The sequence below is a fragment of the Pseudomonas sp. GZJR-8 genome, from assembly GCF_002916705.1.
Lineage (GTDB): Bacteria > Pseudomonadota > Gammaproteobacteria > Pseudomonadales > Pseudomonadaceae > Aquipseudomonas > Aquipseudomonas synxantha_A.
This window is the reverse complement of the sequence record NZ_JXSI01000004.1, coordinates 55,940-286,625: the sequence shown is the minus strand read 5'-3', so window position 1 is coordinate 286,625 and position 230,686 is coordinate 55,940. Positions and strand designations below refer to the sequence as shown.

Sequence of the window (230,686 nt, the reverse complement as noted above, 5' to 3'; positions counted from 1 at the left end):
AACTTCGCCGGCCCCAGCCCCATATGCTGGCTGAACAGCGTCTGGCTGGCCTCCAACAGCGGGCGCAGGCCGCCAAACTGCACCAGCAGATCACGCGCCAGATCCACCGCACTTCGACCGGAAACGCCAGTACGCAGGAAGATCGCCAACAATTCGGCATCGGACAGGCTCGCCGCGCCGCCTTCCAACAGCTTCTCCCGTGGACGCTCCGCCACGGGCCAATCACGAATACTCATCCCACCTCCGTCTGTATCTGCTGCGCTGTTGCGCGGCAGACGCTGTGTTATCGTAGGCCCTCTTTTTTGCATGCGATTTCACCTGGGGAGGGGTCATCGCAGGCGTCACTGAACTGGCATCACTGAACTGGAAAGGCAAACCAATGCAGCGTCTGTATCGGAAACGCATCGTTCTCGGCGTCGGCGGCGGCATTGCCGCTTACAAGAGCGCAGAGTTGGTTCGCAGGCTCCTGGACCAGGGCGCGGAAGTGCGCGTGGTCATGACCCGTGGTGGCAGTGAGTTCATCACTCCGTTGACCATGCAGGCCCTGTCCGGCCACCCGGTTCACCTCGACCTGCTGGACCCGGCGGCCGAAGCCGCCATGGGCCATATCGAACTGGCCAAATGGGCCGACCTGGTGCTGATCGCCCCGGCCACCGCCGACCTGATCGCCCGCCTGGCCCAGGGCATCGCCGATGACCTGCTGACCACCCTGGTATTGGCCACCGACGCCACCGTGGCGATCGCCCCGGCCATGAACCAGGCCATGTGGCGCGACCCGGCCACCCAAGCCAATACCCAACTCCTGCAAAGCCGCGGCCTCAAGGTGTTTGGCCCCGCCTCCGGCAGCCAGGCCTGTGGCGACGTCGGCATGGGCCGGATGCTCGAAGCCACCGACCTTGCGCTATGCGCCGCCGAGTGCTTCCAGCACCTGGCCCTGACCGGCAAGCACGTGCTGATCACCGCAGGCCCGACCCAGGAAAACATCGACCCGGTGCGCTACATCACCAACCATAGCTCAGGAAAAATGGGCTTTGCGTTGGCAGAAGCTGCGGTCGAGGCAGGCGCACGGGTGACCCTGATCACAGGCCCCGTGCATTTGCCGACCCCTGATCGCGTCACGCGAATCGACGTAGTCAGCGCCCGGGACATGCTGGCGGCCTGTGAAGCCGCCATTCCCTGTGACCTGTTCATCGCCTCGGCAGCGGTGGCGGATTACCGCCCTGAAGTCGTAGCCCCGCAAAAGCTCAAGAAAGACCCTACAAGCGGCGACGGACTGCTCCTGCAAATGGTGCGCAACCCGGACATCCTGGCCACCATCGCCACCCGTCCGGACCGTCCGTTCAGTGTCGGTTTCGCTGCCGAGACCGAGCACCTTCTGGACTACGCCGCGCGCAAACTGAAAGACAAAAACCTCGACTTGATCGTTGCCAATGATGTCGCCAACCCGAGCATCGGCTTCAACAGCGAGGAAAATGCCTGCAGCGTGATCGACCGCGAGCTGCACGCCACCCTTTTCGCCCAGACCAGCAAGGGCAAGATTGCCCGCCAACTGATCTCTTTTATCGCCCAACGGCTGAACCAGGTTTAATTTTCATGCACGCTTTGCAAGCCAAGATCCTCGACCCCCGCATCGGCAACGAATTCCCCCTGCCGGCCTACGCCACACCGGGCTCCGCCGGCCTGGACCTGCGCGCCATGCTCAAGGAAGACACCGTTCTTGAGCCAGGCCAGACCATCCTGATCCCGACCGGCCTGTCGATCTATGTCGGCGACCCGGGCCTGGCGGCGCTGATCCTGCCGCGCTCCGGCCTGGGCCACAAACACGGCATCGTGCTCGGTAACCTGGTCGGCCTGATCGACTCTGACTACCAGGGCGAGTTGATGGTCTCGTGCTGGAACCGTGGCCAGACTGCTTTCAACATCGCCGTCGGCGAGCGCATCGCCCAACTGGTCCTGGTGCCGGTGGTGCAGGCGCATTTTGAATTGGTGCAGGAATTCGACGAAACCCAGCGCGGCGCAGGCGGTTTTGGGCATTCCGGCAGTCACTGACTAAGCTGAACGTGGCCGGATGCAATCGTCCGGCCACGCGCCACCGCCCGGCTTTTCAGGATGAAGAATGCGCGGAAATAATCATCGAGATTTCTCCAATGAAATCAAAGGACTACGTAAAAATAATGCTAGCGCCAATGCGCCGATGGCATTTTTACACCACGAACTCTCTGCCGAAAACGCCGTCATACCCTTCAGTTTGAGCCTGCCGGCCAGCCACATCAGGCCCGCCTTGCCCCCTTTCAGATGGAGTTTCCCCCGCGATGAGTACCGCAGCCCGCGTAGCCCCGACCTTTCCCGACAGCATTTTTCGCGCCTATGACATTCGTGGCGTGGTACCCAAGACCCTGACCGCCGAAACCGCCTACTGGATCGGCCGCGCCATCGGTTCGCAGAGCCTTGCCCAGGGCGAACCCAACGTCTCGGTGGGTCGTGACGGCCGTTTGTCCGGCCCCGAGCTGGTCGAGCAACTGATCCAGGGGCTGGCCGACAGCGGTTGCCACGTCAGCGACGTCGGCCTGGTGCCGACACCCGCGTTGTACTACGCGGCCAACGTACTGGCCGGTAAATCCGGGGTGATGCTCACCGGCAGCCATAACCCTTCGGACTACAACGGCTTCAAGATCGTCATCGCTGGCGATACGCTGGCCAATGAACAGATCCAGGCCCTGCACACCCGCCTGAAAACCAACGACCTGACCAGCGGCACCGGCACCATCACCAAGGTCGACATCCTGCAGCGCTACTCCGATGAAATCACCCGCGACGTCAAACTCGCGCGCCGCCTCAAAGTGGTGGTGGATTGCGGAAACGGCGCGGCTGGCGTGATAGCCCCGCAATTGCTCGAAGCGCTGAACTGCGAAGTAATCCCGCTGTTCTGCGACGTCGACGGCAACTTCCCCAACCACCACCCGGACCCGGGCAAGCCGGAAAACCTGGTGGACCTGATCGCCAAGGTCAAGGAAGTGGGCGCCGACGTCGGCCTGGCCTTCGATGGCGACGGTGACCGCGTAGGCGTGGTGACCGAAACCGGCGAGATCGTATTCCCCGACCGCCTGCTGATGCTGTTTGCCCGTGACGTCGTGGCGCGCAACCCCAACGCCGAGATCATCTTCGACGTGAAATGCACCCGTCGCCTGACGCCACTGATCAAGGAGTACGGCGGTCGCCCGCTAATGTGGAAGACCGGTCATTCGTTGATCAAAAAGAAAATGAAGGAAACCGGCGCACTATTGGCCGGCGAAATGAGCGGCCACGTGTTCTTCAAGGAGCGCTGGTTCGGGTTTGACGACGGCATTTACAGCGCCGCTCGTCTGCTGGAGATCCTCAGCAAGGAAAAATCCACCGCCGAAGAACTGTTTCAGACCTTCCCGAATGATATTTCTACGCCAGAGATCAATATCCATGTGACCGAGGAGAGCAAATTCAGCATCATTGACGCATTGCACGATGCGCAATGGGGTGAAGGCGCCAACCTGACCTCCATTGATGGTGTGCGAGTCGATTACGCCAAAGGCTGGGGCCTGGTTCGCGCGTCCAACACCACACCGGTGCTGGTCCTGCGTTTCGAGGCGGATACCGAGGCCGAGTTGCAGCGTATCAAGGACGTGTTCCACGCCCAGTTGAAACGTGTTGCCCCTGATCTCCAATTACCGTTCTGATTTTTTGCCCGGAGCCCTGAATGACCCTCGAACGCGAAGCCGCTGCCAACACCGCCAAGGTCCTGTCCGAAGCGTTGCCTTATATTCGACGCTACGTCGGCAAGACGCTGGTGATCAAGTACGGCGGCAATGCCATGGAAAGCGACGAGCTGAAAACCGGCTTTGCCCGCGACATCGTGCTGATGAAAGCCGTGGGGATCAACCCGGTGGTCGTCCACGGTGGCGGCCCGCAAATCGGCGACCTGCTCAAGCGTCTGTCGATCGAGAGTCACTTCATCGATGGTATGCGTGTCACTGACGCGCAGACCATGGACGTGGTGGAGATGGTCCTCGGCGGCCAGGTCAACAAAGACATCGTCAACCTGATCAACCGCCACGGCGGCAGCGCCATCGGCCTGACCGGCAAGGATGCAGAGCTGATCCGCGCCAAGAAACTTACCGTGACCCGCAAGACGCCGGAGATGACCCAACCGGAAATCATCGACATCGGCCAGGTGGGCGAAGTGATCGGCATCAACACCGATTTGCTCAACCTGCTGGTCAAGGGCGACTTCATCCCGGTGATTGCGCCGATCGGCGTGGGTGCCAATGGCGAGTCCTATAACATCAACGCCGATCTGGTAGCCGGTAAGGTGGCGGAAGCACTGAAGGCTGAAAAGCTGATGCTACTGACCAATATCGCCGGTTTGATGGACAAGGAAGGCAAGGTACTCACCGGCCTGACCACCCAGCAGGTAGACGACCTGATCGCCGACGGCACCATCTACGGCGGCATGTTGCCGAAGATCCGTTGCGCGCTGGAAGCAGTGCAAGGTGGTGTAGGCAGCTCGCTGATCCTGGATGGCCGTGTGCCGAATGCAATCCTGTTGGAAATCTTCACTGATACCGGTGTGGGCACGCTGATCAGTAACCGCAAGCGTCCTTAACCGCTGCAAATAAAAAGGCCCCGCTCAATTGAATTGAGCGGGGCCTTTTGTTTGTACACCGTTCAAATGTGGGAGCTGGCTTGCCTGCGATGACGGCAGTACATTCAAAAATGCACCGACTGACACACCGCTATCGCGGGCAAGCCCGCTCCCACAGGGGTCAGTGTCAGACGCCGAACTGCTCGCGGTATGCACGCACAGCCGGCAAATGCTGCTTGAGCTGCGGATCATCCTCCAGGAACTGCAACACCTGGTTCAACGACACGATACTTACCACGGGAATGCCGAAATCACGCTCCACCTCCTGGATCGCCGACAACTCACCGTTGCCACGCTCCTGGCGGTTCAAGGCGATCAGCACGCCGGCGGCCTTGGCGCCGTCCTGGGAAGCGATGATTTGCATCACCTCACGAATGGCGGTGCCGGCGGTGATCACGTCATCGATGATCAGCACATCGCCGGTCAACGGAGCCCCTACCAGGCTGCCGCCTTCACCGTGGGCCTTGGCTTCCTTACGGTTGAAGCACCACGGCAGATCCTGCCCATGATATTCCGCCAGGGCCACCGCTGTAGCCGCAGCCAGGGGAATACCCTTGTAGGCCGGACCAAAAAGCACATCAAAGGAAATACCGCTTTCAACGATGGCTGCCGCGTAGAAACGACCCAGCTGAGCCAGGGCCGAACCCGAGTTGAACAAGCCTGCATTGAAGAAGTACGGGCTGGTGCGCCCGGACTTGAGAGTGAACTCACCGAAGCGTAAAACGCCGCGATCGATGGCAAAACGAATGAAATCGCGTTGATACGCCTGCATGAAAAAAGCCTCAGATACCACGGATTTAGCTAATTAGGTGGACGGCGTGTATCATACACGCACGCGATTTTTGGGGCCATTTATGCGGATCATCAGTGTGAACGTTAATGGTATTCAGGCTGCAGTCGAGCGTGGTTTGCTCAGTTGGCTGCAAGCCCAGAATGCCGACGTCATCTGCCTGCAGGACACCCGCGCCTCCGCCTTTGAACTGGACGACCCAGCCTTCCAACTGGATGGCTACTTCCTTTATGCCTGCGATGCCGAAGTGCCCACCCAAGGTGGCGTGGCTTTGTACTCGCGGTTGCAACCCAAGGCGGTCATCAGCGGCCTCGGCTTCGAGACAGCCGACCGCTACGGGCGCTACCTGCAAGCCGATTTCGACAAGGTCAGCATCGCGACCTTGCTGCTTCCTTCGGGGCAGAACGGCGATGAAGACTTGAACCAGAAGTTCAAGCTAATGGACGACTTCGCCCGTTACCTAGATAAACAGCGACGCAAACGTCGCGAGTACATTTATTGTGGCTCGCTGTACGTGGCGCAACAGAAGCTGGATATCAAGAACTGGCGCGACAGCCAGCAATCACCGGGCTTCCTGGCGCCGGAACGGGCCTGGATGGACGAGATTGTCGGCAACATGGGCTATGTTGATGCCCTGCGCGAAGTCAGCCGCGAAGGCGACCAGTACAGCTGGTGGCCGGATAACGAACAGGCCGAGATGCTCAACCTGGGCTGGCGTTTCGACTATCAGCTGCTGACCCCGGGCCTGCGCCGGTTCGTACGCAGCGCTCGCCTGCCACGCCAGCCGCGCTTCTCGCAGCACGCGCCGCTGATCGTGGACTACGACTGGACCTTGACCATCTGAGGTCTTTTTCCAGGCACAAAAAAACCGACGGCAATGTCGGTTTTTTTGTGGCCGCTCGGTTACTTGACCAGACGCCAAGTCCACGGATAGCGATAGGCAATGCCCTTGTTGGCCTTGATCCCGGCAATGATCGTCAGTATCAACGCCCCTATCACCAGTACGGTCATCAGCAAAAAGCCGACCACCACGAAGCCCAGCACCAGACACACCAACCAGGCGATGGCCACGGTGATCTGAAAATTCAGGGCTTCCTTGCCCTGATCATCGATAAGCGGGTCCACATCCTTCTTGAACTGCCACAGGATCAGCGGCCCCAACACGCTGCCGAAGGGGAACACCAACCCTGCAAACGCCGCGAAATGACACAGCATTGCCAACTGGCGTACTTCCTTGGACGGTGCCGGAACCGGCAATTGGCTGTCATTCATGGCGCTTCTCCTTGGGGCGGGCTTAGTCAGCAAGTGCCGCGGTTTGCAGTGCAAAGATTTCGGTCATGCCCTTCTGGGCCAGGGCCAGCATCGCGTTCAGCTCAGCCGGCTGGAATGGCGCGCCTTCGGCGGTGCCCTGCACTTCGATGAAACCACCGGTGCTGGTCATGACCACGTTCAGATCGGTCTCGGCGGCCGAGTCTTCCAGGTAATCCAGGTCCAGCACAGGCTCGCCCTGGTACATGCCGACCGACACAGCGGCGATCATCTGCTTGAGCGGGTCACCCGCCTTGAGGCCACCACGCTTCTTGATCACTTTCAATGCGTCGACCAGGGCTACCATGGCGCCAGTAATGGATGCAGTACGGGTACCGCCATCAGCCTGGATCACGTCGCAGTCGACGTACAGGGTCACGTCGCCCAACTTGGACATGTCCAGCGCGGCACGCAGGGAACGGCCGATCAGGCGCTGGATTTCCAGGGTACGCCCGCCTTGCTTGCCACGGCTGGCTTCACGCTGGTTACGCTCACCGGTGGCGCGCGGCAACATGCCGTACTCTGCGGTCAACCAGCCCTGGCCCTGGCCCTTGAGGAAGCGCGGCACGCCGTTTTCGACGCTGACGGTGCAAATCACCTTGGTATCGCCAAACTCGACCAGTACGGATCCCTCGGCGTGTTTGGTGTAGTTGCGGGTGATGCGGATCGAGCGGAGCTGATCGGCAGCGCGACCACTTGGACGTTTCATAGGGGATACCTGTACTGAGGACGAAAAACTGCCGAGCATTATAGAGCCGCGAGCCGATTCGGGGCACTTCTAAAAATTCGGTTACGAATGCGCATGTTTGGGCGCCTCCTGCGCACTGCGCTACAATCCTGCGCCTCTCGACTGTAGGAGCGAGCTTGCTCGCTCCTACAGGTCGGCCTAGCCAATCTCTATCTATCCAACACGAGGTACCTCCATGGTGCACAGCATGACCGCCTTCGCCCGTGTCGAAAAAGCCGGGGTTCAAGGCACCCTCAGCTGGGAATTGCGCTCGGTCAACAGCCGTTACCTGGAGCCACACCTGCGCCTGCCTGAGTCGTTCCGCGACCTCGAAGGCGCCGTTCGTGAAGCGCTGCGCCAGGGCATTTCCCGTGGCAAGCTGGAATGCACCCTGCGTTTTACCGAAGAAACCACCGGCAAACCGCTGCAGCTGGACCGCGACCGCGCCGCACAACTGGTTGCCGCCGCCGAAACCATCGCCGGCCTGATCAAGCAACCGGCCGCGCTGAACCCTCTGGAAGTCCTGGCCTGGCCCGGCGTACTGGTGGGCGACGCAACCGACCCGCAGGCCCTGAACGCCGAAGCCCTCGCGCTGTTCAACCAGGGCCTGAAGGAGCTCAAGGCCGGCCGTGAGCGCGAAGGCGCTGAACTGGCGCGCCTGATCAACGAGCGTCTGACATCGATCGAAGCCGATGTGGTCACCCTGCGCGAACTGGTGCCGCAGATGCTTGCTACCCAACGCCAGAAGATCCTCGACCGCTTCACCGACATGAAAGCCGACCTTGACCCGACGCGTCTGGAACAGGAAATGGTCCTGCTTGCCCAGAAAAGCGACGTGGCTGAAGAACTCGACCGCCTGAGCACCCACATTCTTGAAGTACGCCGCGTGCTCAAGTCCGGTGGCGCCGCCGGTCGGCGCCTGGACTTCCTGATGCAGGAACTCAACCGCGAAGCCAATACACTGGGCTCCAAGGCGTTCGACCCGCGCAGCACCACGGCGGCGGTCAACCTCAAAGTGTTGATCGAGCAAATGCGCGAACAAGTACAGAATATTGAGTAAGGCAACCTCCATGACCCACAGCACCGGCACCCTTTACATCATTTCCGCCCCTTCGGGCGCGGGCAAGAGCAGCTTGGTCAAGGCCTTGACCGACGCCGACGAGCAGATCCGCATTTCGGTCTCGCACACCACCCGCGCCATGCGCCCGGGCGAAGTGGACGGCGTGCACTATCACTTCGTCGAGCGTACCGAGTTCGTCAAGATGATCGAACACGGGGACTTCCTGGAGCGCGCCGAAGTGTTCGGCAACCTCTACGGCACCTCGCAGAGCCACCTGCAGCAGACCCTGGACGAAGGCCACGACCTGATCCTGGAAATCGACTGGCAGGGCGCCGAGCAAGTGCGCCAGCTGATGCCCAAGGCGCGCTCCATCTTCATCCTGCCGCCATCGCTTGAAGCCTTGCACCAGCGCCTGACCAACCGTGGCCAGGACAGCGACGAGATCATCGAAGGGCGTATGCGTGAAGCCGTCAGCGAAATGAGCCACTATGTCGACTACGACTACCTGATCATCAATGACGATTTTGCCCACGCCTTGGATGATTTGAAGGCGATTTTCCGTGCCAATCAGCTCCAGCAAAAGCGTCAACAGCAGCGTTTCGGCAAATTACTCGCCGAACTGCTCGGCTGATTGGCTCTTCCCAAAACCGCTGCAAGGGCCTTACATTGGCACTTGTAGCGGTTTTGCGAGAGCCTGCGAAAAATCAGCGCTTCCCTAAACGCTGGTGATTTTTTAAACTGCTCAGTCCGCTCGCCCAACCGGGCAGCGCGCATCTTGCATTCGCTCCGAGGAATACCATGGCCCGCGTAACCGTTGAAGACTGCCTAGAACACGTGGATAACCGCTTTGAGCTGGTCATGCTCTCTACCAAGCGTGCCCGTCAACTGGCCACTGGCGGCAAAGAGCCCCTGGTCCAGTGGGAAAACGACAAGCCTACCGTTGTAGCCCTGCGTGAAATCGCTGAAGGCCTGATGAGCTACGAGTTCATTGCCAACGCCGAAATCGTTGAAGACGAACCGCTGTTTGCAGCGTTCGAGGACGAGTCCAACGAGGCCGTCTAAGCCTATGCCAGGTCGACGTAGCACGGCGCAGGGTCACAGTCATCGGCAGGAGTTCACACTTTGCCGAGCATAGACGCCCTCGCCGATCGCTTATCGGCCTACCTCGGCCCCGACCAGGTCAACCTGGTCCGCCGAGCGTATTTCTACGCCGAACAAGCCCACGACGGCCAACGCCGACGTAGCGGTGAGGCGTACGTCACCCATCCCCTTGCGGTGGCAAATATCCTGGCCGACATGCACATGGACCATCAGAGCCTGATGGCCGCGATGCTGCATGACGTGATCGAAGACACCGGCATTGCCAAGGAAGCGCTCAGCGCGCAATTTGGCGAAACCGTGGCCGAACTGGTCGACGGGGTCAGCAAACTGACCCAGATGAACTTCGAGACCAAGGCCGAAGCCCAGGCGGAAAACTTCCAGAAGATGGCCATGGCCATGGCCCGAGACATTCGGGTGATCCTGGTCAAGCTGGCCGACCGGCTGCACAACATGCGCACGCTGGAAGTGCTGTCCGGCGAAAAGCGTCGGCGCATCGCCAAGGAAACCCTGGAAATCTACGCGCCCATCGCCAACCGGCTGGGCATGCACGCTATTCGTATCGAATTCGAAGACCTTGGTTTCAAAGCCATGCACCCGATGCGTTCGGCGCGCATCTACCAGGCGGTCAAACGCGCCCGGGGCAATCGCAAGGAAATCGTCAACAAGATCGAAGAATCCCTGAGCCATTGCCTGGCAATCGACGAAATCGAAGGCGAGGTCAGTGGCCGCCAGAAGCACATCTACGGCATCTACAAGAAGATGCGCGGCAAGCGCCGGGCCTTCAACGAGATCATGGACGTGTACGCGTTCCGGATCATCGTCGACAAGGTCGATACCTGCTACCGCGTGCTGGGCGCTGTACATAATTTGTACAAGCCCTTGCCGGGCCGCTTCAAGGACTACATCGCGATCCCCAAGGCCAACGGCTATCAGTCGCTGCATACCACGCTGTTCGGTATGCATGGCGTGCCGATCGAGATTCAGATCCGTACCCGCGAAATGGAAGAGATGGCCAACAACGGCATCGCCGCCCATTGGCTGTACAAGTCCAGTGGCGACGAGCAGCCCAAAGGCACCCATGCCCGCGCCCGCCAGTGGGTCAAGGGCGTGCTGGAAATGCAGCAACGTGCCGGCAACTCACTGGAATTCATCGAAAGCGTGAAGATCGACCTGTTCCCGGACGAGGTCTACGTGTTCACGCCCAAGGGCCGGATCATGGAGCTGCCCAAGGGCTCCACAGCGGTCGACTTCGCCTACGCGGTACACACCGACGTCGGCAACAGCTGCATTGCCTGTCGGATCAATCGTCGTCTCGCGCCGCTGTCCGAGCCCCTGCAAAGCGGCTCCACGGTCGAGATCGTCAGTGCTCCGGGCGCTCGCCCCAACCCGGCATGGCTGAACTTCGTGGTCACCGGCAAGGCCCGTACGCATATTCGCCACGCCCTGAAACTGCAGCGTCGCTCCGAGTCCATCAGCCTGGGCGAGCGCTTGCTGAACAAGGTGCTCAACGGCTTCGACAGTGCCCTGGACAAGATTGCGCAAGAGCGCGTGCAGGCGATGCTTCATGAGTATCGCCAGGAAACCATCGAAGACCTGCTCGAAGATATCGGCCTGGGCAACCGCATGGCCTACGTGGTCGCCCGTCGCTTGCTGGGCGAAGGCGAACAACTGCCGAGCCCGGAAGGCCCGCTGGCGATTCGCGGCACCGAGGGTCTGGTGCTCAGTTACGCAAAATGTTGCACACCGATTCCGGGCGACCCGATTGTCGGCCACCTGTCCGCGGGCAAGGGCATGGTGGTGCACCTGGACAACTGCCGCAATATCACCGAAATCCGCCACAACCCGGAAAAATGCATCCAGCTCTCGTGGGCCAAGGATGTCACCGGCGAGTTCAACGTCGAGCTGCGGGTGGAGCTGGAACACCAGCGCGGCCTGATCGCCCTGCTGGCCAGCAGCGTCAACGCGGCCGACGGCAATATCGAGAAAATCAGCATGGACGAACGTGATGGTCGCATCAGCGTGGTCCAACTGGTGGTCAGTGTGCACGACCGCGTGCACCTGGCCCGCGTGATCAAGAAACTGCGCGCCTTGACCGGTGTGATCCGCATCACCCGTATGCGTGCATAACCGATCCATTACAAGGAGTCATTCATGACCAAGACAGTTATCACCAGCGATAAAGCCCCAGCCGCCATCGGCACCTACTCCCAGGCGATCAAGGCGGGCAACACCGTCTACATGTCCGGCCAGATTCCGCTGGACCCAAAGACCATGGAACTGGTTGAAGGCTTCGAAGCCCAGACCGTACAAGTCTTCGAAAACCTCAAGTCCGTGGCCGAAGCTGCCGGTGGTTCGTTCAAGGACATCGTCAAGCTGAACATCTTCCTCACCGACCTGAGCCATTTTGCCAAGGTCAACGAGATCATGGGCAAGTACTTCGAACAACCCTACCCAGCCCGCGCCGCCATCGGCGTTGCCGCCCTGCCAAAGGGCGCACAGGTTGAGATGGACGCCATTCTGGTCATCGAGTAAAACACCCGGCGCAGCCCCAAAAGGCTGCGCCGGCTTCGCTTCATAAGGATTTCGTAATGCGCAAAGCGCTTGTAGCCTCTTCGTTGCTCGCACTGTTGCTCGGCGGTTGTGCCAGCAACCCGGCCGATCTGGACGTAAGTGGTACCTGGATCAACCAGGCCGCCATCGACGCGGCAGCCAAGGGCGGCCCTTTGCGTGAAGCCCTGCAATCCTATGGCCCCAACCTTGAGTGGGAGGTCAACACCAAGGCGTTGCAGGCGCGCTACTACAACGGTTTTGAAGTAGCGGAAGGCAAGTTGTCGGGTGAAAAACCCGGCGCGTGGAGCGTGGACTTCTACGGCAGCTCCGCTACCGAACTCAAGCGCAAAGGCAAACAATTGCTGCAAGTGGCCAACGACAATGAGCCAGAGCAGCTGTTCGCCCGCGCCAAAGACCCGGCCCCCGAAGGCGCACCACTGGGTGCCAACTTCGAACGGGCGCTGTATGCGGCCTACATGGGCGGCGACTGGAAGATAACCGACGGCACCGGCAACGGCGCCACAGTGCAGTTCCAGGCTGACGGCAAGATCGCCGGTCTGCCTGGCGTTGACCGTTACTCACTGTGCCTGGCGGGTGATTGCGCCTCCATGAGCGGCGGCTACGACAGCATCTGGCTGCAACTGAACGGCCAGGGCAACCCATGGATCTTCGTACGCAAGGGTGAGCAACTGGAAATCTTCCAGGCGATCAACACCGCCCAGGCCGATGAAGTGCCTTCGTTTACCCCAGGCCCGCGCCAATGGCTGCTTGAAAAGTAATAACAGCCTCGCCCAAATCCAAATGTGGGAGCTGGCTTGCCTGCGATGACGGTATTACACCCAACAAAGATGTGATTGATATACCGCTATCGCAGGCAAGCCAGCTCCCACATTTTTTGCCGCGCTTCAGCCTTTCAGAATCGCCGCATAGCCTTCCCGGTAAGTCGGGTAAGTCGGCACCCAGCCCAACGCCTTGATACGCGCATTACTGCACTGCTTGCTCCCCGCCCGCCGCACACTGGCATCTTCAGCCCATTCGGTCACACCCAGGTATTCGCGCAACCAAGCCACCACCTCGGCCAGCGGTGCCGGCGCATCGTCAACGCCGATATAGACCTTGTCCAGCGAACCGCCTTTTTCCACATGCCGCAGCAAAAAGGCGAGCAGGCCCGCGGCGTCATCGGCGTGGATACGATTGCCATACAGCGGCGGATCAACCGCTACGCGGTAGCCTTGACGCACCTGGGTCAGCAGCCATTCACGACCCGGGCCGTAAATCCCGGTCAGCCGCACGATGGTGGCCGGAATACCACTATTGAGCGCCACTTGCTCAGCTTCCAGCATCACCTGCCCGGAATAACCCTTCGCTTGCGTCTCTGACGTTTCGTCGACCCACTCGCCGTTCTGCTGCCCATACACACTGCTGCTGGAGACAAACAGCAAATGCTTGGGCGCTTGACCATAGTCGTCCAGCCACTCCAGTACATGCTGCAACCCTTGCACGTAGGCGGCGCGATAGCCGGCCTCGTCGTGGTCGGTGGCAGCGGCGCAGTACACCAGATAATCCCCCCCGCCGATCGGCCAGGTGTCCGGGCAATCCTTTCTGAACAGATCGCCAGCGATGCCGATCACGCCGTCGGGCAGGCGTGAAATATCGCGGCGAAGGCCGTGGACCTCCCATTCCGAGGCCAGCAATTGGCTAGCCAGCCGACTACCCACATCACCGCAACCGGCAATCACAACAGAAGGCGCAGACATCATAAAACTCCATTCTCAAAGGCGCAGATTAGCCGCGCGAGTGGATCAACGGCCAGTGAAAAGCGAAATAAAGTAACAGTGCCACTTTAGTTAACAAGAATTACTTGCAATAATAACCACCCATTTGTCCTCGACCCCCCTCGGTCTGGAAGGACGATCACCCATTTTTTCTCTCAGGTCCGGCCAGCATGACACGTAATACAACCCCCGCTTCGCCAACCAAGCCTCACAGCCCATCCCGCGCCTGGCGTGCGATTGCTGCGATGCTGTTCAGCGTCCTGCTGGCACCGACCGCCGCATTCGCTGATGCCACCGCCCCCGCCACTCCGGCGGCTACCGAGCAGAATGCTGCGACCCCGACGACACCTGCCGTTGCTCCAGTGGCTACCGACCCGGCCCAGGCCACGGGCGACGCCGCACCTGCCAACGAAACCGGCGTTGTGCTGGAAGAAGACAACACCCTGGGTATGGCCCATGACCTGTCGCCATGGGGCATGTACCAGAATGCCGACGTAGTGGTGAAGGCTGTGATGATCGGCCTGGCCATCGCCTCGATCATCACCTGGACCATCTGGATTGCCAAAGGCTTCGAGCTGCTGGGCGCCAAGCGTCGTCTGCGCGCTGAAATCGTCCACCTGAAAAAAGCCACTACCCTCAAGGAAGCGAGCGAAACCGCAACCAAAAAGGGCACCCTGGCCAACACCCTGGTGCACGACGCGCTGGAAGAAATGCGCCTGTCGGCCAACACCCGCGAAAAAGAAGGCATCAAGGAACGCGTGGCTTTCCGCCTGGAGCGCCTGGTTGCCGCCTGCGGCCGTAACATGAGCAGCGGCACCGGCGTACTCGCCACCATCGGTTCCACCGCGCCGTTTGTCGGCCTGTTCGGCACCGTATGGGGCATCATGAACAGCTTCATCGGCATCGCCAAAACCCAGACCACCAACCTCGCCGTCGTTGCCCCCGGCATCGCCGAAGCCCTGCTGGCTACTGCCCTGGGCCTGGTTGCCGCGATCCCTGCGGTGGTGATCTACAACGTCTTCGCCCGTTCGATCGCCGGCTACAAGGCTCAGGTATCGGATGCGTCGGCAGAAGTCCTGCTGCTGGTCAGCCGTGACCTCGATCACCTGCCTACCGAGCGCAGCTCGCAACCGCACATGGTGAAAGTGGGGTAATCGGCCATGGGCCTGCATTTGAATCAAGGCGACGACGAACTCGTCGAGAACCACGAAATCAACGTTACGCCGTTTATCGACGTGATGCTGGTGCTGCTGATCATCTTCATGGTGGCTGCACCGTTGGCCACCGTGGACATCAAGGTCGACCTGCCCGCCTCCAGCGCCAAGCCGGCGCCGCGGCCGGAGAAGCCGATTTTCCTCAGCGTCAAGGCGGACCAACGCCTGTTCCTGGGCGAAGAAGAAGTCAAGGCTGAAACCCTGGGGTCGGTGCTCGACGCCAAGACCCAGGGCAAGAAAGACACGACAATCTTCTTCCAGGCCGACAAGGGCGTGGACTACGGCGACCTGATGAGTGTGATGGATGCCCTGCGGGCAGCCGGCTACCTCAAGGTAGGCCTGGTCGGACTTGAGACGGCAGCCAAGAAATGATCACGACGCGCCACAAACTGACGCGTTACGGCACCAGCCTCGCCGTCGTGCTGGGCGTGCATGCCGTCGCGATCATCATCGCGCTCCAATGGTCCGCGCCGCAGGTGATCCAGTTACCGCCTGCCGCGATGGTCATCGACCTGGCGCCGCTGCCAGCGCCACCGCCGCCTCCGGCACCGCCCAAGGTCGTGGCACCACCGCCGCCGCCAGTTGAGGAGCTGCCGCTGCCGAAATTGGCCGAGGCGCCCAAACCGACGATCCAGGTGCCCAAGCCGGTCAAGCCCAAACCCAAGCCGCAACCGCCCAAGCCCGTGGAGAAGAAGCCCGATCCGCCCAAGGAGAAACCTTCCGAGGAGCCTCCAAGCGAAACGCCGCCGAGCAACGCGCCTGCGCAAAAATCCGCCCAGCCTGCGCCCGGGCCATCGGCACAGCAGCTTGCTGCCCAGGCATCCTGGCAAAGTACCCTGCTGGCGCACCTGCAGAAGTACAAGAAGTACCCGCCGGGCGCCCAGCAACGTGGCAAGGAAGGCATGAACCGCTTGCGTTTCGTGGTCGATGGCGAAGGCAATGTACTGTCCTACGAACTGGAAGGCCGCTCCGGCAACGCCGACCTGGATCGCGCGACTCTGGAGATGATCCGCAAGGCTCAACCCTTGCCCAAACCGCCAGCCGACTTGTTGAAAAACGGCAGTGTCGAACTGGTCGCACCCTTCGTTTACAACATCGATAAACGTCGCCGCTAGCAGAGCAATGTGGGAGGGGCTCGCACCCTCCCGCATCGTCTTTCACCGCGACAACAATTTCCGACATTCCCCACTCAATCCCCAGCAAAGTTCTGATAACGTGCGTCTATCGATTGCAGCCGGTATGCTTGGCCCGCAACTTCATGGACGCCTGCTATGACTCTTACAGAATTACGCTACATCGTGACCCTCGCCCAAGAACAGCACTTCGGCCATGCCGCCGAGCGTTGCCACGTCAGCCAGCCGACGCTGTCGGTGGGCGTGAAAAAGCTTGAAGACGAACTCGGTGTGCTGATTTTCGAGCGCAGCAAGAGCGCCGTGCGCCTCACCCCAGTGGGCGAAGGCATCGTTGCCCAGGCCCAGAAGGTCCTGGAGCAGGCGCAAAGCATTCGCGAGCTGGCCCAGGCCGGCAAGAACCAGCTGACCGCACCGCTCAAAGTCGGCGCGATCTACACTGTCGGCCCTTACCTGTTCCCGCACCTGATCCCGCAACTGCACCGCGTCGCGCCGCAGATGCCGCTGTATATCGAAGAAAACTTCACTCACGTGCTGCGCGACAAACTGCGCAACGGCGAGTTGGACGCGATCATCATCGCCCTGCCGTTCAACGAGGCGGACGTGCTGACCCTGCCGCTCTACGACGAGCCGTTCTACGTGCTGATGCCGGCCTCGCACCCGTGGACCAAAAAGGACACCATCGATGCCGGCCTGCTCAACGACAAGAGCCTGCTGCTGCTCGGCGAAGGCCACTGCTTCCGCGACCAGGTACTGGAAGCCTGCCCGACCCTGACCAAGGGCAACGACGGCGCCAAGCACACCACGGTGGAATCCAGCTCCCTGGAAACCATTCGCCATATGGTCGCTTCCGGCCTGGGTATTTCGATCCTGCCGCTGTCAGCGGTGGACAGCCATCACTACGCTCAAGGCGTGATCGAAGTTCGCCCACTCACGCCTCCGGTGCCGTTCCGTACCGTGGCGATCGCGTGGCGCGCCAGCTTCCCACGCCCCAAGGCAATTGAGATCCTCGCCGACTCGATTCGCCTGTGTTCGGTGGCCAAGCCGCCCGCTGCGAGCTAAGCAACCGTATGACTGAGCTGTCGCAGGTGTCGGTGACGGTACTCAAGGGTGTCGGTGACGCCATGGCCGAGAAGTTGGCCAAGGTCGGCCTGGAAAACCTCCAGGACGTGCTGTTCCACTTGCCCCTGCGTTATCAGGACCGCACCCGCGTCGTGCCCATCGGCCATTTGCGCCCAGGCCAGGATGCGGTGATCGAAGGCACTGTCAGCGGCGCTGACGTGGTGATGGGCAAGCGCCGCAGCCTGGTGGTGCGCCTGCAGGATGGTACTGGCGGCTTGAGCCTGCGCTTCTACCATTTCAGCAACGCGCAGAAAGAAGGCCTCAAGCGTGGCACCCGTGTGCGCTGCTACGGTGAGGCACGTCCCGGTGCATCGGGCCTGGAGATCTACCACCCGGAATACCGCGCCATCACCGGCGACGAACCGCCACCGGTGGACACCACCCTCACGCCGATCTACCCGCTGACCGAGGGCCTGACCCAGCAACGCCTGCGCCAACTGTGCATGCAAACCCTGACCATGCTCGGCCCGCAAAGCCTGCCCGACTGGCTGCCCCTGGAGCTGGCCCGCGACTATCAACTGGCGCCCCTGGCCGATGCGATCCGCTACCTGCATCACCCGCCCGCCGATGCCGATGTGGACGAACTCGCCCTCGGCCATCACTGGGCCCAGCATCGCCTGGCCTTCGAAGAGCTGTTGACCCACCAACTGTCCCAGCAGCGCCTGCGTGAAAGCATGCGTTCCCTGCGTGCGCCGGCGATGCCCAAGGCTACGCGGCTGCCCGCGCAATACCTGGCCAACCTCGGCTTTGCGCCGACCGGAGCACAGCAGCGCGTGGGCAATGAGATCGCCTACGACCTCAGCCAGCAAGAACCCATGCTGCGCCTGATCCAGGGCGACGTGGGCGCAGGCAAAACCGTGGTCGCCGCCCTCGCCGCCTTGCAAGCACTGGAGGCGGGTTACCAAGTCGCGCTGATGGCGCCGACAGAAATTCTCGCCGAACAACACTTCATCACCTTCAAGCGCTGGCTCGAGCCGCTGGGCCTGGAAGTGGCGTGGCTGGCCGGCAAGCTCAAAGGCAAGAACCGTGCGAGCGCCCTGGAGCAAATCGCTGCCGGCGCGCCGATGGTGGTGGGCACCCATGCGCTGTTCCAGGACGAAGTGCAGTTCAAGAACCTCGCGCTGGTGATCATCGACGAGCAGCATCGCTTCGGCGTGCAACAGCGCCTGGCCCTGCGCCAGAAAGGCGTGGGCGGGCGCATGAACCCGCACCAGTTGATCATGACCGCCACCCCGATCCCGCGCACCCTGGCCATGAGCGCCTACGCCGATCTCGACACCTCGATCCTCGATGAATTGCCGCCCGGGCGTACGCCGGTCAACACCGTGCTGGTCACCGACACCCGGCGCGTGGAGGTGATCGAGCGCGTGCGCGGCGCCTGCGCCGAAGGCCGGCAGGCGTACTGGGTCTGTACCTTGATTGAAGAGTCCGAAGAGCTGACCTGCCAAGCCGCCGAAACCACTTACGAAGACCTCACCAGCGCCCTGGGCGAACTCAAGGTCGGGCTGATCCATGGCCGCATGAAACCGGCAGAGAAAGCCGCAGTGATGGCCGAGTTCAAGGCCGGCAACCTGCAATTGCTGGTGGCTACCACGGTGATCGAAGTGGGCGTGGACGTGCCCAACGCCAGCCTGATGATCATCGAAAACCCCGAACGCCTGGGCCTGGCGCAACTGCACCAATTGCGCGGCCGGGTCGGCCGGGGCAGCGCTGCCAGCCATTGCGTGCTGTTGTATCACCCGCCGCTGTCGCAGATCGGCCGCCAGCGCCTGGGCATCATGCGCGAAACCAACGACGGGTTTGTCATCGCCGAAAAAGACCTCGAACTGCGCGGCCCGGGTGAAATGCTCGGCACGCGCCAGACCGGTCTGCTGCAATTCAAGGTCGCTGACCTGATGCGTGACGCCGACTTGTTGCCCGCTGTGCGCGACGCCGCGCAAGCCTTGTTGGAACGCTGGCCCGAACATGTCAGCCCGCTGCTGGATCGCTGGCTGCGGCACGGGCAGCAATACGGCCAAGTGTGACGCCCGACGCACTTATCCGACCATCACCCGTATCAAGCTGGTTATACTCCAATGACTGTAAGAAATTGGATCAGGCCATGTCAGAAGTTGCCCTCGCCACAGCCCCACTGACCGCCCCGCCGGTCATTCGGGCGCTGCTCGCAAAGCTCGCCGTCCCCTACACGGAAGTCGCCGAACACGCGGGCCTGAACCCTGCGCGAAAGGTCCAGGCGGTGTTGCTTGAGGATGCGGTCGGTGCACTCATGGTGCTGTTCCCTCAAAGCCAGTTGCTTGACCTCAACCGCCTCACCGAACTCACTGGTCGCCGTCTCACGGCCGTAGCCCCGGAGCGGGTCGAGCGTATGCTTGGCAAGCATGACCTGAGCCTGCTGCCCGGGCTGCCGCCGCTCACCAGTTCACCTTGCCTGTATGAAGGCAGCCTGCTCAACGAGCCGAGCCTGCTGGTGCATTCGGGCGAAGCCGGGTTGTTGCTGGAAATCCCCAGTGACGCCTTCAAGAGCCTGCTCACCAAGGCCAGTGCCGCCCAGTTCGGCGAGCCATTGAGCAACATTCGCCCGAACCTGGACCGCCCCAATGATGACCGCGAGGAAATCACCCAGGCGATGCAGGCGTTCACAGCCCGCCGCATTCAGCAACGCCTGGAAGCGACCATCGAGATTCCACCGCTGGCCGACACGGCGCAAAAGATCATCAAGCTGCGCGTAGATCCCAACGCCACCATCGATGACATCACCGGCGTGGTGGAAACCGACCCGGCGCTGGCCGCCCAGGTGGTGAGTTGGGCCGCGTCGCCCTACTACGCCTCGCCGGGCAAGATCCGTTCAGTCGAAGACGCCATCGTGCGCGTACTGGGCTTCGATCTGGTGATCAACCTGGCGCTCGGCCTGGCACTGGGCAAAACCCTGAGCCTGCCCAAAGACCGTCCGCATCAGTCCACCCCGTACTGGCATCAGTCGATCTACACCGCTGCCGTGATCGAGGGGCTGACCCGCGCCATGCCCCGTGCCCAGCGCCCGGAAGCCGGCCTGACCTACCTGGCCGGGCTGTTGCACAACTTCGGCTACCTGCTGCTGGCCCATGTGTTCCCACCGCATTTCTCGCTGATCTGCCGACACCTGGAGGTCAACCCGCACCTGTGCCACAGCTATGTCGAGCAACATTTGCTGGGGATCAGCCGCGAGCAGATTGGTGCGTGGCTGATGCGCTACTGGGACATGCCGGACGAACTGTCCACAGCCCTGCGCTTTCAGCACGATCCGACCTATGACGGGCAATATGCCGAGTATCCGAACTTGGTGTGTCTGGCGGTGCGATTGTTGCGTAGCCGGGGGATTGGATCGGGGCCAGATGAGGCGATTCCGGATGCGTTGCTGGAGCGTTTGGGCTTGAGCCGGGAAAAAGCTGAGGAAGTGGTCGCCAAGGTGTTGGATGCCGAGGTGCTGTTGCGCGAGTTGGCATCGCAGTTCAGCCAGGGCTAAATCTTTCACCTGATAAACCGCTATCGCAGGCAAGCCAGCCCCCACAGTTGACCGAGTTCCAGCGTTGGAACGCAGCCCGACTGTGGGAGCGGGCTTGCCTGCGATGAATCCAACTCGGTATACCTGAAAACCCTACTTCTTTTTCTTCGGCTTCAAATACTTGGTCAGCCCTTGAAACCAGATCACCAGCGCCGGGTTGCCCTTGATCTGAATCGACTTGTCCTGAATCCCCGTCATGAACGCCAGTTGCTTGTTCTTCGCCTGCATCGTGGCAAAACCGTAGGCGGCATCCTTGAAAGCAATCGCAAAGGCAGGCTCAGGGTGAACACCTGAACGGCTGGTGATGCGCTGGTCTTTGACAATGAAGTGACGGGCAACCTTGCCGTCGAGGGTCTGCAGCTGGAAGGCCAGGTCTTTGTCACCCAGTTGCTGCTGGAAGGCGGGATTGGTGCGGCTGGCTTTGCCCATCATCAGGCCAAGCACCCACAGAAGAAGACGAAATTTCATGCACACGGCCTCGGTGTATTTATTGGAGTGGCCGCAGCAGTGTAACGATTTGCAAATAGAACGCCACCGATCTTGCGCTTTAGGCGCAGATCGGCTGGCGTTTAACGCTTATAGCAACAAGTGCTTAGACGTTAGGGCAAGGTACCGGCGCCCAGTCAACCAGGTTCGGGTTGGTGCAGTTGAGCTTGAGCTGGGAATCACCCGCGTTGGCTACCTGCTTGCTTTCAGCTTGCTTGGCCTGGGCCGTTTGCAAGGTCTTCTCGGTGGTGACCGCTTCTTTCGGCACGGTTGGCAGCACCGGCTTTTTCGGTGGCTTGGTGCCCGCGCCTTTCTTCTTGGCCGGCGTCACGACAGGCGCCGCATCGGCCTGGGCCACGGTGACCACGTCGGCACGCTGCACGCCGACTTGCTGCAGGTCTTTTTCGTAAGCCTGAGTGTAGTTGTTCAGGTCTTCGCTGGCTTTGCCGTTGACTGCGACGATCAGGTCATTGGATTCCTTCAAGCCCGAGACGATTTCCGCCAGGCGCTTGCGGCCTTCGGTATCGTTGACGGTCTTGGCCTTGCGGTCGGCCACAAGCTTGGTGAACGCACTCTGGTAGCACTGCTGCGACGCCTTGGCGTAGGCGGTGCTGCGGTCGATGTCGGAGACGCTTTTATTCACGTCAGCGGCATAGGAGGCGATGCGCTGGTTGTCATCGGCGATCTGCTTCTGACGTTCGGTGTAGTAACCCGCCGCGCCGCCGGCCAGGGCGCCACCGGCAGCACCGATGGCGGCATTACGGCCACGTTTTTCCTTGTCGCCGGTCAGCGCGCCCAGCAACGCACCGCCGGCCGCGCCGATGGCGGCACCGGTCACCACCGACTTGGTCATGTTCGAGTCGGTGGCACGCAGATGCTGCACCGGCTCGTAGCAGTTGGGGTAGTACTCGACCTTGGTGCTCGACGCGACCTTGGACGCAGGCGACGTAGCGCAACCGGTCAACACGGTGCTGAAACCGGCCGCGATCAGCAGCAGGTGACGCTTGGAAACCGACTTACGGGAAAAAAGCATAGATGTGATCTCTGTTAAGTTTGACTTGCCCAGCACGGCCCACCGCCGCCTGAGTCCCTTCCAAGCTCGCTAGACAGCCAACGATCAAGACCGCTGACCGCTCGCTGCGAGCAATTCCTTCAAGATCGTTGCCGGGTCGGCCCGCTGTTGCTTGCGGTAGTTGCCGACATGGCGAACGAACAGTGTCGCGCGCGTCACCAGGCTCTTGCCGAGCACTGGCTTGCGATCCAACTCTTCCTTGACCCGTTGAAACTGCGCCTGGATCACCGCATCGGTGTAGCGCGTGCCGGTGGCCAGGTTGTCGATATAAATCGCCACCGCGCCGTCGAGGGCGCTGCGTCCATTGGCAATGGCGGTGGCGAACAGCTGCGCGCTGGCTTCGTCCTTGCTGTCGACGGCCTGCTGGCGACTCTTCTGCAGGTTGGCCAGGCGAATGTTGTAGTTGCTGATGGTCTCGGCCACCAACGCCGCCGACTGGATCAGGTTGCCCGCGGCCTCTTCGCGCTGCTGGGCGATCAGCGAAACGTTGCGCTTGAGCTCTTCGTTGACCAGACCCAGCTCGGCCTGCAGCTTGGGGTCGACGCTGGCGGCGATGATGCTGTCCAGGCGCTTGGTCGGGTCCTGGGCGTCGTCGATGGCGTCGGTCAGCGCAGCGAGGCGGCCTTCCTTCTGCCATTGGGCAAACAACTCCTTGTAGCGCGAACGCGGCGCCGACAACGCGCCGATCGCCACGCGAAAGCCGGTGGTCTCGTTGCTTTGCTCGGTGCCATCGGCTGCAAACAATGGGTATTCGCGGCGCATACCGGTAAACAAGGTGCCCTCGCCTTCCAGATAATTGCCGCCCTTGACCACAAAGCCGCCATAGGTGCCCTGGCGTCGGCCGGCATGTACCAGCTGGAACGATTCCTGGACCATTTCCGCAGCGTTGCCGATCACGTCGAACAGGCCGATGGGGTTGGGCAATTTGGTGCCGATGGGCATCAGCCGTGCCGCCTGACCGGTGCCGCCGGCGACCTGGTTGAACACCGCGTAATCAGCCAGCGGGCCATCGCTTTCGCCGCCCTCGGCGCGCCGTGGATACAAGCGGCTTTCCAGGTCCTGACGGCTCACCGCCTGGCCGCCGCGTGCGGCGTATTCCCACTCAACCTCGGTAGGCAGGCGCACAAAGCCCAGGCCGCCGTCTTCGGCTGACGAACCGCGCCCGCTCACCGGCAACAACTCGCGGTGGTACTTCATCAGCCAGGCGCTGTACACCGCCGAAAAACGCTCGGCTTCAAAACGCGACAGCTTCACCTTGGGCAACCGCCCGGCCATGCCGGTGGGCGCGTCACACGCCGGTGCCGGTTCACCGCTGGCCAGGGACTGCGCCTGGCCCATCACCTGGGCATATTGGCGTGCAGTCACTTCGTACTTGCCGATGAAGTACAGCATGGGCTTGAGTGGGGTCTTGGCGTCGGTCTTGGGCATCAGCGGCGCGATGACCTTGTTCCAGGCCTTGGGCAAGTCCTTGAGGGTGAACTGGCCGTTGATGAAGTCGCGGCGATAACCGGAAATAAACGACTGCTGGTAACCGGCCTCGCCTTCGGCAAAGGGGTAGCCGAGGCTGACTTCGCGGTCATCCAGGGTGCCCTGGGCCAGCACGTAGGCATAGCGGAACACCATGTTGCCTTCGCACGGCAGCGGCAAGCTCACGTCATCCGGCAACGGTTTCGGGTTGTCGAGCTTGTCGCTTGCCTCATCCGCCCAGGCCAGCGAGGCCAGGCTCAGCGCCACGCAGGCGCCCAGTAACTTATACATCTCTGATTCCTTCAGAAGCCTGGATACGCGCCACCCGCCACCCCCCACAGGCCGCCGCCACGGCGCTGACGCCGAGCACGGCAGCCAGGGCCAGGCCGTAGTGACGCGCCAACAGATGGCTGGCGTACTCGCCCGGCACCTGCACGAAGAGTTGATTCAAACCCGCTTCAGCCAGGCCATAAAGCCCGACACTGAGCAAGCCCGCAAAACCGGCGCTGTACAGCGCCTGCAACAGCACAAACAGCAACAGCGCGCCGGTGGAAAACCCCAGCAGGCGCAACACTGACAATTCCCGCCGCTTGCGCGCGACCGCCGCCAACGCGCCGGCAAATATCGCCGCAAAGGCTCCGGCCAGGGCCAACCCGGCGATGATCCAGAATACAATCGACAGGTTGCGGCTCAACGACTGCACTTGGGCGATAGTGTGCGCCTGGGTCGACACCAGCAGGTTCTGCCCGGCGAAATACACCCGCAGCGGTTCCACATCACTGAGGCTGCGCGCATACAGGCGAAACGCCGGATAGATACGCTGTTCGCTCACGCCCGCCACCTCGCCGTCCCAATGCAACGCCGGCACCGCACGGCCATCGCGATAATCTTCCGCCGCTTCCAGCAACGCTAAATCAGTCAACAGTCCATCACGGGCAAAGGCTTCCAACGGCAACACCGCCAGCACTTGCAACCGCGTGCGCTGGGCCTCGACGCGCCCCGCCACTTGCCGCGCAAAGCTGGTTTCCAGCCAGTCACCGGGCCTTGCCGCAAGCTTTTCGGCAGCGGTATGGCTGAGCACAATCTGATCCAAACCGTGAGGCATCGGTAAGCCTGCCAACAACGGATCACCCGCTGCGGTTGGCAACATTTCCAGGGTCAGCGCGCCCACCTGGGCCGTTGCCGCAATCTGCCGTGTACGCGGCAAAGCAAACGCCACATCGCTGCGCTGCCCCAACTGCTGGATAAACGCTGCGCTGAATCGGCCACCGCCCAACGGGATAATTTCACGGGTAGCCGGATCGGTCTCCAAGCGTTCGGTCAAACTGCTAACCAGTCCAAATTTCAGGCCGAATAACACCAGCAATGGCGCGATAACCGCTACCAGCGCCAGCACCGAACAGGCCGACAGCCAACCGTCGTTGCGATAGTCCTGCCAGGCGAGTGAGGCAAGCAGACCGATGCGCATCAGCACGCCTCCCCGAGGGTTGCGGTGACGCCGCCGTCAGCATCGCGACGGCACCCGATACGCCGCACCTGCAAGCCACTGGCGCGGGCCAGGGGTTCGTCATGGGTGGCGATCACACAGGCCGCCCGCTGTTCACGGGCCCGGGCCAGCAGCGCCTGCATCACCCGCTCGGCGTTGAGCGGGTCGAGGGAAGCGGTCGGCTCATCCGCCAGCACCAGTTGCGGCGCATGGGCCAGGGCGCGGGCACAACTCACGCGCTGGCGCTGGCCCACCGACAACGCCGCCGGGCGCTTGGCCAACTGATCGCTGACCTGCAACTGCTCGGCCAGACGCGCCACGCTGCCGTCGTCCTTCAAGCCCAGCAATTGCCGGGACAAAGTGATATTTCCACGCACATCCAGAAACCCCAGCAGCCCACCGGTTTGCGGCACATAGCCCAAGTGCTGGCTGCGCAACGCGGCCAGGGCGGATTGCCGGTCGGCACGCCACAGCGCGCCGATGTCCTGCTGGTTGAACGCAAACTGCCCGACCTGATCCGGCGCCAATACCAGCGCCAGCAGATCCAGCAACGTGCTTTTGCCGCAACCACTGGGGCCGACAATCGCCAGTTGTTCGCCCGCTTGCAGGTGCAACACCGGAATCACCAGGCTGTAGCGCTGGCTACCAACGCCCCGGCTCTTGTGCACTGCGCTCAGGTTCAACATTACGGCAGCGTCGACAGCGGCACGCGGTACAACGCATCACCCGGTTCGGCATCGCCGAAACGGACCCAGTTGGCCACGTCGTTATGGAAGGTTTCATACAGGCGGATTTTCGAATCCAGCTCGTCGATAAAGTCTTCCTGCTCCGCCACGCTCAACGACAACCACAAATCCTGGGTCATGTTCAGCGACTTGCTGCGGTACGGCAGGCCCTCCAGGTATTCACCGAGCAGACCGCCGTCGGCCAGGTTGCCGCCCTTGCGCAGGGCCTGCGGGTCTCGGCTCATGTAAGCCGAGGCGCTGGCAATTTCCTGGAAGAAATCCTTGGGTGAGCTTTGGGTCTTGCGCGCCGCATCCACGATCAACTTCAGCGACTGTTGCAGGTCGTTGAGTTGCAGCTTGGTCAGCATCACGCACACCTGGAACGCTGGCAGCGCCGGGTTGGTCAGGTCGCGGTCGGCGGTCCAGGCGCTGACCAGTTGCGGCGCCTGACTGGCGGTTTTGCGCCCGAGGAAGTCCATGTGCATGGCATAGCCGACCGCGGCGGATTTGTCCGCCAGGCTTGGCGCCGAACCGAGCAGCGGCACCGGTTGCGGCGTGTTGTTGCGCACCTGATGCACCAGGTCGGCGAACACTGTACCGATCTCATCGACGCGCTCACCCAGCTTGCGCACATCGCCTCCCGGCACTGGCGTGTACAGGTCACCGATCTGCGGGTTGGCGTCGGCGGTAAGGATGCGGTACTGGCTCTCGGCACCGGCGTGGGTTTTCTTGCCGACATCGGTGCGCAGATGCAGCGCGTAGATCTTGATCTGCTTGCCGAGTGCGGCCTGTCGCACTTCGGCTTCGTTCATCTGGGTAGCGGCGAACGGGTCGTTCTTGCGCAGCGCACCCGCGTCGGTGACCAGCAGGATGATGCGCCCGCCATAGCCCGACCAGTCCATGCCATCCACCGCCTGCATCACCCCGGCAAACGCATCTTCGTTGAAGGAATGGCTGGAGACGGTTGAGGCTTTGACCTGGCGCGCCATATCGAGGAAGCGCTGCGGATCGCGCCCCTGGTCAAGGCTGATCAGGGTCTTGGCGACGTACTCAAGGCCAGGGGTTTTCTTGATGCTGCTGCGGAAGCCGACCAGGCCGAAGCTGACGCTGTCCAGTTCGCCGCGCTCGGCGATACGGGTTTGCAACTCGTGTACCACGTCGCGGATCTGGTCGATGTAGGGCTGCATCGACACCGTGGTATCCACCACCAGCACCACGGCGGTGCGGAATGCATCGGCATTGGCGCTGAGTGTCGGGGTCGCCGGTGTGGCAGCCGCGCTGCGGCCTGGGTCGATAGAGGCCACGTTGAGCAACTGCACCGGCTGGCCGTTTTCATCGAAGCTCTCTTTTGAGTCGAAAATCGGCAACAGGTAGAACTGGTTTTGCGGCACCGCGCTGGCGGCCGGCTCAAGGGCCAGGACTTGCTGGTTGTCCTCAGGGTTACTCTGCGCCTTGGTCAGCACGCTTTTCGCGGCGGCAGGATCGGCCAACAGTTTCTCCACCTCGCCGGATTGGCGCAGGAACATCACGGGCGCGCGCCCCGAGCGCTCGGTGAACTTGAGCACCAGGCTTTGTTTCCAGTCGCTGACCTGGGCGGCCGGCAACCAACCGTCGCTGCGCCCATCGGTGGCGGCGCCCACGCGTACCCACGGGCTGCCATCCACTTCCTTGCGCTGGTACACGTAGAGCACGGAAAACGCCGGCAACGCTTTACCCGGCGCGCTGCCCGCGTCTGCTGAAAGCTGGGCGCCGGGCTTGCTGAGTACGCGCTGGAACAGGGTCTTCTTGCCCGCCATCAGCAACGGGCGTTGACCGCCATCCACTGCAGCGACAGCCACCGGTGGCGCCACCGTGGGCACCACGGCGGCTGGCGGCTGAGCCGGTTCATCGCTGCCACTCAACCACCAGTAGCTGGCGCCACCAATGGCCAACGCGACGGCGACCGCCACGGCGGCCAAGGCCAATACCGGACCACGGCGCTGCTCGGAGGGGGCACTGTGCTGGGTCGGCGTGACCACCGGTTGGCGCACTATTGGCTGCGGCTGCGGTTTATCAGTCGGAATGTCGATGGTGACAGGGGTCATGCCCGCCAGATCAAAGCTCAGAGGAATCGGCAGCGGCCGTACCAGCGTGGCGTCCGATTCATCCGCCGGCAGTTGATCCAGCGCCAACAACAACGCTGCCGCATCCGGATAACGCTGCGCCGGGTCTTTGGCCAACAACTTGCGCAGCACACCCTGGTAACGCCCGTGATGCACAGGCAATTCCGGCAACGGCTCAGTCAGGTGCGCCAGCGCAGTGGAAAGCGCATCGGTGCCGCTGTAGGGCAGCTTGCCGACGAGGATTTCGTACAGCACCACACCGAGTGCGTAGAGATCGGCGCGCCCGTCGATCTCCTGACCCCGCGCCTGCTCGGGGCTCATGTAGCTGGGTGTACCCACGGCAAACCCGGCCTGGGTGAATTGGGTGCGGTCGTCCAGCGACTTGGCGATACCAAAGTCGGAAAGTACTGCAGTGCCATCGGCGCGGAACAGAATATTCGCCGGCTTGACGTCGCGATGCACCAACCCCTGGGCATGGGCATAACCCAGCGCCGAGGCGATCTGGCGGATCAGCGTCACCCCCTGCTCCGGCGTCAGGCCGGCAGCGATGCGCTCCTTGAGCGTGCCGTTGGGCAGGTATTCCATGGCCATGTAATACAGCTCACCGACGTTGCCGATGTCATGGATGGTCACCGTGTGCGGGTGCGAAAGGCGCGCCAGGGTCTTGCCCTCACGCAGGAAGCGCTCGCAGAAACTCGGATCTGCCGCCAGCGCCGCGGCCATCACCTTCAACGCTACCTTGCGCTCCAGCGAACGCTGAGTCGCCAGGTACACGCTGGCCATGGCGCCTTCGCCGATCTCGCCTTCGATGTCATAACCTGGAATGACAATGTTCATGACGAAACCTTCACGACGAGGGTGGTGATGTTGTCCGGTGCGCCGCGATTGAGCCCCAGGTGCACCAGGCTGCGCACGATTTCATCCGGTGCGTCATGGCTGAGCACGTCGCGGATTTCGCGGTCTTCGACGGTCTTGTTCAGGCCGTCGCTGCACAACAGGTAGCTGTCGCCGGGAGCAATCAACAGTTCGACCGACGCCACGTCCAGTTGCGCTTCCACGCCGACAGCGCGGGTGACGATATTGGAGCGCGGATGGGTGCGGGCGTCAGCTTCGCTGAGCAAGCCGCTGTCTTGCAGGTCTTGCACGTAGCTGTGGTCGCGAGAGATGCTTTCCAGCACGCCGTCACGCAGGCGATACAAGCGACTGTCGCCGGCCCACAGGCACACACCGCGCAAGCCGCGGGCGGCAAATACCACTACCGTACTGCCCATCATGGTCACGCCACGGTTGGCGGTTTCTTCGCGTACAGCGGTGTTGATGCGCAGCAGGTCATTGCGCAGCGCCGCGGTGTATTCGTCGAGGGAGCGGCCCAGCGGTACATGGCGCAGGCTGTCGACGATCAAGCTGCTGACATAGTCTCCCGCGGCGTGCCCGCCCATGCCATCGGCCACCACCCACAGGCGGTTTTCCGGCAGGTCCAGAAAGGCATCTTCGTTGACTTGGCGAACCATGCCCACATGGCTTTTGCTCGCGGATTTGTACGTCGCGCCCATCTACACCACACCTTCTTGTCCGAGCAAAAACTGCGCAAAATCATTGGCGGCAGGCAAGCCCTGGCACCGTAATAAACCAGGTGAAATACGTTGCGAACCACGGCCCCACCACAGGCTCGCGCCCTCGCACGCCTGTTCGGCCAGTGCGGTCATGCGCTGATGGGGCACGATGGCGGCCACGCGCTGCAGGCCGGCGAAACGGCTGTCGACCGCACGCGGCTCACTCGCCGGAAAGCCCAGGGCGTCGAGACCCGCGTTGAAACTTTCGAAGGTAGCGCCACTGTCCAGGGTGCTGAGCAACAGCTCTTCGGCCTGCTCGAACCAGGTGTCCGGCCCGCCCACCAGGGAGGCGGGGTTGGTGTCGTGATCCAGCAAGGTGACCACGGCCAGCGGAAAATACCGCCCGACCCGATCAATGCTCGGCATCACCACGCCCGCCGCGGCATCGGGCCCGCATACGCCTGGCGCCAGTACGAAGCGCCACAACGGGCTGACCAGATACACGTTGAGCCAGTCACCGCCCAGGCTGTTCTGGCTGGCGAGCAAACCCGCCGCCAGCCAGCTGTCCCACGGGCCGATAAAACTCTGGGGCAAGGCGCGGCTGACAAAGTCCCCGCGACTGGCCAGCTTGCCGTAGAAACCCACAGTCGTCATAGCCGCTCCGGCAGGCTGAAACCGCTGAGCACGCGGCTTCTGAACGGGTTGAAGGCACTGTTGGCGCGCAGCTCGTAGGCGATGCTCGCACCATCAACCCGCAGGCGCAGGTTGAAGCGGTCCGGCGAGTTGCCCGCGGTGAGATCCGATTGCTCCAGCAGACGGAACCAGGCCCACGGACCGTCCAGCGTGATACCGGAGCGACCACTGGCCGACGGCGGCATGATGGAAATACGCACCACGCCGATGCTGCCAGGGTTCGGCCATTGCATCGCTACCGGGCGGCTCGGGCCGTGGTCGTAGCTCAACTGCTGGCCATCCAGATCAAGCAGAAACTGGGTGATGGTCGGGTCCATCGACACCGGCTTGAGCTCGAAACGCACGATAGGCTGGGTGCCCCCGGACCTGAAGAACGCATCGCGAATTGTCGCCGCCCGCTGGAAGGTTTGCAGCACGCCCGGGGCAATCCCCAGCTTCTGCGCCGCGCCCGGTTGCCAGCGCCAGGTCTGTGCCGATGTATCCACATAGGGCTGCAAGTATTTGCGGAAGTAGTTATCCATTACCCCGCCCACGCCGAAGAACTGGCCGAAGTCATCCAGGGTGGCGTCCCGCGCACTGCCCGGCGACATCGGGTAGCGACCGGCCAACGACTGACGATACACGTTGACCACTTCACTGACCCAGGCCGCGTTCAGCTGGTTACGCACCCCGCCCATCATGCTGTTGGTGGTGGAATTGACCACCGACTTGACCATGCCCTGCACCAGCGGCGGCTGGCGCTCGGCATTCAGGCTGACCCGCGTGGCCGCAGCCGCCGCCTGGTTCTTGGCCTCACCGAGCAAGGCATCGCCGCTGGCACCGACCATGGCGCTGACCTGCACATACAGCGCATTCATGTCCGACAGCAGGCCGTCGATGGCCGCCGGTTCGCCTTCGTTTTTGCTGACGATGCTGTTGAGTTCGGCAAAGTGCGCGGTCACCGGATCCTCCGACGCCGCCGGGGCATTCGCCGTCGGTTGCTCCTGGCCAAGCAAGCTGCCAAGGCGCTCCTTGAGCTTGTCGACGCCACCTTCCACCGGTACACCCTTGGCAGCCAACTGGCGCTCTTCGGCTTGCAGGTCAGTTTCCCTGGCGACCGCCACCAGCAGCTTTTTCAGCGGCGAGGTCGGGCCGGAAATCACCCGCAGCACGTCGGCGGCCTGGGCCACGCTGGTGATCGGCACAAAGTCGATGTCGGCAAGCAGCGCATCCCACTGACGCTGGTAGTCCTGGAAGTACAAGCGACGCACATCCGCGGCCAGGCTCACCACGTTCTGCTGATCGGCCTGCTCGTGGCCCAGCACCCATTGTTCCTCGGCCAGGGTGCCGGTCTGGTTCAGGCTGCTCAGCAAGAACGCCTGACGATAGCCCTTGGCAGTGAAGAAACCACTCAACGGCTCACCCAACGGCTTGCCGCTTTTGCGGCTGAACACCAGCGCGGCGTCACGCCCAGCGGCTTCGTTGAGACGAAAGTCCGGGATGCCTTCGGGCAGTTTCTGGCGCTTGACCCGGTCATACACGCGCTGGGCCACCGGCAGTTGCTGCAACTGGCGTCGCAGGTCATCGATCAGGCGCGGGTCCAGGCGAGCACTCGGCGGGTGCCGCTCGAACAGCGCTTGCAAGTGCCCGGCCAGCGCCTGACGCTGATCGGCCGGAAGGTCGCGGGGCAGGTTGCGATCCCAGTCCAGGGCGATCCAGGCCTTGATAAAGTCCGGATCGTAATGCTCGGTGTCGGCGAGCATCAGGTAGGCCTTGAGGCCCTCGTAGAGAAAGTCGGAGTTACCGCCGCCGTGCAGTTGCTCTTCGATGCGCGTCACCAAGCGTGGCGCGAACACGGCGATCAACAGCTTGCGGTAGACACTGGCGGATTCGGCTTCAAGCATATCGCCCTGATACAGCCCCAGCCCTTCGGACCAGCTCGGCGAATCCCCCGCGAGGTTCTTCACCGCGTTCAGCAGTGGTAGCACCGCGAGCACTTCTCGTTGTGCCGGGCTCAGGTTCTGCACGGTCTGGCCCAGGGGCGCAACTTTCTGATCGACCTGGGCGATATACGCCTGATTGGCGCGATAACTCACCCACCACAGGCTGCTGACCACCACGACCAGCGCAACGGTGGCCGCCAGCACACCACGTGCAATCCACTTGCGGCGCCGTTCGATTTTCGGGTTCACCCCCACCAAGCCACGCTCGGCAAAGGCCACAGCGGTGAAGAGTTTTTCGATGAAGTAACTGCGCCCAGTGCCGCTCTGACGCGCCAGGTGCTGGCGGTCCAGGTTCATGCTCTGGGCCATGGCGCCGATCAGACGGTCAATAGGGCTGCCTTCCTGGGTGCCGCTGGTGAAGTACACGCCGCGCAGCAACACGCGCTCTTCAAAAGCGTTGGGCTTGAACACACCTTCAAGGAAGCTTTGCAGACAGTCCTTCAACGCGCCGAACTGCTGCGGGAAACCGTAAATCAGGTCGCGGCGCGCCGGGTCGCGTTCCTGTTGCAGACGCTCGACCAGGCGTTCGTTGAGGCGCTGCTCCAGCCCGGCGAATTCGCTTTGCAGGTGCGCCAACGGGCTGTCGCTGTGCTTGCCGTCGTCCAGGGCAAAGGTCATGCCCCACACCTGGGCGCGCTCTTCCTTGCTCAGGTTGTCGAAGAACTCCATGAAGCCCGGTACCAGGTCGAGCTTGGTCAGCATCAGGTAGATGGGGAAACGCACGCCCAACTGGGTGTACAGCTCCTGGATACGCAGGCGAATCGCGGCGGCATGGGCGGCGCGCTCGGCGTCTGTACCCAGCAGCAAATCCGACAGGCTGATGGCGATAAACGCACCATCGATGGGTCGGCGCGAACGTTGCTTTTTCAGCAGGTCAAGAAAGCCCAGCCACGCGGCTTTATCCACCGTCGAGTTGCTGTCCTGGGTGGTGTAGCGGCCCGCGGTGTCAAGCAAAACGGCCTGATCGGTAAACCACCAGTCGCAGTTACGCGTACCACCGACGCCGCGCACGGCACCGGCGCCCAACTGCGCCGCCAGCGGAAAGTGCAATCCGGAATTGACCAGTGCGGTGGTCTTGCCCGAACCCGGCGGGCCAATGATCACGTACCACGGCAGCTCGTAAAGGTTGCGGCGTTCGTCACCGCCGAGCTTGGCTTTTTTCAGCAGCGTCAGGGCTTCATCCATGCGCTGGCGCAGGGTCGACAACTCTTCGGCAGTGGCAACACTGTTGGGATCAGCCGGGGTTTCGGCGGCCAGGCTGCGCATCACTTCGGCAGCCTGGCGGCGGGCCTGGATGATGCGGAACACGCGGTAGGCAAGCCACAGCGCAAATACCAGGATGATCAACGCCCAGCGTCGCCCCTCGGGCATCAACACGTCGAGCAACGGCCCGACAAACCAGATGATCAGGCTCAGGGCAATCAGGCCCAGAACGGGGATTACCCAGCGAATCATGAAACTGAAAAACGCCTTCACTCGACGCCCTCCGCCAGTACGGTGATTTCAACCCGACGATTGCGGGCACGGCCTTCGGCAGTACCGTTGCTCGCCAGCGGCTCGGTGTCGCTACGGCCTTCGGCGCTGAAGCGATCAGCCTGGCCGGTCTTGGCCGCGAGGATCTCCAGCACCGACTTGGCCCGGGCTTCGGACAGCGCCCAGTTCGACGGGAAGCGCAGCGTGGCGATCGGGCGGTTGTCGCTATGGCCGGTGACACGCACCTGGCCCTTGACCTTGCGAATGGCATCAGCGATGCGCAGCATCAGCGGCTGGTAAGCATCGACAATGCTGGAGCTGGCGGAGGCGAACAGTTCATCGCCACGAATGGTCACCACCGAACGGTCAACCTTGTCTTCCACGGCCACGCGACCGGCCTTGATGTCTTCGGCCAGGAAGCCGGCCAGGCGCGGCCGCTCGATCACTTTTGGCTGCGCCACCGGACGGTCGATGGCCTGCACCGGGATCTCGCCCAGTGCATGAATGTTTTTAAACACTGGCTCGGCGTCCGAGGCCAGTTTCATGCGCAGGCCAAACAGCAACGCCAGCAGCAGCGCCACGCCGATCGCCACGGCGATCCACGGTGGCATGAACTGCGCCAGGCGATCACGGGCCACGGTCACGCCGCGCCAGTGCGGCGACAGCTCACGCTCGTGTTCACCACGGGCACTGCGAATCGCTGCGGCGGTGCGCTCGCGCAAGGCTTCCAATTGGCTGCGACCGTCGGTCATCACGCGGTAGCGGCCTTCGAAACCCAGGCACATGCACAGGTACAACAGCTCCAACAGGTACAGGCGTTCCCGTGGGCTTTGCAGGCAGTGGTCGAGCAACTGGAAGACCTTTTCACCGCCCCAGGCTTCGTTGTGCACGGTGATCAGCAGGCTTTGCTTGCCCCAATCACTGGTGCTGCCCCACGGCGTGCTCAACACCGCTTCATCCAGGGCGGTGCACAGCGCGTAACGGGCCAGCAGCACTTCGTTGCGCGCCACACCAGCCGCTTCGGCGCGTTCTTCGAACTGGCGCAGATAGGCCAGCAACTGCGCCCGCAGGCTGGCTGGCGCCGGGTGGGCGATGGTGTTGCGCAGCCGCGTCAGCAACGCCAGTAAAGGGCCGGCGGCGCTTTCCAGCGGGTTGAGGCCCTGGCTTTTGCCGGTGAGGATCGGCGCAGCCGGCATCGACAGCGGCGTCGGTTCTGCGCGTGCAGGCTCCGGCGCTCGGCCACCCGGGCGCGGCATGAACTGGGTGCGGTCATCATCATTGGGGTGCATCGCGGATTATCCTCGGATCGCCCAGAAGGCCAGGTTCAAACCCGGGAACTGCCCGGCGATATGGAAGGCAAAGCCGCCGGAATTGCTCAACTGCTGCCAGTGCTCGCTGCCTCGGTCCAGCTCGTAGTAGGTACTACCGGCGTGGTACGGCAATTGGCGCGGCGCCACCGGTAACGGCAGCAAGCCAATGCCTGGCAGTTGCAGGTTGACCATGTCGCGAATGTGCTCCACCGAACCGACTTTGCTCTGCTGGCCAAAGCGTGCGCGCAGGGTTTCGCCGGGCACATCGGCACGCACCACGAGGATGAAACTGGCGTTGTCGAGCAGGGTCTTGTCGGCCAGCATCGCCACGTGGATACCGTAGGCCTTCTCCACAATCGGGATCGGCGTGGCCTTGCTGTCGATCAGCATCGACAGCGCTTCACGCAGGGCCGCCATCACCGGAGTGAAGCTCAGCGCCAAGTCATCGTGCTGGTATTGCGGGTATTCCTGCGGGCGGCGACCTGAAGTGGAGAAGGTCGAAAACTCACCGGCCAGGCTCACCAGTTCGCTGAAGAAGCGCTCCGGGTGCAGCGGGCTCAACTGGCTCAAATGCTGGATCAGCGGCTGGGCGCGATTGACCAGCTGCAGCAGCATGAAGTCGGCAATCTCCGAAGCGCCGCCAGCGCCGGAGGCCACCACGCGCCCCGCCAGGGCTTCGCCACGCTGGTGCAGCAGGCCGAGCAGTTCACTGCGAAACGCAGTCAGCGGTTTGCTTGCGGTCACATTCAGCACCGGCGGGATGTAGGTGTCGTCGAGCACCAGCGCGCGGTCGGCGCGTTTTTCCTTGATGCGTACCAGGCCAATGGCGGCATAGTCGCTGATGCCGTCCTGCGCCGTCAGCAGGCGCAATGCCCGCGACCCCACGGCTACCGGGGCGCGGTTTTCGAACGGCGCGTTGTCATCGCGCACTTCACGCACCTGGCTGACATAACGCGCAGCTTCCAGGGCTTCGCCTTCCTCAACCGTGTCACGCGCACCGGCACGCTTGAGCGGCAGGGCCAGGTACACCAAGCCGTCGCGCAGGTTGTCGTCGATACTCAACGGGCTCGGCGCCAAGTCATCCTGGGGGATATTGAAGGGCGTGCCATCGGGCAACAGGCCGCGGGCCGATACGATCGCCAGTTTGCCCTGGGCCAGCAGGCCCTGGTCGATCAGCAATTCGGAAAAACCCCAGGCCCCTGCCGACAACGGACGGCTGCGCGCGTCGATCAGGTTTTCCAGGTAACGGTCATGCTGCTGGAAGTGCTGCGTTGCGATGAACATGCCTTCCGACCAGACCACGCGATTGTTCCAGGACATGGGGGCTCCGATTGCTTGTTATTGGGCTGGGCTGGAGGGGGAAACCACGACGTCGGCGCGCACGGCACGCACATCGAGGCTGATCTGGTATTCGCTGGATTGGCGCGGCGCTACGTTGATCACGGCGCGCCATTGCGCGCGGTCCAACTCGCGATAGCCCACCAGCACGCCGATCTGGCGCGTGGCCGGGTTGAGGTCACGCTGAATGCTCAGTTGCTGGCCGGGTTGCACCACCACTTCATCCTGGTCCAGCAGGTCGAGGCCGAGGGTGGATTGCGCACGGTCAGCCAGGGCGAAGTAATCGGAGCGCGAAAAGGTCGCGGCGTTTTTCAGTTCGAAAATACGCACCCGCACCGGCGCAGCCTGGCCATTGGCGCCGGGGTTGAGCCCGGCGATCGCGTGGAAATGCAACTCGACGGCGGCGCTGTTGGCTTGCGTGTCGGCAGCCGCTTCGGGTTTGGCCGGGTCGTTTGCACACGCGGTCAGCAGCAGCGCGGTAGCGGCTGCGAGTAAAAACCTGGGAATCATCCTGCGTCCTCAATGACGTGTTTAGCTATCCGTTTTATCCATAAGTGCGACGCGCTTTAGCGTCGCTGTCGTGCGCTGTGCTCTTCGTAGGCCCGGCTGAATTCGCGACCGAACAGGTCCTGGAAATCCTCCTGGGCCTCGCGCGAAATGTTGCTGTAGAGCTCGGTAAACTGCTGCCAGTACTGGGCCTGGCGCGAGCCGTTGAAAATGCTCGAAAGGCCACCGGGCTTGCCCATGCGTTCCTCCAACTGCGCCGGTTCAAAGCGCGCGAGCAGGTGTTTGATCGCCGCTTCCACGCCAGCCATCACGGCCAACTGGTGGGCGCGCAGGTCATCGAAACTGTCCCGTACCGCGATGTCCGGCGCCATAAACGCCTGGTTGCCATGACGAAGCAGCAGCAGTAACGCTTCGTCGGCATTCGGGGCGAATTTCAACGGGTTGTTTTCAGCGGGGCGGATCATCGTCTGCTGCATACGGAACTCGCCCTTGAGGCTGGCCCGGGCGCGCAATACGTCGATCAGGCCCTCGACCATCAGCCGGTAGCTGCGGCCGATGCTTTCCATCTGGGCGCTGGCGTCGGCCTGGTCCAGGCGCAACTGGTCGAGACCGGCGCCACGCAGGAAGGCTTGCAAGAGGTCGGTAGGTTGCGCAGCGTCTGCCACGGCCAGCGCAACCGGCTCGACCACGGGCGGCGGAGCAATCGGCGCCGGGGCAGGCGCGGCATTGGCGACGGGCGCGGGCGCAGGCACGTCGCCAAACAGGTCCCAGTCTTCAGGAATGACAGCGCCTTGCACCACCGGTTTCTCGACTATCGGTACAGCAACCGGAGCCGGCGGGCGGAAATCGTGTTGTTCGGATGGCACATGGTCCGCCACAGTGGGCGGCGGCACGGCGGTGGGGCTGAGGAAGTCGAACAGGTCTGGCAGGGTTTCCATCGACGAGGCGCCGTGGAATTGCGGTGCGATCATCGGCGTAGGCGCAGGCGGACTCGCCACAGCGCCCATCAGCGCTTCGAAGCTGTTTGGCGACTCACCGGCAAACGGTTGGCTGTCGACGGCTTGCACGTTGAAGTCGATGCGCGCCTGGATTTCGTAATCGCCGATGCGGATCAACTCTCCATCTTGCAGAGGCTCGCTGTTACCCCGGCGCATACGAATACCGGCCTTGACCAACTCCACACCATTGGTGCTGTTATCGGTTAAGTAATAACGGCCATCTTTGTATTGAATAACGCAATGCTGGGAGGAGACGAGACGCTCAGGATCAGGCAATACCCAGTCATTATCCGAACTGCGACCAATAGCTATCCTGCCCTGATCCATGGACTTTTCAGCGCATTGCCCTGGGGTAATCTTGTGATAACTAGTGATAGTCAAACACAGCGACATCTTGCCTCCTTGCTGATGCATCGCGCGCGGTCTACCCAACGGGCCACGCTTCCCTGAAGATTTGCCCGCGGTCGCGAAAACGACCGCCAAAATCTGCTTTTACCAGCATGATCGCTGATCTTAACTGGCTTGCATGACAAAAATCCTCCATGGGCGCGCCTTTCGACCCGCCAGTCGCACAGGTTGTTAAACACCGCACATCTGTCACAGAGGGCGAATAGCTTACCTTGACAAGGCATAACTACTACACCAAAAATGCACAACTTCTTGAACATCAGTGATGGCGCAGTAGTGGCACTCTGATTGTATGACCAAGAAAACATGCACAGTTCATTGCGCAACTAATGCATGCGTTGCCCGCCTTCCAGCGGGCTGATAAGGAGATCGAACTCAGTGGATGTGCCGTTGCTGCTCACCGCCGTTTCTGCAACTTCGCCCTGTGGCGAAGACATGGAATATGACGCGCAATTTCTGCAATTGGAACGTGATGCCAAGGGCCAGCCCGAACGCAGCATGGGCGACTCGATCCTGCCCGCCGAGCCGCCGGAGTGGCGCAGCATCCAGCAGCAGAGCCTCGACCTGTTGCAGCGCAGCAAAGACCTGCGCATCACTCATTTCCTGCTGCAAAGTTCCCTCGCCTTGCAGGGCGTGGCCGGGCTGGCTGAAGTCCTTGTCCTGATCAACGCCTTGCTGCGCGAATACTGGGCCGACGTGCATCCGCTCCTGGATGCCGACGACGACAACGACCCCACCGTGCGCATCAACGCCCTGACCGGCCTGACCTGCGACACCAATATTCGCCTGTTGCGCGAAAGCATCCTGACACGCTCACGCACCTTCGGGCCCGTGAGCCTGCGCGCCGCGCTCAACGCCAGCGGCCTGCAGAGTTTTGCCGATGAGCAACTGGGCAACCAGCAGCTCAACGCTGCATTCCTCGACAGCGACCCCGAGCTGCTGCAAGCCACCCGCGACGCGTTGATCGCAGCGCGTACGGCCTGCGAAGCCATCGAGCAACAGGTCAATGACCAGGTCGGTTCCGCCCAGGGCGTGGACCTCAGCGCCTTGAAGCAGCCGCTCAAGCAGGCCCTGCAAATACTCAATCAAGCGGTGCCCGGCACCGACAGCAGCAGCGAACCCGAGGCCGTCAGTGAAGACAATGCCCCCTCGGTCGATTTCGCCGCCGCACCCGCAGCCCCGCGCCCGACGGGCGACATCGCTACTCGCGATGACGTGTTGCGCAGCCTCGACAAGATCCTTGCGTACTACACCCGACACGAGCCTTCGAGCCCGCTGCCGGTGTTGTTGAACCGAGCGAAAAATCTGGTGCACGCCGACTTCGCGGCCATCGTGCGCAATCTGATTCCCGACGGCATGTCCCAATTTGAAAACCTGCGCGGCCCGGACAGCGAGTAAGCCGCCGGACCGTGCAGTAACAACACCGTCGCTCAAGCGACCAGGAGCAGCAACGTGGCGAAGCAAAGTTCTCAGAAATTCATCGCGCGCAACCGTGCGCCTCGAGTGCAGATCGAGTACGACGTCGAGCTCTACGGCGCCGAGAAAAAGGTCCAGCTGCCCTTCGTAATGGGTGTGATGGCCGACCTCGCCGGCAAGCCCGCCGAGCCGCTGGCACCCGTGGCCGACCGCAAGTTCCTTGAAGTGGACGTCGACAACTTCGACTCACGCCTCAAGGCCATGCAGCCACGCGTGGCGTTCCACGTACCCAACGAGCTGACCGGCGAAGGCAACCTGAGCCTGGATATCACCTTCGAAAGCATGGACGACTTCAGCCCGGCCGCCGTGGCGCGCAAGGTTGACTCGCTGAACCAGTTGCTCGAAGCCCGCACTCAGTTGGCCAACCTGCTGACCTACATGGACGGCAAGACCGGCGCTGAAGAAATCATCATGAAGGCGATCAAGGACCCGGCACTGCTTCAGGCACTTGCCAGCGCGCCCAAGCCTGCAGGGGAGCAGTAATCATGACTGACAATACCGCCCGCGAAGGCAGCCAGATCCTGGGTGCCACCGAAGAAGCCAGCGAGTTCGCCAACCTGCTGCTGCAAGAATTCAAACCCAAGACCGAGCGTGCCCGCGAAGCCGTGGAAACCGCGGTGCGCACCCTGGCTGAACAAGCCCTGGCGCAAACCGACTTGGTGTCCAACGATGCGATCAAGTCGATCGAATCGATCATCGCCGCCATCGACGCCAAGCTCACTGCCCAAGTCAACCAGATCATCCACCACCAGGATTTCCAACAGTTGGAAAGCGCCTGGCGTGGCCTGCACTATCTGGTCAACAACACCGAGAGCGATGAGCAACTGAAGATTCGCGTGCTCAACATTTCCAAGCCGGAGCTGCACAAGACCTTGAAGAAATTCAAGGGCACCGCGTGGGACCAGAGCCCGATCTTCAAGAAGATGTACGAAGAAGAATACGGCCAGTTCGGCGGCGAACCCTACGGCTGCCTGGTGGGCGATTACTACTTCGACCAGTCGCCACCCGACGTGGAACTGCTGGGCGAGCTGTCGAAAGTCTGCGCCGCCATGCACTCGCCGTTCATCGCGGCCGCATCGCCAACCGTGATGGGCATGGGCTCCTGGCAGGAACTGTCGAACCCACGCGACCTGACCAAGATTTTCACCACCCCGGAATACGCCGGCTGGCGCTCGCTGCGTGAATCGGAAGACTCGCGCTACATCGGCCTGACCATGCCGCGCTTCCTGGCGCGCCTGCCGTATGGCGCCAAGACCGACCCAGTGGAAGCCTTCGCCTTCGAAGAAAACACCGACGGCGCCGACAGCTCCAAGTACACCTGGGCCAACGCCGCCTACGCGATGGCGGTGAACATCAACCGTTCGTTCAAGCACTACGGCTGGTGCTCGCGCATCCGTGGTATCGAGTCTGGCGGTGAAGTGGAAAACCTGCCGGCCCACACCTTCCCTACCGATGACGGTGGTGTGGACATGAAGTGCCCGACCGAAATCGCTATCAGCGACCGCCGTGAAGCGGAACTGGCGAAGAACGGTTTCATGCCGCTGCTGCACAAGAAAAACACCGACTTTGCCGCGTTCATCGGCGCACAGTCGTTGCAGAAACCGGCCGAATACGACGACCCGGACGCCACCGCCAACGCCAACCTGGCCGCGCGCCTGCCGTACCTGTTTGCCACCTGCCGTTTCGCCCACTACTTGAAGTGCATCGTGCGCGACAAGGTCGGCTCCTTCAAAGAGAAGGACGAGATGCAGCGCTGGTTGCAGGACTGGATCCTCAACTACGTCGACGGCGACCCTGCGCACTCCACCGAAACCACCAAGGCCCAGCACCCATTGGCGGCTGCCGAAGTGATCGTGGAAGAAGTCGAAGGCAACCCGGGGTATTACAACTCCAAGTTCTACCTGCGCCCGCACTACCAGCTTGAAGGGCTGACGGTGTCGTTGCGACTGGTATCGAAGCTGCCTTCTGCCAAGAGCGCATAAGTAACTGTTGAACCGGTTCTTCTGTGGGAGCCGGGCTTGCCCGCGATGCAGGCGACGCGGTCTGCCAGCCAGACCGCGGTGATGCTATCGCAGGCAAGCCAGCTCCCCCAGAAAAGCACTGCCCCATTGGCGGTAACCCAATATCGTGGCTGAGACCACACAGGGAGAAAACATGGCTGTTGATATTTTCATCAAGATCGGCGACATCAAGGGCGAGTCCATGGACAAGGCCCACAAGGACGAAATCGACGTATTGAACTGGAGCTGGGGCATGGCCCAGTCCGGCAACATGCACGTTGGCGGTGGCGGCGGTGCGGGCAAGGTGAATATCCAGGACCTGTCGCTGACCAAGTACGTCGACAAGGCTTCGCCCAACCTGATGATGCACTGCGCCAGCGGCAAGCACATCGACAAGGTCAAGCTGACCGTGCGCAAGGCCGGTGGCGAAAGCCAGGTCGAGTACATGGTGATCAACCTGGAAGAAGTGCTGGTCACCTCCCTGAGCACCGGCGGCTCGGGCACCGATGATCGCCTGACCGAGAACGTGACCCTGAACTTCGCCCAAGTGATGGTCGACTACCAGCCGCAGAAAGCCGACGGCACCAAAGACGGCGGCGCGATCAAGTTTGGCTGGAACATCCGTTCCAACACCAAGCGCTGATAGCCCCTGTGGCCGTGACCCCGCGCCACGGCCACAGGCATCTTGTCCCTCTCGCAACCCGTCCGTGGAGCTGCTTTGGTGGTAACTGAAATCGCTTCCCGCGACCGTCTGCAACCGTCCCTGCTGGACCGGCTGACCGACGACGACCCGACCAATCCCAAGGAAAGCGCCGACAAACGCGTGCTATCCCTGACCCAATTGAAAGCCTCGGTACTGCGTGACCTGGCGTGGCTGCTCAACACCACGTCGTTACTCGATGCCGATGCGACGCTGCACACCCCGGCCGGTACTTCGGTGGTCAATTACGGCCTGCCGGCACTGGCGGGCAACAGCGTTTCCAGCGTCGACATCAAGGCCCTGGAAGCCCTGATCTACCAGGCCATCGCCACCTTCGAGCCACGCATCCTGCGCCACACCCTGCGGGTCAAAGCCCGTGTCGGCCATGGCGAGATGAACCACAACGCCCTGAGTTTCGAGATCGAAGGTGACCTGTGGGCGCAGCCAGTGCCGTTGCGCCTGCTGCTGCAAACCGACCTGGACCTGGAGTCCGGCCACGTACGCGTGGTCAATGCCGACCAGCGGAGACGCCCATGAATCCGCGCCTGCTGGAGCTGTACAACCAGGAACTGCACCACGTGCGCGAAAGCGCCGCCGAGTTCGCCAAGGAATACCCGAAGATCGCCAGTCGGCTGACCCTGTCCGGTATGGACTGCGCCGACCCCTACGTCGAACGCTTGCTTGAAGGCTTTGCCTACCTCACGGCCCGGGTGCAGCTCAAGCTCGACGCCGAGTACCCGACCTTCACCCACAACCTGCTGGAAATCGCCTACCCGCACTACCTGGCGCCCACCCCGTCGATGACCGTAGTGCAATTGCAGACCGACCCGGATGAAGGCTCCCTGGCCAGCGGTTTCCCCCTGCCCCGCGACACGGTACTGCGCGCCGCCCTGGGCCGCGAAACCCAGACCTGCTGCGAGTACCGCACCGCACATCCGGTGACGCTGTGGCCCTTGCAGGTCAGTCACGCCGAATACTTCGGCAACCCCGCCGCCGTGCTCGGTCGCCTGGCCGCCAGTGAGCCGAAGGCCAAGGCGGGGTTGCGCCTGACCTTGCGCACCGGCGCCGAATTGCCGTTCAGCAGCCTTGAGCTGGATAACCTGCCGCTGTACCTCAGTGGTGCCGACGAGCAGCCATTCCGCCTCTACGAACAACTGCTGGGCAATGCCTGCGCGGTGTTTGCACGCCAACCCGGCGGCGATTGGGTTGAGCGTTTGCCCCAAGACGCGTTGCGCTCCCGTGGGTTTGACGATGCCGACGCGGCGATGCCGGTAGTGGCGCGGGCGTTCCAGGGCTACCGGTTGTTGCAGGAATACTTCGCCCTGCCCCACCGCTTCCTGTTCGTCGAGTTCGCCGAGCTGGGCCGGGCGGTCAAGCGTTGCGACGGCCAGGAGCTGGAACTGATCGTGCTGTTCGACCGCCACGAACCGAGCCTGGAAGGCAGCGTTGGCGCAGCGCAGTTTTTGCCCTTCTGCACCCCCGCGATCAACCTGTTCCCAAAACGTGTAGACCGCATCCACTTGTCTGACCGGGTCAACGAACACCACGTGATCGCCGACCGCACGCGGCCGATGGATTTCGAGATTCACTCGTTGAGCGGCATCACGGGCCACGGCACCGGGCCGGAGCAGCCGTTTTTACCCTTCTATGCAGTGCGTGATCCGTCGCGTTATGGCCGTGACCAGGCTTACTACACGGTGCGCCGCGAGCCACGCGTGCTGTCCAGCGACCAGCGCCGCAACGGTCCGCGCTCCACCTACGTGGGCAGCGAAACCTTCGTCAGCCTGGTGGACAGCCGCCAGGCGCCCTACGGCCATGACTTGCGCCAGTTGGGCGTCACGGCGCTGTGCACCAACCGCGACTTGCCGCTGTTCATGAGCGTGGGCAATGGCAAGACCGATTTCACCCTGGCCGACAGCGCCCCGGTGCTTTCTGTGCGTTGCGTCGCAGGCCCCAGCCGCCCACGCGCCAGCCATGCCCACGATGCCAAGGCCTGGCGCCTGATCAGCCAGCTGTCGCTCAATTACCTGTCTTTGAGCGAACAGGGCCAGGGTGCCGGCGCCCTGCGTGAGTTATTGCGCCTGTACGGCGACAGCAACGACGCCGCCCTGCAATTGCAGATCGAAGGCTTGCGCGAAGTCAGCAGCAAGGCGGTGACCCGGCGCCTGCCGATGCCTGGCCCGATCGTGTTTGGCCGGGGCCTGGAAATCACCCTGCAATTCGATGAGAACGCGTTTCGCGGCACCGGTGTGTTTCTACTCGGTGCGGTGTTGGAGCGCTTCCTGGCACGTTATGTGTCGATCAACAGTTTTACCGAAACGGTGATCCGTACCACCGAACGCGGCGAGATCATGCGATGGAAAGCCAAGCCCGGACGGCGTCCGACCCTGTGAGTACCCTGGATGCGATGCATCAGGAGCCCTGGGAATATGACTTCTTCCAGGCGCTGCGACGTATCGAGTGCGAATCGCCGGACCTGCCGCGCCTGGGCCATTCCCTGCGCCTGGCGGATGACCCGTTGCGCCTCGGGCAACAGGCCGATTGCACCTTCGCGCCGGCCACGCTGGCGTCGGTCGACCCCGGCGGCGACGGCAAGCCGGCGCGGCTGGAGCAGTTCTTCTTCGGCCTCGGCGGCCCCAATGGCCCGCTGCCGCTGCATATCACCGAGTACGTGCGCGAGCGTCAGCGCAATAACGCCGACAGCACCAGCAAGCAGTTCCTGGATGTGTTCCACCATCGCTTGCTGACGCTGTTCTACCGAGCCTGGGCCGAGGCACGTCCGACGGTCAGCCACGACCGGCCGGACGATGACTACTGGTCCGCACGCCTCGCCGCCCTGAGTGGGCGGGGTATGCCGAGCCTGCTCAATCAGGGGTTGATTGCCGATACCGCCAAGCTGCACTACAGCGGCCACCTGTCGGCGCAAACCCGCTACCCGGACGGTTTGAAGGCGATCCTCGGCGAGTATTTCGGCCTGCCGGTAGCGATCGAGGAATACGTCGGCCAATGGCTGGAATTGCCCGAGCGCAGCCGCGTCGGTGTGAGCGCCAACCAGTTGGGCGTGGACTTTTGCCTGGGCCGCTTTGTGTGGGACCGCCAGCATAAATTCCGCATTCGCCTGGGCCCACTCAAGCTGGACGACTACATGGGGATGCTGCCTGGTCATCAACCGTTCAACGAACTGGTGGCCTGGGTGGCCGAGTACCTGGGCCATGAACTGGACTGGGACCTGAACCTGGTTTTGCAACAACCCGAAGTTCCGGCACTGCAACTCAACGGCCAGTTCCGCCTGGGTTTCAATACCTGGCTCGGCCAACCTGCGCATGACGCCAACGACCTAATCCTGGCCCGGCATTACGCCGACCACGCCACCACCTCAAGGAATCCAGAGCATGGGTGAAATCAGTCGCGCCGCACTGTTCGGCAAACTCAACAGCGTGGCCTACAAGGCCATCGAAGCCGCCACCGTGTTCTGCAAGTTGCGGGGCAATCCGTATGTGGAGCTGGCCCACTGGTTTCACCAGTTGCTGCAATTGCAGGACTCGGACCTGCACCGCATCATCCGCCAGTTCAACCTGGAACCGGCGCGCCTGGCCCGTGACCTTACCGAGGCCCTGGACCGCCTGCCACGCGGCTCGACCTCCATCACCGACCTGTCCTCCCACGTGGAGGAAGCGGTGGAACGTGGCTGGGTGTACGGCAGCCTGATGTTTGGCGAAAGCCAGGTGCGCACCGGTTACCTGGTGCTGGGCATTCTGAAAACGCCGAGCCTGCGCCACGCGCTGCTGGGCTTGTCCGCCGAATTCGACAAAATCAAGGCCGAAGCCTTGAGCGAGCGCTTTGACGAGTATGTCGGCGACTCGCCGGAAAATGCCTTGAGCGCCAGCGATGGTTTCAATGCTGGAGCAGTGCCGGGTGAAGCCAGCGGTGCGATGGCGCCGAGTGCGATGGGCAAGCAGGAAGCGCTCAAGCGCTTCACCGTTGACCTGACCGAACAGGCCCGCAGCGGCAAGCTCGACCCTATCGTCGGCCGTGACGAAGAGATTCGCCAACTGGTAGACATCCTCATGCGTCGGCGCCAGAACAACCCGATCCTCACCGGTGAGGCCGGGGTGGGCAAGACCGCCGTGGTCGAAGGTTTCGCCCTGCGCATCGTCGCCGGTGATGTGCCGCCCGCCTTGAAAGACGTGGAACTGCGTAGCCTCGACGTGGGCCTGCTGCAAGCCGGCGCCAGCATGAAGGGCGAGTTCGAACAGCGCCTGCGCCAGGTCATTGAAGACGTGCAGGCTTCGCCCAAGCCGATCATCCTGTTTATCGACGAAGCCCATACCCTGGTGGGTGCCGGTGGTGCGGCAGGCACTGGCGACGCGGCCAACCTGCTCAAGCCCGCCCTCGCCCGTGGCACCTTGCGTACCGTGGCCGCCACCACCTGGGCCGAGTACAAGAAGCACATCGAAAAAGACCCGGCGCTGACCCGCCGCTTCCAGGTGGTACAGGTTGCCGAGCCGTCGGAAGACAAGGCGCTGCTGATGATGCGCGGCGTGGCCTCGACCATGGAAAAACACCACCAGGTGCAGATCCTCGATGAAGCCCTGGAAGCCTCGGTGAAGCTGTCGCACCGCTACATCCCGGCGCGCCAGTTGCCGGACAAGTCCGTGAGCCTGCTGGACACCGCCTGCGCCCGTGTCGCCATCAGCCTGCACGCAGTGCCCGCCGAAGTGGACGACAGCCGTCGCCGCATCGAAGCGCTGGAAACCGAACTGCAAATCATCGCCCGCGAACAGGCCATCGGCATTGCCATTGGTACGCGCCAGAGCAACAGCGAAGCCCTGTTGAGCACCGAGCGCGAGCGCCTGGCGACCCTGGAAAACCGTTGGGCCGAAGAGAAAGCCCTGGTGGATGAACTGCTCGCCACCCGTGCCACCTTGCGCGAAAAGGCCGGCGTCGTAGATAGCGGCAGCGATGAACTCCGCACGCAACTGATCGACCTGCAACAGCGCCTCACCGCCCTGCAAGGCGAAACCCCGCTGATCCTGCCGACCGTGGATTACCAGGCCGTGGCCTCGGTGGTCGCCGACTGGACCGGCATCCCGGTGGGCCGCATGGCGCGCAACGAACTGGAGACCGTGCTCAACCTCGACCAGCACCTGAAAAAACGCATCATCGGCCAGGACCACGCCCTGCAGATGATCGCCAAGCGCATCCAGACTTCCCGCGCCGGCCTCGACAACCCGAGCAAGCCGATTGGCGTGTTCATGCTGGCCGGCACCTCGGGTGTGGGCAAGACCGAAACCGCCCTGGCACTGGCCGAAGCCATGTACGGCGGCGAGCAGAACGTCATCACCATCAACATGAGCGAGTTCCAGGAAGCCCACACCGTGTCCACCCTCAAGGGCGCGCCACCGGGCTATATCGGCTACGGCGAAGGCGGCGTGCTGACCGAAGCGGTGCGGCGCAAGCCCTACAGCGTGGTGCTGTTGGACGAGGTGGAAAAAGCTCACCCGGACGTGCATGAGATCTTCTTCCAGGTGTTCGACAAGGGCGTGATGGAAGACGGCGAAGGCCGAGTGATCGACTTCAAGAATACCCTGATCCTGCTGACTACCAACGCCGGTACCGAGCTGATCTCCCACGTCTGCAAGGACCCGGCGAACATTCCCGAGCCGGAAGAAATCGCCAAGGCCCTGCGCCAGCCGTTGCTGGAGATTTTCCCACCGGCGCTGCTGGGGCGTTTGGTGACCATTCCCTACTACCCGCTGAGCGACGAGATGCTCAAGGCGATCACGCGCCTGCAACTGAACCGCATCAAGAAGCGCGTGGAGAACACCCACAAAGTCGCCTTTGACTACGACGATGCGGTGGTCGATTTGATCGTCTCGCGCTGCACTGAAACCGAAAGCGGTGGGCGCATGATCGACACTATCCTCACCAACAGCCTGCTGCCGGACATGAGCCGTGAGTTCCTCACGCGCATGTTGGAAGGCAAGGCGCTGGCGGGGGTGCGGATCAGCAGCCGGGATAATGAATTGCACTACGACTTCAGCGACGCAGATTGACCTGACGGGACACGGTCAAAATGTGGGAGCTGGCTTGCCTGCGATAGCGGTGTATCAGTCAACATCAATGTTGAATGTTCAATTGCTATCGCAGGCAAGCCAGCTCCCACATTGGATTCGGTTTCTTCAGTTATTACGACACTTACGGGTTAACCGATGCTATTCAACCAAGCCTCACGCCTGGCCAAGATCACCAGCCCTCTCGGGCCGGATGTGCTGTTGCTCAACGAAATGGGCGGCGGTGAAGAGTTAGGAAGGCTGTTCAACTATGAGCTGCAACTGACGTCCCTGGACGCCAACATCGACCTCAACCAGTTGCTCGGCAAGCCCATGAGCGTGGGCCTGCAACTGGCGGACGGTGGCGAGCGGCACTTTCACGGCATCGTCGCGCGTTGCAGCCAGAACATCGACCAGGGTCAGTTCGCCAGTTACCAGGTCACCCTGCGCCCATGGATGTGGTTGCTCAGCCGCACCTCCGATTGCCGGATTTTCCAGAACCTGAGCATCCCGCAGATCATCAAGCAGGTGTTCCGCGACCTGGGTTTTTCCGATTTCGAAGACGCCCTGAGCCGACCGTATCGCGAGTGGGAATACTGCGTGCAGTACCGCGAGACCAGCTTCGATTTCGTCAGCCGCCTGATGGAACAAGAAGGCATCTACTACTTCTTTCGCCATGAACAGGATCGCCACGTGCTGGTGCTGGCCGACGCCTATGGCGCCCACACCACGGTGCCGGGCTACGGGTCGATCCCCTACTACCCCAAGGACGAGCAGCAACGCGAACGCGACCATATGCACAACTGGCACTTGGCGCAGGAGGTGCAGCCGGGTTCGCTGGAGCTCAACGACTACGACTTCCAACGCCCCAGCGCGAGCATCGACGTGCGCTCGGCCATGCCGCGCCCACACACCGGCGGCGACTATCCGCTGTACGACTACCCCGGCACCTACGTGCAAAGCTCCGACGGCGAACACTACGCACGTACCCGCATCGAAGCCCTGCAAACCCTGCACGAGCAGATCGAGTTCGCCGGCAATGCGCGTGGCCTGGGGTCGGGCCACCTGTTCAGCCTCACCGGCTTCAGTCGTCAGGATCAGAACCGCGAATACCTGATCGTCGGCTGTCGCTACTACATCGTCCAGGAAAGCCTGGAGAGCGGCGGCGGCTCCGGTTCGGCGCAATTCGAAAGCAGCCTGACCTGCATCGACGCCCAACAGAGTTTCCGCCCACTGGCCAACACCCATCGCCCTATCGTCAAAGGCCCGCAGACTGCATTGGTGGTGGGCCCCAAAGGCGAGGAAATCTGGACCGACCAGTACGGCCGCGTGAAGGTGCATTTCTACTGGGACCGCCACGACCAATCCAACGAGAACAGCTCGTGCTGGATCCGTGTGTCGCAATCCTGGGCCGGCAAGAACTGGGGCTCGATGCAGATTCCACGAATCGGCCAGGAAGTGATCGTCAGCTTCCTTGAAGGCGATCCGGACCGCCCGATCATCACCGGGCGGGTGTACAACGCCGAGCAGACTGTGCCTTACGACCTACCGGAAAACGCCACCCAGAGCGGCATGAAAAGCCGCTCCAGCAAAGGCGGCACGCCGGCCAACTTCAATGAAATCCGCATGGAGGACAAGAAGGGTCTGGAGCAGTTGTATATCCATGCCGAGCGCAATCAGGACATCGTGGTGGAGGTGGATGAAAGCCACTCGGTGGGGCATGACCGCAACAAGAGTATTGGCCATAACGAGACGGTGACCATCGGCAGCAATCGTCTGCGGGTTGTGCGCAACAACGACACGGTGATCGTGGGTGGCGCCAAGTCCGACAGCGCCGCCACGCACTACACCATCGAGGCCGGCGAGAGTATTCGCCTGGTGTGCGGCGACAGTGTGATCGAGCTCAAGGCAGGCGGGGATATCAACCTGACCTGCGGCTCGTTCAACCTGTTTTCCACCGGCAGCAGCAAGATCCAGACAAAGGGCAAACTGGACATCAACCTGGGCAGTGACAAGGGCACATCGCCCGGCGCCCAGGGCGTGCAAGACACGATCAAGTCCGCCGTCGAATCAAAATTCCCCGGCAAGCCCGGCGCTGGTCAATAACGAGACTTCTTCACCATGAATTACCTGATCAACGAAGCCCAATTCACCCTGCCCGATGCCGAGGTACAGGACACCTCGATCAATATCCTCAAGTTCGCCAAGCTGGGCACCACCCTAGTGGTGAGCCGCAGCCCGTTGGCGGACGGCGAGAGCCTGCAAAGCAATTTCGAAGGCCAGCTGAAAAAACTCGAGCAGCAGGTCAAGGATCTGCGCTATTCCCCTGCACAAGCGGTCAAGGTCGGTCCGACGCAGGACATCGACGCCTTTGAAGTACAGAACCGTTTCAACAAAGGCAGCGACAACATTTACCAATATCAGCTGGCAATGCAGATACCCGGCACCCGCCAACTGATTGCACTGAGCTACGTCAAGACCCAGCCCCTGGGCCCTGCCGAGGCGGCTCATTGGGCAACGCTGAAAAACACGCTCAATTTTACTGCTACGCCCTGAGTCGAGCCTGAGCGATGAGTGACGATCTTTGGGCTGCCCGCGAAGGCGACGCACTGCTGCACACCTCGGTGATGGCCGATATTCTCGGCGGTGTGCTGGAAGTGGCCGCCTATGCGGCGATCACTACTGTGGGCTGCCTGGCCGTTGCCGGAGCGGTGTTCCTCGCGACCGGTGCAACCATTGCCACAGGCGGTGTTGCATTGGTTTTGGTGGTGGGCGCGGTCGTCGGCATCACCGCTGGGCTCACTGGCGCCGACTTGAAGATATCCAGTTGGTGCGAGTCCGCCGCCAACTGGGTGTTCCCGCCGGTGATCGATGCGTTCATCACCAGCGGCTCGCACAACGTGTTCATCAATGGCAAAAAGGCTGCCCGCGCCGCCGGCAAGATGACGGCTGTGCCCGTCGCGCCCAGCGAGCCGCCAGCGCCAAGCTTCCTGGATATGGCCGGAGAGTTTTTCTCGCAGATGTGGCGCCCGACTGTCGCCTCGCCTGCGCCCGGCACAGAGCCTTGCCCGCTGGACACCGTGGCGTGCAACAAGCACCCGCCCATGCCCCTGCAGTTCATTGCCGAGGGTTCCAGTTCGGTATTCATCAATGGTCAGCCGGCGGCACGCAGCGGGGATCGCAGTACCTGTGACGCCAAGATTGGAACGGCTGAGGGTCTGATTTCGCCGGATGTGCGCATTGGTGGCGAGACCATTGTGGTGCAGGAGATTCGTAGCGGGAAAACGCCGGGGGTGGGGCTGGCGATTGCCGTGGTGATGGCGTTGCGGGGCAATGTGAAGTGTTTCTGGACCAAACTGCCGTGCATGATCGGAAGTGCGCTGGTGGGCGGCGCGATTTCTTATGGAACCGCCAAGGTCACCTCTGCGCTCAAGGGCGCCATGAATGGCTCGCCCAATCCGGTGCACAGCGCGACGGGGGCCAAGGTCTTGGGCGAAGAGGAGGAGTTGGACTTTGTTCTGCCCGGCCTGCTCCCTATCGATTGGCAACGTTTCTACAACAGTCTCGATACACGTCGCAACGGCCTCTTCGGCGCAGGCTGGAGCGTCGACTATGAGGTGTCGGTCGAAATAGATGCCGACGAAAACCTGTTCTATATCGATGAGCAGGGGCGACGCCTGGAGATCGGTTACATCCCGTTGTCCGGTGGAGCGTTCGACCCGGGCGAAGGCCTTGCGGTGAGACGCAGCGGTGAAGGCGCGGTATTGATCGAGAGCATCGACGGCCTGTATCGGCTGTTCGAGCCCGACCCGCTGAACAGTTCGCGGATGCGCTTGCACTTGTTGGGTGATCGCAATGAAGGTCGGATCTTCCTTGATTACGATGCCCAAGGACGGCTGTGCCGCCTACGCGACACGCATGACTTGATGCACATCGACCTGAGCTACACCGCAGAGCATCCTGGGCGTGTGAGCCATATCGAACGCCGTTACCTGCGCCAGGATCATTTCGATGGGCGCAGCGACGTGCTCGTCAGTTATCGCTATGACAGCAACGGCGATCTTGCCGAAGTAGTGGATGCACAAGGCACGACCCTACGACGCTTTGCCTACGACAGCGGCAGACGCATGATCGAGCACCAATTGGCGAGTGGTCTGCGTTGCTTCTACCAATGGGCTCAAGTACCTGGACCAGACGGCCAGGAATGGCGCGTCAGTCGGCACTGGACAGATGCGGGCGATGAATACACCTTCGACTACGACTTGGATGCGGGCATTACACGCGTAACCGATGGGTTGATGCGCGTCAGCACTCGGCATTGGAACCCGCAATATCAGATCACCCGATACGTTGATAACGCGGGCAGTATCTGGGAATTCGAATGGAACGAAGATCGCCAGTTTGCAGGCGCGATTGACCCAAAGAACGGCAGATGGCGCTTCTGTTACGACGACTCCGGCAACCTGAGTACAGTGACCGATCCGCTGGGCAGGACCCGTGGCACACAATGGCTTGCGCATTGGGCATTGCCTCAGATTGAAACCGACCCTGCGGGCAATAGTTGGCATTACCGCTACGACCAACGTGGTAACTGCATTGAGGAAGTCGATCCACTGGGCAACCGCACGCGCTATGTCTATGACGGTTTCGGCCAGCCGGTGCGCATCATCGATGCGACGGAAAAATCCAGAACATTGCATTGGAACGAGTGGAGCCAACTGGTCGAAGAAGTCGATTGTTCCGGTTATCCGACGCGTTATCAATATGACGCGTTTGGCAATCTGGTGGTGCAGACCAATGCCGAAGGTGAATCGGTGCGTTACCGATACGGCCCTCAGGCGCTGCTTCTGGAATGTCAGCTTCCGGACGGCCGCGTCGAACAATTCCAACGCAGCGCAAGTGGTTATCTGACTGCCCACGTAGACCCTGCCGGCAGCACCACACGCTATGCCTATGACATTCGCGGTCTGGTCAAACAGCGCTGGGACGCGCATAACCGTTCGGTCATGTTCGATCATGATGCCTACGGACGTCTGAGCAAGCTGACCAACGAGAACGGTGAGAGTTATCGCTTTGAGTGGGACGCAGCCGACCGCATGGTGCAGCAGCAGGACCTGGATAAAAGCCGGCGCTGCTACACCTATGATCCGCTGGATGATGTCGTCGCCGTTGACTACCTGCCGGGAACGGAAGGTGAGCCGGTAGCGCCGCTGTCACATCAGTTTCAGCGAGATCCCGTGGGACGCCTGGTCAGCAAAATAACTGCGGACGGTACCACCAGCTACGCGCACGACCTCAACGACCAACTGGTCGGTGTTACTTTCACGGCGCCTGATGGTAGTGAGCAATTACTTGGCTTCAGCTATGACGCCATGGGGCAGCTCCTTGAGGAGAAAAGCTCGGCAGGGTCTGTGCAGCATCGTTACGACGAACTGGGAAATCTGATTCAAACCGGCTTGCCTGATGGTCGATGGCTGAACCGCCTGTATTACGGCAGTGGCCACCTGCATCAGTTGAATCTCGATGGAAAGGTTATCAGCGACTTCGAGCGTGATCGCTTGCATCGCGAAGTGCAGCGTACTCAGGGTCAACTCAAGACAAGCACTGCGTACGACCGTAGCGGAAGGGTTCGGTCCCGACAGCGTCGCAGCATCGACCAACCATGGCAGCTGCCACCACTGGTAGAGACCGACTATAGCTACGATCCCAGCGACAACGTGATTGGACGTCATCGTGTTGATCGCGTGCACGATCATCAAGAGCATCTGGGTTACGACAGTACCGAACGGATTCTTGTCAGCCACCAGGCAGGACGGAGCGAAACCTGCGCCTATGATGCCGCAGCCAACCTGCTCGATAGTTCACATCAAGGTGGCTTGGTAAAACATAACCGGCTGCTGACCTATCAAGATAAGCGTTACCGGTACGACACCTTGGGTCGCATGGTCGAAAAGCGCAGTGCCTCTCGCGGTTTACAGCGCTTTGTCTACGATGCGGAAAGTCGTCTGATTGAAGTACGAAATGATAGCGGCAACAGGATAAGGATGACCTATGACCCCCTGGGGCGTCGCATTGAAAAAGCCGAGTATGGCAGCGATGGCTATCAGTTGGGGATGACGCGCTTCCTCTGGGACGAGCTGCGTCTCTTGCAGGAATCCAGGCATACTCAGTCCAGCCTTTATATCTATGAAGATGAAGGCTACAAGCCCGTAGCCCGGGTCGACGGCACGGGGCCTGTGCAAAAAATCCGTCACTACCATAACGACCTCAATAGCCAGCCGGAGCAGCTAACCGAAGAAGACGGCGAAGTCATCTGGCGGACCAGTTATCGAATGTGGGGCGGTACGGTGGAGGAAGTGCGCGAGCCTACCTACATCGAAGAGCAGAACTTACGGTTTCAGGGGCAATATCTAGATCGAGAAACGGGACTGCATTTTAATACATTCCGGTTTTACGACCCGGATATCGGGCGGTTTACCACACCGGATCCTCTTGGGTTGGCGGGAGGGATCAATCTCTATCAATATGGGCCGAATCCGATCGCCTGGATCGACCCGTGGGGCTGGAAATGTTGGAGCACAGCAAGGAAAGGTGTTTGGAAAGCCGCGGGTGCCAATGCCCGGCCAGGCCAGTACTCAACTAGAAACCTGGCTCGAATGGCCCTAGGCAAGGCACCGCAGATGAGAATAGAGGTTCGTTATCGTAATACTCTGAGAAGCCGACTAAAGGGACGTGTTGGCACGACCAAGGAAATCACGGTGTCGATGGAGCTGAATCATCAATACATTCCACAACGCGCCGGATCAAAAGTGGCTCATGAAGATTGGAACTTGACCAAGGCGACGCCTTGGGGGCATGAGTCAATGGACAAGTATCGCCATACCGGCTGGGATTTGGTGAGAATTGTAAAAACCACAGGGCAATTTTAGAGAACCCTTTCAGGAGCAGCAGATATGAGTGAGTTGACTGATTTTCACGTTTTCTGGGGCACGGCAATGACTGTCGCGGAAAAAAAATCTGCCTCGATGGAAGATGAAAGCGCGGAGGATTTTGCTCGCAAGCTTTACGAGGAATATGTAGCGCAAGGCGCACCAAAAAATAAAAAAAAATGGCTAACGGAGCGACTCGATAACGAATACCTTTGCATGAAGGATAAACCCGTATGGGTAGGCGAACCTGCCTGGCTATATCATCAGGGTCTCCCTATGGTCTTTTTGCATCAATTCCTGGTACCCCCTACAGCGCAGCACATCAAAGAAAGGATATCGCTAGGTGAAACTGTTTATGTATTTGGTGCAAAACACCTTGTTAAAAGGCCATCAGGGGATATATGGACCGATATCTATCGGATGGCTGTGCAAACTTACGAGGGGGAAACAACGTGGGAAATCCTCAAGTAACCTCAAGGTTTTATTCCACATAAAAAATCTAAAAAGAGGACGGGACGGATTTATTCAGCTAAATCCGCCCTCATTGCATTTACAAATCTAGTCAGCGTCAGCTTCGTTCTGCTTAAGTGTGACCAATGTTTTAATCATCTTATTCATAAACGCGTAGCGCTTTTCAACATTTTCCATACGCGCCTTGTCAGTCGGCGCCTCCGATGACTCAGACGCCTCATACGGGGTATAGATAAGCCCGTAACGCTTAGCGATGTCGGGCATTTGGCTTTCTATCGCGTCCATCCGCTTCTCAAGGTTGGTCAAACGCCCCTGTGTATCCGTTGGCGCGTCGGGGCTAGCTACCACAGCCTTCGCGTCTGGGCCTTCGTTGATTAAAATGATGCTGTTGGTCAGAGACTCAGTGTTTATTTCTGCGCCTGTAAGACGCGCCTGCATTTTTTGCTCCTCCGTCGCGGCAGGGTCTACGGTACCCGTCGTGCCGTCTGGTTTCTTTACTTCTGCTCCAGGCATCTTTGCCTGTGCTGCAACCCTTTCTTCTAGGCCTTTGGAAACGAAATGCTGCCCCACGGTAAAACCGCTATTGACCAAATTACTGGTCCCTGACGTTAGAAGCGCATTACGTATAGTAATCGCGACTGACGGCGAAACCGGTGGGAAAGCGTTGTTCTGTTGCAAGCCGGCAATGTCATTTCCAGTGTTACGTGCCGCCCCGGGACCGTTCGATCCTCCCGCTGGCTTTTTAATAGGCGTATTGCCAGACTTGCCAGGCTTGCCAGGCTTGCCAGGTGGACGCCTGGAAGGGTTGCGAGACTTGGGAGGCTTGCCCTTGTGATTGACGCTGGCCCTTGGCGCGCCGAATCTTTCTGCAGTCCTTTTGCTTCGACTAACGAGTTCCTCAGGGGTCGCTTGAGGGTATTGAGCGCTCCCTTTGTTCTGACTGTAATCCGGTTTATCGTTTGAACTATTTGCCTCGGCCCCCGTACTACCCGACGTCGACGGCGATTTGATCTCCGTCTTTTTTTGCTGGGTTAATGGCGTGAGCAATGGAACACGGGACTGATCGAATATTTTCATATATACACCTCTAAAAATTAGTTTAGAGCGCGCTCCCTGCTGTCTCATGCCATATGTGTCAATCTGTACCGATGTAGTTCCATATCAACTATATAATTCGATTATTACTCAATAAAAACTCGCTACAACTCAGCTTCCACTTCAACCATTAATAATTCTGCAAGAGACAACTACTTATATTCCCCACTACCCTTTTTTCACCCCCAACAAAAATGGGCACCCGACCCAGTCGGCGTGCCCATTTTCTTTACCGCCCCGCCTCCCTTCGAGACGGTACCGCTTAACTTACGGGTTGACGCTATCTTTGAGCGACTTGCCCGGTTTGAACGCGACGGTGTTGCTTGCCTTGATCTTCACAGGCTCACCGGTTTGCGGGTTTTTGCCGGTGCGGGCGCCGCGGTGGCGTTGCAGGAAGGTGCCGAAACCCACCAGGGTGACGCTGTCCTTGCGGTGCAGGGCGCCGGTGATTTCTTCGAGTACGGCGTTAAGGACGCGGTTGGCCTGCTCTTTGGTGAGGTCTGCTTTTTCAGCGATGGCGGCTGCGAGATCTGGTTTACGCATAAATGAAGCCTCTTTGACGGTTTTTTGTTGTTATGTCCGTGCTGCTCTCTGGTGGAGCAGCGCCCAAGGCGCCGCAGGCTCTACTCTGCGGCAGACGGGAGTGAGGATGGCACGCCCTCGCACGCTCCGCCAGTCTCCCGGCGACCTTTCTACAGGCGAAACGGTGCTGATTCCGACAGAACGGCTGGCATTTACGCCAGCAATGGCGGAAGTTCTTTGTTCAGGGCCAGTTTTTCCATGACGGCGCTGCCGGTCAGCGCGTATCCCAGCAGGCGGCCGCTGGCGTCGCGACACAGGGCCTTGATGTCGGCGCCCTGCCCTTCGACGCTCCACACACCTTCGGTGCCCCGTGGCGCAGGTGACACCACCAGCGGGCAGACCGGGGTTTTCACGGTGACCGGCATAGGCCCATAGCTCACCGCCGTGGCGTTGCCGGCCAAGGTTTGCGCCAGGGCACGGGCGCAGCTCATCAGTGGCATCACGTACAGCAGGTTCAAGCCGTCGACCTCGGCGCAGTCGCCCAGGGCGTAGATGTTGGCGTGGGACGTCTTGAGGTGACGGTCCACCATGATCCCGCGATTGATTTGCAGGCCGGCGGCGGCGGCCAGGTCTACACGAGGACGCAGGCCGATGGCGGACACCACCAGGTCACAGTGGATCACATCACCGTCCGACAGGTGCGCCTCAAGGCCATCAGCCGTGCGTTGCAGGCGATTGAGCACCGGGCCCAGGTGGAAACGCGCGCCGATGCCTTCCAGCCCGGCTTGCACCGCTGCGGCAGCCGCCGGGTGCAGCAGGGTCGGCATGACCTGCTCACAGGGTGCGACCAGGTCGATTTCATAGCCGCCGAGGATCAGGTCGTTGGCAAATTCGCAGCCGATCAGGCCAGCGCCAAGCAACAACACGCGACGTTTGCCGGCAGCCGCGGCGCGAAAGCGCGCGTAGTCTTCCAGGTCGTTGATCGGAAAAATCAGTTCAGCACCATCGCCTTCAACCGGTACGCGCACGGTTTCTGCGCCCCAGGCCAGGACCAGGTCGCGGTAGGCCACCGCTTCCTCGCCGATCCACAGGCGCTTGTGGCCTGCGTCGATGCCGCTGACACGTGTATGGGTGCGCACTTCGGCCTTGAGCTGCTCGGCCATGGCGCCGGGTTCGGCCATGCTCAGGCCATCGGCTTCCTTGTTCTTGCCAAAGCCGGTGGAGAGCATGGGCTTGGAGTAGGAGCGCCCGTCATCCGCGGTGATCAGCAGCAATGGGGTCTCGCTGTCGAGCTTGCGAAACTCCCGGGCTACGTTGTAACCGGCCAACCCTGTGCCGATGATCACGACGGGTGCGTTCATTCCTTTCTCCTTGTAGTACGTGTCTTAAACTAAGAATTAGCCGATTTCGATCATTTCGAAATCCATTTTGCCCACGCCGCAGTCCGGGCACAGCCAGTCTTCCGGGACGTCTTGCCACAGCGTGCCCGGAGCAATTCCGTCATCCGGCCAGCCGTCCGCTTCGTTGTAGATCAAGCCACAGACGATACATTGCCACTTCTTCATTACGTGCTTCCTCAAGTCCAGGCATTTTGGCCGGCGGTCGATGGATCCAGCGTTGCCGCACGGCTCAGGGCGTTTTGTACTGATCGAGGCCGGCAGATGCAAGCACGATCGACGCAAACGGCCGGTTTGGCGCGGCAAAAGTTCAGGGTGCCATGGTAAGCTCGCCGCCTCTTTTGCTGCCAATACTGACTCACCGTGCCGCACTCAATCGCCCCTTCCGATGCTTGCCAATGGCTGACCCAGAGCCTTCTGAGTCCCTTGCCCACGCCCTTGACCCTCAACTGGCTGTTTGACGAAGGCTCGCTGACGCGACGGCTGACAGGGCTGTCCAACGACGGTTTCAGCGTGACGCCGCTGTTCGAAGGCTGGCAGCCATTGCGCGACGATGAATGTGCCGCCCTGGGCCTGGCCCCGGCCAGCATCGGCTGGGTGCGCGAGGTGTACCTGCGTGGGCATGACCAGCCGTGGGTGTTTGCCCGCAGCGTGGCGGCGCGCAGTGCCTTGCAGGGCGACGGGCTGCACATGGACGAGCTGGGCAGTCGCTCGCTGGGGGAGCTGTTGTTCTGCGACCGCGCCTTTACCCGCCAGGCCATCGAAGTGTGCCATTACCCTCGCCCATGCCTGCCGGCAGCGGACCAGACCGACGGTTTGTGGGCGCGCCGCTCTCGCTTCGATCGCGGCGCGCTGAGCGTGCTGGTGGCAGAAGTCTTCCTGCCGAGTTTCTGGCACGCGCTGCATGACCATCCGGAGAACTGCTGATGTATCAACGTTTGCTCAAGTCCTTGAACCGCCTGAACCCCAGGGCCTGGGATTTCATTCAGTTGACGCGCATGGACAAGCCCATCGGCATCTACCTGTTGCTGTGGCCGACATTGTGGGCACTGTGGATCGCCGGCAAGGGTTCGCCGTCGCTGCTTAATATCGTGATTTTCGTGTTGGGCGTGGTGCTGACCCGCGCCGGTGGCTGCGTGATCAATGATTGGGCTGACCGCAAGGTCGATGGCCATGTGAAGCGCACCGAGCAACGCCCACTGGTGAGCGGCAAGATCAGCTCGAAAGAGGCATTGGTGTTTTTTGCCGTGCTGATGGGTATCAGCTTCCTGCTGGTGCTGCTGACTAACGCCAGCACTATCCTGCTATCCCTGGGCGGCCTGGCGCTGGCAGCCAGCTACCCGTTCATGAAGCGCTACACCTATTACCCGCAGGTAGTGCTGGGCGCGGCGTTTTCCTGGGGCATGCCGATGGCGTTTACCGCCGAGACCGGCCATCTGCCCGCTACCGCGTGGTTGCTGTATATCGCCAACCTGTTGTGGACCGTGGGCTACGACACCTATTACGCCATGACCGACCGTGATGACGACTTGAAGATCGGGGTGAAATCCACCGCCATTCTGTTTGGTGATGCTGATCGCGTGATCATCCTGACCCTGCAAGGGCTGTCGCTGGTGTGCCTGTTGCTGGCCGGCACGCGGTTTGAACTGGGGGGTTGGTTCCAACTGGGGTTGCTGGCGGCGGCGGGCTGTTTTGCCTGGGAGTTCTGGTACACCCGGGGCAGGGACCGTATGAAGTGCTTCAGGGCGTTCTTGCATAACCATTGGGCGGGGTTGGCGATTTTTGTCGGGATTGTGGTGGATTACGCGGTTCGGTAGTGCAGGACTGACGCCATCGGGGGCAAGCCCCCTCCCACATTTTGATGTGTGAATACATTCAAGTGTGGGAGGGGGCTTGCCCCCGATGGATTCAGCAGCGCCGCAGACTTAAGGCTTGATGATGTGCCAGGCGCCACCCTTGCCATCCCCGGTCTTGTCACCGGCTTTCTTGTCGTCCTTGTAGGTGTAGACCGGCTTGCCTTTGTAGGCCCACTGGCTGGTCTGGTCGTCGCGGGTGATCACCGTCCACTCACCGTCACCGGTCGTGGTGTCGGTGGACTCGGCCTTCAACGGCGGCCAGTTGGTCGCGCACTGGTCCTTGCACACTGACTTGCCATCGGCGTCCTTGTCGAAGGTGTAGAGCGTCATGCCCTTGTGATCCACCCACATCCCGTCTTTAGTCATCGCAGGCTCTGCCGCAAACGCCAGGCCTGGCAGCGCCAAGGCTGCGGATAGCAGCAGGGCTTTCCAGGAAATCGTGCTGTAAGTCATCGGAACCTTCCTTTTGTGGTTGTCAGGATTCGGACCCAAAGGGTAGTCCAGAGTGCCCTGAATTGCCCAAGCGACTAAATTACTGTCACACGACTGCAATAATTCCGTTATCTAATGCGGCGCAAGACAGTTAAATGACAAGAGGATTTTGAGCATGGTTGGCAGGAGCATTCTGATTGTTGACGACGAAGCGCCCATTCGCGAGATGATCGCCGTTGCGTTGGAAATGGCCGGCTATGACTGCCTGGAGGCGGAAAACTCCCAGCAGGCCCACGCCATTATCGTCGACCGCAAGCCGGACCTGATCCTGCTCGACTGGATGCTGCCCGGCACGTCCGGCATCGAGTTGGCCCGGCGCCTCAAGCGTGACGAACTGACCGGGGATATCCCAATCATCATGCTCACCGCCAAGGGTGAAGAGGACAACAAGATCCAGGGCCTGGAAGTGGGCGCCGATGACTACATCACCAAACCTTTTTCCCCTCGGGAGCTGGTGGCGCGCCTCAAAGCCGTATTGCGCCGTGCCGGCCCGACCGATGGCGAAGCGCCGATCGAAGTCGACGGCCTGATTCTGGACCCGATCAGCCACCGCGTGACCATCGACGGCAAGCCCGCCGAGATGGGCCCGACCGAATACCGATTGCTGCAATTCTTCATGACCCACCAGGAGCGCGCCTACACCCGCGGCCAATTGCTGGACCAGGTGTGGGGCGGCAATGTGTATGTGGAGGAGCGCACCGTGGACGTGCATATCCGCCGCTTGCGCAAAGCCTTGGGCGACGCGTACGAGAATCTGGTACAAACCGTGCGCGGCACCGGCTATCGGTTTTCCACCAAAAGCTGAGCCAGCCCCTTCCTCCCTTAACAGCTGACAAGGACGCATGTTTAAGTGAACCAGAACTGGCATGGCACCCTGATCCGCCACATGCTTCTGTTGATCACTGCTTGCCTGCTGGTCGGGCTGATCAGTGGCTATTACGGCTGGAGCCTGGCCGCCGGCATCGCGTTGTACCTGGGCTGGACCCTCAAACAATTGCTGCGCCTGCATGAATGGCTGCGCCAGCACAAACCCGACGAGGCGCCGCCCGATGGCTATGGCCTGTGGGGCGAGGTGTTCGACAGCATCTACCACCTGCAACGCCGCGACCAACGGGTACGCGGGCGCCTGCAAGCGGTGATCGACCGGGTGCAGGAATCCACCGCGGCGCTCAAGGACGCCGTGATCATGCTCGACAGCGACGGCAACCTGGAATGGTGGAACCGCGCCGCCGAAACCCTGCTGGGTCTCAAGACGCCACAGGACAGCGGCCAGCCGGTGACCAACCTGGTGCGCCACCCGCGCTTCAAGGAATACTTCGAGCAGGACAACTACGAAGAAGCCCTGGAAATCCCGTCGCCCACCAACGACCGCGTACGCATCCAGCTGTACCTGACGCGCTATGGCAACAATGAGCACTTGATGCTGGTGCGTGATGTGACCCGCATCCATCAGCTTGAACAGATGCGCAAGGACTTCGTCGCCAACGTCTCCCACGAGCTTCGCACACCGCTGACGGTGATCTGCGGCTACTTGGAGACGCTGCTGGACAACGTCGACGAGATCAACCCGCGCTGGAGCCGCGCCCTGCAGCAGATGCAGCAGCAAGGCTCGCGGATGCAGACCCTGCTCAACGACTTGCTGCTTTTGGCCAAGCTTGAAGCCACCGATTACCCTTCGGATAACCACCCGGTGGCAGTGCAAAGCCTGCTGCACACCATCAAGAATGACGCCCAGGCGCTCTCCGGCGAACGCGGCCAGCAGATCACCCTGGAAGCCGACCCGACGGTGCTGCTCAAGGGCAGTGAGGGCGAGTTACGCAGCGCGTTCTCCAATTTGGTGTTCAACGCGGTGAAGTACACCCAGGACAAGGGCAATATCCGTATTCGCTGGTGGGCCGACGAACAGGGCGCGCACCTGAGCGTGCAGGACTCGGGTATCGGCATCGACGCCAAGCATCTGCCGCGCCTCACCGAACGTTTCTACCGCGTTGACTCCAGCCGCAACTCCAACACCGGCGGCACGGGGCTCGGCCTGGCGATCGTCAAGCATGTGTTGTTGCGCCATCGGGCGCGCCTGGAAATCAGCAGCGTGCTGGGGCATGGCAGTACGTTTACCTGCCATTTTCCGACAACGCAGGTAACGCGTTCGCCAGTGATCGACAATGATGAATAACTCAAATACAGCACAAATCTAAATGTGGGAGGGGGCAAGCCCCCTCCCACATTGGATTTGTATGCTTTTGGAGAACAGGTTCCTTGCCCCGCCCGGCAGCGGGCACTAGGCAAGCGCCCCGTCAGCCGCTACATTGGCCGACTTGCGCCTGCCTTTCAGGCTCACCTGTCATCCCTTATTGAACACACGGAACCTGCAAAACCCCATCATGGACCCTTCCCCTGGCATTACCCTCGCTACACTCTTCGCCGATTTCGGCATGATTCTTTTTGCACTGATCCTGGTACTGCTCAACGGTTTCTTCGTTGCGGCGGAATTTGCCATGGTCAAACTGCGCGCCACGCGGGTCGAGGCCATCGCCCACAAGAACGGTTGGCGCGGGCAGATCCTGCGCACCGTACACAGCCAGCTCGACGCCTACCTGTCGGCCTGTCAGCTGGGTATCACCCTGGCGTCCCTGGGCCTGGGCTGGGTCGGTGAACCGGCCTTTGCGCACATCCTCGAGCCAATGCTGGGCGCAATCGGCGTGCAGTCGCCGGAAGTGATCAAGGGCGTGTCGTTCTTTGCCGCCTTCTTCGTGATTTCCTACCTGCACATCGTGGTCGGTGAGCTGGCGCCCAAGTCCTGGGCGATTCGCAAGCCCGAGCTGCTGTCGCTATGGACGGCAGTGCCGCTGTACCTGTTCTACTGGGCGATGTACCCGGCCATCTACCTGCTCAACGCCAGCGCCAACGCCATCCTGCGCATCGCCGGCCAAGGCGAGCCTGGCCCCCACCATGAGCACCATTACAGCCGCGAAGAGCTCAAACTGATCCTGCACTCCAGCCGTGGCCAGGACCCGAGCGACCAAGGTATGCGCGTACTGGCCTCTGCGGTGGAAATGGGCGAACTGGAAGTGGTGGACTGGGCCAACTCCCGGGAAGACCTGGTGACCCTGGACTTCAACGCCCCGCTCAAAGAGATTCTTGCGCTGTTCCGTCGCCACAAATTCAGCCGGTACCCGGTGTATGACGCGGTGCGCAATGAGTTCGTGGGCCTGTTGCACATCAAGGATCTGCTGCTGGAATTGGCCGCCCTGGACCATATTCCCGAATCCTTCAACCTGGCCGAACTGACCCGCCCGCTGGAACGCGTCTCGCGGCACATGCCGTTATCGCAACTGCTGGAGCAGTTCCGCAAAGGCGGCGCGCACTTCGCCCTGGTGGAGGAAGCCGATGGCAAGATCATCGGCTACCTGACCATGGAAGACGTGCTGGAAGTACTGGTGGGCGATATCCAGGATGAACACCGCAAGGCCGAACGCGGCATCCTCGCCTACCAGCCCGGCAAACTGCTGGTACGTGGCGACACGCCGCTGTTCAAAGTCGAACGCCTGCTGGGCGTCGACCTGGACCACATCGAAGCCGAAACCCTGGCCGGCCTGATCTACGACACCCTCAAGCGCGTGCCGGAAGAAGAGGAAGTGCTGGAAGTGGAAGGCTTGCGGATCATCATCAAGAAGATGAAAGGGCCCAAGATAGTACTGGCCAAGGTCTTGCTGCTGGACTGACCTTCGATTGCCCAATGCAAAATTGGGCAATATCCCAAGCGTCGTGACGACCTAAACGATCGTCACGCAGGCAGCGCGTTGAAACAGATATCCACATTCATCTGCGCCGCGGCCGACAGATTGACTAACGCATCAAGAGAACACTTGTCGATCTTGCCGTTGAGTACGTCGTTCAGGCGAGGCTGGCTGATACCCAGCCTTAGCGCCGCATCCTTCTGGGACAGCTCCCAGCTACGAATGGTGTTGCACAACTCCAACAGCAGCTTTGAGCGTAGGCGCATATTGGCGGCTTGCGCTGGCGTGTCCTCCAGAGCATCCCACACAGAGTTGAAACGTTCGGTATGTAACTTTTGATTTGTCATGGGCTTAACCTAATTCCTGCAATCTGGCACGCGCCAATTCGATATCCCGCCCTTCGGTTTTCCGTGTGGTCTTGCGCAACGCGTGCAGCACATAGACAGCTTCAGGCCGATTGACCACGTAGAACACTCGAAACGCTCCCGACTCTTCAGTGATCCGAATCTCATTGACGCCCCTTCCGATCGTTTTCATCGGCTTGCAATCGAAGGGCTGCTCACCCTGTTGCAACAGATCCAACTGAAAACCGGCTGCCCTTCGGGCGTCGAGAGGAAAATCCTTGAGATCCTTGAGCGAGCTTCCTAGAAACACCACATCCTTGTGCCTTGGCATTGACTTCTCCTTTCCTGGAAAGAAAAAGCGTAATCGACGACTCAACCAAAGGCGTGGCAGCTTTGTTTCAAGGCATAGCAAAGGCTCGACAACACTGAAGCGTTATCGAGAGCCTATATCGGTACAGATATAAATCAAGCCATCTAGCAGGAATCAGACAACCGGTCGATTGCTTGATTCAGGCCATCAGGCACCCGGCACAAAATGCTTCTGCGCCGTACCGCGCGCAATCAGGCGCGAGATGTAGTCCAGCTTCTGCGCATCCTGGTCGATAAAGCGAAAGGTCAGTTGCAACCAGTCGCTGTCGGGCTTGGGCTCGTAGGCGACGATGGCATGCAGGTAGCCGTTGAGGCGTGCGACTTCGGCGTTGTCGCCCTGCTCAAGGTCGAGCACGGCGCTTTCCAGTACCTGAGGCAGGACGTCGCCGCGCTTTACCACCAGCAACGCTTCCTTGATGCTCAGGGCCTTGATCACGCATTGCTGAGTGCCGCTTGCGAGGCGCAACTGGCCCTGACCGCGACTGCCAGCCGGCGCCGCTGCTGCTGGGGCCTTCACGGGTGGGGTGTTGAGCAGACCTTTACTGGGTGCCGCCACCGGAGCCGGCTTGACCGCTTCGGGTCTGCCGCCGGTCAGGGCGCTCAGGGAGTCGTTGCCGAAGGCCGAGTTCATCTTGGTCGGCGCACTGGCGATCAGTGCGTCGAGGCGGCCGATCTTGTGCAGGGCCTGCTTGACCTTGTTGAGCAGTTGCTCGTTGGTGAACGGTTTGCTGACATAGCCGGAAACACCGGCCTGGATCGCCTGAACCACGTTTTCCTTATCGCCACGGCTGGTCACCATCACGAACGGCATGGCCTTCAGATGCGCTTGCTCGCGGCACCAGGTCAAGAGCTCAAGACCGGACATCTCAGGCATTTCCCAGTCACACAGCACCAGGTCGAAGGTTTCGCGCATCAGGATGGATTGCGCCTTTTTGCCGTTCACCGCATCTTCGATCTTGATTCCGGGGAAGTAATTGCGCAGGCACTTCTTCACCAGATCGCGAATAAACGAGGCGTCATCCACCACCAATACACTGACTTTGCTCATCGACCCTTCATCCTATAAAAACCTCGGCTGGCAGTACGCCTGACTGATGGCATTTTGCCAAAACCTTGCAGTCACGTTCGGACTTTATTCGCCGCCCGCGCAAAAAATTCAGCTGCCACAAACGAAAACGCCCGGCCAATGGCCGGGCGTTAATTTCACGGGCAACCTTACTTATCGTCAGGTTCGCCTGGAACATTAGGCGTTTGATCGCCGGAGCCTTCAACTTCGGCCTTCATGCGCTTGAGGCCCATGTGCCGAACGTCGGTACCGCGCACCAGGTAGATCACCAGTTCCGAGATATTACGCGCGTGATCGCCGATCCGCTCCAGCGAGCGCAGCACCCAGATAATGCTCAAGACCCGCGAGATAGAACGTGGATCTTCCATCATGTAGGTGGCCAGTTCACGCAAGGCGGTCTTGTACTCGCGGTCGATGACCTTGTCGTACTGAGCCACCGACAACGCCAGGTCTGCATCGAAACGCGCAAACGCGTCGAGGGCATCGCGCACCATGTTGCGCACCTGGTCGCCGATATGGCGCACTTCCACATAACCGCGTGGCGCTTCACCTTCTTCGCACAGTTGGATGGCACGCCGGGCGATCTTGGTGGCTTCGTCGCCAATGCGCTCCAGGTCAATCACCGACTTGGAGATGCTGATGATCAAACGCAGGTCCGAGGCCGCCGGCTGGCGACGGGCAAGAATGCGCAGGCACTCTTCATCGATATTGCGTTCCATCTGGTTGATCTGGTCATCGATCTCGCGCACCTGCTGGGCCAGGCCCGAGTCGGCCTCGATCAGCGCGGTGACAGCATCGTTGACTTGCTTCTCCACCAGCCCGCCCATCGCCAGGAGGTGGCTGCGCACTTCCTCAAGCTCGGCGTTGAACTGCGCGGAGATGTGATGGGTAAGGCCTTCTTTGCTAATCATGTTGGCGTCCTTGGAGCGTCCGGTAAGGTGCGGAGAACCGCAGCGTCAGTGCAATCAGAACCACAGCTTCCTAGCCGTAGCGACCGGTGATGTAGTCTTCGGTCTGCTTCTTCGCCGGATTGGTGAACAGGGTATCGGTATCGCCGAACTCCACCAGCTTGCCCATGTACATGAACGCGGTGTAGTCCGAAACCCGCGCCGCCTGTTGCATGTTGTGGGTCACGATAACGATGGTGAACTTGGACTTGAGCTCGTAGATCAGCTCTTCGACTTTCAAGGTCGAGATCGGGTCGAGCGCCGAGCACGGTTCGTCGAGCAGCAGCACTTCCGGCTCTACGGCGATGGTACGGGCGATCACCAGACGCTGCTGCTGGCCGCCGGACAAGCCAAGTGCCGACTCGTGCAGACGGTCCTTGACCTCGTCCCACAACGCGGCGCCCTTGAGAGCCCATTCAACCGCTTCGTCGAGGACGCGCTTCTTGTTGATGCCCTGGATGCGCAGGCCATAGACCACGTTTTCATAAATGGTCTTGGGGAACGGGTTGGGCTTCTGGAACACCATCCCCACCCGGCGTCGCAACTCGGCCACGTCTTCACCCTTGCGGTAAATATTGGTGCCGTAGAGATTGATCGCACCTTCCACACGGCAACCGTCCACCAGGTCATTCATACGGTTGAACGTGCGCAGTAATGTCGACTTGCCGCAGCCGGACGGGCCGATAAAGGCGGTCACGCGCTGCTTGGGGATGTTCATGCTGACGTCGAACAGCGCTTGTTTTTCGCCGTAGTACAGGCTCAGGCCCGGGACTTCGATGGCCACGGTTTCCTGGGCCAGGCTCAGGCTCTGTTTGTCGCGACCCAGGGCAGACATGTTGATGCCGTGAGGTTGGTTTTCGTGTTGCATGGGATGCTCCCTGTGCTACCAATTCGTTTCGTTGAACCGCCGGGGCGGCTTACTCAAATTCTGTGTCTGTGGGAGCCGTGTTAGCTGTCCAGCGCCTTGTATTTTTCGCGCAGGTGGTTACGGATCCACACCGCCGACAGGTTGAGCGTGGCGATCACCAGCACCAGCAGCAACGCGGTGGCGTACACCAGCGGCCGTGCGGCTTCGACGTTAGGGCTCTGGAAGCCGACGTCATAGATATGGAAGCCCAGGTGCATGATTTTCTGGTCCAGGTGCAGGTACGGATAGTTGCCGTCCAGCGGCAGCGACGGAGCCAGCTTCACTACGCCCACCAGCATCAGCGGCGCCACTTCGCCGGCGGCGCGGGCCACGGCGAGGATCATGCCGGTCATCATGGCCGGGCTGGCCATCGGCAGCACGATCTTCCACAGCGTTTCCGCCTTGGTCGCGCCCAGTGCCAGGGAGCCTTCACGCACCGTGCGAGGAATGCGCGCCAGGCCTTCTTCGGTGGCCACGATCACCACCGGCACCGCCAATAGCGCCAGGGTCAGCGAGGCCCAGAGCAGGCCCGGAGTACCGAAGGTCGGCGCCGGCAGGGCTTCGGCGAAGAACAGGCGGTCAACCGAACCACCCAGTACATAGACGAAGAAGCCCAGGCCGAATACGCCGTAGACAATGGCCGGTACGCCCGCCAGGTTGTTCACGGCGATACGGATGATCCGCGTCAGAGTGTTCTGCTTGGCGTACTCACGCAGGTACACGGCCGCCAGCACGCCAAACGGGGTCACGATCATCGCCATGATCAGGGTCATCATCACGGTGCCGAAGATGGCCGGGAAAATCCCGCCTTCGGTGTTGGCTTCCCGTGGGTCATCACTGAGGAATTCCCAGACCTTGCTGAAGTAGAAGCCGATCTTGGTCAGGGTGCCCATGGCGTTAGGCTGGTAGGCGTGCACCACCTTGCCGATGCCGATCTCCACTTCCTTGCCGTTGCCGTCGCGGGCAGTCAGGGCGTCGCGGTTGAACTGAGCGTGCAGGTCAGCCAGGCGCGCCTCGATGTCCTGGTAGCGGGCATTCAGTTCGGCGCGGTCGGCATCCATATCGGCCTGGGCGGCGGCGTCGAGCTTGCCTTCCAGTTCCAGTTTGCGACCGTGCAGGCGGATGCGTTCCAGGCCGGCGTTGATCGCACCGATATCGGTTTTTTCCAGGGTCTTGAGCTGGGCGGCGAGCTTGTTGACACGGTCCACGCGAGCTTGCAGCTCTGGCCATGCGGCCTCGCCTTCAGCGATGACCTTGCCGTCCTGCTTGACGTTGACCAGGGTGCCGTAAAAGTTGCCCCACTCACGACGCTCAATGGCCATCAGGTTGGCCGGCTTGGTCTGGTCCTTCAACCATTCGCCGACGATCCAGGTGAAGTCGTTGCCGTTCAAGTCGCGGTTGCCGACCTTGATCAGCTCGCGGGTCATGAATTCCGGCCCCTGGTCCGGCACCGGCAGGCCGGCGCTCTTGAGGCGCTCACGCGGCACTTCTTCTTTCTGTACCACTTCGCCGATGACGATATGGTTGGCCTGGCCCGGCACGTTGTAGTTGGCCTGGATCAGGTCGGCCGGCCAGAAGTGGCCCAGGCCACGCACGGCAATCACAGCCAGCAAACCAATGGTCATGATGACCGCGATGGACACCGCGCCACCGCTGATCCAGACGCCTGGGGCGCCGCTCTTGAACCATCCATTCAGGGAGTTCTGTTTCACAGACTTCTACCTTTCTTAAAGCGACGAGTATTTCTTGCGCAGACGCTGACGAATCAGCTCGGCGAGGGTGTTCATGATGAACGTGAACAGCAGCAGTACCAGTGCCGAGAGGAACAGCACGCGGTAGTGACTGCCACCGACTTCCGACTCGGGCATTTCCACCGCGACGTTGGCCGCCAGCGTGCGCAAGCCCTCGAACAGGTTCATCTCCATGACCGGGGTGTTACCGGTGGCCATCAGCACGATCATGGTTTCACCCACTGCACGGCCCATGCCGATCATCAGTGCAGAGAAGATGCCCGGGCTGGCTGTCAGGATCACCACGCGGGTCATGGTCTGCCACGGCGTGGCGCCCAGGGCCAGGGAGCCCAGGGTCAGGCCGCGGGGTACGCTGAACACGGCGTCTTCGGCGATCGAGTAGATGTTCGGGATCACCGCAAAACCCATGGCCAGGCCGACCACCAGGGCGTTGCGCTGGTCGTAGGTGATCCCCAGGTCATGGGAGATCCACATGCGCATGTCGCCGCCAAAGAACCAGGTTTCCAGGTATGGACTCATGTACAGCGAGAGCCAGCCCACCAGCAGGATTACCGGGATCAGGATCGCGCTTTCCCAGCCGTCCGGCACCCGCAGGCGAATCGACTCGGGCAAGCGACTGAAGACAAAACCGGCGACCAGGATGCCGATAGGCAATAGCATCAGCAGGCTGAAAATGCCCGGCAAGTGCCCTTCCACGTACGGCGCCAGGAACAGGCCGGCGAAGAAGCCAAGGATCACGGTCGGCATGGCTTCCATCAGTTCGATCACCGGTTTGACCTTGCGGCGCAGGCTCGGGGCCATGAAGTACGCGGTGTAGATCGCGGCGGCAACCGCCAGTGGCGCGGCCAGCAGCATGGCGTAGAACGCAGCCTTCAACGTGCCGAAGGTCAGCGGGGCCAGGCTCATCTTGGGTTCGAAGTCGGTGTTGGCGGCGGTGGACTGCCAGACGTATTTAGGCTCGTCGTAGTTCTCGTACCAGACCTTGCTCCACAACGCGCTCCACGAGACTTCCGGGTGCGGGTTGTCGAGCAACAGCGGTTGCAGCTTGCCGCCGGCCTCGACGATCACGCGGTTGGCCCGTGGCGACATACCGAACAGGCCCTGGCCGTCGACCACCGGGTCGACCAGCAGGGTGCGGTGAGCGGTGCTGTGGAAAACGCCGAACTGGCCGGAGGCATCGAGCGCGGTGAAGCCTTTGCGGCGTTCTTCAGCACTGATTTCGACAATGGGCGCAGTGCCCATCTGGAAGGTGCGGATCTGTTTCAGGCGTTGCTCGCCATCCGGGTCGCGGGCCATGAACCACTGGGCCAGGCCGCCCTTGGAGTTGCCGACGATCAGCGAGATACCGCCCACCAGCTGAGTGCTGGCGGTGACTTCGGCTGCGCCGTCTTCCAGGAGTTTGTAGCGACCGTTGAGGCTGTTGTCGCGCAGGCTGAACACATCGGCCAGGGCGCGACCGTTGATCACGTAAAGCCATTGCTGGCGTGGGTCGACAAAGATGGCTTTCACCGGTTCGGTCATCTGCGGCAGCTCGATGCGCTTCTGCTCGCTGGTGACTTCACCGGTCATCATGTTTTCTTCGCGGCTCAACGACAGCACGTTCAGGTACGAACCCGCCGAACCGGCCACCACCAAGGTGGAGTCAGTGGCGTTGAGGGCGACATGCTCCAGTGGGCGACCGGCCTCATCCAACACGATCGGCGTTTCGCCGTAAGGGTATTCAATCGCTGGGGTGATGGTCTTCTTGCCGTCCGGGTACGACACTTTATAGGTGTGGCGGAACACCAGGGACTGGCCATTGGACAAACCAAGGATAACCAGCGGGCTGCCCGGCTGGTCTTCACCAATAGAAGCAACGCTGGCACCGGCCGGAAGCGGCAGGTCGACACGCTTGAGCTCTGCACCGCTATCCACTGCAAAGAACAGCGCCTGGCCCTTGTCGGAAACCCGCATGGCAACTTGGTTCTGTTCTTCAAGGGAGATCATCAACGGCTTGCCGGCGTCCTGCATCCAGGCGGGAGTCAGCGCGTCTTCCTTGGTCAACGAGGCGCCCTGGAACAGAGGTGCAACGACGTAGGCGAGGAAGAAGAAGATCAAGGTGATGGCGCCAAGGACGGCGAGGCCACCTACCAGCACATACCAGCGGGTCAGGCGATCCTTGAGCGCGCGAATGCGGCGCTTGCGTTGCAGCTCAGGCGTATTGAAATCAATGCGCTTGGGGGGAGAAGTTGTCGTCATGGTGGAATTGGCCAGATCATTCATGCGCACACCCTAGCGATCCTGTATGACAGAAAGATGACAGTGCAGTGACGCAACAAATCCGCCGCGAAGCAAAGCTGGCAGCGGACTTAAAATTAGGGATGTAACCGGGCTTTGTGTGGGAGCGGGCTCCCACACGGGCCCGGTATTACACCGGGTATCGCAGGCTTAGTTGCCTTCTTTCAGACCCAGCTCAGCCAAGGCCTTGGCGGCCACTTTGGCAGGCAGTGGGATGTAGCCGTCCTTGACGACAACTTCCTGGCCCTGCTTGGACAGCACCAGTTTCACGAACTCGGCTTCCAGCGGGGCCAGCGGCTTGTTCGGGGCTTTGTTGACATACACGTAGAGGAAGCGTGACAGCGGGTATTTGCCGTTCAGGGCGTTTTCTTCGCTGTCTTCGATGAAGTCAGTGCTGCCTTTCTTGGCCAGGGCCACGGTCTTCACGCTGGCGGTCTTGTAGCCAATGCCCGAGTAACCGATGCCGTTCAGCGAGGAGCTGATCGACTGCACGACAGAAGCCGAGCCAGGTTGTTCGTTCACGTTAGGCTTGTAGTCGCCTTTGCACAGGGCTTCTTCCTTGAAGTAGCCGTAGGTGCCGGATACCGAATTGCGACCGAACAATTGCACAGGCTTGTTGGCCAGGTCGCCGGTCACACCCAGGTCGCCCCAGGTTTTAACGTCAGCTTTGGCGCCGCACAGGCGAGTCGAGGAGAAGATCGCGTCGACTTGCTCCATGGTCAGGTGCTGGATCGGGTTGTCCTTGTGCACGAACACCGCCAGGGCGTCCACGGCAACCGGGATAGCGGTTGGCTTGTAACCGTACTTCTGCTCGAAGGCCGCCAGTTCGGTGTCCTTCATCTTGCGGCTCATCGGGCCCAGGTTGGAGGTGCCTTCAGTCAGCGCAGGTGGCGCGGTGGCGGAACCGGCAGCTTGAATCTGGATGTTGACGTTCGGGTATTCCTTTTTGTAACCCTCAGCCCACAAAGTCATCAGGTTAGCCAGGGTGTCGGAGCCGACGCTGGACAGGTTGCCCGACACACCAGTGGTCTTGACGTACGCCGGGATTGCCGGATCAACACCAGCGGCCACCGCGTTGGCGGTCGCAACGCCAGCAGCGACAAAAGTCATTGCCGCCATCAAACGTTTCAGTTTCATGCCTTGCTCCTAGCAGATAGGGATAATTGGATCGGGGCCAAGTATCGAGAGGCCGTGTGAACACTCTATGTCTGCAATGTGACAATTAGATGAAAGGCCACTATCGGGAAGCAAAGGTATGCGAAGTAAAAAACGGAACAGGCACTCTCATTGTGGTGAGGGAGCTTGCTCCCTCACCACAGTAGATCAGGCTGGCGTTAGCGACCGCGTTTCCACAGATACCCACCCACCAACATCCCCATCACACACAGGACGGCCACATAGTAAGCCGGGCCCATCGGGCTCTCCTTCATCAGCAGCGACACCGCCAATGGCGTCAGTCCACCGAATACGGCATAGGCGACGTTGTAGGAGAACGACAGGCCGCTGAAGCGCACCACTGGCGGGAACGCCTTGACCATCACGTAGGGCACTACACCGATGGTGCCCACGAACAAACCGGTCAATGCGTACAACGGAAACAGCCAGTCCGGGTGGGCCATCAGGCTGTGATACAGCGTCCAGGAGGTCGCCAGCAGCAGTGCGCAACCGGTGACCAGCACGCGACCGGCGCCAAAACGGTCGGCCAGCGCACCCGAGGCGATGCAGCCCAGGCTCAGGGTCACGATGGCTAGGCTGTTGGCTTGCAGTGCCACCGTGGGACTGAAGTGGTAGACGGTTTGCAGCACGGTCGGCGTCATCAGGATAACCACCACGACGCCGGCGGACAGCAGCCAGGTGAGCAACATCGACAACACAATGGCGCCCCGGTGGTCACGCAGCACTGCACGCAACGGCAGCTCGGCAGCCAGGGTCTTGCGTTGCTGCATCTCAGCGAAGATCGGCGTTTCATGCAGCCAGCGGCGCAGATACACCGACAACAGACCGAATACACCGCCAAGCAGGAATGGGATCCGCCAGGCGTAATCGGAGACCTGCTCCGGGGTATAGGCCGTATTGATCGCAGTAGCTACCAGCGAGCCGAGCAGAATACCGGCGGTGAGGCCGCTGGTCAGGGTGCCGCAGGCGTAGCCGATGTGGCGCGGCGGAACGTGCTCGGAGACGAACACCCAGGCGCCCGGTACTTCGCCGCCAATCGCCGCACCCTGGATGACGCGCATCAGCAGCAGCAGTAGCGGCGCCCACAAGCCGATCTGCGCGTAGGTGGGCAGCAGGCCCATGATCAGGGTGGGCACGGCCATCATGAAGATGCTCAGGGTGAACATCTTCTTGCGCCCCAGCAGGTCGCCGAAGTGCGCCATGATGATGCCGCCCAGTGGGCGGGCCAGGTAGCCGGCGGCGAAGATGCCGAAGGTCTGCATCATGCGCAGCCATTCGGGCATGTCGACGGGGAAGAACAGTTTTCCGACCACGGTGGCGAAAAACACAAAGATGATGAAGTCGTAGAACTCCAGCGCCCCGCCCAAGGCAGACAGCGACAGGGTTTTGTAGTCGTTGCGGGTCAGCGGGCGCGAGGGCTGCGCACTGCTTGCGGGCACGGAGGACATGGCAAGGCTTCTCTTATAGTAATCATCGTAAAGGACTGCACGCCCGTGACTTGCGGCGGGTTTGGCAAGATAGCAAATCGCCTGAAAAAGCACAGCGCCAGGAACACAGTTGCGCGCAAAAGCCCCGATACAGCGTCTATTTACCGACCAAATGAGCGTGCGGAGGTCGTCGTGGCGCCAGGGTCTCGATATACTCGCCAGTGCAAGCGCCAGACCCGCTGTCTTGAGGGGCTGCTGTGCCAAAACGTTGTTGGGTACCGTCCAGCCGATTTGGCAGAGTTTCCCTTTAGTTCGCCTTACGAGAAACGCATCGAGCGGTGTATGTTGGTGCTGAAACGTTTTTCCAGAAGACGGCTATCCACTTCAAATACCCATGAAGCGTCACGGGTCAGAGGCACCCTCGGCATGATCGAACTCGAACAAGAAGATCCTATCCCGCAAGGCGATCTCGCCCTGCAAATCACTGCACTGCCGCGTGAAACCAATGGTTTTGGCGATATCTTCGGCGGCTGGCTGGTCGCGCAGATGGACCTGGCAGGCACGGCAATGGCCAGCAAGGTCGCCGGCGGGCGCGTAGCCACCGTCGCCATTGATCGCATGGCCTTCCTGGTACCGGTAGCCGTGGGTGCACAGCTTTCCTTCTATACCCAGGCTCTGGAAATTGGCCGCAGCTCGATCCAGATGATGGTCGAAGTGTGGAGCGATGACCCGCTGTCCAGCGAATGGCGCAAGGTCACCGAAGCGGTATTTGTGTTCGTCGCCATCGACGGCAGCGGTCGCACCCGTTCGGTACCGTCACGGGCGCGTTAAACCTCGCCGGGTTTTAACGGTCAATTGCCCCATTGCCTGCCACTTGAGAGAGCTTTGTTATGCCTACGCCCCACGTTGAGACGATGAAAATCGACGAGCTGGACTGCTGGCGCATCCGCCACAACGGCGCCGAGCTGATGGTGGCCCAACAGGGTGCGCATATCTTCAGTTACCAGCGCGAGGGCGAACAGCCACTGATATGGCCGAACCCCGCGGCGGTGTTCAAGCGGGGCAAAGGCATCCGTACCGGCGTGCCGGTGTGCTGGCCGTGGTTTGGTGTTTTCGACCGTAACCCGCAGAGCGTAAAAGCCATGCGCCAAAGCGATCAGCCTGCCGGCGCCCACGGCTTTGTGCGCACCGCGCTCTGGGAGTTGGCCGGGACGGCAATCGAAGGTGAAGCCCTGCGTATCGAGCTGGTGCTGCCGACTCCTGCGAACGGCTTTCCCGGCTGGCCCCATCAGGTTGACTTGACGCTGAGCCTGCTGCTGGACGAGCAACTGCATATCCGCCTCACCAGCCACAACCGTGGCACCGACACCGTGACCTTCAGCCAGGCACTGCACACCTACTTTGCTGTGAGCGACGTGCGCAACGTGCAGGTCGAGGGGGTGGATGGCTTGGCCTATATCGACACTGCTGATGGGTGGACCGAGAAGCAGCAATCCGGCTTGCTGCACTTCACTGGCGAAACTGATCGTATCTACCTGGATACGCCAGCGCAGTTGAGCATTGTGGATAAAGACTGGCAGCGCCGCGTCCAACTCATCAGCGAAGGCTCGAAGTCCACCGTGATCTGGAACCCGTGGACCGAACGAGCCAAAGCGCTTGATGACATGGCCGATGACGGCTGGCAGGGCATGTTGTGCATCGAGACGGCGAATGTGTTGGATGATGTGGTAAGCCTGGCCCCCGGTAAAAGCCACACCTTGGGCGTTCGTATCACCAATATCACTTTGTAAACCCAGTCAGAATGTGGGAGCTGGCTTGCCTGCGATAGCATCGCCTCAGTGCAACTGACACACCGAGTCGCCTGCATCGCAGATCAAGCCCGCTCCCACAGGGATTGGTAGCGCCAGTTAGAGATCGGACTCCTTCACCACCCGCACCTTCCCCGCCTCCAGCGCATACGCGGCATCGGCCAAGTCATTGTTGACCTTCTCCACCTTCAACATGCCCGTGACCCACAGCGGCGTGTAGATATCATCCAGCTTCAACCCCTTGGGATACCGCACCAGCACCAGTTGGTTAGGCGGCGGTGGCGGCACATGGATGCAGGCGCCCGGATACGGCACCAGGAAGAACAGCGTGCTGCGGCCTTTGGCATCGGTTTCCAACGGCACCGGATACCCACCAATGCGGATATTCTTGCCGTTCATGGCCGCCACGGTCTTGGTGGAATACATCACCGCGGGCAAGCCTTTGCTCTGCTTCAAGCCACCTTTTTCAGTGAACGTGCCTTGGGCTTCGGGGGAGTTATGGTCGATCTCGGGCATGGCTTCGAGGGCTTTCTGGTCCGAAAGCGGCATCAGGTCGAGCCAGTCGGTTTCCGGCAGTTCGCCAGCGTGCGCCAGGCCAGAGCCCAGCAGGAGGAGAGTGAAGAATAGACGGCGCATGGAGAGGCTCGGCAAATACAAGTGCCGAGCATTCTAGCCCTCTGCGCCTGCGCAGCGCAGAGGACTTTGTCGGCTGATTACTTCTTTTTGATCAGGCCGTAGATCACCAGCAACACGATGGCACCTACCAGCGCGCCGATGAAGCCCGCGCCCTGGCCTGCCTGGTAGATCCCCAGTGCCTGGCCGCCATAGGTCGCGGCCAGGGAGCCGGCGATACCCAGCAGAATGGTCATGATCCAGCCCATGCTGTCGTCACCCGGCTTGAGGAAACGCGCCAGCAGGCCAACGATCAAGCCGATAAAGATGGTTCCAATGATACCCATGGCATTTCCCTCTGATTGAATGTGAGTCATGACAAAGCCTAGTCAGGCTTTATCATCCTGCAATCAGAGAGACGACGGTGACCAATGGTTCCCGCCGACTCCCGGCTTATTACTCGGCGATCAGCGCTTCGACCTTGAGGATCTGCGCCTGCAGCGTTGCGCGATCCTTGCAGCGCAGGTTTGCATGCCCGACCTTGCGCCCGGCCTTGAACGCCTTGCCGTAGTGATGCAGGTGGCAGTCATCAATGGCAATCACCCGATCAACCGGCGGGACTACGCCGATGAAGTTGAGCATGGCGCTCTCGCCGACCTTGGCCGTGGAGCCCAACGGCAAGCCCGCCACCGCCCGCAGGTGGTTTTCGAACTGGCTGCACTCGGCGCCTTCGGTGGTCCAGTGCCCGGAGTTGTGAACACGCGGGGCGATTTCGTTGGCCTTGAGGCCGCCGTCGACTTCAAAGAACTCGAACGCCATCACGCCGACGTAATCCAGTTTCTTGAGCACGCGGCTGGAATAATCTTCGGCCAGGGCCTGCAGTGGGTGGTCGGTGCTGGCCACGGACAGCTTGAGGATGCCGCTGTCGTGGGTGTTGTGCACCAGCGGGTAAAAGCGCGTCTCACCATCACGGGCACGCACGGCGATCAGCGATACTTCACCGGTGAATGGCACAAAGCCTTCCAGCAGGCAGCCGACGCTGCCCAGCTCAGCGAAGGTACCAACCACATCGGCGGCGGTACGCAGCACTTTCTGGCCCTTGCCGTCGTAACCCAGGGTGCGGGTTTTCAACACAGCCGGCAGGCCGATGCTGGCGACAGCGGCGTCCAGGTCTGCCTGGGACTGGATGTCGGCGAAGGCCGGGGTCGGGATGCCCAAGTCCTTGAACATACTCTTCTCGAACCAGCGGTCCCGGGCGATGCGCAAGGCTTCAGCGCTCGGGTACACCGGTACGAACTGCGACAGGAAGGCCACGGTTTCGGCCGGGACGCTTTCAAACTCGAACGTCACCAGATCGACTTCGTCGGCCAGTTGGCGCAGGTGATCCGGGTCGCTGTAGTCAGCGCGCAGGTGTTCACCCAGGGCGGCGGCGCAGGCATCTGGCGCCGGGTCCAGGAAAGCGAAGTTCATCCCCAGCGGAGTGCCCGCCAGGGCCAGCATGCGACCGAGTTGGCCGCCACCGATTACACCGATTTTCATCGTCAACAACCTCAGGCGATGCGTGGGTCTGGATTGTCCAGCACACTGTCTGTCTGCTCAGCACGGAATTTTTTCAGCACCGCATGGAACTGCGGGTGCTTGGCGCCCAGGATGCTGGCCGACAGCAATGCAGCGTTGATCGCGCCGGCCTTGCCGATCGCCAGGGTCGCTACCGGGATACCGGCCGGCATCTGCACGATGGACAACAGCGAATCCACGCCCGAGAGCATCGACGACTGCACCGGCACGCCAAGCACCGGCAGGTGCGTCTTGGCCGCACACATACCTGGCAAGTGCGCCGCGCCGCCGGCACCGGCGATGATCACCTCGATGCCACGGGATTCTGCTTCATCGGCATACTGGAACAGCAAATCCGGGGTGCGGTGGGCAGAGACCACCTTCACTTCATACGGAATGCCGAGTTTTTCCAGCATATCGGCGGTGTGGCTAAGGGTGGACCAATCGGACTTGGAGCCCATGATCACGCCAACCAATGCACTCATCGTCGTGCCTCTTCTCTCTGGGCGCCCGCAGGCGCGTCAAAAAACAACAAGCCACGCGGGAGACCGGCGTGGCTTGTTGTACGAATTAGTTTCGGGCCGGTTGGACCGGCCGAAGGCCGCGCAGTATACCGTAATAATCCAGATAAACAGCCCCAGGAATGACCATCTGTCTAGCCGCTCAAACCGGCGGTTTTATTGACTCTTGAGTCAGTCCCCTACACCGCAAGCCCCCTCCCACATTGGATCTGTGTCAGGCTCAGGTACTTTGCGCCGCGCCTCCTTCCAGTTTGCGCCACAGCAACCGCACATTCGCCTTGCGCACCAACGCACAGCGATACAAGCGAATCTCCAGGGGCACGTGCCATTGCGGCCCGCCGCACACCACCAGTTCGCCGCGAGCCAGTTCGGCACGCACGCTCAGTTGAGGCACCCAGGCGATGCCCAAGCCTTCAAGAGCCATGCTCTTGAGGCTGTCAGCCATGGCGGTTTCGTAAATGGTGGTGAACCGCAGGGCCCGCTGGCGCAGCAGTAAATTCACCGAGCGGCCGAGGAACGCCCCGGCACTGTAGGCCAGCAACGGCACACTGCCCTCGCTTTCCAGGTCGAACAGCGGCTTGCCATCGGCATCGGCGGCGCACACCGGGAGCATTTCGGTGTTGCCCAGGTGCAGCGATGGGAATATCTCGGCGTCCATCTGCATGGCGGCATCCGGGTCGTAAAACGCCAGCATCAGGTCGCAACCGCCTTCGCGCAGGGCGTGCACAGCGTCGCCGACGTTAGTGGCAACCAATCGCGTGGCGATGTTCAGCCCCTCGTTGCGCAGCTGTGCGATCCAACGTGGAAAGAACCCCAGTGCCAGCGAGTGTGCGGCCGCCACCTGCATGACTTCACCCTGCCCGCCTTCCAGATGATGCAAATGCCGCAGTACTTCGCCGAGCTGTTCGACCACGGTGCGCGCCGTCACCAGGAACAACTGCCCCGCCGCTGTCAGCTCCACGGGCGTGCGCGAGCGGTTGACCAGCGTCAGGCCCAACGCGGCTTCAAGGCTGCGAATACGGCGACTGAACGCCGGCTGCGTCACAAAACGCCGCTCCGCAGCCTGGGAAAAGCTGCGCGTCGCCGCCAGGGCGCTGAAGTCTTCCAGCCATTTGCTTTCAAGGTTCATCATTGCCTCCCACGCCGAATGCACCATTTTGGCACACACGCCCGCCATCATGGCTGGGTCACATCCACATTATGCCGTTTGTGCATAGCCCAGTGTTTAACAGCATTGGCCCAAAAACTTCTACAAGCCTAGCATTCGCAGCGTTCCGGCCAGTTCCGGGTCCATATCGAGATGATTTCCGTCATGTCCTCTGCTGCATCTTTCCGTACAGAAAAAGACCTGCTTGGCGTACTCGAAGTACCTGCTCAAGCGTATTACGGCATCCAGACCCTGCGAGCGGTGAACAACTTCCGCCTCTCGGGCGTTCCGATTTCGCATTACCCGAAATTGGTGGTCGGCCTGGCAATGGTCAAGCAAGCAGCGGCTGACGCCAACCGCGAGTTGGGCCAGCTCAGCGAAGCCAAGCACGCTGCCATCAGCGAAGCCTGTGCCCGCCTGATCCGCGGCGATTTCCACGAAGAGTTCGTGGTGGACATGATTCAAGGCGGCGCTGGCACTTCAACCAACATGAATGCCAACGAAGTCATCGCCAACATCGCGCTGGAGGCCATGGGCCATCAGAAAGGCGAATACCAGTACCTGCACCCCAACAACGACGTGAACATGGCGCAGTCGACCAACGACGCCTACCCGACCGCGATCCGCTTGGGTCTGCTGCTGGGCCATGACGCGCTGCTGGCCAGCCTCGACAGCCTGATCCAGGCGTTCGCCGCCAAAGGCGCCGAGTTCAGCCATGTGCTGAAAATGGGCCGTACCCAATTGCAAGACGCCGTGCCGATGACCCTCGGTCAGGAATTCCGCGCCTTCGCCACCACCCTGGGTGAAGACCTGGCGCGCTTGAAGACCCTGGCGCCGGAGCTGCTCACCGAAGTGAACCTGGGCGGCACCGCCATCGGCACCGGCATCAACGCCGACCCACGCTACCAGGCCCTGGCCGTACAACGCCTGGCCACCATCAGCGGTCAGCCGCTGGTACCGGCGGCCGACCTGATCGAAGCCACCTCCGACATGGGCGCCTTCGTGCTGTTCTCCGGCATGCTCAAGCGTACCGCGGTGAAGCTGTCGAAGATCTGCAACGACTTGCGCCTGCTGTCCAGCGGCCCACGCACCGGCATCAATGAGATCAACCTGCCGGCGCGCCAGCCAGGCAGCTCGATCATGCCCGGCAAGGTCAACCCGGTGATTCCGGAAGCCGTTAACCAGGTGGCATTCCAGGTCATCGGCAACGACCTGGCCCTGACCATGGCGGCCGAAGGCGGCCAATTGCAACTGAACGTGATGGAGCCGCTGATCGCCTTCAAGATCTTCGACTCGATCCGCCTGCTGCAACGCGCCATGGACATGCTGCGCGAGCACTGCATCGTCGGCATCACCGCCAACGAAGCACGCTGCCGCGAACTGGTGGAGCACTCCATCGGCCTGGTCACCGCGCTGAACCCCTACATCGGCTATGAAAACGCCACCCGCATCGCGCGTATCGCTCTTGAAAGCGGCCGCGGCGTGCTGGAACTGGTGCGTGAAGAAGGCTTGCTCGACGACGCCATGCTCAACGACATCCTGCGCCCGGAAAACATGATCGCTCCACGCTTGGTCCCGCTGAAGGCCTAAGCGTTTGTTGCACCGCTCACCAGGCTGAGGGACTAGACACCTCTCACCTTTTGAGGGCCTGAAGGCTCGTTCTTCAGGCCCTTTTTTTTGCCTCAAGGTTGTGAAATGAAGCCCATAAAAACTCCAATATCGCCCTGCAAACCCACCTTGCTTGCCACCGCTTGGCTGAAACCTTTAATCAGCCCGTGCAGACGGATCAGTCTCGCCTAGGTATAGTGCCGCCCCTCTCGCGTCTGCGGCCATCGGTAACGAGGCCCGGGTACCACGCGAAACCGCATGAATAACAACACCCGCAAAAGGATGGGGATCGAAGCGTCGTGCACTGCCTGGTGCTGAGCGATGCGTCGGACCGTCCTGCGTTTGCCATCAGAAAAATCAGCGAGGAACACTCCATGCTCGAAGTCATCAACGACTTCCTCTCAGGGAAAGTACTGATCGTGCTCATAGTCGGGCTCGGCGGTTATTTCACGATCCGCTCGCGTTTCGTTCAATTGCGTCACTTTTTCCACATGTTCTCGGTGTTTAAAGACAGCCTCAAGAGCAGCGCCGGTCAACTCAGCTCGTTCCAGGCGCTGATGCTCAGCCTGGCCGGACGCGTGGGTGCCGGTAACATCGCGGGTGTCGGTATTGCTGTGACCCTGGGTGGTCCGGGGGCGGTGTTCTGGATGTGGGTCACCGCGCTGGTGGGCATGTCTTCGAGCTTTATCGAGTGCTCCCTCGGCCAGTTGTACAAGCGCACCGACGCTGAAGGCACCTACCGTGGCGGCCCGGCCTATTACATCCAGCACGGCCTGCAGAAGCGATGGCTGGGGATGGTCATGGCGTTCCTGCTGCTGGTGACCTTCGGTTTTGCCTTCAACGGCCTGCAAGCCCACGCCGTGACCCACTCGCTCAATAACGCCTTTGGCCTCGACACCACTTACACCGGCCTCGCGCTGGCGGTGTTGTTGGGCCTGGTGTTCATCGGCGGGATCAAGCGTATTGCGTCGATTGCCGACCTGCTGGTACCGGTCAAGACCCTGGTGTACATCGCCGTGACCCTGTACGTGATCGTGCTGCAATTCGACCACGTGCCGGCCATGCTCGCGACCATCGTCAAGAGCGCGTTCGGCCTCGACCAAGCCTTCGGTGGCCTGGTGGGCAGCGCGATCATCATGGGTGTAAAGCGCGGCGTGTTCGCCAACGAAGCAGGTCTGGGCAGTGCGCCTAACGTAGCCGCGGTGGCTTCGGTAGAGCATCCGATCGCCCAGGGCGTGGTGCAAGCGTTCAGCGTGTTCCTCGACACCTTCGTGATCTGCACCTGTACTGCGTTGCTGATCCTGCTGTCGGGTTTCTACACCCCAGGCTTTGAAGGCGACGGCATTGCCCTGACCCAGAACTCCCTGGCGGCGGTGGTCGGTGACTGGGGCCGCATGTTCATCTCGGTGGCCCTGGCGTTGTTCGTGTTCACCTCGATCATGTACAACTACTACCTAGGCGAAAGCAACCTGCGCTTTCTGGTCGGCAATAACCGCAAGGTGCTGATGGGCTATCGCGCACTGGTGCTGGTGCTGATTTTCTGGGGTTCGATCGAGAACCTGAGCACCGTGTTCGCCTTCGCCGACATCACCATGACCATGCTCGCGTTCGTCAACCTGTTCGCCCTGGCATTCCTGTTCAAGATCGCCATGCGCATCCTCAACGACTACGACAACCAGCGTGCAGCGGGCATCAAGACCCCGGTGTTCGACTCCAGCCAGTTCCCTGACCTGGACCTGGACCGCAAGGCCTGGCCGGCCAATCCGGTGAAGCCTGAAGCAGCACCCTCGGCTGAACTGAGCGCTCAAGCGCAACGTTGATCACCGCTAGATGACACGCCGCCCGGCCTTGGGCATGCTCTGGGCCCGGCGGCGTTTTTCGTTCAGGAGATTTCTCATGCAACCAGCTAACAACGTGATGGTGCTCTACACCGGCGGCACCATCGGTATGCAGGCCAGCGCCAATGGCCTTGCGCCCGCTTCAGGTTTTGAGGCGCGTATGCGCGAGCAGTTTGCCGATGCACCAGTACCTACATGGCGCTTCCGGGAAATGTCGCCACTGATCGACAGCGCCAACATGACCCCCGCCTATTGGCAGCGCCTGCGTACCGCCGTGGTTGAAGCCGTGGACGACGGCTGCGACGCGGTGCTGATCCTGCACGGCACTGACACCCTGGCGTACAGCGCGGCGGCCATGAGTTTCCAATTGCTGGGCTTGCCCGCACCGGTGGTGTTCACCGGCTCGATGTTGCCGGCCGGCGTGCCGGACAGTGATGCCTGGGAAAATGTCAGCGGTGCTTTGGCGGCATTGGGCGAAGGCCTGGCAGCGGGTGTACACCTGTACTTCCACGGCGCGCTGATGGCCCCGACCCGTTGCGCGAAAATTCGCAGTTTCGGGCGCAATCCGTTTGCGACCTTGCAACGCCAGGGTGGCATTGCCCGCGCCGAGTCCCTGCCGGCCGCGCTGGATTACCGTCAGCCCAAAGCCTTGGCGAATGTCGCCGTACTGCCGTTGGTGCCGGGTATTGATGCCGCGCAACTGGACGCTGTAATTGGCAGCGGCATTCAGGCGTTGGTACTGGAATGCTTCGGCAGCGGCACCGGGCCAAGTGACAACCCAGCCTTCCTGGCCAGCCTTCAACGTGCGCAGGACCAGGATGTGGTGGTGGTTGCTATCACCCAATGCCATGAAGGCGGCGTGGAACTGGACGTGTACGAGGCCGGCAGCCGCCTGCGCGATGTGGGCGTACTGTCCGGTGGCGGCATGACCCGCGAGGCAGCGTTCGGCAAGCTCAACGCCCTGCTCGGTGCCGGGCTGGAGACCAGCGAAATCCGTCGCCTGGTGGAATTGGACCTGTGCGGCGAACTGAGCTGACCGGCATGTAACTTGCTCTACTTCCAGCCTCTCCTGGCTGGAAGTTCCCATGCTGCACTCCCACCTCACCACCCTCAATGCCGTGTCCTTGGTACTCAGTACCTTCGAGGCCGAAGGCTTGCCCCACGAAGCGTTGCTGGCCGGCAGCGGCATCTGCGCGGCGGACTTGAGCCGCGCCGACACGCGCATCGCCACGCACCAGGAGATGCAAGTGTGCGCCAATGCCGTGGCCCGTCAGCGCGATATCGGCCTGATCGTTGGCCGGCGTATGCATGTTTCTTCCTACGGCATACTGGGCTATGCCCTGCTCACCAGTGCCACTTTCGGTGACGCTTTGCACCTGGCCCTGCGGTATCCGGCGCTGTTGGGAACACTCTTCGAACTGAGCCTGGAGGAAGACGGCGAACGTATCTGGTTCACGGCCGGCGACTACCGCGAAAACCCGGCCCTGACCGCCTTCAATGTCGAGTTGTGTCTGGGATCACTGAAGGTCATCTGTGACGACCTGCTCGGCCATCCCCTGCCCTTGCTGGGCGCTCGTTTTGAGCACGACGCGCCGGATTATCAGGCGCGCTACGCCGAGAGCTTCGACTGCCCGCTACAGTTTCAGGCTATTGCCAACGCGTTCGCCTTTGATAAACGCTGGCTTGCCCAACCGTTGCCCCTGGCCGACACGGTCACCCACCAGGCCATGGTCGAACGTTGCCGCAAACAAAACACCGAATTCACCGGGCGCGAGGCCTGGCTGGGGCGAATCCGCCAGTTGCTGGCCGCACAACTGCACGCCGCCCCTGGGCTCGATGGCCTGGCGCAGCAGATGAACTGTTCGGCGCGCACCCTGCGCCGGCACCTGCATGACCTGGGCTGCAGCTATCAGGAACTGCTCGATGAGTTGCGCTTTGAACGCGCCAAACAGTTGTTGGCTGACAACCTGTGGCCGATCCACCGAATTGCCGAGACGCTGGGGTTCAGCGAAACGGCGAGTTTCAGACATGCCTTCGTGCGCTGGAGCGGCGTAACGCCGAGCCAATTTCGTGCATGACGCGCCAATGAGGGGCGAATTGCGGACACACACTTTGGCCATATTGATCCCCTTTTGGCCGCTCCTGACGTTCTCATAAACCGCGCCCACCGCAAGACTGCATACACCGATACAGCTTGCGGAGAACAACAAATGCTGACGATCTACTCGGACGATCACCACCTGCACCACGGCCGTTGTGAACTGATGGACGGGCAACTGATGCCCTGCTTTGAAATGCCCTCGCGTGCCGACCACGTGCTGCAACGGGTCAAGACGCGGGAACTTGGCCCCGTGCAGGCCCCGCAGGATTTTGGCCTGGCGCCGCTGCAACGCGTCCATAGCCGCGACTATCTGGATTTCTTCAAAGGCGCCTGGCAACGCTGGACCGAATACGGCCAGGACGGCGACCTGCTGCCCTACACCTGGCCCGCCCGCACGTTGCGCCGCGTGATTCCCACCAGCCTGCACGGCCAGTTGGGCTATTACAGTTTCGACGGTGGCGCGCCGATTACCGCCGGCACCTGGCAAGCAGCCTACAGCGCCGCGCAAGTCGCCCTCACAGCCCAGGCCGCCATCGCGCAAGGCGCCCACAGTGCCTTCGCGCTGTGCCGCCCGCCTGGGCATCACGCCGCCAGCGATTTGATGGGCGGTTATTGCTACCTCAACAACGCAGCCATCGCGGCCCAGGCGTTCCTTGATCAGGGCTGCAAAAAGGTCGCGATCCTCGACGTGGATTACCACCACGGCAACGGCACACAGTCGATTTTTTATGCACGCAGCGACGTGCTGTTCACCTCGATCCACGGCCATCCGGAGGCAGAGTTTCCGTTCTTCCTCGGGTATGCAGATGAGCAGGGAGAAGGCATCGGAGAAGGTTTCAACTTCAATTACCCGCTACCCGCAGGTTCAGGCTGGGAGGCTTGGAGCGCAGCGCTTGAACAAGCCTGCACAGAGATCGAGCGCTACGCCGCCGACATCATCGTGGTGTCCCTGGGCGTGGACACCTTCAAGGACGACCCTATCTCGCAGTTCAAGCTCGACAGCCCGGACTACCTGGCCATGGGCGCGCGCATTGCCCGCCTGGGCAAGCCCACGCTGTTCGTGATGGAAGGCGGCTACGCGGTGGAGGAAATCGGCATCAACGCCGTCAACGTGCTGGAAGGTTTCGAGGAAGCAGCCCAATGAACATACTCAAGTCGCTCGCCCTGTGCGCCGTGGTTGTCAGTGGCGCAGCCCAGGCCGAAGAAAAAACCCTGAAGGTCTACAACTGGTTCGACTACATCACGCCCAAGGCGCTGGAAGACTTCAAGGCACAGAACCCGTCGATCAAGTTGGTGTACGACATCTTCGACACCAACGAAGCCCTGGAAGCCAAGTTGCTCACCGGCAACTCCGGCTATGACGTGGTGGTGCCGTCCAATGTGTTCCTGGCCAAGCAGATCGAAGCCGGTGTGTTCCAGCCCCTGGATCGAAGCCAGTTGCCCAACTGGAAGCACCTGGACCCCAAGCTGATGAAGCTGATCGAAGCCAACGACCCCGGCAATCAATACGCCGTGCCCTACATGTACGGCACCATCCTGATCGGCTTCAACCCAGCCAAGGTCAAGGCGGCCCTGGGCGACAACGCCCCCGTGGACAGCTGGGACCTGATCTTCAAGGAGGAAAACCTCAGCAAGCTCAAGCAATGCGGCGTCGCACTGCTGGACTCGCCCTCGGAAATCCTGCCCCTGGCGTTACAACACCTTGGCCTGGACCCCAACAGCGGCAATCCCAAGGACTACGACAAGGCCGAAGCACTGATGATGAAGATCCGCCCGTTTATCACTTACTTTCACTCCTCCAAGTACATGGCCGACATCGCCAACGGGGATATTTGCGTGGCGGTGGGCTATTCCGGCAGTTTTTCCCAAGCCGCCAACCGTGCCAAAGACGCCAAGAATGGCGTGACCGTGGACATGCGCCTGCCCAAGGAAGGCGCGCCGATCTGGTTCGACATGCTCGCCATTCCCAAAGGCGCCAAAAACCCGAACGACGCCTACACCTTCATCAACTACCTGCTGCAACCCACAGTGATCGCACCCATCAGTGACTTCGTCGGGTACCCCAATCCAAACAGGGACGCTACCGAGAGGGTCGACCCGACCATTCGCCACAACCCCAACCTGTACCCGACCGACACCGCCATGGCCACGCTCTACACCCTCATCCCCCTGGACAGCAAAGCCGAACGCGCCAGGACAAGGGCCTGGACCAGGATCAAATCCGGCACCTGAAGCACCTTGGTTTGACGTGTACCTTCGAATGCGCTTGTGAAGGTGGCCTATCTAAGCACCGCCTCTCTGTGTGGCCGCGCCCTAGCATGGAAATTTCTAGCCTTGACCTCAGGGCTGGTTCCACCAAACGGCCAGACAGGGAAGCCTCACCATGAACGCCCCCGCTTCAACGACCACGCCCTCGAACACATCGCGTCCGGATGCACGCATAGCGCTGCTCACCCAATTCTCTACAGGTCCTTCGTTCAGGGAGACTGCAACCCTGCTGCTGCGCGAGGCGCTACAGGAGCAGTACCCGACGCTGGATATCGACCCGGACACCGTCATGCTCGCAACGCCCACCTGGAACCTGGATGACGACCGGGTCAGCGCCGGCCCCACCGAGTACCAGGCCCTGAGTGACATCCTTGCCAGGCAGGCAGTGCTGGCGGTGCCGATCCTGTACCTTCAGGGCGAGCACTTTCTCACGCAGCAACCGATCATCGAGCCGGCGGTACACCTGCCCGTGCGCGTGACTGAAATCGCCAAGACCATCAACCAACTTGCGCCTTCGATGCTGCGGGCCTACCAGCAACAAACGATCAACTATTGGAATCAAACCAACGGCAGCGGCCCACATTGGCACGAGCTGTCGAACCTGCTGCGCACGGTGTGGGATGTCGAGGCCGCCGATGACTGGACCGCCACCGAGTGTGCCATGGCTCGCGCCCTGTTCACTCACCCCGACAAAGCCGACAGAAAGGGCAACGACCTCTACAAGCTCAGGGCTTGCCTGGTTGATATCGACCGAGTCGACGATGAAGGGCAGGTCAAGCACGTCAATGATGTGATCATCGCGGTATTGATCGGCGAACACGAAGGCAAAACCACAGTCCTCACGCATTCGCTGCTCAAGGGTTATGAAAAGTTTCCTTCGCTGGAGCACCTGGGCCAATCCTTGCCCGCGCACCTGTCGGGCTCTGTCACGGACCCGCAAATCCAATGGCGTCTGTTTGAACCGGACGGCAATTTCTTTGATCACCAAGCCTGTGCCTTGGTGTCATTGCAGATCGATACCATCGCTGAAATCGACTTCTCCGACCTGCGCAAAACCAACAACGTCGATATGGCACTGGGCACGCCACCTGCTGCTGCCCCGCCGCCTGCGCAAAGCAGCCCGGATCTGGCCTGGTACCGCGAGCAGATGCCCGACTGGCTGACAAACGCTTCACCCAGCGACTCGAATTTCTATGCTCGGCACCTCAAAGACCTCGCCGCGCTGCATAACCAGAATGCCGGTCGGTCATTCCTGGACGACGTCCCTACTATCGAGGCATACGCGTTGAAGGTCATCAAGGCAAAGGTGATCAAGGACCACCCGGATAGCACTAACCTGCCCTTGGAGAAGATCTTCCTGCAAATAGAGAGCCCAGTCGTGTGGGGCACTTTCGTCGTTCCGGGCCAGGTTGAGAGCAACACGTTCAGCCTGGTTGAACTGGCCCTGCAAAACCTGATTGCAGTGCCCGTCGGTAACAAAGTCGTCAAGACCAGCAATGGTTCCAACCTGCCTGAGTGGATGACCCCTGCCTATTTTGAATCGCTGGCCACCGATGCCGATATTGGCCGTACCTACCCTGCGCTGATCAAGGAAAAGCTGCTGGATGACACTCGGGAATCTGCACGCCGCAATACGCTATATAGCCAACACCTGCGTATCCAACTGCCGATGCAGGCCTTGCAGGCCAAGATCCGCCAGGAAGGCAGCATTGACGAGCAGGGCTACCGTTATGTGACCGCGGTGATGCAAGAACAGGCCACTGACAGCAAAGTGGACGGGCAAACCATCGTACTCAGGCCCTTGGCCTTCGTGCCCACCCGACGCACGGACACCTCTGTGGACACGGTCGCCAACATGTACGTGATAGGCCCCGAAGACCCGGCGGCCGGGCCATGCCTCTTGTACCGGCCGCTGTTCACGCCAGCCCTGATGCAGTTCCCGTCGCCGGCCAACCTCATCTATACGATCGCGCAATCGAGCAGCTTGTGCGAGTCGGTCTTGGCCTGGCTGCCGGATGCGGTCCGCAGCGACTATACCAACTATGTATTTCCCGGCTCGCTGCCTTCACCTTGGGCGGTCGCCGATTACCTGGTGGAGCCCGACAAGCTATGGACCATGAGCGGGCCAATGACCTTGGGCACCGAAGTACTCAACGGTGATCGATTCACCACAATGTTCAAGGCCAATGCCCAGGCCCTGATAGAACTGGCCGACCGCCAATCGGTGTCCAACGCCGAAAGCCGTTGGGCGACCTTTAAACACGCCGGCTGGGTGATCTTCAATGGGGTGCTGCCGTTTCTGGGGCGCACCATCGGCACGGGCGCCTGGATCTGGCAGGTGGTCGATCAACTGCAAACTTTTGTGCAAGCCCATGACCACGACGAAAAACAAGCCGAGTGGTCGGCACTCACCGATGTCCTGTTGAACCTCGGCATGGCGATCACGTTGCACGCCGCCAGCCGCAGCCACCGTACCGGCTACCCACGCAAGACCACGCCAAAGCTGACCAAAGCGACCAGCACAAAGCAGGTCACGATCAAACAAGAGGTGACCCTGACCAAGGAGCTGCCGGCCACACATTTACCGCACCTGCACACCAGCGGCGCAATCAAGCGCATACCCAGCGAACTCGCAACCGTGCTCGACAGCTTCAAGGTCAGCAAACCGCAAGGCCTCGGCGCGGCTGAAACCTCAAAAAACCAATACCAGCATCTCTTTCATCAGGCACAGAAGTATTACGTCCCCGTAGGGGAGCGCTGGTTTGAGGTCAGTGCCGGTGAAGATGAAGCGGTAGTCATCATCGACCCGAAGCAGCCCGGTCGAACAGGACCTGCGTTGATTCACAACGCTCAGGGCCAATGGTTCATCGACACTCGTCTGCGCCTGCGCGGCGCCGGTTCCAAGCAGCTGCAGGAGCAGTCAAAATCCAAAGCTGAGATCAACGCGATAGAAGCCAAAAGACGCCTGACGCTATTTGAACAAAACAAACCCACTGCGCAATTGGAGTTGCAGCAGGCCCGTCTGGCAATGTCGGACACCGCGTCATCCACTTCATCCGAGATCAGCCGCCAAACCTACCTGCAAAAACTCAAGAGCCAGAGCAGCGACTACGAAAAGGCACTGCAACAGCTCAAGATATTGAATGTGTTCTCGCCCAGCGCGGACTATCAGCAACACGCAATCCGCTACGTGAGCGCCCAACTGGAGCTGACTCGGACCGGTATCACCGAGGCGCAAGTCGCCTTCACACCTAAACTCAAAACCGTGCTCGACCAGATCGAACATCAAATCAGCCATCCAGAGGAACGTCATATCGACGATGCCCGCATCATGACCGAATTGAGCCAGGACATGATCCAGCGCCTGAACTACAGCCAATCGCGGCTTACCCAACTCAAAGCGCTGGGTGAGCTGGGATTCGAGCAAATTCGCAATTACCGGAGTAAATTGCCAAGCTACACCGCCCGCGACCTCAGGGCCTTGCAAGTGTCGATGGCGCGCAACTTATGCCTGGACGGCAGCAGCATCGCCACAGCCTCGTCAGCCTGGAGTGCCATTGACACCATCGTCGACGCCGCCAACCTGTCGATTCAGGCCTTGCATGAAACGTCGATGGAGCGTAGCCAGCCACGCTTGGATGAACGCATCGAAACCCTTGGCAGCCTGGTGGAACAGTTCAAGATCATCGACGAACGCCTGCAGGATTTTCCGGACGAGTTTCCTGACGCAACCCTGCCTGCACGTATCACGACCCTGCGCGAAAAAATCCGCGATTTCTACCGCGAAACCCTGGGTAGCCTGGAACTGCTGCACGCGGATCGGGACACGCTCAGAAGTCGCCCGACACCGCCTTCAACACCGCCAAGAGCAAAGAAAAAAATCATTCACACGCGCTACAACGGGGTATTGGTGGGAGTACCACGACTGACAGAAGCTGGCGATGAAACCGGCATGGTGGATGTCATCTCTCCTCTCAACCAGCAGATCATGGCGACCTTTCACGAAAAAACCCCAGGTGTGTGGGTGCAGCACGTCAATCCCGTCGAGACCACCACTACCACCACTACTCTGGACGTCGCCACCAGTATCAGCCAGGCCCAAGAGCTTCTGGACGGGTTGGGGGCCTTCAAGCAGCGCACTGGCCAACAGGCGATCAAACCGGAGCGCAGCGCTACTGGCATTGAATGGCTGTACCACCAGCATGCGTTAAAACTGGAACAGGCCTCTGCAAACATTGAGCAGGCTCTGACCCAAAGCAACTCCACCGAGAGCAACGGGGGCTCTGCGGCTCTGGTCAACAAACAACTGAGCGAAGCGGCGCAGGCACTCTATCAAGAGGCGGCTCGCCAGAAACTGCAAATGATCAAGAAACGCCCACCCACCATCAGTAGCGTGGAATGGCTTAAGCAAAACAACGAGATCGTAATCAAGAGAACCGTCAAGCGCCGCCGGCTCAAAGGGCCTGTCAAGGTCTACCTGGATGAGTACACCCTGAGTAACCGCAGTGATAAAACTGTGCTGTGGTATGCACACTTCCATTATTCGGCCGAATGGGTGCCCGCCAGGGCTTTTCTCAGGGGCCGCTTGAAAACCCCGCAAGAGCACGCCCGGGGAGTAGATGCCGACAGTCTTGACGGCCTCAACGAACAGCAAAAAACCGCGTTCTACCTCAGCGAAATAAACCGGGACCAGGCCCAGCGGTTGTTTTTCAAGGTGAAGTAACCTCAGTGCCGGATCGTATTCAAGCCAGCCACACCCGACGCAAGCGGGCCAGCGCCTGTGCGATGGCCGCCTCAGGCACGGCAGCGAACCCCAGCACCAGTCCGGCACGCTGGTCCGGTGGTGGGCCGGTATCTGCCAGCCAGTAGCCGCTCAAGCCGTTGATCTCGACATCTACCGCGCGGGCTTGGGCAAGCAGCGCTTGCTCACGGGCCAGGCTGTCCACGCGCACCGTCAGGTGTAAGCCTGCTGCAACGCTGGGCAAGGCGCCGACGCCTGGCAGTTCGCTGGGCCAGCCGACCAACAAAGCGTTGCGGCGGTTCAGGGCCGCACGGCGCATACGCCGAATATGGCGCTGGAAATGCCCCGCCGCCATGAATTCGGCCATTACGGCCTGAGTGCTGACTTCGGAATGACGCATGTCCACGGCGCGGCGCTGAGCAAAGGCCTCTACCAGACCCGGCGGCAATACCAGGTAACCCAGGCGCAAAGCCGGGAATGCCACCTTGCCGAATGTGCCGACATAAAGCACGCGCCCACTACGGTCCAGCGCCGCCAAGGGCGACAAGGGGGCTCCGGTGTAACGGTACTCACCGTCATAGTCGTCTTCGACGATCCAACCGCCAGTACGCTCGGCCCAGGCCAGCAATTGCAGGCGTCGCGCCAGGCTCATCACCACGCCCAACGGGTACTGATGGGACGGCGTGACATAGGTCACCCGGCAATCCTTCAGGCGGTTCAAGACCTCGCAGTCAATACCCTCGCCATCCACCGGCACACCCTTCAATCGACCACCTGCCAACGCAAAGGCATGGCCTGCCGCGCGATAACCCGGGTTTTCCACCGCCACGCAATCCCCAGGCTCCACCAGCAACTGTGCACAAAGGCTGATTGCCTGTTGCGCGCCACTGGTGATCACTATTTGCTCAGTCGTGCACTGCAGACCTCGCGCAGTGCGCAGGTAAGCGGCGATCAGGCCACGTAGACGCTCGTCACCGGCCGGGTCGCCGTAGCATAACTGCGCCAGGTCCGGCTTGCGCCAGAACGCCCCATTAAGCTTGGCCCACACCTCAAAAGGAAATAGATCAAAGGCCGGTACCCCCACCCGAAAAGCCCGTGGCGGACCGCAAGGAGGCTGGACCAAATGGTTATGTCTGACCCTGTCCAGGCCACCACTGTGGATAACTTCGCTGGCCTGAGTGTGCGCATTATCCAGACGATTTGTGGATAAGGCTGTGGGTAAGCCTGTTGAAAACCCTGTGGATAGTTTTGTGGATAGTTTTTTTGCGGTGGGCAGCTGTGAGACGTAGGTGCCGTCTCCCACCCGGCTTTCAATAAACCCCTCGGCATACAACTGATCGTATGCGCGTACCACGCTGTTGCGCGAGATCGACAACGCCGCCGCCATAGCACGGGTGGCAGGCAAGCGCGTGCCACTGACCAGTCGCCCATCCAGCACGCGCTGGCGCAGGGCGTCGTATAGCTGGCGTGTCAGGCCCTGGCGGCGATCCAACTCGATGCCAGCAGGGTCGAACGACATCGAGGGGATGACGGGTGGCATATTGGACCTATGAAATGAGGGCTAGATGGCTCTTACAACGAGCCATTAGCCTGCCTAGGATGCAGGCATTCGCCAAGGAAAATTTTCCATGTACACACCTCGCGCCTTCGCCCTTGATGATTTGCCCCAAATCCAGCAACTGATCCAGCACACGCGCCTTGCGCAGTTGGTGACCGTGGGTGAAAACGGCCTGCAGGCCAGCCACCTGCCGTTACTGCTCAATCCCGACGAAGGACCCAACGGTACGCTTTATGGGCATCTGGCCAAGGCCAATCCGCAGTGGCGCGACCTGCAAAACGGCAGTGAAGCACTGGTCATCTTTGCTGGCGCCGAGGCGTATGTCAGCCCGGCGTTTTACCCCTCCAAGGCCGAGCACGGCAAAGTGGTGCCCACCTGGAATTACCTCGCCGTGCACGCCTACGGCAAGGCCGACGTGTTCAACGACGGCGAGCGATTACTCAAGGTCGTCGGCGCCCTCACTGATCACCACGAACGCGGCCGCGCCCAACCTTGGGCCGTCGGCGACGCGCCGGACGACTACATCGACGCCATGCTCAAGGCCATCGTTGGCTTTGCCCTGCCTATCGACCGCCTGGTCGGCAAACGCAAGCTCAGCCAGAACCGCAGCGCAGCCGATATGGCCGGCGTACGTGAAGCCCTGGCCGGCAGCGCTGATCTGCGCGACCAGAATCTCGCCCGTTTCATTCCCCAAGGAGTTGCAGAATGACCCCGATCGACATCCGCCAAGTCACCGCCGCGGACCACGCCGCCTGGCTACCGTTGTGGCTGGCCTACTTGAAGTTCTACAACACCGAACTGCCGGACGCCGTCAGCCAAAGCACCTGGCAACGCCTGATAGACGCCCGCGAGCCGACCCACTCGGCGTTGGCTTGGCAGGACGGCAAGGCGGTGGGCATGGTTAACTTCATCTATCACCGCTCCAATTGGAGCATCGAGAACTCGTGCTACCTGCAGGATCTTTTAGTGGACCCATCCCAACGCGGCACCGGCGTAGGCCGTAAGCTGATCGAGTTCGTCTACGCCACCGCCAAGGCCGATGGCTGCTGCAAAGTGCACTGGTTGACCCACGAGACCAACGCCACCGCGATCCAACTCTACGAACGCATCGCCGAACGCCCTGGTTTCATCCAATTTCGCCAAGGTCTTTAAGGAGCCCAGCATGTCCACTTCCCTCGCCGACTGGAAAGGCGTCCCGTCACCCACGGTTCAACTGCTTGAAGGGCGCTTTATCCGCCTGGAAAAACTCGACCCGGCGCGCCACGGCGATCAACTGTGGCAAGCCCTACAAGGGCCCGGTGCTGACCCGAAGCTATGGGACTATTTGCCCTACGGCCCCTTCCCTGAACGCAGCGCATTCGATGCCTGGCTGAATAATCACGCGGCCCATAACGATCCGTATTTCTTCAGCGTGATCGACCGCGCGAGCGGCCAGGTCCAGGGCATCCTCAGCCTGATGTCGATCGTGCCCGAGCAAGGCCGCATCGAGATCGGCCACGTCACCTTCGGTGCTCCGATGCAACGCTCGCCCAAAAGTACCGAGGCGGTGTACCTGTTGGCCAAGTACGCCTTCGAGCAGGGCAATCGCCGCTTGGAATGGAAGTGCAACAACGCCAACGCCCGCTCCAAGTACGCGGCTGAGCGCCTGGGCTTCAGCTTTGAAGGCGTGTTCCGCCAGCATACTGTGGTCAAGGGCAGGAACCGGGATACCGCCTGGTATTCGATCATCGATTCGGAATGGCCCAAAGTGGGCGCGGGATTTGAGGCCTGGCTGTCTGAGGCGAACCAGAGTGGTTCGGGCCAGCTGAAAACGCTGGCCGAATGCCGAGCCTAGACCTCACTCGCAACACAAAACCCATGTAGGAGGGGCGGTGAATCAGTCGGTCAGGTGCTCGGCCAGCACCGCAATATGCTCCGGCCCGATACCACAGCAGCCACCCAAGTGGCTGGCGCCACGCGCCTGCCAATCAGCAGCCCAATGCAGGTAACCCGGCGGGTCGAGGTCGTCGCGCAACGGGTCCAGGCCATCGTTGGCCGTGGCTTCCTTGGGTTGCGGCGGGAAGGCGTTGGCGTAGGCACCGATCTGAATCGCTACGCCCAATCGCTCGAAGGTCTCCCGCGCGGCATCGATCGCCGCGCCGATCACTTCCGGCTGGCTGCAGTTGAACAACAACACCTGCACACCCAACTGCGCCGCCGCCTCGGCCGCTTCCGCTACCGGTTCGCCGGAGCGCAGGCGCGGTACGTCGTCGGTGTCTTCGTCTTTCAAGGTGAACGACAGCCAGAACGGTTTACCGTCCTGCGGCAGGCCGGCATGAATCGCTCGCGCTTCAACGATTGAGCTCTGGGTTTCCGCCAGCCACAGGTCGACGTGAGGCGCCAGGCCCAGCACCAGCGGTGTCAGCAACTCGCTGACCCGCTCCGGCAGGAACAAGTCGGGCCGGTACGAGCCAAACAGCGGCGGCAAGGAGCCAGCGACACGCACCGCCTTGCCGGACGCCTGCACCGCCCGTCGCGCCAACTCACCGGCCAATGCGGCCAGCGCCTGGCCTTCGGCGGCAAAGCGCGCCTCACCAATATGAAAGGGCACCACCGCGTAGCTGTTGCTGGTAATCACGTCGGCACCGCTGTCGATATAGGCCGCGTGTACCGCCTCCACCGCCTGCGGCGCTTCGCTCAAGGCCAATGCCGACCACTCCGGCTGGCGGAACGGCGCGCCACGGCGTTGCAGTTCACGGCCCATGCCACCATCGAGAATTACTGTGCGTGCTGCGCCCATATGCTTTTTACTCATATGCTTATGAAAATAACTCACTATGAGAGTCGTTCTTATAACTATTTAATGCGTACCGTTCGGTTAATAACAACCTCTTTTTTATTCAGGTGTTCGATTTTGAAATTCAGACCGCTGTTGGCCCTGGGCCTGACGATGTTGGCTGCTTCCACCCAAGCCTTTGGCGGTGCCACGCTGGATCGTATCGAGCAGAAGAAGGAACTGGTCGGCGTGCTGATGGAAAGCTACCCGCCGTTTTCATTCCTCAACGAGCAGAACCAGCTCGACGGTTTCGATGTGGATGTGGCCAAGGCCGTGGCGCAAAAGCTTGGCGTGAAGCTGCGCCTGGAAACGCCTTCATGGGACGTCATTGCCGCTGGCCGCTGGAGCGGGCGCTATGACATTTGCATCTGCTCCATGACCCCGAGTAAGGCACGCGCCGAGGTGTTCGACTTCCCGGTTGAGTATTACGCCTCGCCCGCGGTGATCGTGGTCAACGCCAAGGATGATCGCATCCACGAAGCCAAGGACCTGAGCGGCAAGAAAGTCGGGCTCACCAGTGCCTCCAGCTACGAGAGTTACCTGAACAAGAACCTGGTCATCGAAGGCGCCGAAGACACGCAGCTGCAGTACCCGTTCGAAGAGGTGCAGATCGCCCCGTACGATACCGACAATGTGGCGTTCCAGGACCTGGGCCTGGGCGCCGGCGTGCGTCTGGACGCAATCCTCACCAACCTGGTTACCGCGCAGCCGCGCCTGACCCAGGACAAGCGCTTCAAGCTGGCCGGCGCACCGCTGTATTCGGAGCCCAACTCGGTAGCCATCGAGAAAGGCGACGCGCAGTGGGACAGCAAAGTGCGTGAGGTCTTCGCCCAGCTTAAACAGGACGGCACCTTGAGCAAGCTGTCGCAAAAATGGATCGGCACCGACATCAGCCAATGAGTTTTCGCATACGGCTTTACCTGACCTGGGCGGCGCTGTTCGCCCTGTTTGCCAGTTTCTTCCTGAGCTTTGACCTGAAGTTCTCGATCATTCTCGACAAGCTGCCCAACCTGGTCGGCCTGCACCTGGCGCCCAACGGTTTTCTGCAAGGTGCGGCGCTGACGCTATTCCTGTGCCTGTGCGCCATGCTTGCGTCATCGGTGCTGGGCTTTATCACCGCGCTGGGGCGCCTGTCGAAAAGCGCGGTGGCGTTTGGCATTGCCAGTTTCTACGCCTCGTTCTTTCGTGGCACGCCGCTGCTGATCCAGATCCTGCTGATTTACCTGGGCCTGCCGCAACTGGGCCTGGTGCCGGGCGCCATCGTCGCCGGGATCATCGCGTTGTCGCTGAACTATGGTGCCTACCTGAGCGAGATTTTCCGCGCCGGCATCCTCGGCGTGCCCCATGGTCAACGCGAGGCCGCGCTGGCCTTGGGTATGCGTGACAGGGAAATTTTCTGGCACGTCACCCTGCCCCAGGCCATGCGCACCATCATCCCCCCGGCCACCAACCAATTCATCTCGATGCTCAAGGACTCGTCGCTGGTCTCGGTGATGGGGGTATGGGAAGTGATGTTCCTGGCACAGTCCTATGGCCGCTCCAGCTACCGCTACATCGAGATGCTCACCACGGCGGCAATCATTTATTGGGTACTGTCACTGGGACTGGAGCTGATCCAGGCGCGCATGGAGCGGCATTTCGGCAAGGGGTATATGCACCGCAGTTAAAGCGCAGCACCCGTTGTATAGCGCCTTGGTCGGCCAAACGCAGATGGGCTTTTTATCGCACCTGACTAAAGACAACTCCCGCAAACCAGCGGTCAATGGCCTGACAGTTATCCGCCTGTGCCCCCGCTACATTCCCGGCCTCATTCATCAGAGGTCGGTAATTCATGCCCTTTACACCGCAAAGAATCGCAGCATTTATCAGTCTTGTAATTGCCCTCAGTGTGCAACCTGCGCACGCACGAGGCGATATTGAATACAGGCCTCACCAACCCTATGATTCGCTCGACGCTGAGGGGGCCTTCAAACCTGAAGTCGATACGCCGCCAATCCCTGGGCCCTACCCCGGCTACTTCATTGGCCAAGCCTCCACCTACAATGGCGTGCAAGTGGCCAAGGTGCTGGAGCCCGCACTGCTTGAACTGCTCAAGTCCGGCGAATTGACCTCGGAGAAGCTCAAGGAGCTGCAAAAGGTAAATGACGCACTCGCCGCACAGCCCGGCGGCATCGGCGCAGCCCTGGAGCAATTGGCCGGTAGCCAAAACGCGAACCTGCTCAGCGCCACGCACGCCGTCACCAGCCACATCAGCAGCCAATTGCTCTCGTCCCTGCGCAACCTGCCCGACGATGACAACGGTCGTTTCTGGGTACAAGGGGTGAGTAACGGCGGCCACCTCGACCAACGAAGCGGCAGCGCCGGACTGAAGCACGATAGCAAGGGTCTGATGCTGGGCGCCGACTGGGCAGTGGATAACGCCTGGCGTGTGGGTGTTATGGGGGCAAAATCGGCCAGTGACCTAAAGGCGCAACGCTTCTCTACCGAACTGGACAGCTTGCACCTAGGCGCATACGCGGTGCGTCAGGACGGCCCGCTGGCCCTGCGCCTGGGGGCGATTTACAGCAGCCATGCCGGGACCAACCGGCGCGACGTCAACCTGCTCGTTTACAAGGACTCGCTCAAGTCTCGTTACGATGCTCAAAGCCAAACGCTGTTCTCTGAGCTGGGCTATCAATTGGGCAGCCAGGACCTCCACATCGAGCCTTTCGCTGGCCTCGGCTACCAGCGTCATCACCGCGACAGTTTCAAGGAAAGTGGCGGCCTGACCGCGCTGAACGTCGGCGCGCAGACCCAGCAGAACCTTAACAGCACCGTTGGCCTGCGCTTGGCGACGGTTTACAGGTTCGATGATCAGGTCAGCCTCACGCCTCACCTCAGCGCCGGCTGGAAACACCTCTACGGCGCGGTTGACAGCCAGGTGCACCAAACCTATCGCAATGCGCCCGTTGCGCTTGATGGCTTCACCATTACCGGCACGTCCCTGGACCGCAATAGCCTCGACGTAAACTTGGGCGTTGATCTTGCGTTATCCAAGCAACACACCCTGGGCCTGGCCTACAGCGGCCAAGCTGGCACCCATAGCCGCAACCAGGGTTTGAAGGGGCAATGGACGATGAGCTTTTAACCGAGCATCGTCAGACGACATCCCGACAGCGAGCCTTCTTACAATCATCTGCTCTGCCAGCCGACATCTGTCGGCTGTTACCTGCGTTAGTTTTCGACCTCAAGCACACTTGAGGTCGAAACCCAATGTTACGAGTACCCCACCAGCTTGCGGCCTATATCCCCCTGCCTGGCTGTTCGGCAGCAGCCCCTGTTTATGCTGAAAAAAGTAACGCTATCGAACTCGCCACCGGCGGTCATTTTACCAACTACGGGCACATATCCACCGGGCCTTCCACGCGCTTCAAGGAGTCGTATAGCGGCATAAGCGCGAACAGCGCAGCAAGCATAATCGTCAACCACGGAGCGATAGCGGGTGGCAGCAACGGCATCAAAGCCACCGACGATGTGACGCTGATCAATCACGGCGTAATCATCGGCCATAAAGGGGCCGGTCTGAAATCCAAGGGCAATGCAGACGTCGTCAACTACCGCATCATCAGGGGCTCGGATGCCCAGCGATCCAAAGAGAATGATGGCGACGGTGATGGCCTGGACATCGACAAACGCGCACGCGTGCACAACTACGGGCTCATTGAAGGCACCGGGGCCAATGGCGCGGACAAGAACGGAGCCCCCAACACCAGCGAAGGCATCGCCATGGGCGGCGGCGAAATCTATAACCGTGGAGTTATTCGCGGCGCACATCATGGGGTGCTGGTGGACGATGGGGACTTGGGCCCGGCCTATGGGAGCACCTCGCTGATCAACGAGGGCATCATCACCGGTCGCAACGGCTACGGCGTGAGGCTGATCGGAGAACACAATGACCAAGTCACCAACGATGGGCTGATAAGCGGCACCAAAGGCATCGCCCTGGATATGGGGGGTGGCGATGATGTGTTGACTGTGCGCGGTAACGCTCAATTCAACGGCAAAGTAGACGGTGGCAGTGGCACCAATCACGTCGTGCTGGACGATGTCCAAGGTGGCACTTTCAACGGCGCCCTTCGTATCCAGCACCTGTGGATAGGCAGCGGTGCCTGGACCCTCGACGGTGCGCTGGACGCCAATCAGCAAGGCCGAGTCTCTCGCGGGGCAACGCTGATCAACCAGAGTTACATCGGGGGCACAATGACGATTGATGCAGGCGCAACCTACACCGCAGGCACGGTAACCAATCTTGACGTTGCCGGCACGCTGCTGCTGGACCCTGCGCTGAAAAGCCAGACGCGAATCAAGCACGACCTTGACCTGGCAAACGGGTCGACCCTGGCCTTCACCCTCGGCATGGGTGAAGCGCACAGCACCTTGAAAGTCGGCAACAGCGCCCGCCTCAAGGCCACAACACTGAATATCCAGGTCGAACACGAAAACGACGAACTGCTTACCCGCCAGTTACGTGTTATCGACGCTGCTCAGATTGAGGGACGCTTCAACAGGATCACCAGCAACCTTAAAACCTTGACGCCGAGGCTGATCTACACACCCAGCGGGGTCTTTGTCAGTTTCAGGCGCAAACCCTCTACAGAGGCCTGAGTTTCAGGCAAAAAAAAGGAGGGCACCTGCCCCCCCGAGGATTAAGCGGTAGTGTCGAAGGCTGTTATCAGCCTTCGATCTCAATCAGGATCTCACCCGGGTTGACCCGGTCGCCCTTGGCCACATGAACAGCGGTCACCTTGCCGGCAATCGCGGCCTGCACTTCGGTTTCCATCTTCATGGCTTCGGTAATCAATACAGCCTGGCCGGCCTTGACCACATCGCCTTCCTTGACCAGCACGTCGACGATATTGCCCGGCATCGCCGTGCTGACATGGCCGGGTTCGGTGGCGTGCTTGCGCTTGCTGCCGCCGCTGCTGACGAACTCGTTGAGCGGCTCGAACACCACTTCTTCCGGCATACCGTCGATGGACAGGTAGAAGTGGCGTTTGCCTTCAGCCTTCACGCCGACACCGGTGATGTCTACACGGTAGCTTTCGCCGTGCACGTCGATGACGAATTCGGTCGGCACGCCTTCACCACCGGCACGGGCCACACCGCCTGCCTCCGGAATCGGCAGCAGGACTTCAGGGGCCAGGGTGCCTGCGTCGCGTTCTTCAAGGAATTTGCGCCCGATATCCGGGAACATGGCGTAGGTCAGCACGTCTTCTTCGGACTTGGCCAACGCGCCGATTTCACCGCGCAGCTTGGTCATTTCCGGCTTGAGCAAATCAGCCGGGCGAACGTCGATGACCTCTTCGCTGCCGATGGCCTGACGGCGCAGCTTTTCGTTCACAGTGCCCGGGGCCTTGCCGTAGCCGCCTTGCAGGTAGAGCTTCACTTCGTTGGTGATGGTCTTGTAGCGCTCACCGGCCAGCACGTTGAAGAACGCCTGGGTGCCGACGATCTGCGACGTCGGGGTCACCAGCGGCGGGAAGCCGAGATCTTCACGTACACGCGGGATTTCGGCGAGTACTTCGCTCATGCGATTGAGAGCGCCCTGCTCTTTCAACTGGTTGGCCAGGTTGGAAATCATCCCGCCCGGTACCTGGTTGACCTGCACACGGGTGTCGACCGCCGTGAACTCGCTTTCAAACTGGTGGTACTTCTTGCGTACCGCGTAGAAGTACAGGCCAATTTCCTGCAGCAGCTCCAGGTCCAGGCCGGTGTCGAACTCGCTGCCTTTAAGGGCGGCGACCATCGACTCGGTGCCCGGGTGGCTGGTGCCCCAGGCGAAGCTGGAGATGGCGGTGTCGATATGGTCGGCGCCGTTTTCGATAGCCTTGAGTTGGCACATCGCAGCCAGGCCCGCGGTGTCGTGGGAGTGGATAAAGATTGGCAGGTTCTGCTCGGCTTTGAGCGCCTTGACCAGTTCGCCAGTGGCATACGGGGTCAGCAGGCCGGCCATGTCCTTGATCGCGATGGAGTCGCAACCCATGGATTCCAACTGCTTGGCCTGGGCCACGAACGCATCGACGGTGTGCACGGGGCTGGTGGTGTAGGCAATGGTGCCCTGGGCATGTTTACCGGCCGCTTTGACGGCTTCGATGGCCACGCGCAGGTTACGCACGTCGTTCATCGCATCAAAGATACGGAACACGTCGATACCGTTGACGGCGGCCTTGGCCACGAAGGCCCTGACCACGTCATCGCTGTAATGGCGGTAGCCCAGCAGGTTTTGGCCACGCAGCAGCATTTGCAGGCGTGTGTTAGGCAGCGCGGCGCGCAGTTTGCGCAGGCGCTCCCACGGGTCTTCTTTCAAAAAGCGCACGCAGGCGTCGAACGTTGCGCCACCCCAGACTTCCAGGGACCAGTAGCCGACTTTGTCGAGCTTGTCGCAGATCGGCAGCATGTCGTCGGTGCGCATACGAGTGGCCAGCAACGATTGATGGGCGTCGCGCAGGATAGTGTCGGTTACGAAAATCTTCTTGCTCATTCTTATATTCCTCACAGGCCTGCGTGGGCGGCGATGGCGGCGGCGATGGCCAGGGCCAGCTCTTCGGGTTTGCGCTTGATCGAGTAGTTGGTCAGCTCAGGGTGGCTTTCCACGAAACTGGTGTTGAACTGGCCGCTGCGGAATTCCGGGTTGCGCAGGATTTCCTGGTAGTAGGCGGCAGTGGTCTTCACGCCTTGCAGGCGCATGTCGTCCAGGGCACGCAGGCCGCGGTCCATGGCTTCTTCCCAGGTCAGCGCCCACACCACCAGTTTCAGGCACATGGAGTCGTAGAACGGTGGGATGGTGTAGCCGGTGTAGATCGCTGTATCGGTACGCACACCGGGGCCGCCGGGGGCGTAGTAACGGGTGATCTTGCCGAAGCTGGGCAGGAAGTTGTTCTTCGGGTCTTCGGCGTTGATGCGAAACTGCAACGCGAAACCACGGTGCTGAATGTCTTCCTGCTTCACCGACAGCGGCAAGCCCGAGGCAATGCGGATCTGTTCGCGGACGATGTCGATCCCGGTGATTTCTTCGGTGATGGTGTGTTCCACCTGCACCCGTGTGTTCATCTCCATGAAATACACCTCGCCTTCGGCGAGCAGGAACTCCACGGTGCCGGCGTTCTCGTAACCCACAGCCTTGGCTGCGCGCACCGACAGGTCGCCGATGTAGGCGCGCTGTTCGGGGGTCAGCTGGGGGCTGGGGGCAATTTCGATCAGCTTCTGGTTGCGGCGCTGGATCGAGCAATCGCGTTCGAACAGGTGCACCACGTTGCCAAAGCTGTCACCCAGGATCTGCGCTTCGATGTGCTTGGGATTGACGATGCATTTTTCCAGAAACACTTCCGCCGAGCCGAACGCCTTGGTGGCCTCGGAGATCACGCGGGGGAAGGCTTGTTCGAGTTCTTCACGGCTGTTGCAGCGACGAATGCCGCGCCCGCCACCACCGGAAGTGGCCTTGAGCATCACCGGGTAACCAATGCGGTCGCCTTCGGTCAGCGCTTCGTGGATATCCGCGACGTTGCCTTCGGTGCCGGGAGTGACCGGCACACCGGCCTTGATCATGCTGCGGCGCGCTTCGGTCTTGTCGCCCATGCGGCGAATCACTTCGGCCGAAGGGCCAATGAACTTGATGCCGCGCTCCGCGCAGATATCCGCCAGTTCGGCATTTTCCGACAAGAAGCCGTAGCCGGGATGCAGCGCGTCGCAACCGGTTTCCACCGCCAGGTTCACCAGCTTGCGCGGGTTGAGATAGCCGGCCAGGGGCTCGGCACCAATGCTGTGGGCCTCGTCGGCACGTTTGACGTGCAACGCGTGGCGGTCGGCGTCCGAGTAAACCGCGACCGAGCGAATGCCCATCTCGGCGCAGGCACGCACGATTCGTACGGCAATTTCACCACGGTTGGCGATCAGGATCTTTTTTATCACTTGGAAATTCCCTTGAGCCGATTGCTGCGTTCTTCGACCCGCTTGAGGTGGGTCGACGCGTGACCAAATGTTTCATGACAGTCGCGAGACACACACTAAGCCCGCCAAGGGATTAACAAAAATCAATAATTATTGGGTCATGCATAAGCAAAGACTTATAGTTGACGGTATGGCCGGGGTTGAGAGGGGATAAATAATGCGCAAGTCATTGATGAGGCTGACATTAAGACAACTTCAGATCTTTCATGAGGTGTGCGATTTGCGCTCTTACAGCCGTGCCGCCGAGGAAATGTCTCTGACGCAACCGGCCGTCAGCCTGCAAATCCGCCAGCTGGAAGAACTGATCGGCCAACCGCTGTTCGATTACGTCGGCAAGAAGCTCTACATGACCGAGGCCGCCGAAGCCCTGCAACGGGCCAGTCGCGATATTTTCGGGCGCCTGGAAAACCTCGATATGCAGCTATCGGATATGCAGGGCTCACTGCAGGGCCAACTGAAACTGGCGGTGGAATCGAGCGCCAAGTACTTCGTGCCGCACCTGTTTGCGGCTTTCAAGCGCCAGCACCCGGAAGTGCAACTGCACCTGACCGTGGTCAATCGTGCCCAGGTAATCCGCAGGCTTTCGGATAACCGCGATGATCTGGTGATCATGTCCATGGTGCCCCAGGACATGGGCCTGGAATTCCTGCCGTTTCTCAATAATCCAATTGTCGCGGTGGCGCTGCCGGATCATCCGTTGAGCCTGCAAGGGCCGCTGCGCCTGCAAGACCTGGAGCCTTACACGCTACTTATCCGCGAGCCGGGTTCCGGCACGCGGCTGGCGTGCGAAGAGTACTTCAAGGAAAAACGCGTGCACTTCACACAGACCGTGGAAGTGGCCTCGGCCGAGGCGCAACGAGAGTGCGTGGTCGCAGGTTTGGGTGTGGCGCTGCTGACGCGCCACGCCTTGAACCTGGAACTGGCCACCGGCGGGCTCAAAGAGCTGCCGGTGGAAGAACTGCCGCTGTACCGCAGTTGGTGCCTGGTGCAGGCCAAGGCCAAACGCCTGTCACCGGTGGCCCATGCGTTCCTGGGCTTTATCCGCAGCGAACGGGTGCAGATCAGCGCACTGGCTGAGCGTTTCGCTGGGCAGCCACGGGTGCCTGCCAATGGAGTTCCGGGTAGTCACTGATGCTCTGGAGCAACTGGCGCTCTTCGCAACGGTCTTCGATGGCGCGACGGAACGCCATGCGGCGCTGGTCTTCCTGCTGACGACGGGTCTTGACGGTGCTGTTGCTGTCTTCGTAATGCCGAGTCATGTGGAGTCTCCCAATGCGAGTACGGGGGAGTACAGGATGGGCGCGACGGATGACGGGGGGATGACAGCCTCATGAAGATTCTGGATGCATGGAGAATCTAATGTGGGAGGGGGCTTGCTCCCGATAGCGGAGTTTCAGTCACAGATTCATTGACTGACCTACTGCTATCGGGAGCAAGCCCCCTCCCACATTGAGTTCTGTGTGCAGGTATTTAGTCGTCCAGGGCTTTGACGGACTTGGGTGACAGACGCAGGCTGCGCAAACTGCGTTTAACGCTCTTGAGGTGGTTGACCAGACTCGGGCCGCGAGCCATGGCCACGCCCATCGCCAACACGTCGATCACCACCAGGTGGGCAATACGCGAGGTCAGCGGTGTGTAGATTTCGGTGTCTTCATGCACGTCGATCGCCAGGTTAACCGTGGACAGCTCCGCCAATGGCGTCTGGCTCGGGCACAGGGTGATCAGCGAAGCGCCGCTTTCACGCACCAGGTTGGCGGTGATCAGCAGGTCTTTGGAGCGACCGGACTGGGAAATACAGATGGCCACGTCAGTGGGCTTCAACGTCACTGCCGACATCGCCTGCATGTGCGGGTCGCTGTAGGCCGCGGCCGTCAGCAGCAGACGGAAGAATTTGTGCTGGGCATCGGCAGCCACCGCGCCGGAAGCGCCAAAGCCATAGAACTCGACGCGCTGGGCCTGGGACATCGCGGTCACAGCCTTTTGCAGCTCCACCGGGTCGAGCTTCTCGCGCACTTCCATCAGGGTGTGCAGGGTGGTGTCGAAGATTTTCAGGCTGTAGTCGGCGACGGAGTCGTCTTCATGGATGGCAAACTGGCCGAAGCTTGCGCCGGCCGCCAGGCTTTGCGCCAGCTTGAGTTTCAAATCCTGAAACCCGGAGCAACCAATGGCGCGGCAGAAGCGCACGATGGTCGGCTCGCTGATACCCACGCTGTGAGCCAGATCGGCCATGGAACTGTGCATCACGGCCGCAGGGTCAAGCAGCACATGATCGGCAACCTTGAGTTCCGATTTGCGTAACAGGTGGCGCGACTGGGCGATATGTTGCAACAGGTTCAAAGGGCAGGACTCTTGTTATTGGCAGGTGCCAGGGATGTAGCAAGCTTGTAGTTATACTACAAGAATTGTCGTTTTGCCCGTTCGATGCATCACTAAATCGCCCTGCTCCCCTCTGGTTTCAGCAGGCAGACGCCATGTAGCCATAAAGGCGGCCAACGCGGCGTTAAGAAAAATCTGCATTTTTGCGTAACAAATCCGCCAGCCCTTCGGCGTGCATTGGCGGGCTGATCAGATAACCCTGCACCTCATCGCACTGTTCACCGCGCAGAAAATCCAGCTGCTGCTGATCCTCCACGCCCTCGGCCACCACCTTGAGCGCCAGCCCATGGGCCATGGCGATGATCGCCCGCGTGATAGCGGCATCCTCACGCGCCTGACCGAGACCACGGATAAAGGCCTGGTCGATCTTCACGTAATCCACAGGAATACGCTTGAGGTAACTGAGGGACGAATAACCGGTGCCAAAATCGTCGATGGCCAGCTTCACCCCCAGGTCACGCAACTGCTGGAAAGTGGCGATGATGTGCTCAACGCTATCGAGCAACTGGCTTTCGGTGAGTTCCAACTCAAGGTATTGCGGGTCCAGCCCGGTCTCTTCCAGAACCTGACGCACCAGGCTGACCAGCTTGCCCTGACGCAGCTGATGCACCGACAGGTTCACCGACACGCGAATCGGCGCCAGCCCCTGGCGCTGCCACTCGCAAGCTTGCCGGCACGCCTGGCGCAGCACGAACTCTCCCAACGGCACGATCAAGCCGGTTTCTTCAGCCAGGCCGATAAAGTCCCCCGGCGGCACCATGCCCCACTGCGGATGCTCCCAGCGAATCAGCGCCTCGGCGGCATTCAGCTTGCCGGTCGCCAGGCACAACTTCGGCTGGTAGAACACGCTCAGATGGCGCTCCTCGATCGCTTTGCGCAGGTGGTTTTCCAACTGCAGACGCTCCAGGGTGCTGGCTTGCAAACTGTCGGTGTAAAACTGGAAATTATTGCCGCCCAGATGCTTGGCGTGCTGCATGGCCATATTCGATTGGCTGACCAACGCAGAGATCTCCCGCGCATTATCCGGCAGCAAGCTGACCCCCATAGAAGCACTGACCACCAGTTCGTGCCCCTCCACCGTTACCGGTACCCGCAGTTTCGCCAACAGCCGCGTCGCCACGCGCGCCAGGCTCGACAAATTGCCGTAGGCATCGAACAGCACCGCGAACTCATCGCCGGACAAGCGCGCAATGGTGTCGGCTTCGGGCAGCGCATTGATCAAACGCCGGGCCATTTTCTGTAACAACTGGTCGGCCACTTCATGGCCCAGGCTGTCATTGAGCAACTTGAAGCGGTCCAGGTTGATATGCAGCAGCGCCAGGCTGCGCCCGCCCTGGCGCACGCGTTGATGGGCTTCGTGCAGCCGTTCGCGAAACAGCGAACGGTTGGCCAGGCCGGTCAGCTCGTCATAGTGAGTAAGGTAGCGCATACGTTCTTCGGATTCGCGCCGTGCCGACAGATCGGCGAAAAAGCCTACAATATGACTGACGTTTCCCCGAACATCGCGCACCACATTCAATTGCAGCCACTGCGGGTAGAGCTCGCCGTTCTTGCGCGTTTCTACCAGCTCGCCCTGCCAGGTGCCATGGCTGAGCAGGGCCTGGCGGATCATCGGGAAGTGGCGCCGCGCATCGCGACTGCTGGGCAGCTCCACGACATTGCGACCAAGCATGTCGTCGATGTCAAAACCGGTGACACGGCTGAACGCTTGGTTCACCGCGATCAGCGCGTACTCGGGATCAAGGATCACGATGCCTTCGCTGGCCGCCTCGAACACCGTCGAGGCGAGCCGTTGCTGTTCTTCCAGCGCCTTGCTGGCACTGATGTCGCGGCGCGTGCCGAGCATCCGCACGACGCGGCCATTGGGCGCACGTTCTACCGCGCGCCCACGGTCCTGGATCCACATCCAATGTCCATCGCCATGACGTATCCGGTATTCCACCTGATAATCCTCACTGCGACCTTTCAAGTGCTCCACCAGCGCGTGCTTGAGCAATGGCAGGTCGTCGGGGTGCAGGCGCGGCTTGAGGTGGCTGAGCATCGCCTTGACGTATTCAGGCTCCAGGCCGAACAGCTCCTTGAGCTGAGTGTGATGGACTTCGTCGGTTTGCAGGTTCCAGTCCCACAGGCCCAGTTCACTGGCTTGCAGGGCCATGGCCAGGCGCGCTTCGCTGGTATTGAGGGCGAGGCTGGCGGCATCCAGTTCCTGGCTGCGTTGCGCCACGCGGTCTTGCAGGCCGATTTGGGCTTCGCGCAGGTCCTGCTCGACCTGGCGGCGCTGCTCGACTTCACGCACCAGCTCCAGGTTCAGCTGCTCACTGCGCTGCCGGGCCTGCTGCAGGTGCTCGATCAGGGCCTGGTTCTGGAAGCGACGCAACAGCCCGCGCTGGATCAAGCGGTTGACCTGCCACGCCACCAGGCTCAGGGACGCCAGCAGGATCAGGCCAAGCACGCCCCAGCCCTGCTGCTGTGGGGTGCCATTGCAGAAAAGATAAATAATGGCCGGCAACAGGCAGGGCAAGGCAAATGACAGGAAGGCCCAAAGGCTCACGGCATAGGCCACGCTGGCCGACAAGGTAGCGGCGCCGATCAGGCCGAACACCCAGGCCTGATGCATGAAACTGTCGGCGGGTACCAGGGCGATGGCGGCAATGGACAGGGTCAGGCCGCTGACCGCTGAGCCGAGCATGAACATACGCCGCCACACCGGTTGGGCCTGGCGGCTGGGCATGGCCGAATCAAAAGCCGCCACCTGGATCACGCGCATCGCCACCAGAGCGAGTAACCAGAGCAACCAGAGACTGTCGAGCAGGTAGTGCTCGGGATTCCACAACAACCAGGCGCAGACCAGGCCATTGACCAGCATCAGCAGCGTCGGCAGCAACGAGCCCTGATACAGCAGGCGTGTGCGCTCGACCGCCATTTGGGTTGCATAGTGTTTGCGGATGACCTGCGCGGGCGCCACTGAGGGGCCAAACAGATCAGTGCTAAGGGTCATAGGCGATGTTCTTATAATGGTGAGCCCGAAACGTCGACGGAGCATACACAAGCAAGCGCCTGGGCCAAACTGCCCCACGTCATAAAAAACCGCCTGCAATGGGCCGCAAACCTTTGGCCCAGACAGCTCGAGCAAGACGCGGCGCGGGCTGCGGCCCATGACCAACCGGTCATCCCGCACGACAGAATTTTTGCCCGCTGGGTGGTGTGCGAAGTGTTTTGCGTCGACCACCGGGCATTGGGATTTGCCCGAGCCCCTTTAGGCCCATAGAATGCGTCGATGCGCGATGATCTCTCTCTTTTGCTGAACTCCCTCAACGATGCCCAACGCCAGGCCGTAGCGGCCCCCGTTGGCCGTCAGTTGGTCCTGGCCGGTGCTGGCTCCGGTAAAACCCGAGTGCTGGTGCACCGTATCGCCTGGTTGATCCAGGTCGAAAACGCGTCCCCGCATTCCATCCTGTCGGTGACCTTCACCAACAAGGCCGCTGCCGAGATGCGCCATCGCATCGAGCAGTTGATGGGCATCAGCCCGGCCGGCATGTGGGTGGGTACCTTCCACGGCCTGGCGCACCGCCTGTTGCGAGCCCATTGGCAGGAAGCGGGGCTGAGCCAGACCTTCCAGATCCTCGACAGCGATGACCAGCAACGCCTGGTCAAACGGGTGATCCGCGAACTGGGCCTGGATGAACAACGCTGGCCGGCGCGTCAGGCCCAGTGGTTTATCAACGGCCAGAAAGACGAGGGCCTGCGCCCGCAACATATCCAGGCCAGCGGCGACCTGTTCCTGGCCACCATGCGCAGCATTTATGAAGCCTACGAGGCGGCCTGCGTACGCGCCGGCGTGATCGACTTCTCCGAACTGTTACTGCGCGCGCTGGACCTGTGGCGTGACAACCCCGGTTTGCTGGCCCATTACCAGAAGCGCTTCCGCCACATCCTGGTGGACGAGTTCCAGGACACCAACGCCGTGCAGTACGCCTGGTTGCGCCTGCTGGCCAAGGGCGGCGACAGCCTCATGGTGGTGGGTGATGACGACCAGTCGATCTACGGCTGGCGCGGCGCGAAAATCGAGAATATCTATCAGTATTCCGAGGACTTCCCGGACGCGGTGACCATCCGTCTGGAGCAGAACTACCGCTCCACCGCCGGGATCCTCAAGGCCGCCAACGCCTTGATCGCCAACAACACCGGGCGCCTGGGCAAAGAGCTGTGGACCGATGGCGGCGAAGGCGAAGCGATCAACCTGTATGCCGCGTTCAACGAACACGATGAAGCACGCTACGTGGTGGAAACCATCGAAAGCGCGCTGAAAACCGGGCTGGCCCGTAGCGATATCGCGATTCTGTACCGCTCCAACGCCCAATCGCGGGTGCTGGAAGAAGCCTTGCTGCGCGAGCGTATCCCGTACCGCATCTACGGCGGCCAGCGTTTCTTCGAACGTGCCGAAATCAAGAACGCCATGGCCTACCTGCGCTTGCTCGAAGGCCGTGGTAACGACGCGGCGCTGGAGCGGGTGATCAATATCCCGGCCCGCGGCATTGGCGAGAAAACCGTTGAAGCGATCCGCGACCATGCACGCCATGCCGATGTGTCGATGTGGGAAGCCATGCGTTTGCTCATCGCCAACAAAGGCTTGACCGGCCGTGCGGCCGGGGCGCTGGGTGTGTTTGTCGAGCTGATCGAGAACCTGGCCGCCAAGTGCGCAGAAATGCCCCTGCACCTGATGACCCAGACCGTGATCGAGCAGTCCGGCCTGATCGCCTACCACGAGGCGGAAAAAGGCGAGAAAGGCCAGGCCCGGGTAGAAAACCTTGAGGAACTGGTCAGCGCTGCCCGCGCCTTTGAAAACACCGAGGAAGATGAAGAGCTGACGCCGCTCGCCGCCTTCCTGGGTCATGCATCACTGGAAGCCGGCGATACCCAGGCCGATGAGCATGAAGACAGCATCCAGTTGATGACCTTGCACAGCGCCAAGGGCCTGGAATTCCCCTATGTGTTCCTGGTGGGCATGGAAGAAGGCCTGTTCCCCCACAAGATGAGCCTGGAAGAGCCCGGCCGCCTTGAAGAAGAGCGCCGCCTGGCCTACGTGGGCATTACCCGGGCGATGCAGAACCTGGTGATGACCTACGCGGAGACCCGGCGCCTGTATGGCAGCGAGACCTACAACAAGGTGTCGCGTTTCGTACGTGAAGTGCCGAAAGGCTTGATCCAGGAAGTGCGCCTGTCCAACAGCGTCAGTCGCCCGTTCGGGGGCGGCCAGCAGCAGAACTCCAGCACTATGTTTGCCGGTTCCGAGATTCCTGAAACCCCGTTCAGCCTTGGCCAGCAGGTCAAACATGCGATCTTCGGCGAAGGTGTGATCCTCAATTTCGAAGGCGCCGGTGCACAGGCCCGGGTGCAGGTGAACTTCGCCGAAGGCAGCAAGTGGCTGATGATGGGTTACGCGAAGCTCGAAGCGGTCTGAAGCGAGCTGTTTGTGGCGAGGCAGCTCGCTCCCTCGCCACAAGAAACACTGCGTAACATGAAGATTATTGGCCCACCCTTGTTTTAGAAGAGCACGGGCCAATATCTGTAGTTAGTCCTACAGACCCTTCGGATTTGGTCTTACGCAAAAGCCCGAAACATTATGCCGCTAGCCACTGCTACGACACCTGTGCAACATGGCGCGCGTGCAATCCACAAATGGGAATTCCCTTTATGAAACGTTTTCTTAGCATCGCCATGGCGTTGTGCATCGGCTTGACGATGAGCCTGGACGCCAACGCCAAACGCTTCGGTGGCGGCAAAAGCTCTGGCGCAGCGCCGACTCACCAAACCAGTCAAATGGCTCCCTCCGCCGGTGCCGGCGGTGCTGCCGCAACTGCGGGTGCAGCCGGTGCGGCTGGCGCTGCTGCCAAGGCCGGCGGTGCTTCGCGCTGGTTGGGCCCTCTGGCCGGTATCGCCGCCGGTGGCCTGCTCGCGTCCATGTTCATGGGCGGCGGCTTCCAGGGCATGCAGATCTTCGACATCCTGATCCTGGCCGTCATCGCTTTTGTGATCTTCCGCTTTATCGCTGCCCGTCGCCGCAAGCAGCAGGAGCACCTTGCTCCAGCCGGCGCGCCGATGCAGCGTGAAGTGTTCGAGCAGAAGCCAGCCATGGGTTCGATCTTCGGTGGTTCGGCAGCACCTGCCGCCGCCCGTCCGGTGATCAATGCTCCGGCCTGGTTCAACGAAGAGCGTTTCGTCGAAGCGGCCCGCAGCCACTTCCAGTCCCTGCAACAGCACTGGGACGCTAACGAAATGGACAAGATTGCCGAGTTCGTGACTCCGCAACTGCTGGAGTTCCTCAAGCGCGAACGCGCCGAGATCGGCGATGCGTTCCAGTCGACCTACATCGACGACCTGCGCGTACAGCTTGAAGGTGTGGATGATCGTGCCGACAAGACTATCGCCACCCTGACCTTCAGCGGCGTGTCGAAGTCGTCGCGTTTCGACCAGGGCGAAGTGTTCAGCGAAAGCTGGAACATGGAACGTGCTCAGGGCGAGAACCAGCCATGGCTGGTCGCCGGTATCCGCCAGAACAGCTGATACTCACGCGTTTGAGCAAGCGGTAACAAAAACCCCGGACATGTCCGGGGTTTTCTATTTCACGGTTGCACTTATAGCGAGCTACTGTATAAAACGCCCCTATAAACCGCGCCATCTAGCAAGAGGATCCCGGCCGTGGAAGAAATCATCGAACAATTGCGTGAAGCCAACGAACCGGTCCCGGTTCCTTTGGAGCTGCCTGACGAAGACCAACTGGTGGAAGTTGAAGAACAGCTGTTCATCAATATTCCGTTCGTCTTTAAGGAATTCCTGCTGACCGTCAGTGATGTGGTGTACGGCAGCTTGGAGCCAGTGACCATTACTGACCCGGGCTCCCATACCTACCTGCCTGAAGTGGCTGCAAACGCCTGGGACCTTGGTGTACCTCGTGAGCTGATCCCAATCTGCCAAGACGGTGACGACTACTACTGCGTCGAAGAAGACGGCACCGTGGTGCTGTGGTCTGGCGAAGAAGAAATCGTCACCGAAGAATCCTGGGAATCGGTGTGGCACTGGGCGCGGGACGTCTGGCTGGAAAGCTGAGTCCCACACCCAACCTTTAGTGCTCCGGCGTATCCTTGTGGTTATCTAATGTTTCCAACAAGGCCACCTGCATCCGCGTATGCACCCGGATAAACCAGCGCCAGAGCACCGCAGCCACTGCCGCCGTGACCACGGCGATCAGCACCAGCAACTTGTTGGTCGGCAGAATGCTGGCCGACAAGGCTGCCAGTAGCAGGAAGATCACCAGCAGCGAGAGCAGCGGAATCAGCTCCGCGATCACCCTTCGCACACGCTGGGTATGCCGCCCGGCCATCTCCGGCTTCACACTCATCTCGGCCAGCAACATCGACAGCGCCTTGAGCTTGCGATACGCCGCAATCAGGAACGGCAGCGACAACAGCAGCGCCCCGCCCCAGATCAACGCCTTCTGCCAGCTCTGATCACTGATCCAGCCTTCCAGATACCCGCCGATGCGCGCCGCGAAAAAACTGCCGGCGAAGAAGATCGCGATCACCAGTGCCAGATTCACCCCGACTTGCAGGATGATCTTGCGGATCATCGACGCCAGCATTGCACCCTCGCCCTGGGGCTGGATGCTGCGCAGCCATTCGCCATACAGTCCGAATACCCGGCTCATGCGCTTGGGCATTACCGCTGCGATCTTCAACGACAGCGGGTCAGCCCCGCGAATCAGGTAGGGGGTGAGCAAGGTCGTGATTGCCGAAACAGCCACGGCCACCGGGTACAGGAAGTCGCTGGTCACCTGCAAAGTCATCCCCAGCGCTGCGATGATGAAAGAAAATTCGCCAATCTGTGACAGCCCCATACCGACCCGCAACGAAGTACGACCATCATTGCCAGCGATAAAAGCGCCCAGGCCACAGGAGAGCATTTTGCCCAGTACCACAGCCACGGTGATCACGGCGATCGGCCACGCGTATTGCAGCAAGATCTGCGGGTCGATCATCAAACCAATTGCCACAAAGAAGATCGCGCTGAACATGTCGCGAACGGGTTCGATCAAGCGCTCAATCTTAATCAACTGACGGGATTCAGCCATGATCGCGCCAATCAGGAAGGCGCCGAGCACCATGCTGTACTCCAGCTTCACCACCAGCAGGCAGAAGCCGAAACACAGGCCCAATACGGTGATCAGCAGCATTTCGTTGCTTTCAAACTTGGCCACGTAGGCCAGCAGGCGCGGCACCAGCAAAATGCCGATCACCAGCGCGACGATCATGAACAGTGAGAGTTTGCCGACCGTGGAGAACACTTCGCCTGAGCTGACCGTGCCACTGACGGCGATGCTCGACAGCAGGGCAATGATGCCGATGCCGAGAATGTCCTCGACGATCAATACCCCGAAAATCAGCTGGGCGAAACGCTGGTCTTTCATCTTCAGGTCATTGAGGGCCTTGACGATGATGGTGGTCGAGGAGATCGCCAGGATCGCGCCGAGGAACAGCGAGTCCATGGTGCTCCAGTCGAACCAGCGGCCAATCTCATAGCCGATCCAGATCATCAGGACGATTTCCAGGAAGGCCGCGATAAACGCCGTGGCGCCCACCTTGAACAGCTTGCGCAGGCTGAACTCCAGGCCCAGGCAGAACATCAGGAAAATCACCCCTAGCTCAGCCAGGGTCTTGATCGTGTCTTCATCGTGGATCAGGCCAAACGGCGGGGTATGCGGCCCGATAATAAAGCCAGCGACGATGTAGCCCAGCACCACCGGCTGCTTGAGGCGGTGAAACAGGATGGTCACAACCCCTGCCACCAGCATGATCACGGCCAGGTCCTGGATAAAGCTGATGGCGTGCATGGCGAGGGACTCCTTGAGGTACCAGCGCTTTTCCCACTTCCGGCCGCCTTTGTACGGTCGCAAAGAGCGGAAGGAAAAGTCTGCCTTGATCGTAAGAAATGCCCTGAGATGGGCTTTTGAAGGTTAACACCGCGACTTCTGCTGAAAAGCCGGTGCAATATATGGAAACAGATCGATGCACGCGTGACGGCAAGCTGCCCACCAGCGTCCCGTTAGGGATGGCGCTGCAAAGACTCCAGCACCCGCAGAGGTGCCCTCCCCCCAACCAATGCCTACAACCCGTGAGTGTGCTATGGAACCCGGAAACGCCCAGCTGTCGATGACGGTACTGATGACCCCTGACATGGCTAACTTCTCAGGCAATGTCCACGGCGGCACGCTGCTCAAGTACCTCGACGAAGTGGCCTACGCCTGCGCCAGCCGTTATGCCGGTCGTTATGTGGTCACGCTGTCGGTGGACCAGGTGATTTTTCGCGAACCGATCCATGTCGGTGAACTGGTGACTTTCCTCGCGTCGGTCAACTACACCGGCAATACGTCGATGGAAGTGGGCATCAAGGTGGTGACCGAGAACATCCGTGAACGCTCGGTGCGCCATACCAACAGCTGTTTCTTTACCATGGTGGCCGTGGACGACCAGCGCAAACCTGCCGCCGTGCCGCCGCTGCAACCGCAGAACAGCGAGGACAAGCGCCGCTTTGCGCAGGCCCAGCAGCGTCGGCAGATTCGTCAGGAGCTGGAAAAGCGTTACCGGGAGATCAAAGCCGACGCGCCGTAATTTGTAAACCCACGGGCTCCCTGTGCTTACAAACTGATCGGTGTGGCTTCGAAGCGCACACGAGGGTGGGCAATACGGTCCTGGGCCCGCACCAGTTCCAGTTCATAACTGGCGCAGGCCTGGGTCTCCAGTAGCACTTCATGCACCGCTGCGGCGGTGAATTCAAAGGCTGCCACCAGGCTATCGCCCAACAGCACCCGCGCCAGGAACAGGCCCGACGTCAGGTCACCCACACCCACCGGCTGACGCGGGAACGCCAGCAGCGGCCGACGCAAGTGCCAACTGCCCTCAGCCGTCACCAACAGCATTTCAAAACCTTCCGGCAGTTTGCCTGGGTAGTCCAGGTGCTTGACCAGCACCGCTTTGGGCCCGCGGGCCAGCAACGCCTTGGCCATGGCCAGGCAATCAAACAGCGATTGCGGCTTGCGCCCGGCAAAGCTGTCCAGTTCCAATTGGTTGGGGCACAGGAAATCTGCCATGGCCGCAGCCTCATCGAGCAGGAAATCGCTGACCTCCTGTGGCACGATGCAACCCTTTTCCGGGTGGCCCATCACCGGGTCGCACAGGTACAGCGCCTTCGGATTGATCGCTTTGATACGGGCCACGCCGCTAAGGATTGCACGGCCCTGATCGGCGCTGCCCAGGTAGCCGGACAGCACCGCGTCACAGTTGCCCAGCTCACCAATCGCGGCAATGCCTTCTACCAGGGCCGGAATCTGCTGCGGCGCCAACACTTCGCCCGCCCACTGTCCATACTGAGTGTGGTTGGAGAACTGCACCGTATTGAGCGGCCAGACATTCACTCCCACACGCTGCATGGGGAACACGGCGGCGCTGTTTCCGGCGTGGCCAAAGACCACATGAGACTGGATCGCAAGCAGATGAGGTGTGCGTTTCATGCGGGAGATTTCCGTAAAGCCGTTGAAATTCTGGCCGCGCAGTATGCGACTAAACGCAGCCTGTACGACAGACCGGCGACGCAGTTAAGCTGCTCTCACTTTGTTGGAGTTCATGGAATGCTGACCCTGGGAAACATCTTCGTGCTGATGCTGCTGGCGACTGGCGCCGCCTGGGTTTGGCACAACCACGGCCTGCGTGAGCGGGCGCTGGAGCGGGTCAAGCAGCATTGCGCCAAGCTTGATATCGAATTGCTCGATGGTGCGGTTGCGCTCAAACGCATTGGTTTCGTCAAGGATGCCAATGGCCGGCGGCGCCTGGCACGCGTCTATAATTTCGAATTCACCGTGACCGGGGAGACCCGCCATGCCGGGACGATCACCCAATTCGGCGCCCACAGTGCGCAGATCGAACTGGCACCCTACCCGTTCGAAGCCAAGGAGCCACTGCCTAGCGCCGAAGTGATCGAATTGAGCCAATGGCGCCAGGACCACGCCACCAAGAACCGTCAGTAGCGGCAGGCTGCCAGCGCCGCCTGCAATGCGGCCACGTCCCGTGGTTCGCTGAAGATCAATTCGATACGTGAATCCCGTCGCCATTCGCTAGGTTGCCAGGTTAAAACGCTGTTATCCACAGCGTTGGCCGAGACCCAGTCTTCGCCGCTGTGGATAACCAGTTTGGCACGATGCCAGTCGAGGCTTGATAGCCAGCGATGCAGACGGCTGACATCAAATTGCTGGCTGGGGTGCCATCGCCAGCCGATACTCCACCCCCCCTCCTGGCCCTGGCTCAAACAGATGGGCAAGGCAGGATCGCTCCAGATGGCCGGCATTTGCGCGAGGCCTTCAGGCGCCGCCAAGTTATCCACAGCCGCTTGGGCCTGCGCATTCAAGCCCGGCAACTGGTCGATTGGCAGCTGAGCCTGGCGTGTCCAGTAAATCGCGCAATCGGGTAACTGCCGTTCAATCGCCTGACGCTGCGCGGCATTCAGGGCCTCATCCTTGTTCAACACCAGCAGGCCAGCACTTGCCAGCGCCGCTTGCTGTGCCTGCGGCAAGGGCTTGCCTGCTGCCAACGCCTGGGCATCCAGCACCAGCACGCTGGGCTGCACGGCCAGCACGTCTTGCCATGGCGCTTCCCGTAGTTGTTTGAGCAACTGCGCGGGATGACCCAAACCCGAAGGTTCGATAAACAGCCGATCCGGTTTGGCCTTACGCAGCAAACGGCCCAGGCCTACCTGGAACGGTGCACCATTCACACAGCACAGGCACCCACCCGCAACCTCGCCCAAGGCGACGCCGTCAGCGTCTTGAGTCAGCAAGGCAGCGTCCAGGCCGATCTGGCCAAATTCGTTGATTAGCACCGCCCAACGCTCGTTGGCCGGGCGCTGAGCGAGCAGGTGCTTGATCAGGCTGGTCTTGCCGGCGCCCAATGGGCCGGCAATCACATGGGTGGGTATGTTCTGCAACATTGGAAACATCATTCTGGCCGTGTAGAGCGTTTGATCCTACGCGGTTACGCCAGCCAATCCAGCGTCAGGATCAACCGGCGCTCATCGGCCTTGAGCGCTGGCGAACGATGGATCAGGCCATGCCCTTCGTTACCATGCCATTTGGTGCCCTTGAGCAGCGCCACCTCACCGCAGTGGATCTGCTCGATACGCTCGGTAGGTTCGGCGTCCGCCTGGCTCAGTTTGCGGCGATCCATCACACCTTCGCGCAACCATTGGCTGCCGATACCGGCATAGGTGGTGATCAGCCGAACCGGCACATGATCAACGTGAAAACGCGGGCACATGGCCTTGTCCAACAGCCGCAAACGTACGCCAATACGCTTGGCGCCGAGCAGGCAGGCAAATGCACTGACCAGCCATGACACATCGGCGATAAAACCTTCGTAACCCTCAAGATCGCGACAACTGGATGCCAGGCCCTGCAAGTTCGGCACGGCGTCCTCGTTGTCGAGCTCAATCACCAGGGATTCGGCGAGCGGCTCATTGAGCGCCACCAGCAAGGCGCCGAACTCGGCGATATGCAGGGGCAACTGACGTTGCCACAGCGCCAGGTTGACGCCATATTCGAGGATATCGGACAGTGCCAACGGAGTTTGCCCACACGTCTGGCGGATCACGGGGCGCAGGGGGATAACCGGGGCCAGCATCAGGCGACCTGCTCATACCAAGGGCCGAAAGGATCAGGCAGCTGGCGCCAACCTTCGACACCCAGGGCCATTTCTTCATCATTGAGCAAGCAGGCATCCAGTTCCGCACGCATCAGGTTGAAGTCGATGTTTTGCCCGATAAACACCAGCTCCTGGCGGCAGTCCCCCGTGCTCAGTTGCCAGTTGCCCATGATCGCCGCCACGCTTTCCTCGTCCTGGGGCCATTGGCTTTTGGGCACAAAGCGCCACCAGCGTCCGGCAAAGCCATGGCGCATCAAGCCACCAGCCTGGGACCAACTGCCGGCGTCCTGATGTTTGCTGGCCAACCAGAAGAAGCCCTTGGAGCGCAACAGTTTGCCGTTCACCCAAGGGCGATCGATAAAGTCAAAAAACCGCTGTGGATGGAAGGGGCGGCGCGCACGGTAAGCGGTGGAGGCAATACCGTATTCTTCGGTTTCCGGTACATGCTCACCGCGCAGCTCCTGCAACCAACCCGGCGCCTGGGCAGCGCGTTCGAAGTCGAAACGGCCGGTGTTGAGGATCTTGTGCAGCGCCACCTCGCCCATGACCATCGGGATGATTTCCGCCTGGGCGTTGAGGCGCTCGAGGATGGCCATCAATTCTTCACGCTCGCGGCTGCTGATCAGGTCGATTTTGCTGATCAGGATGACGTCGGCGAATTCGATCTGTTCGATCAACAGGTCAGTGATGGAGCGCTCATCTTCTTCACCCAGCGTTTCGCCGCGGGAAGCCAGGCTTTCGGCGGCCTGGTAGTCGAGCAGAAAGTTCATGCCATCGACCACGGTAACCATGGTGTCCAGGCGTGCAATGTCGGCCAGGCTTTGCTCGTTTTCATCGCGAAAGGTGAAGGTTTCGGCCACGGGCAGCGGCTCGGAGATACCGGTGGATTCGATCAGCAGATAATCGAAACGCCCTTCCTTGGCCAGCTTGGCGACTTCTTCCAGCAAGTCTTCACGCAAGGTGCAGCAGATGCAGCCGTTGCTCATCTCCACCAGTTTTTCTTCGGCACGATTGAGCGTGACGTCGCGCTGCACCTCGCTGCCGTCGATGTTGATTTCACTCATGTCGTTGACGATCACCGCCACCCGCAGGTTGTCGCGGTTGCGCAGGACATAGTTGAGCAGTGTGCTTTTACCGGCGCCGAGAAAGCCGGACAACACGGTCACGGGGAGACGATTGGGCATCAGGTATTCCTCATCAGGGTTGGCCGGTCAAACTGCCCGTTTATGGCGTTCGCGCAGCTCTTCACGTTCTTTGGCTTCGATACACAGGGTTGCGGTGGGGCGCAGGAGCAGGCGTTGCAGGCCGATGGGCTCGCCGGTTTCCCGGCACCATCCGTATTCACCGCGGGCCAGCAGTTCCAGGGCATCGTCGATCTTGTCCAACAGCTTTTTTTCCCGCTCCAGTAGGCGCAACTGCCACTGGCGCTGCTCTTCAGCGCTGCCGATATCCGCCAGGTCGCTATTGGTTTCCTGCTCGCGCAGCACTTGGAACTGCGTGTCGATACGGGCCTGCAGTTCATTGCGCTGAGCCAGCAGCAGCTCGCGGAAGAAGCGCTGTTGGGCTTCATTCATGTAGTCAGCAGCCGGTTGGGCCAGCAATTCTTGTTCGGTCATGGGAATCGGTTCACGGGTGGGGCTGTGCATTTATGTTATAGTATAACAATATAAATAAGCCAACTTCCCTTGCTCCTCACGACGAAGGGCGCAATGCTTGATCACTTTCGCCCCCCGAGAAACACGATGAGATACGTGCTGTGCGCCCTGCTATTGGCAACCGCAGGACCTGCCTGCGCCCAAGTCCCAAGCCCGTTGGCCAACTGCACCCGCAGCGCCACCCTGCTGGCTTGCGTGGACCCGCTGGGCAATGCCTACAGCGCGGCGACTGCGGGCAACATCACTTACCTGCGCGGTTTTGAAGTGATCGGCAAACGCTATTGGGCACAGACCAATAGCCGCTACGGGCAGCTGACGTTCTTCACCGGGTTGGCATCGGATGGCGAGGCGTGGGTTGGCTATACGCGTCGCGTGGGCTGGACCACCATCAACCGGTTTTCCAGTTCCGGCGGCGCCAGCGCCAAGTTCACCTGTAACCGAATGACCGGCTGTTAAGCCTGGGTTTTCTGCTGTTCCTGCACCCAAGCCATGTAACTGTTGATGGGCGGGTTCTTCTGGAAGTACTGTTTCAACCCTTCAAAAAGCCGATCCGCCACCGCTTGTTGATGACGCGCCGTCACCAGCCGCTGGGCGTCCCGTGCATTGGAGATAAACCCGGTCTCCACCAGGATCGAAGGCACGTCCGGTGACTTGAGCACCGCGAACCCTGCCTGTTCCACCCGCTTCTGATGCAGGCTGGTGATGCTTTGCAGGCTGCCCAATACCGCGCTGCCCAGTTGCAGGCTGGAGGCGATGGTGGCGTTCATGGACATGTCGAGGATTACTCCGGCCAGCATCGGGTCCTTGTCCTTCAAATTGAGTAACGTCGTGGCGCCCAAGAGGTCTGCGCCGTTCTCGCGCTGGGCCATGAACCGCGCCGTGGCAGAGGTGGCACCGCCTTGCGACAACGCATACACCGAAGCGCCCGATGCAGTAAGCCGTGGCGCGGCGTCGGCGTGCACCGAGATGAACATATCGGCCTTGTGCTTGCGGGCGATGTCCACGCGCTTGCGCAGCGGTACGAAGAAGTCGTCGTTGCGCACCAGCTTTACGGCAAAACCTTTTTCACGTTTCAAACGTTTCGCCAGCAACTGGGCGATCGACAGCACCACATCTTTTTCGCGCTGGCCCTTGGAGCCGACGGCGCCCGGGTCTTTGCCGCCATGGCCGGGGTCAACCACCACAATGATGTCGCGTTTGGGATGTGCCTTGTCCGCCGGCACCACCAAGGGCGCCGGGTCAGCAGCGATTTGACGGGGCGCGTGCGTGGCGTTGGTCAGGTCCAGTACCAGGCGATGGCCTTGGCCATCCTGGGGCGGCAGCACAAAACTGTTGAGCTGCATCGGCGCGACCAAATCCAGGACGATACGCGTATCGCTCTTGCCGAAATGCCCGGAGCGGATCGAGGTAATCCCACTGTTCTTCAGCGCCAGTTGGGAAAAGTCGCCGCTGAGGCCGGCGCCACTCAAGTCGATGATCAGGCGGTCCGGCGACGTCAGGGAGAACGTCTTGTATTGCACCGGGCCGCTAAGGTCGAACACCAGCCGCAGCTTATCGTCCGAACGCCACAGCCGCGCATTGCGGATCTGCGTGGCGTAGGCCCCCAAAGGCAACGTGAACAAGGGGCTGACAAGCAGTAGGTTAAGGAGCTGACGTCTGTACATGACATATACCGCAGATAAAGGAGCATCCCTACTCGACAGGACTGAACAAAGGCTGGGACAGAAATTTCATCGTGGCAGTTATTGTTATACTATAACATGACTAATCATTTCCAACGATGGACCTGCTCATGAATGCGCTGACTCTGCCGGATATCGCCGCGCAGGCTTCTCGCCAAGCCTTGCCACTCGACTGGGTGGGCATGTGCGGCATTGCCCTGCCTGTGCTGCTCGGCGGCCAACACCTGGCCGCTACCGCCGATGCGGGCGTAAGCCTGAACGACGGTACAGCCCGTGGCATTCATATGTCACGCCTCTACCTGGCGTTGGAAATGCTCGAACAGCAACCCCTTACATCTGCACTCTTGCGTAATGTACTGCAGCGTTTTCTAGACACACATGAAGATTTATCTAAGAACGCCTACCTGCGTATTCACACACATTTGTTGTTAAAACGCCCCGCGTTGGTCAGCCCTTTGGAGGGTTGGAAAAGCTATCCGGTCAGCATCGAAGCGCGTGTGGAAAATCAGATGTTCCACGTGGAACTAAAAATTGACGTTACTTATTCCTCAACCTGCCCTTGCTCCGCTGCCCTGGCCAGACAGCTGATTCAGCAGCAGTTTCTCGAAGATTTTGCCGACACTCCTCTGCAGCATGAAGACGTGTTGAGCTGGCTGGGCAGCGCCCACGGTATTGTGGCCACGCCCCATAGCCAACGCAGTACCGCGCAGTTAAACGTTCAGCTGCAGGGTGACGATCTGGCGATAGTCGACTTGATCAACGCTGCCGAAGCAGCTCTGGGCACTGCCGTACAAACCGCGGTGAAACGTGCGGATGAACAAGCGTTCGCCCTGGCTAACGGACAGAACCTCATGTTCTGCGAAGATGCCGCTCGCCGCTTGAACCTCGCCTTGAAGCGCTCGGATGCCGTCAAAGCCTTCCACCTCAAAGTGATCCACGCTGAAAGCCTGCACGCCCACGATGCGGTGGCAGAAAGCCGTTGGACGAGAGACTTTGCATGATTACCTGCCACGCTTTGCGCTGGGGCGCCCCCGGCCAACCACTGACGCCGGCGCTGAACCTGACGCTGGAAAAAGGTAGCCTCACAGGGATTATCGGCGCCAATGGCACCGGCAAGAGCAGCCTGGTCAAAGTGATCGCCGGGTTGCAAAAGCCGCTGACGGGCAAGGTGCGTGTCGATGTTCCACGTCGCGGCGGCTTGTCGTTCTTGCCCCAGCAACAGCACCTGGATCGTCAGTTTCCGATCAGTTTGCAAGAGTTGGTGGCTGCCGGCTTCTGGGGCACCCAGCTGAATTCACATGAACGCAACGAGCGCCTGCACGCCGTATTGGACGACTGGTGTCTCAGCGGTTTGGAACAGCGCCCGCTGATGGCGTTATCCGGTGGCGAACTGCAACGCGCCCTGCTCGCCCGTATGAGCCTGGCCGACTCCCCCATCCTGCTGCTCGACGAACCCCACGCCGCCCTCGACGAAGACGGCCAGGCACTGTGCTGGAAACACATCCATACCTGGCACAACCAAGGCCGCACGCTGGTGGTCGTCTGTCATGACTTGGCGTCCGTGCGTCACCACACCCAGCACGTATTGCAGCTTAAAAACACCGGCTGCGTGTTCGGCCCCAGCAAAGAGCTGATCCGCCCGCAACCACAGATGCAGGTGGCCTGATGCACCTCACCGCTCACTTGTGGATGCCATTTCAGGATTTCGTGTTTATGCGCCGCGCACTGATCGGCGGGTTGGTGCTTGCATGTAGCACCGCCCCCTTGGGCGTGTTCCTGATCCTGCGACGCATGAGCCTGATCGGTGACGCCGTGGCTCACGGCATTCTGCCGGGCGCCGCACTGGGTTTCTGGTTCGCAGGGCTAAGCCTGCCCGCCCTGACCCTCGGCGGCCTCGGCGCAGGCCTGAGCATGGCCGGCCTGGCGGCGTGGATCACCCGCCGCACCGGCCTGCGCGAAGACGCCAGCCTCGCCGCCATCTACCCCATTTCGCTCGCGGCCGGTGTATTGATCCTGGGCATTGCCGGCAAACGCTTGGACCTGCTGCACCTGTTATTCGGCTCCGCCCTGGCCGTGGACGAAACCACACTGACCGGAATGCTCTGGGTGTCCGGCTTCAGCCTGATCGCCATGGCACTGATCTACAAACCCCTGCTGCTCGACACCCTTGACCCGCTGTTCCTGCAAACCGTCAGCCGCCTTGGCCCACTGGCCCACGGCCTGTTCCTGACCCTGGTGGTGCTGAACCTGGTGATCGGTTTTCAAGCCATCGGCGCACTGATGGTGGTGGGTTTGATGATGCTGCCGGCCATCGCTTCACGCTTCTGGAGCCGACGCCTGCCGGTGTTGATCGCGGTATCGGCGGTGCTGGGATGCCTGTCGGTGTGGCTGGGTTTGCTGCTGTCGTTCTACTACTCACTGCCCAGCGGCCCGGCGATCGTGTTGGTGGCGGGCGCTGGATATGTGTTGTCCGTGGTATTCGGTCCGGTGCATGGCTTATTGCGCCGCCCACCTTTGCCTACATCCTCATGAGGTGTTTCCCGATGCGCGCTCTTCTTGTGTTGTTCAGCCTATTGCTGCCGCTGTCGATGGCTCACGCCGCAGACAAAATCCAGGTAGTCACCAGCTTCAGTATTCTCGATGACATCACCCACCAGATCGGTGGCGACCATATTCAGATCAGCAACATGGTCGGCCCGGACGCCGATGCTCATACCTATGAACCCACACCGGATGACGCCAAAGCGCTGCTCAAGGCCAAGGTCATCATCAAGAACGGTCTAGGTTTCGAGCCGTGGCTGGATCGCCTGGTCACCAGCACTGAAACCACCGCTACGGTCGTCACCGCCAGCAAAGGCGTGATCTCGCACACCATGGAGGAAGACGGCGAGACCATTCCCGACCCACACGCCTGGCACAACCTGGCCAACGCCGAAATTTATGTGAGCAACATCACCAAGGCATTGGTGACCGCCGACCCTGCCAATAAAACCGACTACCTGCGCAACAGCCAGGCTTACCTGAAGCAAATTCACAGCCTGCTGGCCGAGGCCAAGGCCAAGTTCGCTGCACTGCCGTCGGGCAACCGCCGCATCGTCACCTCCCATGACGCCTTCGGCTATCTGGGCCAGGCGTATGGCATCCAATTCCTCGCGCCCCAGGGCTTGTCTACCGAGCGTGACCCGTCGGCCGCCGAAGTCGCCGCGCTGATCACCCAGATCCGTAAAGACAAGGTCAAAGCCGTGTTTATCGAAAACATCAAGGACTCGCGCCTGCTCAAGCAGATTGCCGATGAAAGCGGCGCGCAGATAGGCGGCACGCTGTACTCCGACGCCCTCGCCGCTCAAGGCCCGGCCAGCACCTTTATCGGGCTGTTCGAATACAACCTGAACACCCTGTGCGCGGCGTTGAGCAAACCATGATCCGCAAAAACCCTTCAGGTGACCTGCCGATCATTGCCGAGTCAGCCTACGTCGACAAGACCGCGATCATCTGCGGCAAGGTCATCATCGGCGAGAACGTCTTCGTCGGCCCCTACGCCGTGATCCGCGCCGACGAAGTCGATGCCAGCGGCGCCATGGACCCGATCACGATCGGCGCGAACTCCAACATCCAGGACGGTGTGGTGATCCACTCCAAGTCCGGCGCGGCGGTGACTATTGGCGAGTTCACCTCTATCGCCCACCGTTCCATCGTCCATGGCCCCTGCACAGTTGGCGACCGCGTGTTCATCGGCTTCAACAGCGTGCTGTTCAATTGCGCCGTCGGCGATGGCTGCGTGGTGCGCCACAACTCGGTGGTCGATGGCCGCGACCTGCCCGCGGCCTTCTACGTGCCCTCCACCACCCGCATCGGGCCTAACACCGACCTGTCGCAATTCCCGCCGGTGAGTGTCAGTGCCTCGGAGTTTTCCGAAGACGTGGCACGCACCAACGTCGACCTGGTGCGCGGCTACAAAGCCTTGCAAAACGAGTTCTGAACCATGAGTCGCCTGCTGATACGCAACGCCCGCCTGGTCAACGAGGGCCAGGTATTCGACGCCGACGTGCTGGTCGCCAATGGCCGTATCGAGAAGATTGCCGCCAGCATTGAAGGCGCTGACGAACCGGTGGAAATCGACGCCAAAGGCCAGTGGTTGCTGCCGGGAATGATCGATGACCAGGTGCATTTTCGCGAACCCGGCGCGCCAGACAAAGGCAGTTTCTACAGCGAATCCCGTGCCGCGGTGGCCGGCGGTATCACCAGCTTCATGGACATGCCCAACACCCAGCCAGCCACTTTGAACCTGCAAGCCTTGGCCGATAAGAAGCACCGTGCTGCGTTGCACTCAGTGGCCAACTACGGCTTTCACTTTGGCGTAAGCAACGACAATCTGGATATCGTCGCCGGACTCGACCCCTGTGAAGTGGCTGGAGTCAAAGTGTTCATGGGCGCCTCCACCGGCAACATGCTGGTGGACGACCCACGTATTCTGGAACGTTTGTTTGCCGACGTGCCGACCATTCTGCTCGCGCACTGCGAACACACTCCGAGCATCCTGGCCAACGAGCAACGCTTGCGCGAGCGCTTTGGCGAGCGCATTCCCGCTGTCGCTCATCCACTGATCCGCGACGCCGAAGCGTGTTATCGCTCGTCATCGTATGCCGTGGAACTGGCCCAGCGCCACGGCACGCGACTGCACGTGCTGCACCTGACCAGCGCCCGTGAACTCGCGCTGTTCGAAGACAAGCCCCTGGCCGAAAAACACATCACCGCCGAGGTCTGCCTGCATCATCTGCTGTTCGACGACCGCGACTATCACCGCCTCGGTCATCAGATCAAATGCAACCCGGCCATCAAGACACGCGCCGACCGCGACGCGCTGCGCCTGGCGTTATTAAGTGATCGTCTGGATGTGATTGGCACTGACCATGCGCCGCATACCTGGGCGCAAAAACAATTGGGCTATCGTGAAGCACCCTCGGGTTTGCCCCTGGTGCAGCACGCCCTGCCGGCACTATTGGACTTGGTGGCCGACGGGCATTTGCCTCTGACCACACTGGTGGCGAAAACCAGTCATCGTGTGGCCGACCTGTTTGCCATTCCTGATCGCGGTTACCTGCGTGAAGGCTATTGGGCCGATCTGGTGTTGATCAAACCTGAGCCTCAGGGCAAACCGGTCAGCAGCCAACCGATTCTCGCCCGTTGCGGCTGGACACCCTTTGCAGAGCGCAGCTTTCGTCACAGCGTGAGCACCACGCTGGTGTCCGGCCACCTGGCCTGGCACAACGGCCAGGTGGTCGACAGTTGCCAGGGCTTGCCCCTGCATTTTCTGCGTTAAGCGCGGGGTTTGACCGTACCGCAATTGTTGCCCAGCCACTGAGCGTGGCTGTCCAGGCTGCCCTTCTGCTGGATGCCGGTGGCATTGAACGTACCGTTGACGGTGGTGGTGAATTCCTTCTGGCTTTGGAAGGTCGCTACACCAGTGCCCTGGGCTTTGGGGCAGCTGAAACGGAACTTCCATTGGTTGCCGGTCTTGTCAGTCACTTCCTGCTTGCAGCCCGATTGCGGGTCGGTCAGCGGGATGGAATCGGTGGCAACCTGGGCTGGGGTCAGGCACACCTGCACACCCTTACCGGCCATGTTGATGCCTTGCTTTTCGAGCATGGCGCGCTGTTCAGGTGTCATTTGTTGCTTGAGCTGACCGAGGATCAGCGACAGGTCCGGCAGGTCCTGATTATCGACTTTCATATTACTGGTGGTCAATTCCCACAAGCCCGGCGCCAGCATCTGCGCCTGCGCCGCCACCGGCAGCGACAAACCAACAACCATGGCCAAACCAAGCAGACGAGCATTCATCGGGTAACTCCTGGGTAATTGTCGGCGTTAGACGTCGTAAAGCGGCCAGTGTTGCACGGCAAATAAAATAGCGACATTCGCAGCGGTTCATGGTCTGTTACGCACTGGACTGCCTGGAGTTACGTCGTTCATGGATTTCTTTGGCCCGCACCTGCTCGCCTACTTCATTGCCACGCTGCACGTTCTCGGGAGCCTCGCCGCAATTCACGCGGTACTGACTGTCCGCACCGCCCAAGGCTCGATCGCCTGGGCCTTGTCGCTGATGTTCATGCCTTACCTGACGCTGATCCCTTACCTGATCTTCGGCCGCAGCACCTTCGACGCGTACATCCAGGCCCGTCGCCAGGCCAACCAGGAAATGCACACGGCGATCGCCGAACTGAATTGGCGCCCGTGGGTAGAGGAAGCGCTCGCGGCGCGCAACTCCAGTGCCTATGCCTCCCTGCGAGCCATGCCCAAGCTCGGGCGCATGCCGTGTCTGGCCAATAATGAAGTGCGCCTGTTGATCAATGGCGAGGCTACTTTTGGCGCGATTTTCGAGGCGATTCGCAACGCCAGGACCGCCGTGCTGTTCCAGTTTTTCATCATCCATGACGATGAGCTTGGCCGCCAATTGCAGGTGCTATTGAAGGAAAAGGCCGCCCAGGGCGTCGACATTTACGTGCTGTACGACCGCATCGGCAGCCACGCCCTGCCCCATCGCTACGTACAATCGCTGCGCGACGCCGGGGTGCAGGTCAAGGCGTTCGCCACCCGCAGCGGCTGGCTCAATCGTTTCCAGGTCAACTTCCGTAACCATCGCAAGATCGTGGTGGTGGACGGTATCACCGGCTTTGTCGGCGGGCACAATGTGGGCGATGAGTACTTGGGCAAAAAGCCGCCGCTGGCGCCATGGCGCGATACCCATGTACAGGTCACCGGCCCAGTGGTGGCCTGCCTTCAGGAGTCGTTTGCCGAAGACTGGTTCTGGGCGGCGCGGCAACTGCCGCCGCTGATCCTGCCGGATGCCTACCCCGAAGACGGCGTGCTCTGCCAACTGCTCGCCAGTGGCCCGGCAGACCCCTATGAAACCTGCTCGCTGTTTTTCGTCGAGGCCATCCACGCCGCGACCGAGCGGGTATGGATTACCAGCCCGTACTTCGTCCCCGACGAAGCCGTATTCGCCGCACTGCGCCTGGCGGTATTGCGCGGGGTGGACGTGCGCCTGTTGCTGCCATCGCGGCCCGACCACCGTATCGTATATGCCGCCTCCAGCCTTTACGCCATCGAAGCCGTGCGCGCAGGTGTGCGGGTGTTCCGCTACAAGCCCGGGTTTCTGCATCAGAAGGTGGTGTTGGTAGACAGCGAAATCAGCGCCATTGGCAGCGCCAACATGGACAACCGTTCGTTCCGACTGAATTTCGAAGTGATGTTGCTGACAGTGGATGAGGCTTTCGCCAGCCAGGTTGAACACATGCTGCTGGACGATTTTGCCCTGTCCCATGAAGTCAGTCAGGAAGAAAGCCGCGAGACGCGACGCCTGCAACAGTTGGGGATGCGGGTGGCGCGCTTGATCTCACCGATTCTCTAACAGACAACGCAGGGAAAATGTGGGAGGGGGCAAGTCCCTTCCCACATTTGGATCTTCAGTGTTCTGGAAAACGGGTCAGCGGTAGAGATCTTCCCGCGTCCACGGCAGCTCATGACCACCATCGGCATGGGGTTTGACCGCCAATATCTGGTGCAAGTTGATCCAGCCCCGGGCAAACGCATAAGCGCAACCGGCCAGGTACAGCCGCCAGATGCGCAACGCCTGCTCCGGCACCATCTTCGCCGCCGCTTCCAGATTGTCTTCCAGGCGCTCGCTCCAATGGTCCAACGTGCGGGCGTAGTGCAAGCGCAAACTTTCGACATCCACCACTTCCAACCCGACCTCGCTGATCTCGGCAGTCATCATCGCCAGGTGAGGCAGTTCGCCGTTGGGAAATACGTAGCGCTCGATAAACTCCCCGGCGCCTCGGCCCACTGGGCGACCATCGGTGTGTTTGGCGGTAATGCCATGGTTCATCACCAGGCCGCCTTCACGCACGGCACCGAACAGCGTCTGACAGTACTGCGCCAGGTTGGCGTGGCCGACGTGTTCGAACATACCCACGCTCACCACTTTGTCGAAGCGGCCGTCCTGGGGCAGGTCGCGATAGTCGAGCAATTGCAGATCGACCTGATCCTCCAGGCCTTCGGCTTTTACCCGCTCCCTGGCCAGCGCCAGCTGTTCCTTGCTCAAGGTGATACCAAACACCTTGACCCCGAATTCCCGCGCCGCAAACCGCGCAAGCCCGCCCCAACCACACCCCACGTCGAGCAGGTACTCGCCCGGCTGCAGCCGCAGTTTGCGGCACAGGTGACGGAATTTGTCTTGCTGGGCCTGGTCGATGGATTCGCTGCCGGTTTCGAAATAACCGCAGGAATACGCCATGTCCTGATCCAGCCATAGTTGGTAGAACTCGTTGGACAGGTCGTAATGGTAGGAAATGGCCGCCGCGTCGGTGGCCTTGTCGTGGATCGAGCGCACCGGACGGCTGCCTTCGTCGTCATCGATCAAGGCGTGGCTCAACTCGTCACATACCCTGATCACCTCGGTGATGGAGCCTTCCAGCTCCAGTTTGCCTTCGACGAAGGCTTCGCCCAGTGAATCGAGCGTTGGGTGGGTCAGCTTGGACACCATCGTGGGGTCCTTGACCACAATCGTCACACTGGGCTCAGGACCCAAGTTGAATTCATGGCCGTCCCAGAGTCGAAGACGCAACGGTAGCTGAAGATTCTGTAAGGCCGGTGGAAGTTGCGCGAGCATGAGTAATCCCCCCTTGTTTCAGACGTCTGGAGTGAGGGTAGACCATCCGAAGACAAAGTAGGAGGCTATCGATTTAATAGCACGTCTCTATGGGGCTCGGAGTTCAAGCAAACCGTCCTGGATCCACTGTTTCAGCCATGTGGCCGCTTGCAGCGACGCACCCTCTGAATAAGTGACTGCCAACTCTGCGCACAGTTCTGAAAAATTCCAGCCGGTAGTCACCATCCCTGCCAGTGCACAGGCCTCGTCCGGCTCCAGGCTGCGGTAGTGACACACATTCTGATGACGCCATACCAGGCAGATTTGCATCGGGTCCAGCGCCTTGCTGCCGGGAAAACCCGATGCATCCTTGCTGGCTCGCCAGATCGCCACCGTGTTGAAACGGCACAGCAAATGCTGCACTGAAGGCGCCAGGCTTACCTGCAGCGTCGGCCAGTCCCCGGGTGCCAATTGCGCCATGTCATTCACGGTCAGCGGCGTCCCCTGGGGTGCATCGAACGCCAGGGTAAACGCCCACTCCAGACGCGCCAATTCAGCCAGCGGCGCACTGTGTTCTGCGACCAAGTGCTCAAGGATAAACATCGAAAAGCGCTCACCGAGCCAACGCAGGCTGTAGTGGGCCGAGGGGTAACGACGAACGTAGGCTTCGCTCAGCGCGGCAAATTCATCATCACCCAGCCAATATCGGATAGCGCTGAAGTCATGGCACAGCACTTCTTTCAATCGCGACAGATAGGCGTTGTGGTAAATCGCTAGGCCGGTGTCCACATCCAGCGTCGGCCCCCCCAGCAAGGTAGCGGCAAAGCTGCTGTTGGCAGCGCAAGGTTCAGATAACAGGTGCTCTTCAAAAGCCAATTGCCAATCGATCAGGCGCATAGCGATCTCCTGGCCAGGGCGCTGGCAGCCAGCTCGCGTGCCTTGCTCAACTCGGTGAGTAACTCTTCGAACGGCGGGAAATGATCATCGCGCTCCAACAGCGTCGACACCGGCCCCAAATGCTCCAGGGTCTGCTGGTAAAGCGCCCACACCGGGTCGCACACAGGATGGTCGTGGGTGTCGACCACATAGTCGCCGTAGTCCATATGCCCGGCCAGGTGCAGTTGGCGGATGCTCTCGGGCGGCAGGTTGCGGATAAACGTCCAGGCATCAAAGCCATGGTTACGCGCACTCACATACACATTGTTCACGTCCAGCAACAACTGGCACCCGCTCAGGTGGGCCAAAGCGTTGAGGAACTCCCACTCGGTGAACTCATCAGCCTTGGAGCGCACATAGCTGGAGACGTTTTCCAGCACCAGCGGGCGCTGCAACACGTCCTGCACCTGACGCACACGACCGGCCACGTGATAGAGGCTTTCTTCGGTGTAGGGCAGCGGCAGCAGGTCATGCAGCTGATGCGCGCTGCCGCGGCTCCAGCACAGGTGATCGGAAATCCAGGCCGGCTGGATGCGCTCGGCGAGCTGTTTGATTTGCGCAAGGTAATCGGTATCGAGGGCATGGGGCCCACCGATGGACAAGGACACACCGTGCATTACCACCGGGTAACGCTCGGCTATCGCATCCAGGTAGTACAAGGCTTTGCCGCCCTGCACCAGATAATTCTCGGAGATCACTTCGAACCAATCCACGGCCGGCGACTGTTCGAGGATCTGCTGGTAGTACTCACTGCGCAGCCCCAGGCCGTAACCGAGGCTCGAAAAAGAAGTGGGCATAAGACGCTCCAGGAAAAGTGTCCGCAGCGACGGGGGGCGGTCGCTGCGGTTGCACTCGGTTGCCGTTACTCGCCGACGGTACCGCCCTTCTCGTCGCACATCGCCTTGCTCATGGACAGGAAGCCCTGGCCTTTGCAGGAACCTTGACCTTTGCACGCGTGATCTTTGGTCTTGCAGTCGTTCTGCCCTTTACAAGCGTTGACGCCATAGCAATGCACAGTGGCATCGGCTGCGTGTGCCTGGGTGGCCACACCGGCAAACATAGTGGCGGCAGCCATCGCGAGGGCGGCGCCAGCAGCAGCGGATTTAATGCTCATTGTTGTATTCCTCATGATCAGTGGTGAAGTCGGTCCGAACGGATTGTTCAGTCTCGACACACCACTAGAGTGAGGGCCCCCATTGGCGTTACAGCCGTGTGCAAATATTTCTGAAATTATTCATCAAGCTTCAACAGCGGCTCCTGGAAGCGTAATAACCGCCCAGCGTTACCCAGCACCAGCAAGGTACTGAGGTTATGCAGCACCGCCGCAATCATGGCACCCGCCGCGCCCAGCCAGCCAAAGGCCGCGAACACCACAATGGCCAACGTCCAGCCCAGGCCGATGATCACGTTCACCTGCAACGTCTGCCGGCACTGGCGGCTCAAGCGCACGCAGGTACCCAGGCGGCGCAAGTCGCTGCCGATCAACACCACGTCCGCCGATGCGAGTGCGATATCGGCACCGCCCGCCCCCATCGCCACACCAACCACACCGGCCTTGAGCGCCAACGAATCATTGATGCCATCGCCCACCACCATCGGCCGGAAGCCGCTGCTGATTTCACCCAGCACGCGGTTGAGCTTGTCTTCCGGCAAGGCTTGGGCTTCGACATCACTGATGCCCACCTCCAGCGCCAGGCTGTCGGCCACGCTTTGGCGGTCGCCGGTCAGCAGCAACTGGCGGCCCAGGCCCAAGTCACGCAACTCTTGCAGGGCCTGGCGCGCCTCCGGCTTGACGCTGTCGGCCAGCAACAGCCAGGCCAGGAAATCGCCGTTCAACGCCAACCCGGCAATAGGGCCGTCATGGTTGGGAACGCCGCTGGTGACGATGCCCAATTGTTCGAACAACTCCGGCCGCCCCAGCGCCGCTTCGCCCTGTTCGGTCTGTGCGACCACGCCCAGGCCCTGACGCTCGCGAATGTCGGTGAGCGCCAGTAACTGCTCCTGAGTCGCCAACCCCGCCAACGCTCGGCTGACCGGGTGACTGCTCGCCGAGCCGAGGCTGGCCGCCAGGTTCAGCAGCTCCTGGCGATCCGGTGCGGTGGTCTCGATGGACTGCAAACGCAGGGTGCCAAAGGTCAGGGTGCCGGTCTTGTCGACCACCAACGAGGTCAGGTCAGCCAATTCTTCGAGAAACGCCGAGCTGCGAATCAGAATCCCATGACGCGCCGCCACGGCAATCCCGGCAATCGCCGTGGCCGGCGCCGACAGCACCAAGGCACACGGGCACGCCGCCACCAGCACCGCCAGCATCGCCTGAGCATCGTTGGTGACGAACCAGGTGACCGCCGCCAGCAACAGCACCAACACCATATAGCTACCGGCATAACGCTCCAGCAGCCGCGTGATCGGCGGCTTGGAGCGCTCGGCGTTCTGCATCAGTGCGATGACTTTGCCCAGGGTCGATTCGTTGCCAGTGCGCGTCACTTCAAGGCGCAGCAGACCATCAAGGTTGATCGCGCCACCAAACACCTGCACACCCGCGCTGGCTTCCAACGGCACCGACTCACCGGTGATTGGTGCCGTGTCCAGGCTCGCCTGGCCGGACAGCACCACGCCATCGGCCGGCACGCGGTCGCCGGCGCGCACTTCGACGATATCACCGGGGTTCAGCGTGGCGTTATCCACTTCGGTGATGGTTCCGTCAGCCTGTACCAAACGGGCGTGGCTGCGGGTGAGTTTGCCCAGGGCATGGATCGCCTCCTGGGAGCCGATCACGCTGCGCTCTTCCAGCACATGGCCGAAGATCATGATGATCGGCAACAACGCGGCGGTGAGCAGATCGCCGGTGGCCCAGGCGCCAAGCATGGCCAGGGCAATCAGTTGGTCAGTGATGCCGTGCAAGCTGGGAAAGCGCAGGCTGTACCAGGCCGAACGCATTACCGGCACCGCCACCAACAGCGATGCCACCCCCAGCAGCAATTGGCTCACACCGTTCTGGTCCGGCGCCAGCCAGCGCCACACCAGGCCCAGCACGAGCAACCCCAGGGCGAGCATGGCCAGGGTCAATTGCCGGGCAGCGCTGCGCTGTTCGGCAGAGGTCAGCATGGGTGCGCTCATTGTTCGGCTCCCTGGATGATCAAGCGGGAGTCGTCTTTGGGGTCGACGGTGGTCACGGAACCCGCCTGACCGAGAATCTTCGGCAGGCGTTCGCGGTACAGGCGCAACAGCAAGCCGGGGTCTTTGACCTGGGCGAGGCTGGCGACGGTAGCGGTTTGCGCCTGGGCATTGGCCAAGCGTTCGCTGGCCTGGGCGTGGGCGACTTGCACCTGGCGGTCAGCCTCCTGATTCGCGGTCTGGGTGAGTTTTTCCGCTTCGGTGCGGGCGTTGGCCACCGCTTTATCCGCTTGCTGGCTGGCAGTCAGCACTGCGTTGAAGGCATTCACCGCCGGGCCCGGCAGGCTCGATTGCACATCGACGCGGGTGACTTCGATGCCCAGGCCCAAACCGCTGGCGGCCAAATCGGCCAGGCGTTTATTGATGCCTTGCACCAGATCGCCGCGCAGGCGCTCGCGGCGTTCGGCGGCGCCGTTGTCGCTGCCGATCAGTTCCGGGCGTGCTACCAGGATGGTGTCCAGATCCCGCGCTGCCGTCAGGGCTACGGCACTGCGCGTCACCAACCGATCCAGCGCGGGCAACACGTGGTCGCCCTGCAACACGAAGGCATAGGGCTCGGTCACCTTGTAGAACACCCGCACATCCAACTGCACCACCCCGGCATCGCCGGTCAGCAGGTAGCCGGAACCGGCCAGGGCATCGCTCAACGGCGTAGCGAAACTGGCCACGCGATCAGCCTGCAGCGCCGCGTCGGAACGTAGCAGGTTCTCCACTCGGCGCTCGATCACCCGGTCCGCCGCCGGCAACAACACCACCTGCTCGAACGGCTGCGGCCAGGCCAGCAACAGCCCGGCGTTCTGAATGCGATCAAGGGCGCCGAAGTGCAGGACCACCGCGCGATTCTGCGGGTCGATCTGGCGCACATTGGAAAAGGCCCAGGCCAACGCCGCCAACACAGTGACCGCGTACAGCGCCAGGAAGGTCAGGCGCCCGGCCTGAATCCAAGGGCTGTCGGGACTGCCGCGTTCGCTCATGGCTGGATGTCCTTCGGCCCATCCACCAGGGCGCGGAACGGCGCGGCGTCGGTGCGCAGGATGATTTTGGTACCCGGCGTGACCACCGTGCCCAAGGTATCCAGCGAGCGCAGCAGGTTGTACAGCTGCGGATTACCCGCGTAGGCACGGCCATAAATCTGCGCGGCTTCTACCCGCGATTGCGCTTCGATATCGGCGGCTTTCACCGTCGCATCGGCCTGCACAATGCGCGCATCACGCTCGGCGGCGGAGCGGATTTGCGCCGCTTCGCGCTTGCCCACGGCGGTGCGTTCAGTGGCGATGGTTTCCCGCTCGGCGCGCATACGATCAACCGTGGCGGTGAGTGTCACCGAAGGCAATGTCAGGCGCTCGATGCCGACCTGCGCCACGCGCACGCCGTAGGTGGCGAGCAATTGTTGATCAATCTGCTGGCGCAACTGCGCTTCAAAATCGGCGATGCGCACTTGGCTGGCGTCGGTGTTGATCAAGCTGGACAGGTCAAAGCTGGCCGCCGTGGTTTCCAGCGCCGAGCCGACGAAGGTGCGGATCTGCCGCGCCGCTTCGTCCGGCTGGTTCTGCACTGCGCGCATGAAGCGCTGCACATTGTCGGCATCGCCCTGCACCTGCCACGCCACATAGGCCTGCACGATAATCCGCAGGCCATCGCGGGTGCCCACATCCTGCAAGCCGCTGGACGTGGTGCGCAGGCGCAGGTCCACCGGGATCGCCGCTTCGAATGGCGCCGGCCAGCGCCAGCCCAGGCCCGGCTCCAACAGCACTCGCGCGGGGTTGCCGAAGCGGGTAATCACCGTGGCCTCGCCGGAGCGCACCTGCACCAGGCTCGCCGCTGCCACGGCAAACAGCACCAGTAACGCCGCCCAGGCCATGCGCCGCCAAGGGAAAGGCCCGGCCGCTTGTTCATCACCATGGTGGTGATGGTGGTGGCCGTGATGATGGTGATGACCGTGATCGTGAGAATGAGCGCTCAACAGACAGACTCCTTATTGAACGGCTTTGCGCGGCGCCAGTGGATCGGCGGGCAAAGTAAAAGAACGCAGATCAATCGTCGGCGCACTGTCGGCGCCCAAACGATGATCCAGAATAAGCAGCTTGGCGTGGGCCAGGCCCAGGCTCAGTTGGCTCAGGTACTGTTCCAGCACGAAAGCCTGGCCCGCAGCGGCATAGGCTTTTTGTTCGGCGGCAAAGCGCAGGTTCGCCGCTTGGGCGCCGGCATTCACTTCGCGGGCGCCGGCCTGGGCCTGATCACGGACGGTGCTGGCTTGCAGCAGCGCCTGGTTGGTCTGCTCGCTGGCCGCGCCACGTTCACGGGCGATCAGTGCCTGGGCGCCGATCTGGGCGGCTTGCACACCGTGGTAAGCATTGGCGGCGCCAGCCGGTGGGTGGATCGCTTCAACCACCGTGGCGAGGATTTCCACCCCGCTGTCGAGGGTGTGCAGGTCTGCTTGCACCGTGCGGCCAATCTCGTCGGCGAGGCTGGTGCGTTGTTCACCGAGCAATTCGTCGAGAGTGCGCGAGGCAAAGTCATGCACCAGGGTGCGGCTGGCGGTGCTGCGGATCAGGGTGGGTATGTCCGCGCTGTTGTAAGTGGCGGCAAGCGCAGCCTGGTCGGTGAGGCCGATGCGGTAGACAAATCGCACGTCCATGTTGACGATCTGGAAGCCCTGCTTATCGCCGCTGCTGCTGGCGATGACCTGGGATTTGTCATTCACATGGCTGGCGTCCCACAGGCGGTTGGCAATCAACGGCGCCGGGCCTTCGGCAGCGGCCAGCTCCGGTGTGGCGGCTTCGCTGACGCTGGTCGCCAGCTCATGCACCACGCCGTTCTCCACGTTGAGTACGCGACCCAGCGGCCACGGCAAACCCGTATGCAGGCCGGGGCCGAACACCTCGACCGGTTTGCCGAAGCGCTCATAAATCCCACGCCCTTGCAGGGGCACTTCATGCACGCCGGTCAGCGCCCAGCCTACCGCCAGCACCACCAGCAACACCGGCAGGAAAGCCCGGCGCATGTAGGTGAAGGCCCAGATCTGGCGCAGGTCGATGCCAAAACGGTTGTGCAATTCATGCTGCAACGCCAGCAACGGTTGTGGCGGCCAACGCAGCAGGCCGGCGATAAAACTCTGCGCCATCAAGCGCGGCTCAAGGCGCGGCTGGCGCGGGCTGAACAGCGACAGCACGCCCCGCAGCAGGAACTCCAGCGCCACCAGCGCCGGCAACAGGCCGACGAGTGTCGCCAGACGCAGCGGCCACACCGACTCGGCATTGGCAAACAACAGGCAGATGGCACTCAGCACCAGGCAGATAATCGCCACCCGACTCAACTGCGCCAGCTGTGAAGCTTCCGGCCACTGGGCGGCGGTTTCCTGGGCCAGGCGACGCTCGAACACCAGCAAGCCAAAAGCCAGCCCCAATGCCAGCGCCGCACCGATGCTGGCGGACTGACCGATGGCCGCAGCAGGCAAGGCCAGGTTCCAGAACTGGATAACGCTGACCAACGCCAGCAACGACCAGCCGGCCAACCACAGCACCGGTGCGCCAACCTGTGCCAGCAGGCCGTTGCCGAAACGGTTGATCAGCCCCTTGTGCCAGGCAGTGGGCTCAATGGGTTGCTCAATCAACTCAGCGCTCGGCACCTCCATCGCCTGGGCACGCCAATCAGCCACCCACCAGGCCGACTGCAACCCGGCCACCAACAGCAGCAGGGCCGAAGCGCAGTTGATCAACACCACCGGCCAGATCGACAGTGGCGCAAACAACGCCACGAACAGCGCCAACACCCATCCGCTGATCGCCAGGGTCGTCAGGCTGATACCCGCTTGGCGTAACCGACGGGCATGGAACAGCCCTTGCTGAAAACGCGCCAGGCCTTCTACGGAGGCGCCGTCAGCTTCTAAATCCACCTGCATCCGCTCAATGCCCACTTGCACACAATTCGTTACGATATAACACGAAGCGTGAAATTTTTGTTCGCTTTTGCATCCACTCTGAATCCCTTGTGGGAGGGGGCTTGCCCCCGATAGCAGTGTGTCAGTCGACTGATTAGTTACTGATACACCGCAATCGGGGGCAAGCCCCCTCCCACATTTGTTTTGCTGTGCTCTCTGGAGTGTGACTAACCCCCTATAAACACGAGCCATCACTGGTGTCGGCTGCGATTAATCGGCACACTCCGAAACAGCTTTTCGCGGGTTCACGGACAAGGAAGCGCCACCCCATGATTTCCATCTACCAACTCAAACCGCGGTTTCAAAACCTGCTGCGCCCGCTTGTGCAGCGCCTCTACGACAACGGCACTACCGCCAACCAGATCACCGTGCTAGCCGGCGTTATTTCCCTGCTGGTGGGGTTGTTGATCGCAGGCTTCGCCCAACACCTCTGGCTGTTTGCGTTGATCCCTTTATGGATGATCGTGCGCATGGCCCTCAACGCCATCGACGGCATGCTCGCTCGAGAATTCGGCCAGCAGTCACGCCTCGGCGCTTACCTCAATGAACTGTGCGATGTGATCGCCGACAGCGCGCTGATCCTGCCCTTTGCCCTGATCCCCGGCGTGAGCCCGGTGCCGGTGGTGCTGGTGACACTGCTTGCGGTCTTCAGCGAGTACGCCGGCGTGTTGGGGCCGATGGTGGGCGCATCGCGTCGCTATGACGGGCCGATGGGCAAGAGTGATCGGGCTTTTGTACTGGGTGTACTGGCTACCGGCGTGGCGCTGGGCTGGCTCGGCGCCGGTTGGGTCGAGGCGGTGATGTGGCTGGTCGCCGCCCTGCTCGCCTATACCTTGGTCAACCGGGTGCGCCAGGGCCTCAAAGAACAGCCACAAACTCCCCCTTCTGCATAAGGATTTTGCGATGCGCGAACAGCAAGTGCACACCTTCAGTACCCATGATGGCGTCGAGCTTTTCTACCGGCACTGGCCGGCCACGGCAGACGCCGGGCCGCGCAAGGCAATCCTGTTGTTCCATCGCGGCCATGAGCACTCCGGACGTATTGCCCACCTGGTGGATGAACTGGACTTACCGGGGTTTGATTTCTTCGCCTGGGACGCCCGCGGCCACGGCCAATCGCCCGGCGAGCGCGGCGACAGCCCCAGCTTTGCCACCAGTGCCCGTGATGTGCAGACCTTCTGCGACCATATCGGCGCCACCTACGGCATCGAAGAGCAAAACCTGGCCGTGATCGCCCAAAGCGTCGGCGCGGTGATCGCGGCCACCTGGGTCCACGATTACGCGCCAAAAATCCGCGCCCTGGTGCTCGCCTCGCCGGCCTTCAAGGTCAAGCTGTACGTGCCCTTCGCCCGCCCGGGCCTGGCCTTGATGCGCAGGTTTCGTGGCAACTTTTTCGTCAACAGCTACGTCAAGGCCAAGTTCCTCAGCCATGACCCGGAACGGGTGGCGTCCTACGACAGCGATCCGCTGATCACCAAGGCCATCTCGGTGAATGTGCTGCTTGGCCTGTACGAAGCGGCCGACCGGGTTGTAGCCGACGCCCAGGCGATCCAGGTGCCGACCCAGTTGCTTATCTCCGGCTCCGATTTTGTGGTGCACCGTAAACCCCAGCAGCAATTTTTCGACCGCCTCGGCAGCCTGAAAAAAGAGCTGCATATCCTCCCTGGGTTTTTCCACGACACCCTCGGTGAACGTGACCGAGCCGTGGCCGTGAGCAGCGCCAAACGCTTTATCCTGCAGAACTTCGTACACCCGCTGGACCGCGCCTCTCTACTGGACGCCGACAAACTTGGCGCCACCTGCGCCGAATCCGAATCCCTTGCCGCGCCACTGCCACGCAATTCCCTGCGCGACCTCTACTGGCGCATGACCCGCGCCAGCATGGGCCTGGGCAAGAACCTGTCGGACGGCGTGAAACTGGGCTTCGACACCGGTTTCGACTCCGGCAGCACGCTGGACTACGTGTATCGCAATAAGCCTACCGGCAAGGGCGGGCTGGGGCGGATGATCGACACCAACTACCTCAACTCCATTGGCTGGCGCGGTATTCGCCAGCGCAAGCTGAACGTCGAGGAACTGCTGCGCCTGGCCATGACCAAGCTGCGTGACGAGCACCGCGAGGTCCGTATCGTCGATATCGCCGCCGGCCACGGCCGTTACATCCTTGAAGCCTTGCAGGGCGTATCGCCGTTGCCGGAGTCGATCCTGCTGCGCGACTACAGCGACATCAACGTGCGCGACGGTGGCGCGCTGATTCGCGAGAAGGGCTTGGGGGACATCGCCCAGTTCATCAAAGGCGATGCGTTCGACCGCGCCGACCTGGCTGCCCTGGACCCCAAGCCGACCTTGGCCGTGGTGTCCGGGTTGTATGAGTTGTTTGCCGATAACGCCATAGTCGGCGGTTCACTGGCGGGCCTGGCCGAAGCTGTGGAACCTGGCGGTTACCTGGTCTACACCGGGCAGCCGTGGCACCCGCAGTTGGAGCTGATTGCCCGCGCGCTCACCAGCCACCGCCAGGGCCAGGCCTGGGTGATGCGTCGGCGCAGCCAGGCGGAAATGGACCAGTTGGTTGAAGCTGCGGGCTTTCGCAAGATCACCCAGCGCGTGGATGAGTGGGGCATTTTCACTGTGTCCCTGGCACAGAAGATCTGAACATGCGCGAACCCGGTTTATTGAAACCAGCGGTGCTCTGGCTGCTGCTGTTGGCGCCGCTGTTTTTCAGCACCTACGGCTTCGCCACCTGGGTCACCAGCCAGCGCAGCGACGTCGGCACGCTGGTGTTCGGCTGGGAAAGCCATATGCCGTTCTGGGCCTGGACCATCGTGCCCTATTGGTCCATCGACCTGCTCTACGGCTTCTCTCTGCTGCTGCCCAATACACGGCATGAGCTGAAACAACATGCACTGCGTCTGCTGAGTGCGCAGGTGATTGCCGTCAGTTGCTTCCTGATCTGGCCATTGCGCTTTACCTTTGAGCGGCCAGAACTGGACGGCGTGTTTGGCTGGCTATTCGCGGTGCTGGCCGGTTTCGACAAACCGTTCAACCAGGCGCCTTCGCTGCATATCGCATTGCTGGTGATCCTGTGGGTCATGTACCAGCGGCACACCCAGGGGGTCTGGCGCTGGGTGGTGCACGGCTGGTTTGCGCTGATCGGCATCTCGGTGCTGACTACTTATCAACATCACTTTATCGACTTACCCACAGGCGCCCTCGCGGGGTGGCTGTGCGTGTGGTTATGGCCAGTGGAGCACCCGAGCCCATTGTTGAGTGCGCGGTTGACGCGGGATACCCAACGCTGGCGCCTGGCTGTGCGCTACGGGCTGGGCACGCTATTACTGCTGGCACTTGCCCTGGTACTGGGCGGCGGCTGGCTGTGGCTGCTGTGGCCAGCGGTTTCCCTGGGTTTGATCACCGCCAACTACCTTGTGATCGGCGCGTCGGGCTTTCAAAAACGTGCGGATGGCCGCCTTACGCCTGCAGCCCGCTGGTTGTATGCGCCTTATTTAGCGGGTGCGTGGGTCAATTCGCGGCTGTGGACACGCAAACATCCACAGCCGGACCTGATTGTGGATAACGTCTGGCTGGGGCGCATTCCTACGGCCAGCGAGCAGGGCTCGTTCAGGGCTATTGTCGATCTGTGCGCCGAACTGCCGATTAATCCACTGGGCCGCGCTTATGCCTGCGTGCCGGTACTGGACCTCGTCACCCCGACAGCCGACGAATGCCTGGAAGCCGCACACGCCATTGAACGCCTGCGAACGAGCGGCCCCTTGCTGGTGTGCTGCGCCCTCGGTTACTCCCGTAGCGCCACTGCTGTCGCCGCCTGGCTGCTGAATACTGGCCGAGCCGCCACGGTCGATGAAGCACTGGCTATTATTCGTACAGCACGGGCCACTGTGGTCCTGCACCCCGCACACCGTAAAGCGTTGGAGGGTTTGCACCATGCACCCTGATATGGAACTCCAGATAGTTGCCAGCCTGCTACGCCGTGGCCGTTCCCTGGATCAGTTATCCACAGGCCTGACGTTGCTCGGCATACTGTTCGGCCTCGCCCAATTGTTGTTGGCCAGTATCTCGACGATCTGCCTGCTGCTGGCCCTGTGGATGATCGTGCTGGGCCTGCTGCAAAAGTACTGGGCGCTGCGAGTGGCCTTCGACGCCGACCTGTTCGCCTTGCTGGCCCGCGACGTTACCCGCACTCCAGACCTTGACCAGGCCCTGCAAACCCTCGGCCTGCAATCGTCCAAGCGAGCCGGTCGGCCGTGGACCGAACGCCGCCGTGGCGCCCTTAAACTGTTGCGTAAACAAGCCTGGTTGCTGGGCGCGCAAGCGCTGCTGACCTTGGGCGTCATCCTCGCCAGCCCTTGGCTGCCTTTCGCCGGATAAGGAATTCCCATGTTCGAACCCGTGGTCGCCACGCTGATTACCTCCATGGCCCGCACCGTCACCGGCGCTCGCAGCCTGTGGCTGGGGTGCGCGCCAGTACCGGTGCAACGCATCTATTTCGCCAACCACAGCAGCCACGGTGACTTCGTGCTGGTGTGGGCGTCGCTGCCGCAGAACCTGCGCAAATTCACACGCCCGGTGGCCGGCAGCGATTACTGGAACAAGAGCGCGCTGCGCCGCTACATCATCAACCGGGTGTTCAATGGCGTGCTGATCGACCGCGAGCGCAAAGAGCCTGTGGATAACCCATTGCTGCCCATGCTCGCGGCTCTGGAAGGCGGTGACTCGCTGATCATTTTTCCTGAAGGCACGCGCAATCTGGAGGATGGCTTACTGCCGTTCAAAAGCGGTTTGTATCACCTGGCAAAAAGTTACCCACAGGCCGAGTTGGTCCCCGTGTGGATAGCCAACCTCAACCGGGTCATGCCCAAGGGTCGCGTATTGCCACTGCCGTTGTTATGCACAACCAGCTTCGGTGCGCCCCTGCAATTGGAAGAAGGCGAAGACAAAGCCGCATTCCTCGCCCGTACCCGCGATGCCCTGCTCGCCCTCGCCCCGGAGCACTCCTGAAATGGATAGCCAAACCCTGATGTTGTTCGGCGGCATCGGCGCGATCCTGGTCATCGCCTCGCTGATCGGCCTGATCCTCAAGCTGCGCACCCGTGGCAGCCCCAACGCAGTCATCGACAACCTCAACGCCCGCATCAACGCCTGGTGGGTCATGGTGGTAGTGATCGGCGTCGCCTTCTGGCTCGGCACCGGCGCGGTGATCCTGCTGTTCTACGCGGTGTCGTTCTACGCCCTGCGCGAATTCCTGACCCTCACCCCGACCCGGCGCAGCGACTATCCGGCGCTGGTGGCCGCGTTTTACCTTGCCCTGCCGCTTCAATACCTGCTGATCTACGCCGACTGGTATGGGCTGTTCTCGATCTTCATCCCGGTGTACGTGTTCCTGCTGCTGCCGATCCTCGCCTCCCTTGGCGGCGACAGCACACACTTCCTGGAACGCGCCTCGAAGGTGCAATGGGGGCTGATGATCGCGGTGTTCTGCGTGTCCTTCGTCCCTGCCCTGCTGACGTTGGACATCCCCGGCTACGAAGGCCGTAACCTGTTGTTGATCGCTTACCTGGTGATCGTGGTGCAACTTTCGGACGTGCTGCAGTACGTATGCGGCAAGCTGTTCGGCAAACACAAGATCGCGCCTAACCTGTCACCGTCGAAAACCGTGGAGGGGTTTGTGGGCGGCATTCTGCTGTCGTCCTTGATCGGCGCGGCGCTGTGGTGGACCACACCGTTCAACCCGTGGCAGTCGTTCTTGATTGCGCTGTTGATCAACCTGCTGGGCTTTGCCGGCGGGATTGTGATGTCGGCGATCAAGCGTGACCGCGGCGTGAAGGACTGGGGGCACATGATCGAAGGGCACGGTGGGATGCTGGATCGGCTGGATTCGGTGTGCTTCGCGGCGCCGATCTTCTTTCACCTCGTGCGCTACTGGTGGACCTGACTCCATCCCTTTTTCAGCACCAATGAAGATCAAAATGTGGGAGGAGGCTTGCCTCCGATAGCGGTTTGTCAGTAACTGCCTATGCTGGCTGATACACCGCAATCGGGAGCAAGCCCCCTCCCACCTTGGACTTGTGGTGCTTTCAGGGTTTAAGCAAAGTCTGAAACTGGTGCAGCAGTGATCTCGACATAGCTAGACTCCCCTCCGCCTATCGCACCCGATAGCCAGCCCCAAACGAAACTCAGCGTGGTGCGCCCGGCGTGATCCACGCCTACCGTGCCACGTGACCACCCCGCGCGCAGTTCACCTTCCAGGGTTACGCACTGAAATAGCAGCTCGATGGTCTCTGCACCGGTCACCCGCCCGACCTGCGTGCCCACGCGAATCCGGCCACCGTGGTAAGTGCTCGAAATCACGCCATCTTCGATTTGGTAATGAAACACGGTGCCGGTGCCGGACACCCCTTGGGCGTTGTTCGCGACCGCAAACCGACGATCGTGCAAACGTGCGTGGACAGTAGCAGAAGGGTGTTGCATCAGTACGCATCCTCGAATTAAGCGAATCCAAAACGTAAAAAAGGGGCTGTTGAAAACAGCCCCTTTTGGGTACGTCAGTAAGCCTTACTCCACCGTCACCGACTTAGCCAGGTTACGCGGCTGGTCAACGTCGGTGCCTTTGAGCACGGCGACGTAGTACGACAGCAACTGCAGCGGGATGGTGTAGAGGATCGGCGACAGGGTGTCGTGAATGTGCGGCATGTTGATCACGTGGGTGCCTTCACCATTGGTCATGCCTGCCTTCTCATCTGCGAAGACGATCAGTTGGCCGCCACGGGCGCGTACTTCCTGCAGGTTGGACTTGAGCTTCTCCAGCAGTTCGTTGTTCGGCGCGACGGTGACCACCGGCATGTCGTCATCCACCAGGGCCAGTGGGCCGTGCTTCAGCTCACCGGCCGGGTAGGCTTCAGCGTGGATGTACGAGATTTCCTTGAGTTTCAGCGAGCCTTCCATTGCCACGGGGTATTGCGCGCCACGGCCCAGGAACAGGGTGTGGTTCTTGTCAGCGAACAGCTCGGCGACTTTTTCCACGGTGCTGTCCATGGCCAGGGCTTCACCCAGGCGGGTGGGCAGACGACGCAGTTCTTCCACCAGAGTGGCTTCGACGCCCTCGGCGAGGGTGCCGCGTACTTGGCCCAGGGACAGGGTCAGCAGCAGCAGGCCCACCAGTTGAGTCGTGAAGGCTTTGGTGGAGGCTACGCCGATTTCGCGACCGGCTTGGGTCAGCAGGGTCAGGTCGGATTCACGCACCAGGGAGCTGATGCTGACGTTGCAGATGGCCAGGCTGCCGAGGAAGCCCAGCTCCTTGGCGTTGCGCAGGGCAGCCAGGGTGTCGGCGGTTTCGCCGGACTGGGAGATGGTCACGAACAGGGTGTCTGGCTGCACCACCACTTTGCGGTAGCGGAACTCGCTGGCGACTTCGACCTGGCACGGGATGCCGGCCAATTCTTCCAGCCAATAACGCGCGACCATACCGGCGTGGTAGCTGGTGCCACAGGCAACGATTTGTACATTGCGCACTTTGGCGAACAGTTCGGCGGCTTGCGGGCCGAAGGCGTTGACCAGCACCTGGTTCTGGCTCAGGCGACCTTCCAGGGTGCGTTGCACCACGGATGGCTGCTCGTGGATTTCCTTGAGCATAAAGTGGCGGAACTCGCCTTTGTCGGCGGCTTCGGCACCGTCGCGGTATTGCACGGCTTCACGCTCGACCGACTGACCGTCAACGTCCCAGATCTGTACGCTTTCACGGCGGATGTCGGCAATATCGCCTTCTTCCAGGTACATGAAACGGTCGGTCACCTGGCGCAGGGCCAGTTGGTCGGAGGCAAGGAAGTTCTCGCCCAGGCCCAGGCCGATTACCAATGGGCTGCCACTGCGCGCGGCAACCAAGCGGTCAGGCTGGCTGGCACTGATCACGGCCAGGCCGTAGGCGCCGTGCAGCTCTTTGACTGTGGCCTTGAGGGCCGTGGTCAGGTCACTGTGGTCTTTGAGCTTGTGGTTGAGCAGGTGGGCGATCACTTCGGTGTCGGTGTCCGAGGTGAACACGTAGCCCAGGCCCTTGAGTTGCTCACGCAGCACTTCGTGGTTTTCGATGATGCCGTTGTGCACCACCGCCAGGTCACCGGAAAAATGCGGGTGGGCGTTGCGTTCGCACGGCGCGCCGTGGGTGGCCCAACGGGTGTGGGCGATACCCAGGCGACCCGCCAGAGGCTCGCCGGCCAGAGCCTGGTCCAACTCGCTGACCTTGCCCGGGCGGCGCATGCGCTCCAGCTTGCCGGCGTTGGTGAAGACGGCCACGCCTGCGCTGTCATAGCCGCGGTATTCCAGGCGCTTGAGGCCTTCGATCAGGATAGCAGTTACGTTACGTTCGGCGACTGCGCCAACAATTCCACACATGGTGTTTCTCCTAGATGACTGCCGCGCATATCAGCGTAATGCCGCGGGCTTGGATCTGGTCGCGGGCCTCAAGTGGCAGGCGATCATCGGTAATAAGGGTATGGACGCTGCTCCAGGGCAGCTCCAGGTTGGGAATCTTGCGGCCAATCTTGTCGGACTCGACCATCACCACCACTTCACGGGCGACCTCAGCCATCACCCGGCTCAGGCCCAGCAGTTCGTTGAAGGTGGTGGTGCCGCGCTGCAAGTCGATGCCGTCGGCGCCAATGAACAACTGATCGAAATCGTAAGAACGCAGCACCTGCTCGGCAACCTGCCCCTGGAACGAGTCCGAATGCGGGTCCCAGGTACCGCCGGTCATTAACAGCACCGGTTCATGTTCCAGTTCGCTCAGGGCGCGGGCCACATTCAAGGAGTTGGTCATAACCACCAGCCCGGGTTGATGACCGAGTTCCGGAATCATGGCGGCGGTGGTGCTGCCGCTGTCGATGATGATGCGCGCATGTTCACGCAAGCGCACCACGGCCGCACGTGCGATGGCACGCTTGTAGGCCGAGATGGGCTGGGCGGCGTCGCCCACCAGCTCTTGGGGCATGGTGATTGCGCCACCGTAGCGACGCAGAAGCAGGCCGTTACTTTCGAGGGCGGCTAAGTCCTTGCGGATGGTGACTTCCGAAGTTTCGAAACGCTTGGCCAGTTGGTCCACGCTGACTTCGCCCTGCTCATTGAGCAAGGTGAGGATATTGTGGCGCCGCTGGGGAGTATTTCGTTTCGACATGGCAGTGATAAGTTTCGTTCCGAAAGATAACGAAGGCAATCAAAACCTATTGGCGAAAGATCGTCAAGCGGGGGCGATAACTATTTTTCGAACAACACCGGCAAATGTGGGAGGGGGCTTGCCCCCGATGGCGGTGTGTCAGTCACCTGATGAGTTGACTGGTCCACCGCTATCGGGAGCAAGCCCCCTTCCACATTGGAGTTTTGACGCTGCCAAGGCTGTGGACAACTCAGGTCTTCTTGATTTTGACCGGGCGTTTCCAACCGTCGATATTGCGTTGACGGGCGCGGGCTACCGCCAGCTGGGACTTATCCACATCCTGGTTGATGGTCGAGCCTGCCGCCGTATTTGAACCATCGCCAATGGTGACGGGTGCAATCAGCGAGTTATTGGAGCCAATGAATACATCTTCACCAATCGTCGTCTGGTACTTGTTGGCGCCGTCATAGTTGCAGGTGATGGTGCCGGCACCAATGTTGGTGCGGGCGCCGATGACGGCATCGCCCAGGTAAGTCAGGTGACCGACTTTTGCACCTTCGCCGAGGTGTGCGTTTTTCAGTTCGACAAAGTTACCCACATGGGCCTTGGCCCCCAGCTCGCTACCTGGACGCAAGCGCGCAAACGGCCCCGCATCGCTGCCCTCACCCATCACGGCACCGTCGACATGGCTGTTGGCCTTGACGACCACGCCTTTGCGCAAGGTGCTGTCCTTGATCACGCAGTTCGGGCCGATGACCACATTGTCTTCAATGATCACCCGGCCTTCGAGGATCACGTTGATATCGATCAGCACGTCGCGGCCTACTGTTACGTCGCCACGCACATCGAAACGCGCCGGGTCACGCAGGGTCACGCCCTGGGCCATCAGACGCAGGCCTTCACGCAACTGGTAGTGACGCTCCAGCTCTGCAAGCTGCTTGCGGTCGTTGGCGCCCTGCACTTCCATCGGGTCGTGGGGCTGCTCAGTGGCGACCACCAGGCCATCGCTGACGGCCATCTCAATGACATCGGTGAGGTAGTACTCGCCCTGGGCATTGTTGTTGGACAGACGGCTCATCCAGTCGCCCAGCTTATCGGCAGGTACGGCAAGAATGCCGGTGTTGCCTTCGGTAATGGCGCGCTGGGCTTCACTGGCGTCCTTGTGCTCGACGATCGCGGCAACCTTGCCGTCGGCATTGCGCACGATGCGGCCATAGCCGGTAGGGTCGTCCAACTCAACGGTGAGCAAGCCCATCTGGCCAGGCACTACGTGCTTGAGCAGTCGTTGCAGGGTTTCTACTTCAATCAGCGGTACATCGCCATAGAGGATCAGCACCGTGTCGGCGGTAATGAAGGGCACGGCTTGCGCGGTAGCGTGGCCGGTGCCCAGTTGCTTGTCTTGCAATACGAAATTCAAGTCGTCCGCAGCCAGACGCTCACGGACCACGTCTGCACCGTGGCCAATCACCACATGAATACGTTGCGGGTCCAATTGCCGGGCGCTGTGGATAACATGACCCAGCATGGAGTTACCCGCGACCGGGTGCAGCACCTTGGGCAGGGCTGAACGCATACGGGTGCCCTGGCCTGCGGCGAGAATGACGATTTCAAGAGACATGAATGGCTACCAATCCTGGGCGGTCCGGGTTCAGACCAAAGAAGTGTTTTGCAAAAAAAGAAAAAGGGTAGCCGAGGCCACCCTTTTTAATCAATCACGCATGAAGTGTAACGGCAAGGCCGCTTACTTCTTGCGGATCTGCTGGAGCGTGCGCAGCTGAGCTGCAGCCTCGGCCAGACGAACTGCAGCAGCGCTGTAGTCGAAGTCTGCGCCTTTTTCGTTCAGGGCCTTCTCGGCAGCCTTGACGGCTTCCTGAGCGGAGGCTTCATCCAGGTCGCCAGCACGTTGCACGGTGTCGGCAAGTACCTTGACCATGTTCGGCTGAACCTCGAGGAAACCACCAGAGATGTAGAACACCTCTTTTTCCCCGCCTTGCTTGGTCAGAGTGATCGGACCTGGCTTCAAGCTTGTGATCAGCGGGGCGTGACCCATGGCGATACCAAGATCACCCAAGTCGCCGTGCGCTGTTACAAACTCGACCAGACCGGAGAAAATTTCCCCTTCCGCGCTGACGATATCGCAATGGACTGTCATAGCCATCTGATTGCCTCAACCTGATGAGCGCCCGTTGCCGGGCGCCTGGATTACAGTTTCTTGGCTTTCTCGATCGCTTCTTCGATGCCGCCGACCATGTAGAACGCTTGTTCTGGCAGGTGGTCGTAGTCACCGTTGAGGATGCCTTTGAAGCCAGCAATGGTGTCTTTCAGGGAAACGTATTTACCCGAGGCACCGGTGAAGACTTCAGCCACGAAGAACGGCTGCGACAAGAAACGCTGGATCTTACGAGCACGGTTTACCAACTGCTTGTCGGCTTCCGACAGCTCGTCCATACCCAGGATCGCAATGATGTCCTTCAGTTCTTTGTAACGCTGCAGCACGTACTGAACGCCGCGAGCGGTGTCGTAGTGCTCCTGGCCGATCACGTTCGGATCCAGCTGGCGCGAAGTCGAGTCGAGTGGATCGACCGCTGGGTAGATACCCAGGGAAGCGATGTCACGGGACAGAACGACGGTGGCGTCCAAGTGGGCGAAGGTGGTGGCTGGCGACGGGTCGGTCAAGTCATCCGCAGGTACGTATACCGCTTGGATCGAGGTGATCGAACCTTCCTTGGTCGAAGTGATACGTTCTTGCAGAACGCCCATCTCTTCAGCCAGGGTCGGCTGGTAACCTACTGCAGAAGGCATACGGCCCAGCAGTGCGGATACTTCAGTACCGGCCAGGGTGTAACGGTAGATGTTGTCGACGAACAACAGAACGTCGTTACCTTCGTCACGGAACTTCTCGGCCATGGTCAGGCCAGTCAGTGCTACGCGCAGACGGTTTCCCGGCGGCTCGTTCATCTGACCGTAAACCAGTGCCACTTTGTCCAGAACGTTGGAGTCCTTCATCTCGTGGTAGAAGTCGTTACCCTCACGAGTACGCTCACCCACACCGGCGAACACGGAATAACCGCTGTGCTCGATGGCGATGTTACGGATCAGTTCCATCATGTTTACGGTCTTGCCTACACCGGCACCACCGAACAGACCGACTTTACCGCCTTTGGCGAACGGGCAAACCAGGTCGATAACCTTGATGCCGGTTTCCAGCAGGTCGTTGCCGCCCGCTTGTTCTGCGAACGAAGGTGCTGCGCGGTGAATGCCCCAGCGCTCTTCGGTAGCGATCGGGCCAGCTTCGTCGATCGGGTTGCCCAGTACGTCCATGATCCGGCCCAGGGTCGCTTTACCGACCGGTACGGAGATGGCAGCGCCAGTGTCGACAACGTCCAGACCGCGCTTCAAGCCTTCGGTGGAACCCATCGCAATGGTACGAACTACGCCGTCGCCCAGCTGTTGCTGAACTTCCAGGGTAGTTTCCGCGCCTTGTACTTTCAGCGCGTTGTAGATGCTCGGTACGCTGTCGCGTGGAAATTCCACGTCGATAACGGCGCCGATGATTTGAACGATACGTCCGCTACTCATAGCTGGATCCTCTGAATATTTGAACCGTTAAACCGCGGCAGCGCCGCCGACGATTTCCGAGATCTCTTGGGTGATCGCAGCCTGACGCGCCTTGTTGTAGATCAGCTGCAAATCGCTGATCAGATCACCGGCGTTATCGGTAGCGTTTTTCATCGCGATCATCCGCGCCGCTTGTTCAGCTGCGTTGTTCTCGACCACCGCCTGGTACACCTGCGACTCCACGTAGCGCACCATCAAGCCATCAAGCAGCTCTTTGGCGTCTGGTTCGTAGAGGTAGTCCCAGTGGTGCTTGAGTTCCTGATCCGGAGTCGCCACCAGTGGAATCAATTGCTCCACGGTTGGCTGCTGGGTCATGGTGTTGATGAACTTGTTGGATACCACGGAAAGGCGGTCAATACGGCCTTCCAGGTACGCATCCAGCATCACCTTCACACTGCCGATCAAATCATTGATCGACGGCTCTTCACCCAGATGGCTGATAGCTGCAACGACGTTACCGCCGAAGTTGCGGAAAAAGGCCGCACCCTTGCTACCCACCACACACAGATCGATCTCGACGCCGTTTTCGCGGTTTACCGCCATGTCCTTGACCAGGGCCTTGAACAGGTTGGTATTCAGACCACCGCACAAACCACGGTCACTGCTCACTACCACATAACCTGCACGCTTGACGGCGCGCTCGATCATGAACGGGTGGCGGTATTCCGGGTTGGCGTTGGCCAGATGCCCAATTACCTGGCGGATACGCTCCGCATAAGGACGGCTAGCAGCCATGCGCATTTGTGCCTTGCGCATTTTGCTGACCGCCACTTTTTCCATGGCGCTGGTAATTTTTTGCGTGCTTTTGATGCTCGCAATCTTACTGCGAATCTCTTTTGCGCCTGCCATGTAACACCTATCAGGTTAGCAAGCGGGAGCCTTGCGGCTCCCGCTGCGGCTTACCAGGTTTGGGTGGCCTTGAACTTCTCGATACCGGCTTTCATGCCAGCGTCGATATCGTCATTGAAGTCACCCTTCACGTTGATCTTCGCCATCAATTCGGCGTGATCGCGGTTGAAGTAAGCAATCAGCGCTTGTTCAAAGCTGCCGACCTTGGCGATTTCAACGTCGGTCAGGAACCCACGCTCAGCGGCATACAGCGACAACGCCATGTCAGCGATCGACATTGGGGCGTATTGCTTCTGCTTCATCAGCTCGGTAACGCGCTGACCATGCTCAAGTTGCTTACGGGTCGCTTCGTCCAGGTCAGAAGCGAACTGGGCGAATGCCGCCAGTTCACGGTACTGAGCCAGAGCGGTACGGATACCACCGGAGAGCTTCTTGATGATCTTGGTCTGAGCGGCACCACCCACACGGGATACCGAAACACCGGCGTTCACAGCAGGACGGATCCCGGAGTTGAACATGGCCGATTCCAGGAAGATCTGACCGTCAGTGATGGAAATCACGTTGGTCGGAACGAACGCGGAAACGTCGCCAGCCTGGGTTTCGATGATCGGCAGTGCGGTCAGGGAACCGGTTTTGCCGGTCACTGCGCCGTTGGTGAACTTCTCTACGTATTCTTCCGAAACGCGGGAAGCGCGCTCCAGCAGACGGGAGTGGAGATAGAACACATCGCCTGGGTAGGCTTCACGGCCTGGTGGACGGCGCAGCAGCAGGGAAATCTGGCGGTAAGCCACTGCTTGCTTGGACAGATCGTCATAAACGATCAGCGCGTCTTCACCGCGGTCGCGGAAGAATTCACCCATGGTGCAACCGGAGTACGGTGCCAGGAATTGCAGCGCAGGAGATTCCGAAGCACTGGCAGCCACGATGATCGTGTTGGCCAGGGCGCCGTTTTCTTCCAGCTTGCGAACCACGTTGGCGATGGTCGATTGCTTCTGACCGATGGCTACGTAGACGCAGAAAATGCCGCTGTCTTTCTGGTTGATGATCGCGTCGATCGCCAGAGCGGTTTTACCGATCTGACGGTCACCGATGATCAGCTCACGCTGGCCACGGCCGACCGGGATCATGGCATCGACAGCCTTGTAGCCTGTCTGTACAGGCTGGTCTACCGACTTACGCCAGATCACGCCTGGAGCAACTTTCTCGACCGCGTCGGTCTCGGTGTTGCCCAGTGGACCTTTACCGTCAACAGGGTTACCCAGTGCGTCGACTACGCGACCCAGCAGTTCCTTACCAACCGGAACTTCCAGGATGCGGCCTGTGCACTTGGCGCTCATGCCTTCAGCCAGACTGGTGTACGCGCCCAATACAACGGCACCTACGGAGTCTTGCTCCAGGTTGAGGGCCATACCGTAGACGCCGCCCGGAAACTCGATCATCTCGCCGTACATTACGTCGGCCAGACCGTGAATCCGCACGATGCCGTCAGATACGCTGACGACAGTGCCTTCGTTACGGGCTTGGGAGGTCACATCGAGCTTGTCGATGCGGCCCTTGATAATTTCACTTATTTCGGAAGGATTGAGTTGCTGCATTGCTCTGCTGCCCCTTCAAACTCAAGATTTCAATGCTTCGGCAAGTTTCGCGATTTTGCCGCGAATCGAGCCATCGATAACCAGGTCGCCGGCACGGATAACAACACCACCAATCAGGGATGCGTCCTCCGAAGCTTGCAGGCGCACTTCCCGATTGAGTCGTGCACTGAGAACCTTGGCGAGTTTGTCTTGCTGTTCTTGGTTCAATGCGAAAGCACTGGTCACTTCAACGTCTACCGATTTCTCTGCTTCGGCCTTGTACAGGTCGAACAGAGCGGCGATCTCCGGCAATAGCGGGAGACGGTCGTTTTCGGCAATGACGTGGATGAAGTTCTGCACCTTCACATCAAACTTGTCGCCGCACACTTCAATAAAAGTGGCGGCCTTGTCTGCGCTCGTCAGGCGCGGGGCCTTGAGCACGCGCTGCATGGTGTCGTCTTGCGACACTGCTGCAGCCAGGCCGAGCATGGCTGACCAAGAGGCCAGCTGCTGGTGGGCCTGGGCGTGCTCGAAGGCTGCCTTAGCGTAAGGTCGGGCCAACGTGGTCAGTTCTGCCATGATCGCCCTCGCTTAAATTTCAGCAGCCAGTTTGTTAACCAGCTCCGCGTGCGCGTTTTGATCGATTGTGGCACCGAGGATCTTCTCAGCACCGCCGACCGCCAGAGCACCCAGTTGGGCACGCAGCGCGTCTTTGACGCCGTTCAGTTCCTGTTCGATCTCGGCATGAGCCGAAGCCTTCACACGGTCAGCTTCGACGCGGGCTTTTTCAACAGCCTCTTCGACGATCTGGTTACCGCGTTTCTTGGCTTGCTCAATGATCTCGGCTGCCTGTGCTTTAGCTTCGCGCAGTTGCTGACCCACTTTCTCGTGGGCCAACTCCAGGTCGCGAGCTGCACGGCTGGCAGCGTCCAAACCATCCGCGATCTTCTTCTGACGTTCGTGCAAAGCCGCGATGACCGGAGGCCACACGAACTTCATGCAAAACACTACAAAAATGAAGAACGCAACGGATTGGCCAATCAGGGTTGCATTAATGTTCACGCCAACACCTCGCTCATTCGTTGTCCATCACCCCAATCACTCGAAAATTCGAGTGATTAGCCAGCGAGTTGACCAACGAAGGGGTTCGCGAAGGTGAAGAACAGTGCGATACCAACGCCGATCATGGTCACGGCGTCGAGCAGGCCGGCGACGATGAACATTTTAACTTGCAGCATTGGGACCATTTCTGGCTGACGCGCTGCGCCTTCCAGGAATTTGCCGCCCAGCAGGCCGAAACCAATGGCAGTACCCAGGGCGCCCAGGCCGATCAACAGTGCAACAGCGATAGCGGTTAGACCAACTACAGTTTCCATCTTTCCTCCCGACTTTTACGTCGTATGGTTTAGGTTTTTTAGATTTTAAAGCGGTAAAACAAATCGTTTCATAGCCCTGTTGGGCCACCTTCCCGTTTGACCGGGAAGGACATCAGACTAGTCGAGACTGGTCTTAATGGTTCTCTTCGTGCGCCATCGACAGATAGACGATGGTCAGCATCATGAAGATGAAGGCCTGCAGGGTAATGATCAGGATGTGGAACACAGCCCACGCCCACTGCAGTACTACGCCCAGGCCGCTAAGCCAGAGCAGACCGCTGCCGAACATCACAGCGATCAGAATGAACACCAGCTCGCCGGCATACATGTTGCCGAACAGTCGCAGAGCCAGGGAAATCGGCTTGGCGATCAGGGTCACGAATTCCAGCAGGAAGTTCACCGGGATCAGCAGGGCTTGAACGAAGATGTTCTTGCTGCCGAACGGGTGCAGGGTCAGTTCGCCGATGAAGCCGCCGATGCCCTTGACCTTGATGCTGTAGAAAATGATCAACGCGAACACCGACAGGGCCATGCCCAGGGTAGCGTTCGGGTCAGTGGTGGATACGGCACGGAATGGGATGTGCGGATCGCCGGAGATCGCCATGGCCAACTGAGGAATCCAGTCCACCGGGATCAGGTCGACGGCGTTCATCAGGAATACCCAGACGAAGATGGTCAGTGCCAACGGTGCAATCACCGGGCTACGGCCATGGAAGCTGTCTTTCACGCTGCCATCGACGAATTCGACCAATACTTCAACGAAGTTCTGCAAAGCACCTGGCTGACCGGAAGTCGCCTTCTTTGCCGCCATGCGGAAAATCAGGACGAAGATCAGACCCAATGCGACCGACCAACCCAGAGTATCCAGGTGGAAAGCCCAGAAACCCATTTCTTTGGCTTCTGCTGCGGTGTGGGCAAAGCCCCAGCCGCCATTAGGAAGCTGACCGAAGGTCAGGTTCTGCAAGTGGTGCTGGATATAGCCCGAAGCGGTTGTTTCTGCCATGGTTGCCTCAAACGCCCTAAGGTTTCGAAAGTCTTGTTTTCATTAGCAGGGGAGCGAACCAGCTGACCAGTTGGGTCAACACGAAGACGCCGAATACAGCCAGCGGCGCCAATGGCTTCACACCTGCAAAGGTCAGTGCAAACAGCACTGCCGTCAAAATCAGTTTCCCTGCTTCGCCGGCATAAAAAGACCGCACGATAGCCTGGGCTGCTCGGGCGCCGGAAAACCGAAAGGCCCTGTGAGCAAAATACATATTGGGCAGCAAGGCTATCAGGCCTCCGCAGAGTCCTGAATATCCGGCTACGACTCCATGCCAGTACCAAAGCGCCAAAGCGGCGATCAGCAAAATGACAAATTGAGCCAACAAAACCGGAAAAACAGCCAAGCGATGGAACGGCAACGTGTTTGGCGTGCGGGTTTCCATCACTCTTGCTCCTCAATGGTCGGCTGCCGGAAATCAATAACTTGGCATAATTTGTGCCGACAAAATGCGCGCAGAGTATAGGGGCGGTTCTGCCCCTATTCAACTGTCGGGTAGTGATTTCCGATCACGCGCTACATAAGCAAATGTTTCAGCGGATGTGGGCAAGGACGCCCTGAAGCTCATCGAGAGAGTTATATCCGATGACCAGTTGCCCTTTGCCCTTCTTGCCGTGGCGAATTTGCACCGCAGAGCCTAGCCGCTCGGCCAGGCGCTGCTCGAGGCGCGCGATATCCGGATCAGGTTTGGTGGTTTCAACCGGTGCAGGTTTACCGCTGAGCCACTGGCGAACCAGGGCCTCGGTCTGACGAACGGTGAGCCCTCGTGCGACAACGTGTCGCGCCCCTTCAACCTGTTGATTTTCCGGCAAACCCAGCAAAGCACGAGCGTGGCCCATTTCCAGATCGCCATGGGACAACATGGTCTTGATGACTTCCGGCAAGGCGATCAGACGCAGCAAGTTGGAAACCGTGACACGGGATTTTCCCACCGCCTCGGCCACTTGTTGCTGGGTAAGCTGAAATTCCTGCTGCAAACGCTGCAATGCGATCGCTTCTTCGATCGGGTTGAGGTCTTCGCGCTGAATGTTTTCGATCAAGGCCATGGCGATGGCGGTTTCATCCGGCACATCGCGCACCATCGCCGGGATGGTTTCCTTGCCAGCCTGTTGGCTCGCGCGCCAGCGACGTTCACCGGCGATGATCTCAAAGCGACCACTGCCAATTGGGCGCACCACAATCGGTTGCATCACGCCCTGGGCCTTGATCGAGTTGGCCAGTTCTTCCAGCGCCTGGGGATCCATGTCCCGGCGTGGCTGGTATTTGCCGCGCTGGATCAGGTCCAGGGGCAAGTGCTGCAGCTCGCGCTCGTCGGCCTGCACCGCTTGTTCTTCAAGCGATGTGACGGTCGGACCACTCAGGAGTGCATCCAGTCCACGTCCGAGACCTCGTTTCTTGACGGCCATGGGGGTTCCTTAAGTTGGCTGGGCTGCAGCGGTGCGTGAATTGCGGCGTTGACGACGAACCATCTCGCCAGCCAGCGCCAGGTAGGCAATGGCACCACGCGAGGATTTATCGTACGCCAGCGCGGGCATGCCATAGCTTGGTGCTTCGGCCAGGCGGATGTTGCGTGGAATCACGGTGTCGTACAACTGATCGCCAAAATGTTCCTTGAGCTGCGCCGAGACATCGTTCATCAGGCTCAGGCGCGGGTCATACATTGTCCGCAGCAGGCCTTCGACTTTCAGGTTCGGGTTGAGCAACTCAGCGATACGCTTGATGTTATCCACAAGGTCGCTCAAGCCCTCAAGGGCGAAGTACTCGCACTGCATGGGGATAATCACCCCATCGGCGGCAACCAGCGCGTTGAGTGTGAGCATCGACAGCGACGGCGGGCAGTCGATCAAAATGTAGTCGTAATTCTCGCGGATAGGTGCCAAGGCGCTGCGCAGACGGCTTTCTTTCATCTGCATTTCCAGCAACACCACTTCCGCCGCGGTCAAATCGCGGTTGGCCGGCAGCAGTTGGTAACCACCGTGCTCGGAATAGTGCATGGCCTGGGCCAGGTCACATTCACCAATCAGCAAATCGTAGACCGAGTTTTCAAGGCCGTGTTTATCCACACCGCTACCCATGGTGGCGTTGCCCTGTGGATCGAGATCGATCAACAGCACCCGACGCTTGGTGGCGACCAGGGATGCTGCGAGGTTGATACAGGTGGTGGTTTTACCCACACCACCTTTCTGGTTCGCAATCGCGAATACCTTAGCCATTCTTGCTTGTGTTCCCAATCATGCCGTGCGGCGCAGTATCAGCAGATGGCGTTGGCCTTGGCAACCGGGGACGGCCAAGGCGTGTTCGCTATCGAGGTGGAAGTCTGCCGGCAATGCTAACAGCTCGTCGCTTGGATGGACGCCCTTCATTGCCAGCCAGCGCGTGTCGCGATCGCCTAGATGGCGAGTCCAGTTGCTGAAGTTCTCCATGCTGCTGAACGCCCGGGAAACAATTCCATGGAAAGGCTGTTCAGGCGTAAAGGCTTCGACGCGACTGTGGATAACGTGCAGGTTGTCCAGCTTGAGTTCGAGTTTGACCTGGGTCAGGAAGCGGGTTTTCTTGCCGTTGCTGTCCAGGCAGGTCACTTGCGACTCGGGAAACAGGATGGCCAGCGGAATACCAGGCATCCCGCCGCCGCTGCCGACATCCAGCCAGCGACCGTTTTCGATGAACGGCATCACACTGAGACTATCGAGCAGATGGCGCGAGACCATTTCGTCTGGATCACGCACTGCGGTCAGGTTGTAGGCCTTGTTCCATTTGATCAACAGGGCCAGGTAGCCCAGCAGTAACTCATGCTGGACCTCGGTCAACGCTACGCCCAACTGGCGCGCCCCTGTGGATAACTCTTCGGCGTGTTGCGAGGTGACCAACGAACTCAAGCGCTTTGCTCCAACTGACGGCCCGCGCCGCGTTTTTTCAAATGAATCATCAACAGCGAAATAGCTGCTGGGGTCACGCCAGGGATACGTGAAGCCTGCCCGAGTGTTTCAGGCCGAGTTATCCCCAGCTTGCTTTGAATTTCTTTCGACAGCCCGGAAATCCCGGTGTAGTCGATATCCACAGGTAACTTGGTATCTTCACTGGCGCGCAGGCGAGCGATTTCGTCCTGCTGGCGATCAATGTAACCGGCGTACTTGGTCTTGATCTCCACCTGTTCGGCGACTTGTGGGTCTTCTGCGCCCTGGCCTGTCACTTCAACCAGACCAGCGTAGTCGATTTCCGGACGAGAAAGCAGGTTGAGCAAGTTGTACTCATGGGTCAACGGCGTGCCGAATTTTTCCGCGATCGCGTCGCCCTGCTCGGTGCCTGGGCGAACCCAGGTACTTTTCAGGCGTTGCTCTTCAAGCGCAATGCTTTCACGTTTTTTGCAGAAGGCAGCCCAGCGCGCGTCATCGACCAAGCCCAACTCGCGACCTTTTTCAGTCAGGCGTAGATCGGCGTTGTCTTCGCGCAGGATCAGACGGTATTCCGCGCGGGAAGTGAACATGCGGTACGGTTCCTGGGTGCCCAGGGTGATCAGGTCATCGACCAATACGCCGATGTACGCTTCATCACGACGCGGGCACCAGCTGTCTTTGCCTTGTGCACGCAATGCCGCGTTGGTTCCGGCCAGCAAACCTTGGGCGCCGGCTTCTTCGTAACCGGTGGTCCCGTTGATTTGGCCAGCAAAGAACAACCCCCCGATCACCTTGGTTTCCAGGCTGTATTTCAGATCACGCGGGTCGAAGTAGTCGTACTCGATGGCGTAGCCGGGACGCACGATGTGCGCATTTTCCATACCGCGAATCGATTGCACGATCTGGATCTGCACATCGAACGGCAGCGAGGTGGAAATCCCGTTGGGGTACAGCTCGTGAGTGGTCAAGCCTTCGGGTTCGATAAAGACCTGGTGGCTTTCCTTGTCGGCAAAGCGGTGGATCTTGTCTTCGATCGACGGGCAATACCGCGGGCCAATGCCTTCGATTACTCCGGAATACATCGGCGAACGATCAAGGTTCGCGGCAATGATTTCGTGGGTACGGGCGTTGGTGTGGGTAATCCAGCAACTGACCTGTTTGGGGTGCTGTTCTTTGGAACCCATGAACGACATCACCGGGATCGGCGTATCACCGGCTTGCTCGGTCATCACCGAGAAATCCACAGAGCGCCCGTCAATGCGTGGCGGGGTACCGGTTTTCAAGCGGCCGACGCGCAGCGGCAGTTCACGCAGACGTTTTGCCAGGGCAATCGACGGAGGATCACCAGCGCGACCACCGGAATAATTTTGCATACCGATGTGGATAAGTCCGCCGAGGAACGTCCCTGTGGTCAGTACTACCGAATCTGCGTGAAAACGCAGACCCATTTGCGTGACGACACCGCGTACCTGGTCCTGCTCGACGATCAGGTCATCGGCAGCCTGCTGAAATATCCACAGGTTCGGCTGGTTTTCCAGGGTTTCGCGCACCGCTGCCTTGTACAGGATGCGGTCGGCCTGGGCTCGGGTAGCCCTTACGGCCGGGCCTTTACGGCTGTTTAGCACGCGAAATTGAATACCACCTTTGTCGGTGGCCATCGCCATTACACCGCCAAGGGCATCGATTTCCTTGACCAGATGGCTTTTGCCAATCCCGCCAATAGCGGGGTTGCAACTCATGGCACCGAGGGTTTCCACGTTGTGCGTAAGCAACAGGGTTTTTACGCCCATGCGTGCTGACGCCAGTGCTGCCTCGGTACCGGCATGACCGCCGCCGATGACGATCACTTCAAAACGGGAAGGGAAATCCACCACGCACCTCGTGCCTGCTTATGTAGGTAATCAGGAATTGTCTGTTGAAAGAGTTTTGGAGCTATGGCGGCAAGTATAGGGACTTCGCCCTTCCTAAAGAACCCTTTGCACAAAATTTAACCAGCTGTGGATTAATTACAGACAATAGAAATTAAAAGAGAGAAATTTATTAAATCTTTGTTTTTATGTTTATTTCTACTGAGCAACGTTTCTGTGGATAGATCTCTACAGCCCTTTATATTAAATGTGTACAGCGATTCAAAAGTCTGTGGTCATGTGCCAATGAGGCCCTTGGATAAGTGCTTTAAGCCTGTGGATTAAAGTGATGGTTATCCACAGACGGGTTTTTACTCAGGTTTCAAGCCCTGTTATCAACTGGGCACAGGCGCGGTTACTCACAGGGTTTAATCCACATAAAAGTACCAGCCGAGGCGAATAGCGCGCACGGAAAAACACCGATTGCTCGGCGAGTCAGTCAAAAAATGGATTGGGTTGCCCTGAAACGGGCTGAACAGACAGGCGCGAATGGCCTGTCTGTGGACAACGAAGGTCTATTTACCGATGCAGAAGCTGGAGAAGATCCTGCCCAGCAAATCGTCCGAGCTGAACGCGCCGGTAATTTCTCCCAGCAGTTGCTGTGCTTGACGTAAATCTTCAGCCAGCAGCTCCCCAGCACCCGCCAAGGTCAGCTGCGCCCGGCCGTGCTCCAAGGCGGCACTGGCATGGCGCAGTGCCTCAAGATGCCTGCGACGTGCACTGAAGCTGCTTTCCGAGGTCTGTTCATAGCCCATGCAGGCCTTGAGATGCTCACGCAGCAATTCCAGGCCGTCACCTGCCGCTTTGGCGCTCAGGCTGATAGTGACATGGCCATCCTCACTGGTTTGCAGGGCAATCGCTTCACCCGTCAGGTCGGCCTTGTTACGAATCAAGGTGACTTTGGCCGGGTCAGGTCGTTGCTCGAGGAATTCTGGCCACAGCGCAAAAGGATCCACAGCTTCCGGTGCCGTGGCATCGACGACCAACAACACACGATCGGCTTCCCCGATAGCCTTGAGCGCGCGTTCCACACCAATTTTTTCCACCTGGTCGTCGGTGTCGCGCAGCCCGGCGGTGTCGACGACGTGAAGCGGCATGCCGTCGATGTGGATATGTTCGCGCAAGATATCCCGGGTAGTGCCGGCAATCTCGGTGACGATCGCCGCCTCGCGCCCTGCCAGGGCGTTGAGCAGGCTGGATTTTCCGGCATTGGGCCGCCCGGCAATCACCACCGTCATACCATCGCGCAGCAAGGCTCCCTGCCCGGCTTCACGCAGGACTGTGGATAATTCCTCACGGACCTTATCCAACATTGCCAGCACATGGCCATCCGCGAGGAAGTCGATTTCTTCTTCGGGAAAATCGATCGCCGCTTCAACGTAGATACGCAGACTGATCAGTTGTTCGGTCAGGTTATGCACACGCAGGGAAAAAGCCCCCTGCAATGAGCGCAAAGCGTTACGTGCAGCCTGTGCAGAACTGGCTTCGATCAAATCCGCAATCGCTTCGGCTTGGGCCAAATCGAGCTTGTCGTTCAGAAATGCCCGTTCGCTGAATTCCCCAGGCCGTGCCAAGCGGCAACCCAGTTGCAAGCAACGCTGCAGGAGCATATCCAGGACCACAGGACCACCGTGCCCCTGTAATTCCAGGACATCTTCACCGGTGAAAGAGTTGGGTCCCGGAAAATAGATCGCCAAGCCCTCGTCCAATACGCTTTGGTCAGCATCCAGAAACTGGCCGTAATGGGCATAACGGGGTTTCAGCTCTCGGCCACTGATTGCCATGGCCGCAACGCCCGCCAAGGGGCCGGAAATTCGAACGATACCGACTCCGCCTCGGCCCTGAGCGGTGGCGACAGCAGCGATGGTTTCACGAGGAGCGCTCATCAGCAGGTTCCAGAACAAAAGTGACGGAAAGCAAAACGCCCCACTAGGGGGCGTCTTGAGTGGTTATCCACAGAGTAAATTACGCCTCGGCTTTTTTGGTAGCCGCTTCGATCTTACGTGTGATGTACCACTGTTGAGAGATCGACAACACGTTGTTGACCACCCAGTACAGTACCAAGCCAGCAGGGAACCACAGGAAGAAGAAGGTGAAGATGATTGGCATCATTTTCATTACCTTGGCCTGCATCGGATCCGGCGGGGTTGGGTTCAGACGCTGCTGGATAAACATGGTCGCGCCCATGATGATCGGCAGGATAAAGAACGGGTCCTTGATCGACAGGTCAGTTATCCACAGCATGAACGGCGCTTGGCGCATTTCCACGCTTTCCAGCAGTACCCAGTACAGCGACAGGAACACCGGCATCTGTACCAGAATAGGCAAGCATCCACCCAGCGGGTTGATCTTCTCTTTCTTGTACAGCTCCATCATGGCCTGCGACATTTTCTGCCGGTCATCGCCATGTTGTTCTTTCAGTGCCGCCAGTTTCGGGGCAACGGCACGCATACGCGCCATCGACTTGTAGCTGGCTGCCGACAGTGGGAAGAAGATCCCCTTGATCAGCATGGTCAGGAAGATGATCGACCAGCCCCAGTTGCCGACGATGCTGTGGATATGTTGCAACAGCCAGAAGATCGGCTGGGCAATGAACCACAGGAAGCCGTAATCCACAGTCAGTTCCAGACCTGGGGACAACTCTTTCAATACGGCCTGGCTTTTAGGACCGGCGTACAGGGTAGCGCTGGTTTCAGCCTTGGCACCTGGAGCGACGGTCAACGCCGGGCCAGTGAACCCAATGATGTAGTTGCCCTGGCTGTCCTTGCGGGTTTGAACCAGGTTCGCGTCACCCTTGTTCGGAATCCAGGCGGTCACGAAGTAGTGCTGCAGCCACGCTACCCAGCCACCCTGGACGGTTTCTTTCAGCGTGCCCTTGTCGATATCTTTCATCGACACTTTTTTGTACGGCTCATTACTTGTCCACAGGGCGGCGCCCAGGTAAGTCGCGGTGCCGGTGGCGGTGCTGGAAGACGGATCGGAACTGGCGTCACGCTTGAGCTGGGCAAACAGGTTGCCGCTCCAGGCTTTGTCGCTGGTGTTGTCGATCAGGTAAGTGACCTTCAGATCGTACAAACCACGGGTAAAGCTGAAACGCTTGATGTAGTTGACGCCGTCGAGGCTGAATTTCAGGTCGACGTTCAACTGGTTCTGGCCGTCTGCCAGTTGATAAGTCTTTTGCTCGGTCGAATAAACCGGACGACCGGTAGCACGTGCATCCGGACCATTGGTGCCGGTCAGGCCGCTTTGCGCCAGATAAGTACGTTCACCGCCGTTATCGAACAGCTGGAACGGAACATCCGGATGATCCTGGCGACGTGGATAAAGCGGCAGCTTCAGCTGTGCAATATCACCACCTTGTGGGTCGATAGCCAGGTCGAGCACATCCGTTTTCACGTGGATGAGGTCTTTGTTGGTGACCACTGGCGTTTCTAACGGGGCACTTGTCTCGCCATTCGCGCTGGGAACATCGGCACTCGCGGACGCATTGTTACCCAGCGGGGTGTCCGGAATAGCCGGCGCAGCCTGATTGGTAGCAACATTCTGAGTCGGCAGGGCAGCCTGGCCGTAGTCCTGGTTCCATTTAAGGACCATGACATAGGACACGATTGCCAGGGCGACGATCAGGATTGTGCGTTTAATATCCATGATTACTCGGCCATCGAAGAAGAACGGGAGGTAGGGATAGGTGGAACCGGGTCATAACCACCGGGATTCCACGGATGACAGCGACCTAAACGACGAAAGGTCAGCCAGCCACCGCGCAGAAGACCATGATTTTCTATGGCCTCTAACGCGTAGCAGGAACAACTGGGGTAGAAACGACAGTGGCTGGCCATCAGAGGACTAATGGCATAGCGATAAAACTGGATCGGAACGATTGCCAGTTTACGCATCAAGGCTGTCTACCCCTACAGTTTCGGTGCTGACTGCTGGTGCTGGCTTGTGGGTACGAGCCAAACGTTTCCAGAGCTTGCCGAAATGCTGAATCAATTCGGGGTTTTCTACATCACCCAAGCCTTTGCGCGCGACGATAACAATATCCCAACCAACCAGAGTGTCCTGGTGGAGGCGAAACGATTCGCGCATCAGACGCTTGAGGCGATTGCGCTCAACGGAGAGCTTGACGCTCTTCTTGCCAATCACCAGCCCGAGACGGGGGTGATCAAGATCGTTGTTACGCGCAAGGAGCAGGAGATTTTTCCCCGGAACCTTGCCGGTGGGGGAGTCAAAGACTGCCTTGAAATGCCGGGGGGTAAGCAGACGCTTTTCCCGACTGAAGTCCTGACTCACCACCAGTACCGGATTATCAAACTGCCAGACGCGCACGACCTTTGGCGCGGCGACGCGACAGGACAGCACGGCCGTTCTTGGTAGCCATGCGAGCACGGAAGCCGTGAGTACGGGCGCGTTTGATGGTGCTTGGTTGGAAAGTACGTTTCATGGCGTTGTTACCTGGTTCGTCCACAACGGGCCGGAATGGCCCCCGTTTTAAGAGACCGGCGATTCTAGAGAAAGCAAGCCTCTAGGTCAATTTCCAACCAGCTTTTCCTTCAATTAGATCTTTGCCGCCTTCCGAGCCGTTCTGCTTTCATCCGCCATGCCATAGATATAAAAATAAAGAAGGAAGTTATTTAAAGCTTTTCTGTAAAGCTTATAAAAGCTAGCCAGGCGACCATCTGTGGATAACTGCCTTTAGCCCTTATTCTGCGCGCTGTACAGAGAATGACAACACGGGGGAGAAGCAGTGCTCTGCCTGTGCTGCGCTATCGGATAAGCTGTGCGTGGAATGGGTTGTTATCCACAGGCCGGTTACCCACAGACTTTTGCCCCCACTTGTGCAACGAGCTCAGGGTGGCTTATCCACAGAGCTTATGCACAGACCATTGGTCGCCTTTTCTGCGGTTAACACATTGATTTTGGGTGCCCTGTGAGCAACCTACATGTGGATAAGTGGGCGGCTGGTCGCTACAATGGCGGCTGTTTTTGCCTCACCGGCTTTCAACTTAGGGGATATCCGTGTCAGTGGAACTTTGGCAGCAGTGCGTGGAGCTTTTGCGCGATGAGCTGCCTGCCCAGCAATTCAACACCTGGATCCGTCCGCTACAGGTCGAAGCCGAAGGCGACGAGTTGCGTGTCTACGCACCCAATCGTTTTGTTCTCGACTGGGTCAATGAGAAGTACCTGAGCCGCGTTCTCGAATTGCTCGATGAACATGGCAATGGCCTCGCGCCCGTGCTCTCCTTATTAATAGGCAGCAAACGTAGCTCAGCACCCCGTGCTGCGCCGAACGCGCCTTTGGCTGCAGCGGCATCGCAAGCCCAGGCGGCAGCGGCACCGGTTGCTGCTTCTACTGCACCTGCTGCAACGTCGTCCAAATCCTCTGCGCAAAAAAATGCGCCAGAGCATGAAGAACCGTCTCGCGACAGCTTCGATCCGATGGCAGGCGCCAGCTCCCAGCAGGCTCCCGTTCGTGCCGAACAGCGCACTGTGCAGGTTGAGGGTGGGCTCAAGCACACCAGTTATCTGAACCGCACCTTCACCTTCGAGAACTTCGTCGAGGGCAAGTCCAACCAGCTGGCCCGTGCAGCTGCCTGGCAAGTCGCCGATAACCCCAAGCACGGTTACAACCCGCTCTTCCTTTATGGTGGCGTTGGCTTGGGTAAGACGCACTTGATGCACGCCGTAGGTAACCATCTATTAAAGAAGAACCCGAACGCCAAGGTCGTGTACCTGCATTCGGAGCGCTTCGTGGCTGACATGGTCAAGGCCCTGCAGCTCAATGCGATCAACGAGTTCAAGCGTTTCTACCGCTCCGTTGATGCTTTGCTGATCGATGACATTCAGTTCTTCGCTCGCAAGGAACGTTCCCAGGAAGAGTTTTTCCACACCTTCAACGCCCTGCTCGAAGGTGGCCAGCAGGTCATCTTGACCAGTGACCGTTACCCGAAAGAAATTGAAGGCTTGGAAGAGCGCCTGAAGTCGCGTTTCGGCTGGGGCCTGACCGTTGCGGTGGAACCGCCGGAGCTGGAAACCCGGGTTGCGATCCTGATGAAGAAGGCCGATCAGGCAAAGGTTGATCTGCCTCACGACGCTGCCTTCTTTATTGCCCAACGCATTCGCTCCAACGTGCGTGAGCTGGAGGGCGCGCTCAAGCGGGTCATCGCTCACTCGCACTTCATGGGCCGTGATATCACCATCGAGTTGATTCGCGAATCCCTGAAAGACTTGTTGGCCCTGCAGGACAAGTTGGTGAGTGTGGATAACATCCAGCGCACCGTGGCCGAGTACTACAAGATCAAGATTTCCGACCTGCTGTCCAAGCGCCGTTCGCGCTCGGTTGCACGCCCGCGTCAGGTGGCTATGGCTCTCTCCAAGGAGCTGACCAACCACAGCCTGCCGGAAATCGGCGATGTGTTTGGCGGTCGCGACCACACCACGGTCTTGCACGCCTGCCGCAAAATCAACGAACTTAAGGAATCCGACGCGGATATTCGCGAGGACTACAAGAACCTGCTGCGTACACTGACTACGTGATGACACCAGCGCAGCTTATTAAGGCAAGGGACTAGACCATGCATTTCACCATTCAACGCGAAGCCCTGTTGAAACCCCTGCAACTGGTCGCAGGCGTCGTCGAGCGCCGACAGACCTTGCCGGTGCTCTCCAACGTATTACTGGTGGTCGAAGGCCAGCAGTTGTCCTTGACCGGTACCGACCTGGAAGTCGAGCTGGTTGGTCGTGTGCAGCTTGAAGAGCCCGCCGAACCCGGCGAAATCACTGTGCCGGCGCGCAAGCTGATGGACATCTGCAAAAGCCTGCCCAACGATGCGCTGATTGACATCAAGGTCGATGAGCAAAAATTGGTGGTCAAGGCTGGCCGTAGCCGGTTCACTCTGTCGACCTTGCCGGCCAATGACTTCCCAACCGTGGAAGAAGGGCCAGGCTCGCTGACGTGCAGCCTGGAGCAAAGCAAGCTGCGTCGCTTGATCGAGCGCACCAGCTTCGCCATGGCCCAGCAGGACGTGCGCTACTACCTTAACGGCATGTTGCTGGAAGTATCCGAAGGCATCATTCGTGCGGTTGCCACTGACGGTCACCGTCTGGCGATGTGCTCGATGCGTGCCGATATCGGCCAGCCTGATCGTCACCAAGTGATCGTTCCGCGCAAAGGTATCCTTGAGTTGGCGCGTTTGCTCACCGAGCCGGACGGCAATGTCAGCATCGTGTTGGGTCAGCACCATATCCGCGCGACCACTGGTGAGTTCACCTTCACCTCCAAATTGGTTGACGGCAAGTTCCCGGATTACGAGCGTGTGTTGCCTAAAGGTGGCGACAAGCTGGTGATTGGCGATCGCCAGGCCTTGCGTGAAGCGTTCAGCCGTACTGCGATTCTGTCGAACGAAAAGTACCGTGGTATTCGCCTGCAATTGGCCAACGGGCAATTGAAAATCCAGGCCAACAACCCGGAGCAGGAAGAGGCAGAAGAAGAAGTTGGCGTCGACTACAACGGCGGCTCTCTGGAAATCGGCTTTAACGTGAGCTACCTGTTGGACGTGCTGGGCGTCATGACTACCGAACAGGTTCGCCTGATCCTGTCGGACTCCAACAGCAGCGCCCTGGTGCAAGAATCCGATAACGACGACTCGGCTTACGTTGTCATGCCGATGCGCCTGTAATCATGCTCAGCAGAAGCTAGATGTCCCTTAGTCGCGTCTCTGTCACCGCGGTGCGTAATCTGCACCCGGTGACCTTCTCCCCTTCCCCCCGCATCAATATCCTCCATGGCGCCAACGGCAGTGGCAAAACCAGTGTGCTGGAAGCTATCCACTTGTTGGGGCTGGCCCGTTCCTTCCGCAGTGCCCGCCTGTTGCCGGTGATTCAGTACGAACAGTTGGCGTGTACAGTGTTTGGCCAAGTCGAGTTGGCGGAAGGTGGTCAGAGTGCACTGGGGATATCCCGCGATCGCGGCGGGGAGTTTCAGATTCGTATCGACGGGCAAAATGCGCGCAGTGCCGCACAACTGGCAGAAATTCTGCCGTTGCAGTTGATCAACCCCGACAGCTTCCGTCTGTTGGAAGGTGCACCGAAAATCCGCCGCCAATTTCTGGACTGGGGTGTGTTCCACGTGGAACCCCGCTTCATGGCCACTTGGCAGCGCCTGCAGAAGGCCCTGCGGCAGCGGAACTCATGGCTGCGGCATGGTACACTTGACGCCGCTTCGCAAGCAGCCTGGGACCGAGAGCTATGCCTGGCCAGCGACGAAATAGATGAGTACCGTCGTGCCTATATCAAAGCCTTGAAACCAGTCTTTGAGCAGACCTTGAGCGAGTTGTTGGACCTCGAGGGGCTGACGCTGAGTTACTACCGAGGTTGGGATAAAGACCGTGAGCTCAGTGCTGTGCTTGCGACGTCCCTGCAGCGGGATCAGCAAATCGGACACACCCAGGCCGGCCCCCAACGCGCTGATTTGCGCCTTAGATTAGGTGCACATAATGCTGCGGATATTTTGTCCCGCGGCCAGCAGAAGTTGGTGGTGTGTGCGCTGCGTATTGCGCAAGGGCACTTGGTTAGCCAGGCCAGGCGCGGTCAGTGTATTTATCTGGTGGATGACTTGCCGTCGGAGCTCGACGAACAGCACCGCCGTTCGCTATGCCGCTTGTTGGAAGACTTACGCTGCCAGGTATTCATTACCTGTGTAGACCACGAATTATTGAGGGAAGGCTGGCAGACGGAAACGCCAGTCGCTTTGTTCCACGTGGAACAAGGCCGTATCACCCAGACCCACGACCATCGGGAGTGAAGGCATGAGCGAAGAAAACACGTACGACTCGACCAGCATTAAAGTGCTGAAAGGTTTGGATGCCGTACGCAAACGTCCCGGTATGTACATTGGCGACACCGATGATGGTAGCGGTCTGCACCACATGGTGTTCGAGGTGGTCGATAACTCCATCGACGAAGCTCTGGCCGGTCACTGCGACGACATCAGCATTATCATCCACCCGGATGAGTCCATTACCGTGCGTGACAACGGTCGTGGCATCCCGGTAGACGTGCACAAAGAAGAAGGCGTTTCGGCGGCAGAGGTCATCATGACCGTGCTCCACGCTGGCGGTAAATTCGACGACAACTCCTATAAAGTATCCGGCGGTTTGCACGGTGTAGGTGTGTCGGTAGTGAACGCTCTGTCCGAAGAGTTGATTCTCACCGTTCGCCGTAGCGGCAAGATCTGGGAACAGACTTACGTCCACGGTGTGCCACAGGAACCGATGAAAATCGTTGGTGACAGTGAAACCACCGGTACCCAGATCCACTTCAAGCCGTCGGCTGAGACTTTCAAGAACATCCACTTCAGCTGGGACATCCTGGCCAAGCGGATTCGTGAACTGTCCTTCCTCAACTCCGGTGTTGGCATCGTCCTCAAGGATGAGCGCAGCGGCAAGGAAGAGTTGTTCAAGTACGAAGGCGGCCTGCGTGCGTTTGTTGAATACCTGAACACCAACAAGACTGCGGTCAACCAGGTGTTCCACTTCAACATCCAGCGTGAAGACGGCATCGGCGTGGAAATCGCCCTGCAGTGGAACGACAGCTTCAACGAGAACCTGTTGTGCTTCACCAACAATATTCCCCAGCGCGATGGCGGTACTCACCTGGTGGGTTTCCGTTCTGCGTTGACGCGTAACCTGAACACCTACATCGAAGCGGAAGGTTTAGCGAAGAAGCATAAAGTCGCCACCACCGGTGACGATGCTCGTGAAGGTCTGACGGCGATTATCTCGGTCAAGGTTCCGGATCCGAAGTTCAGCTCCCAGACCAAAGACAAGCTGGTGTCTTCCGAAGTGAAGACCGCGGTTGAACAGGAAATGGGCAAGTACTTCTCCGACTTCCTGTTGGAAAACCCCAACGAGGCCAAGCTGGTTGTCGGCAAGATGATCGATGCTGCCCGCGCCCGTGAAGCCGCGCGTAAAGCCCGTGAGATGACCCGTCGTAAAGGCGCGCTGGATATCGCCGGCTTGCCTGGCAAACTGGCTGACTGCCAGGAGAAGGACCCTGCCCTCTCCGAACTGTACCTGGTGGAAGGTGACTCTGCTGGCGGTTCCGCCAAGCAGGGTCGTAACCGTCGCACCCAGGCCATCCTGCCGTTGAAGGGCAAGATCCTCAACGTTGAGAAGGCGCGCTTCGACAAGATGATTTCCTCTCAGGAAGTCGGCACCTTGATCACTGCACTCGGCTGCGGTATTGGCCGTGATGAGTACAACATCGACAAGCTGCGTTACCACAACATCATCATCATGACCGATGCTGACGTCGACGGTTCGCACATCCGTACCCTGCTCCTGACGTTCTTCTTCCGTCAGCTGCCAGAGCTGATCGAGCGTGGCTACATCTACATTGCCCAGCCGCCGTTGTACAAGGTGAAAAAAGGCAAGCAAGAGCAATACATCAAAGACGACGACGCCATGGAAGAGTACATGACGCAGTCGGCCCTGGAAGATGCGAGCCTGCACCTGAACGACGAAGCACCGGGCATCTCCGGCGAGGCGCTGGAGCGTCTGGTCAACGACTTCCGTATGGTCATGAAGACGCTCAAGCGTTTGTCGCGCTTGTATCCTCAGGAGCTGACCGAGCACTTCATCTACCTGCCGGCCGTGAGCCTGGAGCAGTTGGGCGATCACGCCGCCATGCAGGATTGGCTGGCCCAGTACGAAGTGCGTCTGCGTACCGTTGAGAAGTCTGGCCTGGTGTACAAAGCCAGCCTGCGCGAAGACCGTGAACGTAACGTGTGGCTGCCGGAGGTCGAACTGATCTCCCACGGTTTGTCCAACTACGTCACCTTCAACCGCGACTTCTTCGGCAGCAACGATTACAAAACGGTCGTCACCCTCGGCGCGCAACTGAGCACCCTGCTGGACGATGGTGCTTACATTCAGCGTGGCGAGCGCAAGAAAGCGGTCAAAGAGTTCAAGGAAGCCCTGGACTGGCTGATGGCTGAAAGCACCAAGCGCCATACCATCCAGCGATACAAAGGTCTTGGCGAGATGAACCCGGACCAGCTGTGGGAAACCACCATGGACCCAGCTCAGCGTCGTATGTTGCGTGTGACTATCGAAGACGCCATTGGCGCAGACCAGATCTTCAACACCCTGATGGGTGATGCGGTCGAGCCTCGTCGTGACTTCATCGAGAGCAACGCCTTGGCGGTGTCTAACCTGGATTTCTGATCAGGTAAACCTGCTTGAACAAAAAGGCCAACGCTTAGCGTTGGCCTTTTTTATTGGGTGATGGTTAAGCGTTTTAAAATGCTCCACGTGGAACATCAAGATTTCAACTTTGCGCCGTTGTCGCCACACTCTCCAAACGATACCCATATCCATAGATCGTCAACAGCTGCCAGCCGCGATCCGCCGTCAGCCCGAGCTTGTTACGCAGACGGTAGATATGGGTATCCAAAGGCCGTGACGAGACCATTTCCTCATGGCTCCAAAACCGCTCATACAGGTACTCGCGAGACAGCGGCCGGGCCAGGTTGGCAAACAGGCAACTGGCCAGGCGGTATTCCCGCTCTGTCAGGTTAATGGGTTTGCCGGCGCGGGTGACGGTCAGTTCGGCATCGTCGAAGGTTAGATCATTAAAGCTCTGTACTTCCTGGGTAGCCGACTTCTGCAAGCCGTGACGTCGCAGGACGGCGCTGACGCGTGCTTTGAGCTCGTTGGGGCGAAAGGGTTTGCTGACGTAATCATCTGCGCCGCTGTTCAATGCGGTGACGATATCGCTTTCGGCATCGCGACTGGTGAGCATGATGACCGCGGGGGGCGATTCCATGTGTTCGCGGGTCCAGCGCAACAAGGCAATGCCCGAGATATCCGGCAGTTGCCAGTCCAGGATCAGCAGGTCAAAGGTTTCCCGCCGCAGTTGGCGCAGCAGGTCTTCGCCGCGCTCAAAGAAATGCAGCGACCATGGCTGTTCCGCAGTGCTGGGAATCTGTCGCAGTGTCTGTTCCACCCGTCGCAACTCGGCGGGCTCGTCATCCAGTATTGCGACTCGCATTGGGGTCCTTCCTACAAAAAATACGACTGCTTTAATGAGTGGCGACTGTGCAAAGCCAGCCTCTGAATCTGAACAATTATGGGCGGATTCTACGATCCTTGTATCTCTCGATACGCTGATAAGATCCCGTGATGCTCAAAGCAAAGATACCGGCTCCTGTCTGTGAGGAAAAGGACTCGCTCATACCCTGCCCTGCAACAAGGTGAGGTATGGTTTGTTGCACGGTTCTGGGTAAAGTCCTCAACTGAGACCGAAATAAGCTTCACTTGTTTCAGAACACTGTTGAACGTCACCACATGGAGAGGGAGCGGGCCTATGACACCTTTACCCGATGACCATCAATGCCTTCGCATACTTTCGGCGGTAGCCCTGTGAAACTATGGCGTAAAGCCGAGAAACGCCAGCCCACCCAGGCACAGTTGTTATTCCACGGGTTGGTCCGTGAATGGTTGTTGATCGGGCTGGTGTTACTGCCCTTTACCGTTTACCTGTCCTTGAGCCCGGGCCTGGCACTGAATAACCCTCTCTACGACAGCCTGCGCCGCCTGACACCTTTACCGGTGGATCCACGGATTCTGCTGGTCACCATTGATGCGCCCAGCCTGGAAGTACTCGGCCCATGGCCGTGGCCGCGCAGCGTGCATGCAGATCTGATTGAACGCCTTAGCGCCGCCCAGCCGGCAGGCATTCTGTTTGACGTAGTCTTCAGCGAACCTAGCAAGGGGGCCGATGGACGACGGTTGGCTGATGCGGTCTGCAATGCTGGCAATGTACTGCTGCCCATCGTCGGTGATAGCAGCGTAAGTCCCAGCCTGCCAGGAGAGCCGCTGTCACCGTTGCTCAAGTGCGCCAAGGGCGTGGGGCATATCAACGTCGAAGCGGATAGCGACGGCATCGTACGCAGCGTGTATCTGCGTGAAGGCCCGCCGGGAAGCACGCTCCCTCAATTGGCATGGTTGGCGTTCGCGCTGAGTGAGCAAGCACCGGTAATGCCGGGCCTTGCCCAGGAGCCCAGCAGCCAGCAGTGGCATCAAGAGCATGAAATCCGCGTGCCTTTCACCTCGGAAGATGACCACTTTCCCAGCGTGTCCTACCTCAGCGTATTACGCGGCGAGGTACCTCCCGAAACACTGCGCGGCCGGCTGATTCTGATAGGTGCCACGGCGTATGGAATGGCCGATCGTTTTGTGACACCGCTCTCCTCCACCGTCGGCACGACCGCGGGAGTGGAGATCCAGGCCGATATCCTCAATGGTCTGTTGCAGGGACGCAGCATTGTCGACCTGCCCGGATGGCTTGCCGCCCTGTTGGCGACATCCCTGGTGACCTTGCTGCTGGGCCTTCTGCTGTATCGCCCTCGCTACGCCCTGTGGATGACCCTGGGTGGCATGACCGCGGCGCTGGTGGCCTCATGGGCATTGCTGCGCCTTGGGCATTGGTGGTCCCCCGCCGCATGTTTGATCGGGCTGTTACTCAGCTATCTCATCTGGAACTGGCGGCGCCTGAGCGTCATCCTGGCCTACTTTGGTTGGGAACTGGCGCGGCTGGATAACGAGCCCAAGGTGCTGCCGGAGCGTCGTCGTGCGCCCGCCAGCAAGGGTGATGTGTTGCAGGGGCGGATCTTTGCCCTTGAGCAGGCAGTCAGTCGTACGCGTGATACGCGGCGCTTTATGGCTGACGGGTTGGAGTGCCTGCCGGTGGCTACGCTGATAACCGACCCACAGGGCAATATTCTGTTGGCCAACCGTGTAGCCCGTGATGTGTTTGGTAACGACCTGGTCAATTCAAACCTCATCGAACAACTCGCCGATCTGGGTTATCCCCCGCTGCATAACGGCGTACGCCCTGCCCTGTCAGCACTGGAATTGGTTGAGTTCCGCGATATCCACCAGCGCAGTCTGCGGATGGAGCTTGCGCCCTTGCTTCCGGCCGAAGGTGACTTCGCCCTCGGATGGCTGTTGAGCCTGACGGACCTGAGCAAGGAGCGAGAAGCCCAGCAGCATCGCGAGACCATGCTGCGTTTCCTCTCCCACGACCTACGCGCACCCCATTCGGCGATCCTCGCCCTGCTGGATGTGCATAACGGCGAATCGCCAGTCTTTGCCCAGGTCGAACAACAGGTCCGACGGGCATTGAGCCTTACCGAATCCTTTGTGCAATTGGCCAAGGCCGAGGCTGACGGTTACCAGTTCCAGCCTACCTTGTTCGCCATGCTGGTGATGGACGCCTTTGATCAGGTTGCGGTGATTGCGCAGCTCAAGGGCATCCATCTGGTCAACGACCTGGATGAGGCGGATGAAGCCATGATCCATGCCGATCAATCATTGCTTACCCGTGCGTTGTTCAACGTGCTGGAGAATGCGATCAAATATTCCCCATCCGGCACTACCGTCAGGTTGAGGCACGGCAGTGCACAGGGTTGGTTGGAATGCCGCATCAGCGATCAGGGGCCGGGGATTGCCCCCGAGGATTTACCGGAACTGTTCAGCCAATACCGGCGTTTCGATTCGGCCCAGGGCAGTGACGGTCTTGGACTGGGGCTGACGATGGTTAAGGCCGTGGTGGAACGGCACGGTGGACGCATCGTTTGTGAAAGTGAGCTGGGCAAGGGCTCGACATTCATCCTGTTATTGCCGCAGTTGGAAGACTAAAAAACCGACTTTTCTGCTGTGCATAAAAAACCGGTCACAAGGACCGGTTTTTTTATGAAGAAAAAACTTATGCACGTTTTTCGAGATTTTATGACCTTCAGAAATATGCAGCTAAATCAGAAGGTTATGAATCAAAAAAGCCAATTCGCCAACAAAGCGTGCACAGGTTATCCACAGATCCTCAAATCGCCGGGGTCTCGACTACCAAGGGCTCAGGAGGCAGGGAACCCATGGCTCGCTGCTGTGCTTCATTCCATGCAGCGGCGCGGTCGTTCAGTGCAGCAATCGCACGCGGCCCCTCGCCTTCTGCGTACATCGGCTCGCCTATAACCACGGTGATGGTGCCAGCGCGTTTGGCCCAGCCGGTCTTCGGCCAGAACTTGCCGGCATTGTGGGCAATGGGCAGCACCGGCAGGTTGGCGTTGACCGCCAATGCCGTACCGCCCCGTGAGAACTTGCCTACGGTGCCGTAGGGCACACGCGTACCTTCGGGGAAGATCAGTACCCAGACGCCGTCCTTGAGCAACTCGTCGCCCTTCTTGGCCACGTGCTTGAGCGCCGCCTTGGGGTTGTCACGGTCAATGGCGATCGGGCGCAACATGGCCATGGCCCAGCCAAAGAACGGCACGTACAACAGTTCACGCTTAAGCACCTGGCTCAGGGGCGAGAAGTACGCGGAAAGAAAGAAGGTTTCCCAAGTGCTTTGGTGGTTCGACAAAATCACGCAGGGTTGGTCCGGGACGTTTTCTGCGCCCTTGACCTCAAAACGGATGTTCAGGAACACCTTGCTCAGCCACAACGCGCAACGGCACCAATAAACGTTGATGAAGCGATAACGCGCCTTGAACGGCAGGAAGGGGGCAATAAAAAAGCTCAGGGTGCACCAGAGAAACGAACTGGTGCCCAGCAGCAGGTAAAAGAAAAAGGTTCTGATGGCCTGCAAGATCGACATGGCGGCATTTACCGTTGCGGGACACGGCCCGCCTGTTAAAAGCGCACTCCCGAACAATCCTTGGTCAGGAAGTCGAGGGCGGCTAGTTGTTAATAAGTTCTGCGGCAACCGCCGCCAGATCGTCAAAAATCAAAGTGCCTACCGGCAGGTTTTTCGCCTGGGTCTTTTCGCCTTTTCCGGTCTTTACCAAAACTGGCTGAGAGTCGACGGCTTTGGCCGCCTCCAGGTCACCGAGGCTGTCCCCGACGAACCATATCCCAGCCAAGGGCACCTTGTAATGTTCTGCAATAGTTTTCAACATGCCAGGCTTGGGCTTGCGGCAATCGCAGCCCTCATCCGGCCCGTGAGGGCAGTAAACCACCAGCCCCACCTCACCTCCCTGTTTGGCCACCAACGTGCGCAAGCGCGCGTGCATGGCGTCCAGGGTGGCGATGTCGTAGTAACCGCGGGCGATGCCGGACTGGTTGGTGGCGATGGCCACCGTCCAGCCGGCTTTGCTCAACTGCGCGATGGCCTCGATCGAGCCGGGCAAGGGGATCCACTCCTGTACCGACTTGATGTAAGCGTCGGAGTCGTAGTTGATCACCCCGTCCCGATCGAGAATCAGCAGTTTCAACATGATCAACCCAATACGGAAATGTCAGCGATATTGATGAACAGGCCACGCAAACGCGCGAGCATGGCGTAACGGTTTTTCCGCACGCCGGCATCGTCGGCATTGATCATCACCGCTTCGAAGAACGCGTCTACCGGCTCACGCAGAGACGCCAGGCGCGCCAACGCTTCAGCGTAGTTACGCTCCGCGATCAGCGGTTTCACAGCGTTCTCGGCCTTGGCGATGGCCGAGTTCAGCGAGAACTCCTTGGCATCGGCAAACAGGCTTGGGTCAACGTCGGCATTGCCGAGGTTGTCGGCCTTGCTCAGCAGGTTCGACACACGCTTGTTCACGGCCGCCAGGGCATCGGCTTCCGGCAGCTTGCGGAACGCTTGTACGGCTTGTACGCGCTGGTCGAAGTCCAGTGCCGAACCCGGTTGCAGGGCACGTACCGACAGGTAGACGGAAACGTCCACGCCTTCGTCTTCGTAACGCGCACGCAGGCGGTCGAACACGAACTCCAGCACTTGCTCGGCCAGGCCGGCTTGCTTGACCTTGGTCCCGAACTGGCCGACCGCGAACACCACGGCCTGGGTCAGGTCGAGATCCAGCTTCTTGTCGATCAGGATCCGCAGCACGCCCAATGCCGCACGGCGCAGGGCATACGGGTCTTTGCTACCGGTGGGCAACATACCGATACCAAAGATACCCACCAGCGTATCGAGCTTGTCGGCGATGGCCACGGCCGCACCCGTCAGGGTGGTCGGCAATTCTGCACCGGCACCGCGTGGCATGTACTGCTCGTTCAGGGCCAGGGCGACGTCGTCCGGCTCGCCGTCGTTGAGGGCGTAGTAGTAACCGGCGACACCTTGCATCTCAGGGAACTCGCCAACCATCTCGGTGGCCAGGTCGCACTTGGACAGCAAGCCGGCACGGGCGGCCCAGGCTGCGTCGCCGCCGATGCGTGGCGCAATGTAGGCCGCCAGCTTGGAAACCCGCACGGCCTTGTCGTAGACACTGCCGAGTTTTTCCTGGAACACCACGTTTTGCAGGCGCAGGTTGAAGTCTTCGAGCTTCTGTTTCTTATCTTGCTTGAAGAAGAACTCGGCATCGGTCAGGCGCGGGCGAACGACTTTCTCGTTACCGGCGATGATCTGCTGCGGGTCCTTGCTTTCGATGTTGGCCACGGTGATAAAGCGCGGGAGCAACTTACCGGCTGCGTCCAGCAGGCAGAAATACTTCTGGTTGTCCTGCATGGTGGTGATCAACGCTTCTTGTGGCACGTCGAGGAAACGCTCTTCGAACGAGCACACCAGCGGCACCGGCCACTCCACCAGAGCGGTCACTTCGTCCAGCAGGCTTGGCGGCACGATGGCGGTGCCTTCCTGCAGGCGGGCCAATTCTTCGGTGCGCTTGCTGATCAGCTCGCGACGCTCATTGGCATCGGCCAATACGTAAGCGGCGCGCAGGTCGTTGAGGTAGTTGGCCGGCGAAGTGATGCGCACGCTTTCGGGATGATGGAAGCGGTGACCACGGGAATCACGACCAGCCTTCTGGGCGAGGATGGTGCAATCAATGACCTGGTCACCGAGCAGCATTACCAGCCATTGGGTCGGACGTACGAACTCTTCCTTGCGCGCACCCCAGCGCATGCGCTTGGGGATAGGCAGGTCGTTCAGGGAGTCTTCAACGATGGTCGGCAGCAGGCTGGCGGTCGGCTTGCCGGTGATGACCTGGCTGAAACGCAGTTTCGGGCCGCTCTGGTCGATCTCGCTCAGCTCTACGCCACATTTCTTGGCAAAGCCAAGGGCGGCTTGTGTCGGGTTGCCGTCGGCATCGAAAGCTGCCTGGCGCGGTGGGCCGTCCAGGTTGATGTTGCGGTCCGGCTGCTGGGTTTCCAGCGCGGTCAGCAGCACAGCCAGGCGGCGCGGCGCGGCGTAGACTTTTTTGGCTTCAAACTTCAGGCCGGCAGTCTGCAGGCCTTTTTCGATACCGGCCAGGAATGCATCGGCCAGGGTATTGAGTGCCTTGGGTGGCAGCTCTTCGGTGCCCAGTTCAACCAGGAAATCTTGAGCACTCATTGTGCAGCCTCCAGCTTAGCCAACACTTCATCACGCAGGTCAGGGGTTGCCATCGGGAAGCCCAGCTTGGCGCGAGCCAGCAAATAGGCTTGGGCGACGGAACGCGCCAGCGTGCGCACACGCAGGATGTATTGCTGGCGCGCAGTTACCGAGATGGCACGGCGGGCGTCCAGCAGGTTGAAGGTATGGGACGCCTTCAACACCATTTCATAGCTTGGCAGCGGCAGCGGCTGGTCGAGTTCGATCAGGCGCTTGGCTTCGCTTTCATAGAAGTCGAACAGTTCGAACAGCTTCTCGACGTTGGCGTGTTCGAAGTTGTAGGTGGACTGCTCCACTTCGTTCTGGTGGAACACATCGCCGTAGGTCACTTTGCCGAACGGGCCGTCAGCCCATACCAGGTCGTAGACCGAATCCACGCCTTGCAGGTACATGGCCAGACGCTCGAGGCCGTAGGTGATCTCGCCGGTCACCGGGTAGCACTCGATGCCACCGGCTTGCTGGAAGTAGGTGAACTGCGTCACTTCCATGCCATTGAGCCAGACTTCCCAGCCCAGGCCCCAGGCGCCCAGAGTTGGCGATTCCCAGTTGTCTTCGACGAAACGGATGTCGTGCACCAGTGGGTCCAGGCCCACATGCTTGAGCGAGCCCAGGTACAGTTCCTGGAAGTTGTCCGGGTTGGGCTTCAATACCACCTGGAACTGGTAGTAGTGCTGCAGACGGTTCGGGTTTTCGCCGTAGCGGCCGTCAGTCGGGCGACGACTGGGCTGCACATAAGCGGCGTTCCAGGTTTCCGGGCCGATGGCCCGCAGGAATGTAGCGGTGTGGAAAGTGCCGGCGCCTACTTCCATATCGTAGGGCTGAAGTACCACACAACCTTGCTCGGCCCAGTATTGCTGGAGGGCGAGGATCAAGTCTTGGAAGGTACGCACGGCTGGCGTAGGCTGGCTCACGAAATTCACCTGTTACTTGGGCTGCGATTTAAAGAGCGGGAGTATACCCGATTCGGCCCCGCCACCACTCCCTGGAGCCTTATGCCACGCTGCTTTTGGTGTTCTGAAGATCCGCTGTACATGGCTTATCACGATCAAGAGTGGGGAACGCCGCTGCGCGATGCGCAGGGTTTGTTCGAGTTGCTTTTGCTCGAAGGGTTCCAGGCGGGTCTGTCGTGGATCACTGTTTTACGCAAACGCGAGCATTATCGAAAGGTCTTGTTCGGCTTTGATGCGCAGCGTCTGGCGCGGTTAAGCGATGAAGAAATCGAGGCGCTGATGCAGGATCCGGGCATCGTGCGCAATCGCTTGAAGCTCAATGCTACCCGGCGCAACGCCGCGGCCTGGCTGGCGCTGGAAGACCCGGTGGGGTTGCTGTGGTCATTTGTCGGCGGTAAACCCAAGGTCAATCACTTCAAGGATCGCAGCGACGTCCCGGCCATTACACCCGAGGCTGAAGCCATGAGCCGCGCCTTGAAGAAAGCCGGTTTCACCTTCGTCGGGCCGACCATCTGCTACGCCTTCATGCAGGCCTCGGGCATGGTCATGGACCACACTCAGGACTGTGACCGTTACGCGGACTTGGTCAACGCCGGTTAGAATGCCGGTTTTGCGCACCACACACGATCAGGAGTGACCTGTGGAAAAGTTTAAAGGCGCCTTGCTGGTAGGCGCTCTCCGGTTGTTTGCCCTGCTGCCCTGGCGCGCCGTACAAGCCGTCGGCACGGGCATCGGCTGGATCATGTGGAAAACCCCCAACCGCTCCCGCGACACCGTGCGGATCAACCTCTCCAAATGCTTCCCGGATATGGCCCCGGCCGAGCGCGAGCGCCTGGTGGGCCGCAGCCTGATGGACATCGGCAAGTCCCTGACCGAAAGTGCTTGCGCGTGGATCTGGCCAGCCCAGCGCTCCATCGACCTGGTGCGGGAAGTCGAGGGCCTGGAAGTGTTGCACCAAGCCCTGGCCTCGGGCAAAGGCGTGGTGGGTATCACCAGTCACCTGGGCAACTGGGAAGTGCTGAACCACTTCTATTGCAGCCAGTGCAAACCGATCATTTTCTATCGCCCGCCCAAGCTTAAGGCGGTGGACGAACTGCTGCGCAAACAACGCGTGCAATTGGGCAACCGCGTGGCGGCGTCGACCAAGGAAGGCATTCTCAGCGTGATCAAGGAAGTGCGCAAAGGCGGCCAGGTAGGCATTCCTGCCGACCCGGAACCAGCCGAGTCCGCCGGCATCTTCGTACCGTTTTTCGCCACCCAGGCCCTCACCAGCAAATTCGTGCCGAACATGCTCGCGGGCCACAAGGCTGTTGGCGTATTCCTGCACGCGTTGCGCCTGCCGGACGGCTCAGGCTACAAAGTGATCCTGGAAGCGGCGCCGGAAGACATGTACAGCACCGACACCGCCACCTCCTGCGCGGCGATGAGCAAAGTGGTGGAGCGCTATGTGGGCGCCTACCCGAGCCAGTACATGTGGAGCATGAAGCGCTTCAAGAAGCGCCCGCCGGGTGAGGCGCGGTGGTACTGATTCACACCTGACTCAAGACCGATATAGAAACAATGTGGGAGGGGCTTGCTCCCGATAGCGGTGGTTCAGTCAAATATGCATTGGCTGACACACTGGCATCGGGAGCAAGCCCCCTCCCACATTTAGTCCTGTATCAAGCCTGTCGATCGAGTTTCTTCAGGAACACGGTCATCTCTTTTTCGGCCTGCTTGTCGCCGTGGGCCTGGGCCGCTTCAATGCCTTTTTCCCACGCCTGTCGTGCTGAGGCACTGTCACCCTGCGCCTGGTGCGCCTTGCCCAACAGCTTCCACGCCGCCGAATACTTCGGATCGAACTCGAGGCACTTGCCCAGATGCTCGGCGGCTTTGGCGTTGTCTTTCAAGTCCAGATAACCCTTGCCCAAGCCGAAACGCAGCAGCGAATTATCCACACCCTTGGCGAGCATTTTTTCCAGGGATTCGAGCATGTCGGTCACTCCGTTTGATCAGAAAAAGCTCAAGCCCACGTGGAACAGCTTCTCTACATCGCGGATATGTTTTTTATCCACAAGGAACAAAATCACATGGTCTGCGGTGGCGATCACCGTGTCGTCGTGGGCGATGATCACTTCTTCATCGCGGATGATTGCACCAATGGTGGTACCCGGCGGCAGGCCGATATCGCGGATGGCCTTGCCAATCACCTTGCTCGACTTCGAATCACCGTGGGCAATCGCCTCGATGGCTTCCGCCGCACCCCGGCGCAGGGAGTGCACGCTGACAATATCGCCACGCCGCACGTGGGCGAGCAAGGTACCGATGGTCGCCAGTTGGGGGCTGATGGCGATGTCGATATCGCCGCCCTGGATCAGGTCCACATAGGCCGGGTTGTTGATGATGGTCATCACCTTCTTCGCCCCCAGCCGCTTGGCCAGCAACGACGACATGATGTTGGCTTCGTCATCGTTGGTCAGGGCGAGGAAGATATCGGCGTCGGCGATGTTTTCTTCCATCAGCAGGTCGCGGTCCGAGGCGCTGCCTTGCAGTACGACAGTGCTGTCGAGGGTGTCGGACAAATGCCGGCAACGCGTCGGGCTCATCTCGATGATCTTCACCTGGTAGCGGCTTTCGATGGCCTCGGCCAACCGCTCGCCGATCTGCCCGCCGCCCGCGATGACGATGCGTTTGTAGCTCTCGTCGAGCCTGCGCATTTCGCTCATGACCGCACGAATATTCGCCTTGGCGGCGATGAAAAACACTTCGTCGTCGGCCTCGATCACCGTGTCGCCCTGGGGCAGGATCGGCCGGTCACGACGGAAAATCGCGGCCACGCGGGTTTCCACGTTTGGCATGTGCTCACGCAGCTGGCGCAGTTGCTGGCCCACCAACGGCCCGCCGTAGTACGCCTTTACCGCCACCAGTTGCGCCTTGCCCTCGGCGAAGTCGATCACCTGCAAGGCGCCAGGGATTTCGATCAGGCGCTTGATGTAGTGGGTGACCACCTGTTCCGGGCTGATCAATACGTCCACCGGAATAGCGTCATTATCGAACAGGCCGGCGCGAGTCAGGTAGGCCGCTTCGCGCACCCGGGCGATCTTGGTTGGGGTGTGGAACAACGTATGAGCGACCTGGCACGCGACCATGTTGGTCTCATCGCTGTTGGTCACCGCCACAAGCATGTCGGCATCGTCGGCACCCGCCTGACGCAGCACCGTTGGAAACGACGCCCGGCCTTGTACCGTGCGGATGTCCAGGCGGTCGCCCAGGTTGCGCAGGCGCTCGGCATCGGTGTCGACCACGGTGATGTCGTTGGCTTCGCCGGCCAAGTGTTCGGCCAGCGTACCTCCGACCTGCCCTGCCCCAAGGATGATGATTTTCATCCGGTCACTCCCTTAAACCCATTCAGCCGCGTGCGGCGGCGATCTTGATCAGTTTGGCGTAGTAGAAGCCATCGTGCCCGCCTTCCTGCGCGAGCAGTTGGCGGCCGTGGGGCTGCTTGATGCCGGCGCTGGTAGCGAGGTCCAGTTCGCGCGCGCCGCTGGTGCGGGCGAGGAAGGCTTGGATGACCTCAGTATTTTCGGTGGGTAGCGTGGAGCAGGTGGCGTACAGCAGGATGCCGCCGACTTCCAGGGTTGGCCACAGGGCGTCAAGCAATTCGCCTTGCAGCACCGCGAGGGCGGCGATGTCGTCGGGCTGGCGGGTCAGCTTGATGTCCGGGTGCCGACGGATTACGCCGGTGGCAGAGCAAGGTGCGTCCAGCAGGATGCGCTGGAATGGCTTGCCGTCCCACCAGGTCGCTGTGTCGCGGCCGTCGGCGGCGATCAGGTCGGCGCTGAGGCCCAGGCGCGCAAGGTTTTCCCGCACGCGCACCAGGCGTTTGGCTTCAAGATCCACAGCCACTACACCGGCCAGGTCTTTTTCAACCTCAAGGATGTGACAGGTCTTACCGCCTGGCGCGCAGCAGGCGTCGAGTACGCGCTGGCCGGGGGCCAAATCGAGCAGGTCGGCCGCCAATTGCGCGGCCTCGTCCTGCACACTGATCCAGCCTTCGGCAAAGCCCGGCAGGCTGCGTACATCGGTGGCGGCTTCCAGCACGATGCCGTCGGTGCTGTACACGCACGGGGTGGCGTTGATGGCCGCGTCGGTGAGTAATTGCAGGTACGCGTCACGGCTGTGGTGGCGGCGGTTGACCCGCAGGATCATCGGCGGGTGCGCGTTGTTGGTTGCGCAGATAGCCTCCCATTGCTCGGGCCAGAAGGCTTTCAGGGATTTTTGCAGCCAGCGCGGGTGGGCGGTGCGCACCACCGGATCATGTTCCAGCTCGGCCAGCAGTGCTTCGCTTTCACGCTGGGCCCGGCGCAGTACGGCATTGAGCAGGGCCTTGGCCCAGGGCTTTTTCAGCTTGTCGGCGCAACCGACGGTTTCACCGATGGCGGCGTGGGCCGGTACGCGGGTGTAGAGCAATTGATAGAGGCCCACCAGCAACAGCGCCTCGACATCAGCGTCTGCCGCCTTGAACGGTTTTTGCAGCAGCTTGGCTGCCAGTGCCGACAACCTTGGCTGCCAGCGGGCGGTGCCAAAGGCCAGGTCCTGGGTGAAACCGCGATCCCGGTCTTCGACCTTGTCCAATTGCGTGGGCAATGAACTGTTCAGCGAAGCCTTGCCGTTGAGCACGGCAGCGAGAGCCTTGGCGGCGGCCAGACGTGGGTTCATTGAGTGGCCACCCCGAGGATCGTGCCCAAGGCAAATTTCTCACGGCGGCTATTGAACAAATCGCTGAAGTTCAGCGCTTTGCCGCCGGGCAATTGCAGACGTGTCAGGCACAGCACCTGCTCACCGCAAGCGACGAACAGCCCGTCTTTGCTGGCGCCGATAATCTCGCCGGGGGCGCCTTTGCCGTCGGCCAGGGTCGCGTTCAACACCTTCAAGGCTTCGCCGTTCAGGGTGCTATGGCAGATTGGCCATGGGTTGAAGGCACGTACCAGGCGCTCCAGCTCCACGGCCGGGCGGCTCCAGTCGAGGCGCGCTTCGTCTTTGTTCAATTTGTGCGCGTAGGTGGCCAGGCTGTCGTCCTGTACCTCGCCTTCCAGGGTGCCTGCTGCGAGGCCGGCGATGGCCTGGATCACGGCAGGTGGGCCCATTTCGGCAAGGCGGTCGTGCAGGCTGCCACCGGTGTCTTGCGCGGTGATCGGGGTGGTGACTTTGAGCAGCATCGGTCCGGTGTCCAGGCCCGCCTCCATGCGCATCACGGTCACGCCGCTTTCGCTGTCGCCCGCCTCCACGGCGCGCTGGATCGGCGCCGCACCACGCCAGCGAGGCAGCAGCGAAGCATGGCTGTTGATGCAACCCAGGCGCGGGATATCCAGCACCGCCTGGGGCAGGATCAAACCGTAGGCCACCACCACCAGCAGGTCCGGTTTCAGCGCGGCCAGTTCGGCCTGGGCTTCGGCGTTACGCAGGGTCGGCGGTTGCAGCACCGCTATGTTGTGTTCAAGCGCCAATAGCTTGACCGGGCTCGGCATCAGTTTTTGCCCGCGACCGGCCGGGCGATCCGGCTGGGTGTACACCGCGACGATGTCATAAGGGCTGGCAAGCAGCGCCTTGAGGTGTTCGGCGGCGAATTCAGGGGTGCCGGCAAAAACAATGCGCAATGGCTCGGTCATGGGAGTTCTCGGTTAAAAACAGTCACAAAAGAAAAAGGCTTGCCGCAGCAAGCCTTTGGAAGAAGGGCATCAAGCTTGCTGGCGATGCTTTTTTTCCAGCTTCTTCTTGATCCGGTCCCGCTTGAGCGTGGACAGGTAATCGACAAACAGCTTGCCGTTAAGGTGGTCGCATTCATGTTGGATGCACACTGCCAACAGACCTTCGGCAATCAGCTCAAACGGTTTGCCATCACGGTCCAGGGCCTTGATCTTCACGCGCAACGGGCGTTCGACGTTCTCGTAGAACTCCGGCACCGACAGGCAGCCTTCCTGGTATTCGCCCATCTCATCGGTCAGCGGTTCGAACTCGGGGTTGATGTACACCCGGGGTTCGCTGCGATCTTCCGACAGGTCCATGACCACGACACGCAGATGCACGTTGACCTGGGTAGCGGCGAGGCCAATGCCCGGAGCTTCATACATTGTTTCAAACATGTCATCGACCAACTGACGAACCTTGTCGTCCACTACGGCCACCGGCTTGGCGATCGTGCGCAGGCGCGAGTCGGGAAATTCGAGGATGTTCAAAATAGCCATAAGCGTAATTGCTGCACATGTGAGGTAAAGACCAATCGGCGGTGGGATGGACCCACACGGCCGGTGTGAAACGCTCAGAAGCCACGAGGGCCAAGGCATTTCACGCGAACGCACATAATAAAGGAGATTCACCCCATGAGGAAATCGCTACTCGTCTTGCTGCTGTGGGCCCCCGTCGCCATGGCGTTGATTCCCAAGCCCACTGAACGCCTGGATCACGCGACGCAACAGGCCATCCAGCACTTTTTACTGCATAACCGGATTGTCGATACGCCCCAGGACCTGGACAACGCGCCTTATATCGTCGCAGCGCAAGGCGGTCGCGTGCTGGGGGCCAACGGTGAGCGCGTGCATGCTCGCGGTCAGCTGGACCCGGCCCAGCCAAGCTACGGAATCTTTCGTCGAGGCAAGGTCTACACCGACCCAGGCACCCAGGAGCTACTGGGCATCAATGCCGACGATATCGGCACCGCACGCTTTGTACTCGCCGACGACCTCACCACCCTGGCGGTGCAGCGGGTTACCCAGGAAATCCGTCCAGGTGACCGCTTGCTTGGTGCCCAACGTCCGGTCGCGCTGAACACCCTGGAGTCAGCCAAATCAACGGCTTTCATCGCAGGGCACATCATCGACATCCCCAGGGGCGTCACTCAGATTGGTGTGCTGGACGCCGTGACCCTGAACAAGGGCCGCCGCGATGGATTGATCGAAGGCCAGTTACTGACGGTGATCAAGGCGGGTGCCACGGTGCGAGACGTCCTTACCGGCACGCCAACACAACTCCCGGAAGAACGGGCCGGCACCCTTCTGGTGTTTCGCACCTATGAAAAACTCAGTTACGCCTTGGTGCTCAGTGCTTCACGCGCGCTGGCTGTAAAGGATCGTTTCGAGACCCGTCAACAAGCGCAATAAATAGCCTGCTAAATAAGTTACCAACAGAGTTATCCACAGCTTATTCCGGTCAAGGATGATCAAATGAATCCGATAAACAGTAGCGAAATTTCTCCGGCAGAGCTGGAAGCCCGACTACGCTTGCACAGGCTGCCAGAACTGGGTCCCAAGCGTTTTCACGTATTGATCCAAGCGTTCGGCTGCGCCTCCAAGGCCCTCAGTGCCCCCGCCAGTGCCTGGCGTTCCCTCGGGTTGCCCGCCATCAGCGCCGATGCCCGGCGTAGCCCGCAAATCCGTGATGGCGCCAGTACGGCATTGGCCTGGTTAGAGCGTCCGGCCCAGCATTTGCTGATGTGGGACCAACCTGAGTACCCGGCCTTGCTCGCTCAGATCGACGACGCACCGCCGCTGTTATTCGTTGCGGGCGACCCGGGCATTCTGGAAAAACCACAGTTGGCCATGGTCGGTAGCCGGCGTGCTTCCCGCCCCGGCATGGACACGGCCGCCGCGTTTTCCCGCAGCCTGGCGAGCGCCGGTTTTGTCATCACCAGTGGTTTGGCGCTGGGCATTGACGGCGCAGCACATCAGGCAGCGCTGGAGGTGGGCGGTCGTACAGTCGGGGTGCTTGGCACCGGGCTGGAAAATTTTTATCCACAGCGCCACCGCAAGCTCGCTGCCGCGATGATTGCCCAAGGCAGCGCGGTGGTTTCTGAGTTTCCGTTGGACGCGGGGCCCCAGGCCGGTAATTTTCCACGGCGCAATCGGATTATCAGCGGGCTCTCGCTGGGGGTTCTGGTGGTGGAAGCCAGCATGGCCAGCGGTTCGCTGATCACCGCACGGCTGGCCGCAGAGCAAGGGCGCGAGGTGTATGCGATCCCGGGCTCCATTCACCATCCCGGTGCCAAGGGTTGCCATCAACTGATCCGTGATGGCGCGGTGCTGGTGGAAACCATCGAACACATCCTTGAGGCGCTGCGCGGTTGGCAGGCGTTATCGCGCCCTGCGCCGGTGCCGATCACCCACCCACTGGTGGCACTGCTGCATGCTACGCCGCATACCAGTGAAGCCCTGGCGATTGCCAGTGGTCGGCCGTTGTCCCAGGTGCTGGCGACTCTTACGGAGCTGGAGCTGGAAGGCCAGGTCATCTGCGAAAGCGGGCGCTGGCTGGCGCGTTGCCAGGTTTAGGTACTGCCGGTTTTTGGCGCTGGGTTTTGTAACGAAGATCGGTAAACTGCCCAGAGCTTTAGTCCGGAGATTAAATAATGGTCAACAGGTGGCGTGTGCTGCAAGCCGCACGGGAAATTCGCGCAGGCGCGGTGATTGCCTATCCGACCGAGGCGGTCTGGGGCCTGGGTTGCGACCCGTGGAATGAAGAAGCGGTGGATCGGCTATTGGCGATCAAGAACCGCTCGGTGGACAAGGGCCTGATTCTGGTAGCGGACAACATTCGTCAATTCGACTTCCTGTTCGAAGACTTCCCGGACACCTGGATCGATCGCATGGCCAGCACCTGGCCCGGGCCGAATACCTGGCTGGTGCCCCACCAGGACTTGTTGCCCGAATGGGTCACGGGTATGCATGACACCGTGGCGTTGCGGGTCACTGATCACCCGTTGGTGAGGGATTTGTGCGCTCAGGTCGGGCCGTTGATCTCCACGTCGGCCAACCCTCAGGGGCGCCCGGCGGCACGCACGCGTATTCGCGTGGAGCAGTATTTTCGCGGGCAAGTGGACTTGGTGTTGGGTGGCGCGCTGGGTGGGCGCAAGAACCCAAGCCTGATTCGGGACCTGGTGACAGGTGAGGTCGTGCGCCCCTCCTGAGATCGAGGCACGGCCATCGCGGGCAAGCCCGGCTCCCACATTTGATCAGTCATCGCGGTCAAATGTGGGAGCTGGTTTGCCTGCGATGACGCACTCAAGGCAACAGAATGGTTGAGCCAGTCGTGCGTCGCGCCGACAACTCGGTCTGCGCTTTGGCCGCATCCGCCAGCGGGTAGCGCTGGTTGATATCAATGCGCACCTTGCCGCTCTTGATCATCGAAAACAGATCGTCCGCCATCGCCTGCAAGTTCGCCGGATTGTTGGCGTAGGTCGCCAGCGTCGGGCGGGTCACGTACAGCGAGCCCTTGGCCGACAGAATGCCCAGGTTCACCCCGTCCACCGCGCCCGACGCGTTGCCAAAGCTTACGACCAAACCCCGTGGCGCCACGCTGTCCAGAGAGGTCAGCCAGGTGTCCTTGCCGACGCCGTCGTACACCACCGGCACCTTTTTACCGTCAGTCAATTCCAGCACACGTTGTGCGACATTCTCCTTGCTGTAGTCGATGGTTTCCCAGGCGCCGAGGGATTTGGCCAGGGCGGCCTTTTCCGGCGAACTCACGGTGCCGATCAGCTTCACGCCCAGCGCCTTGGCCCATTGGCAGGCCAGGGAGCCCACGCCACCGGCAGCGGCGTGGAACAGGATGGTTTCGCCGCCTTTCAATTCGTAGGTCTGGCGCAACAGGTATTGCACGGTCAGGCCCTTGAGCATGGCCCCGGCGGCCTGCTCGAAACTGATGTCATCCGGCAGGTGCACCAGGTTGGCGGCGGGCAACACATGCAACTCGCTGTAGGCACCCAGCGGGCCGCTGCCGTAGGCCACGCGGTCGCCGACTTTGAACTGGGTGACTTCACTGCCCACGGCATCGACTACACCAGCGCCTTCTGCGCCCAGGCCCGATGGCAGCGCGGGCGGTGCGTAGAGGCCACTGCGAAAATAGGTGTCGATGAAGTTCAGACCGATGGCCTCGTTACGCACCCGCACCTGTTGTGGGCCAGGCTCCGCTGGCGTGTAGTCCACATACTCAAGTACTTCGGGGCCGCCGTGGGCGCTGAACTGGATACGTTTGGCCATCTGCACTTCTCCTTAGGTTCGAATCTGCGTAGCCCCCTATCGGACTCCTAAGCTTGATCTTCGTCAACTGCCGCGCACCTAAGTGCAGTGGCATGTGGGCGCAGTGGTATCCTGTGCGCCCATTTGCCGCCGACGCCCGATGGCCTCGCGTAGCTTTGCCCGATTCAAGGTGATGCCATGACTACCCGCACCGAGGCCGTTAAAGCCTACCTGCTTGACCTGCAAGATCGCATTTGCAACGCCCTGGAAACCTTCGAGACGGATACTCGCTTTATCGAAGACGCCTGGACCCGGCCTGCCGGTGGTGGCGGTCGCACCCGTGTGATCGAGAACGGTTCGGTGATCGAAAAAGGCGGTGTTAACTTTTCCCACGTGTTTGGCAGCGGTTTGCCACCGTCCGCCAGTGCCCATCGGCCTGAGCTGGCTGGTCGGGGGTTTGAAGCCTTGGGCGTGTCACTGGTGATTCATCCGCATAATCCCCATGTGCCGACATCCCACGCCAATGTGCGCTTTTTCATCGCTGAAAAAGAAGGCGAAGAGCCGGTGTGGTGGTTCGGTGGCGGCTTTGACTTGACCCCGTATTACGGCAACGAAGAAGACTGCGTCCACTGGCACCGTGTGGCCGAGCAAGCTTGTGCGCCCTTTGGCCCGGACGTGTACGCACGCTATAAAGCCTGGTGCGACGCCTATTTCCACATCAAGCATCGCAATGAACCTCGCGGTATCGGTGGCCTGTTCTTCGATGACTTGAACGAATGGGGCTTCGACACCTGTTTCGCCTTTATCCGTGCCATCGGCGATGCCTATATCGATGCCTACCTGCCGATTGTGCAACGTCGCAAGGCCATGGCGTATACCGAGCAGCAGCGTCAGTTCCAGGAGTTCCGCCGGGGCCGCTACGTCGAATTCAACCTGGTCTATGACCGTGGCACCCTGTTCGGTTTGCAGTCGGGCGGGCGTACAGAGTCGATCCTGATGTCGCTGCCGCCCCAGGTCCGTTGGAGCTACGACTGGAAGGCCGAGGCCGGTAGCGAAGAGGCGCGCCTCACCGATTATTTCCTGCAAGACCGCGACTGGCTCGGCGTCGTTGCAGCCAAGGCGGCGGTGTGATGGACCGTTATGTCGTGTTCGGCAACCCCATCGGCCACAGTAAATCGCCGCTGATCCACCGTATGTTCGCCGAGCAGACCGGCGAACAACTGGACTACAGCACGTTGCTCGCGCCGTTGGAGGATTTCACCCACTGCGCCCGTGAGTTTTTTCGCCAGGGCCGTGGCGCCAACGTGACCGTGCCGTTCAAGGAAGACGCCTATCGTTTGGCCGATACCTTGACTGAACGTGCCCAGCGCGCTGGAGCCGTGAACACCCTGAGCAAACTGGCGGACGGTACGTTGTTGGGAGACAACACCGACGGCGCCGGCCTGGTGCGCGACCTGACGGTCAACGCCGGGCTGAACCTGCAAGGCAAACGCATCCTGTTGTTGGGAGCCGGTGGCGCGGTGCGCGGTGCACTTGAGCCGTTGCTGGCACAGCAACCCTCTTCGTTGATCATCGCCAACCGCACCGTGGAAAAGGCCGAGCTGCTCGCTGAGCTGTTCGACGACCTGGGCCCGGTGTCTGCCAGTGGTTTCGATTGGCTACGTGAGCCGGTGGACGTGATCATCAATGCCACGTCCGCCAGCCTGTCAGGCGATGTACCGCCGATTGCCGGCAGCCTGATCGAGCCGGGCAAGACGTTCTGCTACGACATGATGTACGCCAAGGAACCTACCGCGTTCTGCCGCTGGGCTGCGGAACACGGCGCTGTGGTGGCGATGGATGGTTTGGGGATGCTGGTGGAGCAGGCAGCGGAAGCCTTCTTCCTGTGGCGTGGTGTGCGCCCTGATTCAGCACCGGTGTTAGCCGAACTACGCCGTCAATTGGCCTGATCGTGTTCAATCTTGGAAATGGAGGGGGCAACTCTTGGCCCCTTCCAGTTTTCTTAACTCTTCGATTACTTGCGGCCTGGCCCCACGCAAGGTCAGGCTACGCCCCAACCGCGCCAACCGTCGCGCCTCCTGATGCAGCATCTCCACCCCGGAGTAGTCGATAAAATTGATCTGCTGCGCTTCGATCACCACCCGTGTGCCCTGCAGACTTTGCAGGCGTACTTGCAGGTAATGGCTGGCGCCAAAAAAGATCGAGCCACCCACGCGTAATACATCCTCGTCCCCATCGCGCCATTGCTGAACCCGTGGTTGCGAAGTGCGCTTGAGGTAGAAAAACAGCGATGCCAACACCCCGGCATAAATCGCCGTTTGTAGCTCCAGCAGCAAGGTGGCGACACACGTCAGGCCCATCACCACGAATTCGGCGCGGCTGACACGAAACAAAGCACGAATCCCTCGATGATCCACCAAACCCCAGCAAATCAGCAGGATGCTGGCGGCCATGCTGGGGATGGGAATATGCGCGATCAACGTCGCGCCGAACAACGCAAATAACGCCACCCACAGCGCGGAAAACACCCCAGCCAGGGGCGAACAAGCACCCGCCTCGTAACTGAGGCCCGAGCGGGTGAACGAACCGGCTGACAGGTAGCCGGAGAAAAATCCGCCAACGATGTTGGATAAACCCTGGGCGCGCACTTCCTGGTTGGCGTCGAGTAATTGTTGCGAGCGAGCCGACAGTGAGCGTGCAATCGACAGGCTGGTCACCAACCCCAGCATTCCCACCGCCACCGCGCTGGGCAACAGGCGCAGTACCAGGTCCAGGTCCATCGGCAATGGGCTGAACGGCGGCAACTGGCCGATAAACGAACTGACCAGCGCCACATGCCCGAACATCGTCGGCCACAGCCATGCCGCCAGACTACCCAAGACTAAAGCGATCAACAGCGTCGGCCAGCGTGGCACCAGAGACTTGAGCAGCGCGCCCACCAGCAAAGTGCCGAGCCCGAGGATCACGGACGCACGATCCCACTCACCGCCATGGTCGACCAGCGCCAGCAGGCTGTTGAGGGCGGTGGCCTGGCTCGGCAAGTCCAGCCCCAGCAGGTTCGGCAACTGCCCCAGGGCAATCACCACCGCGGCGCCCAGGGTGAAACCCAGCACCACCGAATGGGAGACAAAATTCACCAGCGCGCCAAAGCGCAGAAGGCCGAGCAACCACTGGAACACCCCGGCGAGGAAGGTCAGCAACAGGATGAGGGTGATGTAGTCCTGGGAACCTGGCACGGCCAATGGGCTGATACTGGCGTAAAGCACGATGGAAATCGCCGCCGTGGGCCCACAGATCAGGTGCCAGGAAGAGCCCCACAGGCAAGCGATCAAGACCGGGATGATCGCCGCGTAGAGCCCGTATTCCGGTGGCAGGCCGGCGATCAGTGCGTAGGCAATCGACTGTGGCAGGGCCAGTACGGCGCCACTGAAGCCGACGATGGCATCCCGGCCGACGCTGGCGCGGGTTTGGCGCGGGAGCCAGCTGAGGAAGGGGAAGAGTGTGTGGCGGTTGGGCCGGGGCATCGCAGGCTCGGGTAGAAGGTTTGGCTTAGAGTATCAGTACACACCGGCTCCCTGTGGGAGGGGGCTTGCTCCCGATAGCGGTGTTTCAGCCAATACATTCATAGCTGATAGGCCGTCATCGGGGGCAAGCCCCCTCCCACATTTGGATCCAGGCGCATCTTAGAGTTGGGCTTTGACCGCGGGCAACGCATCCTGGCCATCCAGGGTTTTCACGCCGTCGAGCCACTTGTCCAGCACCGCGGGGTTGGCCTTGATCCACGCTTTGGCCGCCTCGGCATTGCTGACCTTGTTGTTGGCCACCTGCGCCATGATGCCGTTCTCCATCTCCTGGGTGAAACTCAGGTTGGTCAGCAGTTTGGCGACATTCGGGCAGGCTTGGGCGTAACCCTTGCGGGTCAAGGTATACACGCTACCAGTGGCGCCAAAATACTGCTCGCCGCCCTTGAGGTAATGCATCTTCAACTGCACGTTCATCGGGTGCGGCGTCCAGCCGAGGAAGGTGACGAAGCGCTGTTTCTTCACCGCTCGCGACACCTCGGCGAGCATCGCCTGCTCGCTGGACTCGATCAGCTTCCACTGGCCAAGGTTGAAGTCATTCTTCTTGATGATCTCCTGCAACGAGATATTCGCCGGCGCGCCAGAGCCGATGCCATAGATCTTCTTGTCGAACTTGTCGGCAAACTTGTTCAGGTCGGCAAAGTCACGTACGCCGGCGTCCCATACGTAGTCCGGCACCGCGAGGGTGAACTCGGTGCCGTCGAGGTTCTTCGCCAGTTGCACCACATCGCCGTTGGCCACGAACTTGTCATAAAAACCTTGTTGCGCCGGCATCCAGTTGCCGAGAAACACATCCACCTGGCCGTCCTTGAGCCCGCCAAAGGTGATCGGCACCGCCAGGGTATCGACCTTGGCTTTGTAGCCCATGCCCGTCAGCAAAAAGCCGGTAATGGCATTGGTGGCGGCAATGTCGCTCCAGCCTGGATCGGCCATCTTTACCGTTTCACAGCGAGCGTCTGCGTACACGTTGGCGCTGCCCAGCGCCAATATGCTCAGTACCACGGTCAACTTTTGCATGGCCTTCCCTCTGTCTGTTTATTGGTTTTGGCAGGGTTGTGGATAACGTGCCTTGCGCTCCAGGTCGTCGAGGTCGATATGGTTGCGCATGTACTGCTGACTGGCATCCACCTGTGGCTGGTGATCCCAGCTCTTGAGCGTGCCTTGAGTCAGTGCCTCAAACACCAGACGGCGGCGACGCTGGCTGGCAAGCACTTGCTGATGGATCGCCGGGATGTCCCATTTGGCCCGCGCCTCATGCAAAAAGGCCTCGAACAGCGAGCGATGCTCTGCTGACAGGCTGAGGTTCTCCCGCTCGTGCGGGTCGTTGCGCACATCAAACAGTAGGCAAGGGTCGTCTTCGCTGTAGATAAATTTGTAGGCGCCCCGGCGAATCATCATCAATGGGCTGATGGTGCCTTCGGCCATGTATTCGCCAAACACTTCGTCATGCCCGCCCTGCCCTTGCAAGTGCGGGACCAGAGAGCGACCGTCCAACGGCAAGTGCGGGTCCAGCTCGCCGCCGGCCAGCTCCACCAGGGTCGGCAGCAGGTCGGCGGTGGACACCGCCTGAGTGACCCGCCCAGCCGCGAATTGGCCCGGCGCGCTGATCAGCAGCGGCACGCGGGCGGCCATTTCAAACCAGTGCATTTTGTACCAGAGGCCGCGCTCGCCGAGCATGTCACCGTGGTCGCCGGAGAATATGATCAGGGTGTCGTCAGCCAGGCCGGTGTCTTCCAGGGTTTGCAGGAGTTTGCCGACATTGCTGTCGATGTAACTGCACGCACCGAAGTAGGCGCGACGGGCATCGCGGATCTTGTCCACAGGCAGCGGTTTATCCCACAAGTCATAGACCTTGAGCAGACGCTGGGAGTGTGGGTCCAGCTCTGCTTGCGCCGGCGTTGCAGGCAAAGGGATGTCGGCGTCGTCGTACAGGTCCCAGAACGGCTTGGGAATGGTGTAAGGGTCGTGGGGATGGGTCATCGATACGGTCAGGCAGAAGGGCCGATCACCGTCCTCGCGGATATGATCGAACAGGTATTGCTGCGCCTTGAACACCACCTCCTCGTCGAAGTCCAGCTGGTTGGTGCGCACGCACGGGCCCGCTTGCAGCACCGAAGACATGTTGTGGTACCAGGTGGGGCGTACGTCGGGCTCATCCCAATTCACCGCCCAGCCATAGTCCGCGGGGTAGATATCGCTGGTCAGGCGTTCTTCATAGCCGTGCAACTGGTCGGGACCGCAGAAATGCATCTTGCCCGACAACGCGGTGCGGTAGCCGAGGCGACGCAGGTAGTGGGCATAGGTCGGCACATCGGCGGGGAAATCGGCAGCGTTGTCGTAGGCGCCGATCTTGCTCGGCAACTGGCCGCTGACCAGAGTGAAGCGCGAAGGCGCACACAACGGACTGTTGCAATAGGCGGCCTCGAATACCACGCCTTGGGCGGCGAGGCGGCTGAGGTTTGGCAGCTTGATCGAGGAAGGCCCGTAGAACGGCAGCATGGGAGCGGCCATTTGATCGGCCATGATGAAAAGAATGTTCTTGCGCTTCATGGTTTCTCGGCATTCCATAGTAAGTGTTTATGCCAATGAGAATGCGGCCCATGGAAATCAGGGTAAAGCCCATGACAAGCAATGCCTAGGATAACGACAGCTTATGTATGAAGCGCTGGGTAACCTCTCTCTCGATCTGCTGCGAGCCTTCGAAGCGGCGGCGCGCCACCGCAGTTTTACCGCCGCGGCGATGGAGCTTGGCACCACCCAGCCGGCGGTCAGCCAGCAGATCAAGCGTCTTGAAGAACAACTGGCAATCCGCCTGTTTGACCGCATCTATCGCGGTATCGAACTGACCGACGCCGGCGTGCTGTTGTTCGAGCACGTACAGGGCGCCCTGCAAAGCATCAATCAAGGGCTCAGCACCATCACCCAACAGGACCAGCACGAAGTACTGCAAGTGGCTACCGACTTCGCCTTCGCCGCCTATTGGCTGATGCCGCGCCTGCATCGCTTTCACCAGGCCAACCCGCAGGTGGATGTGAGCCTGGTTACCAGTGAGCGCAACCACGCCAGCCTGCGCAGCGATATCGATGTGGCGGTGCTGTTCGGCGATGGCCGTTTCAAGCAGGGCGACAGCCTGTGGTTGTTCAATGAGGAAGTGTTCCCGGTATGCAGCCCGCAGTGGCTCAAGGCTCAGGCCGCGCCGATGACGGTGCAATCCTTGCCCGAGTACCCGTTGCTGCACCTGCGTCAGGAAAACAACAGCCAATGGTTCGACTGGAGCGGGGTGTTCCGCCAATTGGGTATATCCGCTGCGCCAACTCCCGGGCAATTGCGCTTCGACAACTACACCTTGCTGATTCAGGCTGCGATTGCCGGCCAGGGCGTTGCCATCGGCTGGCGCCATTTGGTGGATAACCTGCTGGAACAGAACTGGCTGTGCCGACCGATCAGCCCCACGGTGACCTCGCGTTTCGGTTATTACGTGGTGCAACCCCAGCGCAAACGCCGCGGGCAGTTGGTTGAGCGTTTTGTCCAATGGCTGATGGCGGAACAGGCCAGCAGTGCGCAGTCGTTGACCGGGCTGGCCCTGCCTTCGATTGCGGTCTAGGATCGGCACATCGTGGATCCGGAGTCCGTCATGCAACGTATCAAGGGCTATCACGCCCATATCTACTTCGACGCCAGCACCATCGACCAGGCGCGCACGCTCTGTGAGGACGCCGCCAGGCTGTTCCCGTTGCGCATGGGCCGTGTGCATGAGCGGCCGGTGGGCCCGCACCCGGATTGGAGCTGCCAGCTGGCATTCGAGCCGGAATACATCGGCGTGGTGTTGCCGTGGCTGGCGCTGCACCGCGATGGCCTGGTGGTCTTCCTGCACCCTGAAACCGGCGATGACCTGAAGGACCACACCGACTACGCGATCTGGATGGGTGCGATGCGCGAGCTGAATCTGTCGGTTTTTTAACTTTCCCTATCAGATAAAGCCTTGCCTTTCCCTAAGTAAAAACAGGGAACGGTGTAGGATTAATCTTGCTTCGTCTCATTATGTGGGATTGATATTTATATATTGAGATATCCCGGTCCGTAGGTTTATATTCGCCCATCTGTTTTTTTCAGCACCCACTCATTTCAGGTGAAGCGATGCAGGCGCAATTGATCGCGCTCGATTGGGGGACCAGCTCCCTTCGTGCTTACAAACTCGGCCCCGCCGGCGTTGTGCTGGAACAGCGCTCGCAAGCCTGGGGCATCATGCATTTGCCCTGCGAGCCACGGGAAATCAACGGTATCCAGTGCGCTGACGGCTTTGAGTTGGCATTCGATAGCGCCTGCGGCGATTGGCTCGACGCCCAGCCTGAATTGCCCGTGATTGCCTGCGGTATGGTTGGCAGCGCGCAGGGTTGGAGCGAGGCGGCTTATTGCGCCACGCCTGTGGATGTCGCCAGCCTGGGCTTGGCGTTGCACCGCGTGCGCAGCCTGCGTGGGGTGGATGTGCATATTGTGCCGGGGGTGATTGAGCAAGCGGGTTTACCCAATGTGATGCGCGGCGAAGAAACCCAGGTACTCGGCGTGCTGCAGGGGCTTGGGGCCCAAGTGCTGATCGGGTTGCCCGGCAGCCACTCCAAATGGGTCGAGGTGAGTGAAGGCCGCATTACGCATTTCGACACCTTCATGACCGGCGAACTGTTCGCGGTATTGAGCAAGCACAGCATCCTGGGCCGCACTCAGCAGCCGAGCGAACAATTCCAGGCCGAGGCCTTTGATCGTGGCGTGCACGTGGCGCTTTCAAAGGATGGCAGGCGTGGCGTGCTGTCGACCTTGTTCAGTGCCCGTACCCTGGGCCTGACGGCTGAGCTTGCACCCAACCAGCAGCCCGACTACCTGTCCGGCCTGTTGATCGGCCACGAACTCGCCGGTTTGCCAGACAGCGCCAAAACCAAGCCGATCATCCTGGTTGGCGCCGCCCCACTCTGCGCCCGCTATCAACGCGCTCTGGCCCTTTGCGGCTTCGCCCACGTCAGCCTGGCGCAGGAAGCCACCGAGCGCGGCCTGTGGCAATTGGCCGTGGCGGCTGGGCTCACTCAACCTGTAACGGAGGCCTGACATGCTCAAGCAAGCACTCGCGCAAAACGGTTTGATCGCAATCCTGCGTGGCATACGCCCGGACGAAGCCCAGGCCATCGGCCAGGTGTTGTACGACGCGGGTTTTCGTGTGATCGAAGTCCCGCTCAATTCGCCGGAGCCGTACACCAGCATTCGCACCCTGCGCGACAGCCTGCCCGCCGATTGCCTGATCGGCGCCGGCACGGTGTTGACGCCTGAACAGGTCGAGCAGGTGAAGGCGGCTGGTGGACAGGTGATTGTCATGCCCCATAGCGATGCCAAAGTACTGCGCGCCGCCAAGGCCGCAGGCCTGTACTTGTCGCCTGGCGTGGCGACGCCAACCGAGGCGTTTGCCGCACTGGCCGAAGGCGCCGACGTATTGAAGCTGTTCCCGGCCGAGCAGATCGGTCCTTCGGTGATCAAGGCGTGGCTGGCGGTATTGCCGGCGGGCACGCTGCTGCTGCCGGTAGGCGGTGTTACGCCGGACAACATGCAGGTGTTTATCGACGCCGGCGCGAAAGGGTTCGGGTTGGGCTCCGGCTTGTTCAAGCCGGGAATGACAGTGGATCAGGTCGCGAGCCGTGCCCAGGCTTATGTCGCCGCCTGGAAAGCCCTGAGCTGATAGCAAGTTCCGCGCCCGCAGGCGCTGCATCCATAAGAGAGACAAGAGATGAAAATCACCAAATTGACGACCTTTATCGTCCCGCCGCGCTGGTGCTTCCTCAAGGTCGAAACCGACCAGGGCGTGACTGGCTGGGGTGAGCCCGTGGTCGAAGGCCGCGCTCACACAGTGGCCGCCGCCGTCGAAGAACTGTCCGACTACCTGATCGGCAAAGACCCACGCAATATCGAAGATATCTGGACGGTGCTCTATCGCGGCGGGTTCTATCGCGGCGGTGCCGTGCACATGAGCGCCCTCGCCGGTATCGACCAGGCGTTGTGGGACATCAAGGGCAAGGCGCTGGGCGTCTCGGTCAGCGATCTGCTGGGCGGCCAGGTGCGTGACAAGATTCGCGTGTACTCGTGGATCGGTGGCGATCGCCCCGCCGACACTGCCCGTGCAGCCAAAGAGGCCGTGGCTCGTGGCTTCACTGCGGTGAAAATGAACGGCACCGAAGAACTGCAGTTCCTCGACAGCTTCGACAAAGTCGACCTGGCACTGGCCAATGTCGCTGCCGTGCGCGATGCGGTGGGCCCTAACGTCGGTATCGGCGTCGACTTCCATGGCCGCGTGCACAAGCCCATGGCCAAGGTGCTGATGAAAGAGCTTGATCCTTACAAACTGATGTTCATTGAAGAACCGGTGCTCAGCGAAAACTACGAAGCATTGAAAGAACTGGCGCCGCTGACCAGTACGCCGATTGCCCTGGGCGAGCGCCTGTTTTCGCGTTGGGATTTCAAGCGTGTGCTCAGCGAAGGCTACGTCGACATCATCCAGCCGGACGCCTCCCACGCAGGCGGGATTACCGAAACCCGCAAGATCGCCAACATGGCCGAAGCCTACGACGTGGCCCTGGCCCTGCACTGTCCGCTGGGCCCGATTGCCCTGGCAGCGTGCCTGCAGCTGGATGCGGCTTGCTACAACGCGTTTATCCAGGAACAAAGCCTGGGCATCCACTACAACGAAAGCAACGATCTGCTCGACTATGTGCGTGACCCCGGCGTGTTCGACTATGACCAGGGCTTTGTGAAGATCCCCAACGGCCCGGGCCTGGGCATTGAGATCAACGAGGAATACGTGATTGAGCGCGCGGCTATCGGCCATCGCTGGCGCAACCCGATCTGGCGCCACGCCGATGGCAGTTTTGCCGAGTGGTGATTTTTATCTGAAGGAATGCGCTCCCACATTGACCGCGTTCCTTCAGCACGTTTTGTCCTCAACAAACATAAAAAGAGGCACCCCATGCACCCTGAATCCCATACCGGGCAGGCTTCTTTAGTCACGCCTAGCCGAAAGCGCTTCTTCATCATGGTGCTGCTGTTCATCACCGTGGTGATCAACTACCTGGACCGCAGCAACCTGTCGATTGCCGCGCCTGCGCTGACCAGCGAGCTGGGTATCGACCCGGTGCAGGTCGGGCTTATTTTTTCCGCTTTCGGCTGGACTTACGCGGCCATGCAAATCCCCGGCGGCTGGCTGGTAGACCGGGTGCCGCCGCGCATTCTGTATACGGCCGCCCTGCTGCTGTGGTCGATTGCCACCGTGATGCTCGGTTTCGCCGCCAGCTTTATCGCGTTGTTCGTGTTGCGCATGGCCGTTGGCGCGTTGGAGGCACCGGCCTATCCCATCAACAGCCGTGTGGTCACCACCTGGTTTCCCGAGCGCGAGCGCGCCACTGCAATTGGCGTCTACACCTCCGGGCAATTTGTCGGCCTGGCGTTCCTCACCCCGGTACTGGCTTGGCTGCAACACCAGTACGGCTGGCACATGGTGTTTGTCGTTACCGGTGGCGTCGGCATCCTTTGGGCCGCGATCTGGTACGCGGTGTATCGCGAGCCCAAAGATTTCAAAGGCGCCAATGAGGCTGAAATCCAGTTGATCCGTGACGGTGGTGGGCTGGTGGACATGCAGGCGCAAACGGCCAAGGCACCCTTCAGTTGGGTCGACCTCGGTATCGTGCTGAGCAAGCGCAAACTCTGGGGCATCTACCTGGGGCAGTTCTGCCTGAACTCTACGCTATGGTTCTTCCTGACCTGGTTCCCGACGTACCTGGTGAAATATCGCGGCATGGACTTTATCCAGTCAGGTTTGTTGGCGTCGTTGCCGTTCCTGGCCGCTTTTGTGGGCGTGCTGTGTTCGGGGGTGTTTTCCGATTGGTTGATCCGTCGTGGTGCCTCGGTAGGCTTTGCCCGCAAGTTGCCGATCATCAGTGGGCTGCTGATTTCCACGGCGATCATCGGTGCCAACTACGTGGACTCCACGGCGTGGGTCATCGCGTTTCTGGCGGTGGCATTTTTCGGCAATGGCCTGGCGTCGATCACCTGGTCGCTGGTTTCGACCTTGGCGCCTGCGCGGTTGCTGGGGCTGACCGGAGGCGTGTTCAACTTCATCGGTAACCTGTCGGCAATCGCTACGCCCATCGTGATTGGCTTTCTGGCCAGTGGTTCGTCGTTTGCGCCGGCGATTACTTACATCGCGGTGCTGGCGTTGCTGGGAGCACTTTCCTACATATTGCTTGTAGGTAAAGTCGAGCGGATCGAGCTGTAAAAAAGGGCGACCTTGGAGTCGCCCTTCTTTCGCGATTACGGCACCGACATTTCGTTATGGAAAATGTTGTGTGGGTCCCAGCGCTGCTTGGTACGCCGCAGGCGGCTTTCGATGATCAGGTCGGGAAAGAAGATCTTGTACCACTGTGGGTTTTTGCCATTGGCCGGATTGCCACCGATGTAGGTCATATCGAGGTCGGGGTAATTGATGTAACAACCTTCAAACTCGTCGTTGACCGGTACGCCCTGATCATCGGCGAACGCGTTGAAGTACAACCCTCGGATCCAGTCGGCATGGGCTTGATCCGAGGCGGCGCTATCGCCGCGCCAGTAACATTGCGGTTGCCACTTGAGGTATGACGAGCGCTGAGCGGCTGACGACTCCCTGCGCACTGGCTCGCTGGCGGCATTGATCTGGCCACCGAAAGACTGAATCTGAATGAGGCTTTGTGTCAGGTGGTTATCAGGGTCTGGCCAGGTCAATGTGGTCCAGATGGCGTCCAGCACTTGAGGGCTGAAAGGGCCCTTCTGGTAGGCCGATTTATAGCGCCCACGCTGGTTGTCCCCCGAACCGTTCAATGTCTGTTGGCATACCAGCCAATCCAGGCGTTGGGTAGCTTCCTCGGCGGATTCCAATGAATTGATGGTGCGTCCCGCGCAGCTACCACGCGGCTGATGGATGACGTGAAACGGCACCAGTGACTCGGTAGCAGGTAGCCCGATGGCTGTCAGCATCTTGTCGACAAAATCATCGAAAGGGGCTCGCTCGTTCAGTTCGCCATCCTTGTCCACATAGTGAATACCCAGGGTCACATTGCCTGTGTGCTGGTGGCGCATCTCCAGCTTGGTCGCCAGGCCCCAAGTGTCCGTGTTGCTTTGATTGCTGGCGAACCATGATTGATAGGCCGCCAGCAGGTTATCGAGTGCAGGTTTGGTCAGTACGGACCAGTCCCATTCCAACACCAGCCACAGTACCTCTTTCGGTGCCGGTGGCAGGTCTTTGAAGTAATAGCTGGTGATGATGCCGAACTGTCCGCCACCGGCACCGCAACACGCGGCGAACAGGTCCAGTTCGTCCTGATTGGTGCTGTCGCGAGAAACGTGGCGCGGTTCGAGGCCTTTGCCAAGGCTGTCGGGCACCAGGATATCCACACCGCTGAGCCAGTCACATACCAGTCCATATTTGCGCGACAGCAGCCCATAGCCGCCTCCGCAAATATGTCCGCCAAGGCCCACTGAATAACACGAACCACCGGGCAGGGTTTTGTTGGCCAGCTTGTATAACGCGACATAGGCATCCCAGTTTTGTCCGCCGGCTTCCAGGCGAAAGCTATAGCGTTCAGCAGCGCTGGGGTCCAGCTCGGAGCCGATTTGCCCGCTGGCGTCATAGACCACCTGGTTCAACGCACTGATATCCAGAATCGACAGTACCTCAAGTGGACTGTCGGGCATCTTGTTGGCGACAAAGCCTTCGTAGCAATGACCACCACTGCGTACGGTGATGCGCCCCTCGGGAAGGGCCAATGCCTGCGCGGCGGCGTCAATGATGTCTTGTGGGTTGCGGCAGAGGTAGATCAGGTTGGCGCCATTTTGCGAAGACTGACCCTGCACATTGCCCAACGGCCAGCGCAGGTTGAAGCCCTTTTGCAAGGTTGAGTGACGGGAGTCTGAAGAGGTAATGAGATCAAAGGCCATGATGTACTCCTGAGAGCCAGGGATGACTTCTGATGCAACTAACTTAACGACCGGGAAGCAAGAAATGCGGGGGCTTGCGAGGGTGGTTAGACGGCAATAGGCATGGAAGTGCGTTGGGGTGACGTGGTGTCACCCCTCAGCGTAGCGCAAGTATCAAAACGCAGGTGCTTACTTGCGTGCGTTGCGCACACCTGCCGACAGCGCCGCGCAATGACTCAGCACGCCATCGATCGCCTGCTGGTCGCTGCCGGCATTGGCGATGTGATCGATCAGTGCCGAACCCACCACCACACCGTCGGCCAGGCGCGCAATGGCCGCAGCTTGTTCCGGTGTACGAATACCGAAACCGATGCTGATCGGCAGGTCGGTGTGGCGACGCAGGCGCGTGACCGCTTCTTCGACGTGTTCCAGCGTGGCGGCGCCGGCACCGGTCACGCCTGCTACCGACACGTAATACACAAACCCGGAACTGCCGTTGAGCACCGTCGGCAGGCGCACGTCATCGGTGGTCGGCGTGGTCAGGCGGATAAAGTCGATGCCCGCGGCCTGAGCCGGGTCGCATAACTCGCCGTTGTGCTCAGGTGGCATGTCGACCACGATCAGGCCGTCGACGCCGGCTGCCTTCGCATCGGCGATAAACTGCGGCACACCGTATTTGTGAATTGGGTTGAAGTAGCCCATCAACACCAGGGGGGTGTCGCTGTCGTCGGTGCGGAACTCGCGGACCATTTGCAGGGTTTTCGCCAGGTTTTGCTTGGCGTCCAGCGCACGGATATTAGCCAGTTGAATCGCCGGGCCGTCTGCCATCGGATCGGTGAAGGGCATGCCCAGCTCGATCACGTCGGCGCCGGCGGCCGGCAAGCCCTTGAGGATCGCCAGCGAGGCGTCATAACCCGGGTCGCCAGCGGTGACGAAGGTCACCAGGGCGGCGCGGTTTTGTTCCTTGAGTTGCGCAAAGCGGGTTTGCAGGCGGCTCATTTAGTGTTTCTCCTGCTTGGACTGTTCCATGTGATGCATCACGGTCTGCATATCTTTGTCGCCACGGCCCGAGAGATTGACCACCATCAGATGATCCTTGGGCAGGGTGGGTGCGCGCTTGAACACTTCAGCCAGGGCGTGGGCGCTTTCCAGCGCAGGAATTATCCCTTCCAGGCGGCAGCATTTGTGGAATGCATCCAGGGCTTCGTCATCAGTTACCGAGGTGTACTGGACGCGGCCGATGTCATGCAACCAGGCGTGCTCAGGGCCGATGCCGGGGTAGTCGAGGCCGGCGGAAATCGAATGGGCGTCGATGATCTGGCCGTCGTCGTCCTGCAGCAGGAAGGTGCGGTTGCCGTGCAGCACGCCGGGTACGCCGCCGTTGAGGCTGGCGGCGTGCTTGCCGGTTTCGATGCCATGGCCCGCTGCTTCGACGCCGATGATTTCGACGCTGGTGTCATCCAGGAACGGGTGGAACAAGCCCATGGCGTTGGAGCCACCGCCGATGCACGCCACCAGGCTGTCCGGCAGGCGGCCTTCCTGGGCTTGCAGTTGGGTGCGGGTTTCCTTGCCGATCACGGCCTGGAAGTCGCGCACCATGGCCGGGTAAGGATGTGGGCCGGCCACGGTGCCGATCAGGTAGAAGGTGCTGTCGACGTTGGTCACCCAGTCACGCAGGGCTTCGTTCATGGCGTCTTTGAGGGTGCCGGTGCCGGCGACCACCGGGATCACTTCGGCACCCAGCAGCTTCATGCGAAACACGTTGGCCTGCTGGCGCTCGATATCGGTGGTGCCCATGTAGATCACGCATTGCAGGCCGAAGCGTGCGGCAACGGTAGCGGTGGCTACGCCGTGCATACCGGCACCGGTCTCGGCGATGATGCGTTTCTTGCCCATGCGCCGTGCCAGCAGGATCTGGCCGATGCAGTTGTTGATCTTGTGCGCGCCGGTGTGGTTCAGCTCTTCGCGCTTGAGATAGATCTTGGCGCCGCCACAGAACTCCGTCAGGCGTTCGGCTAAGTACAGCGGGCTTGGGCGTCCGACGTAATCGCGCTGGAAGTAGGCCAATTCTTCATTGAACGCTGGATCCACTTTGGCCGCTTCGTATTCACGGGCCAGGTCGAGGATCAACGGCATCAGCGTTTCAGCCACGTAGCGGCCGCCGAACGCACCAAACAGGCCGTTGGCGTCAGGGCCGTTGCGTAGATCGGTCTGGGACTGGGTCATGGGGCGCTCCAGGAATGAATGTGTGTTGAGAGGCAATGACGGCCACTCTACCCCTGACGCTTTGGCCTGAAAACCGATAAGATCGCCGTAACCTGTCAGGAAAACTCACAGATGAGCCGCGACCTACCACCCCTCAATGCCTTGCGTGCTTTTGAAGCCACCGCCCGCTTCAGTAGCGTCAGCCAAGCCGCTGAGCAACTGCACGTGACCCACGGTGCGGTCAGCCGGCAGTTGAAAGTACTGGAAGAACATTTGGGTGTGAGCCTGTTCGTCAAGGATGGACGTGGCCTTAAACTCACAGATGCAGGCGTACGGCTTCGGGATGCCAGCGTGGAGGCTTTCGAGCGGCTGCGGGACGCGTGCGCCGAACTCTCCCAAAGCGGCGTCGACGCGCCCTTCGTGCTCGGCTGTTCGGGCAGTTTGCTGGCGCGCTGGTTTATCCCCCGGCTGGGGCGCTTGAATGCGGACTTGCCAGATTTGCGCCTGCACCTGTCGGCGGGCGAAGGCGATCTGGACCCCCGGCGGCCAGGCCTGGACGCCTTGCTGCTATTCGCCGAGCCGCCGTGGCCGGCCGACATGCAGGTGTACGAGCTGGCCAGCGAGCGCATCGGCCCGGTGTTGAGCCCTCGTTTCGCAGGTTTTGAACAGTTGCGTCAGGCTCCAGCAACGGCATTGCTAAGCGAAGCGTTGTTGCACACCACCTCACGACCCCAAGCCTGGCCCAGCTGGGCGCGGCAACACGGCATCGAGCCCGGCGCGTTGAAACTCGGCCAGGGGTTTGAGCACTTGTATTATTTGCTGGAAGCGGCAGTAGCAGGATTGGGAGTGGCGATTGCGCCAGAACCACTGGTGGCAGAGGACCTGCGAGCGGGTCGCCTGGTGGCGCCATGGGGCTTCAGCGAAACCCCGGCGCACCTGGCTTTGTGGCTACCCAAGCGCGCCGCAGACGGGCGCGCCGGGCAGTTGGCGCAATGGCTCAAGGCTGAGCTGTTGCGTCAACCGGTGTAACCGGTCAATCAGTCACCGCGCTTGCACAGCAGGTAGGCTGCCAGCAAGCCCAGTGCACCTACGGCAACGCCGGCGGTAGTCCATGGGTGCTCTTGTGCATAGTCACGGGTGGCAGCACTGGTTTCACGAATTTTGACTTTGCTTTCTTCATAGGCGTCGCTGATCAGGTGGCGAGAGTGCTTGAGGGCGTTCTCGGCATTGCTTTTCAGGGCCTTCAGCGTTTTGCGCGACTCATCGGACGCGTCGTCCTTGAGGCTCTCCAGAGATTTGAGCAGGCTCGAAATCTCGGCTTCCATGCTTTCCAGCGACGCTTTGCGTAAAGAAGTGTTGGCCATGTGGACATCTCCTGAAGTGATTGATTGGCGTGTGTAGATACCGACTGCGCCGGTTTCAGAAAGTGCAGTAATTCTGAACTTTCACCTCCCAGCGGTCGCCAGAAGCAGTAAGCACATTCGCTGCTAGTCTTGATTGACGACCTATAGGAGAAACGCCATGAGTGATCATCACACCTACAAGAAAGTCGAACTGGTGGGCTCTTCCACCACCAGCATCGAAGACGCAATCAACAATGCTCTGGCTGAAGCCAACAAAAGCATCAAGCACCTGGAGTGGTTCGAGGTGACTGAAACCCGTGGTCACATCAAGGATGGCAAGGCCGCGCACTTCCAGGTCACGCTGAAAGTGGGGTTCCGAATTGCGAGTAGTTAATCCGCTCAGTTGAACTTTGCCCGCTGGCCGATTGCCATAACCTGCGCTACAACGAATGCGTGCCGATGCGATGAGCGTTGGCACGCTCTTTTTGATCAGCGCAAGGAAAGTAACGGATGAAGAAGTTTCTGTTGGCGGTGGGTTTGTTGAGCATTGCGGGTACGGCGATGGCAGCCAAGGACTGTGAGGAGCTGAAAAGCGAGATCGCAGCGAAAATCGATGCCAAGGGCGTACCGCATTACTCTTTGGAAATCGTAGATAAAGGCGCCGCAGCGGATGGTGACGTCGTAGGGACGTGCGGCGGCGACACCAAGGAAATTGTCTACAAGCGCGGTTGATTCCGTGCTCCAGACATAAAAACCGACGCAAGTGCGTCGGTTTTTTTCGCTTGGATTTCAGCCCTTCATCACCTGTGCCAGCAGCTCGTAGGAATGAATCCGGTCGGCGTGCTCATAAAGGTCACTGGTAAAAATCAGCTCATCGGCACCGGTTTGCTCGATCAACACCTCCAGCTTGGCGCGAATCTTCGCCGGGCTACCCACCATGGCCAGGCCAAGGAAGCTACCCACCGCGTCTTTTTCATGGGGCAGCCACAAGCCGTCCATGGTTTTTACCGGTGGGCGCTGCACCAGGCTCTGGCCGCGCATCAGCGCGAGGATGCGTTGGTACATCGAGGTGGCCAGGTAATCGGCCCGTTCATCGGTATCGGCTGCCACCAGTGGAATGCCGAGCATCACGTAGGGCTTGTCCAGTACCGCCGAAGGCTTGAAGTGATTGCGGTACACACGAATCGCCTCATGCATCAGGCGCGGTGCGAAGTGGGAGGCGAAGGCGTAGGGCAAGCCACGCTCACCGGCCAATTGCGCGCTGAACAGGCTCGAACCCAACAGCCACACTGGCACATTGGTGCCCGTGCCCGGTACGGCGATCACCCGTTGGTCGGGCGTACGCGGGCCCAGGTAGGCCATGAGTTCGGCTACGTCTTCGGGGAAGTCATCGGCACTGCCGGAACGTTCACGGCGCAGGGCGCGAGCGGTCATCTGGTCAGAACCGGGCGCGCGGCCCAGGCCCAGGTCAATACGGCCGGGGTAGAGGCTTTCCAGAGTGCCGAACTGTTCGGCAATCACCAATGGCGCGTGGTTAGGCAGCATGACGCCGCCGGAACCGACACGAATGGTCGAGGTGCCGCCAGCCAGATAGCCGAGCAATACTGAAGTGGCAGAACTGGCGATGCCGTCCATATTGTGGTGCTCAGCTACCCAAAAGCGGTTGTAGCCGAACTTTTCCACGTGTTGGGCCAAGTCCAGGGAATTGCGCAGCGACTGCGCCGGGCTGCCATTGGCACGCACGGGCACCAGGTCGAGGGTCGAAAACTTTACGTCGGACAGCGATTTCATCAGCCTGCTTCTCCAATAGGGCGTACAGGCTTTTTTAAACGAGCTAAAACCTGCCGCTGCATGTGCATACTCTATGCAATGAGGGCATATACCCGAGATTCAATAGGTGGCTCCGAAATTTCCTACTGTCTCGCTAGGTTTTTCCGACAAGGTGAACTTTGCCCACGGGTCTATCCTCAGAACCCTTACTGACGCAAAACCACCGTTCGAGGAGAAAGCTATGAGTATCGTTAAAAAGGCATCCGCGCATTGGGAAGGTGATCTGAAGACAGGCCTGGGTTCCATATCCACTGAAACCGGCGTGCTGCGCGAAGCGCCCTACGGCTTCAAGGCCCGTTTCGAAGGCGGCAAGGGCACCAACCCTGAAGAGCTTATCGGCGCAGCTCACGCCGGCTGTTTCTCCATGGCGTTTTCCATGATTCTCGGCGATGCCGGGCTCAAGGCTGACAGCATTGATACCCAGGCCGAAGTGACCCTGGACCAGGTCGAGGGCGGATTCGCGATCACTGCCGTGCACCTGATCCTCAAAGCCAAGATCCCGGGCGCGAGCCAGGCGCAGTTCGATGAACTGAGCAAAAAGGCCAAGGAAGGGTGCCCGGTGTCCAAAGTGCTGAATGCAACCATCACCTTGGATGCCACGCTGGTCAACTGACACAGCAGTACTCTTGTGTGGGAGCGGGCTTGCTCGCGAATGCGGTGGATCAGCCGATATCTCGGGGACTGACACTCCGTATTCGCGAGCAAGCCCGCTCCCACATTTTCAGTTGTGCGTTAAATCAGAACTCGTGTTTGTAAAATGTGGTCGAATAGCCCATGCAGCCTAGGCGCACACTCGTGCGCAGCGCATTCAGGGAGCTACACACATGAAACGTTTTGCCTTGGCAATCATCTGCGGTGTATTGGCCACTTCGGCCGTGGCCGCGCCAAAAGATTGTGAAGAGCTCAGGAAAGAAATCGAAGTGAAGATCCAGGCCAAGGCGATTCCGTCCTACACCCTGGAAATCATCACTGCCGAAGAAGCCAAGAACCATGACGAAGCCATGATCGTCGGTTCGTGTGAAAACGGTACCAAGCGCATCATCTATCAGAAAAACAACGACTGACTCAGATGCAGTTGACGCTGCGTTCTTCGGCCAGCAACTGGCGCGCTGAGTCATACAGCCGGATGTTGGGCGTGAACGCGAGCGAGCGACCTTCGAGCACATAGCGTTGGCCGGCCTGGAAATGGTCGTACTGCAGGGTCATGAAACAGGTGCGATACATCATCTGGCTAAGGCCCCCCAAACCGCCGCCGGCGGGCACTTCAAAGTCAAAGCGCACCATCAGCTCGTGAGGGCCGGGAGGCATTTGGAAGAAGCGCCCGTCGTTGAGGTTTTTCCCGTCCAGGCGCTGAGCCATGACCAATTTGGAGCCCGGCGTCGGCGTGGTGAAATCCACCCAGGCCTGTTGCGGGTCGACAGGCGGGATGGGGGCCGAAGTGCAAGCGCTGAGCAGGAGGGCGGCAACGGGCAATGGAAACTGACGCATGGCAGGTACTCAACGCGAGAAGAGGCTTGAGTATAAACATGCCGCGCCATGGAAAAATCCCGTTCAAGCGCGATAGTCTGGCGAATAAATCACCCAGGAGCAGTCGGTGCATGATCAGGTGTTTTCTTCCAGGGTTGATGGTTGTGCTACTCAGCGGTTGTTCCAGCGTCAGTTATTACAGTCAGTTGGCGAGCGGTCAGTGGCAGTTATTGCGGGCCCGGGAGCCGGTTGCCGAAGTTATCGCCGACCAGACTCGCCCTCAACTATTGCGCGAGCATCTCGTGCAATCGCAAAAAGCTCGCACCTTTGCCAGTGAGCACTTGCATCTGCCGGATAATCAAAGCTACCGGTTATACGCCGATATCGGCCGGCCCTATGTGGTCTGGAATGTCTTCGCCACGCAGGAATTTTCTCTGGCTCCTGAAAACCACTGCTTTCCCATCGCCGGTTGCGTTGCCTATCGCGGCTACTACAACCAAGGCGCGGCGCGTGGCGAGGCGGCGCTGTTGCGGCAACAAGGCATGGACGTGTCGATCGGTGGCGTCGAAGCCTATTCCACCCTGGGGTGGTTCAACGACCCGATCATGAGTTCGATGATGAGTTGGGGTGATGAGCGCCTCGCGACTCTGATCTTCCACGAACTGGCCCACCAGCGTTTCTACGTGAAGGATGACACCGAGTTCAACGAGTCATTCGCCACGTTCGTCGAGCAGGAAGGCACCCGTCAGTGGCGGGCGGCACGGGGCCTGGCGCCTGTCAGCGATGCGGCGTTGAAGCAACGCGATCAATTCATCCGGCTGATTCTCGATACCCGCAAACGCCTGGAGGCGTTGTATGCGCAGCCGTTGGCGGCGCAGGTGATGCGGCAGGCCAAGGCCGCGCAGTTCGAGCGCTTGCGCACTGAATACCGGCAGATGCGTGATAGCCAATGGGGTGGCGACAAGCGCTATGACGCTTGGATCAACCAGCCGATGAACAATGCGCGACTGTTGCCATTCGGGCTGTATGACCGGTGGGTGCCGGCGTTTGCGGCGTTGTTTGCGCAGGAGGGTGGGGATTGGGTGAGGTTTTATAAGGCGGTGGAGAGGTTGGGCGGGTTGCCGGTGGCGCAGCGCAAGGCGGCGTTGAGGCAGTTGGAAGGGGTTGGCCGTTAGGGCCTCATCGGGGGCAAGCCCCCTCCCACATTTTGATATGTGAACACATTCAAGTGTGGGAGCGGGCTTGCTCGCGAAAGCGGTTTCAAGAGCGCTGCAAAAATGCCTGGTGCATCTGTGCCAACGTCTCGAAGTGCCAGGTCGGCGCTTCGGCACTCAACTCTTCAAAACTGCCGAACCCATACCCTACCGCCGCCGAATCCAACCCATTGCTGCGTGCGCCGATCAGGTCATGCTTGCGATCACCGATCATCAAGGTTGTGGCCGGGTCCAGCCCTTCCTCACGGATCAAGTGGGCGATCAACTCGACCTTGTTGGTACGCGTGCCGTCCAGTTCGCTGCCGTAAATCACCTTGAAGTGCTTGGCAAAGTCGAAATGCCGCGCAATCTCGCGGGCAAATTCCCATGGCTTGGAGGTGGCCACGTACAGTTGGCGCCCTTGGCTGTTGAGTTCCTCCAGCAATGGCATCACGCCGTCGAACACGCGGTTTTCATACAGCCCGGTGACCTTGAAGCGCTCGCGGTAGAAATTCACCGCTTCCCAGGCCTTGGCCTCGTCGAAACCGTAGAAGTGCATGAACGCTTGCAGCAGAGGCGGGCCGATGAAGTGTTCAAGCTTGGTCAGGTCAGGTTCGTCGATGCCCAATTTGCCAAGGGCGTACTGGATCGAACGGGTGATGCCCTCACGCGGATCGGTGAGCGTGCCGTCCAGGTCGAAGAGGACCGTTGGGTGGTTGAGGGTCATTGATCGAATCCTTCTGCCAGGTGCAGGTCCTTGAGCTTCACGTAGTTCGCAGCGCTGTAGGTGAAAAAGGCGCGCTCCTTGTCAGTCAGCGCGCGGACCTGTTTAACCGGGCTGCCCACATACAAAAAACCACTGTCGAGTTTCTTGCCGGGTGGCACCAGGCTGCCGGCGCCGATGATCACGTCGTCCTCGACCACTGCGCCGTCCATCACGATGCTGCTCATGCCAATCAAGACGCGGTTGCCCACCGTGCAACCATGCAGCATGACCTTGTGGGCGATGGTCACGTCGTCGCCGATCAGCAGCGGGAAACCATCAGGATTGAACGGCCCTGCATGGGTAATGTGCAACACGCAGCCGTCCTGCACACTGGTGCGTGCGCCGATGCGGATGCGGTGCATGTCGCCGCGAATCACGGTCAGCGGCCAAACCGAGCTGTCGGGGCCGATTTCGACATCGCCGATCACCACCGCCGAAATATCGACAAAAGCCCCGGCGCCCAGGGTTGGCGTGTGGTTCTGATAGGTGCGAAGGGTCACGATAGCCTCTCTCTCTTCTGCTGATAGCTGCGGTGGGTGTTGATTGTAATTAAGATGGCCCCATCTTTGTTCTTACATGTTTCTTCAGCCAAGGTGCCAACCGTGAGCGCGAACAACCCTCTTTTGCAGTCCTACGACCTGCCGCCGTTCTCGGCGATCCGTGCCGAGCACGTCCAGCCGGCCATCGAACAGATCCTCGCCGACAACCGTGTGGCTATCGCAGACATCCTGCAAAGCCAGGGCAAAAATCCGACATGGGCCGGTCTGGTCCTGGCCATGGATGAACTGAACGACCGCCTTGGCGCTGCCTGGAGCCCGGTCAGCCACCTCAATGCAGTGTGCAACAGCGCGGAGTTGCGTGAAGCCTACGAGGCTTGCCTGCCCGCCTTGAGTGCCTACTCCACCGAGATGGGCCAGAACCGTGAACTGTTCCAGGCTTTCGACGCCTTGGCCAACAGCCCCGAGGCCGCCGGTTTCGACGTGGCGCAAAAAACCATTCTGGAACACTCCCTGCGCGATTTCCGCCTGTCGGGTATCGACCTGCCGCCGGAGCAGCAAAAGCGCTACGCCGAAGTGCAAAGCAAGCTTTCCGAGCTGGGCAGCAAATTCTCCAACCAGTTGCTGGACGCTACCCAGGCCTGGACCAAGCACGTCACCGATGAAGCCACCCTCGCCGGCCTGACCGACTCGGCCAAGGCGCAAATGGCTGCCGCCGCCCAGGCCAAGGGCCTCGACGGCTGGCTGATCACCCTGGAATTCCCCAGCTATTACGCCGTGATGACCTATGCCCAGGACCGCGCCCTACGTGAAGAGGTCTACGCGGCCTACTGCACCCGTGCGTCGGACCAGGGCCCGAATGCCGGTCAGAACGATAACGGCCCGGTGATGGAACAGATTCTCGACCTGCGTCAGGAACTGGCCCAATTGTTGGGTTACGCGTCCTTCGCCGAGCTGAGCCTGGCGACCAAGATGGCCGACTCCAGCGACCAGGTGCTGAGCTTCCTGCGGGACCTGGCCAAACGCAGCAAGCCGTTCGCCACACAGGATCTGCAACAGCTCAAGGCTTACGCCGCCGAACAAGGCTGCGCCGACCTGCAAAGCTGGGACAGCGGTTTCTATGGCGAAAAATTGCGTGAGCAGCGCTACAGCGTGTCCCAGGAAGCCCTGCGTGCTTACTTCCCGATCGACAAGGTGCTGGGCGGCCTGTTTGCCATTGTGCAACGCCTGTACGGCATCGAGATTGCCGAACAGAAGGGCTTCGACACCTGGCACCCGGACGTTCGCCTGTTTGAAATCAAAGAAAATGGCGAGCACGTCGGGCGCTTCTTCTTCGACCTGTATGCCCGCGCCAACAAGCGTGGCGGTGCCTGGATGGACGGTGCCCGCGATCGTCGTCGCACGGTCGACGGCGTGCTGCAAAGCCCGGTCGCCAACCTGGTGTGCAACTTCACGCCAGCCGACAGCGGCAAGCCTGCGCTGCTGACCCACGATGAAGTCACCACCCTGTTCCACGAATTCGGCCACGGCCTGCATCACCTGCTGACTCGCGTCGAGCACGCCGGTGTATCCGGGATCAACGGCGTGGCGTGGGATGCGGTGGAATTGCCGAGCCAATTCATGGAGAACTGGTGCTGGGAGCCCGAGGGCCTGGCGCTGATCTCTGGCCACTATGAAACCGGCGAGCCCCTGCCCCAGGATCTGCTGGAAAAAATGCTCGCGGCGAAGAATTTCCAGTCCGGCCTGATGATGGTGCGTCAGCTGGAGTTCTCGTTGTTCGACTTTGAGCTGCACGCCACTCATGGCGATAGCCGCAGCGTGGCGCAGGTGCTTGAAGGTGTACGTGATGAAGTCTCGGTGATGCGTCCGCCGGCCTACAACCGCTTCCCCAACAGCTTCGCACACATCTTCGCCGGTGGTTATGCGGCGGGTTACTACAGCTACAAATGGGCCGAAGTGCTTTCGGCCGATGCCTTCTCCAAGTTCGAAGAAGACGGTGTGCTCAATGCCCAGACCGGGCGTGCGTTTCGCGAAGCGATCCTGGCGCGTGGCGGTTCCCAGGCGCCGATGGTGCTGTTCGTCGACTTCCGCGGACGGGCGCCGTCGATTGACGCACTCTTGCGCCACAGCGGCCTGAGTGACGACGCGGCAGCATGAGTGAAGCGCCTGTGATTACCAAAAAGCAATTTATCGCCGGGGCGGTCTGCCCGGCGTGCAGTGAGCCGGACAAGTTGAAAATGTGGACCGAAGACAGCGTGCCGCACCGCGAATGCGTGGCCTGCGGGTATACCGATACGTTGAATGATCAGGGGCTTTCGGTGCCCAAGGAGTTGGGCACGCGGGTCAATACATCGGCATTGAAAGCGCCGGCGGATCCAAAAGTGCAGGCGGTGCAGTTCTTCCCCAATCCCAAGCTAAAAAAAGACTGACAACCCTTACGCGTACCAAAAGTGGGAGGGGGCTTGCTCCCGATAGCAGTGTGTCAGCCAACTGATTGGTTACTGATACACCGCCATCGGGAGCAAGCTCCCTCCCACTGTTTTGCTCCCATTTATGCGACTTAGGTCGCTGAATCTCTCCTCGGCATCCTTAGCCTGCTATCATTTGTAACTATTGATTGCGGCTGCGATCTATCTCATTGGATCGGTTGTATCCAATATGCCGCTAAAAAAAGACAAGCCGTTCACAGAAGCGGCTGCCAAACCCGTGCCCACATGATGAGGTATACCCATGTCTGATCAAGATCAAGACAACCCCCGGCGTGACTTTCTACGCAAATCCTTGACCTTGATCCCGGTGGTCACGGTTGCCAGCACCGGCCTGGGTGGTTCGATGCTGATGGCCACGCCGGAGCCTGCCCAAGCGGCGCCGGCCAAACCTGCGACGAGCGATAAAGCCTATGAGCCGAGTTATTTCACGGCCGAGGAATGGGCGTTCATCAACGCCGCCGTCGAGCGCTTGATTCCGGCTGATGCCCAAGGCCCTGGCGCACTGGAAGCTGGCGCGCCGGAATATATCGACCGCCAGATGAACACCCCTTACGCCAGCGGCGCCCTGTGGTTCATGCAAGGTCCCTTCAACGCCGATGCGCCGCCGGAAATGGGCTGGCAGAGCAAATTGGTACCCAAGGAAATCTATCGCCTGGGTATCGCCGCAACGGACGCTTGGTCGAAAGCGTTCAACGGCAAGGCTTTTGCTGCGCAAGACAGCGCTACCCGAGACGATATGCTACGCCGTCTGGAGGCCGGCGGCAGCGAAGTTGCCGCGCACTTCGACGCCGTGCCGCCAAAGATGTTCTTTAACCTGTTGCTGCAAAACACCAAGGAAGGTTTCTTCTGCGACCCGATCCATGGCGGCAATAAAGGCATGGTCGGCTGGACCATGATCGGCTTCCCCGGCGCCCGCGCCGACTTCATGGATTGGGTGGAACGCAACGAGCAATACCCCTTCCCGGCTGTTTCCATTCGCGGCGAGAGGGCATAAACGTGGCGACCATCATGAAGAAAGTGGATGCGGTGATTGTAGGCTTTGGCTGGACCGGCGCGATCATGGCCAAGGAGCTGACGGAAGCAGGCCTCAACGTGGTAGCGCTGGAGCGCGGCCCGATGCAGGACACTTATCCGGACGGCAACTATCCCCAGGTCATCGACGAATTGACCTACAGCGTGCGTAAGAAGCTGTTCCAGGACATTTCCAAAGAGACAGTAACCATTCGCCATAGTGTGAATGATGTGGCCCTGCCCAACCGTCAACTCGGTGCGTTCCTGCCGGGTAACGGCGTGGGCGGCGCGGGGCTGCACTGGTCGGGCGTGCATTTTCGTGTCGATCCGATCGAGTTGCGTATGCGCAGCCATTACGAGGAACGCTACGGGAAGAACTTCATTCCCAAGGACATGACCATCCAGGATTTCGGCGTCAGCTATGAAGAGCTGGAGCCGTTTTTCGACTATGCGGAAAAAGTCTTCGGTACCTCCGGGCAGGCCTGGACGGTCAAAGGTCAGTTGGTAGGCGAAGGCCGTGGGGGCAACCCTTACGCGCCGGATCGTTCCAACCCGTTCCCGTTGGAGGCGCAGAAGAATACGGTCTCCGCACAACTGTTTCAGAAAGCAGCGACGGAGGTGGGTTACAAGCCTTACAACCTGCCGTCGGCCAATACGTCGGGGCCATACACCAACCCCTACGGCGCGCAGATGGGACCGTGCAATTTCTGCGGCTTTTGCAGTGGCTACGTGTGCTACATGTATTCCAAAGCGTCGCCGAACGTGAACATCCTGCCGGCCCTGCGCCAGGTGCCCAACTTCGAGTTGCGGCCCAATTCCCACGTACTCAAGGTCAACCTCGACAGCACCAAGAAAAAAGCCACTGGCGTGACCTATATCGATGCCCAGGGCCGCGAATGCGAACAGCCGGCAGACCTGGTGATTCTGGGCGCGTTCCAGTTCCATAACGTGCGCCTGATGTTGCTGTCGGGCATCGGCAAACCCTACGACCCGATTACCAATGAGGGCGTGGTAGGCCGCAACTTCGCTTACCAGAACATGGGCACCATCAAGGCGTTCTTTGATAAGGACACCCACACCAACAACTTCATTGGCGCGGGCGGCAATGGCGTGGCCATCGACGACTTCAACGCCGACAACTTCGACCACGGCCCCCACGGCTTCGTGGGGGGCTCGCCGATGTGGGTCAACCAGGCGGGCAGCCGGCCGATTGCCGGTACTTCCAACCCGCCGGGCACGCCGGCCTGGGGCAGCGCCTGGAAGCGTGCCACCGCCGATTACTACACCCACCAGGTGTCGATGGATGCCCACGGTGCCCATCAATCCTACCGGAGTAACTATCTGGATCTGGATCCGGTTTACCGCGATGCCTACGGCCTGCCGCTGCTGCGCATGACGTTCGACTGGCAGGAAAACGACATCAAGATGAACCGCTTCATGGTCGAGAAAATGGGCAAGGTCGCACAGGCGATGAACCCCAAGGCCATCGCCGTGTTGGGTAAAAAAGTCGGTGATCACTTCAATACCGCCTCTTACCAGACCACCCACCTCAACGGCGGCGCCATCATGGGCACCGACCCGAAAACCAGTGCGTTGAACCGCTACCTGCAGTGTTGGGATGTGCACAACGTGTTCGTCCCGGGCGCGTCTGCTTTCCCACAGGGCTTGGGCTATAACCCTACCGGCCTGGTGGCAGCTTTGACCTATTGGTCAGCTCGAGCAATCCGCGAGCAGTACCTGAAAAACCCCGGCCCACTGGTTCAGGCATAAGGAGCGATGACCATGAAAGCACTCGTTATCGCCTCCCTGGCGCTCTTCAGCAGCTGCTCGGTGAGCGCTGCGGAATCTGACTTGATCAAGCAGGGTGAATACCTGGCACGTGCCGGCGACTGCGTGGCTTGCCACACTGCCAAAGGCGGCAAACCCTTCGCCGGTGGCCTGCCGATGGAAACACCCATCGGCGTGATCTACTCCACCAACATCACCCCAGACAAGACCGGCCTGGGCGACTACAGCTTCGAAGACTTCGACAAGGCCGTGCGCCATGGCGTCGCCAAGAACGGCAGTACGCTTTACCCGGCGATGCCCTACCCGTCCTACGCGCGTGTCAGCGATAGCGATATGCAAGCGCTGTATGCGTACTTCATGAAGGGCGTCGAGCCGGTCGCCCAAGAGAACAAGGACAGCGATATCCCCTGGCCTTTGAGTATGCGTTGGCCGTTGGCCGCGTGGCGCTGGATGTTTGCGCCGGCGGTCGAGGCGCAACCGTCACCAGCCGCAGCGGATCCGGTGATCAGCCGTGGCGCGTACTTGGTGGAAGGCCTGGGACACTGCGGCGCCTGCCATACGCCGCGTGCCCTGACCATGCAGGAAAAAGCCCTGAGCGCCACTGACGGCAACGACTTCCTGTCCGGCAGCGCGCCGTTGGAGGGCTGGATTGCGAAAAGCCTGCGTGGCGACCACAAGGACGGCCTCGGCAGCTGGAGCGAAGAGCAACTGGTGCAGTTTCTCAAGACCGGTCGCAGTGACCGCAGTGCGGTGTTCGGTGGTATGAGCGATGTTGTCGTCCACAGCATGCAGTACATGTCAGAAGATGACTTGACCGCTATCGCCCGTTACCTCAAGAGCCTGCCGGCGGTGGACCCCAAGGATCAGCCGCACCAGTACGACAAGCAGGTGGCCGAGGCGCTTTGGAAAGGTGATGACAGCAAGCCGGGCGCCTCGGTGTATATCGACAACTGCGCGGCCTGCCACCGCACCGATGGTCATGGCTATACGCGGGTGTTCCCGGCGCTGGCGGGTAACCCGGTCGTGCAGACGGCGGACGCCACGTCGTTGATCAACATTGTGTTGAACGGCGGTACCTTGCCGGCGACGCATACCGCGCCGTCCACCTTCACCATGCCGGCATTCGCCTGGCGCCTGTCGGACCAGGAAGTGGCCGATGTGGTCAGTTTTATCCGTGGCAGCTGGGGCAACCAAGGGGCGCCGGTAAACGCCAGCGATGTGGCAGGCCTGCGCAAAAGCGATATGCGCACCACGTCGGGCGATGATCTGGGGCAGGTGACGCAAAAGCACTGATCCCACTCTAGCCGCCCAACGGCACTGGTCAGCAACCCCGCGCCTCGATACTGTATATAAAAACAGTATCGAGGCGTTTTCATGACTACTGCGCTGCCGCCCCGGGGTCGGGGCACGGCCACCAACCTGCACAACCGGTTTGCACCTACGGTCAGCGTGGCCGAGGACGATGGCTGGTACCAGGAGGTGCCGCCCACTCAAGGCACCGAAGTGCGTATCGAAACGGCCAAGACCATCATCACCCGCAACAACTCGCCGGACTTGCCGTTCGATCGCTCGATCAACCCTTACCGCGGCTGTGAGCATGGGTGCATCTATTGTTATGCACGGCCCAGCCATGCCTATTGGGACATGTCCCCGGGGCTCGACTTCGAGACCCGGCTGATTGCCAAGAGCAATGCGGCCGATGTGCTGGAGCAGCAGCTGTCCAAGCCTGGCTATGTGTGCGCGCCGATCAACCTGGGCTCTAACACCGATCCCTACCAGCCTATCGAACGCGAATACAGGATCACGCGGCAAACCCTTGAAGTGCTGCTACGCTACCGTCACCCGGTGACGATCATCACCAAGGGCTCGCTGATCCTGCGTGATCTGGACCTGCTCACCGAGTTGGCCCGTCAGCGCCTGGTGGCGGTGATGATCAGCCTGACCAGCCTGGATGACGAGCTCAAGCGCATCCTGGAGCCACGCACGGCGGCGCCGAAGGCGCGGTTGCGGGCCATTCGGGTGATGCGCGACGCGGGTATTGCGGTGGGTGTGTTGTGCTCGCCGATGATTCCGATGATCAACGACAGTGAGCTGGAAAACCTGCTGACCGAGGCTCATGCGGCCGGTGCGCAAAGCGCGGCGTACATGATGCTGCGCCTGCCGTTGGAAGTGGCGCCGCTGTTCGAGGAGTGGCTGGCGGCACACTACCCGCAGCGTGCGGCTCATGTGATGAGCCTGGTGCGTCAGGTACGCGGTGGTGAGGTGTATGACAGCCGCTTCGGTGTGCGCATGCGGGGTGAAGGGCCCTTTGCCGATTTGCTGGCTCAACGCTTCAGCAAGGCGATCAAGCGTTTGGGGCTGAACCGACGCGAAGGATTCAACCTGGATTGCACCGCATTCTGCCCACCGGGCAGACAGATGACATTGTTGTAAACTGAAGAAGATGGCGGTGAATTTACCGTAGGAATAGTCGCCTTTTGACATCACTGAAACCCGCGATCTAGAGCGTTTCATTCAGTTTGAGTTAAGTTTCAGCGGTTACCTTGTTCAGCGAGTGACTGACGAGTCGGTGCCCTGTTCTGCGGTGGTTTTACAACTATTTCACTGCCCTGGCGTCGAACTGACCTGAACCCTCCCCTGCATTGATCAAGAGGATGAATCATGAGTGACAAGGATAAACAGCCGTTGGCTGCGTCGGCTTCAGCCCCTGTGGCGGAGTCCGCCGATGCAGCGCTGCAACACATCGTTGACGGTTTTTTGCATTTCCATCACGACGTCTTCCCTCAGCAGGAAGAACTCTTCAAGAAACTTGCCACGGCCCAGAGCCCGCGGGCAATGTTCATTACCTGCGCCGACTCGCGCATCGTGCCCGAGCTGATTACCCAAAGCTCCCCGGGCGACCTGTTCGTGACCCGTAACGTCGGTAACGTGGTGCCTCCCTACGGCCAAATGAACGGTGGTGTCTCCACGGCCATCGAGTATGCTGTGCTTGCCCTTGGTGTACAGCACATCATTGTGTGCGGGCACTCCGACTGCGGCGCGATGCGCGCGGTACTCAACCCAGACAGCCTGGAAAAGATGCCGACGGTCAAGGCATGGCTGCGTCACGCCGAGGTCGCCAAGACCATGGTCCATGATAACTGCGACTGCGCCAACGAAGGCGAGAGCATGGCGGTGCTGACCGAAGAAAACGTTATCGCCCAACTGCAACATTTGCGCACCCACCCTTCCGTGGCTTCGCGCATGGCCAATGGTCATTTGTTTATCCATGGCTGGATCTACAACATCGAGACCAGCGAAATTCGGGCCTACGATGCGGACAAAGCGGCGTTCCGACCGCTGAACGGCACCGAGCCGATCCCTTCAGCGACGCCTAAAGCGCGCTTCTAAAACACTTCCCTGCCGGGTAACGCGGTGGCTGCCATGGACGCAGCCAGGCTTTACCGCGCCCGGCGAATGCCTCGGGAGAGTCATCATGCGTGCTGCTCAATTGAAAGCTGTTTTGCCACGAGAGCTGCTCGCCTCGGTGGTTGTTTTTCTGGTTGCCTTGCCGCTGTGCATGGGCATTGCGATCGCATCCGGTATGCCGCCGGCCAAGGGGCTGATCACCGGGATCATCGGTGGCCTGGTGGTGGGCTGGTTGGCGGGGTCGCCGCTGCAAGTCAGCGGCCCGGCGGCGGGTTTGGCGGTACTGGTGTTCGAACTGGTGCGCCAACACGGCATGATGATGCTGGGGCCGATCCTGCTGCTGGCCGGCTTCCTGCAGCTGGTGGCCGGGCGTTTGCGCCTGGGTTGCTGGTTTCGTGTCACGGCGCCGGCGGTTGTCTACGGCATGTTGGCGGGGATCGGCGTGTTGATTGTGCTTTCGCAGATCCATGTGATGCTTGATGGGGCGCCCAAGCCATCCGGGCTGGATAACCTGGCAGGCTTCCCGGCGGCGGTGGCTGAAGCGCTTCCGACCTTGGGTGGCGGGCTCGGGTGGCAGGCCGGCCTGCTCGGTCTGTCGACCATGTTGGTCATGTACCTGTGGGACAAATTCCGCCCGCGGCAATTGCGTTTTGTGCCGGGCGCCCTGCTGGGGGTGGGGCTGGCGACCGTCACCAGCCTGGTGCTGGCCCTGCAGGTCAAGCGCGTGGAGGTCCCGGAAAATCTCGCGGATGCCATTGACTGGCTGCGCCCCAGCGATCTGCTCGACCTGGCCGACCCACAGCTGTTGATCGCAGCTTTCGCCGTAGCGTTTATCGCCAGCGCTGAAACCCTGCTGTCTGCCGCAGCGGTGGACCGTATGCACAGCGGCCAGCGTTCCGATTTCGATAAGGAGTTGTCTGCCCAAGGTGTCGGCAACATGCTCTGCGGCCTGGTGGGTGCCCTGCCGATGACCGGCGTGATCGTGCGCAGCTCGGCCAACGTCCAGGCCGGGGCTACCACTCGGTTGTCGGCGATGTTCCATGGCCTGTGGTTGCTCGGCTTCGTGCTCTTGCTGTCGAGCGTGCTGCAAAGCATTCCGGTCGCGAGCCTGGCGGGTGTGCTGGTGTACACCGGGATCAAGCTGGTGGACGTCAAGGCGTTCAAGGCGCTGGGGCGTTACGGGCGGATGCCGATGTTCACCTATGCGGCCACGGCACTGGCGATCATCTTCACCGACTTGCTGACCGGTGTGCTGGTGGGCTTCGGACTTACGCTGCTCAAACTGGCGTTCAAGGCTTCGCGGCTGAAAGTCAGCTTGATCGACCTGCCTCAAGAGGGGGAGATGGAGCTACGCTTGACGGGTGCGGCGACCTTTCTGAAAGTGCCGGCGCTGACTCAGGTGCTGTCGGCGGTGCCTGCGGGGACCACGTTGCATGTGCCGCTGAGTAACTTGAGTTACATCGACCACTCTTGTCTGGAATTGCTGGAGGAGTGGGGGCGGGCCAATGCGGCCAAGGGCTCGACGCTGGTGATCGAGGCACGGGGATTGAAGCGCCGGTTGGAAGGTCGGGTACGCACAACGGTGGGGATAGGTTCGGCGCCGTCCGTTACCTGACGAAACCCGATCAAAAAAATGTGGGAGGGGGCTTGCTCCCGATAGCGGTGGACCAGTCAAAATCTCTTTGGCTGATACACCCCAATCGGGAGCAAGCCTCCTCCCACATTTGATCGCCGTAAAATGGCAGTTTTATGCAGGCTGATCCAGCGTCAGCTCAACCCCAAGCTGGCGCGACAGGCATGGCCAGCGCTTCCACGCCGCTTCTGTTTCCGGGCTTTTGAGCTGTTCGCGATAGGCCTCGACCGACTCCAGCGCAAAGCTGTCTTCGTTGAGCATTTCATCCACTGCGTGGTGTACGGCTTCATCCAATTGGTTGGCGAATGTTTCGCCGATCAATTGATGAGCAATCACGTTGGCCACGGTGGTATCCGCCGGAATCAACGGCTGGCCGAAATGCTTGATATACAGATCGTTGACCTCCTCCACCAAGCGATGGGCCAGGTAAGCTTCGTCCAGCAGGCCGTCCAGACCTTCGTGGCCGGCCAGGATCGCGGGGGGTTGCAGGAAGAAGTGTTCGGCGATTTTCAGCACCGGCTTGATCTGGCTTTCAATTCCGGCCTCGCGGGCCACGTCATTGGCAGCGTCCAGCAAATCGGGAACCAGGTCGATGTAAGCGGTGACAAAGCGCGTCATAACGATGTTGCGATCACCGTCAGCCAGGGAAATGGCCGAGTGCAGGTGCGGCAATTGTTGTCCCAACTGAGTGGCAAGTTGGCCGGTGCTGGCTTCGTGTTGATGGGCACGGGAAATCTGCTCGCGCAATGCGGCGGTGTTCATGAAGGCTCCAGTGAAACAGGCGTAGGAAAAGGGAGAGGATAAGGTAGTTCGTTTATACGAGCGCCTAAGACGCATTTGTCATAATTATTTCATGGTTATAGGCAGGCGTTATATCGAAATGCCATCGTTCGTCGGATAAACGATTCCGCCGCCCATTTTACGGGGTCCGTCTGTCTGTTTCTATTCATTTGCCCCCACACATTGCGGGGTTGCTAGGGCTGTCTATACTCGGTTTTGTACGCAATTAGCTGATGACGCCCAACTGCATGGCGCAGGCAAGGCTTGGCGGTTGTAAGCAGTATGGAAGCCGCTCCCTTGGCCGCAGGTGCAAACCGGCGGGATAACAAGAAACATAAAGGGGAACCCGCAATGACGCGACATCCACACGTATGGATGGGCCTCCTGTTGTGGTCGGTATTCGGCCAGGCGCACGCCGCCTGGACAACGAATATGGCGCCAGGGGCTACTGAAGTCAGTCACGCCGTGTTTGACCTGCACATGACCATTTTCTGGATCTGTGTGGTGATCGGCATCGTCGTGTTTGGCGCGATGTTCTGGTCGATGATTTTGCACCGGCGTTCCACGGGCCAGGTCGCGGCCAAGTTTCACGAGAGCACCACGGTGGAAATTCTCTGGACGGTCGTGCCCCTGCTGGTCCTGGTGGCCATGGCGATTCCGGCGACCAAGACCCTGATCAACATCTACGACAGCAGTGAGTCGGATATCGATATCCAGGTCACCGGCTACCAGTGGAAGTGGCACTACAAATACCTGGGCCAGGATGTGGAGTTCTTCAGCAACCTGGCCACGCCCGCCGAGCAGATTCATAACCAGGCCACCAAGGGCGAACATTACCTGTTGGAGGTCGACCAGCCGCTGGTGCTGCCGGTGGGTGCCAAGGTGCGCTTTCTGGTGACCGCCGCCGACGTGATCCACTCCTGGTGGGTGCCGGCCTTTGCGGTCAAGCGCGATGCCATCCCGGGCTTCGTCAACGAGGCTTGGACCCGTGTCGAGAAACCCGGCATCTACCGCGGCCAGTGCGCCGAACTTTGCGGCAAAGACCACGGCTTCATGCCCATCGTGGTCGAGGTCAAGTCCAGGGCCGACTACGACACCTGGCTCGGCGAGCGCAAGGAAGAAGCGGCCAAGCTCAAGGAACTGACCTCCAAAGAGTGGACGCTGGACGAACTGGTGGCCCGTGGCGACAAGGTCTATCACACCACCTGCGTTGCCTGTCACCAGGCTGAGGGCCAAGGTTTGCCGCCGATGTTCCCGGCGCTCAAGGGCTCGAAAATCGCCACCGGCCCCGCCGCCGATCACCTGGGCATCGTCTTCCACGGTAAGCCCGGCACCGCGATGGCAGCCTTCGGCAAACAACTCTCGGAAGTGGATATCGCCGCCGTGGTGACTTACGAGCGTAACGCCTGGGGCAATAACAAAGGCGACATGGTCACGCCCAAAGACGTGCTGGCTTTGAAACAGGCCGAAAGCAAATGACTACTTTCAACGCCAATACCCTGAATCGCCCCGCTCACTCGCTTGCAGGAGAACGGCCATGAGCACTGTGATCGACCACGGTCATGCCGACCATGCCCACGGCCCCGCCAAAGGCTTGATGCGCTGGGTGCTGACCACCAACCACAAAGACATCGGCACGATGTACCTGTGGTTTGCCTTCACCATGTTCCTGCTCGGTGGCTCGTTTGCCATGGTGATCCGCGCCGAGCTGTTTCAGCCAGGCCTGCAGATCGTGCAGCCGGCGTTCTTCAACCAGATGACCACCATGCACGGCCTGATCATGGTGTTCGGCGCGGTGATGCCGGCCTTCGTCGGGCTGGCCAACTGGATGATCCCGCTGATGATCGGCGCGCCGGACATGGCCCTGCCGCGCATGAACAATTTCAGCTTCTGGCTGCTGCCGGCGGCGTTCCTGCTGCTGGTCTCCACCTTGTTCAGCCCCGGTGGCGGGCCGAACTTCGGTTGGACTTTCTATGCGCCGCTTTCCACCACCTATGCGCCGGAAAGCGTGACGTTCTTTATCTTTGCCATCCACCTGATGGGCATCAGTTCGATCATGGGCGCGATCAACGTGGTCGCCACCATCCTCAATCTGCGCCCCCCCGGCATGACCTTGATGAAGATGCCGCTGTTCGTGTGGACCTGGCTGATTACTGCGTTCCTGCTGATCGCGGTGATGCCGGTGCTGGCGGGCTGCGTGACCATGATGCTGATGGATATCCACTTCGGTACCAGCTTCTTCAGCGCGGCCGGTGGCGGTGATCCGGTGCTGTTCCAGCATGTGTTCTGGTTCTTTGGCCATCCCGAGGTGTACATCATGATCCTGCCGGCGTTTGGCGCCGTCAGCTCGATCATCCCGACCTTCTCGCGCAAGCCGCTGTTTGGCTACACCTCGATGGTCTACGCCACGGCGAGCATCGCGTTCCTGTCGTTCATCGTCTGGGCGCACCACATGTTCGTGGTGGGCATTCCGCTGGTGGGTGAGTTGTTCTTCATGTATGCGACCCTGCTGATCGCCGTGCCCACGGGGGTGAAGGTATTCAACTGGGTCAGCACCATGTGGCAGGGCTCGCTGACGTTCGAGACGCCGATGCTGTTTGCGGTGGCCTTCGTGATCCTGTTCACCATTGGCGGCTTCTCCGGGCTGATGCTGGCGATTGCCCCGGCGGACTTCCAGTACCACGACACCTACTTTGTGGTGGCGCACTTCCATTACGTACTGGTGCCCGGCGCGATCTTCGGGATCTTCGCTTCGGCCTACTACTGGCTGCCGAAATGGACTGGCCACATGTACGACGAAACCCTGGGCAAGCTGCATTTCTGGCTGTCTTTCGTGGGCATGAACATGGCGTTCTTCCCCATGCACTTTGTAGGGCTGGCGGGTATGCCGCGGCGGGTGCCGGACTACAACCTGCAATTCGCCGACTTCAACATGGTTTCGTCCATTGGTGCCTTTATGTTCGGCGCCACACAGATCTTCTTCCTGTTCATTGTCATCAAGTGCATCCGTGGGGGTACGCCGGCACCGGCCAAGCCCTGGGATGGCGCCGAGGGCCTGGAATGGAGCGTGCCCTCGCCTGCGCCGTATCACACCTTCACCACCCCGCCGGAGGTCAAATGAATACCTCTGTGTGTTGCGAACGCGGTCCATGTGGGAGGGGCGCACCAGCCTTGGGTGGGTGTCATGTCTGACTCCGTGCCGATCAAACGCCTGGTCACCCGCCTGCTGATCCTGGTACTGGCGATGTTCGCCTTCGGCTTCGCGCTGGTGCCGATCTACGACGTGATGTGCAAGGCCTTCGGCATCAACGGCAAGACCGCCGGGCAGTACGAGGGCGAGCAAATGGTCGACCCCTCACGTCAGGTTCGGGTGCAGTTTCTGTCCACCAACGCCATCGACATGGTCTGGGAATTTCATTCCAAGGCCGATGAGATTGTGGTCAACCCGGGGGCGGTCAACGAGATGCTGTTCGTGGCCTACAACCCCACCAATAAGCCGATGACCGCCCAGGCGATCCCGAGTATTTCCCCGGCCGAAGCGGCCATGTATTTCCACAAGACCGAATGCTTTTGCTTCACCCAGCAAGTGCTTCAGCCGGGTGAGCGCATCGAGATGCCGGTGCGTTTTATCGTCGACCGCGCGATGCCCAAGGATGTGAAGCATTTGACCCTGGCGTACACGCTGTTCGATATC

The 230,686-nt window shown here is 60.3% G+C and carries 209 protein-coding genes and 1 pseudogene (2 of these 210 cut by a window edge); 105 read left to right on the top strand and 105 right to left on the bottom strand.

The features are described 5' to 3' along the window. Positions 1-236 carry the 5' portion of a DNA repair protein RadC gene (gene radC, locus TK42_RS10365; protein WP_103734156.1) on the bottom strand. 439 nt of this gene lie to the left of the window's left edge, so 236 of the gene's 675 nt are visible here — the first part of the coding sequence; the start codon lies at positions 234-236; its stop codon lies beyond the left edge, outside the window. A gap of 143 nt (positions 237-379) precedes the next feature. On the opposite strand from radC, the gene coaBC reads away from it, so the two are divergent. The 4 genes and pseudogenes from coaBC to argB all read left to right on the top strand — a co-directional run bounded on the left by coaBC (position 380) and on the right by argB (position 4,636). Then, positions 380-1,588, top strand: a complete 1,209-nt coding sequence (gene coaBC / locus TK42_RS10360) for a bifunctional phosphopantothenoylcysteine decarboxylase/phosphopantothenate--cysteine ligase CoaBC (RefSeq protein WP_015886530.1) — start codon at positions 380-382, stop codon at positions 1,586-1,588. A gap of 5 nt (positions 1,589-1,593) precedes the next feature. Next, on the top strand, positions 1,594-2,049 hold the full coding sequence (dut, locus tag TK42_RS10355) for a dUTP diphosphatase (RefSeq protein WP_016975923.1): 456 nt from the start codon (positions 1,594-1,596) through the stop codon (positions 2,047-2,049). A 254-nt stretch (positions 2,050-2,303) separates the two neighbouring features. Further along, positions 2,304-3,710 (top strand): annotated as a pseudogene (locus TK42_RS10345) (phosphomannomutase/phosphoglucomutase); the annotation flags it as partial. 20 nt (positions 3,711-3,730) lie between these two features. Then, entirely contained in the window at positions 3,731-4,636 is a 906-nt protein-coding gene (argB, locus tag TK42_RS10340; RefSeq protein WP_003213275.1) for an acetylglutamate kinase, read from the top strand. Between the two features lie 166 nt (positions 4,637-4,802). On the opposite strand, the gene pyrE is transcribed toward argB, so the two are convergent. Next, complete coding sequence (gene pyrE, locus TK42_RS10335) at positions 4,803-5,447, bottom strand: orotate phosphoribosyltransferase (RefSeq protein WP_103734155.1); 645 nt, start codon at positions 5,445-5,447, stop codon at positions 4,803-4,805. An 82-nt stretch (positions 5,448-5,529) separates the two neighbouring features. Here pyrE and TK42_RS10330 point away from each other — a divergent pair, with 82 nt between their 5' ends. Further along, positions 5,530-6,309, top strand: coding sequence for an exodeoxyribonuclease III (locus tag TK42_RS10330; protein WP_003195493.1), 780 nt, complete (start codon positions 5,530-5,532; stop codon positions 6,307-6,309). Positions 6,310-6,368: 59 nt separating this feature from the next. On the opposite strand, the gene TK42_RS10325 is transcribed toward TK42_RS10330, so the two are convergent. Both TK42_RS10325 and rph read right to left on the bottom strand, forming a co-directional pair. Next, positions 6,369-6,737, bottom strand: coding sequence for a DUF4870 domain-containing protein (locus TK42_RS10325; RefSeq protein WP_005792486.1), 369 nt, complete (start codon positions 6,735-6,737; stop codon positions 6,369-6,371). A gap of 22 nt (positions 6,738-6,759) precedes the next feature. Next, positions 6,760-7,482, bottom strand: a complete 723-nt coding sequence (gene rph / locus TK42_RS10320; RefSeq protein WP_005792487.1) for a ribonuclease PH — start codon at positions 7,480-7,482, stop codon at positions 6,760-6,762. 214 nt (positions 7,483-7,696) lie between these two features. On the opposite strand from rph, the gene TK42_RS10315 reads away from it, so the two are divergent. The 6 genes from TK42_RS10315 to TK42_RS10290 all read left to right on the top strand — a co-directional run bounded on the left by TK42_RS10315 (position 7,697) and on the right by TK42_RS10290 (position 12,990). Continuing rightward, complete coding sequence (locus TK42_RS10315) at positions 7,697-8,560, top strand: YicC/YloC family endoribonuclease (protein WP_005792488.1); 864 nt, start codon at positions 7,697-7,699, stop codon at positions 8,558-8,560. Positions 8,561-8,570: 10 nt separating this feature from the next. Next, the gene (gene gmk, locus TK42_RS10310; protein ID WP_103734154.1) at positions 8,571-9,191 is read left to right on the top strand and encodes a guanylate kinase; all 621 of its coding nucleotides are present in this window, start codon (positions 8,571-8,573) and stop codon (positions 9,189-9,191) included. A 167-nt stretch (positions 9,192-9,358) separates the two neighbouring features. Next, complete coding sequence (gene rpoZ, locus TK42_RS10305; protein ID WP_003176920.1) at positions 9,359-9,622, top strand: DNA-directed RNA polymerase subunit omega; 264 nt, start codon at positions 9,359-9,361, stop codon at positions 9,620-9,622. Positions 9,623-9,682: 60 nt separating this feature from the next. Further along, on the top strand, positions 9,683-11,788 hold the full coding sequence (gene spoT / locus TK42_RS10300; RefSeq protein WP_005792489.1) for a bifunctional GTP diphosphokinase/guanosine-3',5'-bis pyrophosphate 3'-pyrophosphohydrolase: 2,106 nt from the start codon (positions 9,683-9,685) through the stop codon (positions 11,786-11,788). A gap of 24 nt (positions 11,789-11,812) precedes the next feature. Next, complete coding sequence (locus TK42_RS10295) at positions 11,813-12,193, top strand: RidA family protein (protein WP_003176922.1); 381 nt, start codon at positions 11,813-11,815, stop codon at positions 12,191-12,193. A 56-nt stretch (positions 12,194-12,249) separates the two neighbouring features. Then, positions 12,250-12,990, top strand: a complete 741-nt coding sequence (locus TK42_RS10290; RefSeq protein ID WP_032878714.1) for a hypothetical protein — start codon at positions 12,250-12,252, stop codon at positions 12,988-12,990. A 126-nt stretch (positions 12,991-13,116) separates the two neighbouring features. On the opposite strand, the gene TK42_RS10285 is transcribed toward TK42_RS10290, so the two are convergent. Continuing rightward, positions 13,117-13,968 (bottom strand): SDR family oxidoreductase, encoded by an 852-nt coding sequence (locus TK42_RS10285; protein ID WP_103734153.1) that lies wholly within the window; start codon positions 13,966-13,968, stop codon positions 13,117-13,119. A 188-nt stretch (positions 13,969-14,156) separates the two neighbouring features. Between TK42_RS10285 and exbB the strand changes: the two genes are divergently transcribed. From exbB to TK42_RS10255, 6 genes are all read left to right on the top strand, one after another. Then, the gene (gene exbB / locus TK42_RS10280) at positions 14,157-15,140 is read left to right on the top strand and encodes a tonB-system energizer ExbB (RefSeq protein WP_103734152.1); all 984 of its coding nucleotides are present in this window, start codon (positions 14,157-14,159) and stop codon (positions 15,138-15,140) included. Positions 15,141-15,146: 6 nt separating this feature from the next. Continuing rightward, positions 15,147-15,572, top strand: coding sequence for a TonB system transport protein ExbD (gene exbD, locus TK42_RS10275; protein ID WP_103734151.1), 426 nt, complete (start codon positions 15,147-15,149; stop codon positions 15,570-15,572). Continuing rightward, positions 15,569-16,315 (top strand): energy transducer TonB, encoded by a 747-nt coding sequence (locus tag TK42_RS10270; RefSeq protein WP_005792493.1) that lies wholly within the window; start codon positions 15,569-15,571, stop codon positions 16,313-16,315. Before exbD ends, TK42_RS10270 begins: the two co-directional genes overlap by 4 nt. Before the next feature lie 156 nt (positions 16,316-16,471). Next, the gene (locus tag TK42_RS10265) at positions 16,472-17,392 is read left to right on the top strand and encodes a hydrogen peroxide-inducible genes activator (protein WP_032878710.1); all 921 of its coding nucleotides are present in this window, start codon (positions 16,472-16,474) and stop codon (positions 17,390-17,392) included. A gap of 8 nt (positions 17,393-17,400) precedes the next feature. Then, positions 17,401-19,476 carry an ATP-dependent DNA helicase RecG gene (gene recG / locus TK42_RS10260; protein WP_103734259.1) on the top strand — a complete coding sequence of 692 codons (2,076 nt, stop codon included), beginning with the start codon at positions 17,401-17,403 and terminating at the stop codon, positions 19,474-19,476. A 77-nt stretch (positions 19,477-19,553) separates the two neighbouring features. After that, positions 19,554-20,954, top strand: coding sequence for an aminoacyl-tRNA deacylase and HDOD domain-containing protein (locus TK42_RS10255; RefSeq protein WP_005792496.1), 1,401 nt, complete (start codon positions 19,554-19,556; stop codon positions 20,952-20,954). Between the two features lie 132 nt (positions 20,955-21,086). Here the strand turns inward: TK42_RS10255 and TK42_RS10250 are convergent, their stop codons facing one another. The 13 genes from TK42_RS10250 to tagH all read right to left on the bottom strand — a co-directional run bounded on the left by TK42_RS10250 (position 21,087) and on the right by tagH (position 38,578). After that, positions 21,087-21,461: a hypothetical protein gene (locus tag TK42_RS10250; RefSeq protein ID WP_032803751.1), complete on the bottom strand. Its 375-nt coding sequence runs from the start codon at positions 21,459-21,461 to the stop codon at positions 21,087-21,089. Between the two features lie 124 nt (positions 21,462-21,585). Further along, on the bottom strand, positions 21,586-22,512 hold the full coding sequence (gene tagQ / locus TK42_RS10245) for a type VI secretion system-associated lipoprotein TagQ (protein WP_103734150.1): 927 nt from the start codon (positions 22,510-22,512) through the stop codon (positions 21,586-21,588). A gap of 84 nt (positions 22,513-22,596) precedes the next feature. Continuing rightward, on the bottom strand, positions 22,597-24,309 hold the full coding sequence (locus tag TK42_RS10240; RefSeq protein ID WP_103734149.1) for an SUMF1/EgtB/PvdO family nonheme iron enzyme: 1,713 nt from the start codon (positions 24,307-24,309) through the stop codon (positions 22,597-22,599). Further along, positions 24,302-25,486 carry a hypothetical protein gene (locus TK42_RS10235; protein WP_078822638.1) on the bottom strand — a complete coding sequence of 395 codons (1,185 nt, stop codon included), beginning with the start codon at positions 25,484-25,486 and terminating at the stop codon, positions 24,302-24,304. The genes TK42_RS10240 and TK42_RS10235 overlap by 8 nt, the downstream gene beginning before the upstream one ends. Then, complete coding sequence (locus TK42_RS10230) at positions 25,486-26,190, bottom strand: ABC transporter ATP-binding protein (protein WP_103734148.1); 705 nt, start codon at positions 26,188-26,190, stop codon at positions 25,486-25,488. Before TK42_RS10230 ends, TK42_RS10235 begins: the two co-directional genes overlap by 1 nt. Further along, on the bottom strand, positions 26,190-29,168 hold the full coding sequence (locus TK42_RS10225) for a serine/threonine-protein kinase (RefSeq protein WP_103734147.1): 2,979 nt from the start codon (positions 29,166-29,168) through the stop codon (positions 26,190-26,192). The genes TK42_RS10230 and TK42_RS10225 overlap by 1 nt, the downstream gene beginning before the upstream one ends. Continuing rightward, positions 29,165-29,884, bottom strand: a complete 720-nt coding sequence (locus TK42_RS10220) for a PP2C family serine/threonine-protein phosphatase (protein WP_005792503.1) — start codon at positions 29,882-29,884, stop codon at positions 29,165-29,167. The genes TK42_RS10225 and TK42_RS10220 overlap by 4 nt, the downstream gene beginning before the upstream one ends. After that, positions 29,885-30,538, bottom strand: coding sequence for a type VI secretion system-associated protein TagF (tagF, locus tag TK42_RS10215; RefSeq protein ID WP_103734146.1), 654 nt, complete (start codon positions 30,536-30,538; stop codon positions 29,885-29,887). Further along, positions 30,535-34,035 carry a type VI secretion system membrane subunit TssM gene (gene tssM, locus TK42_RS10210; RefSeq protein WP_103734145.1) on the bottom strand — a complete coding sequence of 1,167 codons (3,501 nt, stop codon included), beginning with the start codon at positions 34,033-34,035 and terminating at the stop codon, positions 30,535-30,537. The genes tagF and tssM overlap by 4 nt, the downstream gene beginning before the upstream one ends. Then, complete coding sequence (locus TK42_RS10205) at positions 34,032-35,321, bottom strand: DotU family type VI secretion system protein (RefSeq protein ID WP_078822642.1); 1,290 nt, start codon at positions 35,319-35,321, stop codon at positions 34,032-34,034. Before TK42_RS10205 ends, tssM begins: the two co-directional genes overlap by 4 nt. A gap of 6 nt (positions 35,322-35,327) precedes the next feature. Beyond that, positions 35,328-36,662, bottom strand: a complete 1,335-nt coding sequence (gene tssK, locus TK42_RS10200) for a type VI secretion system baseplate subunit TssK (RefSeq protein WP_005792507.1) — start codon at positions 36,660-36,662, stop codon at positions 35,328-35,330. Between the two features lie 18 nt (positions 36,663-36,680). Next, positions 36,681-37,190 (bottom strand): type VI secretion system lipoprotein TssJ, encoded by a 510-nt coding sequence (tssJ, locus tag TK42_RS10195; RefSeq protein ID WP_103734144.1) that lies wholly within the window; start codon positions 37,188-37,190, stop codon positions 36,681-36,683. Between the two features lie 56 nt (positions 37,191-37,246). Further along, positions 37,247-38,578, bottom strand: a complete 1,332-nt coding sequence (gene tagH / locus TK42_RS10190) for a type VI secretion system-associated FHA domain protein TagH (protein WP_103734143.1) — start codon at positions 38,576-38,578, stop codon at positions 37,247-37,249. Between the two features lie 393 nt (positions 38,579-38,971). On the opposite strand from tagH, the gene tssA reads away from it, so the two are divergent. The 12 genes from tssA to TK42_RS10130 all read left to right on the top strand — a co-directional run bounded on the left by tssA (position 38,972) and on the right by TK42_RS10130 (position 56,222). Continuing rightward, complete coding sequence (gene tssA, locus TK42_RS10185; protein ID WP_103734142.1) at positions 38,972-39,991, top strand: type VI secretion system protein TssA; 1,020 nt, start codon at positions 38,972-38,974, stop codon at positions 39,989-39,991. A 54-nt stretch (positions 39,992-40,045) separates the two neighbouring features. Continuing rightward, the gene (tssB, locus tag TK42_RS10180; protein ID WP_003195557.1) at positions 40,046-40,552 is read left to right on the top strand and encodes a type VI secretion system contractile sheath small subunit; all 507 of its coding nucleotides are present in this window, start codon (positions 40,046-40,048) and stop codon (positions 40,550-40,552) included. 2 nt (positions 40,553-40,554) lie between these two features. Further along, positions 40,555-42,051, top strand: coding sequence for a type VI secretion system contractile sheath large subunit (tssC, locus tag TK42_RS10175; protein WP_005792511.1), 1,497 nt, complete (start codon positions 40,555-40,557; stop codon positions 42,049-42,051). 172 nt (positions 42,052-42,223) lie between these two features. After that, positions 42,224-42,712, top strand: a complete 489-nt coding sequence (locus tag TK42_RS10170; protein WP_005792512.1) for a type VI secretion system tube protein Hcp — start codon at positions 42,224-42,226, stop codon at positions 42,710-42,712. Positions 42,713-42,790: 78 nt separating this feature from the next. Next, positions 42,791-43,306, top strand: coding sequence for a type VI secretion system baseplate subunit TssE (tssE, locus tag TK42_RS10165; RefSeq protein ID WP_005792513.1), 516 nt, complete (start codon positions 42,791-42,793; stop codon positions 43,304-43,306). Then, positions 43,303-45,162, top strand: a complete 1,860-nt coding sequence (gene tssF / locus TK42_RS10160) for a type VI secretion system baseplate subunit TssF (protein ID WP_032878692.1) — start codon at positions 43,303-43,305, stop codon at positions 45,160-45,162. The genes tssE and tssF overlap by 4 nt, the downstream gene beginning before the upstream one ends. Next, a complete protein-coding gene (tssG, locus tag TK42_RS10155) occupies positions 45,126-46,169 on the top strand; it encodes a type VI secretion system baseplate subunit TssG (RefSeq protein WP_078822644.1) in 1,044 nt (347 codons plus the stop codon). The genes tssF and tssG overlap by 37 nt, the downstream gene beginning before the upstream one ends. Further along, the gene (tssH, locus tag TK42_RS10150) at positions 46,162-48,825 is read left to right on the top strand and encodes a type VI secretion system ATPase TssH (RefSeq protein ID WP_103734141.1); all 2,664 of its coding nucleotides are present in this window, start codon (positions 46,162-46,164) and stop codon (positions 48,823-48,825) included. Before tssG ends, tssH begins: the two co-directional genes overlap by 8 nt. A 156-nt stretch (positions 48,826-48,981) precedes the next feature. Beyond that, the gene (locus tag TK42_RS10145; RefSeq protein ID WP_103734140.1) at positions 48,982-50,928 is read left to right on the top strand and encodes a type VI secretion system Vgr family protein; all 1,947 of its coding nucleotides are present in this window, start codon (positions 48,982-48,984) and stop codon (positions 50,926-50,928) included. A gap of 15 nt (positions 50,929-50,943) precedes the next feature. After that, the gene (locus TK42_RS10140) at positions 50,944-51,378 is read left to right on the top strand and encodes a DcrB-related protein (protein ID WP_032878688.1); all 435 of its coding nucleotides are present in this window, start codon (positions 50,944-50,946) and stop codon (positions 51,376-51,378) included. A gap of 14 nt (positions 51,379-51,392) precedes the next feature. After that, complete coding sequence (locus TK42_RS10135) at positions 51,393-55,751, top strand: RHS repeat-associated core domain-containing protein (RefSeq protein ID WP_103734139.1); 4,359 nt, start codon at positions 51,393-51,395, stop codon at positions 55,749-55,751. A gap of 24 nt (positions 55,752-55,775) precedes the next feature. Beyond that, a complete protein-coding gene (locus tag TK42_RS10130) occupies positions 55,776-56,222 on the top strand; it encodes a hypothetical protein (protein ID WP_103734138.1) in 447 nt (148 codons plus the stop codon). An 87-nt stretch (positions 56,223-56,309) separates the two neighbouring features. Here the strand turns inward: TK42_RS10130 and TK42_RS27105 are convergent, their stop codons facing one another. From TK42_RS27105 to TK42_RS10110, 4 genes are all read right to left on the bottom strand, one after another. After that, positions 56,310-57,299, bottom strand: coding sequence for a type III secretion effector protein (locus TK42_RS27105; RefSeq protein ID WP_256584574.1), 990 nt, complete (start codon positions 57,297-57,299; stop codon positions 56,310-56,312). A gap of 285 nt (positions 57,300-57,584) precedes the next feature. After that, positions 57,585-57,860 carry an HU family DNA-binding protein gene (locus tag TK42_RS10120; RefSeq protein WP_003195589.1) on the bottom strand — a complete coding sequence of 92 codons (276 nt, stop codon included), beginning with the start codon at positions 57,858-57,860 and terminating at the stop codon, positions 57,585-57,587. Positions 57,861-58,051: 191 nt separating this feature from the next. Continuing rightward, positions 58,052-59,200, bottom strand: coding sequence for an NAD(P)/FAD-dependent oxidoreductase (locus TK42_RS10115; protein ID WP_103734137.1), 1,149 nt, complete (start codon positions 59,198-59,200; stop codon positions 58,052-58,054). Between the two features lie 36 nt (positions 59,201-59,236). Further along, positions 59,237-59,404, bottom strand: coding sequence for a rubredoxin (locus tag TK42_RS10110; protein ID WP_002555879.1), 168 nt, complete (start codon positions 59,402-59,404; stop codon positions 59,237-59,239). A gap of 195 nt (positions 59,405-59,599) precedes the next feature. On the opposite strand from TK42_RS10110, the gene TK42_RS10105 reads away from it, so the two are divergent. After that, positions 59,600-60,163 carry a chorismate lyase gene (locus TK42_RS10105; protein WP_103734136.1) on the top strand — a complete coding sequence of 188 codons (564 nt, stop codon included), beginning with the start codon at positions 59,600-59,602 and terminating at the stop codon, positions 60,161-60,163. After that, positions 60,163-61,053, top strand: coding sequence for a 4-hydroxybenzoate octaprenyltransferase (gene ubiA / locus TK42_RS10100; RefSeq protein WP_103734135.1), 891 nt, complete (start codon positions 60,163-60,165; stop codon positions 61,051-61,053). Before TK42_RS10105 ends, ubiA begins: the two co-directional genes overlap by 1 nt. Positions 61,054-61,161: 108 nt before the next feature. On the opposite strand, the gene TK42_RS10095 is transcribed toward ubiA, so the two are convergent. After that, the gene (locus TK42_RS10095) at positions 61,162-61,545 is read right to left on the bottom strand and encodes a hypothetical protein (RefSeq protein WP_103734134.1); all 384 of its coding nucleotides are present in this window, start codon (positions 61,543-61,545) and stop codon (positions 61,162-61,164) included. Between the two features lie 154 nt (positions 61,546-61,699). Here TK42_RS10095 and phoB point away from each other — a divergent pair, with 154 nt between their 5' ends. The 3 genes from phoB to TK42_RS10080 all read left to right on the top strand — a co-directional run bounded on the left by phoB (position 61,700) and on the right by TK42_RS10080 (position 65,306). Beyond that, positions 61,700-62,389: a phosphate regulon transcriptional regulator PhoB gene (gene phoB, locus TK42_RS10090; protein WP_005792526.1), complete on the top strand. Its 690-nt coding sequence runs from the start codon at positions 61,700-61,702 to the stop codon at positions 62,387-62,389. Between the two features lie 81 nt (positions 62,390-62,470). Further along, a complete protein-coding gene (gene phoR / locus TK42_RS10085) occupies positions 62,471-63,757 on the top strand; it encodes a phosphate regulon sensor histidine kinase PhoR (RefSeq protein ID WP_236648093.1) in 1,287 nt (428 codons plus the stop codon). 208 nt (positions 63,758-63,965) lie between these two features. After that, positions 63,966-65,306, top strand: a complete 1,341-nt coding sequence (locus TK42_RS10080) for a hemolysin family protein (protein WP_005792528.1) — start codon at positions 63,966-63,968, stop codon at positions 65,304-65,306. Positions 65,307-65,368: 62 nt separating this feature from the next. Here the strand turns inward: TK42_RS10080 and TK42_RS10075 are convergent, their stop codons facing one another. The 9 genes from TK42_RS10075 to TK42_RS10035 all read right to left on the bottom strand — a co-directional run bounded on the left by TK42_RS10075 (position 65,369) and on the right by TK42_RS10035 (position 75,606). Then, positions 65,369-65,668, bottom strand: coding sequence for a helix-turn-helix domain-containing protein (locus TK42_RS10075; protein ID WP_005792529.1), 300 nt, complete (start codon positions 65,666-65,668; stop codon positions 65,369-65,371). A 4-nt stretch (positions 65,669-65,672) separates the two neighbouring features. Next, positions 65,673-65,996, bottom strand: a complete 324-nt coding sequence (locus tag TK42_RS10070) for a type II toxin-antitoxin system RelE/ParE family toxin (protein ID WP_005792530.1) — start codon at positions 65,994-65,996, stop codon at positions 65,673-65,675. Between the two features lie 186 nt (positions 65,997-66,182). Beyond that, positions 66,183-67,082 carry a response regulator gene (locus tag TK42_RS10065; protein ID WP_032878681.1) on the bottom strand — a complete coding sequence of 300 codons (900 nt, stop codon included), beginning with the start codon at positions 67,080-67,082 and terminating at the stop codon, positions 66,183-66,185. Positions 67,083-67,249: 167 nt separating this feature from the next. Beyond that, positions 67,250-68,011 (bottom strand): phosphate signaling complex protein PhoU, encoded by a 762-nt coding sequence (phoU, locus tag TK42_RS10060; protein ID WP_032878680.1) that lies wholly within the window; start codon positions 68,009-68,011, stop codon positions 67,250-67,252. Positions 68,012-68,081: 70 nt separating this feature from the next. Next, positions 68,082-68,915, bottom strand: a complete 834-nt coding sequence (gene pstB / locus TK42_RS10055) for a phosphate ABC transporter ATP-binding protein PstB (RefSeq protein ID WP_005792533.1) — start codon at positions 68,913-68,915, stop codon at positions 68,082-68,084. Positions 68,916-68,995: 80 nt separating this feature from the next. Next, positions 68,996-70,666: a phosphate ABC transporter permease PstA gene (gene pstA, locus TK42_RS10050; RefSeq protein WP_032878679.1), complete on the bottom strand. Its 1,671-nt coding sequence runs from the start codon at positions 70,664-70,666 to the stop codon at positions 68,996-68,998. 15 nt (positions 70,667-70,681) lie between these two features. Next, complete coding sequence (locus tag TK42_RS10045) at positions 70,682-72,715, bottom strand: ABC transporter permease subunit (protein ID WP_177464454.1); 2,034 nt, start codon at positions 72,713-72,715, stop codon at positions 70,682-70,684. Between the two features lie 417 nt (positions 72,716-73,132). Continuing rightward, positions 73,133-74,119: a phosphate ABC transporter substrate-binding protein PstS gene (locus tag TK42_RS10040; protein ID WP_005792536.1), complete on the bottom strand. Its 987-nt coding sequence runs from the start codon at positions 74,117-74,119 to the stop codon at positions 73,133-73,135. A gap of 197 nt (positions 74,120-74,316) precedes the next feature. Beyond that, positions 74,317-75,606, bottom strand: coding sequence for an MFS transporter (locus TK42_RS10035; protein ID WP_005792537.1), 1,290 nt, complete (start codon positions 75,604-75,606; stop codon positions 74,317-74,319). 405 nt (positions 75,607-76,011) lie between these two features. Between TK42_RS10035 and TK42_RS10030 the strand changes: the two genes are divergently transcribed. Next, positions 76,012-76,416, top strand: a complete 405-nt coding sequence (locus TK42_RS10030; protein WP_003176975.1) for an acyl-CoA thioesterase — start codon at positions 76,012-76,014, stop codon at positions 76,414-76,416. 59 nt (positions 76,417-76,475) lie between these two features. Further along, on the top strand, positions 76,476-77,375 hold the full coding sequence (locus TK42_RS10025; protein WP_103734132.1) for a D-hexose-6-phosphate mutarotase: 900 nt from the start codon (positions 76,476-76,478) through the stop codon (positions 77,373-77,375). Between the two features lie 117 nt (positions 77,376-77,492). On the opposite strand, the gene TK42_RS10020 is transcribed toward TK42_RS10025, so the two are convergent. The 5 genes from TK42_RS10020 to TK42_RS10000 all read right to left on the bottom strand — a co-directional run bounded on the left by TK42_RS10020 (position 77,493) and on the right by TK42_RS10000 (position 81,212). After that, positions 77,493-78,029, bottom strand: a complete 537-nt coding sequence (locus TK42_RS10020) for a DUF3299 domain-containing protein (RefSeq protein WP_103734131.1) — start codon at positions 78,027-78,029, stop codon at positions 77,493-77,495. A gap of 77 nt (positions 78,030-78,106) precedes the next feature. After that, positions 78,107-78,352 (bottom strand): GlsB/YeaQ/YmgE family stress response membrane protein, encoded by a 246-nt coding sequence (locus tag TK42_RS10015; protein WP_005792540.1) that lies wholly within the window; start codon positions 78,350-78,352, stop codon positions 78,107-78,109. 109 nt (positions 78,353-78,461) lie between these two features. After that, positions 78,462-79,544: a 5-(carboxyamino)imidazole ribonucleotide synthase gene (locus TK42_RS10010; protein WP_103734130.1), complete on the bottom strand. Its 1,083-nt coding sequence runs from the start codon at positions 79,542-79,544 to the stop codon at positions 78,462-78,464. Between the two features lie 11 nt (positions 79,545-79,555). Next, a complete protein-coding gene (gene purE, locus TK42_RS10005; protein ID WP_003195648.1) occupies positions 79,556-80,047 on the bottom strand; it encodes a 5-(carboxyamino)imidazole ribonucleotide mutase in 492 nt (163 codons plus the stop codon). A 256-nt stretch (positions 80,048-80,303) separates the two neighbouring features. Next, positions 80,304-81,212 (bottom strand): LysR substrate-binding domain-containing protein, encoded by a 909-nt coding sequence (locus TK42_RS10000; RefSeq protein ID WP_032881175.1) that lies wholly within the window; start codon positions 81,210-81,212, stop codon positions 80,304-80,306. 183 nt (positions 81,213-81,395) lie between these two features. Here TK42_RS10000 and aspA point away from each other — a divergent pair, with 183 nt between their 5' ends. From aspA to TK42_RS09965, 7 genes are all read left to right on the top strand, one after another. Beyond that, positions 81,396-82,820 (top strand): aspartate ammonia-lyase, encoded by a 1,425-nt coding sequence (gene aspA, locus TK42_RS09995; RefSeq protein ID WP_032878672.1) that lies wholly within the window; start codon positions 81,396-81,398, stop codon positions 82,818-82,820. Between the two features lie 392 nt (positions 82,821-83,212). Further along, positions 83,213-84,658: a sodium:alanine symporter family protein gene (locus TK42_RS09990; RefSeq protein WP_005792545.1), complete on the top strand. Its 1,446-nt coding sequence runs from the start codon at positions 83,213-83,215 to the stop codon at positions 84,656-84,658. Positions 84,659-84,734: 76 nt separating this feature from the next. Then, complete coding sequence (locus TK42_RS09985) at positions 84,735-85,712, top strand: asparaginase (RefSeq protein WP_103734129.1); 978 nt, start codon at positions 84,735-84,737, stop codon at positions 85,710-85,712. Positions 85,713-85,761: 49 nt separating this feature from the next. Beyond that, positions 85,762-86,754: an AraC family transcriptional regulator gene (locus TK42_RS09980; protein WP_032878669.1), complete on the top strand. Its 993-nt coding sequence runs from the start codon at positions 85,762-85,764 to the stop codon at positions 86,752-86,754. 132 nt (positions 86,755-86,886) lie between these two features. Then, on the top strand, positions 86,887-87,921 hold the full coding sequence (locus TK42_RS09975) for a histone deacetylase family protein (RefSeq protein WP_103734128.1): 1,035 nt from the start codon (positions 86,887-86,889) through the stop codon (positions 87,919-87,921). Continuing rightward, entirely contained in the window at positions 87,918-89,009 is a 1,092-nt protein-coding gene (locus TK42_RS09970; protein ID WP_032878667.1) for a polyamine ABC transporter substrate-binding protein, read from the top strand. The genes TK42_RS09975 and TK42_RS09970 overlap by 4 nt, the downstream gene beginning before the upstream one ends. A 151-nt stretch (positions 89,010-89,160) precedes the next feature. After that, positions 89,161-93,768 carry a dermonecrotic toxin domain-containing protein gene (locus tag TK42_RS09965; RefSeq protein WP_103734127.1) on the top strand — a complete coding sequence of 1,536 codons (4,608 nt, stop codon included), beginning with the start codon at positions 89,161-89,163 and terminating at the stop codon, positions 93,766-93,768. A 19-nt stretch (positions 93,769-93,787) separates the two neighbouring features. Here the strand turns inward: TK42_RS09965 and TK42_RS09960 are convergent, their stop codons facing one another. Beyond that, positions 93,788-95,326, bottom strand: a complete 1,539-nt coding sequence (locus tag TK42_RS09960) for a PLP-dependent aminotransferase family protein (protein ID WP_103734126.1) — start codon at positions 95,324-95,326, stop codon at positions 93,788-93,790. Positions 95,327-95,414: 88 nt separating this feature from the next. Here TK42_RS09960 and TK42_RS09955 point away from each other — a divergent pair, with 88 nt between their 5' ends. The 3 genes from TK42_RS09955 to TK42_RS09945 are packed head-to-tail and all read left to right on the top strand — an operon-like array spanning position 95,415 to position 97,178. Next, entirely contained in the window at positions 95,415-96,053 is a 639-nt protein-coding gene (locus tag TK42_RS09955) for an FMN-binding negative transcriptional regulator (RefSeq protein WP_103734125.1), read from the top strand. Further along, entirely contained in the window at positions 96,050-96,496 is a 447-nt protein-coding gene (locus TK42_RS09950) for a GNAT family N-acetyltransferase (protein WP_032878663.1), read from the top strand. The genes TK42_RS09955 and TK42_RS09950 overlap by 4 nt, the downstream gene beginning before the upstream one ends. Before the next feature lie 10 nt (positions 96,497-96,506). Further along, a complete protein-coding gene (locus TK42_RS09945; RefSeq protein ID WP_103734124.1) occupies positions 96,507-97,178 on the top strand; it encodes a GNAT family N-acetyltransferase in 672 nt (223 codons plus the stop codon). A 42-nt stretch (positions 97,179-97,220) separates the two neighbouring features. On the opposite strand, the gene TK42_RS09940 is transcribed toward TK42_RS09945, so the two are convergent. Beyond that, entirely contained in the window at positions 97,221-98,123 is a 903-nt protein-coding gene (locus tag TK42_RS09940) for a homocysteine S-methyltransferase family protein (protein ID WP_103734123.1), read from the bottom strand. A 114-nt stretch (positions 98,124-98,237) separates the two neighbouring features. Between TK42_RS09940 and TK42_RS09935 the strand changes: the two genes are divergently transcribed. The 4 genes from TK42_RS09935 to TK42_RS09920 all read left to right on the top strand — a co-directional run bounded on the left by TK42_RS09935 (position 98,238) and on the right by TK42_RS09920 (position 102,803). Further along, positions 98,238-99,059: an ABC transporter substrate-binding protein gene (locus tag TK42_RS09935; protein WP_103734122.1), complete on the top strand. Its 822-nt coding sequence runs from the start codon at positions 98,238-98,240 to the stop codon at positions 99,057-99,059. After that, on the top strand, positions 99,056-99,826 hold the full coding sequence (locus tag TK42_RS09930) for an amino acid ABC transporter permease (RefSeq protein WP_032878659.1): 771 nt from the start codon (positions 99,056-99,058) through the stop codon (positions 99,824-99,826). Before TK42_RS09935 ends, TK42_RS09930 begins: the two co-directional genes overlap by 4 nt. A 164-nt stretch (positions 99,827-99,990) precedes the next feature. Continuing rightward, complete coding sequence (locus tag TK42_RS09925; RefSeq protein ID WP_032878658.1) at positions 99,991-101,286, top strand: autotransporter domain-containing protein; 1,296 nt, start codon at positions 99,991-99,993, stop codon at positions 101,284-101,286. Between the two features lie 125 nt (positions 101,287-101,411). Continuing rightward, positions 101,412-102,803 carry a hypothetical protein gene (locus TK42_RS09920; RefSeq protein WP_103734121.1) on the top strand — a complete coding sequence of 464 codons (1,392 nt, stop codon included), beginning with the start codon at positions 101,412-101,414 and terminating at the stop codon, positions 102,801-102,803. A gap of 67 nt (positions 102,804-102,870) precedes the next feature. Here TK42_RS09920 and oadA read toward each other — a convergent pair whose 3' ends face one another. Both oadA and TK42_RS09910 read right to left on the bottom strand, forming a co-directional pair. Beyond that, positions 102,871-104,679, bottom strand: coding sequence for a sodium-extruding oxaloacetate decarboxylase subunit alpha (gene oadA / locus TK42_RS09915; protein ID WP_103734120.1), 1,809 nt, complete (start codon positions 104,677-104,679; stop codon positions 102,871-102,873). 11 nt (positions 104,680-104,690) lie between these two features. Then, complete coding sequence (locus TK42_RS09910; protein ID WP_003195732.1) at positions 104,691-106,106, bottom strand: acetyl-CoA carboxylase biotin carboxylase subunit; 1,416 nt, start codon at positions 106,104-106,106, stop codon at positions 104,691-104,693. 196 nt (positions 106,107-106,302) lie between these two features. Here TK42_RS09910 and TK42_RS09905 point away from each other — a divergent pair, with 196 nt between their 5' ends. Further along, positions 106,303-107,277 carry a LysR family transcriptional regulator gene (locus TK42_RS09905; RefSeq protein WP_032878656.1) on the top strand — a complete coding sequence of 325 codons (975 nt, stop codon included), beginning with the start codon at positions 106,303-106,305 and terminating at the stop codon, positions 107,275-107,277. Here TK42_RS09905 and TK42_RS09900 read toward each other — a convergent pair. From TK42_RS09900 to TK42_RS09890, 3 genes are all read right to left on the bottom strand, one after another. After that, a complete protein-coding gene (locus tag TK42_RS09900; protein WP_078822668.1) occupies positions 107,207-107,404 on the bottom strand; it encodes a PA3496 family putative envelope integrity protein in 198 nt (65 codons plus the stop codon). The genes TK42_RS09905 and TK42_RS09900 overlap by 71 nt on opposite strands. A 211-nt stretch (positions 107,405-107,615) precedes the next feature. Then, entirely contained in the window at positions 107,616-108,482 is an 867-nt protein-coding gene (gene hexR / locus TK42_RS09895; RefSeq protein WP_003177007.1) for a transcriptional regulator HexR, read from the bottom strand. 163 nt (positions 108,483-108,645) lie between these two features. Next, on the bottom strand, positions 108,646-111,519 hold the full coding sequence (locus tag TK42_RS09890) for an EAL domain-containing protein (protein WP_032878655.1): 2,874 nt from the start codon (positions 111,517-111,519) through the stop codon (positions 108,646-108,648). 279 nt (positions 111,520-111,798) lie between these two features. Between TK42_RS09890 and uvrD the strand changes: the two genes are divergently transcribed. The 3 genes from uvrD to TK42_RS09875 all read left to right on the top strand — a co-directional run bounded on the left by uvrD (position 111,799) and on the right by TK42_RS09875 (position 115,628). Further along, positions 111,799-113,982 carry a DNA helicase II gene (uvrD, locus tag TK42_RS09885; protein WP_032878654.1) on the top strand — a complete coding sequence of 728 codons (2,184 nt, stop codon included), beginning with the start codon at positions 111,799-111,801 and terminating at the stop codon, positions 113,980-113,982. 233 nt (positions 113,983-114,215) lie between these two features. Further along, the gene (locus TK42_RS09880) at positions 114,216-115,085 is read left to right on the top strand and encodes a Tim44 domain-containing protein (protein ID WP_032878653.1); all 870 of its coding nucleotides are present in this window, start codon (positions 114,216-114,218) and stop codon (positions 115,083-115,085) included. Between the two features lie 135 nt (positions 115,086-115,220). Next, positions 115,221-115,628 carry an SMI1/KNR4 family protein gene (locus TK42_RS09875; protein WP_032878652.1) on the top strand — a complete coding sequence of 136 codons (408 nt, stop codon included), beginning with the start codon at positions 115,221-115,223 and terminating at the stop codon, positions 115,626-115,628. 16 nt (positions 115,629-115,644) lie between these two features. Here TK42_RS09875 and TK42_RS09870 read toward each other — a convergent pair whose 3' ends face one another. Beyond that, a complete protein-coding gene (locus TK42_RS09870) occupies positions 115,645-117,408 on the bottom strand; it encodes a cation:proton antiporter (protein WP_005792568.1) in 1,764 nt (587 codons plus the stop codon). Positions 117,409-117,700: 292 nt separating this feature from the next. Between TK42_RS09870 and TK42_RS09865 the strand changes: the two genes are divergently transcribed. Then, positions 117,701-118,186, top strand: a complete 486-nt coding sequence (locus TK42_RS09865; protein WP_103734119.1) for an acyl-CoA thioesterase — start codon at positions 117,701-117,703, stop codon at positions 118,184-118,186. A 26-nt stretch (positions 118,187-118,212) separates the two neighbouring features. Here TK42_RS09865 and pdxY read toward each other — a convergent pair whose 3' ends face one another. Next, a complete protein-coding gene (pdxY, locus tag TK42_RS09860) occupies positions 118,213-119,085 on the bottom strand; it encodes a pyridoxal kinase PdxY (RefSeq protein WP_032878650.1) in 873 nt (290 codons plus the stop codon). A 117-nt stretch (positions 119,086-119,202) separates the two neighbouring features. On the opposite strand from pdxY, the gene TK42_RS09855 reads away from it, so the two are divergent. After that, positions 119,203-119,598: a DUF3301 domain-containing protein gene (locus TK42_RS09855; protein ID WP_005792570.1), complete on the top strand. Its 396-nt coding sequence runs from the start codon at positions 119,203-119,205 to the stop codon at positions 119,596-119,598. On the opposite strand, the gene TK42_RS09850 is transcribed toward TK42_RS09855, so the two are convergent. From TK42_RS09850 to dksA, 4 genes are read right to left on the bottom strand one after another with little or no spacing between them, the layout of a single operon-like run. Continuing rightward, the gene (locus TK42_RS09850) at positions 119,592-120,554 is read right to left on the bottom strand and encodes a GTP-binding protein (RefSeq protein WP_103734118.1); all 963 of its coding nucleotides are present in this window, start codon (positions 120,552-120,554) and stop codon (positions 119,592-119,594) included. The genes TK42_RS09855 and TK42_RS09850 overlap by 7 nt on opposite strands. 44 nt (positions 120,555-120,598) lie before the next feature. Then, entirely contained in the window at positions 120,599-121,243 is a 645-nt protein-coding gene (locus tag TK42_RS09845; protein WP_103734117.1) for a DUF1826 domain-containing protein, read from the bottom strand. Then, positions 121,243-122,448 carry a zinc metallochaperone GTPase ZigA gene (gene zigA / locus TK42_RS09840; RefSeq protein ID WP_005792573.1) on the bottom strand — a complete coding sequence of 402 codons (1,206 nt, stop codon included), beginning with the start codon at positions 122,446-122,448 and terminating at the stop codon, positions 121,243-121,245. The genes TK42_RS09845 and zigA overlap by 1 nt, the downstream gene beginning before the upstream one ends. 27 nt (positions 122,449-122,475) lie before the next feature. Next, entirely contained in the window at positions 122,476-122,880 is a 405-nt protein-coding gene (gene dksA / locus TK42_RS09835; protein WP_032881172.1) for an RNA polymerase-binding protein DksA, read from the bottom strand. Between the two features lie 126 nt (positions 122,881-123,006). Between dksA and TK42_RS09830 the strand changes: the two genes are divergently transcribed. After that, complete coding sequence (locus tag TK42_RS09830; protein WP_103734116.1) at positions 123,007-123,375, top strand: glutamine synthetase; 369 nt, start codon at positions 123,007-123,009, stop codon at positions 123,373-123,375. On the opposite strand, the gene TK42_RS09825 is transcribed toward TK42_RS09830, so the two are convergent. Further along, a complete protein-coding gene (locus tag TK42_RS09825; RefSeq protein ID WP_103734115.1) occupies positions 123,372-124,583 on the bottom strand; it encodes an N-acetylmuramoyl-L-alanine amidase in 1,212 nt (403 codons plus the stop codon). The genes TK42_RS09830 and TK42_RS09825 overlap by 4 nt on opposite strands. 128 nt (positions 124,584-124,711) lie before the next feature. On the opposite strand from TK42_RS09825, the gene folE2 reads away from it, so the two are divergent. The 6 genes from folE2 to TK42_RS09795 are packed head-to-tail and all read left to right on the top strand — an operon-like array spanning position 124,712 to position 129,921. Then, positions 124,712-125,602 carry a GTP cyclohydrolase FolE2 gene (folE2, locus tag TK42_RS09820; protein WP_103734114.1) on the top strand — a complete coding sequence of 297 codons (891 nt, stop codon included), beginning with the start codon at positions 124,712-124,714 and terminating at the stop codon, positions 125,600-125,602. After that, entirely contained in the window at positions 125,599-126,267 is a 669-nt protein-coding gene (locus TK42_RS09815) for a metal ABC transporter ATP-binding protein (RefSeq protein ID WP_032878643.1), read from the top strand. Before folE2 ends, TK42_RS09815 begins: the two co-directional genes overlap by 4 nt. Further along, complete coding sequence (locus TK42_RS09810) at positions 126,267-127,133, top strand: metal ABC transporter permease (RefSeq protein ID WP_103734113.1); 867 nt, start codon at positions 126,267-126,269, stop codon at positions 127,131-127,133. Before TK42_RS09815 ends, TK42_RS09810 begins: the two co-directional genes overlap by 1 nt. A gap of 11 nt (positions 127,134-127,144) precedes the next feature. Next, positions 127,145-128,023 carry a metal ABC transporter substrate-binding protein gene (locus TK42_RS09805; RefSeq protein WP_103734112.1) on the top strand — a complete coding sequence of 293 codons (879 nt, stop codon included), beginning with the start codon at positions 127,145-127,147 and terminating at the stop codon, positions 128,021-128,023. After that, a complete protein-coding gene (locus TK42_RS09800) occupies positions 128,020-128,580 on the top strand; it encodes a DapH/DapD/GlmU-related protein (RefSeq protein WP_103734111.1) in 561 nt (186 codons plus the stop codon). Before TK42_RS09805 ends, TK42_RS09800 begins: the two co-directional genes overlap by 4 nt. A 3-nt stretch (positions 128,581-128,583) precedes the next feature. After that, positions 128,584-129,921 carry a dihydroorotase gene (locus TK42_RS09795; RefSeq protein WP_103734110.1) on the top strand — a complete coding sequence of 446 codons (1,338 nt, stop codon included), beginning with the start codon at positions 128,584-128,586 and terminating at the stop codon, positions 129,919-129,921. Here TK42_RS09795 and TK42_RS09790 read toward each other — a convergent pair. Further along, entirely contained in the window at positions 129,918-130,439 is a 522-nt protein-coding gene (locus TK42_RS09790; protein WP_103734109.1) for a DUF3617 domain-containing protein, read from the bottom strand. The two genes, TK42_RS09795 and TK42_RS09790, sit on opposite strands and share 4 nt — an antisense overlap. Positions 130,440-130,569: 130 nt before the next feature. Between TK42_RS09790 and cls the strand changes: the two genes are divergently transcribed. Beyond that, the gene (cls, locus tag TK42_RS09785) at positions 130,570-132,009 is read left to right on the top strand and encodes a cardiolipin synthase (RefSeq protein ID WP_005792584.1); all 1,440 of its coding nucleotides are present in this window, start codon (positions 130,570-130,572) and stop codon (positions 132,007-132,009) included. Between the two features lie 75 nt (positions 132,010-132,084). On the opposite strand, the gene cfaB is transcribed toward cls, so the two are convergent. From cfaB to hflK (TK42_RS09745), 8 genes are all read right to left on the bottom strand, one after another. Then, the gene (gene cfaB, locus TK42_RS09780) at positions 132,085-133,269 is read right to left on the bottom strand and encodes a C17 cyclopropane fatty acid synthase CfaB (RefSeq protein WP_005792585.1); all 1,185 of its coding nucleotides are present in this window, start codon (positions 133,267-133,269) and stop codon (positions 132,085-132,087) included. Between the two features lie 87 nt (positions 133,270-133,356). Further along, positions 133,357-134,145: a DNA-binding domain-containing protein gene (locus tag TK42_RS09775; RefSeq protein WP_103734108.1), complete on the bottom strand. Its 789-nt coding sequence runs from the start codon at positions 134,143-134,145 to the stop codon at positions 133,357-133,359. Next, complete coding sequence (locus tag TK42_RS09770; RefSeq protein ID WP_078822678.1) at positions 134,136-134,981, bottom strand: DUF692 domain-containing protein; 846 nt, start codon at positions 134,979-134,981, stop codon at positions 134,136-134,138. The genes TK42_RS09775 and TK42_RS09770 overlap by 10 nt, the downstream gene beginning before the upstream one ends. Positions 134,982-135,046: 65 nt before the next feature. Beyond that, complete coding sequence (locus TK42_RS09765) at positions 135,047-135,298, bottom strand: hypothetical protein (protein WP_078822679.1); 252 nt, start codon at positions 135,296-135,298, stop codon at positions 135,047-135,049. Positions 135,299-135,414: 116 nt separating this feature from the next. Next, on the bottom strand, positions 135,415-137,301 hold the full coding sequence (locus tag TK42_RS09760; protein ID WP_103734107.1) for a cation-translocating P-type ATPase: 1,887 nt from the start codon (positions 137,299-137,301) through the stop codon (positions 135,415-135,417). Then, positions 137,298-138,332 (bottom strand): protease modulator HflK, encoded by a 1,035-nt coding sequence (gene hflK / locus TK42_RS09755; RefSeq protein WP_078822681.1) that lies wholly within the window; start codon positions 138,330-138,332, stop codon positions 137,298-137,300. The genes TK42_RS09760 and hflK (TK42_RS09755) overlap by 4 nt, the downstream gene beginning before the upstream one ends. Next, entirely contained in the window at positions 138,329-139,324 is a 996-nt protein-coding gene (gene hflC / locus TK42_RS09750) for a protease modulator HflC (RefSeq protein WP_164699557.1), read from the bottom strand. Before hflC ends, hflK (TK42_RS09755) begins: the two co-directional genes overlap by 4 nt. Positions 139,325-139,333: 9 nt before the next feature. Then, the gene (hflK, locus tag TK42_RS09745; protein ID WP_103734106.1) at positions 139,334-141,259 is read right to left on the bottom strand and encodes a protease modulator HflK; all 1,926 of its coding nucleotides are present in this window, start codon (positions 141,257-141,259) and stop codon (positions 139,334-139,336) included. Between the two features lie 308 nt (positions 141,260-141,567). Between hflK (TK42_RS09745) and TK42_RS09740 the strand changes: the two genes are divergently transcribed. Genes TK42_RS09740 through TK42_RS09715 form a run of 6 tightly spaced genes read left to right on the top strand, consistent with a single transcriptional unit; the run spans position 141,568 to position 147,248 of the window. After that, entirely contained in the window at positions 141,568-142,191 is a 624-nt protein-coding gene (locus TK42_RS09740) for a CDP-alcohol phosphatidyltransferase family protein (protein ID WP_078822683.1), read from the top strand. Positions 142,192-142,201: 10 nt separating this feature from the next. Beyond that, positions 142,202-143,950: a bifunctional alpha/beta hydrolase/class I SAM-dependent methyltransferase gene (locus TK42_RS09735; RefSeq protein ID WP_103734105.1), complete on the top strand. Its 1,749-nt coding sequence runs from the start codon at positions 142,202-142,204 to the stop codon at positions 143,948-143,950. A gap of 2 nt (positions 143,951-143,952) precedes the next feature. Further along, the gene (locus TK42_RS09730; protein ID WP_103734104.1) at positions 143,953-145,251 is read left to right on the top strand and encodes a phosphatase PAP2/dual specificity phosphatase family protein; all 1,299 of its coding nucleotides are present in this window, start codon (positions 143,953-143,955) and stop codon (positions 145,249-145,251) included. Continuing rightward, entirely contained in the window at positions 145,241-145,684 is a 444-nt protein-coding gene (locus TK42_RS09725) for a hypothetical protein (protein ID WP_103734103.1), read from the top strand. The genes TK42_RS09730 and TK42_RS09725 overlap by 11 nt, the downstream gene beginning before the upstream one ends. A 9-nt stretch (positions 145,685-145,693) precedes the next feature. Beyond that, a complete protein-coding gene (locus TK42_RS09720; protein ID WP_103734102.1) occupies positions 145,694-146,314 on the top strand; it encodes a 1-acyl-sn-glycerol-3-phosphate acyltransferase in 621 nt (206 codons plus the stop codon). Position 146,315: 1 nt separating this feature from the next. Further along, positions 146,316-147,248 carry a phosphatidate cytidylyltransferase gene (locus tag TK42_RS09715; protein WP_003195814.1) on the top strand — a complete coding sequence of 311 codons (933 nt, stop codon included), beginning with the start codon at positions 146,316-146,318 and terminating at the stop codon, positions 147,246-147,248. Positions 147,249-147,397: 149 nt separating this feature from the next. On the opposite strand, the gene TK42_RS09710 is transcribed toward TK42_RS09715, so the two are convergent. From TK42_RS09710 to rpmH, 22 genes are all read right to left on the bottom strand, one after another. Beyond that, on the bottom strand, positions 147,398-147,784 hold the full coding sequence (locus TK42_RS09710) for a hypothetical protein (RefSeq protein WP_032878619.1): 387 nt from the start codon (positions 147,782-147,784) through the stop codon (positions 147,398-147,400). An 84-nt stretch (positions 147,785-147,868) separates the two neighbouring features. Further along, positions 147,869-149,701, bottom strand: coding sequence for a glutamine--fructose-6-phosphate transaminase (isomerizing) (glmS, locus tag TK42_RS09705; RefSeq protein WP_005792598.1), 1,833 nt, complete (start codon positions 149,699-149,701; stop codon positions 147,869-147,871). A gap of 10 nt (positions 149,702-149,711) precedes the next feature. Beyond that, a complete protein-coding gene (locus tag TK42_RS09700) occupies positions 149,712-150,479 on the bottom strand; it encodes a DeoR/GlpR family DNA-binding transcription regulator (protein ID WP_032878617.1) in 768 nt (255 codons plus the stop codon). A gap of 229 nt (positions 150,480-150,708) precedes the next feature. Beyond that, positions 150,709-152,076 (bottom strand): bifunctional UDP-N-acetylglucosamine diphosphorylase/glucosamine-1-phosphate N-acetyltransferase GlmU, encoded by a 1,368-nt coding sequence (gene glmU / locus TK42_RS09695; RefSeq protein WP_032878616.1) that lies wholly within the window; start codon positions 152,074-152,076, stop codon positions 150,709-150,711. A gap of 123 nt (positions 152,077-152,199) precedes the next feature. Beyond that, on the bottom strand, positions 152,200-152,616 hold the full coding sequence (locus TK42_RS09690) for a F0F1 ATP synthase subunit epsilon (protein WP_005792601.1): 417 nt from the start codon (positions 152,614-152,616) through the stop codon (positions 152,200-152,202). Positions 152,617-152,660: 44 nt separating this feature from the next. Then, positions 152,661-154,037 (bottom strand): F0F1 ATP synthase subunit beta, encoded by a 1,377-nt coding sequence (gene atpD / locus TK42_RS09685; RefSeq protein ID WP_003195827.1) that lies wholly within the window; start codon positions 154,035-154,037, stop codon positions 152,661-152,663. Positions 154,038-154,064: 27 nt separating this feature from the next. After that, entirely contained in the window at positions 154,065-154,925 is an 861-nt protein-coding gene (atpG, locus tag TK42_RS09680; RefSeq protein WP_005792602.1) for a F0F1 ATP synthase subunit gamma, read from the bottom strand. Positions 154,926-154,975: 50 nt separating this feature from the next. Continuing rightward, complete coding sequence (gene atpA, locus TK42_RS09675; protein WP_003195831.1) at positions 154,976-156,520, bottom strand: F0F1 ATP synthase subunit alpha; 1,545 nt, start codon at positions 156,518-156,520, stop codon at positions 154,976-154,978. A gap of 21 nt (positions 156,521-156,541) precedes the next feature. Continuing rightward, the gene (locus TK42_RS09670) at positions 156,542-157,078 is read right to left on the bottom strand and encodes a F0F1 ATP synthase subunit delta (RefSeq protein ID WP_003195833.1); all 537 of its coding nucleotides are present in this window, start codon (positions 157,076-157,078) and stop codon (positions 156,542-156,544) included. A gap of 12 nt (positions 157,079-157,090) precedes the next feature. Further along, entirely contained in the window at positions 157,091-157,561 is a 471-nt protein-coding gene (locus TK42_RS09665) for a F0F1 ATP synthase subunit B (RefSeq protein WP_003195835.1), read from the bottom strand. A 56-nt stretch (positions 157,562-157,617) separates the two neighbouring features. After that, a complete protein-coding gene (gene atpE, locus TK42_RS09660) occupies positions 157,618-157,875 on the bottom strand; it encodes a F0F1 ATP synthase subunit C (RefSeq protein WP_002555987.1) in 258 nt (85 codons plus the stop codon). 133 nt (positions 157,876-158,008) lie between these two features. Then, positions 158,009-158,878: a F0F1 ATP synthase subunit A gene (gene atpB, locus TK42_RS09655; RefSeq protein ID WP_003195886.1), complete on the bottom strand. Its 870-nt coding sequence runs from the start codon at positions 158,876-158,878 to the stop codon at positions 158,009-158,011. 16 nt (positions 158,879-158,894) lie between these two features. Beyond that, positions 158,895-159,302: a F0F1 ATP synthase subunit I gene (locus TK42_RS09650; RefSeq protein WP_010565865.1), complete on the bottom strand. Its 408-nt coding sequence runs from the start codon at positions 159,300-159,302 to the stop codon at positions 158,895-158,897. A 148-nt stretch (positions 159,303-159,450) separates the two neighbouring features. Beyond that, positions 159,451-160,323, bottom strand: coding sequence for a ParB/RepB/Spo0J family partition protein (locus TK42_RS09645; RefSeq protein WP_032878614.1), 873 nt, complete (start codon positions 160,321-160,323; stop codon positions 159,451-159,453). A gap of 9 nt (positions 160,324-160,332) precedes the next feature. Then, positions 160,333-161,130 carry a ParA family protein gene (locus TK42_RS09640; RefSeq protein ID WP_005792605.1) on the bottom strand — a complete coding sequence of 266 codons (798 nt, stop codon included), beginning with the start codon at positions 161,128-161,130 and terminating at the stop codon, positions 160,333-160,335. 18 nt (positions 161,131-161,148) lie between these two features. Continuing rightward, a complete protein-coding gene (rsmG, locus tag TK42_RS09635; protein ID WP_032878612.1) occupies positions 161,149-161,793 on the bottom strand; it encodes a 16S rRNA (guanine(527)-N(7))-methyltransferase RsmG in 645 nt (214 codons plus the stop codon). Further along, positions 161,790-163,682, bottom strand: coding sequence for a tRNA uridine-5-carboxymethylaminomethyl(34) synthesis enzyme MnmG (gene mnmG, locus TK42_RS09630; RefSeq protein ID WP_005792607.1), 1,893 nt, complete (start codon positions 163,680-163,682; stop codon positions 161,790-161,792). The genes rsmG and mnmG overlap by 4 nt, the downstream gene beginning before the upstream one ends. Positions 163,683-164,233: 551 nt before the next feature. Beyond that, a complete protein-coding gene (mnmE, locus tag TK42_RS09625; RefSeq protein ID WP_032878611.1) occupies positions 164,234-165,604 on the bottom strand; it encodes a tRNA uridine-5-carboxymethylaminomethyl(34) synthesis GTPase MnmE in 1,371 nt (456 codons plus the stop codon). A gap of 79 nt (positions 165,605-165,683) precedes the next feature. Then, positions 165,684-167,366 carry a membrane protein insertase YidC gene (gene yidC, locus TK42_RS09620; RefSeq protein ID WP_005792609.1) on the bottom strand — a complete coding sequence of 561 codons (1,683 nt, stop codon included), beginning with the start codon at positions 167,364-167,366 and terminating at the stop codon, positions 165,684-165,686. A gap of 2 nt (positions 167,367-167,368) precedes the next feature. Continuing rightward, entirely contained in the window at positions 167,369-167,614 is a 246-nt protein-coding gene (gene yidD, locus TK42_RS09615) for a membrane protein insertion efficiency factor YidD (RefSeq protein ID WP_019816912.1), read from the bottom strand. After that, positions 167,607-168,014 (bottom strand): ribonuclease P protein component, encoded by a 408-nt coding sequence (gene rnpA / locus TK42_RS09610; protein ID WP_020302575.1) that lies wholly within the window; start codon positions 168,012-168,014, stop codon positions 167,607-167,609. The genes yidD and rnpA overlap by 8 nt, the downstream gene beginning before the upstream one ends. A gap of 13 nt (positions 168,015-168,027) precedes the next feature. Beyond that, positions 168,028-168,162: a 50S ribosomal protein L34 gene (gene rpmH / locus TK42_RS09605; RefSeq protein WP_003213577.1), complete on the bottom strand. Its 135-nt coding sequence runs from the start codon at positions 168,160-168,162 to the stop codon at positions 168,028-168,030. Between the two features lie 575 nt (positions 168,163-168,737). Between rpmH and dnaA the strand changes: the two genes are divergently transcribed. The 4 genes from dnaA to gyrB are packed head-to-tail and all read left to right on the top strand — an operon-like array spanning position 168,738 to position 174,943. After that, positions 168,738-170,255: a chromosomal replication initiator protein DnaA gene (gene dnaA / locus TK42_RS09600; RefSeq protein ID WP_032878608.1), complete on the top strand. Its 1,518-nt coding sequence runs from the start codon at positions 168,738-168,740 to the stop codon at positions 170,253-170,255. A gap of 38 nt (positions 170,256-170,293) precedes the next feature. Beyond that, on the top strand, positions 170,294-171,397 hold the full coding sequence (dnaN, locus tag TK42_RS09595; RefSeq protein WP_005783345.1) for a DNA polymerase III subunit beta: 1,104 nt from the start codon (positions 170,294-170,296) through the stop codon (positions 171,395-171,397). 20 nt (positions 171,398-171,417) lie between these two features. Further along, positions 171,418-172,521 (top strand): DNA replication/repair protein RecF, encoded by a 1,104-nt coding sequence (recF, locus tag TK42_RS09590; RefSeq protein ID WP_032878606.1) that lies wholly within the window; start codon positions 171,418-171,420, stop codon positions 172,519-172,521. 4 nt (positions 172,522-172,525) lie between these two features. Then, positions 172,526-174,943: a DNA topoisomerase (ATP-hydrolyzing) subunit B gene (gene gyrB / locus TK42_RS09585; RefSeq protein WP_005783347.1), complete on the top strand. Its 2,418-nt coding sequence runs from the start codon at positions 172,526-172,528 to the stop codon at positions 174,941-174,943. A gap of 103 nt (positions 174,944-175,046) precedes the next feature. Here the strand turns inward: gyrB and TK42_RS09580 are convergent, their stop codons facing one another. Beyond that, positions 175,047-175,769, bottom strand: coding sequence for a response regulator transcription factor (locus TK42_RS09580; RefSeq protein ID WP_005783372.1), 723 nt, complete (start codon positions 175,767-175,769; stop codon positions 175,047-175,049). A gap of 371 nt (positions 175,770-176,140) precedes the next feature. On the opposite strand from TK42_RS09580, the gene TK42_RS09575 reads away from it, so the two are divergent. Continuing rightward, entirely contained in the window at positions 176,141-178,420 is a 2,280-nt protein-coding gene (locus TK42_RS09575) for a CHASE2 domain-containing protein (RefSeq protein WP_103734257.1), read from the top strand. A gap of 181 nt (positions 178,421-178,601) precedes the next feature. Here the strand turns inward: TK42_RS09575 and TK42_RS09570 are convergent, their stop codons facing one another. The 4 genes from TK42_RS09570 to glyQ form a co-directional block, all read right to left on the bottom strand. Further along, the gene (locus TK42_RS09570) at positions 178,602-179,372 is read right to left on the bottom strand and encodes a 1-acyl-sn-glycerol-3-phosphate acyltransferase (RefSeq protein ID WP_005783374.1); all 771 of its coding nucleotides are present in this window, start codon (positions 179,370-179,372) and stop codon (positions 178,602-178,604) included. 82 nt (positions 179,373-179,454) lie between these two features. Next, the gene (gene gmhB / locus TK42_RS09565; RefSeq protein WP_177464452.1) at positions 179,455-179,994 is read right to left on the bottom strand and encodes a D-glycero-beta-D-manno-heptose 1,7-bisphosphate 7-phosphatase; all 540 of its coding nucleotides are present in this window, start codon (positions 179,992-179,994) and stop codon (positions 179,455-179,457) included. Further along, positions 179,994-182,048, bottom strand: coding sequence for a glycine--tRNA ligase subunit beta (glyS, locus tag TK42_RS09560; RefSeq protein WP_103734101.1), 2,055 nt, complete (start codon positions 182,046-182,048; stop codon positions 179,994-179,996). The genes gmhB and glyS overlap by 1 nt, the downstream gene beginning before the upstream one ends. Next, positions 182,045-182,998, bottom strand: a complete 954-nt coding sequence (gene glyQ, locus TK42_RS09555) for a glycine--tRNA ligase subunit alpha (protein WP_003213601.1) — start codon at positions 182,996-182,998, stop codon at positions 182,045-182,047. Before glyQ ends, glyS begins: the two co-directional genes overlap by 4 nt. Positions 182,999-183,079: 81 nt before the next feature. On the opposite strand from glyQ, the gene TK42_RS09550 reads away from it, so the two are divergent. Next, on the top strand, positions 183,080-183,637 hold the full coding sequence (locus tag TK42_RS09550; RefSeq protein ID WP_005783377.1) for a DNA-3-methyladenine glycosylase I: 558 nt from the start codon (positions 183,080-183,082) through the stop codon (positions 183,635-183,637). A 40-nt stretch (positions 183,638-183,677) separates the two neighbouring features. Beyond that, positions 183,678-184,565 carry a lysophospholipid acyltransferase gene (locus TK42_RS09545; RefSeq protein WP_103734100.1) on the top strand — a complete coding sequence of 296 codons (888 nt, stop codon included), beginning with the start codon at positions 183,678-183,680 and terminating at the stop codon, positions 184,563-184,565. Positions 184,566-184,698: 133 nt separating this feature from the next. On the opposite strand, the gene TK42_RS09540 is transcribed toward TK42_RS09545, so the two are convergent. From TK42_RS09540 to def, 5 genes are all read right to left on the bottom strand, one after another. Beyond that, the gene (locus tag TK42_RS09540; protein ID WP_032878603.1) at positions 184,699-185,010 is read right to left on the bottom strand and encodes a tetratricopeptide repeat protein; all 312 of its coding nucleotides are present in this window, start codon (positions 185,008-185,010) and stop codon (positions 184,699-184,701) included. Positions 185,011-185,028: 18 nt separating this feature from the next. Continuing rightward, positions 185,029-186,402: a Trk system potassium transporter TrkA gene (trkA, locus tag TK42_RS09535; RefSeq protein WP_032878602.1), complete on the bottom strand. Its 1,374-nt coding sequence runs from the start codon at positions 186,400-186,402 to the stop codon at positions 185,029-185,031. 22 nt (positions 186,403-186,424) lie between these two features. Beyond that, a complete protein-coding gene (gene rsmB / locus TK42_RS09530) occupies positions 186,425-187,735 on the bottom strand; it encodes a 16S rRNA (cytosine(967)-C(5))-methyltransferase RsmB (RefSeq protein ID WP_103734099.1) in 1,311 nt (436 codons plus the stop codon). Beyond that, a complete protein-coding gene (fmt, locus tag TK42_RS09525) occupies positions 187,732-188,685 on the bottom strand; it encodes a methionyl-tRNA formyltransferase (protein WP_103734098.1) in 954 nt (317 codons plus the stop codon). The genes rsmB and fmt overlap by 4 nt, the downstream gene beginning before the upstream one ends. A gap of 69 nt (positions 188,686-188,754) precedes the next feature. After that, the gene (def, locus tag TK42_RS09520) at positions 188,755-189,261 is read right to left on the bottom strand and encodes a peptide deformylase (protein WP_005783383.1); all 507 of its coding nucleotides are present in this window, start codon (positions 189,259-189,261) and stop codon (positions 188,755-188,757) included. A gap of 135 nt (positions 189,262-189,396) precedes the next feature. On the opposite strand from def, the gene TK42_RS09515 reads away from it, so the two are divergent. The 3 genes from TK42_RS09515 to TK42_RS09505 all read left to right on the top strand — a co-directional run bounded on the left by TK42_RS09515 (position 189,397) and on the right by TK42_RS09505 (position 191,972). Beyond that, positions 189,397-190,173 (top strand): peptidoglycan-binding protein, encoded by a 777-nt coding sequence (locus tag TK42_RS09515; RefSeq protein ID WP_078822696.1) that lies wholly within the window; start codon positions 189,397-189,399, stop codon positions 190,171-190,173. Between the two features lie 63 nt (positions 190,174-190,236). Further along, positions 190,237-191,337 carry a DNA-processing protein DprA gene (gene dprA, locus TK42_RS09510; protein WP_103734097.1) on the top strand — a complete coding sequence of 367 codons (1,101 nt, stop codon included), beginning with the start codon at positions 190,237-190,239 and terminating at the stop codon, positions 191,335-191,337. 77 nt (positions 191,338-191,414) lie between these two features. Beyond that, positions 191,415-191,972 carry an L-threonylcarbamoyladenylate synthase gene (locus TK42_RS09505; protein ID WP_032878595.1) on the top strand — a complete coding sequence of 186 codons (558 nt, stop codon included), beginning with the start codon at positions 191,415-191,417 and terminating at the stop codon, positions 191,970-191,972. A gap of 94 nt (positions 191,973-192,066) precedes the next feature. Here TK42_RS09505 and TK42_RS09500 read toward each other — a convergent pair whose 3' ends face one another. Then, positions 192,067-193,044, bottom strand: a complete 978-nt coding sequence (locus TK42_RS09500) for a quinone oxidoreductase (RefSeq protein WP_032878594.1) — start codon at positions 193,042-193,044, stop codon at positions 192,067-192,069. Positions 193,045-193,221: 177 nt separating this feature from the next. On the opposite strand from TK42_RS09500, the gene hemF reads away from it, so the two are divergent. Continuing rightward, positions 193,222-194,154 (top strand): oxygen-dependent coproporphyrinogen oxidase, encoded by a 933-nt coding sequence (gene hemF / locus TK42_RS09495; RefSeq protein WP_103734096.1) that lies wholly within the window; start codon positions 193,222-193,224, stop codon positions 194,152-194,154. Beyond that, entirely contained in the window at positions 194,154-194,972 is an 819-nt protein-coding gene (aroE, locus tag TK42_RS09490; RefSeq protein ID WP_032878592.1) for a shikimate dehydrogenase, read from the top strand. The genes hemF and aroE overlap by 1 nt, the downstream gene beginning before the upstream one ends. 6 nt (positions 194,973-194,978) lie before the next feature. Here the strand turns inward: aroE and TK42_RS09485 are convergent, their stop codons facing one another. The 3 genes from TK42_RS09485 to betC form a co-directional block, all read right to left on the bottom strand. Next, a complete protein-coding gene (locus TK42_RS09485) occupies positions 194,979-196,547 on the bottom strand; it encodes a SulP family inorganic anion transporter (RefSeq protein ID WP_103734095.1) in 1,569 nt (522 codons plus the stop codon). A gap of 159 nt (positions 196,548-196,706) precedes the next feature. Further along, complete coding sequence (gene choX / locus TK42_RS09480; protein WP_103734094.1) at positions 196,707-197,621, bottom strand: choline ABC transporter substrate-binding protein; 915 nt, start codon at positions 197,619-197,621, stop codon at positions 196,707-196,709. An 18-nt stretch (positions 197,622-197,639) separates the two neighbouring features. Then, the gene (betC, locus tag TK42_RS09475; RefSeq protein ID WP_005783394.1) at positions 197,640-199,154 is read right to left on the bottom strand and encodes a choline-sulfatase; all 1,515 of its coding nucleotides are present in this window, start codon (positions 199,152-199,154) and stop codon (positions 197,640-197,642) included. A gap of 103 nt (positions 199,155-199,257) precedes the next feature. Here betC and TK42_RS09470 point away from each other — a divergent pair, with 103 nt between their 5' ends. From TK42_RS09470 to TK42_RS09445, 6 genes are all read left to right on the top strand, one after another. Beyond that, a complete protein-coding gene (locus TK42_RS09470) occupies positions 199,258-200,208 on the top strand; it encodes a LysR family transcriptional regulator (RefSeq protein ID WP_032878587.1) in 951 nt (316 codons plus the stop codon). Between the two features lie 30 nt (positions 200,209-200,238). Next, positions 200,239-200,565, top strand: coding sequence for a DOPA 4,5-dioxygenase family protein (locus TK42_RS09465; RefSeq protein ID WP_078822701.1), 327 nt, complete (start codon positions 200,239-200,241; stop codon positions 200,563-200,565). Positions 200,566-200,741: 176 nt separating this feature from the next. Further along, positions 200,742-201,701: a 2-dehydro-3-deoxygalactonokinase gene (locus TK42_RS09460; protein WP_103734093.1), complete on the top strand. Its 960-nt coding sequence runs from the start codon at positions 200,742-200,744 to the stop codon at positions 201,699-201,701. A gap of 1 nt (position 201,702) precedes the next feature. Beyond that, positions 201,703-202,323: a 2-dehydro-3-deoxy-6-phosphogalactonate aldolase gene (locus tag TK42_RS09455; protein WP_005783399.1), complete on the top strand. Its 621-nt coding sequence runs from the start codon at positions 201,703-201,705 to the stop codon at positions 202,321-202,323. Positions 202,324-202,371: 48 nt separating this feature from the next. Further along, the gene (gene dgoD, locus TK42_RS09450) at positions 202,372-203,520 is read left to right on the top strand and encodes a galactonate dehydratase (protein WP_005783400.1); all 1,149 of its coding nucleotides are present in this window, start codon (positions 202,372-202,374) and stop codon (positions 203,518-203,520) included. Between the two features lie 84 nt (positions 203,521-203,604). Continuing rightward, positions 203,605-204,909, top strand: a complete 1,305-nt coding sequence (locus TK42_RS09445) for an MFS transporter (RefSeq protein ID WP_078822703.1) — start codon at positions 203,605-203,607, stop codon at positions 204,907-204,909. A gap of 35 nt (positions 204,910-204,944) precedes the next feature. Here the strand turns inward: TK42_RS09445 and TK42_RS09440 are convergent, their stop codons facing one another. From TK42_RS09440 to trpB, 3 genes are all read right to left on the bottom strand, one after another. Next, entirely contained in the window at positions 204,945-206,603 is a 1,659-nt protein-coding gene (locus TK42_RS09440; protein WP_103734092.1) for a BBE domain-containing protein, read from the bottom strand. Positions 206,604-206,771: 168 nt separating this feature from the next. Continuing rightward, entirely contained in the window at positions 206,772-207,581 is an 810-nt protein-coding gene (gene trpA, locus TK42_RS09435) for a tryptophan synthase subunit alpha (RefSeq protein ID WP_005783403.1), read from the bottom strand. Further along, positions 207,582-208,808: a tryptophan synthase subunit beta gene (trpB, locus tag TK42_RS09430; protein ID WP_103734091.1), complete on the bottom strand. Its 1,227-nt coding sequence runs from the start codon at positions 208,806-208,808 to the stop codon at positions 207,582-207,584. 111 nt (positions 208,809-208,919) lie between these two features. Here trpB and TK42_RS09425 point away from each other — a divergent pair, with 111 nt between their 5' ends. Continuing rightward, positions 208,920-209,816 (top strand): LysR family transcriptional regulator, encoded by an 897-nt coding sequence (locus TK42_RS09425; RefSeq protein WP_103734090.1) that lies wholly within the window; start codon positions 208,920-208,922, stop codon positions 209,814-209,816. A gap of 8 nt (positions 209,817-209,824) precedes the next feature. Here the strand turns inward: TK42_RS09425 and TK42_RS09420 are convergent, their stop codons facing one another. Continuing rightward, a complete protein-coding gene (locus TK42_RS09420) occupies positions 209,825-210,151 on the bottom strand; it encodes a YqjD family protein (RefSeq protein WP_003187304.1) in 327 nt (108 codons plus the stop codon). A 157-nt stretch (positions 210,152-210,308) separates the two neighbouring features. Between TK42_RS09420 and TK42_RS09415 the strand changes: the two genes are divergently transcribed. Next, on the top strand, positions 210,309-210,524 hold the full coding sequence (locus tag TK42_RS09415; RefSeq protein WP_005783406.1) for a dodecin: 216 nt from the start codon (positions 210,309-210,311) through the stop codon (positions 210,522-210,524). 116 nt (positions 210,525-210,640) lie between these two features. After that, complete coding sequence (locus tag TK42_RS09410; RefSeq protein WP_103734089.1) at positions 210,641-210,862, top strand: DUF1161 domain-containing protein; 222 nt, start codon at positions 210,641-210,643, stop codon at positions 210,860-210,862. Positions 210,863-210,919: 57 nt separating this feature from the next. On the opposite strand, the gene TK42_RS09405 is transcribed toward TK42_RS09410, so the two are convergent. Continuing rightward, complete coding sequence (locus TK42_RS09405; protein WP_103734088.1) at positions 210,920-211,921, bottom strand: LLM class flavin-dependent oxidoreductase; 1,002 nt, start codon at positions 211,919-211,921, stop codon at positions 210,920-210,922. Between the two features lie 220 nt (positions 211,922-212,141). Here TK42_RS09405 and TK42_RS09400 point away from each other — a divergent pair, with 220 nt between their 5' ends. Together TK42_RS09400 and TK42_RS09395 are read left to right on the top strand one after the other, a co-directional pair. Next, the gene (locus TK42_RS09400; RefSeq protein WP_003187311.1) at positions 212,142-212,573 is read left to right on the top strand and encodes an OsmC family protein; all 432 of its coding nucleotides are present in this window, start codon (positions 212,142-212,144) and stop codon (positions 212,571-212,573) included. Positions 212,574-212,784: 211 nt separating this feature from the next. Beyond that, positions 212,785-213,024, top strand: coding sequence for a DUF1161 domain-containing protein (locus TK42_RS09395; RefSeq protein WP_003187312.1), 240 nt, complete (start codon positions 212,785-212,787; stop codon positions 213,022-213,024). Between the two features lies 1 nt (position 213,025). On the opposite strand, the gene TK42_RS09390 is transcribed toward TK42_RS09395, so the two are convergent. Next, positions 213,026-213,448, bottom strand: a complete 423-nt coding sequence (locus TK42_RS09390) for a hypothetical protein (protein WP_005783410.1) — start codon at positions 213,446-213,448, stop codon at positions 213,026-213,028. 110 nt (positions 213,449-213,558) lie between these two features. On the opposite strand from TK42_RS09390, the gene TK42_RS09385 reads away from it, so the two are divergent. Further along, positions 213,559-214,602, top strand: a complete 1,044-nt coding sequence (locus TK42_RS09385) for an aminopeptidase (RefSeq protein ID WP_103734087.1) — start codon at positions 213,559-213,561, stop codon at positions 214,600-214,602. A gap of 85 nt (positions 214,603-214,687) precedes the next feature. Here TK42_RS09385 and TK42_RS09380 read toward each other — a convergent pair whose 3' ends face one another. Both TK42_RS09380 and TK42_RS09375 read right to left on the bottom strand, forming a co-directional pair. Further along, the gene (locus tag TK42_RS09380; RefSeq protein WP_103734086.1) at positions 214,688-215,347 is read right to left on the bottom strand and encodes an HAD family hydrolase; all 660 of its coding nucleotides are present in this window, start codon (positions 215,345-215,347) and stop codon (positions 214,688-214,690) included. Further along, positions 215,344-215,886, bottom strand: a complete 543-nt coding sequence (locus tag TK42_RS09375; RefSeq protein ID WP_005783413.1) for a gamma carbonic anhydrase family protein — start codon at positions 215,884-215,886, stop codon at positions 215,344-215,346. The genes TK42_RS09380 and TK42_RS09375 overlap by 4 nt, the downstream gene beginning before the upstream one ends. Positions 215,887-215,988: 102 nt before the next feature. Between TK42_RS09375 and prlC the strand changes: the two genes are divergently transcribed. From prlC to TK42_RS09335, 8 genes are all read left to right on the top strand, one after another. Further along, a complete protein-coding gene (gene prlC / locus TK42_RS09370) occupies positions 215,989-218,040 on the top strand; it encodes an oligopeptidase A (protein WP_103734085.1) in 2,052 nt (683 codons plus the stop codon). Next, positions 218,037-218,312 carry a YheV family putative zinc ribbon protein gene (locus tag TK42_RS09365; protein WP_032878575.1) on the top strand — a complete coding sequence of 92 codons (276 nt, stop codon included), beginning with the start codon at positions 218,037-218,039 and terminating at the stop codon, positions 218,310-218,312. The genes prlC and TK42_RS09365 overlap by 4 nt, the downstream gene beginning before the upstream one ends. Positions 218,313-218,613: 301 nt before the next feature. After that, positions 218,614-219,366 carry a gluconate 2-dehydrogenase subunit 3 family protein gene (locus tag TK42_RS09360; protein ID WP_032878573.1) on the top strand — a complete coding sequence of 251 codons (753 nt, stop codon included), beginning with the start codon at positions 218,614-218,616 and terminating at the stop codon, positions 219,364-219,366. Positions 219,367-219,368: 2 nt separating this feature from the next. After that, complete coding sequence (locus TK42_RS09355; RefSeq protein WP_005783418.1) at positions 219,369-221,153, top strand: GMC family oxidoreductase; 1,785 nt, start codon at positions 219,369-219,371, stop codon at positions 221,151-221,153. 12 nt (positions 221,154-221,165) lie between these two features. Then, a complete protein-coding gene (locus TK42_RS09350; protein ID WP_103734084.1) occupies positions 221,166-222,464 on the top strand; it encodes a cytochrome c in 1,299 nt (432 codons plus the stop codon). An 81-nt stretch (positions 222,465-222,545) separates the two neighbouring features. Further along, positions 222,546-223,604: a PA0069 family radical SAM protein gene (locus tag TK42_RS09345; protein WP_032878571.1), complete on the top strand. Its 1,059-nt coding sequence runs from the start codon at positions 222,546-222,548 to the stop codon at positions 223,602-223,604. Positions 223,605-223,832: 228 nt separating this feature from the next. Next, entirely contained in the window at positions 223,833-224,561 is a 729-nt protein-coding gene (locus TK42_RS09340) for a carbonic anhydrase (protein WP_005783421.1), read from the top strand. Positions 224,562-224,646: 85 nt separating this feature from the next. Next, entirely contained in the window at positions 224,647-226,194 is a 1,548-nt protein-coding gene (locus TK42_RS09335; protein WP_103734083.1) for a SulP family inorganic anion transporter, read from the top strand. 132 nt (positions 226,195-226,326) lie between these two features. Here the strand turns inward: TK42_RS09335 and TK42_RS09330 are convergent, their stop codons facing one another. Beyond that, a complete protein-coding gene (locus TK42_RS09330) occupies positions 226,327-226,974 on the bottom strand; it encodes a hypothetical protein (protein ID WP_103734082.1) in 648 nt (215 codons plus the stop codon). Between the two features lie 369 nt (positions 226,975-227,343). Here TK42_RS09330 and coxB point away from each other — a divergent pair, with 369 nt between their 5' ends. The 3 genes from coxB to TK42_RS09315 form a co-directional block, all read left to right on the top strand. Then, positions 227,344-228,471, top strand: coding sequence for a cytochrome c oxidase subunit II (coxB, locus tag TK42_RS09325; protein ID WP_103734081.1), 1,128 nt, complete (start codon positions 227,344-227,346; stop codon positions 228,469-228,471). 58 nt (positions 228,472-228,529) lie between these two features. Then, a complete protein-coding gene (ctaD, locus tag TK42_RS09320) occupies positions 228,530-230,113 on the top strand; it encodes a cytochrome c oxidase subunit I (protein ID WP_103734080.1) in 1,584 nt (527 codons plus the stop codon). A gap of 63 nt (positions 230,114-230,176) precedes the next feature. Next, positions 230,177-230,686, top strand: partial view of a cytochrome c oxidase assembly protein gene (locus TK42_RS09315; protein WP_078822713.1) — the 5' portion only. Its footprint extends 42 nt past the window's final position; only the first 510 of its 552 coding nucleotides appear in the window; its start codon is at positions 230,177-230,179; the stop codon falls past the right edge of the window.

Bases quoted from the DNA above. Each gene is read 5' to 3' on its own strand.
- recG (WP_103734259.1), top strand. From the start codon at position 17,401: ATGACTGAGCTGTCGCAGGTGTCGGTGACGGTACTCAAGGGTGTCGGT.
- TK42_RS09405 (WP_103734088.1), bottom strand. From the start codon at position 211,921: ATGAAATCGCTGTCCGACGTAAAGTTTTCGACCCTCGACCTGGTGCCC.
- TK42_RS09335 (WP_103734083.1), top strand. From the start codon at position 224,647: ATGCGTGCTGCTCAATTGAAAGCTGTTTTGCCACGAGAGCTGCTCGCC.
- gmk (WP_103734154.1), top strand. From the start codon at position 8,571: ATGACCCACAGCACCGGCACCCTTTACATCATTTCCGCCCCTTCGGGC.
- TK42_RS10250 (WP_032803751.1), bottom strand. From the start codon at position 21,461: ATGAAATTTCGTCTTCTTCTGTGGGTGCTTGGCCTGATGATGGGCAAA.
- rpoZ (WP_003176920.1), top strand. From the start codon at position 9,359: ATGGCCCGCGTAACCGTTGAAGACTGCCTAGAACACGTGGATAACCGC.
- TK42_RS09720 (WP_103734102.1), top strand. From the start codon at position 145,694: ATGTTCGAACCCGTGGTCGCCACGCTGATTACCTCCATGGCCCGCACC.
- TK42_RS09690 (WP_005792601.1), bottom strand. From the start codon at position 152,616: ATGGCTATGACAGTCCATTGCGATATCGTCAGCGCGGAAGGGGAAATT.
- TK42_RS09570 (WP_005783374.1), bottom strand. From the start codon at position 179,372: ATGTCGATCTTGCAGGCCATCAGAACCTTTTTCTTTTACCTGCTGCTG.
- tssG (WP_078822644.1), top strand. From the start codon at position 45,126: ATGGAAAGCCAAGCCCGGACGGCGTCCGACCCTGTGAGTACCCTGGAT.
- tssK (WP_005792507.1), bottom strand. From the start codon at position 36,662: ATGTCCTGGAACAATCGCGTGGTCTGGTCGGAAGGCATGTTCATCGCA.
- TK42_RS09725 (WP_103734103.1), top strand. From the start codon at position 145,241: ATGCACCCTGATATGGAACTCCAGATAGTTGCCAGCCTGCTACGCCGT.
- atpG (WP_005792602.1), bottom strand. From the start codon at position 154,925: ATGGCAGGCGCAAAAGAGATTCGCAGTAAGATTGCGAGCATCAAAAGC.
- pyrE (WP_103734155.1), bottom strand. From the start codon at position 5,447: ATGCAGGCGTATCAACGCGATTTCATTCGTTTTGCCATCGATCGCGGC.
- TK42_RS09350 (WP_103734084.1), top strand. From the start codon at position 221,166: ATGAAAGCACTCGTTATCGCCTCCCTGGCGCTCTTCAGCAGCTGCTCG.
- trpA (WP_005783403.1), bottom strand. From the start codon at position 207,581: ATGAGCCGCCTGCAAACCCGCTTTGCGCAACTCAAGGAACAAAACCGC.
- phoU (WP_032878680.1), bottom strand. From the start codon at position 68,011: ATGATTAGCAAAGAAGGCCTTACCCATCACATCTCCGCGCAGTTCAAC.
- zigA (WP_005792573.1), bottom strand. From the start codon at position 122,448: ATGCCCAATCGTCTCCCCGTGACCGTGTTGTCCGGCTTTCTCGGCGCC.
- TK42_RS10045 (WP_177464454.1), bottom strand. From the start codon at position 72,715: ATGCAGGACGCCGGCAAGCCGTTGATGATCTCCCTTGAAGAACAGAAC.
- TK42_RS09850 (WP_103734118.1), bottom strand. From the start codon at position 120,554: ATGTTGCAGAACATACCCACCCATGTGATTGCCGGCCCATTGGGCGCC.
- phoB (WP_005792526.1), top strand. From the start codon at position 61,700: ATGGTTGGCAGGAGCATTCTGATTGTTGACGACGAAGCGCCCATTCGC.
- purE (WP_003195648.1), bottom strand. From the start codon at position 80,047: ATGAGTGCATTGGTTGGCGTGATCATGGGCTCCAAGTCCGATTGGTCC.
- ubiA (WP_103734135.1), top strand. From the start codon at position 60,163: ATGTATCAACGTTTGCTCAAGTCCTTGAACCGCCTGAACCCCAGGGCC.
- TK42_RS09740 (WP_078822683.1), top strand. From the start codon at position 141,568: ATGATTTCCATCTACCAACTCAAACCGCGGTTTCAAAACCTGCTGCGC.
- TK42_RS10235 (WP_078822638.1), bottom strand. From the start codon at position 25,486: ATGCGCATCGGTCTGCTTGCCTCACTCGCCTGGCAGGACTATCGCAAC.
- exbB (WP_103734152.1), top strand. From the start codon at position 14,157: ATGACACGTAATACAACCCCCGCTTCGCCAACCAAGCCTCACAGCCCA.
- TK42_RS09330 (WP_103734082.1), bottom strand. From the start codon at position 226,974: ATGAACACCGCCGCATTGCGCGAGCAGATTTCCCGTGCCCATCAACAC.
- TK42_RS09425 (WP_103734090.1), top strand. From the start codon at position 208,920: ATGAGCCGCGACCTACCACCCCTCAATGCCTTGCGTGCTTTTGAAGCC.
- tssH (WP_103734141.1), top strand. From the start codon at position 46,162: ATGGGTGAAATCAGTCGCGCCGCACTGTTCGGCAAACTCAACAGCGTG.
- TK42_RS09390 (WP_005783410.1), bottom strand. From the start codon at position 213,448: ATGCGTCAGTTTCCATTGCCCGTTGCCGCCCTCCTGCTCAGCGCTTGC.
- TK42_RS09420 (WP_003187304.1), bottom strand. From the start codon at position 210,151: ATGGCCAACACTTCTTTACGCAAAGCGTCGCTGGAAAGCATGGAAGCC.
- TK42_RS09930 (WP_032878659.1), top strand. From the start codon at position 99,056: ATGAGTTTTCGCATACGGCTTTACCTGACCTGGGCGGCGCTGTTCGCC.
- TK42_RS09340 (WP_005783421.1), top strand. From the start codon at position 223,833: ATGAGTGACAAGGATAAACAGCCGTTGGCTGCGTCGGCTTCAGCCCCT.
- aspA (WP_032878672.1), top strand. From the start codon at position 81,396: ATGTCCTCTGCTGCATCTTTCCGTACAGAAAAAGACCTGCTTGGCGTA.
- TK42_RS10075 (WP_005792529.1), bottom strand. From the start codon at position 65,668: ATGACAAATCAAAAGTTACATACCGAACGTTTCAACTCTGTGTGGGAT.
- fmt (WP_103734098.1), bottom strand. From the start codon at position 188,685: ATGACCGAGCCATTGCGCATTGTTTTTGCCGGCACCCCTGAATTCGCC.
- dgoD (WP_005783400.1), top strand. From the start codon at position 202,372: ATGAAAATCACCAAATTGACGACCTTTATCGTCCCGCCGCGCTGGTGC.
- TK42_RS09865 (WP_103734119.1), top strand. From the start codon at position 117,701: ATGGAACCCGGAAACGCCCAGCTGTCGATGACGGTACTGATGACCCCT.
- argB (WP_003213275.1), top strand. From the start codon at position 3,731: ATGACCCTCGAACGCGAAGCCGCTGCCAACACCGCCAAGGTCCTGTCC.
- uvrD (WP_032878654.1), top strand. From the start codon at position 111,799: ATGCGCGATGATCTCTCTCTTTTGCTGAACTCCCTCAACGATGCCCAA.
- dut (WP_016975923.1), top strand. From the start codon at position 1,594: ATGCACGCTTTGCAAGCCAAGATCCTCGACCCCCGCATCGGCAACGAA.
- glyS (WP_103734101.1), bottom strand. From the start codon at position 182,048: ATGAGTGCTCAAGATTTCCTGGTTGAACTGGGCACCGAAGAGCTGCCA.
- TK42_RS09550 (WP_005783377.1), top strand. From the start codon at position 183,080: ATGCCACGCTGCTTTTGGTGTTCTGAAGATCCGCTGTACATGGCTTAT.
- TK42_RS09650 (WP_010565865.1), bottom strand. From the start codon at position 159,302: ATGGAAACCCGCACGCCAAACACGTTGCCGTTCCATCGCTTGGCTGTT.
- dnaN (WP_005783345.1), top strand. From the start codon at position 170,294: ATGCATTTCACCATTCAACGCGAAGCCCTGTTGAAACCCCTGCAACTG.
- TK42_RS09540 (WP_032878603.1), bottom strand. From the start codon at position 185,010: ATGCTCGAATCCCTGGAAAAAATGCTCGCCAAGGGTGTGGATAATTCG.
- TK42_RS09985 (WP_103734129.1), top strand. From the start codon at position 84,735: ATGCAACCAGCTAACAACGTGATGGTGCTCTACACCGGCGGCACCATC.
- pdxY (WP_032878650.1), bottom strand. From the start codon at position 119,085: ATGAAACGCACACCTCATCTGCTTGCGATCCAGTCTCATGTGGTCTTT.
- TK42_RS09870 (WP_005792568.1), bottom strand. From the start codon at position 117,408: ATGCACGCCATCAGCTTTATCCAGGACCTGGCCGTGATCATGCTGGTG.
- TK42_RS09515 (WP_078822696.1), top strand. From the start codon at position 189,397: ATGAGGAAATCGCTACTCGTCTTGCTGCTGTGGGCCCCCGTCGCCATG.
- hflK (WP_078822681.1), bottom strand. From the start codon at position 138,332: ATGAGCGAACGCGGCAGTCCCGACAGCCCTTGGATTCAGGCCGGGCGC.
- TK42_RS10290 (WP_032878714.1), top strand. From the start codon at position 12,250: ATGCGCAAAGCGCTTGTAGCCTCTTCGTTGCTCGCACTGTTGCTCGGC.
- TK42_RS09905 (WP_032878656.1), top strand. From the start codon at position 106,303: ATGCGCAAGTCATTGATGAGGCTGACATTAAGACAACTTCAGATCTTT.
- TK42_RS09715 (WP_003195814.1), top strand. From the start codon at position 146,316: ATGGATAGCCAAACCCTGATGTTGTTCGGCGGCATCGGCGCGATCCTG.
- TK42_RS09815 (WP_032878643.1), top strand. From the start codon at position 125,599: ATGATTACCTGCCACGCTTTGCGCTGGGGCGCCCCCGGCCAACCACTG.
- mnmE (WP_032878611.1), bottom strand. From the start codon at position 165,604: ATGAGCGCTCCTCGTGAAACCATCGCTGCTGTCGCCACCGCTCAGGGC.
- TK42_RS09385 (WP_103734087.1), top strand. From the start codon at position 213,559: ATGATCAGGTGTTTTCTTCCAGGGTTGATGGTTGTGCTACTCAGCGGT.
- TK42_RS09825 (WP_103734115.1), bottom strand. From the start codon at position 124,583: ATGTACAGACGTCAGCTCCTTAACCTACTGCTTGTCAGCCCCTTGTTC.
- TK42_RS10225 (WP_103734147.1), bottom strand. From the start codon at position 29,168: ATGAACATTGTCATTCCAGGTTATGACATCGAAGGCGAGATCGGCGAA.
- tssC (WP_005792511.1), top strand. From the start codon at position 40,555: ATGACTGACAATACCGCCCGCGAAGGCAGCCAGATCCTGGGTGCCACC.
- TK42_RS09775 (WP_103734108.1), bottom strand. From the start codon at position 134,145: ATGCGCCTGATCGATTGGCAATTGGCTTTTGAAGAGCACCTGTTATCT.
- rpmH (WP_003213577.1), bottom strand. From the start codon at position 168,162: ATGAAACGTACTTTCCAACCAAGCACCATCAAACGCGCCCGTACTCAC.
- TK42_RS09790 (WP_103734109.1), bottom strand. From the start codon at position 130,439: ATGAATGCTCGTCTGCTTGGTTTGGCCATGGTTGTTGGTTTGTCGCTG.
- TK42_RS09445 (WP_078822703.1), top strand. From the start codon at position 203,605: ATGCACCCTGAATCCCATACCGGGCAGGCTTCTTTAGTCACGCCTAGC.
- TK42_RS09400 (WP_003187311.1), top strand. From the start codon at position 212,142: ATGAGTATCGTTAAAAAGGCATCCGCGCATTGGGAAGGTGATCTGAAG.
- dprA (WP_103734097.1), top strand. From the start codon at position 190,237: ATGAATCCGATAAACAGTAGCGAAATTTCTCCGGCAGAGCTGGAAGCC.
- hemF (WP_103734096.1), top strand. From the start codon at position 193,222: ATGACTACCCGCACCGAGGCCGTTAAAGCCTACCTGCTTGACCTGCAA.
- TK42_RS09900 (WP_078822668.1), bottom strand. From the start codon at position 107,404: ATGACTCGGCATTACGAAGACAGCAACAGCACCGTCAAGACCCGTCGT.
- TK42_RS09710 (WP_032878619.1), bottom strand. From the start codon at position 147,784: ATGCAACACCCTTCTGCTACTGTCCACGCACGTTTGCACGATCGTCGG.
- trpB (WP_103734091.1), bottom strand. From the start codon at position 208,808: ATGACCCAGTCCCAGACCGATCTACGCAACGGCCCTGACGCCAACGGC.
- TK42_RS09410 (WP_103734089.1), top strand. From the start codon at position 210,641: ATGAAGAAGTTTCTGTTGGCGGTGGGTTTGTTGAGCATTGCGGGTACG.
- TK42_RS10255 (WP_005792496.1), top strand. From the start codon at position 19,554: ATGTCAGAAGTTGCCCTCGCCACAGCCCCACTGACCGCCCCGCCGGTC.
- TK42_RS09455 (WP_005783399.1), top strand. From the start codon at position 201,703: ATGCTCAAGCAAGCACTCGCGCAAAACGGTTTGATCGCAATCCTGCGT.
- TK42_RS09805 (WP_103734112.1), top strand. From the start codon at position 127,145: ATGCGCGCTCTTCTTGTGTTGTTCAGCCTATTGCTGCCGCTGTCGATG.
- TK42_RS10270 (WP_005792493.1), top strand. From the start codon at position 15,569: ATGATCACGACGCGCCACAAACTGACGCGTTACGGCACCAGCCTCGCC.
- TK42_RS10120 (WP_003195589.1), bottom strand. From the start codon at position 57,860: ATGCGTAAACCAGATCTCGCAGCCGCCATCGCTGAAAAAGCAGACCTC.
- TK42_RS09670 (WP_003195833.1), bottom strand. From the start codon at position 157,078: ATGGCAGAACTGACCACGTTGGCCCGACCTTACGCTAAGGCAGCCTTC.
- TK42_RS09730 (WP_103734104.1), top strand. From the start codon at position 143,953: ATGCGCGAACCCGGTTTATTGAAACCAGCGGTGCTCTGGCTGCTGCTG.
- yidD (WP_019816912.1), bottom strand. From the start codon at position 167,614: ATGCGTAAACTGGCAATCGTTCCGATCCAGTTTTATCGCTATGCCATT.
- glmU (WP_032878616.1), bottom strand. From the start codon at position 152,076: ATGTCTCTTGAAATCGTCATTCTCGCCGCAGGCCAGGGCACCCGTATG.
- TK42_RS10315 (WP_005792488.1), top strand. From the start codon at position 7,697: ATGGTGCACAGCATGACCGCCTTCGCCCGTGTCGAAAAAGCCGGGGTT.
- tagH (WP_103734143.1), bottom strand. From the start codon at position 38,578: ATGTCGCTGTGTTTGACTATCACTAGTTATCACAAGATTACCCCAGGG.
- TK42_RS09950 (WP_032878663.1), top strand. From the start codon at position 96,050: ATGACCCCGATCGACATCCGCCAAGTCACCGCCGCGGACCACGCCGCC.
- TK42_RS09760 (WP_103734107.1), bottom strand. From the start codon at position 137,301: ATGAGCGCACCCATGCTGACCTCTGCCGAACAGCGCAGCGCTGCCCGG.
- atpD (WP_003195827.1), bottom strand. From the start codon at position 154,037: ATGAGTAGCGGACGTATCGTTCAAATCATCGGCGCCGTTATCGACGTG.
- TK42_RS10025 (WP_103734132.1), top strand. From the start codon at position 76,476: ATGCCTACGCCCCACGTTGAGACGATGAAAATCGACGAGCTGGACTGC.
- TK42_RS10040 (WP_005792536.1), bottom strand. From the start codon at position 74,119: ATGAAACTGAAACGTTTGATGGCGGCAATGACTTTTGTCGCTGCTGGC.
- TK42_RS10080 (WP_005792528.1), top strand. From the start codon at position 63,966: ATGGACCCTTCCCCTGGCATTACCCTCGCTACACTCTTCGCCGATTTC.
- TK42_RS09365 (WP_032878575.1), top strand. From the start codon at position 218,037: ATGAGTGAAGCGCCTGTGATTACCAAAAAGCAATTTATCGCCGGGGCG.
- phoR (WP_236648093.1), top strand. From the start codon at position 62,471: ATGCTTCTGTTGATCACTGCTTGCCTGCTGGTCGGGCTGATCAGTGGC.
- TK42_RS10205 (WP_078822642.1), bottom strand. From the start codon at position 35,321: ATGCACCCCAATGATGATGACCGCACCCAGTTCATGCCGCGCCCGGGT.
- TK42_RS09360 (WP_032878573.1), top strand. From the start codon at position 218,614: ATGTCTGATCAAGATCAAGACAACCCCCGGCGTGACTTTCTACGCAAA.
- TK42_RS09465 (WP_078822701.1), top strand. From the start codon at position 200,239: ATGCAACGTATCAAGGGCTATCACGCCCATATCTACTTCGACGCCAGC.
- cfaB (WP_005792585.1), bottom strand. From the start codon at position 133,269: ATGCTCGCGCAACTTCCACCGGCCTTACAGAATCTTCAGCTACCGTTG.
- dksA (WP_032881172.1), bottom strand. From the start codon at position 122,880: ATGACCGAACAAGAATTGCTGGCCCAACCGGCTGCTGACTACATGAAT.
- TK42_RS09800 (WP_103734111.1), top strand. From the start codon at position 128,020: ATGATCCGCAAAAACCCTTCAGGTGACCTGCCGATCATTGCCGAGTCA.
- hflK (WP_103734106.1), bottom strand. From the start codon at position 141,259: ATGCAGGTGGATTTAGAAGCTGACGGCGCCTCCGTAGAAGGCCTGGCG.
- TK42_RS09980 (WP_032878669.1), top strand. From the start codon at position 85,762: ATGCTGCACTCCCACCTCACCACCCTCAATGCCGTGTCCTTGGTACTC.
- coxB (WP_103734081.1), top strand. From the start codon at position 227,344: ATGACGCGACATCCACACGTATGGATGGGCCTCCTGTTGTGGTCGGTA.
- choX (WP_103734094.1), bottom strand. From the start codon at position 197,621: ATGCAAAAGTTGACCGTGGTACTGAGCATATTGGCGCTGGGCAGCGCC.
- TK42_RS09810 (WP_103734113.1), top strand. From the start codon at position 126,267: ATGCACCTCACCGCTCACTTGTGGATGCCATTTCAGGATTTCGTGTTT.
- TK42_RS09700 (WP_032878617.1), bottom strand. From the start codon at position 150,479: ATGTCGAAACGAAATACTCCCCAGCGGCGCCACAATATCCTCACCTTG.
- TK42_RS09735 (WP_103734105.1), top strand. From the start codon at position 142,202: ATGCGCGAACAGCAAGTGCACACCTTCAGTACCCATGATGGCGTCGAG.
- TK42_RS09395 (WP_003187312.1), top strand. From the start codon at position 212,785: ATGAAACGTTTTGCCTTGGCAATCATCTGCGGTGTATTGGCCACTTCG.
- TK42_RS09770 (WP_078822678.1), bottom strand. From the start codon at position 134,981: ATGCCCACTTCTTTTTCGAGCCTCGGTTACGGCCTGGGGCTGCGCAGT.
- TK42_RS10035 (WP_005792537.1), bottom strand. From the start codon at position 75,606: ATGTCCTCCGTGCCCGCAAGCAGTGCGCAGCCCTCGCGCCCGCTGACC.
- TK42_RS10265 (WP_032878710.1), top strand. From the start codon at position 16,472: ATGACTCTTACAGAATTACGCTACATCGTGACCCTCGCCCAAGAACAG.
- TK42_RS10240 (WP_103734149.1), bottom strand. From the start codon at position 24,309: ATGTATAAGTTACTGGGCGCCTGCGTGGCGCTGAGCCTGGCCTCGCTG.
- TK42_RS10110 (WP_002555879.1), bottom strand. From the start codon at position 59,404: ATGAAGAAGTGGCAATGTATCGTCTGTGGCTTGATCTACAACGAAGCG.
- glmS (WP_005792598.1), bottom strand. From the start codon at position 149,701: ATGTGTGGAATTGTTGGCGCAGTCGCCGAACGTAACGTAACTGCTATC.
- TK42_RS09890 (WP_032878655.1), bottom strand. From the start codon at position 111,519: ATGACCCTTAGCACTGATCTGTTTGGCCCCTCAGTGGCGCCCGCGCAG.
- TK42_RS09345 (WP_032878571.1), top strand. From the start codon at position 222,546: ATGACTACTGCGCTGCCGCCCCGGGGTCGGGGCACGGCCACCAACCTG.
- gyrB (WP_005783347.1), top strand. From the start codon at position 172,526: ATGAGCGAAGAAAACACGTACGACTCGACCAGCATTAAAGTGCTGAAA.
- coaBC (WP_015886530.1), top strand. From the start codon at position 380: ATGCAGCGTCTGTATCGGAAACGCATCGTTCTCGGCGTCGGCGGCGGC.
- recF (WP_032878606.1), top strand. From the start codon at position 171,418: ATGTCCCTTAGTCGCGTCTCTGTCACCGCGGTGCGTAATCTGCACCCG.
- TK42_RS10145 (WP_103734140.1), top strand. From the start codon at position 48,982: ATGCTATTCAACCAAGCCTCACGCCTGGCCAAGATCACCAGCCCTCTC.
- rph (WP_005792487.1), bottom strand. From the start codon at position 7,482: ATGAAACGTCCAAGTGGTCGCGCTGCCGATCAGCTCCGCTCGATCCGC.
- TK42_RS09975 (WP_103734128.1), top strand. From the start codon at position 86,887: ATGCTGACGATCTACTCGGACGATCACCACCTGCACCACGGCCGTTGT.
- TK42_RS10230 (WP_103734148.1), bottom strand. From the start codon at position 26,190: ATGTTGAACCTGAGCGCAGTGCACAAGAGCCGGGGCGTTGGTAGCCAG.
- TK42_RS10140 (WP_032878688.1), top strand. From the start codon at position 50,944: ATGAATTACCTGATCAACGAAGCCCAATTCACCCTGCCCGATGCCGAG.
- TK42_RS09925 (WP_032878658.1), top strand. From the start codon at position 99,991: ATGCCCTTTACACCGCAAAGAATCGCAGCATTTATCAGTCTTGTAATT.
- TK42_RS10325 (WP_005792486.1), bottom strand. From the start codon at position 6,737: ATGAATGACAGCCAATTGCCGGTTCCGGCACCGTCCAAGGAAGTACGC.
- TK42_RS10070 (WP_005792530.1), bottom strand. From the start codon at position 65,996: ATGCCAAGGCACAAGGATGTGGTGTTTCTAGGAAGCTCGCTCAAGGAT.
- TK42_RS10065 (WP_032878681.1), bottom strand. From the start codon at position 67,082: ATGAGCAAAGTCAGTGTATTGGTGGTGGATGACGCCTCGTTTATTCGC.
- def (WP_005783383.1), bottom strand. From the start codon at position 189,261: ATGGCTATTTTGAACATCCTCGAATTTCCCGACTCGCGCCTGCGCACG.
- TK42_RS10285 (WP_103734153.1), bottom strand. From the start codon at position 13,968: ATGTCTGCGCCTTCTGTTGTGATTGCCGGTTGCGGTGATGTGGGTAGT.
- cls (WP_005792584.1), top strand. From the start codon at position 130,570: ATGGATTTCTTTGGCCCGCACCTGCTCGCCTACTTCATTGCCACGCTG.
- folE2 (WP_103734114.1), top strand. From the start codon at position 124,712: ATGAATGCGCTGACTCTGCCGGATATCGCCGCGCAGGCTTCTCGCCAA.
- oadA (WP_103734120.1), bottom strand. From the start codon at position 104,679: ATGAGCAAGAAGATTTTCGTAACCGACACTATCCTGCGCGACGCCCAT.
- TK42_RS09920 (WP_103734121.1), top strand. From the start codon at position 101,412: ATGTTACGAGTACCCCACCAGCTTGCGGCCTATATCCCCCTGCCTGGC.
- atpB (WP_003195886.1), bottom strand. From the start codon at position 158,878: ATGGCAGAAACAACCGCTTCGGGCTATATCCAGCACCACTTGCAGAAC.
- TK42_RS10220 (WP_005792503.1), bottom strand. From the start codon at position 29,884: ATGGGCGCGACGTACAAATCCGCGAGCAAAAGCCATGTGGGCATGGTT.
- TK42_RS09415 (WP_005783406.1), top strand. From the start codon at position 210,309: ATGAGTGATCATCACACCTACAAGAAAGTCGAACTGGTGGGCTCTTCC.
- TK42_RS09945 (WP_103734124.1), top strand. From the start codon at position 96,507: ATGTCCACTTCCCTCGCCGACTGGAAAGGCGTCCCGTCACCCACGGTT.
- TK42_RS10030 (WP_003176975.1), top strand. From the start codon at position 76,012: ATGATCGAACTCGAACAAGAAGATCCTATCCCGCAAGGCGATCTCGCC.
- TK42_RS10095 (WP_103734134.1), bottom strand. From the start codon at position 61,545: ATGACTTACAGCACGATTTCCTGGAAAGCCCTGCTGCTATCCGCAGCC.
- TK42_RS09940 (WP_103734123.1), bottom strand. From the start codon at position 98,123: ATGGGCGCAGCACGCACAGTAATTCTCGATGGTGGCATGGGCCGTGAA.
- atpA (WP_003195831.1), bottom strand. From the start codon at position 156,520: ATGCAGCAACTCAATCCTTCCGAAATAAGTGAAATTATCAAGGGCCGC.
- aroE (WP_032878592.1), top strand. From the start codon at position 194,154: ATGGACCGTTATGTCGTGTTCGGCAACCCCATCGGCCACAGTAAATCG.
- tagF (WP_103734146.1), bottom strand. From the start codon at position 30,538: ATGACGACTGTGGGTTTCTACGGCAAGCTGGCCAGTCGCGGGGACTTT.
- TK42_RS09505 (WP_032878595.1), top strand. From the start codon at position 191,415: ATGGTCAACAGGTGGCGTGTGCTGCAAGCCGCACGGGAAATTCGCGCA.
- tssF (WP_032878692.1), top strand. From the start codon at position 43,303: ATGAATCCGCGCCTGCTGGAGCTGTACAACCAGGAACTGCACCACGTG.
- TK42_RS09955 (WP_103734125.1), top strand. From the start codon at position 95,415: ATGTACACACCTCGCGCCTTCGCCCTTGATGATTTGCCCCAAATCCAG.
- rsmB (WP_103734099.1), bottom strand. From the start codon at position 187,735: ATGAACCCACGTCTGGCCGCCGCCAAGGCTCTCGCTGCCGTGCTCAAC.
- trkA (WP_032878602.1), bottom strand. From the start codon at position 186,402: ATGAAAATCATCATCCTTGGGGCAGGGCAGGTCGGAGGTACGCTGGCC.
- TK42_RS09990 (WP_005792545.1), top strand. From the start codon at position 83,213: ATGCTCGAAGTCATCAACGACTTCCTCTCAGGGAAAGTACTGATCGTG.
- exbD (WP_103734151.1), top strand. From the start codon at position 15,147: ATGGGCCTGCATTTGAATCAAGGCGACGACGAACTCGTCGAGAACCAC.
- TK42_RS10135 (WP_103734139.1), top strand. From the start codon at position 51,393: ATGAGTGACGATCTTTGGGCTGCCCGCGAAGGCGACGCACTGCTGCAC.
- yidC (WP_005792609.1), bottom strand. From the start codon at position 167,366: ATGGATATTAAACGCACAATCCTGATCGTCGCCCTGGCAATCGTGTCC.
- TK42_RS10170 (WP_005792512.1), top strand. From the start codon at position 42,224: ATGGCTGTTGATATTTTCATCAAGATCGGCGACATCAAGGGCGAGTCC.
- TK42_RS10295 (WP_003176922.1), top strand. From the start codon at position 11,813: ATGACCAAGACAGTTATCACCAGCGATAAAGCCCCAGCCGCCATCGGC.
- TK42_RS10015 (WP_005792540.1), bottom strand. From the start codon at position 78,352: ATGGGTATCATTGGAACCATCTTTATCGGCTTGATCGTTGGCCTGCTG.
- TK42_RS09795 (WP_103734110.1), top strand. From the start codon at position 128,584: ATGAGTCGCCTGCTGATACGCAACGCCCGCCTGGTCAACGAGGGCCAG.
- TK42_RS09830 (WP_103734116.1), top strand. From the start codon at position 123,007: ATGAGATACGTGCTGTGCGCCCTGCTATTGGCAACCGCAGGACCTGCC.
- tssJ (WP_103734144.1), bottom strand. From the start codon at position 37,190: ATGATTCCCAGGTTTTTACTCGCAGCCGCTACCGCGCTGCTGCTGACC.
- TK42_RS09640 (WP_005792605.1), bottom strand. From the start codon at position 161,130: ATGGCTAAGGTATTCGCGATTGCGAACCAGAAAGGTGGTGTGGGTAAA.
- pstB (WP_005792533.1), bottom strand. From the start codon at position 68,915: ATGCAACACGAAAACCAACCTCACGGCATCAACATGTCTGCCCTGGGT.
- atpE (WP_002555987.1), bottom strand. From the start codon at position 157,875: ATGGAAACTGTAGTTGGTCTAACCGCTATCGCTGTTGCACTGTTGATC.
- TK42_RS09580 (WP_005783372.1), bottom strand. From the start codon at position 175,769: ATGCGAGTCGCAATACTGGATGACGAGCCCGCCGAGTTGCGACGGGTG.
- TK42_RS09500 (WP_032878594.1), bottom strand. From the start codon at position 193,044: ATGGCCAAACGTATCCAGTTCAGCGCCCACGGCGGCCCCGAAGTACTT.
- TK42_RS27105 (WP_256584574.1), bottom strand. From the start codon at position 57,299: ATGAAAATATTCGATCAGTCCCGTGTTCCATTGCTCACGCCATTAACC.
- TK42_RS09485 (WP_103734095.1), bottom strand. From the start codon at position 196,547: ATGCCCCGGCCCAACCGCCACACACTCTTCCCCTTCCTCAGCTGGCTC.
- TK42_RS10020 (WP_103734131.1), bottom strand. From the start codon at position 78,029: ATGCGCCGTCTATTCTTCACTCTCCTCCTGCTGGGCTCTGGCCTGGCG.
- tagQ (WP_103734150.1), bottom strand. From the start codon at position 22,512: ATGCTTTTTTCCCGTAAGTCGGTTTCCAAGCGTCACCTGCTGCTGATC.
- TK42_RS09765 (WP_078822679.1), bottom strand. From the start codon at position 135,298: ATGAGCATTAAATCCGCTGCTGCTGGCGCCGCCCTCGCGATGGCTGCC.
- TK42_RS09440 (WP_103734092.1), bottom strand. From the start codon at position 206,603: ATGGCCTTTGATCTCATTACCTCTTCAGACTCCCGTCACTCAACCTTG.
- TK42_RS09970 (WP_032878667.1), top strand. From the start codon at position 87,918: ATGAACATACTCAAGTCGCTCGCCCTGTGCGCCGTGGTTGTCAGTGGC.
- betC (WP_005783394.1), bottom strand. From the start codon at position 199,154: ATGAAGCGCAAGAACATTCTTTTCATCATGGCCGATCAAATGGCCGCT.
- TK42_RS09645 (WP_032878614.1), bottom strand. From the start codon at position 160,323: ATGGCCGTCAAGAAACGAGGTCTCGGACGTGGACTGGATGCACTCCTG.
- TK42_RS09880 (WP_032878653.1), top strand. From the start codon at position 114,216: ATGAAACGTTTTCTTAGCATCGCCATGGCGTTGTGCATCGGCTTGACG.
- TK42_RS09960 (WP_103734126.1), bottom strand. From the start codon at position 95,326: ATGCCACCCGTCATCCCCTCGATGTCGTTCGACCCTGCTGGCATCGAG.
- TK42_RS09855 (WP_005792570.1), top strand. From the start codon at position 119,203: ATGCTGACCCTGGGAAACATCTTCGTGCTGATGCTGCTGGCGACTGGC.
- TK42_RS09965 (WP_103734127.1), top strand. From the start codon at position 89,161: ATGAACGCCCCCGCTTCAACGACCACGCCCTCGAACACATCGCGTCCG.
- TK42_RS10330 (WP_003195493.1), top strand. From the start codon at position 5,530: ATGCGGATCATCAGTGTGAACGTTAATGGTATTCAGGCTGCAGTCGAG.
- ctaD (WP_103734080.1), top strand. From the start codon at position 228,530: ATGAGCACTGTGATCGACCACGGTCATGCCGACCATGCCCACGGCCCC.
- TK42_RS10115 (WP_103734137.1), bottom strand. From the start codon at position 59,200: ATGAACGCACCCGTCGTGATCATCGGCACAGGGTTGGCCGGTTACAAC.
- TK42_RS09460 (WP_103734093.1), top strand. From the start codon at position 200,742: ATGCAGGCGCAATTGATCGCGCTCGATTGGGGGACCAGCTCCCTTCGT.
- TK42_RS09470 (WP_032878587.1), top strand. From the start codon at position 199,258: ATGTATGAAGCGCTGGGTAACCTCTCTCTCGATCTGCTGCGAGCCTTC.
- TK42_RS09380 (WP_103734086.1), bottom strand. From the start codon at position 215,347: ATGACCCTCAACCACCCAACGGTCCTCTTCGACCTGGACGGCACGCTC.
- TK42_RS10130 (WP_103734138.1), top strand. From the start codon at position 55,776: ATGAGTGAGTTGACTGATTTTCACGTTTTCTGGGGCACGGCAATGACT.
- TK42_RS09845 (WP_103734117.1), bottom strand. From the start codon at position 121,243: ATGCTGGCCCCGGTTATCCCCCTGCGCCCCGTGATCCGCCAGACGTGT.
- TK42_RS10010 (WP_103734130.1), bottom strand. From the start codon at position 79,544: ATGAAAATCGGTGTAATCGGTGGCGGCCAACTCGGTCGCATGCTGGCC.
- TK42_RS10000 (WP_032881175.1), bottom strand. From the start codon at position 81,212: ATGAACCTTGAAAGCAAATGGCTGGAAGACTTCAGCGCCCTGGCGGCG.